Here is a 217,275-nt window from a genome sequence, read left to right as displayed (position 1 = left end):
CGCAATCGACCATCGCCTCCTTGCCGGCGGCGATGGCCGCCTCGACGGACGCGCGGATGGCATCGAGGTTTTCTTCGTCGGTGCAGCCCAGCGCCACACGCACCTGATATTGCGAGCTTTTGGCGACATAGCACACGACATCCGAGCGCGACTGAAGAAGCAGCGCCAGGCCGGGATCGTTCGAGGCCGAGACGCCAACGCGCTTGGTCATGCCGAAGGCGGCGAAGCGCGAGCGCTGGGTGCGCTTCTCGGAAAAGAACGCCGTGTCGGTGGGGTTGGCGCCCGGATAGCCGCCTTCCACATAATCGACGCCGAACTCGTCCAGCATGCGGGCAATGGCGATCTTGTCCTCGACCGAGAAATCGATGCCGGGCGTCTGCTGGCCATCCCGCAGCGTCGTGTCGTAGAGATAGATGCGCTCTTTCATTGCCTTGTCCATTGCCTGCTTCCGGCCCTGAAGAACCGGAAGTTGGTAAGAAATTCCGGTGTCAGGCCTTGCCTGCATACTGGTCGGTGGCGCGGATCAGCCGGTCGAGGATACCGGGTTCGGAATAGGCGTGCCCCGCCCCCTCGATCAGGTGGAACTCGGCCTTCGGCCATGCCTTGTGCAGCGCCCAGGCATAGTGCGCCGGGCACGGCATGTCGTAGCGGCCATGGACGATGGTGCCGGGAATGTCCTTCAGCCGGCCGGCATCGCGCAGCAACTGGCCTTCCTCCAGCCAGCCGGCATGGACGAAGTAATGGTTCTCGATGCGGGCGAAGGCGATCGCATAGTCGTCCGCGCCGAACGGATCGCTGGTTTCGGGCTCGGGAAGCAGCGTGATCGTCTCGCCTTCCCAGATGCTCCACGCCCTGGCGGCCTCGATCCGGGCCTTGCGGTCATCGCCCACCAGCCGCTTGCGGTAGGCGGCGATCATGTCGCCGCGCTCCTCTGGCGGGATGGGAGCCACGAAGCGCTCCCACTTGTCGGGGAACATCTGCGAGACGCCGAACTGGTAGTACCATTCCAACTCGGCACGGGTGAGCGTGTAGATGCCGCGCACCACCAGTTCGCTGACCCGCTCGGGATGCGTCTCGGCATAGGCAAGCGCCAGCGTCGAGCCCCACGAACCGCCGAACACCAGCCACTTTTCGAAGCCGCACATTTCGCGCAGGCGCTCGATGTCGGCGACCAGATGCCATGTGTTGTTGGCCTCCAGAGACGCGTTCGGCGTGGATTTGCCGCAGCCGCGCTGGTCGAACAGGATGACGTCGTAAAGCGCCGGATCGAACAGGCGCCGGTGCCTGGGCGAGATGGTGCCGCCCGGCCCGCCATGCAGGAACACGGCCGGCTTGGCGCCCTTCGTGCCGACCCGCTCCCAATAGATCGTGTGGCCGTCGCCGACATCGAGCATGCCGCTCTCGAACGGTTCGATCTCCGGGTACAGGCCGCGCTGTTCGGCATTCATTGTGTGCGGCCCTCCGGTGGCCAGGTGTCGGTATCGTGGTCGGGGTGCTGGTAGGAAACGAGTTGCGACAGAAAGGCCACCGCTTCCTCGTCCCCCATGGTGTCCTTGCCCGGAAGGGTGTGGATGGCGTCGACATAGGGCAGCTTGCCCTCGATGCCCCACTGGAAGACGGGAGCGATTTCGGCCGGGCTGTCGAAGGCGCCGATGGCAAGGGCGACGCCGTCCGGAGCCTCATAGGTGAGCGGCGTGCCGCATTCGGCGCAGAAACCGCGCTGGACCAGGTTGGAGGACTGGAAGGTCTGGCGCTCACCACGCGTCCATTCGAGCTTTGCATCGCGCACCGACACAAGCGGCGCATAGAAGGCGCCGAACGCCTTCTGGCACATGCGGCAATGGCACACCGAGGCATGCCCCAGAGCGCCCTCGACACGGAACCGCACCGCACCGCACTGGCAGCCGCCGGAATAGACCGGCCTGTTGTCGAGGCTCATGGCGCTTCACTCCGGCTGATGACAGACGGCTTCGATATTGTTGCCGTCCGGATCGAGAACGAAGGCACCGTAGTAGTTCGGGTGGTAGTGGGGCCGCAGGCCCGGTGCGCCATTGTCCTTGCCGCCCGCGGCCATCGCCGCCTCGTAGAAGGCATCGACCTCGGCACGCTTGTCGGCGGTGAAGGCATAGTGGCGGCCGGGGCCAGCCTCCTTCACCTCGTGCAGCCAGAACTGCGGGCGGTCATAGCCATAACCGCCGACCTTCACCCCGCCGGTGTGTTCCTCCGGCACCATCATCACCAGCGTGGCGCCCAGCGGCGCCAGCGCCGCATCGTAGAACTTTCGTGACGCCTCGAAATCGGTCACTTCTATTCCGGTATGGTCGATCATCGCTTCACCTCCCATGTCGTGATGCGTTCGCCACTGGCGGGGTCCTTGCCGTCCTTCAATTGCACGCCCCTGGCCAGCAATTCGTCGCGAATGCGGTCGGCCTCGCCCCAGTTTTTATCCCGGATGAAGGCAAGGCGAGCGGCAATCGCTTCATCCACTGCCGCCTTGTCCACTTCGGCGCTGACGTCGAAGCCGAGGAATTCGAGCGCACCACGCAGCGAGGCGGCAGCCGCCTTGTCGCCCTCCAGCGCCTCGCCGGCGAGCTGCGTCAGCACCTGAAAGGCGGAATAGGTCGAAAGATCGTCGCACAGTTCCGCGATCACCTCGTCCGGCACAGCGGCGGAGCCTTCGGCGAGGTCGGCGGCACGCTTCCACTTGCGCAGCGTGTTCTCCGCTTCCTCCAGCTTGCGCACGGCGAAATCGATGGGCTCGCGGTAATGCGTCATCAGCATGGCCAGCCGCAGCACCTCGCCCGACCATTCGCGACCGCCGAAATTCTCCGTCTCCAGCAGCTCGTGGATGGTGAAGAAGTTGCCGAGGCTTTTCGACATCTTCTGGCCTTCCACCTGCAGGAAGCCGTTGTGCAGCCAGTAATTGGCCATCACCGAGGTGCCATGGGCGCAACGCGACTGGGCGATCTCGTTCTCGTGATGCGGGAAGATGAGGTCGAGCCCGCCGCCATGGATATCGAAGACCTCACCCAGATAGGCCGCCGACATGGCCGAGCACTCGATGTGCCAGCCCGGCCGGCCCTTTGGCTTCCCCGTCCAGCCTGCGGTTGTCCACGCCTCTTGGCCCCAAGGGCTGTCCCAGCCTGGCTCCTCCGGCGAGGATAGCTTCCACAGCACGAAATCCTGCGGGTTCTTCTTGTGCGTGTCGACGGCGACACGGGCGCCGGCCTGCTGCTCGTCCAGCGGGCGCTTGGAGAGCTGCCCATAGTCCGGCATCGAGGCGGTGTCGAACAGGACTTCCCCTGCCGCTTCATAGGCATGGCCGCGTTCGATGAGAGATTGAATCAACGAAACCATATCCGTCTTGCCATCCGGCCGCGCGAGCACGAACTCCGTCGCGCGCGGCTCGAAGGTCGGCGGCAGGCAGCCCAGCGCCTTCACATCCTTGTGGAACTGGTCTGCGGTCTTTTCCGTCACCCGGCGGATAGCGTCGTTGAGCGTGAGCTTGTCGGCGGCGATATCATCGCCGAAATCGCGCAGGGCGCGCGCGTTGATCTTGTCGTCGACGTCGGTGATGTTGCGCACATAGGTGACGTGGTCCGCGCCATAGAGATGGCGCAGCAGCCGGTAGAGCACGTCGAAGACGATGACCGGGCGCGCATTGCCGATATGGGCGAAGTCGTAGACGGTCGGCCCGCACACATACATGCGCACGTTCGACGCATCGATGGGGGAGAAATCCTCCTTCGCGCGGGTGAGCGTGTTGGTGAGGCGCAGGCCCTTGGTTTCCCTGGTCATTCATCCCCTTCCCGGCATTGCCGGTTCAAACAGATACAGTTGCCCTTCAGCCTGCTGGCCGGGTCGTTTGTCCGATCTGGAAGGAAGATGGGCGAAAACGTCCGGGCCAGCGCGAGGCTAGCCGATAATCGAAATGCCACAAATGGCGAAGGACATCTTCATGGCCGGCTTTATCGCCTTCGCCGCTGTTGCCGTCAAGCCGCTATCGCGGCGGAAAAGATCGCCTTGGCGGCCACGGCCTCACAAAAAGAAAGATTTTATTAAACATGTATGTAGAGCGTGAAGGATATCAAAAATACTCCACCTTCGCGTCACGATTTCGACGGAATCGAATACCACTTACTGGGGTAATAAGTTGATCTGGACTCTGGGGAAGAACAATGACCAGAAAGAAACAGGAAAAGCGACCTGAAAAGCCAGTATTGGCCAACCAGTATCGCGCCATCGGGCCGGCGGCAGTGGCTGCTGCACTCATGCACATGACCAAGAAGAAGAAGCCGGTCCAGAAATTCATCTCGCCTCGCCCGGCATAAGCTGGCAAGGGGCGGCCCGACATCTTGCCGCCACCGGAACCGGGCGGTGGGCAATTGTCGCGCGGCCTCGCTCAGAACAGGGACATCTGCGTGTCTTCGGGCGCCTTCGTGGAAGGCGCCTTTTGTTTCGGCTCCGGCGGCGCCTCGAACCTTTCCTGTACTTCCGGCCCCGTATTCGCCACCTTGTTGACGAGGCTGGAGACCGGGATCGCCTCGAAGAAATCCGGCTGGGCCGGTTTCAACAGGTCCGCCACGTCGCGCGGTTCCTGGTGACGGCAATCGAGCCAACGGCCAAAATCCTTCTCCTCGATCACCACCGGCATGCGGTGGTGAATATTGGCAATCGCCGGATTGGCCGCAGTGGTGAGCAGCGCACCGGTGTCCATCTCCGATCCGCCGGATTCGGCGTAGGTTTCCATCAGGGCTGCGAAGGCGACCAGCCCGCCATGGCGCGGCCGGATCCAATACGCCTGCCCCTTGGCCGCGCCGCTCTGCTGCCATTCATAGAAGCCGGAGGCCGGCACCAGCGCGCGCCGATGGCGCATGGCGGTGCGGAAGGAGGCCTTGCCGGCCGCTTCCTCGGAGCGGGCGTTGAACAACAGCGGAAAACCGCGCGTCTCCTTCACCCAGGCGGGGATCAGTCCCCAGCGCACCAGCAGCGCCTCGCGGTCCGGCAGGTTGGAGCCGGGCGGGCGCGGCGGCGCGGCCAGCGCCATCAGGATCGGCTGGGTGGGCGCGATGTTGTAGCGCGCCGGAAAGTCCTGCAATTCGCCGACGCCGAGAAAGGCGGCGGTCTGATCCGCCGTGGCCGTGAGCGCGAAACGCCCGCACATGGATACGATCCTTTTTCTGCTGCCGGACAAAGGTGGGCATGGAACAGGGCGCATGCAACCGCTAAAGCTACCCTGACCGCTCCATCCACAACCGGTCAGGAAAGCATGACGACATTGCCGGAAATCCCCGCCGTTTCGGTCGCGCTGGTGCGCGGCGACAGGGTGCTTTTGGTCGAGCGCGGCCGTGCGCCCTCGCAAGGGCTCTATGCCTTCCCCGGCGGCAAGGTGGAGCCCGGAGAGACGCTGGAGGAAGCCGCGCGGCGCGAACTGGCCGAGGAAACCACGCTTGGCGGGCGCGCCTACCGGCCGGTACGCACCCTTCTCATCGAAGGCGCGCGCACTCACTATCCCGTCGATTACAGGCTGACCGTGTTCGCGGCCGAATATACCGGGGGCGAGGCGGTGGCCGGCGACGACGCGGCGAATGCAGCCTTCTATTCGCTTGCCGAGATGCGCGGCATGGAACTGGCCGATTCGGTGCTGGAGGTGGCCGAGGAACTGCTGGGCGCCGGGGACCTTGCACGCGACAAATTGTCCGGGGAGAAGGCACCGTGAGACGCATCCTGCTTGCCGTCGCGCTTGTCCTGTCCACCGCGCTCGCCTCTGGCCCCGCCCGTTCGGCCGAGGCGCCTTTCGAGGCCGGGCTGATGCGGCTTGCCGAAATCCTGGGGTCGCTGCACTTCCTGCGCAACCTGTGCGGCGAGAACGGCGCCGAGTGGCGCGGCCAGATGGAAAAGCTGCTCGAATCGGAGAATCCCGATCCCGACCGGCGGGCCCGTTTCATCGCCTCCTTCAACAGGGGATACCGCTCCTTCGGGGAGACCTACAAAAGCTGTACCCCCTCGGCTGTCGCGGCCATCAATCGGTATATGAAGGAAGGTGAGGCGTTGACCCGGGATATCGCTTCGCGTTACGGCAATTAAGAGCCTGTTAACTTTTCCGGCAAAGCGCGCGCACAAAGCCCGCGCAGGCGTGGTAGAGTCTTAATGGGACATTAAAGGGACACGTCGACTTTGATCCGCATTTTATGGATCGATGTTTGAATACGGGTGAGTGTTGCGTATGGAACACAGTATCAGCGACATCGACGCCATGGTCAGGGAAGAAAAGCGCCTGACTGCCGTCGAAAGCCACAACGAAGCCTGGGCCGAAGGCCTTTCGGCCGGGATCGAGCCCGAGATCATCGCTGAAGCCGCGCTGGAAACCGCGTTCTGCGAGATGCTGCGCACCAATGGCGAGACGGCGGCGCTGGCCCTGCTCGACCGCATGCGCGAAAAGGTGGTCGGCGGCGCATTCGAACCGCACCGACTGCGCCACTAGAACAGCGTCCGGCCGGCCCGGTCCCAACCTTGGCTTTGACGCCGCCATCCCCGTGGGGCATGATCCCGGCGCGATGGAGATGCGGACATTGAACTTTCGAAATTCCGGTGGAGCCGGCTCGCTTCGGCTCGGCGTGTGCGTGCTTGCCCTTTCAATTGCGACAGCGACGGCCCTGACGGGCATGACCGCGCCTGCGGCGGCGCTCAGCGAAATCAAGCGCGAGGAACTGCCCTCGCCCTCCACGCCCCCGGCCGCTTCCACCGACGACGTATCCCCCGGCGCCGTGCCGCTGCCGGACCCGATCCACACCTCGCAGCCGCCTTCCGGCGAGACCGAATCGCCGGAGGACGAGCAGCCGCCGGCGCAGGTCGATCCCGACACCACCCCTGACGGCGATTCGACGGCGCGCCCGCACGTCTCGCCCGATGCCCCGCTGCCCGAGATCATCTACGATCTCGACAAGCTGCCGGAACCCGTGCGGCGCATGCACGGGCTGATCCTCGAAGCCTCCAAGAGCGGCGACATCAACCGGCTTAAGCCTCTCGTCGGTGCCAGCGACAGCGGCACCCAGCTTTCCCTGACAGAGATCGACGGCGATCCGATCGAGTTCCTCAAGGGGCTTTCGGGCGACACCGAAGGACAGGAAATCCTCGCCATCATGGAAGAGGTGCTGAGCGCCGGCTTCGTCCACCTCGATGCCGGGACCCCGCAGGAACTCTATGTCTGGCCCTATTTCTTCGCCGTGCCGCTCGACAAGCTCGACGCGCGCCAGCGGGTGGAACTGTTCAAGATCGTGACCGCCGGCGACTATGAGGACATGCAGCAGTTCGGCGCCTACATCTTCTACCGCCTCGGCATCACGCCGGAGGGGCGCTGGGCGTTCTTCGTGGCGGGAGACTGAACCGCCGGGATTGGCAGCAGGGATGACCTGTCCCGCTTGCGAGGGCGCAGCGGGCGGACTATCTAGAGCATGGTCCCGAAAAGTCGCAGACCTTTCGGGCAGGTTCATGTGTCAAAAGCAGAACCTGGAGCCAGATGGCGGTTCACGGAAAAGCCATCCGTTCCAGGACGCATCATTTGCAGATTCAGGCTCGCTCCCGCCCATGCCTTTCGCCCATCTCGAAGACCGCGCCATCATTCTCGTGTCCGGCCCCGAGGCCGAGCACTTCCTGCAGAACATCCTGACCGTCGACCTCGATACACTCGAGGATGGCGAGGTGAAACCCGGCGCGCTGCTTGCGCCGCAGGGCAAGATACTGTTCGATTTCCTGATCTCGCGGGCCGGGCCGGAAACGTTCCGGCTCGAATGCCGGGCAGATGTGGCGGCAGATTTCCACCGCCGCCTCCTGCTCTACAAGCTGCGCGCCAAAGCCGAGATTACCAAGCCGGAACAGGTGGTTGTGACCGTCGCCTGGCAGGCTGATTCAGCCGGTTCAGATAATGATTCAACGGCGCTGCGCGATATGCGTTTCGCGGCGGGCAACGTCACGCGTGATTATGGCGCGGCAGGCGAAGGCGGCGACATCGAGGCGTGGCAGGCCTTCCGCATCGCCCATGGCGTCGCCGAAAGCGGCCTCGACTACCAGCTCGGCGATGCGTTCCCGCATGACGTGCTTCTCGACCAGGTTGGCGGCGTCGGCTTTGCCAAGGGCTGCTATGTCGGCCAGGAAGTGGTGTCGCGCATGCAGCATCGCGGCACGGCGCGGCGGCGCGTGCTGATCGCCACCGCCGACAGCCCCCTGCCCGCGCCCGGCACGGAGCTCACCGTCGAAGGACGCCCGGTCGGCACGCTGGGCTCGGTCAGCGGCAGCCATGGCCTCGCCATCGCCCGCATCGACCGGGTGAAGAGCGCGATCGATGCGGGCAAGTCCATCCTCGCGGGCGATGTCCCAGTCACGCTGGCCATCCCCGGCTGGGCGAAATTCACCTTCCCGGAGGACGCGACGTCTTCGGAGGGCGCCTGATGGCCGACCGCCCCGGCGCACCGCCGCGCGCCTGGCAGCGCATGCTGTCCGGCCGCCGGCTCGACCTGCTCGACCCCTCGCCCCTCGATATCGAGATCTCCGACATCGCCCATGGCCTTGCCCGCGTGGCGCGGTGGAACGGCCAGACCGTCGGCCCGCATGCCTTTTCCGTCGCCCAGCATTCGCTTCTGGTGGAAGCCATCTTCTGCGCACAAGCCAAGGCACCCTCACCCGAAGCGCGGATGGCGGCGCTTCTGCACGACGCGCCGGAATATGTGATCGGCGACATGATCTCGCCGTTCAAGTCGGTGGTCGGCGGCGGCTACAAGGAATGCGAGAAGCGCCTGCAGCGGGCGATCCATCTGCGCTTCTCGCTGCCGGCCGAGCTTCCGGCCGGCCTCGTCAAGGACATCAAGCGGGCCGACCAGGTCGCCGCCTATTTCGAAGCGACGCTGCTGGCCGGCTTTTCGACGGCCGAAGCCGCCCAGTTCTTCGGCCGGCCGCGCGGCATCAGTCCCGACAGGTTCGACGTGACGCCACGCTCGGTGACGGTAGCGCAGGACGCCTTCCTCAAGCGCTTCGCCGCGCTGGAAAAGCTGCGCGCCAACGGCTCAATCGCGGTCCGGCGCGCCTAGCGGAAAAAATGCACGGTAAGGCCGCGCCTCGTCGATGGCGCGGGCGAAGGACGGGCGGCCGTTCAGGCGGCTGCGATAGGCGCGCGCATTGGCGAATTTTTCCGGTATTGGGTGCGACCAGTCGGCATAGAAAAGCGCCGGGCCTGCCGCACAATCGGCAAGACTGAAACTGTCGCCGGCCGCCCATTCGCGGCCCGCCAGATGGGCATCCAGCCAGCCATAGGCTTTTTCCAGCATCCGCTTCGCATCTTCCACGCCCTTCGGATCGCGATCTTCGGGCTTGCGCAGCACGTCGAAGACAAGCTTCTGCTGCGGCGTGGAAACATAGTTGTCGAAGAAGCGGTCCATGAAACGCACCTCGACCGCGAGCTTCGGATCGTCCGGGATCAGGCGCACCTCCCCCGGATGGAAAGCCTGCAGATGCTCGATGATGATGGTGGCTTCATGAACGGGCCTCCCCTCATCCATAAGCATCGGAAACTTCGCCATCGGCCACAGCGATTGCAGCTTTTCCATCGCCGACGGATTTTCAGGCGACAGCATGACGTAGTCGAAGGGCGTGTCGTTCTCATAGAGGGCGATCAACGCCTTCTGGCAAAAGGACGAAAACGGATGCGCATAAAGCTCCAGTGCCATGGTCAGGCCTCTCCTTGACGACGATAGCGTAACAGAACCGCCCCGGTATCAAATGCCCGCGTCTCGACAAGATCGAGATCGATGGAGCGCGAGCCATTTTCGAACAGGCGCATGCCCTTGCCCTGCAGCGCAGGCCGCACCAAAAGGCGATATTCGTCGATCAGGTCCAGTTCGACGAAACTGCGCGCCAACCTGCCGCCGCCGAACAGGAACAGGTCCTTCTCGTTCGACGCCTTCAGGCGCGCGACGGCGCCGGGCAGATCGTCCTTCACCAGGGTGGCGTTCCAGCCGGGATCGCCCGACAGCGTGCGGGAAAACACGGTCTTCGGCTTGGCGTTCATCTGGCCCGCATAGGCGATTCCAGCGGCCGGGCTTTCCGGGTCGGTATCGGCCGTTTCCCAGAAGGCCTTATTGAATTCGAAATTGACGCGGCCGTAGAGGAAATGGCCGGATTGCTCCATCGCTTCCAGCGCCCAGGCCTCCATGTCGTCGGACCATTGCGGCGGGATGAACGTCCCGTCTTCCCCGGCGAAGTAACCGTCCAGCGTCATGAACATGGACAGGACCACTTTCGACATCGTCCTTCTCCCATCATTTAATTGTGATTGCACTTCGCAACCGGTTGCTCAATAGCAAGACCAATCCTATTTTGCAATCAGTTTTGGCAAAAGGGAAATCCGGACAGGATGCAAAGCGCCCACCGATCGGGCTGTCCGATCAATCTGACATTGGAAATGCTGGGCGACCGCTGGAGCCTGATCGTCATTCGCGACATCATGTTCGGCAACCGGCGCCATTTCCGCGAGTTGCTGAACAATTCGGAGGAAGGCATCGCTTCCAACATCCTGGCCGACCGCCTGAAGCGGCTGGTGGCCAACGGGCTGCTGTGGAAACGCGCCGACCCCAGCCACAGCCAGAAAAGCATCTACAGCCTCACCGAACCGGCCATCCAGCTCGTGCCGGTGTTCGCCGCCATGGGCGCATGGGGCCGCCGGCACACGCCGGTGTCGCGGCAGCTTTCCGTGCGGGCGGAACTGCTGGAAAAAGGTGGGCCCGACCTGTGGGGGGACTTCATGGCCGAATTGCGCAGCCTCCACCTCGACGCGCCGCGACCGGCGCGCTCGGTGTTTGCGGAACTGCAGGCGGCCTATCTGGAAGCGATGGAAAAACCCGCCTGAGCCTTCCAGCCCCTGTCCTATTGGCGTTCCTCCAAATCTGCGCAAAGATGCCGATGGGGAACGGAGTGGGGGTATCGATGTTCGAAACGGGCATCATGCTCGGAGCAATCGTGTGGTTGCTTTCGGGATTGTGGTTTGTCGTTTCAATTATGCGCCTTTTCAGGAAGCGGTGGCGCAAAAGCGCTCTCCTGCATCTGAAGCTGGCCGCCGGCCTGTTCGTCCTGTCCCTCGCCGCCGTCATCTGGTGCAACCAGTTCGTCTATCTCGACTATGGCCTCGCTTCCCGGGAAGAGCTGGAACAGGCACGGGCCGAACGCAAGGCCACCGCACAGGCAGAACGCGCGGCAGCGGCGGCCAGAGCCGAAGCGGAAAAAGCGGCGGCGGCAAAGCTGAAAGCGGAGCGCGAAGCCGCGCAGGCAGTGCTCGATGCCAGGAAGAAAGCGGAACAGCAGGCCGCCGAGGCTGCCAGAAAGGCGGAGAAGGAAGCCGCCGAACTGGCCAGGAAATGCGGTGACACGACGATGGCCTTCGTCATGTCGCAGGAGTTCGTGACCCGCAATCTGAAGGCGCCTTCAACCGCGAAGTTTCCCTGGTACACCGACAATCAGGTCTCGGTGACGCAGAAACCCAGATGCGCTTTCCGCGTCGTCGCGTGGGTGGACGCGCAGAACGGCTTCGGAGCACAGATCCGCTCGCGCTATGTCGTCGACCTCAAATATCTTGCGGCGTCGGGCGAGTGGCTGCTGACCGACATCGAAATCCGCTGACAGTCCTGCCCCTCACTCCGCCCTGCCTGCGACGGCCGCACTGGTCAGCAGGCGCTGGTAGAACAGGCCGATGCCGATCAGCACCGCGCCGAGCCCGATGAAGGACAGCGCGCGCAGCACCCCTTCCAGCTCCGACATGTCGAACAAGAAAACCTTGAGCACGGCGATGGCGATCAGCGCGGCGGAGGCCACGCGCAGCACCTGCGAGCCGAAGCGCACACCGGCGACCAGCAGGGCCACACCCATGGCCAGCCACAACGCCGAATAGCTGTAGGTCTCCACCTGCTCCATGCCGCTCCACCAGGCGATGTATTCACCCTTGAACAGCCGGCGCACCGACAGCGTGGCATAGGCGAAGGCCAGGAGCGCGCCCATCAGCGCCAGCATCGAGGAATACCATTTCGGCCGCTTGCCGCGCGCGTACCAGGCCAGCGCGAAGGCGGCGACGGCCGGCAACAGATAGGCGAGGAACAGGAGGTTGAAAACCGGGATCCGGCCGGTCGATTCGTCGGTGACCAGCGGGTTCAAAGCAAGAAAGTGCTGGCCGCAGATGAAGAGTGCGGAAACCACGCCCGCCGCCAGCGAGCCGATGCGCAGCACCGGGCTCGGAGAACGCATGTCGAGGGCGACAAGGATACCGCCCGCGCCGAGTGCAAGCAACGTATAGATCGCCTGTTCGGCAAGCGTCGGCGCACCGGAATCGATAACCCCGCCATGCATGGCATGGCGCACCAGCATCGCCACCGCCAGCAGCGCGAACAGCGCCGCACCGGCCTCCATGATGAGGCGCGGGCGCCCGTTGGTGGTGCGGGCGAGTTGCCAGGCGGCGAAGCCGAAGGCGAGCGCCGGAATGCCGTAGCCGGGCAACAGCCAGTTGAACACCGGCGTGCGCGACAGGAATTCGGCCCCGACGATGGTGGGGTCGAAGGCGACACGGGCAAGCACCGCCACCACCGCCGCCGCCGAGAGCCAGCCGAGCGCCGGCCAGGCGCGACGGCGCGTGGCGAGCGCCGGCACGACGGCGGAAGCGCCGAGCAGGACAGTGGTCATGCCGGAGCCGAAGGCCATGTGCAGGAAGAGCAGCCACGCCGTGGCCGCGCCGGCCAGTGCGCAGGAAACGGCCGCGCCTCCCTTCTGCGGCGGCTGTTCGGCGCGCGCCAGCCCTTCCGCGGCAACCATGAAGCCGGCGCAAAGCAGAACCGCCACCACGGCATGAACGGGATCGCGGTCGATATTGCCGAAGGTCACCCAAGACGTCAGCAGGATGACGAGGGGCACCGCCGCCGCCCAGAACGTCCACATGGCAGCCAGCCATGGGGAGGCATTCAGATGGCGGCGGGCAGACCACAGACCTGCGCCGATAAACAGCAGCGCCAGCACAAGGCCGACAGGGACGATGCTGGAACGGCTGACGGCAAACGCCATGCCGTCCAGGATCATGGTGCCCGACGACAATTCCGCATGCAGATCGAGGATCGGCATCATCTGGAGATAGGCCAGCGCCGTCACGATGCCGGCGGCATGCAGCACGGCTTGCGCGGCCGGGCGCCAGACGGCAGCGGCCACCATCATGGCGACGATGATCGCCGCCCGCGCCGGGCCGCCACTGATGGCAATGTCGGGGATGACGAACAGCGCCAGCGCTGTGGCGCCGACGAAGAAGGCGGGAACGATGGCGACGAAATCCACCCTTGGTTTCTCCGCCGCGCCGGACAGCCATACGAAGACGAGCACCGCCAGCGTGACGGCGCTGAACACCAGCAGGACCGCGAAATCCGGAAGGGTCACCCCGGCCATGTAGACCAGCGTCCACAGGCCGGTGCCGACGAAACTCGCTCCCATCAGGAAGTGCCAGCGGCGCATGCCGGCGATGACGCCGGCAGCGGCCAGCATGACGGCGAGATATCCGAACAGGCCCCATGCGCTCGGCGCCTGGCTCGCGACCAGTGCCGGCGTCGCCAGCGCGCCCAAAAGGCCGATGCCGGCGAGCGCCTGCCCATGGACGAGTGCTGCGACGATGGTGGCGATCGCGATCAGCCCCAGCAGGAAGAAGGCCGCTCCCGCGCCGATGAAGCTATAGACGCCATGCGCGGCATAGACCGCACCGAACAGGGTGAAGGCGCCGGCCGCCGTCAGGATGGCGGGAATGTAGGCGCCAGCCGCGCCCGCCACCGGCGTGCGCCAGCCAGTGCGCCGCACGAACTCCCCGGCGCCGGCGAGCAGCAGGCCGAACAGCCCCGCCATGGTCAGGCGCACGCCGGGACCGAATATGCCGGCCTCGATGGTGTAGCGCACCAGGAACAGCCCGCCGAGCGCCAGCGCGATACCGCCCACCCATACCGCCCAGCGGGTGCCGAGCGCGGTCTCGATGTCGCGCTTGCCGGGCTTCGTCCCGGGCTGGGCCGGTTTCGCCTCGGGCTCGCCCGAAACCGCGTCCTCTGGGGTAACGCTTGCGGCCGCCACCTTGCCCCACGGCCCCGGGGCGTCCTCGACCTCGTCGGCCGCGTCCGGTTCGCTTTCCGCTTGCGCGAGGGAGGCGGGCGCCTGCTCTCCGGCCTCCGCCACCTCGGCGCCTGCAACGGGAACGATGCCGCCCGCAGTCACCTTGCGGAGCGCGCCCAGTTCCGTCTCGACGCGGTTCAGCCGCTTCTGCTGCTTCGTGACGATGACGAAGAGCACGATGATGGCAATGATGGCGATCTCGTACATGAGGCCCCTCAGGATTGGCGGCTACAGGCGACGGGCCGTGTAACCTTCATGCGGCTGTGCCACCCTCCAGCGCCTGCCCGGCGGCGAAATGCCGGCGCAGCGCCAGCAGGAAGCCTGCGCGCGCATCGGGGGGCTCGATTCCACGCGGCTCATAGACATGGCGGTTGAGGAAATAAAACGAAAGGCGAAAAGCGTCTTCGAGCGCCGGCGCATCGGCGCGGCAGCCGGCGCCCCGCTCCAGAAAGGCCGGCAGGGCCAGCATCCTGTCCCGCCACGGCTCGCCCGCCATCCGCGATACGGCCCGCCCGGATTTCGGCGAGACATAGACGAGGTCGGTGCGCTGGCCGGTGGCGGCGCATTCGCCGAGGTCGAGACCGAAACCCAGTTCCTCCAGCACCATCAGCTCGAAGCGCGCCACCAGTTCGCCGGCGGCGGCGGGATCGTCCAGGTGCTCCAGCATCACCAAAAGCGTCCCGTAGAGCCCGGCATGGGCATCCCGTTCCGGCAGCAGGCGCAGATGCGCGGCCAGAAGCTGGAGCCCGTAGACGGCAACCGCGCTGTCCATCAGCCGCGCCGCATTCATCTCCAGCGCCTCGGCCTGGAAGGTGCCCAGATGCTCGTCGAGGCGCGCGCGCCAGATCAGGTCGACCCGGTTGCCGGCCTGAAGCACCGGCTGGAGCTTGCGCGAGCGGCCGCCGCGCACAAGGCCGAGATGCCGGCCATGGGTGCGCGTCATCACCTCGAGGATGGCGCTGGTTTCGCCATGCCTGCGGGTTCCAAGAATGATTCCCTCGTCTCGCCACTCCATGGCGCGACCTTGTCACCGCTTCCGTGCCGAAATCAAGCGCAACCGGCCTCAGGCGGATTGGGACAGGTCGTAGCCCGCATCGATGTCGCGGCCGACGATCAGCGCCTTCTTCAGCTTCGGATCGATCTCGTGATAGGCGCCGTCCGGCTGCACGCCGAGGGCGTCCAGCGTCTTGCTGAAGAAGCAGCGCACCGCCGCCGCGGCGACGATGTCGAAGATCTCGCCCTCGGAAAGGTCATGACGGCGCAGGCCGTCGATGTCGTCCGCATCGACCGAGGTGGCATCGCGCACCACCTTGGCGGCGAAGCGCATGATGGCGCGGTCCGCCTCGTTGAGCGGCGAGGCATCGCTGTCCTCGACGATGGCCTGAAGCTCGGCCGGGGTGAAATGGCCGTGCAGCAGCACGTTGCCATGGGCTAGCATGCAGTAGGAGCTGCGCAGTTCCCTGGCCGCCGCCAGCGTCACCAGTTCATAGCGGCGCAGATCCATGCCCTTCTTGATGCTGGCAAGCAGGCCGTTCCATGCCTCCATGACCTCCGGGCGATGGCTGAAGGCCTTCACCATATTGGGCAGGTATCCATAACCTGCCTGCGCCTTGGCGAACATCTGCGCCGTTCTGGACGCAGGATCGTTGTCGGTCACGGTACTGATGTAGGACATCGCGCGTCTCCCGAGCTGAGGGCCAAGTGTAGCGCAAATGCGCCGGCCGCGAAATCGCGGAGATCGCGAATCCTGTCCTGCGAGCCGCAATCAGGTCGGGAAATCGAGCCCCATTTCGCGGTAGCGCTCGGGGTCGTCACCCCAGTTCTCGCGCACCTTCACGAACAGGAAGAGATGCACCTTCTGTTCGAGGATAGCGCCGATTTCCTTGCGCGAAGCCTCGCCGATGGCGCGGATGGTTTCGCCCTTGTGACCGAGCACGATCTTCTTCTGGCTGTCGCGCTCGACATAGATGACCTGCTCGATGCGCACCGAGCCGTCCTTCTTCTCCTCCCACTTCTCGGTCTCGACATGGGAGGAATAGGGAAGCTCCTGATGCAGGCGCAGATAGAGCTTTTCGCGGGTGATCTCGGCGGCGAGCTGGCGCATCGGCAGGTCCGAAATCTGGTCCTCGGGATAATACCAGGGGCCGGCAGGCAGCATCTGCGCCAGATAGTCGAGCAGGTCCTCGCAGCCCGAGCCGGTGAGCGCGGAAACCATGAAGGTGCGCTCGAAGGCGACGCGTTCGTTGGCGGCGGAAGCCAAGGCCAGCAGATTCTCGCGCTTGACGCGATCGACCTTGTTGAGCACCAGCACCTTGGGCTGGCGCACATCGGCGAGCCGTTCGAGGATGGTGTCGGCGTCGCCCTTGATGCCGCGCTCGGCGTCGATCAGCACCAGCACGATATCGGCATCCCTGGCCCCGCCCCAGGCGGTGGTGACCATGGCCGTGTCCAGCCGCCGGCGCGGCTTGAAGATGCCCGGCGTGTCGACGAACACGATCTGCGTCTGGCCATGGGTGGCGATGCCGCGCACCAGCGCGCGCGTCGTCTGCACCTTGTGGGTGACGATGGAAACCTTGGTTCCCACGAGCTGGTTGACCAGCGTGGACTTGCCGGCATTGGGCGCGCCGATCAGCGCCACGAAGCCGGAACGGGTGGCAGGCGTGGTTTCAGCTTCGCTCATGGCGCATTCCCTTCCTCGGCCCATACGCCTTCGCGCACCAGCATGGCGGTGGCGGCAGCCTGTTCGGCCTCGCGCTTGGAGCGCCCCCTGCCCTGCGCGGCGGCCAGCGCGCCCACCTGGACGCTGACGGTGAACACCGGATCATGATCCGGTCCCTCGCGCCCGTCCACCTTGTAGGCGGGCGTGGCGGCAGCCGCCTGATGCGCCCATTCCTGCAATTCGGTCTTGGGATCGCGCTTCGCCTTGGCCATGGCTTGCGAACGCGGCAGCCAGTAGCGGTGGATAAAGGCGCGCGCCGCCTCCAGCCCGCCGTCGAGATAGAGCACGGCGATCAGCGATTCCAGCGCGTCGGCGCGCAGGTTGACGCGTTTGCGGGCGGCAAGGTTGCGCACGTCGGAACCGGCGCGGATCAGGTCCGCCAGCCCGATCTCCTCGGCGATCCCGGACAGCGCCTCGGCATTGACCAGCGCGTTCAGGCGCAGCGAAAGCTCGCCTTCCACCGCATCGGGATAGGCGGCAAGCAGCATGTCGGCCACTACGAGCCCCAGCACCCGGTCGCCAAGGAACTCGAAGCGCTCGTAGTCGAGGCCGGCCTGGGCGCTGCGCGCACTGGCATGGGTCAGCGCGCGCTGCAAGCGCTGCTTGTCGCGGAACTCATGCCCCGTGCGCTCCCGCAACGCCTCGGCAAGCTGCTCGGCGGTCAATCGCTTTGGCGCGACCATGGGCCTAACGAATGAAGTCGAACAGACGGCCGAAGCGCACGTCGCTCGGCCATTTCCAGACCTCCAGAGGGCTGGCGCCGCCGGCAATGGAGAAGAAGATGATGTTGGCGCGGCCGACCAGATTGTCATAGGGCACGAAACCGACGCTGAAGCGGCTGTCGGCCGAATTGTCGCGGTTGTCGCCCATCATGAAATAATGGCCTTCCGGCACGATGAACTCGCGCGTGTCGTCGCCGATGCCGTTCGGGGTCAGGTCGAGCGTATCGTAGCTGACGCCGTTGGGCAGCGTCTCGCGATAGACATCGACGGGACGCGCCACCTCGGTGATGTCGGGATTGTCGATCTGGCCGATCTTTTCGCGCGGGATCGCCACATCGTTGATGAAGAGCTGGCCGCCGCGCATCTGTATCTTGTCGCCGGGCAGGCCCACGACGCGCTTGATGTAGTCGATGGACGGGTTCGGCGGGAACTTGAACACCACGACGTCGCCGCGTTCCGGCTCGCCGCCCCAGATGCGGCCCGAGAACAGGTTGGGCGAGAACGGCAGCGAATAGCGCGAGTAGCCATAAGCCCATTTGGTGACGAACAGATAGTCGCCTTCCAGAAGCGTCGGCCGCATGGACCCGGAGGGAATCGAAAAGGGCTGGAACAGCAGGGTCCGGATGACGAGGGCCAGAAGAAGCGCCTGGACGATGACACTGAAGGTTTCCCCAAGTCCGCCTGATTTCTTCCGGGATTTGTCGGCCACGCTCATGTCGTCCTCATTCATGCGTTGGTTCTATAAGGGCTGAACGCGCCGGGAGCAACGCCCGGAAACACCACAGGCCGGCGGTGAGGCACGATCAATGTGGCGTTATGGCGGCGAAATTCCTGCGTCGCCGCCTCACGGCTCCTGCCGCACGGCCAGCGCCTCGATGATGACGAAGGCCTGGGCCAGCGGAAAATCGTCGGTGATGGTGAGATGGATCGCGGCCTCATGGCCGGGCGGCAGCATCTTCGCCAGCCGCGCCGCGGCCCCGCCGGTCAGCGCCATGGTCGGCTTGCCGCCGGGCAGGTTCACCACGCCCATGTCGCGCCAGAACACCCCGTAGGAAATGCCGGTGCCGAGCGCCTTGGCGCAGGCTTCCTTGGCGGCGAAGCGCTTGGCATAGGAGGCTGCCCGCTCGCGCCGGGCCTCGGAGCGCGCGCGCTCGATATCGGTATAGACACGGCTGATGAAGCGCTCCCCGAAGCGCTCCAGCGACTTTTCCACGCGGCGGATGTCGATCAGGTCGCTGCCGATGCCGATAATCATGGCAAGTTCAGATGTTGCGGCTGCCGGGCTTCACCGCGGGGATCGCGGCAAGCTCGGGCGGCAGCGCGTCCGCCGGATAGGCCGGCACCTCATATTCGGCCAGCGCGATCAGCGGCACGCCGACATCGGTCTTGCCGGCCGAACGGTCGATGATGCAGGCGGCGGCCACGACCTCGGCCCCAAGGTCGCGCAGGCAGGCGATGGTTTCGCGGATCGACAGGCCGGTGGTGACGATGTCCTCCACGATGACGACGCGCGCGCCCTTCTCCATCTCGAAGCGGCGCAGCCTGAACACGCCCTGCTCGCGCTCCACCCAGACCGCCGGCACGCCGAGATGGCGCGAGGTCTCGTAGGCGGGAATGAGCCCGCCGATGGCCGGGCCCACGACATAGTCGATCGGGCCGTCTACCTCGGCGCGGATCTTCGCCGCCAGCGCCCTGCACAGCTTCTCGGTCTTGTCGGCATGCATGAAGACACGCGCCTTCTGCAGGAAAACCGGGCTCCGGAGGCCGGAGGTGAGAATGAAATGCCCCTCCAGCACGGCGCCGGCGGAGCGGAAGACATCGAGCACTTCGGCAGTATTCATCGTTTCGCAAATTCCATTTCGACAGACGGCTGAAGTCAGCCGTTGACCCGCCGTGCGGTGCTCACGGAGGGGTGTTCCTTGAGCTGCGACAGCAGCCGGTTCAGATGCTTCACGTCCCACACTTCGATGTCGATGAGCATTTCCGTGAAGTCGGGCGCGGTGCGCACCATCGACAGGGTATGGATGTTGGCGTCGTTGGATGCAACCACCTGTGCGATATCGGCCAGCGAACCGGGCGCATTGATGGCCGTCACCGAGATGCGGGCGGGGAAGCGCTCGCGGTTGTTCTCGTCGATGTCCCAGCGCACGTCGATCCAGCGTTCGGGCTGATCGTCGAAGGCGGTCAGCGACGGCGACTGGATCGGATAGATGGTGATGCCGGAGCCGGGCTGGACGATGCCGACGATGCGGTCGCCCGGCACCGCCCCTTCCGGCGCGAAGGTCACCGGCAGGTCACCGCGCACGCCGCGAATGGGCAGGGCGCCGTCCTTCGGCTGGCTCTTGCCCTTGCGCGACGAGCGGCCCGGAAGCTGGAACAGCATGCCGGCCGCATTGCGGATGCGCGACCAGCCTTCCTCGCGCTGCTTCGGCACCGGCGCGGTGACGCGCTCGTCCTTGTAGTCGGGGAACACGGCCTTGATGACGTCTGCCGACGACAGTTCGCCGCGCCCGACCGCCGCCAGCACGTCCTCGACATCCTTGCGCGCCAGCCGCGGCAGCACGGGCTTGAGGCTGTCCTTGGAGAAGGGCTTGCCGGTTCGCTCGAAGGCACGTTCGAGGATGCGCATGCCGAGGCCGGAATATTGCTTGCGAATGGCGTTCTTGGTCGCCCGGCGGATGGCGGAACGGGCCTTGCCGGTGACGACGATCGATTCCCACGCCGCCGGCGGCACCTGCGCCTTGGAGCGGATGATCTCGACCTCGTCGCCATTCTTCAGCTCGGTCATCAGCGGCATGATGCGGCCGTTGACCTTGGCGCCGACGCAACTGTCGCCGACATCGGTGTGCACGGCATAGGCGAAATCGATGGGCGTTGCGCCGCGCGGCAGGGCGATCACCATGCCCTTGGGCGTGAAGCAGAACACCTGGTCCTGGAACAGCTCCAGCTTGGTGTTCTCCAGAAAGTCTTCCGGATTGTCGCCCTCGGAAAGCTGCTCGATGGTGCGCCGCAGCCAGGCATAGGCGCTGGTCTCGTTGGAAAGATCGCGCCCGCCGCCGTTCTTGGAAACGCCGTCCTTGTAGATGGAATGCGCGGCGACGCCGTATTCGGCCACCTCGTTCATCTCGCGGGTGCGGATCTGCAATTCGACACGCTGGCGCGAGGGGCCGACGATGGTGGTGTGAATCGACTGGTAGCCGTTCTGCTTCGGGGTCGAGATGTAGTCCTTGAACCGGCCGGGCACCATGGACCAGGTGGTGTGGATGGCGCCGAGCGCCTGGTAGCAACCCTCCACGGTATCGACCACGACGCGGAAGCCGAAGATGTCGGAAAGCTGCTCGAAGGACAGCGCCTTGGTCTCCATCTTGCGGAACACCGACCAGGGCTTCTTCTGGCGGCTGGTGACCTCGGCGTGGATCTCGTATTTCACGAACAGCGCCGACAGCGCCTTCTCGATGTCGTTGAGTACATCCCTGGCACGCTCGGAGATTTCGGCCAGCCGCTGCGTCACCATGCGGTGCGCTTCGGGGTTGATGTAGCGGAAGGCCAGTTCCTCGAGCTCCTCGCGCATGCCCTGCATGCCCATGCGCCCGGCCAGCGGCGCATAGATTTCCATCGTCTCCTCGGCGATGCGCAGCCGCTTGTCCTCGCGCATATGGCCGAGGGTGCGCATGTTGTGCAGCCGGTCCGCCAGCTTGACCAGCAGGACGCGCACATCCTCGGAGATGGCGAGCAGCAGCTTGCGCAGGTTTTCGGCCTGCTCCGCCTTCTTGGACACCAGGTCGAGCTTCTTGAGCTTGGTCAGCCCCTCCACCAGCCTGCCCATTTCCGAGCCGAACAGTTCGTCGATCTCGGCGCGCGTGGCGGTGGTGTCCTCGATGGTGTCGTGCAGCAGCGCTACGGCGATGGTCGCCTCGTCGAGCCGCATGTCGGTGAGGATGGCCGCGACTTCGAGCGGATGCGAGAAATAGGGATCGCCCGAAGCCCGCTTCTGGTGGCCATGCTTCTGCATGGCATAGACATAGGCCTTGTTGAGCAGCGCCTCGTTGACGTCCGGCTTGTAGCGCTGGACGCGCTCGACAAGCTCATACTGACGCATCATGGGCGGGCTCTCGCAGCAGAAAACAAAACATGCGCCACTGCTTAGCGGCGCATGTCATAGATAACTGCGATTGAGTTCCGGCGGAAGAGCCGGAACTTCCCTTAAAGGTCAGAAATCGTCGCTTTTTTCCGGCGGCACGAGGCCTTCGATGCCGGCCAGAAGGTCCTCTTCCGACATGCGGTCGAACGTGATGTTCTCTTCCGGCTCGTCGACGTCGTCGGCGGCAGCGGCGCCCGGCTGGGCGGCGATGGCCTCGGCTTCCGGCTCATCGACCTCGACATGCTTCTGCAGCGAGTGGATCAGATCTTCCTTGAGATCGCCCGGCGACAGGGTCTCGTCGGCGATCTCGCGCAGCGCCACGACCGGGTTCTTGTCGTTGTCGCGCGGCACGGTGATCTGGGCGCCCTGGCTGATCAGGCGGGCGCGATGGCCGGCCAAAAGGACCAGCTCGAAGCGGTTCTCGACCTTGTCGATGCAATCTTCAACGGTGACGCGGGCCATTGGATGCCCCTTTCATGCGAAGGATTTGATGGAAAACAGACGCGCTCCATAACCCGGATGCCGGAAAAACACAAGCGACAGGCTTCGCCTCCCATCGCAACCCCCAAGCGGAAAATGAAATCCGGTTTCCGGGAGAATCCGCGGCATGATCGGCCCGACAAAATATGCAAAGGCGGGATTGGCCTGCCACGAAGCTGACGCTATTTGGGGGAATAGCTCGATTTCGGCGGGAGGGGTCCGGTCATTTCCAGGCCACGTACCGTCGCAGGTTATTTCACTGCCACGTTATACTTGCCAAGGGATATTTCCGATGTTCGACCCCCGGGAGAAGATTGCTCTCTTCATCGACGGTGCCAATCTTTATGCCACCTCGCGCTCACTCGGCTTCGACATAGACTATCGCAAGCTGCTCGCCAGCTTCCAGAAGCGCGGTTATCTTCTGCGCGCCTACTATTACACGGCGCTGGTCGAGGATCAGGAATACTCCTCCATCCGCCCGCTGATCGACTGGCTGGACTACAACGGCTACAAGGTGGTGACCAAGCCGGCCAAGGAGTTCACCGACGCGACGGGGCGCCGCAAGATCAAGGGCAACATGGACATCGAACTCACCGTCGATGCCCTCGAACTGGCCGATGTCGTCGACCACTATGTGATCTTTTCCGGCGACGGCGATTTCCGCACTCTTGTGGAGGCGCTGCAACGGCGCGGCCGCAAGGTCTCCATCGTCTCGACCATGGCCTCGCAGCCCTCCATGATCTCCGACGAACTGCGCCGCCAGGCCGATCATTTCATCGACCTCATGACGCTGAAGAACGAGGTCGGGCGCGAGCAGGCCGCGCGGCGCCCGGAACCTGCCCATAGCGGGGAGGACGAGGAGGACGACGACTGAGGGGGACGACGATGCTGCTGGCTCCGACCGATCCGGACCGTAACTGTCCCCTCTGCCCCCGGCTTCACGATTTCATCGCCGAATGGCGGGCGAAGGAGCCCGGCTGGTTCAACGCGCCCGTTCCGCCGTTCCTGCCGCCGCAGGGGCGCGAGGCGGTGCGCCTGCTCATCGTCGGGCTGGCGCCCGGCCTGCGCGGGGCCAACCGCACCGGCCGGCCCTTCACCGGCGACTATGCCGGCGACCTGCTCTATTCGACGCTGACCCGTTTCAATCTGGCGCGCGGGCGCTTCGAGGCCCGCCCGGACGACAGCCTCGAACTGATCGACACGGCCATCGTCAATGCGGTGCGTTGCGTGCCGCCGCAGAACAAGCCGACCGGCGTGGAAATTACGACCTGCCGGTCCTTCCTCATCCCGACCATCGAAAGCTTCCCGAACCTCACCGCCGTGCTGGCGCTGGGCGCCATCGCCCACCAGTCCATGGTGCGGACGCTGGGCGGGCGGGTGGCGGCGCATCCGTTCAAGCATGGCGGCCGCCACGACATCGCCGGCCTCACGCTTTTCTCCAGCTATCACTGCTCGCGCTACAACACGAACACGGGCGTGCTGACGGAGGAGATGTTCGTCAGCGTGTTCAGGGAGATAGCGGGGTTTTTAGGGCAGTAGGGCAGTAGGGCAGTAGGGCAGTAGGGCAGTAGGGCAGTAGGGCAGTAGGGCAGTAGGGAAAAATATCAGGGCTGTCAGACAACGAACAGCGTGATTCTCTAAAAACATACTGCCTTACTCCCCTGACCTAACCTCTTTCCTTAAGCAGCCGCCCCTTCTCCCGGTTCCAGTCGCGCTGCTTCTCGGTCTCGCGCTTGTCGTGCAGCTTCTTGCCGCGGGCCACGGCGAGCAGAAGCTTGGCGCGGCCGCGATCGTTGAAATAGATCTTCAGCGGCACCAGCGTCATGCCTTCGCGGTCGACGCCTTGCGCCAGCCTCGCCAGTTCGCGCTTCGAGACCAGCAGCTTGCGGCGGCGGCGCGGCTCATGGTTGAAGCGGTTGGCCTGCAGATATTCCGGCAAATAGGAGTTGATGAGCCACAGCTCGCCGCCTTCCACAGAAGCGTAGGATTCCTGGATGTTGGCCTGGCCGCCGCGCAGCGACTTCACCTCCGTTCCGGTCAGTACCAGCCCGGTCTCGAGCGTGTCGAGAACCTCATAGGAGAAGCGCGCCTTGCGGTTTTCCGCGGCGACCTTGTTGTTGGGATCGGCTTTCCGGTTCTGGCTCATGATGCGCACAGATGGCGCATCGGCCTCAGTTTATCAAGCCGGCGCTTTTCATCGCCGCGTCGATCTTCGCTTCCGTTTCCGGCTCCGCGGTGACCAGCGGGGAGCGGACGACGTTCGCGATCCGGCCAAGCCGTGACAGCGCATATTTGGCTCCGGCGACGCCGGTGTCGGTGAAGATCGCCTTGTGCAGCGGCAAAAGCCGGTCCTGCAATTCCAGCGCGCGGGCGCTGTCGCCCGACAGCGTCGCCTGCTGGAATTCGGCGCACAGGCGCGGCGCGACATTGGCAGTGACGGAAATGCAGCCGACGCCGCCATGGGCGTTGAAGCCGAGCGCCGAGGCATCCTCGCCCGAAAGCTGGATGAAATCCTTGCCGCAGGTGGCGCGCTGCTCCGAAACGCGTTCGACCTTGCCGGTCGCGTCCTTCACGCCGGCGATGTTCCTGAAGTCGTGCGCCAGGCGGCCCATCGTGTCCGGCGTCATGTCGATCACCGAACGCGGCGGAATGTTGTAGATGATGATCGGCAGCGTGGTGGCCTGGGCGACGGCGGCGAAATGCTCGTAAAGGCCGCGCTGGGTGGGCTTGTTGTAATAGGGCGTCACCACCAGCACGGCATCGGCGCCCACGCTTTCGGCGTGCTTGACCAACCCGATCGCTTCCTTGGTGTTGTTGGAACCGGCCCCGGCCACCACCGGAGCCCTGCCCTTCGCCACCTCGACGCAAACCTCGACCACCCGGCGGTGCTCCTCATGCGAGAGCGTGGGCGACTCGCCGGTGGTGCCGACCGGAACCAGCCCGGTGGTGCCTTCCTCGATCTGCCACTCGACCAGGGCGCGAAAGGCTTTCTCGTCGAAACGCCCGTCCTGGTCGAACGGCGTTACGAGCGCGGTGAGCGAGCCTCTCAGCATTATGTCCAACTCCTTGGAGCCCTGTTTGAGCGAAATGCCGGCTTCTAGCGCAAAGCCGGGCGCCGCACCATAGGACAAGTTCAGGAATTTGATGACCGCGCCCGAAATCCGTACCGGACCTGATCGCCTGTTCCCCCAGGCGGGGACTGCCGCGCGGCTTGCCTTGATATGGGCAGGCGATCTGCTATCCCCTCCCCGTCTTTCGGTTCCCCGGTGCTTCGAGGGACCATTCCCCAGCATCAGGAACACGATCATGAACATGACCGAACCCATTCGCGTTGCCATTGCCGGCCATGGAAACCTCGGGCGCGGCGTCGAGGCGGCCATGGGCCACAATCCCGACATGCAGCTCGTCGGCATCTACACGCGCCGTCCGCCCGAACAGCTTCGCCCCCGCCAGCCCGGCACGCCGGTGTTCGCCATGGAAACCCTGCCCGGACATGCCGGCCGGATCGACGTGCTGATCCTGTGTGGCGGTTCCCGGGAAGACCTCCCCCGGCAAGGGCCGGAATATGCAGCCCTCTTCAACACGGTCGACAGTTTCGACACGCATGCCCGCATTCCGGAATATTTTACCGCGGTGGACGCCCCGGCAAAGGCCAATCGCCGCACCGCGCTGATCTCGGCCGGCTGGGATCCCGGCATGTTCTCGATCAACCGCATATTGGGCGAGGCCCTGCTGCCGGACGGCGAAACTTACACCTTCTGGGGCGACGGGCTGAGCCAGGGCCATTCAGACGCCGTGCGCCGCATTCCTGGCGTGGCGGGCGCGGTGCAATATACACGCCCCGTCCCGGCTGCCATGGAGCGCGCCCGCAACGGATCGCGGCCGGCGCTGGCAACCCGCGAAAAGCACTGGCGCGAATGCTTCGTGGTGCTCCAGGACGGCGTCGAACCGGGACCGGTGCGCGAGGCGATCGTCACCATGGAGCACTATTTCGCCGACTACGACACCACCGTGAATTTCATCAGCGCCGAAGAGCTTGCCCGCGACCACGCGGCGATGGTGCATGGCGGCTTCGTCATCGGCAAAACCTCGGCGAACACTACGCAGACGATCGAATACAGCCTCAAGCTCGACAGCAATCCGGAGTTCACGGCCAGCGTGCTGGTGGCCTATGCGCGGGCCGTGCATCGCCTGCACGCCATGGACCAGTTCGGCGCCAAGACGGTGTTCGACGTTCCTCCCGGCCTGCTTTCGCCGAGGAGCGCGGAACAGTTGCGGGCCGGACAATTGTAGCCCGCTCCGCACCGCAGCTGCAAAAAAATCCGGGCCAATTTGTCGGATTGGCGAAACCGTGCTCGTCCTAGGAGCGTTGATCGCCAATCCAATCAGAAGGGACACATGTCATGCCCAGCACCGTCCGCCTGCACCGCGTTCTGGCAACGAGCCCGGAGAAGGTCTACCGCGCCTTCATAGAGGCCGATGCACTCGCGAAATGGCTGCCGCCCAACGGGTTCGCCTGCACCGTGCATCACCTTGAGCCAAAAACCGGAGGCACCTTCCGCATGTCGTTCCGCAACTTCACGACGGACCAAAGCCATGCCTTCGGCGGCGAATATACCGAACTCGTCCCGGGCGAGCGGGTGAGCTACACGGACAAGTTCGACGATCCCAACCTGCCCGGCGAGATGAAGGTGACCGTGACCCTGACGAAGGTCTCGGTCGGCACGGAACTGAACATCGAACAGGCAGGCATCCCCGACCTCATTCCAGCCGAGGCCTGCTATCTCGGCTGGCAGGATTCACTCCGGAACCTGGCAAGGCTAGTGGAGCCGGACATCCAGGAATAGGACAAGAAGCCGAACCGGATAGTCGCGGCCGGCGAGGAAACTTGCCGCCTGCCGAAACCAAGAACCCCGGCCGAAGCCGGGGTCATGGTCTTTAAAGCACGGCGTAACTCGTCGTAGTCGGCCACCAGCTTCAGCTGTTCTTCTTCGTGATCAGCGTCAGCGTGCCATCCGCGCCCATGCTTGTGGCCACGACCTGAGTGGACTTGGCACCCTTTTCATCGAGGGCCGACTTCGCCTCGGGCGAGGTTTCGACCATGCTGTGCAATTGCTGCATGCTCTCGCTGCTGGTTTCTTCCACGATCTTGTTGACCTGCGCCTGCGTCTCCTGTGGCAGTTCGCTCACATCGATGACGTTGACGCGCTGGATGGCCGGAGCCGTCACGGGCGGATTGGCCGGCTGCTGAGAGGGAGATGCCTCCTGCGCGAGGACAGCGCCGGCAGTTCCGAACAAGGTGACGCTGGCGAGGATCATTACTGTTTTGCGCATGGATTTGCCTTTTCCGATTGGCCCCACCGCACGCACGCGCAACTGACATGATCATTGCGATGAGAAACTGCCGCCGATGTGGCCATTTCGTGACGAATTGCCTTCTGGAACGGGCTGTTTGACCGGGGTCGCGAACCTTATGCGGTGCCCAGGACGGCTTTCGCCACGACAGGCCGCGGCCGCTGTCTCTCATTCCGTCAAGATTTGTTGGAACGATTCTCCCCGCCCCTCATTGGCCTCACTCACCTGGGGCAGCGTGGGGTGAGGAACACAGGGAGAAATCCGTTGAGAGTAAGCGAATGCATGACCAGGGACGTCCGGTTTGCCGGCCCCGAGGCAAAGCTCAGGGATGTCGCCCGGGCAATGGCAAGCCTCGATATCGGCCTGCTTCCGGTCGCCGACGACAACAGGCTCGTCGGGATGATCACCGATCGCGATATCGCCGTTCGCGGCGTGGCTTCGGGAATGGGGCCGGACACGCCCGTCAAAGATGTCATGTCGACCGACGTCAAATATTGCTTCGAGGACGAGGAGGTTGCCAGCGTCCTGGACAATATGGGCGACATACAGGTGCGGCGGCTGCCGGTGCTCAACCGGGAAAAGCGGCTGGTGGGCATCGTCTCGCTGGGAGACCTCGCCACCAATGGCGACGCCACCAATGCCGGAAGGGCCCTCGGCGGCATATCGAAGCCGGGCGGCGAACATTCGCAGACCGCCCATTGAGTTCCGGCCGTCTGCGCCTGACTGAAACAAAGGCCCGCCCGGCCTCAGCCGGGCGGGTTTCCGTCTCGATCTTCGTTTCGAGGAGCTTTCCTCGGGCCTGTCGAAACAATGCCTCGATTGGTGGAGTACGACCGGCCGATGAGGTGCGGATCACATGGTGCCGGAAGGGGCGGGCGCGACCGTGTCGCTGGGTGCCATGACGCCGGCACCGGGCGGAGGAGGAGCTTCCGTCGCGCCGGGAGGCGGGACCGAACTGGTCGTCTCCGTCTGGCTGCAGGCGGTGACGGCGATCAATGTCAGGCCCAATGCGGCGAGAAGCTGGATCTTGCGGGTCATTCATGGTCCCTTCTTGTTGTCCCCGCCGGGCGCGCATCATGAAGTCCATGGCCGTGAGGTCAATGCCGCTGCGGTCAAAGCTTCTTTCACTCCGTAACGAGGCCGGACCGGGGAATGCGGCTTTCGGCTGAAGCGGGCGGGTTGGAAATAGCGCGCTTTCCGATATAGAAATGTTTTCGAGCGGACGGCATGTGAGCGCCGCGTCACAACGCCGGAGCGGCCATGGCGGGACATACCTGGGATCGGGTGCCAATCGACGCCCAGAGCATCGAAGCTCCGCTTTCGCGCAGTGCCATCTTCCTGGTCGTCGAAACCATGGACGGCAATGACGCGATTGCCAGCGTCCGCGCGACACTCGGCGGGCTGGACGACCTCATCAAAACCGTTGGCTTTCGCGACCTGGACGGCAAATTGTCCTGCATCGCGGCGATCGGGTCCGCCCTGTGGGAGCGGCTCTCTCCTTCCAGCCGGCCGGCTGAACTCAAGCCGTTCTCTCCGATCGATGGCTCTGTTCACAAGGCCCCGTCGACGCCGGGCGACCTGCTGTTCCACATACGGGCCGAGCGCGCCGACCTGTGTTTCGAATTCGCCAGGCTGCTGCTTGACACACTCGGTGACGCGGTGCGGATCGTCGATGAGACCTGGGGCTTCCGTTATTTCGACGCGCGGGATCTTCTTGGTTTTGTCGACGGAACCGCGAACCCGGTGGGACAGGACATTCCGGAATCGGCGCTGGTCGGGGAAGAGGATCGCGAATTCGCCGGGGGCAGCTATGTGGTGACCCAGAAATACCTGCACGACCTGTCCGCATGGAAGGCGATCGGCGCCGACCGACAGGAGAAGATCATCGGCCGCACCAAGGTGGACAACATCGAGCTCGACGATCAGGCAGCAAACCAGAAATCGCACAAGAGCCTGGCCACCATCGTCGACCCGCAGGGCGTGGAGCATGATATCCTGCGGGACAATATGCCGTTCGGCAGCCCGGGGCGGCGTGAGTTCGGAACCTATTTCATAGGCTATACCCGCCGGCTTTGGGTGATCGAAAAGATGCTGCAGCGCATGTTCATCGGTGAACCGAAAGGCGCATACGACCGGCTTCTGGACTTTTCCACAGCCCGGACAGGCACCACCTTCTTCGCCCCCTCGCGGTCGACATTGGCAAAGCTGGCAAACGCGGAGTAGCCTACGCCAGAAGCCTGCGGGCGATCATTATCGGCCCCCCCTTCGGCTCCTGCCCATCGCCGCTTGTGGCCCAACACCCCGCCCAGGATCCGCACGCCCGTCGGAACGCGGCGCCGGCGGCAACATGGGATGACAGAGGGCAATCGACAGCGATGGCGGAGAGGATGGGATTCGAACCCACGAGAAGCTTTTGACCTCTACTCCCTTAGCAGGGGAGCGCCTTCGACCACTCGGCCACCTCTCCACAGCGCGCTTTCTAAGGGTTTCCGTCAGTTTGGCAAGGCTCAATCTCGCGGTTGAGCGCAGCTATTTGCAGAATGGCGCAGAAACCCACAAGGCAAGGAGGAGAAAATCGGGGAACAGGTTCCACACGATTCTCCTTCGCGCAATTTTTCCCATTATAGGAAATCTCTTCCGGTGATCCCTGGCGCTTTCCGCGCAAGCGCCGGGCCCGGTTGGAGTGCGCCCAACCGGGCCACGCACAAGGCCAAAGCTCCGATTCGCCTCTTCCGGAAGGGATAAGAGGCAGAGTTCCTTCAGCAGATGCTTGCGCAGCACCTGCCACTTGGCTTAGCTGCAATCCGGTTCGACAACAGGATTGCCATGCCCATCCATCCTCCTTTCACCCCCGTCATCGAAGCCCTGCCCTCCACCGTTCCCTTCGTCGGGCCGGAGGCGCAGGAACGCGCCACGGGACATGGATTCCGTGTCCGTATCGGGGCCAACGAAAGCAGCTTCGGGCCCTCGCCGCGCGTCATAGCCTGCATGACCGAGACGGTGCCCGACATGTGGATGTATTGCGACCCCGACAATCACGACCTCAAACTCGCGGCCGCCGCCCATCACGGCGTCAAGCCGCAGAACATCGTCGTCGGGGAAGGCATAGACGGGCTGCTCAGCCTGCTGACGCGCATGTATGTTTCGCCCGGCGAGCCGGTGGTGACGTCGCTGGGCGCCTATCCGACCTTCAATTTCCATGTCGCGAGCGTGGGCGGCAGGCTGGTGTCCGTTCCCTATGAGAACGACCGCGAAAACCTCGACGGGCTGCTCGATGCGGTACGCTGTGAAAATGCCCGGCTGGTTTACCTGTCCAACCCCGACAATCCGATGGGAAGCTGGTGGGAGGCGGACGACGTGACCCGCTTCATCGAGGCGCTGCCGGAAACGACGATGTTCATTCTGGACGAGGCCTATTGCGAACTCGCACCGGCTTCCGCCCTGCCCGCGATCGACGTGACACGGCCGAACGTCGTGCGGATGCGCACCTTCTCGAAGGCCTACGGGCTCGCCGGCATCCGCTGCGGCTATGCCATCGGCGAGGAGACGGTGATTGCCGCCTTCGAGAAGATCCGCAACCATTATGGCGTCAGCCGCATGGCGCAGATCGCCGGCGAGGCGGCGCTGGAGGACCAGGCCTGGCTGGCCGAGGTGGTGCGCAAGGTGGATGCCGGGCGCCGCCGCATCACGGCAATAGCCGCGGACAATGGCTTGCAGGCCCTGCCCTCCGCAACGAATTTCGTCGCCGTGGACTGCGGCCGCGACGGAGCCTTCGCGCTGAAACTGATGGAGGCGCTGCTGGCGCGCGGCGTGTTCATCCGCAAGCCGATGGTGGCGGGGCTGGACCGCTGCATCCGCATCAGCGTCGGGCTCGACCACGAACTCGATGTTCTGGCCGAGGAAATGCCGAAGGCACTGGCGGCGGCGCGGGCCGGATAAGCGGCGCTAGAGCGACGCGATCCGCAAGGCCCAGCGGCGTCCGTCGGTGGTGAACCGGGTCAGGCCAAGCGGCTCGACATCGACCGACCAGAAACCTTGCGGCGGGGCCTCAAGCACCGCACAGACAGCGGCGCGGATGACCGACGGGTGGGTGACCGCGAGCGTATGCCCGGACAGGCCGAGGCTCTCTTTCAGCAAGGCCGACACGCGATGCCTGAGGTCGTTCAGCGATTCACCGCCATGCGGCGCGGTTGCCGGGTCGGACACCCATGCCGCCAGGTCCGCCGGATCGAGTTCGGCAAGCCTGCGCCCGGCCCAGGTGCCGAAATCCTGGTCGCGAAGGGCCTCCACCGCCTCCCCGTGCAGGCCGAGGGCGGCAACGGTCTGGACGGCGCGCAGGGCGGGGCCATGCCATACGCGGTCGGCGCGAGGCAGGTTCCCGGCCAGCTTCTGCGCCTGTGCAAGGGCAGCAGGCTCCAGCGGCTCGTCACGCGGAAAAGCCCCGCGCCGGGTCGCCTCCGTCGCGCCGCAGCACACCAGCGTCAGCCGCCCTGCCATGCATCCTCCTTCGCTTGATTGACAGCCATACATGACGGCGACTAGTGTCGGCAAAGGTTACGGATCTGGAAGCTGGTGAAAATCCAGCGCGGTCGCGCCACTGTGATCGGCATAATGCCGGAAGTCAGGCCTTGGTCCGTCTCCCCAGCTTGCAATGACGGGACGCAGTATCCCAGGGAGAAGCACAATGTCTGACATCACATTCGCACCGGAAATCCGTCCGATTCCGGTGCGCGAAATCATGCCATGGGCCGTTTTCGGCGGGTTGCTCATGGTGCTGGCCATCTATTTCGTCGGCGCGGAAGAAGGGGCCACCACCCTGTTCTCGAGCCTGAGCACGCATGAATTCGTTCATGACGCGCGCCACCTCCTCGGCTTCCCCTGCCACTGAAAGCATAGCGCCATGGTTGGAAATCTTCTGCTTCGCGGGATGCTGGTCGGCATCCTCGCTGGACTTTTCGCGTTCGGATTCGCCCGTATCTACGGGGAGCCGCATATCGACAGCGCCATCGCCTATGAAGAAGCGATGGCTGCCGCCTCCGGCGAGCCCGCCGAGGAAGAGGAGGAACTGGTCAGCCGCGAGACGCAGGCGGGCCTCGGCCTGCTGACCGGCTCGGTCGTCTACGGCGCCGCCATCGGCGGATTGTTCTCCCTCGTCTTCGCCTATGTCTATGGGCGTGCGGTCACCCTGGGTCCGCGCGCCACCGCCGGGCTGCTGGCCGTCGCCGCCTTCATCGCCGTGGTGCTGGTGCCGGCGCTGAAATACCCGGCAACGCCGCCGGCTGTCGGCAACCCTGAAACGATCGGCGCGCGCACGGAACTGTTCTTCATCATGCTGATCGTGTCCATCATCGCGGCTGCCGTCGCCGTGGTGCTGGCGCGGCGCCTGTGGAGCCAGCTCGGCGGCTGGAACGCGGGAATCGCCGGCGGCCTTGCCTTCATCGTCATCATCGCCATCGCCCAATATGCGCTGCCGACGGTGAACGAGATTCCGGAAGGCTATTCGGCCGACCTGCTCTGGCGCTTCCGCACCTCCTCGCTCGGCATGCATGCCGTGCTGTGGACGGTGATCGGCCTTGCCTTCGGCGCGGTTGCCGAGCGCGCCCTGCCCGGCGCACGCGCCCGGACGGCCTGAGAAATGCCATGACGCGGCACGCTCCCTTCTCGGCGCGTGCCGCGTTTCTTGTTGCGGTTTTCGCGACCTGCCTTGCTTCACCTGCGGCTGAGGCGCATCGGCGGATCAATCCGGCCGAAATCCAGGGCATACCGATCGCCAGCCTGTCGCACGGCCAGATGGCCGTGATCGCCGATTACCGCAGCGAGATCATGAAGCTCGCGGCGCAGGAGCGGCAGGTGGACGACACCTTCGTGCGGCTGCTGAACTACGGCAACATCCAGTACACCTACTGCCTGTGGGGTCTCGTTCCCGGCACGCTGGGCGACGAGGAAAGCCCGTTCAACGAATGCGCCCACGCCTATCTGTCGGCGGCCCACGCGCTGCTGACCCATATGCGCGAGACCTCGGCCAGCAAGACGGCGGTGGAAGACCTCATATCGCGCATCGATGCGGATATGGTGCGCAAGCAATCGTCCTTCGTGCTGTGCCAGTACAGCGGCGAAACATTCGATACGGCGAGCGTGGTGCGCCCCATATGGAGCGAGATACCGACGCATCTGCCCAGCCTCGCCGCCTTTTCCGGCCTCGGTCTTGCCCTTGCCGCCGCCGGCATGGTGCTCGGCAAGGGACGCTCCCGCCCGGCGCAGGACGACACCTGACCTTCCGCCTTTGCTGCTTGCCGCCCGGCCCGTATGGCCTCCTCTTGAATTAATTGAACGTACGTTTTATTAATGTATCCGGAGGAACACCGATGGCGCGCACGACAGGTTCGGACGGCGAACGAACGGAAGCGGCGATCCGCGAGGCGGCCGTCGACCTGATCGCGCGCCATGGCTACGAAGCCGTTTCCATGCGCCAGCTCGCCGCGCGGGTCGGCGTGCAACCGGCCGCGCTCTACCGCTACTTTCCCACCAAGGAAGAGCTGCTTTTCATCCTGATGCGCGAGCACATGGAAGCGCTGCTTTCAGCCTGGAGCGACGCCCGCCCCGCCACGGACGACGCCACCACGCGGCTCGCCGCCTTCGTCGAGAACCACATCGCCTTCCACATCGCGCGGCGCGCGCAAACCCATATCTCCAACATGGAACTGCGCAGCCTGTCGCCGGAGCGGCTGACCTTCATCCTCAAGCTGCGCGGCGCCTACGAAAAGGAACTGCGGGCCATGCTGCGCGAGGGCGCGGAAAGCGGCGCCTTCGATCTGGACGACATCGGGCTCACCGCCATGGCGATCATCCAGATGATCACCGGCGTCATCGTCTGGTTCCGGCCGGACGAGCGGCTTTCGCTGGAGGGCGTGACGCGGACCTATCTTTCCATGACAATGCGCCTCGTCGGGGCGTCAACGAACCGGGAGACCCATCATGTACACGCAGGCACTCGACTTCGGGCTTGAGGAAGATGTCGCAGCGCTGCGCGACCTCGTGCACCGCTTCGCGCAGGAGAAGATCGCGCCGCTGGCCGCCGAGATCGACCGCAGCAACGAGTTTCCGGCCCATCTGTGGGAGGAAATGGGCGGGCTCGGCCTGCTCGGCATGACCGCCGACCCGGCCTTCGGCGGCACCGGCATGGGCTACCTCGCCCATGTCGTGGCGATGGAAGAGCTTTCCCGGGCCTCCGCCTCGGTCGCTCTCTCCTATGGCGCGCACTCCAACCTGTGCGTCAACCAGATCAACCGCTGGGGCACGCCGGCGCAGAAGGAAAAGTACCTGCCGGCGCTGTGCGCGGGCAAGGCCGTCGGCGCGCTCGCCATGTCGGAGCCCGGCGCAGGATCCGACGTTGTGTCGATGCGGCTGAGGGCCGAGAAGAAGAACGACCGCTTCGTGCTCAACGGCACCAAGATGTGGATCACCAACGGGCCGGATGCCGACACGCTGGTGGTCTACACCAAGACCGACCCGGAGCGAAAGTCGCGCGGCATTACCGCCTTCCTGATCCAGAAGGATTTCAAGGGATTCTCGGTGGCGCAGAAGCTCGACAAGCTCGGCATGCGCGGCTCCAACACCGGCGAGCTGGTGTTCGACAATGTCGAGGTGCCGTTCGAGAACGTGCTGGGCGAGGAGGGCAAGGGCGTCGAGGTGCTGATGTCCGGGCTCGACTATGAGCGCACCGTGCTGGCCGGCGGGCCGCTCGGCATCATGGCCGCCTGCCTCGACGTGGCGGTGCCCTATGCGCGCGAGCGCAAGCAGTTCGACCGGCCGATCGGCGACTTCCAGCTCGTGCAGGGCAAGCTGGCCGACATGTACACGACGCTGAACGCCTGCCGCGCCTATGTCTATGCCGTGGCATCGGCCTGCGACCGTGGCCAGACCACGCGCAAGGATGCCGCCGGCTGCATTCTCTATGCTGCGGAAAAGGCGACGCAGACGGCGCTCGACGCCATCCAGCTTCTGGGCGGCAACGGCTACATCAACGACTATCCGACCGGCCGCCTGCTGCGCGACGCCAAGCTCTACGAAATCGGCGCCGGCACGAGCGAAATCCGCCGCTGGCTGATCGGCCGCGAGATCATGAGCGAGGAGAACTAGTGCGCGCGGGTGTGCACCTTCGTGGAACCTTCGTCCACGCGCTTGCGGGCAACCTCAGCCAGCGTATCGGAAATCCACTGGTTGATGGACTTGCCATCATAAGACGCCGCCTTGCTCAGCAAGGCATGGATTTCCGGCGTGGTTCTGAGCGCGAGCTTCCCGGAATAAGGCTTTTGCGGTTCCACGCCCCGCTCTTCACAAAATGCAAGGTAATCGTCGACGCTGTCGTGGAAGGCCTTCACCAGATCCTCGGCACTATCAGCCTCAAAAGTCACGATATCACGAAGGCCGAGGACGCGCCCATGGAAAACCATGTCTTCGTCGTCGAACTCGATCGATCCCGAATATCCCTTGTAAAGTCTCACTATCGTATCCCAACATTGACCAGGAATTGGCGGATTTCGCGTATTGCCCAGCGCTTCGTGTCCGGCGAAGGATGCGGGCGGTGGAGAAACAAGGTTTCGTCTCCTATGGTGAACCTGATCCGAGAGCCGCTTCCTTCGGACACTTGCGCTCCACAGGCGATCAGAAGTGCTTCAACCTCGCGCCATTTGATCGAGCCACTGACCGGATCGGTGAAAATAGCTTCAAGTGTGGCCCTGTGCTTGCCGCGCATGACAATCTCCACGAGAAATGACTTCGGCAGCATTGTCTGTGTTGCTGCCAGCCGTCGCACATCATGCGCAACCCTAACGCTATCAAAATATGATATCATATAGGTTCCGTCAATGGCCACGCTTCGCTCGCAAATCTCCCCCTCCTCCGACACCTTCCGCGCCAATGACGAGCGCATGCGCGCGCTGGTGGAGGACATTGCCGCAAAGGCCGCAACCGTGCAGCGCGGCGGCTCGGACGAAGCCCGCCAGCGGCATGTCTCGCGCGGCAAGCTGCTGCCGCGCGAGCGGCTGGCGCAATTGCTCGATGCCGCTTCGCCCTTTCTCGAGATCGGCCAGTTCGCCGCCTGGGACATGTATGGCGGCGACATCGCCTCGGCCGGTATGATCGCCGGCATCGGCCGCGTCGAGGGGCGCGAGGTGATGGTCGTGGTCAACGACGCCACCGTGAAAGGCGGCACCTATTATCCGATCACCGTCAAGAAGCATCTGCGGGCGCAGGAGATCGCCCGCGAGAACAACCTGCCTTGCGTCTATCTGGTCGATTCCGGTGGGGCGAACCTGCCCAATCAGGACGAGGTGTTCCCGGATCGCGAGCATTTCGGGCGCATCTTCTACAACCAGGCAACCCTGTCGGCGGCCGGCATTCCGCAGATCGCCTGCGTGATGGGCTCGTGCACCGCTGGCGGGGCCTATGTGCCAGCCATGGCCGACGAATCGATCATGGTGCGCAAGCAGGCGACGATCTTCCTCGGCGGCCCGCCGCTGGTGAAGGCCGCGACCGGCGAGGACGTGAGCGCCGAGGAACTGGGCGGCGCCGACCTGCACACGCGCGAATCCGGCGTGGCCGACCATCTGGCGGTGGACGACGAGCATGCGCTGGCGATCACGCGGCGCATCGTCAGAAACCTGAATCGAAAGAAGGAGATCGGGCTCGATCTTCGCGACCCGATTCCGCCACTTCACGATCCGCGCGAACTCTATGGCATCGTGCCGACCGACCTGCGCCAGCCCTATGACGTGCGCGAGGTGATCGCCCGCATCGTCGACGGCTCCGACTTCGACGAGTTCAAGCAGAACTACGGCACGACGCTGGTGACCGGCTTCGCGCATATCCATGGCATGCCGGTGGGCATCATCGCCAACAATGGCGTGCTGTTCTCCGAAAGCGCGCTCAAGGGCACGCATTTCATCGAGCTGTGCTGCCAGCGCGGCATCCCGCTGGTGTTCTTGCAGAACATCACCGGCTTCATGGTCGGCAAGAAATACGAGGCCGGCGGCATCGCCAAGGACGGCGCCAAGCTGGTGACGGCGGTGACCACGGCACGCGTGCCGAAGGTGACGATGATCATCGGCGGCTCGTTCGGCGCCGGCAATTACGGCATGTGCGGGCGCGCCTATTCGCCCCGCTTCCTGTGGATGTGGCCCAACGCCCGCATTTCGGTGATGGGCGGCGAGCAGGCGGCCATGGTGCTGGCGCTGGTCAAGCGCGAGGGCATCGAGCGCAAGGGCGGCACCTGGAGCGCCGAGGAGGAAGCCGAGTTCAAGCGCCCGACGCTGGAGAAATACGAGCGCGAGGGCCATCCGCTCTATTCCTCGGCGCGCCTGTGGGACGACGGCATCATCGACCCGGCCCGGAGCCGCGAGGTGCTGGCCCTGTCGCTGTCGGCCGCGCTCAACGCGCCCATTCCCGAGACCAAGTTCGGCCTGTTCAGGATGTAGGGATGCAAGTATTTTCGGAGATCCAGGAAGACCTTCCAGCAATCATCATTGCGACGATTGCAGCATCATCTTCATACAATTTCGGCTTCCTGCTTCCAACCGAAACAGGAATCGTGACGACACTGTCTTATAATGATTTTCTGAACGGAACGATATATCTTCTTCCATTCGTTTTGCTTCTGTATGTCGTTGGAAACGGCGTTCTTAAATTTACGAAGAACGATTTCGATTTCAGCAAAAAATCCCACCTATTCATGATCGTGTCGATGCTTATCGCAGGCGTGATATTGCTCCTGATTAGCAGGAAGGAGACAATCGATTTTCCCGTAACGATCATTCTCATATCCCTGTCTCCATTCATAATTCGCTTCCTGTATAGAATTTTCGACAAGACAGAGAAGAAAACACTCGTTCAATTCCTTTCCATATTTTTTGTCCTGACCGTTCTTTTCTTTCATGGATATTCGAGTTTCCATTGGAATATTTCTTCCCGCAACAACGCATATGTCACCATTGCCGGCTGCGAGAAATGCCGCCTCGTGAAAATCTACTCCGATTTCATGATTCTGTACGAGGGAGCCGACAAGCCTCTGAAATTCCTGCGAAACGACAGGGACTTTTCCATAGACCGGACGGGAGCCGACCAGTCCAATGTTCTCTAAAATCCTCATCGCCAATCGCGGCGAGATCGCCTGCCGCATCATCCGCACCGCAAGGCGCATGGGCGTGGCGACCGTCGCCGTCTATTCCGACGCCGATGCGGGCTCCATGCATGTCGCCATGGCCGACGAGGCGGTGCGCATCGGCCCGCCCCCGGTGGCAGAGAGCTATCTCGACGGCGAGCGCATCGTCGCCGCGGCCCTGATGACCGGCGCGGAAGCCATCCATCCCGGCTATGGCTTCCTGTCCGAAAATCCGGATTTCGTCGACCGGGTGGTGAATGCCGGGCTGATCTTCATCGGCCCTTCCGCCACCTCGATCCGCGCCATGGGCCTCAAGGATGCCGCCAAGCGGCTGATGGAAAAGGCCGGCGTGCCGGTGGTGCCGGGCTATCACGGCGAGGCGCAGGACATCGTGCTGCTTGCCTCCAAGGCCACCGAGATCGGCTTTCCGGTGCTGATCAAGGCCCGGGCCGGCGGCGGCGGGCGCGGCATGCGCCGCGTCGACCATGCGGACGATTTCGCGGAAGCGCTGTCCTCGGCGCGGCGCGAGGCCAAGGCCGCCTTCGGCGACGACCGGGTGCTTGTCGAAAAATATGTCGAGAAGCCGCGCCACATCGAAGTGCAGGTGTTCGGCGACAATTACGGCAACGTCGTCCATCTGTTCGAGCGCGATTGCTCGGCGCAGCGCCGCCACCAGAAGGTGATCGAGGAAGCCCCCGCCCCCGGCATGACCGACGAAATGCGGGCGGCGATGACCGAGGCCGCGGTGACGGCGGCCAAGGCCATTTCCTATTCCGGTGCCGGCACCATCGAGTTCATCGTCGATGCCTCGCAGGGACTGCGCCCCGACCGCTTCTGGTTCATGGAGATGAACACCCGCCTCCAGGTCGAGCATCCGGTGACCGAGATGATCACCGGAGTCGATCTGGTCGAATGGCAGTTGCGCGTCGCCTATGGCGAAGCGCTGCCGAAGCGTCAGGACGAGATCGAGCTGGACGGCCACGCCTTCGAGGCGCGCCTTTACGCGGAAGATGCGGCCAAGGGCTTCCTGCCCGCGACCGGTACGCTGCACCATTTGTGGTTTCCGGATGAGCCCGCGCCGGGCACATCGCTGCGGGTGGAAACCGGCGTGCGCGAGGGCGATACGATCTCGCCCTTCTACGACCCGATGATCGCCAAGCTGGTGGTGCACGGTCCCGACCGCGAAACGGCGCTCGACGCGCTCGGCGACATGCTGGCGGAGACGGAAATCGCCGGCTCGACGGTCAACACCGCCTTTCTCGCCGCCCTTGCCGCCGACCCGGATTTCGCGGCCGGCGATGTCGATACGGGCCTGATCGGCCGCAAACAGGATGCGCTGACCGCCATTCCAGAGCCTTCGGAAGGCTTTGTGACGGCTGCCGCGCTGGCCGTTTCCGGCCTTTCCGAAACGGCAAGCCCGGACGACCCGTGGTCGGCGCTCGCCGGCTACGCCCATTTCCATGCCGCGCCGAAGCGGGTGGCGCTCAGATATGGCGAGCAGGAGATCAGGGCGGCTGTGTCGGTCGTCAACGGGAAAACGGAAATCGCGTTGATACCCGCACCCCTAAGCCCTCCCCACAAGGGGATGGGGGATTCCGAAGCGCCGCGCCTCAGCGAGAAGGAAACACACGAAAGCAAAAGATCCGCCTCCTCCTTGTGGGGAGGGGTCAGGGGTGGGGGTAACCCACCTCCTCGCCTTGCCAGATGGCCCGGGCACATCACCATATTCGACGGGCCGGTGAGCTATATGTTTTCGGTTCCCGATCCGCTGGAGCGGGCGGAAGAAGCCGGCGGCGGCGCGGACAGCCTGCGCGCGCCGATGCCGGGCCTGGTCAAGGTGGTGCGCGCCGCCGTGGGCGACACGGTCGCCAAGGGCCAGCCGCTGCTGGTCCTGGAAGCGATGAAGATGGAGCACACCATCGCTGCCCCGCATGACGGCGTGGTCGCGGAAATCGCCACGGAAGGCAGCCAGGTGACCGACGGCGCAACGCTGGTGCGCTTCGCCGAGGCCGGCGAATAACACGCAGCGCCAGAGCCTTTCAGGTTTGCCGGAAACGGCTCCTCACCCCGCAAACGGGGAGAGGGAAAACACCGGCGTTGCGGCCATCTTCCTTCTCCCCGTTCACGGGGAGAAGGTCCCGGCAGGGGGATGAGGGCGATTTCACCTGAACCTGCCATAAAAGCCGAAGCCGCGCCGATCTTGTTCCGATCGGTCGCGGCCCGGCTGTGCGTGAAGTTGGTATAAGCGCCCCCGCGCCGTTGTTATTTCCACCCCTTCCCTGTCGTCGCGGCCGGTTGTTGGAGCAACCGCCGCCTGGTCGTCGCCGCGTTCTGCGCGCGGCTTTTCGTTCAGATCAGTGCATCGTCATCCATTCACGCGCCTCGCGCAGGGCCCGGGCCAGATCGGCTTTCGACATGGTAGCCGAGATTTCCGAGCGCAGTTCCGCGGCGCGGGCCGAACCCTTGATGGCGGCGATGTTGAACCACTTGTGGGCGGCAACCTGGTCGACGTCGCAGTCGCGGCCCGTGGCGTACATCATGCCCAGTTCGAAAAGGATATCGGCCTGCGCCGTCGCGCCCATGGTGCCGAAACCAGCTTCGTGCATTTCAAAACGTGCCATTTCAAACCCCTGTCCCGTTTGCGAGAGCGCCTCTTTCTTGAAACCGGGAGGCTGCCCTTTCGATGCTTTCGAGAATGCCCCAGGGGCTTGAATTCGCCGTAAAAAGACGTGCTTAATTTGAAGAAAACAAAGCTAAAACAATAGGTAAACGTGACGGTTCGTTAACGATGGAAAGGCCCGGATTCGCGGGCTTTTGTTTCGAATTTTACCGAATTTTCAGACCCTGAATTCAACGCTTCGCTAACCACGGCATCGCATCGGTTTGGCGATCCCGGTTTCCGGAGGCTCCAAAAGAGCCCTCATTATTTCCGCGATCTTCCCCAGCGGTACGGCTTTCGCTTTGCACGGGACTGCACTAGCTTACGTTTGCGTAAGAGGAAACGCAGCGCTCAGGGAGGAGACATGTTTCGCATTACCGGCGTGGCGGCATTCGCCCTAATCATGACGGCCGGCACGGCTCTGGCCGATCCGATCGAAGGCACATGGAAGCGGCCCAACGGCACGCTGATCTCCTATGCCGGCAGCGGCACCAAATATTGCGGCACGGTGATGACCGGCGAATACAAGGGCAAGTCGATCGGCTGCATGAACGGCAGCGGCGGCGCCTACAAGGGCACGGTCAACAAGCTGGACGAGGGCAAGACCTACAACGGCAAGGCCAGCGTTTCCGGCAACACGCTTTCGCTTTCGGGCTGCGTTCTGGGCGGGCTGATCTGCAAGAGCGAAAAGCTCACCCGCCAGTAGGAAAGGCAATGGCCGCCGGCATCCGGCGGCCTCCGTTTCGAAATGCGGATGTTCAGGCCCGCGCCTTCTGGCCGAACAGGATTTTCTGCGCTTCCTTGTCTTCGGCCAGGTTGTTGCGGTGATCCTGCCCGACTTCAACCGCCTTCTGAACGGCCGGGCGCGCGGCAATGGTATCGAACCAGCGCTTGAGGTTCGGGAAGTCCTCCAGATCCTGTCCCTGATTGCGATAGGGTCGCACCCAAGGGAACGCCGCCATGTCGGCGATCGAATAGTCGCCGGCCAGATAGTCCCGGTCGGCAAGGCGCTTGTCCATCACGCCGTAAAGCCGGTTCACCTCGTTGGTGTAGCGGTCGATGCCGTACTGGATCTGCTCCGGCGCATATTGGCGGAAATGGTGCGCCTGCCCGGCCATGGGGCCGAGGCCGCCCATCTGCCAGAACAGCCATTGATCGACTTCGGTGCGCTGGCGCTCGTCCGCCGGGTAGAACCTGCCGAACTTGCGGCCGAGATATTGCAGGATGGCGCCGGACTCGAACACCGAGATCGGTTGCCCGCCCCATTTTCCATCCGAAGACGGACCCTCCGGATCGACGATGGCCGGCATGCGGTTGTTGGGCGCGATCTTCAGGAAGGACGGCTCGAACTGCTCGCCGCGGCCGATGTTCACATAGTGCACCTCGTAGGGGATGCCTGCTTCCTCCAGGAAGATCGTGATCTTGTGGCCATTGGGCGTGGGCCAATAGTGCAGTTCGATGGGAGCGGTCTGCGTCGTCATTCGTCTTTCTCCGGCGGTTTCGTGGCCTGTCCAAGCACATAGGCGCCCTGACGGCCGGCGCAATAACCGGGCCCGGTTAAGCAGCGTCAATAATTTTGAACCTCAGATGAACGGTCCCCTCAGAGTGAGTTCAGGCACCGGATGCGATCGTCTTTCCATATTGAGGGAAACGACATGCTCGCTCGCCGCTTCACCATCGTCTGCCTGCTGGCCACGCTGTTCGGCATCGGCTTTGCCCTGATCGTGGCAGAAGCCGGGCGCCAGCCCCGCCACTGGGACGAGGTCCGCGCCGGCAAATGCCTGCTCGGCTGCACGGGCAAGATGGGCCGCTGACGGCCAGAACACGGAACGGAACCATGAACGCGATCATCGACAACAGCCTGACCATCCTGCGGCTCCTGCCCAGGGCAGCGCTCATCCTGGCCCTGCTGGCCGCCCCGGTGCTCGCCGTTCCCATGGTGCGCGGCGATATGGGCCTGACCATCGAGGCCCCCTCGCTGAAGAAGAAGGGCATGGGCTTCGTCCTGCTGGTGAGCCTGCAGCGGGTGTGAACGAACATCGGGCAGGCTGTGCCAGCCCCCTTCCCCAGCCTCCGGCCATGGCCGTATAGTGGGCCATGGAAAATCGAATCTATCCGCAAGCCATCGAGACGATCGTCACGCCCGAACCGGTGCAGCCGGAGAGCTTCGACGACCCCGCCGAAGCGGTGGCGGCGCTGCGCCGCATCTATGACCGCAACACCAGCTTCCTGCGCGATTCCTTCACCGGCCTGGCATCGGGCGGCGACATCAACCGGCGTTACCGGGCCTTCTACCCGGAAGTCGGGGTCACGACGACCTCCTTCACGCAGGTGGATTCGCGGCAGGCCTACGGCCACATGCCCCTGCCCGGGAATTTCACCACCACCATCACCCGGCCGGACCTGTTCGCAAGCTACCTGACCGAGCAATTCCGCCTGATCATGCGCAATCACGGCGTGCCGGTGACCGTGCAGGAATCGACGACGCCGATCCCGCTGCATTTCGCCTTCCTCGAAGGCAGCTATGTCGAGGGCTCGGTGGCGGAAAGGCTGCGCCGGCCCATCCGCGACCTGTTCGACGTGCCGGACCTCGACGGCACCGACGATCACATCGCCAACGGCACCTTCGAGGTGGGGCTTGGCGAGGCGCGGCCGCTGGCGCCGTTCACGGCCCAGCGCGTCGATTATTCGCTGCACCGGCTGCCGCACTACACGGCCACCAGTCCGGAGCATTTCCAGAACTATGTGCTGTTCACCAACTACCAGTTCTATATCGACGAGTTCGTGGCCCGCGCCCGCCAATTGATGGCGGAAGGCGGCGGCGGCTATTCGGAATTCGTGGAACCGGGCAATTTCGTCACCAAAGCCGGTGAAGACCGCAGCCCGGACGGGGCGCTGGTGCGCCTGCCGCAGATGCCGGCCTACCATCTGAAGAAACCCGGCCATGGGGGCATCACCATGGTCAATATCGGCATCGGCCCCTCCAACGCCAAGACCATCACCGACCATATCGCCGTGCTGCGCCCACATGCCTGGGTAATGCTCGGCCACTGCGCCGGCCTGCGCAATACGCAGGCGCTGGGCGACTATGTTCTGGCACATGCCTATGTGCGCGAGGACCACGTGCTCGACGACGACCTGCCGGTGTGGATACCGCTGCCGGCGCTGGCCGAGATCCAGGTGGCCCTGCAGGAGGCGGTCGCGGAGGTGACCGGCCTGTCCGGCTACGACCTCAAGCGCATCATGCGCACCGGCACCGTCGCCACCATCGACAACCGCAACTGGGAACTGCGCGACCAGCGCGGCCCGGTGCAGCGGCTTTCCCAGTCGCGCGCCATCGCGCTCGACATGGAATCGGCCACCATCGCCGCCAACGGCTTCCGCTTCCGCGTGCCTTACGGAACGCTGCTGTGCGTTTCCGACAAGCCGCTGCACGGCGAACTGAAGCTGCCCGGCATGGCCAGCGAGTTCTACAAGCGGCAGGTCGCGCAGCATTTGACCATCGGCATCAAGGCGATGGAGAAACTGTCGGAAATGCCGATGGAACGGCTGCATTCGCGCAAGCTGCGCAGCTTTACGGAGACGGCTTTCCAGTAGCGGAGAGTCTATTCGCCGTTAACCAGCCCAAGAATGAGACGGTGCATGTTGGCGCCTTCGGCCATTTCCACCCGGTCGAAATCGCGGCTGCGCTGGCGCTGGCGCTGCGAGGCCGCCGCCAGCGGCGCCTGGATATCCTGCCTGATCTTCTTGCAGCCGGGATCGTTCTCGGCCGTGACGCCGATGGTGTTGGCCTCGATCTCGGCCACCATCTCCTTCATGTGCACGCCATGCACCTCTTCATGGCGCTTGATGCCGTCGATGAAGACATCCCAGCGCTTCTTCGTCTCGGGCGGAAGGGCCTGCGAGGGTTTCGGCAAGGTGTAGGTGATGACGAGGCGCGGAATTGCCGAAACCAGCGTGCATGAGGTGCCCTGAGGGCGATAGTCCCGGCGCCATGTCAGCTTGAAGGTGGTGTGCGCGATCGCCCGCCCGACGCCGCTTTTCGGCCCCTCTTCCCCGATCGAGCGGTAAAGCTCGATCGGGGTCTTTCCCGAGATGGAATAGGCTTGCACGCGTTCGATAACCTCGCCGCCGGCCACGGCCGGCGAGATGGCGGCGAACACAAGAGCGGCCGCCAGAAGCGGCAGGGATACGGCAGTCGCCCTCACACGGTTTTCCCTGTATCTAGAAGCTCATTTCGGGCATGCATCCTACGCAAGCACCTCGCCACCATCAATGAGCCGCAATTTGTTCCACAAGCATCGCCCATGACACGCAGCATCCAGCCCCTTTTTCTTCCCTGCATGATTGCGGCATCGCTGGGGCTGATGCTCGGCTTTTTCGGCAGCCTCCACCCCGCCTTCGATTCCTTCGCCCATTTCCGCGTGCATCTGGCCGCCGTGACAGCGGTTCTGGCGCTTGTCCTGCTGTTTTCCCCCTACAGGGTGCTGGCGCTGTCGGCGCTGGTGTTTGCGACAAGCGCCTTTTCATCGACAACGGCCGCGATGCGCCCTCCGTTCGGCATGGCCGCAACCGCCTTCCCCATCAAGCCGGCCGATCAGGCCGTCTACCGCCTGATGGAACTCAACCTGCGCTACGACAATGCGGCACCCGAAAAGGTGCTGTCGCTGATCGGCCGCGTTCAGCCGGACGTGGTGACCCTGTCCGAGGTCAGCGAGATGTGGGAGGAAAAACTGAACCTCCTGCAAAGCGCCTATCCCAACCGCATCATGTGCGAAAGCCGCGACCCCAGGTTCGGCGTGGCTGTGCTGTCGCGACGGCCGTTTGCCGATGGCGGCGAGCCGAGTTGCCACCGGCTGCTGTCGTTGACGGTCACGTCCGTGGATTTCGGAGGCGTGGCGGTCGATATCGGGTCGCTCCATCTCGGCTGGCCATGGCCCTTCCCGCAGGCCGAGCAGATCGCGGACCTCCGCCAGCCGCTGTCCACGCTGCGCGATAACGCGATCCTTGCCGGCGACCTCAATTCGACGCCGTGGAGTGCGGCCGCACACGACATCGCGGAAGCGGGCGGCTTCGCCATCGTGCCCTCGCCCGGACCGACATGGATCGACCGGCGGCTGCCGCACGCTCTCCTGTTCGCCGGGCTGCCGATCGACAATGTATTCGCCAAGGGCGACATCACCGTGCATTCGATCGAACGGCTGGAGCCTGTCGGTTCCGACCATGTGCCGCTGCTGGTCGAATTCTCATTGCGCCCGCAGCCGGAAGAGCCCGAGGACGAGCGGGAAACCGCCACCGTCTCACGCGAACAGTTGCGCGGCTAACATGAAAAACGGGGCCGAAGCCCCGCTATTCCCTACATGTTTGCGTAGACCGGACCTTCGCCCCCCTGCGGCGGCACCCAGTTGATGTTCTGGTTCGGGTCCTTGATGTCGCAGGTCTTGCAGTGGACGCAGTTCTGCGCGTTGATGACGTAGCGCACGTCCTTCGCGTTCGGATCGGCCGCCGCATTGCCGTCGGCATCGACCCATTCATAGACGCCGGCCGGGCAATAGCGTGTCGAGGGACCGGCAAAGACATCGTGCTCGGACCGTTCCTGCAAGGCCATGTCCTTGACCTGAAGGTGAACCGGCTGGTCTTCCTCATGGTTGGTGTTGGACAGGAAGACCGAAGACAGGCGGTCGAAGGTCAAAACGCCGTCCGGCTTGGGATAGTCGATCCTGCTGTGCTTCGACGCCGGCTCCAGCGCGGCGGCATCGGTCTTGCCGTGCCTGAGCGTGCCGAAGGGTGAAACCCCGAACAAGGTGTTCATCCACATGTCGAGGCCGCCGAGGCCGACGCCGACCAGCGTGCCGAACTTCGACCACAGCGGCTTGACGTTGCGCACCCGCCTCAGGTCCTTGCCGATATCGGACCCGCGCCAGGCCTGCTCATAGGAGACGAGATCGTCATTGGCGCGGCCGGCGGCAATGGCCTCGGCCACATGGTCGGCCGCCATGACGCCGGACAGCACCGCATTGTGCGAACCCTTGATGCGCGGCACGTTGACGAGGCCGGCCGAGCAGCCCATCAGCACACCGCCGGGGAACGACATCTTCGGCACCGACTGCCAGCCGCCCTCGGTAATGGCGCGCGCGCCATAGCCGATACGCCTGGCGCCCTCGAAGGTGCCGCGAATGGCCGGATGCGTCTTGAAGCGCTGGAACTCCTCGAAGGGCGCCAGATACGGGTTCTTGTAGTTCAGGTGGACGACGAAACCGACGGCGACCAGATCGTCCTCCAGATGGTAGAGGAAGGAGCCGCCGCCGGTCTTCATGTCGAGCGGCCAGCCGAAGGAGTGCTGCACGAGGCCCTTCCTGTGGTTCTCCGGCTTGACCTGCCACAGTTCCTTGAGGCCGATGCCGTACTTGCCGGGCTCGCGACCGGCGGCAAGGTCGTATTTCTCGATCAATTGCTTGGCGAGCGAGCCGCGCGCGCCTTCGCCGATCAGCACATACTTGCCCATCAGCGCCATGCCGGGGGCGAAATTGGGTCCATGCGAGCCGTCGCGCTCGACGCCCATGTCGCCGGTGTAGACGCCCGTGACGGCGCCCTCGTCATTGTAGATCAGCCCGGCGGCGGCGAAGCCGGGATAGATTTCGACGCCCAGCGCCTCGGCCTTGCCGGCCAGCCAGCGGCAGACATTGCCGAGCGAGACGATGTAGTTGCCGTGATTGTTCATCAGGGGCGGCATGAGGAAATTGGGCAGGCGGACCGAGCCGGCAGGACCCAGCACCAGGAAATGGTCGGCGGTCACCGGCGTCTTGAAGGGATGGTCGTCTTCCTCCCGCCAGCCGGGCAGCAGCTTGTCGATCCCGATCGGGTCGACCACGGCGCCGGAGAGGATATGCGCGCCGACCTCGCCGCCCTTTTCCAGGACGACGACGGAAAGCTCGGGGTTGACCTGCTTGAGGCGGATCGCCGCGGCCAGCCCGGCCGGACCGGCGCCGACGATCACCACGTCGAACTCCATGCTCTCCCACTCGATATCGCTCATCAATCCCTCCGCATTGGCTTGCCGATACTGTGCTGGCTCCAGCGCTCCATAGCGCATCGGTTTGCGACGGGGAACCGACAGAAACGGCATACCGGAATTTTCATTGCAGCCTAACGTCGCAGATTTTTACGTGAACGTAAACGTCAAAATACTATCGTGAGCCGGCTCGTCATATGCCTGAAGACTGCCCCGATACGCCGGCAGCCCCTTGGCGCCCGCCGCTTGTGGTCATCTTGACACACGCCAACGCACAATTGAGTGTGCGCCGGCCCGCATATCGGCAATACTGCACCAATGCGCACCTATGGATGGCCCGGCCTGCCGCAGCTGCGCCTGACGAAACCGCTCGGCAGGGTCCGGAAACTTGCGGTTTTGGCCCTTGTTCCGGTGATGCTTGGCGCTTCCCCGAGCCTCGCCGAAGAGGGCGGCATGTGGCCTGCGGGTCCCTATGCGCTCTCGGACGAACTCGGCGACTTCACCATCACGGCGGTCGGCGGGTCCGGCACGTCGGACGACCCGCTGGTGGTGATGGAAGAGTTCCGCTCCGCAACCCCGGCGACGCTGACCATCCACAACGCGATCCGGCGGATGCCTCGCCTGCCCGGCGACGGCCACCTCATGGTGCTTTACCTGCGCATCGACATCCTCAACAACAGCGGCCACCCCTGGATCGAATTCGAGTTCGAGCTGCAGGAGATGCGCGACCGGCCGAGCACCTTCGGCGACGGCCTGTCCTTTGACCAGCGCAACCGCTCGCCGGAAACCATCTTCTCCAGCGCCTTCGCCCGTTTCCACCGCGATTTCGAGCCCTATGACCGGCTGTTGTTCTCCGGTGGGCAGGTCGACCCGCTGAGCACGGTGTCTTTCCAGTTCGTGATCACCGATTTCACGCCGCGCTGGACATTCTATCTGGTGCAAGACCCGCGCATTCCCTCGTCCTGACTTGAAAATGCCGGCCGATGCGCCGAATGTGGCCCCATGAGCGCAGCCGCCCCCGACAGCAATGCCGACATCCACGCCCTGCTGGCCTTCTATGCCGAAGCCGGCGTGGACGAGGCGCTGGACGACGTGCCGGCGAACCGGTTCGACGAGCGGGCGCCGCAACCCCGGCCGGCCGCCCAGCCGGCAGGCGAAGACCCAGGGCATCGGCCACAGGCGCAAAAACAGGCCCCGCCGCCAACGACACCACCCGCCGCACGCCCGCCGGCCCAGCCGGCCCAGCCGGCCGCCGTTCCGGACGGCCAGCAGATCGCCTTTGCGCGCGAGCTTGCGGCGAGCGCCTCGACGCTCGACGAATTGCGCGAGCGCATGGCCGGATTCGACGGCTGCAATCTCAAGCTCACCGCCAAGAATCTGGTGTTCGCCGACGGGAACCCCGAGGCAAGCATCATGTTCGTGGGCGAGGCCCCGGGACGCGACGAGGACATCGAAGGCAAGCCCTTCGTCGGCCGCTCCGGCCAGCTTCTCGACCGCATGCTGAAGGCGATCGATCTGGACCGCAGCAAGGTCTACATCGCCAACGTCATCCCGTGGCGGCCGCCCGGCAACCGGGCCCCGACGCCGCAGGAAACCGAAATATGCCGCCCCTTCATCGAGCGCCAGATCGAACTGGTCGGGCCGAAGATACTCGTCCATCTCGGCGGCGCCTCGGCCAAGACGCTGCTCAACACCACCGAAGGCATATTGCGGCTGCGCGGCAACTGGAGGGTCTATTCCGGGCGGTCGGGCATCGGAATCCCGGCCATGCCGACGCTGCATCCGGCCTATCTGCTGCGCACGCCGGCGCACAAGCGGCTGGCCTGGCGCGACTTCCTCGAAGCGAAGATGAAGCTGCGGTCCCTGTCCTGAGGTCAGGACGGGGTCACCCCTGCGGCGGCGTGACCTTGCGCGCTCTCGCTCGCTCCAGCCCGAGCTGGCGCTCGCGGAAGATGATGAACATCCCCGCCCCCACCACGATCGCGCCGCCGGCCAGCATGTGAATGGTGGGCAGGTCGCCGAACACCATGTAGCCGATGATGATGGCCAGGATGATCGAGGTGTATTCGAAAGGCGCGACCACCGAGATCTCGGCGTGGCGATAGGCGGCGGTCATGAGGATCTGGGCGACGCCGCCGCAAATGCCGCCGGCAATGAGCAGGGCGACCTGCGTCGCCGTAAGCGCCTCCCAGCCGAACGGCAAGCTGCCCAGCGAAATGACGCTGGCCATCAAGGAGAACCACAGCACGATGGTGGCGGTGCGTTCGCTGTGGACGAGGTTGCGCACCAGTATGACGGCGACGGCGGAGGTCGCGGCCCCGGCAAGCGCCGCCATCACGCCCAGCACCTGCTGGTCGTCCATCGCCGATCCCGAGCGGAGCAGGGTCAGTTCCGGCCAGGAGATGATGACGACCCCGACGAGGCCGATGGCCACCGCGCCCCACCTGTAGATGCGGATGGCCTCTCCCAGGAACAGCGAGCTGAACATCACCACCATCAGGGGCTGGGCGTAGTTCAGCGTGATGGCGTCGGCCAGCGGCAGGCGGGCCAGCCCGAAAAAGATCAGGCCCATGGAACAGACGCCGACGAAGCCGCGCGCCATATGGCCGAACGGCCGCTTGGTGGCGAAGGCGGTGCGCAGTTCGCGCCGCCAGCCGAGAAACAGCAATATGGGGAAAATGGCGAAGAAGGAGCGGAAGAAGACCGCCTGCCCCGCCGGCAGCGCCCCCGCCGCCTTGATGAAGGCCGACATCGCCACGAAAACCGCGACTGACATGACTTTCAGGGCTATGCCTGTCAGGGGACTGCCCGAATGATCAAGCGCTGTCGTGCTCAACTTGGCCCTGCGTCCTCTGGTGGGTGCGAATCCGGTTCCCTGGCGTGGGGTTCCCGACGCAGGCGCCTTTCATGTAAAGAACCTTGGCCGGATTGTCTTGAGCCAAGAGCAGTCTCCTCCTATCCCTGGAGCACCGTGCGTCCTGTCGCGCACCTGAAGGGCGCTCCGGCACCTTGATTGGACGGACGACCGCTGCAGTTTTCGGTCCGATGCCCTGAAAGCCGACCGCGAAAGGAATGGAAAGCATATGCGTACAGATACCGGCCAGGTTTTCAGGCTCGAGGACTACCGGCCGAGCGACTACCTCATCCCGCAGACCCGGCTGATTTTCAGGCTTGCGCCCGACGCCACAACGGTGGTTGCCGAACTGACCATCGAACGGCGGCCGGGCGGGGACGCGGCGGCGCCGCTGGTGCTCGACGGCGACGGCCTGAAGCTGAAGCGCATCGAACTCGAAAGCGTCGCGCAGCCCGCCCATGAGGCAACGCCCGAGCGGCTTGTCCTGAACGACCTGCCCGCCACGGACCGTTTCACGCTGATCCTCGAAACCGAACTGGACCCGGACGACAACAAGGCCCTGATGGGGCTCTATCGCTCCAATGGCGTCTATTGCACGCAGTGCGAGCCGGAAGGCTTCCGCCGCATCACCTATTTCCTCGACCGGCCGGACGTGCTGTCGGTCTATCACGTGCGTATCGAGGCCCCGCATGCCGCCGCGCCGCTGCTGCTTTCCAACGGCAATCCGGTGGCGAGCGGCGAGCTTGGGAACGGCTGGCATTTCGCCGAGTGGCACGACCCCCATCCCAAGCCCTCCTACCTGTTCGCGCTGGTGGCCGGCGATCTCGGCCGGCTTGGCGACAGCTTCACCACCATGAGCGGGCGCAAGGTCGAACTCGGCATCTATGTCGAGCACGGCAAGGAGAAGCTTGCCGCCTACGCCATGGACGCGCTGAAGCGCTCGATGAAATGGGACGAGGAGGTGTTCGGGCGCGAATACGACCTCGATGTGTTCAACATCGTCGCCGTCTCCGACTTCAACATGGGGGCGATGGAGAACAAGGGCCTCAACATCTTCAACGACAAATATGTGCTGGCCGACGAGGCCACCGCCACGGACACCGATTTCGCCAATATCGAGGCGATCATCGCGCATGAATATTTCCACAATTGGACTGGCAACAGAATCACTTGCCGCGACTGGTTCCAGCTCTGCCTGAAGGAAGGACTGACCGTTTACCGCGACCACGAATTCTCCGCCGACCAGCGGTCGCGCGGGGTCAAGCGCATCGCCGAGGTGCGCACGCTGCGCGCGCTTCAGTTTCCCGAAGACCAGGGCCCCCTCGCCCATCCGGTGCGGCCGCGCCGCTATCGCGAGATCAACAATTTCTACACGGCGACCGTCTACGAGAAGGGCTCGGAAGTGGTGCGCATGCTGCGCACCATCCTGGGCGCGGCAATGTTCCGCGCCGGCATGGACCTCTATTTCGAGCGCCATGACGGACAGGCCTGCACGATCGAGGATTTCCTCAAGGTGTTCGAGGATGTGTCGGGCCGCGACCTCTCGCAATTCGGCCTCTGGTACAACCAGTCCGGCACGCCGAACCTGACGATCAAGCCGAGCTACGAGGCCGGCACGCTGACGCTGGAAATCGAGCAGTCGGTGCCGCCCACCCCGTCCGAAAGCCGCAAGCGCGCCATGCACATCCCGCTGGCCTTCGGCCTGATCGGCAGCGATGGCAAGGAACTGGCATGGACCGAGGTCGAGGGCGCATCCGTGGAGGACGGCGTCATCCATGTGCGCAAGCGCAGCCACAAGCTACGCTTCCACGGCGTGGCGGAACGGCCCGTCCTGTCGCTCAATCGCGGCTTCTCGGCTCCCATCACGCTCGCCGTCGAACAGAAGCCGGAGGATCTGATCTTCCTCGCCGGCCATGACAGCGATCCGTTCGCGCGCTGGCAGGCCTTCAACACGCTGCTGACCGACAGCCTGATTTCCGCCTACCGGTGCGTGCGCGGCGACACGAGGCTGCGTTTCCCGCCGCAGATCGCGCAACTGGCCGGCAGGATCGCTGCCGATGCCTCCCTCGAACCCGCCTACCGGGCGCTCGCCATCACCTTGCCGTCCGAGACCGACATCGCCCGGGACGTCGGCAAGGATATCAACCCCGATGCGATATTCGTCGCGCGCCGGGAGTTGAGCAATTTCATCGCCCGTTCCAACCACGAACCGTTCGCGGAGCTTTACCGGGAATTGCGGGACGACGGACCGTTCAGCCCCGACGCTGCCGGCGCCGGACGGCGGGCGCTGCGCAACGTGGTGCTGGGCTATCTGGCCCGCATCAAGGGCGGCGCCGACCTCGCCCGAACGCAGTTTAGCGCCGCCACCAACATGACCGATCTGGTGGCGGCTCTCGGCACGCTCGCCCACGACCACGCAGGCTCCCCCCAGGCCGAAGCGGCGCTTGCCGACTTCGCGGCGCGCCATGGAGCGATGCCGCTTGCCATGGACAAATGGTTCCAGATCCAGGCGACCGCGCCCGGCGAGCAAGCCCTGGATACGGTGCGCGCGCTGATGCGGCATCCCGCCTTCTCGGCCGACAATCCCAACCGGGTGCGCGCGCTGCTCGGCACCTTCTCGGGCGGCAACCAGACCGGCTTCCATCGCGCCGATGGCGCCGCATACGCTTTCTTCGCCGAAATGCTGAAGGATATCGACCAGCGCAACCCGCAGCTTTCGGCACGGCTGGCCACCGCCTTCCGCTCCTGGCGCTCGCTGGAGCCGGTGCGCCAGCAAAAGGCCAGGCAGGCGCTGGCTTCCATCGCCGGCGCAAGCGATGTTTCGGTCGATCTGCGCGACATCGTGGAGCGCTCGCTGGCCTGACAAAATGGCCGGCGCGGCGATCTTTTTTTGCCGTGCCACTGGACAAGCCGAATCACCTTTGATTCCTTAGGGACGATTCGGATGTGTGGCGTAGCCGGATCATCAAACGGGACATATTTGGGGAGTGCCATTTCATGGCAAAGGCGGACGCGTTCAGCGCGCCCGGTGGGATGTCTGTTGACCGGCGCGGCAGCGGCCTGGCCGGCAATGCACAGCTCATCGCCCAGCCCGCCTACCAGAAGCTGGTTGCGGCCGAGCCCTTCCTGCGCCGGCTGATCCCTGTCCTGATCGTCATTTTCCTGCTCGTCGTCGCCGGCCTGCACTTCGTCTCGCTGATGAACTGGCGCGACGACGTCGAACGCAACGCCAGATCGGCGCTGGCGCTGGCGACCGGCCAGCTGATCGAGGCCGACCTCGCGGCCAGCAGCCAGCAGACCTTGCTGGAGCAGGTCGGCCGCACCGCGGCCCTTTCCGGCGACCATGTGCTGGCCTTCACCAACGAGAAATTCGTCGTTTCTGCGGTCACGCCGCGTTCCACCCGCTGGTACGGCCGCGCGCTGGACGAGATCGTCTCCGGCGGCCAGCCGCTGTTCCTGTTCGGCGAGAAGGCCGGCGTGATCCCGGTCAGGATCGGCGACGCGGACTGGTACGCGGCCGTCTCGATAGACCACGAGGCCAAGCGCGCCGCGGCGGCGCTGATCCCGCAGGACGCCGTGTTCACGCAATGGCGCAAGACCGTCTCGCTCAACGTCTCCCTGTTCGTGCTGACCGCCGGCGTGCTGATCATCATCCTCTACGCCTATTTCAGCCAGGCGGCGCGGGCGGAGACGGCCGACCGCGTCTATCTGGAGGGCCAGCAGCGCATCGACATGGCGCTGGTGCGCGGCCGCTGCGGCCTGTGGGACTGGGACATGGTGCGCGGCAAGATGTACTGGTCACCCTCCATGTACGACATGCTGGGCTACGAACCCTGCGACGCCATGCTCTCATTCGGCGAGGTCGATTCCATCATCCATCCCGACGACGGGAACCTGTTCGAGATCGCCAACCGGGTGATGGCCCGCGAGATCGACCAGATCGACCGCGTGTTCCGCATGCGCCATGCCAACGGCCAGTGGGTGTGGATGCGGGTGCGCGCGCAGGTGGTGGACCCCGATGCCGCCGACATCCAGCTCATCGGCATCTCGATGGACGTGACCGAGCAGCGCCATCTTGCCCTGCGCTCCGAGGCGGCCGACCTGCGCCTGCGCACGGCGATCGAGAACATCACCGAATCCTTCGTGCTGTGGGACCCCGCCGACCGGCTGGTGATGTGCAACTCCAAGTTCCAGCAGGATAACGGCCTTTCCGACCAGGACGTGGTGCCGGGCGCGCCACGCTCCATTCTGGAAGAGCGCATGCAGGCATTCGCTTCCGAGCGGCGCCTCGCCAATGCCAACGGCCCGCGCGGCGGCGTCACCTATGAGCGCCAGTTGGCCGATGGCCGCTGGCTGCAGGTCAACGAATTGAAGACCCGCGACGGCGGCACCGTGGCCGTCGGCTCCGACATCACCCAGATCCGGCAGCATCAGGACAAGCTGCTGGACAGCGAACGCCGATTGATGGCGACCATCCACGATCTCAGCCTCGCGCGCCGCGCCGAGGAGGACAAGGCCCGCGAACTGGCCGAGCTGAACCGCAAATACATGCGGGAGAAGGACCGCGCCGAGGCAGCCAACCAGGCCAAGTCCGAATTCCTCGCCAACATGTCGCACGAACTGCGCACGCCGCTCAACGCCATCATCGGCTTCTCTGAACTGATGACGCAGAAGCTGTTCGGCCCGATGGGCTCGGACCGCTACGACGAATACGCCAACGACATCAATTCCAGCGGCAAATACCTGCTTGGCGTCATCAACGACATCCTCGACATGTCGAAGATCGAGGCCGGCCAGTTCTCGATCGATCGCGAGGAGATCGACCTGTGCCCGCTGATCCGCGAGACGGTGCGCGTGGTCTCGCTGCAGGCGGCAGCCAAGAAGATCAATGTCGAGACCAACATCGCCGAGACGCTGAAGCTTTATGCCGACCGCCGCGCCATCAAGCAGATCGTGCTCAACCTGCTGTCGAATGCGGTGAAGTTCACCGGCGAAGGCGGCCGCATCTCGGTGCGCGCCCGCAACGCCTCGGGCGCGCTGATCCTGTCGATCGAGGACAATGGCTGCGGCATCCCCAAGCATGCGCTGAAGAAGCTCGGCCGGCCGTTCGAACAGGTGCAGAACCAGTTCTCCAAGAACCATGCCGGCTCCGGCCTAGGGCTCGCCATCTCGCGCTCGCTGGCCGAATTGCACGGCGGCGCCCTCAAGATCCGCTCCACCGAAGGCAGCGGCACCATCGTTTCCGTGCGCATTCCCGCCACCACCAAGAAGAAGCCCACCGGCCAGTTCCTGAGAGCCGCCGCCTGACTATTTCTTGCGACCGCGCAGGATGCTGTCGAAATCGCGCCGGACGGTCGCCGCCTTTTCCTTCAGCTCCGCCTCCAGCACCGAGAAATCCGGCAGGTCGGTGACGGCCAGCAGGAGGTCCGAGAGGCCGGGCGGCACGTCGTCCCTGTCGAAGGGACCGGTCAGGCACAGCCGGATGATCTGGGTGATGGCGAGATAGAAACCGTAGGCCCGCACCAGCTCCTCGCGCATGCCGGCATCGGCATAGTCCGGGGCAAGGCCCGCCAATATGTCGGCAGTCGCCGTCGTGCCGGGCTTGCCGGTGAACTTGCCGGTCAGCGCGGCGACCTGGGCGATGAATTCGAGGTCGATCAGGCCGCCCGGCACCAGCTTGATGTCCCACAGGTCGCGCGGCGGTTTCTCCTCCTCGATCAGCTTGCGCATGTCCGAAGCCTCGCGGCGGACCTTGGCGGCATCGCGCGGCTGGGCGAGGATGGCGGCAATCTCGCCGGCAAGCTCGGCGCACAACCCATCGTCGCCGGCGACCGGCCGGGCGCGGGTCAGCGCCATCTGCTCCCAGGTCCAGGCATCCTGTCGCTGATATTTGCGGAACGCCTCCATATGGGTGGCCACCGGCCCCTTATTGCCGGAGGGGCGCAGGCGCAGGTCCAGCTCGTAAAGCACGCCCTCGGCCGTGGGGGCCGACACCGCCGCAATCAGGCGCTGGGTGAAACGGCTGTAGTAATGCGCCGGCGCCAGCGGCTTGCCGCCGTTCGATTCATCCGCCTCCGGATCGTGGTCATAGAGCAGGATGAGATCGACATCGGAGCCGGCGGTGAGTTCCTGACTCCCGAGCTTGCCCATGCCGAGCAGGGCCACGCGCGCGCCGGCGATGCGGCCATGCCGGACCTCGAACTCGGCCGTCACCGCATCCAGCGCGGCGCCGATGGTGAGGTCGGCCAGATCGGAGAAGGCCCGCCCTGCCCGGCGCGCATCGATGGAGCCGGCCAAAAGCCGCACGCCGATAAGGAATTTCTGCTCGGCGGCAAAGATGCGCAACCGGTCCAGAACCTCCTCATAGGCACGATCACCCTCGAGGAAGGCGGACAGCCGCCCCGCCAGATATTTGCGATCGGGAAGCTCGCTGAGCAGGGCCGGATCGAGCAGCCCGTCGAAGACATGCGGGCGGCGCGTGATGATCGCCGCCAGCTTCGGGGCAGCACCCATGATGGTGGCCATCAGGCGCAGCAAGGCGGGGTTCGATTGCAGCAGCGAGAAGAGCTGCACGCCCGCCGGCAGGCCGGACAGGAACTCGTCGAAACGCATCAGCGCCTCGTCGGCGCGGCGGGTCTTGCCGAAGGCTTCGAGCAGCGCCGGCGTCAGCTCGGTCAGCCGCTCGCGCGCCTCGGCCGAGCGCGTCACTCGATAACGGCCGAAATGCCAGGCGCGGATGACCCGGCAGATGTCGCTCGGACGCTGGAAGCCGAGAGTGTGAAGCGTCTGCAACGTATCGGGATCGTCGACATCGCCGGTGAAGACGAGATTGCCCATGCCGGTCGAAAGCTCCGGCGCGGCCTCGAACAGCGCCGCATAGTGACGCTCCACCTCCACCAGCGACGCGCGGAACGCCCGCGAGAAGGCGTCGGCATCGGCAAAACCCAGCATATGGGCGATGCGTTCCAGTCCCTCGTCGTCCTCCGGCAGCATGTGGGTCTGCTCGTCGGCCACCATCTGCACGGCATGCTCGACGCGGCGCAGGAACCAGTACTGGCTGGCCAGCGCATCACGGGCCTCGGCCGTGATCCAGCCATTTCCGGCAAGCTGGGAAAGCATTTTTACCGTCTCGCGGCCACGCAGTTCGGGAAAGCGCCCACCGGCGATGAGTTGCTGGGTCTGGACGAAGAATTCGATCTCGCGAATACCGCCACGCCCCAGCTTGACGTTATGGCCCTTCACGGCAATCTCGCCGTGACCCTTGTGGGCATGAATCTGGCGCTTGATGGAATGGACGTCGGCGATCGCCGCATAGTCCATATATTTGCGCCAGACATAGGGACGAAGCTCCTTCAGGAACGCCTCGCCCGCTTCGATGTCGCCGGCCACCGGGCGGGCCTTGATCATCGCGGCGCGTTCCCAGTTCTGGCCGCGCCCCTCGTAATAGGTCAGCGCCGCCTCCACCGGAATGGCGAGCGGTGTCGAGCCGGGATCGGGACGCAGGCGCAGATCGGTGCGGAAGACATAACCGTGCTCGGTGCGGTCCTGCATGATGCGCACCAGCCTGCGGGCAAGGCGCGAAAAAATGTCCGTCGCCTCCATCGGGTCGCCGACCACCGCCTTGTGATCGAAAAACAGGATGAGGTCGATGTCGGAGGAAAAGTTCAGCTCATGCGCGCCGAGCTTGCCCATGCCGAGCACGATCAGGCCGCTGCCATGGGCGGGATCGGAGGGATCAGGCAGCTTCAGCTTGCCCTGCCGATGGGCAGCGGCCAGCAGGAAGGCGGTGGCCGCCCGCACGCAGCCATCGGCCAGCACGCTCAGGCGCTGGACGGTCGCCTGCGTATCGGCCTCGCCCGCAAGATCGGCCAGCGCGATCAGGAAATGCGCCTCGGTCTTGAGCAGGCGCAGGCGCTTCATCAATTCGGCTTCCGAAACGCCCTCGCCTTGCCAGCATGCTTCGATCTCCGAGCCGATCGCTTCCAGCCGTTCCGGGACGGTCCGGTCGAGCAGGGCAGCGAGCATCTGCGGCCGACGGCGGGCGAGATCGCGCAGAAAGGGAGACAGGTCGAAGACGGCAGCGAGGAAGCGCTGCACCTCGCCATCCTTCGCCAGCAGGCCGGCCAGACGCGGAAGCTCGTTCTCGGCTGCACTCGCGGCCACGTCGGCAAGTGCTTCCCGCGCATGATCCGGATCGACAGGCCGCAGTTCAAGGGCGGGCTGCAGAAGCCAGCCGGTTGCGGCGCGTTCGGCCGTCACGCTCGATGCCATAGGTCAGGACCTGTCCTTTTCGGGAAACACCATGACCACGGATAATCCGGGATCGGCGGGCAGAAGATCAAGCCTGCCGCCGTGAAATTTCATCACCGCCTTGGCGAGGCTGAGCCCCAGCCCCGAACCCGGCTGCGAGCGGCTCTTTTCCAGCCGCACGAAACGTTCCGTCGCGCGCGCGCGATCCTGCTCGTCGGGAATGCCGTGGCCGTTGTCGGTCACCGACAGCCTGATCTCCGCGCCTTCGCGCTGCAACCGCACCCGCACGCGCGGCTCCTCGGTCGCATCGGCCGAATATTTGATGGCGTTGTCGACGATGTTGGACAGCGCCTGCCCGATCAGCTCGCGGTTGCCGCTGATGGTGACGGATTGCGCGGCTTCCGCCTCAAGCGCGACTCCGCTGTCCTCCGCCAGCGGCTCGTACAGCTCGACCACGTCGCGCACCGCTTCGGCCAGATCGACGCTGCTCATGCTCTCGGCGGAATAGCCGGCCTCCAGCCGGGAAATCATCAGGATGGCATTGAAGGTCTTGATGAGTTGGTCGGACTCGGCAATCGTCGCATCCAGCGCCTCACGATAGTCGGCCGTCTTGTGCTTGCCGGCCAGCGTGGCCTCGGCCCGGTTGCGGATGCGGGTAAGCGGCGTCTTGAGGTCGTGGGCGATATTGTCCGAGACCTGCTTCAACCCCTCGTTCAGCGTATCGATGCGGGCCAGCATGGCGTTGAGGTTCTCGGACAGCCGGTCGAACTCATCGCCCGCGCCCGTCGTCGGCAGGCGGCCGGAAAGGTCTCCGCCCATGATGCGGCGGCTGGCGGCGGAAATCCCATCAATGCGCTTCAGGGCGGCGCGGCCGACGAAGAACCAGATGACGATGCCGCCAAGCCCCATCATGCCGAGCGCCAGCATGAGCGAACGGCTGACCACGTCGCGGAAGCGTTGCGGCTCGCCGAGATCGCGCCCGACAAGGAGGATCATCTGGTTGGGCAGCCGCAGCACCATCGCCAGCGCATCGTGGCGGCGCAATTCCGCGCGCTGCGCCTCGGTCTGGCCGTTCTCGGTCTCGCCATTCTCGGCCCGCTGCCGCTCGGCTTCGCTCTCGCCATAGCGGCGGTAGTAAAAGGGCCGCGTCGTCCAACCCTCGATCTCCAGGACGCCCGGTTCGAGGCTCTGGACATTGCCGGTGAGAATCTGGCCGTTGGCATCGGCCAGCAGGTAGAGATTGGCGCCGGGCTGCCGCGAACGCTGCTCCACCACGCGCACCATGGTCGGCAGGCCGCCACGCTGGTAGGCCCGCGCCAGGCTCAGCACCTCGTCATTGATGGTTTCCTGCGTCTGGGTGGTCAGCATGCGCACCGACAGCGAGGTCATGTAGAAGACCAGCAGGGTGGCGCAGAGCGCGAACAGCAGCAGGTAGAGCGCCGAAAGCCGCGCCGCCGTCGTCTTCATGATCGCTGGCAGGGGAAGCGCCATGCGCCGTCAGCCGTGCTTGAGCATATAGCCGGCGCCGCGCACCGTGTGCAGGATCGGCTTGTCGAAGCCCTTCTCGATCTTGCCGCGCAGGCGCGAGACATGCACGTCGATGACGTTGGTCTGCGGATCGAAATGATAGTCCCAGACATTTTCCAGCAGCATGGTGCGGGTGACCACCTGCCCGGCATGGCGCATGAGGTATTCCAGCAGCCGGAATTCACGCGGCTGCAAGGTGATTTCCTGATTGGCGCGCTTCACCGAATGGGAAAGGCGATCGAGTTCGAGATCGCCGACGCGGTAGACGGTTTCGCTCTCGCGGCTGCCGGCGCGCCGGTTCAGCACCTCGACGCGGGCCAGAAGCTCGGTGAAGGCATAGGGCTTGGTGAGATAGTCGTCGCCGCCTGCGCGCAGACCGGTCACCCGGTCGTCGACCTCGCCCAGAGCCGAGAGGATCAGCACCGGCGTGGCGTTGCCGCGCGAGCGCAGGCCGGCGATGACCGAGAGACCGTCCCGGCGCGGCAGCATGCGGTCCACCACCATGACATCGTAGTCGCCGGCATCGGCCAGCGCGAAGCCGGTTTCGCCATCGCCGGCGATATGAGCGGTGTGGCCGGCCTCGGAAAAGGCCTTCTCCAGGTAGTCCGCCGCCTCGCGGTCATCTTCAATGACAAGAATCTTCATCGCATCACTATAAGCGATTCCGGCGGCTGTGGCGGAACATCGGCACAGCGGGAAAGATTGCCGGCCGCCGCTACATGCCACGGCGGCCGGAAGCCTGTTCAGCCCTGGCTGATCGGCAGTGCGACGAAGCGGTTGGCCGAGTCGCGGCTGATCTGTACGAGGACCGACTTGCGGCCGGCCTTGGCGGCCTTGTCCATGGCGTCGGTGACGTCCTTGACGTTGTTCACCTCGTCGGAATTGACCGCGGTGATGACATCGCCGGCCTGGATGCCGCGATCGGCGGCGTCGCTGTCGGGATCGACATCGGTGACGACAAGGCCCTTGCCATCGTCGGAGGCGGTCACGGTCAGGCCGAGATCGGCAAGCGTGTCGGCGGGGGAGGCCGACGAGCCGTCGCTATCGGTGGAGGCGGCCTTGTCGGCCCCCGGCAGCTTGCCGAGTTCGACCTTGATGCTCTCCGCCTTGCCGTTGCGCCACAGGTTGATGTCGACCGTGCTGCCCGGCGCATAGCCGGCAATGACCCGCGCCAGGTCGCGGGAGGATGCGACGTCCTTGCCATCCACCTGGGTAATAACGTCACCGGAAACGATGCCTGCCTTCCGGGCCGGGCCGTCATCCTGCGCGTTGGCGACGATGGCGCCCTTGTCCGAGTTCAGCCCGAGCGATTCGGCGATGTCCTTGGTGACCGGCTGGATTTCGACGCCGAGCCAGCCGCGGGCGACCGAGCCATTCTTCATCAGGTCGTCCACCACCTGCTTGGCGGTGGAGGCGGGAATGGCGAAGGCGATGCCGACATTGCCGCCCGAAGGCGAGAAGATGGCGGTGTTGATGCCGACGACCTGTCCGCCGAGGTTGAAGGCCGGGCCGCCCGAATTGCCGCGATTGACGGCGGCGTCGATCTGGATGAAGTCGTCATAGGGACCGGCGCCGATGTCGCGGCCACGGGCCGAGATGATGCCGGCCGTCACCGTTCCGCCGAGGCCGAACGGGTTGCCCACGGCGACCACCCAGTCGCCGACGCGGACCTGGGAGTCGTCGGCGAAATCGACATAGGTGAACTTGGTGTCGCTATCGACCTTCAGCACGGCGAGGTCGGTGCGTTCGTCGGTACCGATCAGCTTGGCATCCAGTTCCTTGCCGTCATTGGTGACGACGGTGAAGGCAGACCCATCGTTGACCACATGGTTGTTGGTGACCAGATATCCATCCTCGGAAATGAAGAAGCCGGACCCCTGCGCTACGGGACGCGGCTTGGCCGGACCACGACGCTCCGCCCGCGGACGGCCGTCACGGTCGCCGTGGCCGCGGAATTCACGGAAGAAGCGGCGCATCGGGTGGTCGGGGGGGAGATTGCCGAAGCCCTCCTCGGGAAAGCCGAAGGTGGGGCCGCGATCGGCGGTCTGGTCGACCTTGGCCTTGACGCGGACACTGACGACGGCAGGCGTCACATTGGACACCACGTCGGCGAAACTGGGAACCTGGGGAGCTTCGACACGCACGGCTTCGGCGAGCACTGGCTCGGTGCCCGCGGTGACGGCGGTAAAGCCGACCGCGCCGGCAATGGCGAGCGATGCTGCGGCGGCGGCGAGGCGCTTGCTCCTGCGGGAAACGATATGGGAGACGCTGGTCATCGATCTCTATCCTTCTTGCACTGGATGCCTCGAAAGCATCATCGCAGGCAGAGATAGGATGGTTGACCTTACTGCGCCATTTCCGGCTGATGAAACTTTGTTAATGTTGGGAGGGTGGCTCGCGACGAAGCAACTCGTCGAGCGCGGCGCGCTCCTCTGCCGTGAGGCTTTCGACCTCGACGGGGCGCTTGCGCCTTGAAGCGAAGAAAACGAAGGCCCCACCCGCCAGGAGCAGCATGAAGGGCGCGGCCCACAGCAGCACCGTGCGGACATTGAAACGCGGCTTCAGCAGCACGAACTCGCCATAGCGGGAGACGATGAAATCGACCACCTGACGGTCGCTATCGCCAGCCTCCAGGCGCTCGCGCACCAGAACGCGCAGGTCGCGGGCGAGATCCGCGTCGGAATCGTCGATCGACTGGTTCTGGCAGACCAGGCAGCGCAAGCCGGCCGAGATGTCGCGCGCCCGCTGTTCCAGTGCCGGATCGGCCAGCATTTCGTCCGGCGTCACGGCACGTGCGGCCGGCGCAAGCAGCAGGCCCACGCACAGCAGGGCAAGCGCGATACGGCGCATCACGCCGTCTCCGCGGCCGGCCTGACCGCGCCCTTCCTGCCGCGGCGCGCCGGCGCGCCGACCCGCAGGCGGCGGTCGAGCAGCGACATGGTGCCGCCCGCCATCATGACGAGCCCGCCACCCCAGATAAGGATCACGAAGGGCTTCCACCACAGGCGCACGACCAGTCCGCCCTCGGTCTGCTCGCCGATGGAAACATAGAGCTGACTGAAGCCGAGCGTGCTGATGCCGGCCTCGGTCGTGTTCATCTGGCGCACGGGATAGAAGCGCCGAGACGACCAGATTTCCCGCCTCACCTCGCCGGCCGGACCGAGCAGCGAGAAATGCGCCCTCTCGTCAGTGTAGTTCGGCCCGCGAACCGGTGTGAGGTTGTCGAAACGCACCCGCTTGCCTGACAATTCAGTGACCTGCCCCGGCTTCATGGTCAGCACGCTTTCGGTACCGAAGCTGGTCGCGCCCACCAGCCCGAGCACCGTCAGGCCGAGACCGAGATGGGCAAGCGCGGTTCCGAACACGGAGCGCGGCAGGCCGATGAAGCGCCTGACCATGACCGAAGGTCGCGCATGGCCGACGCCGGCCTTGATCGCCAGATCGGTCAACGCGCCCAGAACCAGCCAGACGGCCAGGCCGACACCGAATACGGCAAACGCCGAGGAGCCGTCGATCAGGAAAGCCGTCACCAGCGCAGCGACAAGGGCCGCGCCGAAGGCGAACATCAGCCGCTGCGCGGCGGCCAGTACATCGCCGCGCTTCCACGCCAGCAACGGCCCGAACGGCACCAGAAGCAGCAGCGGCACCATCAGCGGAATGAAGGTAAGGTTGAAGAAGGGAGGGCCGACCGAAATCTTGTCGCCCGCCATGGCCTCGACCAGGAGCGGATAAAGCGTGCCGATGAACACTGTCGCCGTCGCCGTGGTCAGGAACAGGTTGTTCAGCACCAGCGCACCCTCGCGCGAGATCGGCTGGAACAGGCCTCCCTGCGTCAGCGACGGCGCACGCAGGGCAAACAGCGCCAGCGATCCGCCGATGAACAGCATCAGGATACAGAGGATGAAAAAGCCGCGCGACGGATCGGTCGCGAAGGCATGGACGGATGTGAGCACGCCGGAGCGCACGAGGAAAGTGCCAAGCAGCGACAGGGAAAAAGTGAGTATCGCCAACAGCAGCGTCCAGATCTTCAACGCCGACCGCTTTTCCATGACGATGGCCGAATGCAGCAGGGCGGTGCCTGCCAGCCACGGCATGAAGGAAGCGTTCTCGACCGGATCCCAGAACCAGAAGCCGCCCCAGCCAAGCTCGTAATAGGCCCAATAGGAACCCATGGCGATGCCGCCGGTGAGGAACACCCAGGCCACCAGCGTCCATGGACGCACCCAGCGCGCCCAGGCCGCGTCGATGCGTCCCTCGATCAGCGCCGCCACGGAAAAGGCGAAGCAGATGGAGAAGCCGACATAACCGAGATAGAGCAGCGGCGGATGCACGGCGAGGCCGATGTCCTGGAGGATCGGGTTGAGGTCCCGTCCCTCGATCGGCGCCGGCGAAAGGCGGGTGAACGGGTTGGATGTGATGAGGATGAAGAGGAAGAAGGCAACCCCGATGGAGCCTTGCACGGCCAGCACCGTGGCCTTCAGGCTGGCCGGCAGATTGTTACCGAACAGCGCCACCAGCGCGCCGAAGAAGGCCAGGATCAGAACCCAGAGCAGCATCGAGCCCTCATGGTTGCCCCACACGCCGGTGACCTTGTAGAGCATCGGTTTCAGCGAGTGGGAATTTTCCCAGACATTCTGAAGCGAAAAGTCCGACTGGGCATAGGCCAGCGTCAGAATCGCGAAAGACAGCGCCGTGAAGGCGAAGCCGGCCAGCGTGACGGGAACGGCGACGCCCATCATGCGCTCATCGTGCAGACGCGCGCCGATCAGCGGAACCGTCATCTGCACCAGTCCGAGGGTCAGTGCCAGAACCAGCGCGAAGTGCCCGATCTCAACCATGAGGCGGCCTATTCATCGGAATCCTCCTGCCACACGCCCTTTTCCTTCAGGCTGTCGGCGACTTCCTTGGGCATGTAGTTCTCGTCGTGCTTGGCCAGCACGCTGTCGGCGACGAAGCCGCCGTCGGCCCCGAACGCGCCCTCCGTGATGACCCCTTGCTCCTCGCGGAACAGGTCGGGAAGGATGCCCTTGTAGGTCACCTTCACGGTCTCATTGGTGTCGGTGACGCCGAACGTGACCATCGCATCCTGGCCGCGAACGATCGACCCCTTTTCAACGAGCCCGCCAAGACGGATGCGCTGGCCGGGCTGCACATCGGCGGTCGCAAGATCGCCCGGCATGTAGAAATAGGAGGCCTTCTGGCCCAGCGCGACGAAGGTCAGTGCGGTTGCGGCACCCAGGAAAGCCAATCCTCCGACAATGACAGCTAGCCGTTTCTGCTTGCGGGTCATGATGCCTATTCCATCATTTTCAGGCCATTCGATGAAGCGAAGGCAATGAGCGTGCGCGCCTGTTCGCTGTTCGCTCCGAATACCGAGATCGCTCGGCTCAGCGCATCGCGCGCCTTTGTCTCGTCCCCCAGAACCAGATGCGAGCGGATGAGCTGCTTCCAGCCTTCCTCGTCCTTCGGGTTCTGGCGCAACCGCTCGTCCAGCCGCTCCACCATGCCGGCGATCATCCCGGCACGGTCCTCGCTCGACATCGAGGCCGCCGCTTCCATTTCTTCCTCGCTGGGCGCCCGCGCGACCGGCGCCTGGCCAGCCTGTGCAATCGCCTGCTCGGCCGCGGCGCGCCATGGCGAATCCTCGGGCAGATCCTCGCGCATGCGCGTCCAGGCCGCCACCGCCTCATCCACGCGCCCATCCTGCGCGGAGGCCATGGCCAGGAAGAAACGGGCCTTGGGGCTGGCAGGATCCTGCTTCAAGGCGGCATCGAACGCTGCGCGCGCCTGCGCCTCGATCTTGCCGCCGGAAGCGTTCACCATGGCCTCGCCGAGCCCCTCCTGGCGAGCGGCATTCGGGCCGAGCAGCTTGATGGCGTTGTCATAGGCGCGCGCCGCATCGGCAAAGCGCTGCATGCGCATGTAGATCGGCGCCAGAACGTCCCAGCCCCTGCCGTCCGACGGATTGGCTGCCAGATGCGCTTCCGCCCGGGCAACGAGTTCGTCGACGGTGCTGTCTGCCGGGTTCTTCGCCAGTCGTTCGGCAAGTGGTTGGGAAGGCAGGTCGGGCGAGCCGAGGCGGGCATAGACACCCCAGCTGATCAACGGCACCGCCAGCACGGCGATGATGGAAACAAGGCGCAAGGTGGAAGACGAGGCGCCGCCGGCGTTCCCCTCGTCCTTTCCGCCATCGCCGAGACGCAGGATCCGGCGTCCGATCTCGGCACGCGCCTGCTCGGCTTCAGTAGGCTGGATCAGCCCGCGCGCGAGGTCGCGGTCCAGCTCCGAAAGCTGGTCGCGGTAGACCTCGAGATCGTGCGCACTGTCCGCGGTGGCGGATTTGGGTCGTGCCGCGAGAGGCAGCAGAACCGCCAGACTCGCGCCCAAAGTCAAGACAGCGGCAATCACCCAGAACAACATGCTGCCTAAATAGCCTTGGCATCGCTGGCTGCCAACATGGCGGGCCTGCGACCCTTTGACGATTCTTCGTGAAGATCCGCCCGGAGGCCGCTCAGGTCAGCGGCGTCCAGCTTCCATCCGGATTGCGGCAGGCCGTTCCACGGGCGCTGACCCCGGCGCCGCCGGCGTAGACCGTATGCGTGTATTGCCGGCAATCCTGCGACCCGACCCGATAGGGCTGCGCCGCAACGACTTCGCCGTAACGATTGGCCTGGCTGCCTTTCCAGGTCACCGGCTGGCCGCTGGCCGTATATTCAAGCGCCCTGTATTCCGCCTCGAGGCCGCTGCGCCTTTCGCTGCCGCTCAAGCCGGAGCCGATCGGGCCGCTGACGAGACCGCCGCCCATGGACGAAATCACCGTCGATGAAAGCTGTCCTCCCGGCTGGGTGGTGCTTCCTGCTGTCGCACCCCTCCCAAGACCGGTCGTGCCGCAGCCCGCAAGCATCAGAGACCCTGCCACCAGAACCAGACGAACGCTCATTTCATCCCCTGCCCGTTACCGCCGCATTTTCCGGACATTGCCAGCGCTAATGCTCCTCTTTGGCCGAAATTTGATCTGTCGGACCGACGCCCGTCATTCGATGCTCCTCAACTGGACCACGGCTTTCAAGCCGCCCAGCGCTCCACGTTCCAGGCGCAGCCTTCCGCCATATTCATTGACCAGATCGGTCACGATAGCCAGCCCAAGACCGGTGCCGGGCTTGCTTTCGTCCAGCCGCCGGCCCCGCTTCAGCGCCTCGCGCGCCTTGTCCTCGGGAATTCCCGGTCCGTCGTCCTCGATAGCGATCTCGAACACATCCGGCTCGCCCTCCACCTCCGGCAGCGGCGCCACCGATATGGCCACCCGGCCCTTGCCCCATTTCATCGCGTTTTCGAGCAGATTGCCCAGCATCTCCTCGAGGTCCTCGCGCTCGCCGGCAAATATGATCTCGTCCTCCGGCAGGGCAACCGACAGTTTCATGTTGGGGTTCAGCTTGCCGATCACCCTGGCAAGGCGCTCCACCAGCGGCTTGACGGGGGTGCGATAGACCACGCTGTCGCGCTGGGCGGCCACGCGCGCTCGTTGCAGATAGTGCTCAACCTGTTGCTGCATGGAGGCCGCCTGCTCGGTGATCAGCCTGCCTTTGGTGCCGCCCAAAGCGCGGCCCTCGTTGAGCAGCACGGCCAGCGGCGTCTTGAGCGAATGGGCGAGATTGCCGACCTGGGTACGCGAACGCTCGACGATGCGCCGGTTGTTCTCGATGAGCGCATTGGTCTCGTTGGCAAGGGGCTCGATCTCGGCCGGGAAACGGCCGTCCAGACGATGGGCGGTGCCTTCGCGCACCATGGCGAGTGCATTGCGCACACGCCGCAGCGGTTGAAGGCCATAAAGAATGGCAGCGGCGTTGATGGCGATCATGCCAAGGCCGAACAGCGACAGATAGATGAGCAGGCGGCGCTGGAATGCGCCGATCTCCTGCTCAAGCTCGCTTTCATTGCCCATCACGCGAAAGCGCGCGACGCGGTTGCGGGTATCGAGCACAAACTCACTCTCGAACACCGCCAATCGCTCGCCGGCCAGGCCGTCGGCAAAATAACTGCGTTGGAATTCGGTGTTGAAAGGCACTTCCGTCGGGCTTGGCGAGGGAATGGCTCCCGTCATCGATGACGAGCGCAACCCGCCCGTGATCCCGGAGGAGGCCGGCTCCACCGCCCAGTACCAGCCGGATTGCGGCTCGGCGAAGCGAAGATCGCCGAGATCGGGCGCGCCTGTCAGCACCCCGTTGTCGGAAATGCCGACCGAGCCGATCAGGTTGAACAAGTGCGCCGAGAGCAGGCTGTCGAATCCGCGTTCGCTCGCCTGCCTGTAGAGGGTGGTGATCAGCGTGAAGACGACGACCTGCGCCAGTATCGCCCATATGGTCGAGAAGGCGATGACGCGGAAAGTAAGCGACCGTGGCCACAGCCGCACTCGGCCCAGCCTGCCCAGACGTCTGGCGGAGCGCGAAGACGGATTTGCGGCCAGCTTCTGCGAGTTCAAGCCTCCGGCTCACGAATACGGTAACCCATGCCACGCACGGTTTCGATGAGATCGATGCCGAGCTTCTTGCGCAGACGCCCCACGAACACTTCGATCGTATTGGAATCGCGGTCGAAATCCTGGTCGTAAAGATGCTCGACCAGCTCGGTGCGGGAAACGACTTCGCCCATATGGTGCATCAGATAGGCCAGAAGCCGGAATTCGAGCGACGTCAGCTTCAGCGGCACCCCGTCCACATCGGCCTTCGAGGACTTGGTGTCGAGGCGGAGCGGACCGCAGACCAGTTCCGATGACGCATGGCCGGCGGCGCGCCGGATGAGCGCGCGAAGCCGGGCCAGCACCTCTTCGATGTGAAAGGGCTTGGCCACATAGTCGTCGGCGCCGGCATCTATGCCGGCCACCTTGTCGCTCCAGCGATCGCGCGCGGTCAGCATCAGTACCGGCATCTTGCGGCCGTCGCGGCGCCAGCGCTCGACCACGCTGATGCCGTCCATCTGCGGCAGGCCGATATCGAGGACCACGGCATCATATGGCTCCGTATCGCCGAGGAAGTGTCCTTCCTCCCCGTCATAGGCCTTGTCCACCACATAGCCGGCATCGACCAGGGCGTCGGAGATTTGCCTGTTCAGATCCTGGTCATCCTCGACGACGAGCACACGCATAAGAACGATCCTGCCGATAGCGGCCAGTCGGCCAAAGTCCTGTCAGATATAAAGCGATTCCGGTGCCATTCAAACGCGGGGCGAATCAGCCCTTCGGCACCACGACTTCAGTGCGGCGCGGCCGTTCTCCGTCCTTGCCCGGAACCAGCACGACGATGACGCACACCGCCTGCCCGCCTCGGTTGGCCTCGGACGCCCTGGCCAGCGTGCCTCCGTTCTGCGCGGCGACCTGCTGCCCGATCGAATAGCAGTCGGCAGCGGCCGCCGGCGGCGCCAGCACAACGCAGGCGCAAAGCGCCAGCATTGTCGACCGGATCGTGTTTCGTAGCTTTTCCATGTTCGCCGTTCTAACTTGCCATGGCTGAACGTGAAATGAATACTGGCCGCACTGCCTATCTCTCCCCCAATCAGGCATCGCATGTCCGGCACCCTGCCTCGACGGAGGGGCCGCGGGCGATCCTAGCCTATCCTGTCCTTTGCAGACAACCTGCCAAGAATGGCGATCAGGGCGGCAACGGCACTCACGCCCTGCAGCAAGGTATCGGTAATCAAGGCGCCGTCCGCCGCATCGACCGGCAGGCCCACCATGCCGGCCGCGCCGGTCACCACCGCGACGACGGAGGCCCATATGGTGCGCGAGAGATACCAGGGTTTGGTTGCCGTCATCAGCCATTCCTTTCCTATGTAGCTGTTAAAAAAGACGCAGCAGGGCAGTTCCCGGAAGCCCCCATCCGGTCGGCCCGCCGAACTGCCGCACCGTCACATCGAGCGCCTCGGGACGTGTTCCGAAATCCGCGAACATGAGATCCCCGGAATAGAGCCAGCGCGGCTCCGCTACCGTGACCGTGCGCCGCACCTGCCCATCTGCGCCGGCGATCTCAAGCCGGTACTCTTCGCGCTCTTCACCAAGCGGGATATCGGGCGCATCCCAGCCATCGGCATCGAGCCGGCCGCGACGAATCCACGACAGCAGCACATCATTCTCGACGCGCTGCGCTTTGAAGTGCACCGGCGGCAGCGGCAATTGCGCCCGCAGGCCGCCGACATGCCGGCCTATGGCAAAATGGAGATCGGATATGTCCATCCCCGTCGGCCCGACCTGCCAGTTGAGTTCGAGCCCGATTTCACTGGCACCGAGACCGGCCGGCACCACCGCCTCGTCGAGAATGACGAAGTCCGAACCAGGCGGCGCGCCGTACGCCATGGCGTCGACGGTTCCCAATTGTCCCCGCAGCAATTCCGACAGACGCCATTTCTGCGGCTGGATCTCCTCGGCTCGCCGGAACTGGAGCACTTCCCACATGCCCGCCGCCGAACGGACGGCGGCGGCATTGGCGCCGTTGAGCATTTGCAACAGGCTCACACTTTGCGCGTCCGCGTCGAACAGTTCGACCTCGATCGATCCGCCGCGGGAAAGCCTGGCTTCGAAACCCGGCTGAAGCGGTTCGAGCAATTGCCCCACCGATGCCGGCCGTGTCACCAGTTGCCGGGATGCAAAACCTTCCCCCTCCGGCGAGGCCAACACGATCTGGCTGCGCCACGGCTTTTGCCATACGGCCACGCGGAACTGGTCCGTCGGCTGGGTCCCGCCTGCGCCTGCCGGCAGGTCGAGGAACAGGACATGCGGCTGCCCCGCCACCAGCGAGGGCGGGCCCGCCGCCGGCAGCACCATTTCACGCAAGGGGCTCGGTGCCGTGCTGACGATCTGCCGCGCCTCGACCTTACGCGTGATTCCGTCCTCGGTGCCGGTCACCAGGAAATCGGAGGCCGAGCCGGACGAAGGCAGCCGCACCACCGCGCCGGGCACGATATCTGCGCTCGGTTGCGGCACCGCGAAGGATACGGTCTCGCGCTGATACCAGACGCGTTTCAGCCAATCCTCCAGCAACGCACCGGCATGCCCCGGTTCAAGCACACCAGGAAAATTGGTCACCTGCTGGCGCGAGCCTACCGCCCCTGCCCGTGCGCGTCGGACGGCCGCCGCCTGATAGTCGCTCGCCGGATTGATGAAATTGAGCAGGGCTTCGGCCGGCAGTTGATGATCCGGATTGCGGATCGTTTCCAGCGTGGCCGCCTCGTCTTCGACAACCAGCTCGTCCACATCGAGCACAGGTTTCCGGTTTACCCCCGCGCGCTCGATGACCAGCCGGCCGGCCTCCTCGCGAGCACTGAGATCGAACAGGTCAGCAAGCGGTTCGAGCGCCGCCCGCGCCGTCGTCGGATCGGAAATCACATAGCCATGCACGGAACCGTCGATGTCCCCGACAATGGCGTCCGCATAGCCGTGATCCTCAAGGATCGCGGCAATGAGCGCCGCCACGTCGGGGTTGGCCAGCCGTCCGTTCAGCCAATGGCCACGGCTCCAATGGCCGCCATCCGACCACAGATCGGTCCGTTGCGGAAAGGCCGGAAAAGGTCGTGTATCCCAGGCCCAAAGATAGGTCCGCTGGCAGTCCACCATGCGGCCGCCATAGACCGGCGAAAGCGGGTTTTCCGCCCCGGCGAAATCGGCGGAGGACGGGTCCCAGTGCGCCAAATGGGCTTGAAGGAAACGGCTTTGCGCCAGATCGGAGCGCCCTTCGGTCGAGAAATAGGGCGTCGAGTTTTCCGCCGACTTCGGGTCCGGAAACACGTTCGGTTGGTTCGGTCCCTTGTCCACTGCCGGGCATCCAAGCTCCGTGAACCAGATCGGCTTGCCCTTCGGCACCCAGGCTGTCGGAACCGGTTTCTCGACACCGCCCGCCCGGTCGAAATGCTGGTTGGACCACCAGTTCGCAATATCCTTGTAGCGGAATACCCAGGGCTTGCCATGCGCGCCGTCGGCAATCGGCACCCGCGCGCGTGCCTCCCGCGCCTCGGCATCGGGATAGTACCAGTCGAAGCCCTCGCCGCTGGCGATGCCAACCCGTAGGCCTCGCAAATCATAAGGGCCGGCAAATCCGTCCGGATTGCCGGCCCCATAGTCCGCATCGCGCCAGTCGGAAAGCGGCATGTAGTTGTCGATGCCGACCGCATCGATGGCCGGATGCGCCCACAGCGGATCGAGATGGAAGAACACGTCGCCGGAACCGTCGGTCGGGTGATAGCCGAAATATTCGCTCCAGTCGGCGCCGTAGCTGATGCGCGTTGCCGACCCGACGACCGCCCGCACATCCGTCGCCAGCAAGCCAAGCTGCTCCACGAAAGGAAAGGCATCGGCCTCGTCGCGCAAGGTGGTGAGGCCGCGCAACTCGCTGCCGAGCAGGAAGGCGTCCACGCCCCCGGCGCGGGCGGCCAGATGCGCATAGTGGAGAACAAAGCGCCGATAGCCCCAGTCGGCCCCGCCATTGAAAGAGATCGTGTCGCCAGCAGGAAAGAATTGCGTCCGCTGCGCCGTCCCGCAGAACGACGTGACCTGTGCCCTCGCCGCCGCCGTCCGGTCCGTGGTGCCCGGCTGAAAAGGTGCCGGATCGCAGGTGATACGCCCCCGCCATGGATAGGCAGGCTGATGTGCCTCGCCATAGGGATCGGGCAGCATGTTCCCCGCCGGGACATCCATCATCACAAAGGGATTGAGCGTCACCTTGAGTCCGCGTGCCTTGATCTCGGCAATGGCCTCCATCACGCTCCGGTCCGAGGGAGTGCCGCCATAAGCCGGCCCACCGTCATGTTGGGAGACAACCCTGGCATCCGGCCTCGAAAGGCCCGACACGCGCCAGTCAGCGGAAAACGAGCCGCCGGCGCTGGTCGTCGTCATCGGCCGGACCGTGCACGCACCGGCCCGCAGATCGTCGCCAAACCAGGCGACGACCAACGCCACATGCTTCAGGTTCGGGCAGGTCTGCTGCAATTCGTCCAGCGAGGCTTCGAGATCGGTTCCGGCAAACAGCACATTGCGGTTCACGTAGCGCTCGTCGCCCGGACGCCTGCGGCTGGTCACGGGCCTGGTCGAGAGCCCGTATTCCGTCGCGCCCGGTAGCAGCGCCACGGCCTGGACGGCCCGGTGCAGCCGGCCCACCGGCCGGATCACCTCGAATTGCAATTGCGGAATGCGATTGCCGTAGTCGCCGATATACAGGCGCTCGACCACCACATAGGCAGTGCCGCGATAGGCCGGCGCGTTGCCCGCCCCCTGCCTTGCCTCGATCAACGGGTCCGGGAACTGGGTCTCGCTGCCGTTGTAGACCCTCAACTGCACCGTTTCACGGTCGATCTCGCGCCCGTCCGCCCAGATGCGCCTGATGCCCGCGATCTCGCCCTCGCACAGCAGGAAGGTGGCATTGGCATAGTAGGAATATTCGGTGACTTTCGGGCCCATCTTGCCCTGACGCCGGGTCGAGCGGCTCTCCTCGAACCGGGTCGCCCAGATCAGCGTGCCACCCAGCCGCGCGGTCCCGTAAAGGCGCGGGATCGGCGCACCCTCTTCCGCGCCGAACGGGCGCGCGTGGGCCAGTCGCGGCCCCTCGATGCGTTGCGTGCCGTTGATCAGCGCACGGTCGAGCGCATAGCCGGCCATGGCGCCGATGGCCGAGCCGATCGCACCGCCGACGGTGCCGAGGAAGCCGCCCAGATAGGCTCCGGCCGCCTGCAACAGGATGGTCGCCATGAAATGCTCCGGCTGTGGTCACGTTTGGGGAAAAGCGAAGACGCCGGCGATCCGCCGGCGCCATTGCGGCACAAGGGCAGACAGGACCACCTGCCCGCCGCCCTCATAAGCATGCACGAACCGGTCTTCGGCCACGGCGATACCGGCATGTCTTGCCGGCAGATGCGGCCGCCAGCGGAAGATCAGCAGGCGACCAGACAAGGGCGCGTCGGCACCGCATGCCTCGAAATGGTGGCGCGCGCCCGCCAGCATCACGTCCCGCGTATCGACGCTGGCCCAATCGGGAGCATAGTCCTGCGGCGCCCCCAGTTCGCACCCGTAAAGCGCGCGCCACACCCCCTTCACCAGCCCGAGGCAATCGCAGCCGATCCCCTTGGCGCTCGCCTGGTGCCGGTAGGGTGTGCCGATCCATGACAGCGCCTCGGCCGCCACCCGCGCATCCATCACCGCACCACCGGGCCGCCGTCGAAGACGCCGCCATCGGTGACATAGGCATAGGCGGCGTCATTGCCGGGCAGATGCGGAAAGCCACGGAAGTTCAAGGCATTGGCGAATTTCGCCTTGCAGGTCGCGAAGGAATGGTCGCAGCCGGCCACGAGGGCAAACGCATCCCCGGCACCTATCGGCGGCCCGACGCCCGCCTGCAATGTCAACACGGCCGATACCTCGCCCGCTCGATGGTCGACGATGCGCTCCATGCGCCCCTGCCGCGCACCGCTCGTCCAGAGCAGCGTACCGAAGGAGAACCAGCCGGTCTCGATACCGCCAAGGCCGGAAACGCGCAGCATGTCCGGCCCTTCGACAGCTTCCACCGCACCCGCCCCGTTGAAAACAGGCTGGCCGAGATCGACCCCGCAACGCCCGTCGCCAAGCTCTGCATCGCATTTGCGCGTCACGTAGCGCCCGTTGGGCTGGTCAAGCCTGTGCACGAGGCTTTCCAGTTCGGCCACGAACCGCCCGTCAGCGCGGGTGATCTTGCCGACGGTCGCCGTCCTGACCAGGGCGAATTCCTCCGGCCTGCGCCAGTTGACGAGAAATGTCTCGACCGCTGCCCCGTCATAGAGACCGGCGGCAATGTCCTCGTCCCTTATGCGGTCGGAAGACAGCGCCCCTTCGATATCGACGGTATCCACGGACAGTCCGAGCGACTGGCGCGCCTCGCTGGCGCTCAGGCCGGTCTCGGGCTCGAACACGGTTCCATCGACAGCCAGGCTGCGGTCATGGTCGGTGAACCCGGTCACATGGCCGTCCTTTCGGCTCAGCCGCCAGCAATGGCATATGCTCGTCACGTCCTGCGCGAAGTGGTCGAGCAGCGACTGCGGACAGGCGCTCATGGCTGCACCTCGATCAATGGAATGGAAGGTATCTGTCCAGCCTTGAAGGCTTTGAGGCTTACCGACAGCCGGTCCGTGTCGAAGCGCACCGGCACGTCGAACTCGAAGCCTGCCGTCACCGGCTGCCCATCGGCCGGAGCCTTTCCGGCACCGAACAGAACCTCTCCCGTAGCGGCATCGAAGCTGAAATCCTGAACCGGCGCTTCCGTGCCGCCCACGGCTACGCGCAAGCTTCCGGCAACCGGCCTGTCGATGGGACGCTGGTAAGCATCCGCCCCTGCTCCATATGTCTTGATCAGCGCAAAGCGACGCGTCGCGCCGTCGCCGATGCCAAGAGCCTGATCGAGCGGCGACGGACTTTTCGTCGGCGCGCAGGATTTCATGTCGAACGGATCACGAAAGCGGAACGCATGCAGCGAACCGCGCCGCGCCTCGAAGAAGGCCAGCACCTCGTGCAGGTCCTCCAGCGACCGCAGCCCCGTGCCCGCATCGTAATGCCGGCGCGAATGGGCAAACCGTGCATTGCGCTTTTCGCGGCCGGAAGTCAGCGCCACGATTTCGTTGCGCCGCTCCGGCCCGCCAGTCGCCCCGAAGGAGACGGCAAGCGGAAACAGCACGTCATGGAAGCTTGCGAGCTCGGACACGCATCACCTCAGAAGGTTCGTGTTCCGCGAGACACCGCACGTGCGAGCATGCCGGTGATCTGCGCTTCGGATTTGCGGAACGAGGCGGCGTCCTGCGCCGTCACGTTGAAGACGACATTGACCGGCGCGCTTGCCCCGCCGGCGGCAACGCCGAGGCTGCCGTCCGCCCCGCGCCGCAGCGGCAGGATCGCCTCGCTGCCCGCCTCGCCCATGAGGCCGATCTGCCCGCCCATCGGGAAATAGGTCGGCGACGAAACCACGCCGCCGGATGCGAAGGGCACTACACCGCCCTTGGCGAAAGGCAAAGCTCCTCCCAAACCGCCCAGCAGCCCCGAGAACAGCGACCCGGCCAGCGATTGCAGCGGCTTCAGTCCTTGCGAGAGCGCCATGCCGGCCAGGTTGAGCGCCAGCCTGCGCAGCACGTCGTCCAGTTCCTTGCCGCCGACAGCCGCCTGTTTCATGGCCCCGGCCAGGTTGGCGCCGAAGCCGTCGGACAGCTTTTCCAGATTGGCGAGCGCCGTCTGGAACGGCGCGACATCGGCCTTGATGGCCACCGTCATATCTTCGGCCATGCTCTGCCTCCTTCGTCATAAGTGTCGGGAAATGCCCGCATCAGTTCCGCCAGGTCGGCGCGCCGGGGTGCAGCCTGCCGGCGCGCCGAAAACGGCCGCGCGGCCCGCTCGAACTCGATCGGCGTCATCGCCCAGAAATCTCTCGGGGAAAGCCGCAGCAGGCCGAGACCGGTCGCCATGACCTCATCCCATGGAAAGGCCGGCCCGCCCGCTGCGGCGCTCAAGGGTGCGGCGCGGCATCTCCGTTCGAAGGGCCGCCGAACGTGGTGGTCAGCAGATCGCTCACGATTGCTGCGAAGCCGGCCGCGCCGCCCGGCGCGCTCATGCGCCCGACATCCTCGTCGCTCACCGCTTCGCCGGCCCCGCGCAGGCCAGCGCCGATGATGCGGATCATGTCGAGCGCCGAAAGCCTGCCGCTGGCGAAACGCTGCACCAGCTTGCCGAGGTCGTCGGCCGCGAAGGCCGCCTCCAGTTCAGCCAGCGCGCCCAGCGTCAGGCACAGCCGGAACGACTTGCCGTCGAGTTCGGTGGCGATCTCGCCGCGTCTGCGGTTGACGCTCATGGCGTCACCGCAAAGCTGATCTGGCCCGCCGATTCCAGCGCCACCTCGAAGGTGACCTCACCGTCATGGGCGCCGGTATATTCCAGCGAAGTGATCTGGAAGGGCCCGGAGACCACGCCGAAATCCGGCACGGCAAGCTGCCAGTCCACGATAGCGCCGGCAAAGAAGCACTGCCGCATCAGCGCATCGGACTGCGCATCCTTGAAGATGCCGGAGCCGCTCACCGCCGCGCGCTGCACGCCGCTGCCGGCCAGCAGCTCGCGCCAGCGGCCGGCCGAATCCGCATCGGTCACATCCACCGTCTCGCTGTTGAAGGCGATGCGCTTGGTGCGCAGTCCGGCGACGGTGACGAAAGCGCCCTGCCCGTCGGAATCGATCTTGAGAAGAAGGTCCTTGCCCTTCTGTGCGACCATATCGGTCTCCCTGATTGCAATGGAATGGAAGCATCAGCCGGCGTCCTCGGTCACGGCGCGCAATCGCAGCAGGCCGTGATGGACGGCAATGTCGTCGTCGAACGTCACTTCCGCGAGTTCGAAGCGGAAGTTGACCAGATGCTGGCTGTCCAGAACCAGCGGCCCCTGCAAGGCGCCGCGCACGGCATCGAGGATGGCGAAGGCCTCCTTCTTGCCCTTCGCCTTCGACCAGACATGCAGCGTGACAAGATGTTCGAGACCGCGTTCGGTCGATGTGCTCCAGTCGAAGACGCTCGTCCGGCCGAAGGTCACGTAGGGAAATGTGGCATCCGTGGGCGCCCTGTCGAATATGCTGGCGCCGCCCAGCAGGGCGACAAGCGCCGCATCGCCCGTCAGCGCCTCGAACATGGTCCTTTGCAGGTCAGCGCAAGCCGCGGTCATCGCGCGCCTCCTCCGTCTCCTGCCGGCCGGGATTGCGCGGCGATGCCGGCCGGCGAAGTTCGATCCGTTCGGCCAGTTCATGCGCCTTCCAGCGCAAGGCGCGCACCAGCCCATCGAGCGTCAACGCAATGCCCATATTCATGTTCCGCCCTCCTTCACCCGGCAGACCAGGTAGCGGCCGGTCTCGTCCGGGTCGTGCACCGTCACGATTTCGAAGATCCGGCCGCCACGCTTGAACCGCATGCCGCCCTCGATGCCGGCGCGCTTGCGCAGGATGATGCGATGCGTCACCGTTTCCAGCGTCTTGTCGGCCCCGAAACGGCTTTGCGCCGCCAGGGGCTCGACATGAGCGAAAACCGTCGCGACCTCGCTCCACTGGTCGGAAAATCCACCCATACCGTCGGCCAGCGCCTCGGCCTTTTCGAGCGCCAGCTGGGTGCGCAGCGCGCCGGGGTTGAGGAACGAAGCCAGCATCTAGAGCCTCCGCGTCCGGAACGGCGCGATCAGCCGGTCATAACCGGCCGGATAGCCGACCGGCTGGTCCTTTGGACCAAAGGCGGTGCGGAATTCGTACCAATGCGCCACGAGAAGCAGCATCGCCCGGCGCAGGAGGTCGGGCACGTCGGTTCCCGCCTCGCCGAAGCCGGCGGTGAAATCGATCTCGATGCCGTTCATGGCCCGCAGCGCCGCAGGGGGCCGCGCAAACATCATGCGTGCCGGCCGCGACGCGGTATCGGCCTGATAGGTGGCCGGATCGATCAGCGAAGTTTCGCCATCCGGTCCATAGGCCGTCACCGAGAGGATTTCGCGCACGGGATGCAGCGGAATCGACACCGCGCCGCTGCACGGCCATGTGTCCAGCGCCAACCTCCAGCTCTGGTCGATCAGCGCAAGGCCGGTCGCCCGCTCGACCTCCTCGCGCGCGGCCCGGATGAGTCCCGCCAGCAGGTCATCCTCGCTGGAATGGTCGATGCGAAGATGGGCCTTCGCCTCGGCCGGCGTCACCGGCTCGGCGGAAGGCTCCACGGTTCTGATCAGCGTCATGCAATCGCCTTGTGATGGGGACAAAAAAGCGGCCCCGGCAGAGGAAACCGGGGCCGCGTCGGCAGTTACGTCGCGCGGGTGTGGCTTAAGCCGTGCCGAACTTGATCAGCTTGATGGCGTCAAAATCCTGCACCCCGCCGCCGACGCGCTTGGTCGTGTAGAACAGCACATAGGGCTTGGCGGAATAGGGATCGCGCAGCACGCGCACGCCGGCGCGATCGACCACCAGATAGCCGCGTCCGAAATCGCCGAACGCGATCGGCGTGGTGTCGGGGCCGATGTCCGGCATGTCCTCGGCCTCGACCAGCGGGAAGCCCATCAGCATGGCGTTCTGGCCGGGGCCGGCCGGCGGCTGCCAGATATAGTTGCCGTCGCCGTCCTTCAGCTTGCGGATCGCCGCCTGCGTCTTGCGGTTCATCACCCAGTGCGCATTCTGGCGATAACCCGCCTTCAGCGCATAGACGGTGTCGATCAGGATGTCGGATTCGTCATCGGCCGCGAAAGCGCCGTCCACGCCGGTCAACGTGTAACCGATGGAGCCCCACGCCCAGGAGGTCTCGGCAACCTTGGTGTACTCGAGAAAGCCCTTCGGCTTGTTCGTGCCGTCGCCGGATACGAACGCCGCCCCTTCCTGCTCGGCGAAGGCGGCCTCGACCTCAGCCGAGATCCATTGGTCGAGATCGACGATCGCGTCCTCCAGCAGCGTCGCGGTCGCGGCCGGCATGGCGTAAAGCTCCATGGTCGGGAACTGCAATTCCGCCAGCGTCGCCGTGTTGGTCTGCGGGCGCGCCGCCGTTTCCGCCACCCAGCCGACTGCCGGGCCGTTGACCGCGAACGGCTTCTTCAGCACGGCGGACGACACCTGCCGCACCGAGGCGATGGCCCGGATCGGCGAAATCGCGGCAAGCCGCTTGCCGATTGCGGCCTCCGTCTCCGCCGGCACCAGATAGCCGCCGTCCTGGCCCGAGCCGTAGGACATGGCCTTGGTGTCGAGCGCGCGCAGATGGCGATCGTCGCCGCTGCGCATATAGGCATCGAAGGCTTGGCTGTGCTCCGAAGCCAGCGGCGCATGTTCGCGGTCCAGCACCGGCCGTGCTCGCTTCAGGGACAACCGGTCGATGGCCCGCTTCTGTTCGTCCAGCGTCTGGGAAATGCGCTCCACCTTCTCGGTGGTCACCACATCGGCACCGAAGCGGCGTTCCATCTCGGCCAGCTTCTCGTCATTGCTTTCCTTGAAGGCCTCGAAGGTGGACATGAACTCGCCGAAGGCGTCCTTCAGGTCCAGATAGTCGCCGCTCAACGACTTGGTTTCGAGCGGCTGGGCAGGTTGCGATGCATTCATAGAGAACGTCCTTTCGGGTTGATGATGCTTATGGCGTGGCGGATCGCCTTGGTGAGGTGGCGCACGCCGCCCTCGTCGGCAGCGTGCGGCTTGCGGCGCTTCGCCTTCACGGTTTCGACACGGGCGGCCGGCTGCATGGGAAAGGTCACCACCGAGATTTCCCACAGGTCGGCCTCCAGTATGCGGCGGGTGCCGCTGGCCGCGTCGCGCCTCGTGCGCACGGCCTTGAAGCCTATGGAGAGGCCGTCCAGCGCGCCGCTGCGCAGCAGCGCCAGCACCTCATCGGCGCGCTGCACGCCAGGCGTGAGCCGGCCCCGCACGAACAGGCCGCGCCGGTCCTCCCGGATTTCGGTCCACACCCCGATCGGCTGCGCCGCGTCATGCTGGTAGAGCATGCGGATGCCGGAAACCTTCCGGCGGCGCAGCGACTTGGCGAAAGCGCCGGGCTCCACCACGTCCTTGCCGAGGTCGACCACGCCGAACAGGCTGGCATAGCCGGAAAAGCTGCCGTCCGGCTCGACCTCGTCGACGGTAAGCTCAACGAATTTGCGCTCATAGCGCAGGGCAGACGCGTCAGTTTTCATCGTCGTCGCCTCCCGTTTGCCTGCGGGCCGACCGGCCGGGGCGATACTGGCCCAGAAGCTTGAGCACGAAACCCAGCGCCCACCAGGCGCACAGGCTCGTCAGCGCCGATCCCATCAGCATCATTTCGGAGGAACCGATCCGCTCCTCGATGCCGAGGTCGGTCACGACCTTCAGGCCGGCGGTGCCGCCGAACACCAGGCCGCACATCACGCCGACGATGAAGCGCGATGCCGCTTCCCGCCGCCCCTGCGGCAATATGTAGACCAGCGATGCGGCCGAACCGGCGATTGCGCCGGCCCCCTTTGCCGCCCACAGCCAGCTTCCCTGCGACATGTCGGTCATGACAGGTCTCCTTCCTCGTCATCCGCGGCGCGGCTGGTAGCCGACTGCCTCGCGTTTTTCATCGTCCGTCAGGAAGGAAGCGGCCTCCAGGCGTGCCCACAGCGCATCGCGGTCGCTGGTCAGCCCGTCGACCCGGTCGGCGTCGTACCAGAGCCTCAGGCCGTCTCCGAAGACCGGTGCTATCCACGCCGAGAGGTCCTTGGCGGTGCGCGCCACCAGCGGCAGCACGGTCAACCGGTAGAAGGCCCGGTTCGCTTCCTGATAATTCGCATAGGTGTTGTCGCCCGGAATGCCGAGCAGCATGGGCGGCACGCCGAAGGCCAGCGCGATGTCGCGACTGGCCGAATGCTTGGCCTCGACGAAGTCCATGTCGCGCGGCGTCAGCCCCATCGCCTTCCAGTCGAGCCCGCCTTCCAGCAGCAGCGGCCGGCCGGCACGGTTGGCGCCCGCATAGCCCTGCTCCAGTTCGGCCTTCAGCCGGTCGAACTGCTCATCGGTCAGGTTGCCGCCTTCCTTCGGCGCATAGACCAGCGCACCCGAAGGCCGGGCGGAATTGTCCAGCAGCGCCTTGTTCCAGCGTCCGGCCGCATTGTGCGTATCGAGCGCCATCAGCGCCGCCTCCAGCGGCGGGAAGCCGTAGTGGTCCTCCAGCGGATGGAACAGCGTCAGATGCACCGCGCCGCCGGCATCGAGCGCAACCCGCCGCTTTGCAGCACCCTCGCGATGATCCAGCGCCACAGGCCAGCCGGCGGCATCCGTCGCCACGGTCACCCGGTCGGGACGCAGGAGATGCAGTTCGCGCGCGTCCGCGCCTGCTTCCACCAGCTCGACATAGGCGTTGCCGGCAAGCAGCAGATGCCCATAGAGCGCTTCCAGAAAGGTCGCGCCGGCCTGCCGCTGGTTCGGCCGCTCCAGAAGATCCAGCAGCGGATGCGCCTCGATCTCCCTGGCCCCGGCATAAAGCAGCCAGGGGATGCTGGCCGCCGATTCGGCGATCAGCCGCACCGCGCGGTGCACGATCGGGTTGCGCATGAAGCCCTCGCGAGCCAGCGTCGCATAATCGCGCCGCGTCCAGTTCGCCTCGCCCTGCGCATGAAAGGCGATGAAGCCGGATGGTCCGGCTTCCTTGCGTTCAAGGCGCGCGCCGCCATTCCCCGCGCTTCGGGGCCAGGGCCATTTCCAAGCCATTGCTGATCCTGTCGGTTAAAGAAAATCGCGGATGCGCGGGGCCGGACCCCGGCCGGACAACAGTTCTGTGATCGCCCAGACCAGCGCATCCATGCGGTCGGGCGAGCGGCCACCGGGCAAACCGTCCGGGCCGAAATCGCACATTTCGTCTTCCAGCTCGGGAAAGCGGCCGGCATGGCGCACCCTGCCCTGCTGGTAGAGTGCCGCCACCGGCTCGGCCCGCAGCCATTTTCCACGGCTCGCCCGCACCGGCTTTACCGGCACGGCGGGGTCCACGGTATGCAGCACCGCCGTCGCCATCTCGCCGCCCTGGTTCACTTCCACCACGATGCAATCCGCCTCAAGCCGGTGAAACAGGGCAATGGCCTTCGCTGCCCATTGCCGGGGCTTGGCCGCCCGCACCGTCTCGTCGGCCAGAACAACCGCAAAACCCTGCGCATCCAGCCCCGCCGCGACGACGCCGCAGGCATCTGAGGTGCGGCGCGAGCTTGCCGGTGGGTCGACCGCCACCACGATCCGCTGCAATTCTGTGCTCGCCGCAGTCATCGCCGCCTGCTCCAGCATGGCGCGCGACCACAACGCGTCCTCGCGGTCCTCGATCAGTTCACCGCCAAGCTCCTGCCGCCCCAGCCGCGTGCCCGCATAGCGCCGCTCGATCGCCTCGATGAACCCGGGCGCCAGATTGGCGCGGTTCTCATGGGTGCCGAGCCTCGTCAGCATCATGGAAGGATCGGCCAGCAGCCGCTTCATCAGCGGCGTCGAGCGTGGGGTGGTGGTGATGAGCTGGCGTGGCCTTTCGCCCAGCCTGAGGCCGAACTGCAGCATGTCGTAGGTCGCCTCGGCATTCTTCCACTTGGCCAGTTCATCGCACCAGGCAGCCGCGAATTGCGGCCCGCGCAAGCTTTCCGGGTCTTCGGAAGAGAACGCCTGCGCCACCGCCCCGCTCGGCCACAAAAGCCGGCGCCGCGACGCCTCGTAGCGCGGCCGGTCGTCGCGCGCCACGCTGGCAATGCCGGAAGCGCCGTCGATCATCACTTCGCGCACATCGCCCAGCGTCTCGCCCACCAGCGCGATCAGCCCGTGCCGGTTGCCGGGCCGCGCGAAAGGGGGCAACCCGCGCGCCAGCGCGATCACCCATTCCGCACCCAGCCGGGTCTTGCCCGAACCGCGCCCGCCCATCACCAGCCAGCCGGCCGGGTCGTGCCCAAGCTGGAGCTGGCTGGCACGCCCGCAGATCAGCCATTCATGCGCCGCCTTCCACGCCTCCTGCGGCTGCAGATTTCTCCTCAACCATTCGAGTTGCGAGTTCGCCCGCAAGCTCGACGATGCGTTCCTCAATTCGTCGCAGCGTGTCGGCAAGGTCCTCATTGTCCCTGATCTGGTTTTCCCTGGCGGCTTCTTCCGGCCGCATGATTTCGCCGATCTTCTCCAGGCCGCGGATCATGGCGATCAAGCCGTCGATGGCGCCCTTGTCGATGCCGCCGCCGTCCTCGGCCGCGCGGCCCAGTTCCTCCACCTTGCCGAGGACCATGCCGGCCGCCTTGCGGATGCGGGCCGAAACATCCTGCGGGCCGGCCTCGGTCAGCTTCCAGCCTTCCGTGTGCGCGAGCCGCCGCAATGTTCCGGCAGATCGGCCGCTGGCCAGGGCCAGGCGCTCGATCGTCGCATGTCCGCCCTCGGCCAAGGCCCGCAGCGCATGCAAACGAGCCCGCCGCCCTGCCGTCAGCTCCGGCATGGTCCTCACCCCATTCGACATGATGGAAATCCGATCGCCCGCCGACTGGCCGGTTCGTATGGCCCGAACCGCCTGCGCCAGTCACACTTTCTTGACGATAACTGAACACTATCAGAGCAGCGTTACGGTGTCAAGAATAAATTCCTAGGAATTTTCGCCTATGGAACCGTTACACGCTGCGATTGAACGATCTCCTCTTGCTGGGCTTGCCGGTTTGGAGGAAAAAGAAATGAGCGGGGTGGTTTCGAGCGGGTTGTCGTCCGATCACCTTTGTGCAGCCGGGCAGCATGTAGATGGTCAGTCCCTTGGAGCCGAAGAAGAAACGCGGACGGATCGCCGCCTTCCTGCTGGCGATCGATGCCTGGCTCGATTCCACGCTCTATGAGGTCGGCTTCAAGGCCCGTGAATTCTGGGAGGCCGCGACCGTCTTCTTCCGCCGCTTCCGCGTGAAGGGCTGGCGCCGCGGCATCATCGAGATCCTCAGCGAGGGCTTCACGCTCGGCACAGGCGGCGCGGTTGTCATGCTGGCGCTGGCCATGCCGGCCTTCCAGGAGACCGGCGGCGACTGGCGCGCCCAGGACGATTTCGCCGTCACCTTCCTCGACCGCTACGGCAACGAGATCGGCCAGCGCGGCCTGATCCAGCGCGATTCGGTGCCGGTCGACCAGATGCCCGATCATGTCATCAAGGCGGTGCTGGCGACCGAGGATCGGCGCTTCTTCGAGCACTACGGCATCGACGTGCTCGGCCTCATCCGTGCCATGACCGAGAACGTCCGCGCCAATTCGGTCGTGCAGGGCGGCTCCAGCATCACCCAGCAATTGGCCAAGAACCTGTTCCTGTCCAACGAGCGCACGCTGGAGCGCAAGATCAAGGAGGCCTTCCTCGCCCTGTGGCTGGAAGCCAACCTCTCCAAGAAGGAGATCCTCCAACTCTATCTCGACCGCTCCTATATGGGCGGCGGCACTTTCGGCATCGAGGCGGCGGCCGACTTCTATTTCGGCAAGAGCGTGCGCGACCTGACGCTGGCCGAGGCGGCCATGATCGCCGGCCTGTTCAAGGCGCCCAGCAAATACGCCCCGCATGTCAACCTGCCAGCGGCGCGCGCCCGCGCCAATGTCGTGCTGTCGAATCTCGTCGACAGCAACTTCATGACCGAGGGACAGGTCCTCCAGGCGCGCATGCATCCGGCCGATGTCGTCGATCGCGGCGACCGAAAGAGTCCCGATTACTATCTCGACTGGGCCTTCGAAGAGGTCCGCAAGATTGCCGCGCGCTCGCGCCAGCATTCGCTGGTCGCCCACACCGCCTTCGATCCCAACCTCCAGCAGGCGGCGGAAGAATCGCTGGAATTCCACCTGCGCCAATACGGCAAGGAGTATCACGCCTCGCAGGGCGCCATCGTCGTCATCGAAACCAATGGCGCGGTGCGCGCCATCGTCGGCGGGCGCGACTACGGCGCCAGCCAGTTCAACCGCGCCACCAAGGCGCTGCGCCAGCCGGGGTCGTCCTTCAAGGTCTATGTCTACGCGACGGCGGTGGAACACGGCTTCACGCCGGACACCATCGTCTCCGGTGCGCCGATAAGCTGGGGCGGCTGGCATCCCGGCAACTACAACGGCGCCTCCGCCGGCCGCATGACGCTGACCACGGCATTGGTGAAGTCGATCAACACCGTCCCGGTGCGGCTCGCCAAAGACAATCTCGGCATCAAGCCGATCAAGGAACTGGCCGAGGCCATGGGCGTCGAATCGACGCTGGAATCGCACAAGACCATGGTGCTCGGCACGTCGGGAATGACCGTCATGGACCAGGCGACCGGCTACAGCGTCTTCCCGCAGGACGGCATGGTCGGCACGCGCCACGGCGTCACCCAGCTCGTCACCCATACCGGCGAGGTCATCTACGATTTCGCCAAGGATGCGCCGCCGCCGCATCGCGTCCTGTCCGAACAGGCCGTATCGTACATGAACACCATGCTGGTTCAGGTGCCGGTCATCGGCACCGCCCGCCGCGCCGCCCTGCCCGGCATCGTCTCGGGCGGCAAGACCGGCACCAGCCAGTCCTACCGCGACGCCTGGTATGTCGGCTTCACCGGCAACTACACGGCCGCCGTCTGGATCGGCAATGACGACTACAGCCCGACCCGCAACATGACCGGCGGCTCGCTGCCGGCCATGGTCTGGCAGCGCCTGATGGCCTATGCGCACCAGAACATCGACCTCAAGCCCATTCCCGGCATCGCCCAGCCCTTCGTCGACACCGCCACCGCGGCCAAGGCCGAGGAAGCCGCCAAGGCGGCCGCGCAGGCCGAGGCCGACCGGGAAGCCGCCGAGCGCCCGCCGGTCCTGTCCAGCCGCACCACGCAGCTCCTACGCCTGATGAACCGGCAATTCCTGTCCGCGCCGGCCCTGCGGCCGGAAGCCGAGCCGGAGACGGTTTCGGCGCTGTGACCTTCCCCGCCGCTTGCCAGAAGCGCGCCCGGCGCGGTAACTCCCCTTCGACGATTCATCGGGGCCCTTGATGCTGAAAAGAGCCATGCTGGCGCTGATCGCGCTCATCATCGCCATCGGCGGCGGTGCGGCCAGCGTCTGGTATGCCCTGCATGTCCAGAAAGGGGCCGGTGCCATCACCATCGGCGCCTGGACCGCCTTTCCCGACATCGGCACGCCGGCGGCAGATTCCTACACCAGCGCACGCGTCTCGCGCGAGGGTGTGCTGGCGCTCGGCCGCGCCGAAGGGCTCGCCTTTGTCGCCCGCCACGATTCCAGCGGCCAGCCGTTGCTGCGCGAATGCACCTACCGGATCGAAGGCCATCTCCCGATTGCCCGTTTCTGGACGCTTTACGCGGCCAACCAGTCGCTCGATGTCCTGCACACTGGAAAGACCCGCCCGGCAGCCCTGCAATCCTACCAGGTGTTGCGGGAACAGGATAACTCCGTCCGCCTGACCGCCTCCGCCCGCCCTGCCCCCGGCAACTGGCTGCTGACCGAGGGCAAGGGGGCCATGTATTTCGTACTCACCTTCTACGACACCCCCATTGCCAGCAGCACCGGCCTGTCGGGCATCGACCTGCCGCGCATCGTCAGGAGCGGTTGCAATGCGTAAGCTGCTCTATGCCGTCCTGGTCGGACTCGTCGGCGCCGGTATTGTCCATATCCTGGTGCTCATGATGGTACCGGAGCTGTCGGAGCGGGACGCATGGTCGCGTCTTGCCATGGCGTCCGACCTCTATCGCATGACCCCGCTCGAAGCCGAGACCGGAGGCCAGCCGGTGGTGAAGTCGGTCGATCCGCTTTTCCTCGCCGCCGCCTGCCGCTTCGATCTGACCGACGGCATGATCCAGGTCCGGACGCCGGGCAAGGCTCCGTTCTGGTCGGTCTCTGTCTACGACCGCAACGGCCACAACATCTACAGTTTCAACGATCACAGCGCGACCAACGCCACGCTCGACATGGTCGCGCTCACCCCGGCCCAGATGCTGGAGGTGCGGCGGCAGTTGCCGGCTGATCTCGACGGTTCCATCTTCGTGGAAACCCCGATCGCGGAAGGCATCGTCGTGGTGCGCGCCTTCGTCCCCGACGAAAGCTGGCGCCCCGCCGTCTCCCGTTTCCTCCAGCAAAGCTCCTGCGAGCTGAAGGAACTGTAGCCGCCTTCAGTGCTTCGGCACCGGTGGTAATTCCACGGGCAACAAAGGTGTTTTGCCCTGCGGTGCAGCCGCGCCGGCCTCCGCGCGTTCGTAGCGGACACCGGGGAAGATGACCACGGACCCCATGGTTCCATAGGCTCTGGAAGGTTTCTTCATGGCCGCGCTCTGCGGCGTGAAAGACAGGACTATACCCATTTCGCGCATTCCTCTCGGTTGAACCGGAGCACAACGCAACGCCTCCTTTGTGAATAAGGCCACCGGGAGGGTTAACGGAGCGCTAACGGATCGCGGCTAATTTGAGACGAGTTCCGCCGGTCGGCCGTCGTTGGCCCGCCGGTTCATCGCGAGTCGTTCAAGGCGTATCTTCGTGTCATCCTCGGATTTCCGGCAAATCGCGATCAGGACCGAAGCCGGCAAGGCCGAGCGGCTGTTCCGTGCCGCCGTATCCGCTTTCTGCGCGCTGACCCGTCCCTCACGTCGGGAGATCGCCCAGCTCGACGATCTCACCCTGCCCCTGTTCGACGAGGTCTCGCCCGAAACCCTGCGCTTCGCCGCCGCCGCGCTTTCGGAGTGCGAAAGCGCCCCGCCCGGCCTCGTGAAGCGCCTTGCCGACATGCCGGTGGAGATTTCCGCTCCCCTGCTGATCCGCTCGCGCGCGCTGGGCGATGTCCAGATCATCGCGCTCATCGGCAGGCACGGGCTGCCGCATGCCCGCGCCATCGCACGGCGGAAGGATCTCCACCCCACCATCGCAAGCCTTGTGCGGGCGCTGGATCGTCCTGCACCACCCCCAAGGGACGATGCCGCGCCCGAGCCCGGCCAGGCTGCCGACCGGACGCGCGAGCAACTGCGGTCGATGATGGTCGACAACCGCCAATCGGCGTTCTCGGTGGCGCCGGCCACGCCGCAAACCTTCAACAGGCTGCTTGAAGCCGCGCTCGACACCAACGCCGCCTTCTTCCAGACGGCTCTTGCCGATGCCCTCGACATCGAATTCGACAAGGCGCGACGGATCGTTTCTCCCTCGGATTATTTTTCGCTGCTTATCGCGCTGCGCGCGCTGAGCCTGAAGGAACCGGAAGCCTTCCTCATCGTCAGCGCGGCCTGCCCCGGCTCGTTTCCGGATGTCGGCAGCGTGCGCCTGTTCCTCGAACGCTATCGCGGCCTCCAGCCGAAAGCCGCCGTCGCCAAGGTCGCGACATGGGCGGAACCTGGCAACACCGGGCCCCATGAAAGTTCACCCGCCCAGAAAGCCGGATGAGATTCACTCCCTGATCGAAACAAGTTCCTCGACCGGCAGCGATCCGGCCTCGATCTCCACCACCCAGATATCGGGGTCGAATCGCTTCTCCCGCTCGATCCGCGCATCCAGTTGCTCGGCCGTTTCGCCGTTCCCGACACGCACGAACAGGCGTTCGTCCGGCCGCGCCGAATCGTAGCTGGTCTGGGGAGCCGGGCCGAGCAGCCTCACCTCGCCGAACCTGTCCCTGACGAGAATGAAGGCCGCACCCGCCTCGCCGGCGCCCCGCTGGAGCACCGCGGCGAAACCGCCGGAATTGAACACGCGGCGCAGCAGGGCAGCCGCCCACAGGTCGGTCGTCACCCGCATGTCAGTTCGAGCGTGTCGTTGTGTCGATCATGCCCGCTGCATAGCAGCAGGGCCGGGCCTTGGCGAGCCGGCGCGGCCTCAATCGGTGAGGCCGACCTCGCGCATCTTGGCATAAACGTCGGCATCCGCCTCGCCGGTCACCGGCAGGCCGAAGATCGACTGGAATTCGCTGATCGCGGCCTTGGTGCGCGCGCCCACAATACCGTCAAGCTGGATGTCCGGGTTTCCGAAAGCCCGCAGGCCCGCCTGCACCTTCACGATGCGGGCGTTGTCGTCCATGCCGGCCGGGGTCACCGAGCCGGTCATGTCGTTGCGGCTGGCGGGCGTCGGCACCACCGCCGCCGGCGCGGCACCCAACTGGCCGAGCAGCGCATCGTCGATCGACCCGGTCGGGGCCAATCCCACCTTGCGCTGGTAGGCGGCAACCGCATCGCGCGTGTTCGGGCCGGTCAGGCCGTCGGGCTCGGCACTGTAGAAACCGAGATCGCGCAGGATGGACTGCACTTGCCGCACGACCGGATCCCCCGCGGCGGCTCCGGGCGCGCTGCCGGATCCGGGCGCACGATATTGATCGTCGTCTCCGGCTCGACCGGTTCGGACACGGGGAAATTCTGCAAGTTTCTGGTCGCGAAGAAAGCGCTGGAATGCGGGAATGGCTGGTACCACAGCGCATTTGCCGAAACGTAGAACAACGTCACCAGGAAGGCGGTCGAGCCGCCGACCAGCACCGGATTGCGCGAGACCATGTCGCCGACGGCGACCGCTCCACGCTGCACCACGCCGGGACGGGTGCCCTTCGTCTTCTTCCCCTTAGCCCGTTTTGCGGAGCGAGCCATTCCAATCCCCGTTCTTCCTTGCTGCCGGCGTCGCGTCCGCCAGCTTGATCAACCTCTCTCCCTCTCCCTTCGGTCCATCGACCGGAATGCTCACCGAAACCGTGGTTCCCTCGCCCGGCATGCTGTCGATGGACAAGGTGCCCTCATGCAGGCTCACCAGCCCCTTGACCAGCGATAGCCCGAGCCCGGCCCCCTCGAAGCCGCGCGTATAGTCGTTCTGCACCTGCACGAAGGGCTGGCCGATCAGCGCGAGGTCCTCCTCGGCGATGCCGATGCCGGTGTCGGCGACCCAGAAATGCAGCCGCGAGCCGACACGCCGCGCGCCGATTGCGACCTCGCCGCCTTCCGGCGTGAACTTGATCGCGTTGGAGGCCAGGTTGATGAGGATCTGCTGGATGGCGCGGCGGTCGGCATTCACCTCGCCAGCGTCCGCGGCCACGCGCAGGTCCAGCCGGACCTTCTTGGTATCGGCCTGCAACTGCATCATGGAGCGGCACATTTCGGCGGCTTCCACGAAGCGGAACGGCTCCGGATGCGTGCGGTAGGCGCCGGCCTCGATGCGCGAAACATCGAGGATGGAGGTCACCACTTCCAGCAGGTGCTGCCCGGAATCGCGCACCAGGGCGACATATTCCTTCTGCCGGGGATCGCCGAACGGGCCGAACATCTCGTGCAGCAGCATGTCGGAAAAGCCGATGATGGCATTGAGCGGCGTGCGCAGTTCATGGCTGACGGCGGCGAGGAACCGGCTCTTGGTCACGTCCGCGCCGGCGGCCACCTCCTCGGCGCGCGCAAGCGCCCGTCGCAGTTCGGCCATCTCGGAATTGTCGCGCAGCAAAGCCAGGAAGGCAGTCCCATCGCCGTCGCCCTTGGCCATTTCGAGCAGGAACGAGCGATAGTTGCCGGACGATGCCTCGGCCGCCTTCGGCAAGCGGATGCGGAGTTCCACGCGCGCCGCCACCGCGCCGTCGCGCATGTCGGCCAGCGCGTTCAGATAGGCGATGCGGTCGGCGATGTGAATGCGATCGAACAGGGCATTGCCGAGCAGGAGATCGGGGGCCAGGCCGAGCACGGCTTGCGTGCGCGCGCCGGCATCAAGCACCTCGCCCTGCCGGTTGAGGCGCAGCAGGACGACGCCGGCCAGCCCCTCGACATCGAGGTCAGGGGTCGCATCGGCCCGGCCGTCGCCTGTTTCGTGCAGGCCGGCCAGCCGCGGAACCAGCGTCGCGGCCCAGGCGAGCGGCAAGAGCCAGTGCCAAGCCGCCGGCTGGGTGAAAACAGGCAGGGCCATCTCGCCGGGAAGGAACTGCATCGCCGCGCAGCCCAGCGCCGCCGCCCCACCTGCCAGCGCCCAGCGCCGCGACCGGCTCACCCAGCAGGCCTCGACGGGAAGTGCCGCCAGCAGCAGCGCAACGGGCGACGCGAGCCCGCCGGCAAATCCGATCAGCGTCCCCAGCGCCAGCGCCGTGGCCGCAAGCACTGCGGCGCCGGCCTCCGTTGCCCGGCCGGTGGCGGACACCCAAAGCGCTGCCAGCCAGCACAGGCCGAAGATCGCCAGTATCGCCGCCAGCGTCGCCGAGGCGCCGAGATTGGCGGTCACCAGCGTCACCGCGCTGCCGGCCGCAAGGAACGGTGCGGCAAGCATGACGCCGATGAATCGGGCATGGCGGCTACGCGTCCGGCCGTCGCTCACGCGGCCATGCACGAGACGCTCGCAGCCTGTCGCAATCGCGCCAGGCAATCCAACGTATCTTGCCGCAATCGAACTCAACTCAACGCCTCGTGCGGACCTGCTTGGCAGATCGTTTGTGGTTGGCCCCGAAAGTCGCATCCAGCCTTTAAGGAATGGATAAAGCCCGGCGCGGCCGGCCCAGTTCGACGGCATTTTTTTTCTGAAACCGCCCCGGACAGGCTCCAATTCCCGCCATGGTAAATGCGGGGTTAGCCGGCCCTGCCCCTGCATTCCGGGCGCATGTCGCAGACAGGAACGAGATGTTTCGACGCCGAATCAACCGGATAGGGCAAGGAGCCCGATGGGGGTGGAACGTTTCAGGTCCCGTTCAGGTCCGACGTCCGAATACAGCCGGCGCGGGAACTATCTCAAATTTTAATAAAATTCCTGCCTTGGTTGCAATCGGTCCTTGGCTCGACCCGGCTAGGATAGGGCCAATCGAGGAAGGGACCTCAAGAAAGAAGACGGACATGGGTTTCCTGATCAGGTTTGCATTCTGGTTCTCGCTGGTGCTGCTGGCCCTGCCCTTCGACGTGGGGCCGGACGAGAACGGTCGCGAGAGCGTCAACCCCATCCAGGCGCTGCTGGCCGCGCGCGATGCCGTGGGGGACATTGCCGGCATGTGCGAACGCCAGCCCGAGGTCTGCGAAACCGGTGCCTCGGCCCTGCACACCGTGACCGAGCGCGCCAAATACGCCGCGCGGATCGCCGTGACCGTCATCGAGGACGCGCCGGCCAAATCTCCGGTCCAGCCGGAAGAGCCCGTCACCACCGGCAGCATTCCCGAGCAGGACTGACGTCCGGGCCACCACGGCCCTCGGAAGCCGCTCCGACGCTTTTTTCCGTGACGCCGCGCCGCCCGGACACTATATCGAACGTCATGGCGACGACGATCCAAAGCATACTCGAAGACTTTTCCCTGCTCGATGAGTGGGAGGAGCGCTACCGCTATGTCATCGAACTCGGCGAGGCGCTGCCCGAATTCCCCGACGACGCACGCACGCAGACCAACAAGGTGCCCGGCTGCGTCAGCCAGGTCTGGCTCACCACCAGCTATGGCGAGGGTTCCGATCCGGTCATCACCTTCAAGGGGGATTCGGACGCGCATATCGTACGCGGTCTGGTGGCCATCCTGCTTGCGCTCTATTCCGGGCGCAAAGCCAGCGAGATCCTGGAAATCGACGCCGAAGGCACGCTGCGCAAGCTGGGGCTGGACGAGCACCTGACCCCGCAGCGCTCGAACGGATTGCGCTCCATGGTCAAGCGCATCCGCACCGATGCGGAAGGCGCCAGCCAGGCCGCCTGAAACGGCCCGGCACGTTCCCGCCAATTCTCCTCTTAAGGTCCATGCATGCGCGGGCGATAATCCTGCGTACCCCAGTGCAACATGCGGGCCGGCCTTGCTTCCGCCGATGAGGCATTCGGCCAATAGTGCCGGGCAAGGGCGGCAAGCGCGGTCTTGAGCACCACCTTGCCGGAGCGCACCGGCCAGGCGCGCTCGACCTCCACGGTTTCCATCCCCTTCAGGAAGCAGCACACATCGATGAGGACGCCGGAAAGTTCCGGTCCCACGGCCGCGATCGCCTTCTCCACCCGCATGCGCGCGGCAAGCGCTGCATCGGTCAGTTCCGCCACCCCGCCGCCGCCCGCGCGCTTTCCGGAAGCCACGCTGGCGATCCAGTTCGCGCCGAGACGCGGCATGAGTTGCCCGCGCGTATAGTCGGCGCGAAGCCGTTCGCCCGCCTCGAATTCGCGAGCGGCAAGGAAGGCGGCTCCCGTTCTGGTGCGCAGTCGCGCCAGTTGCGCAAACGGCGATTCCGAAAGATTGGCAAGCACGGGCCGCGCGCCATCGCCCGTATCGATACAAATTGCGCCGATGTTCTGCCCCGGCCCGCCGGGCACGGACGAAGCCTCCATATCCCGCATCAATTCCCCGCCTTGCCGGGAAAGGCATATGCTTTCCCCGGAAACGCTCACGATCCCCTCCGACACCAGCCATCCGAACACGTCGCGCTGAACGGAAACCGTGCCTCGGTCCCCGGCCTCTATCAGCATCTTGTCGCCATGGGCGGCCGTGGACGTCCGTCCCGGCCCCCTGGCCAGGAACTTCAGGACGCGCAGGGGCAATTCCCGGTATGCATGCTGCATCTTGCTCATATCCCCAGGCGGTTGCGGAAGGCGGCTGCGGCGATCTGCTCGAACATGTGCACCACGCTGTCGAATTCGGGATTGTCGCGCAGGTCCTCGATGATCTGGCACGCATGCACCACCGTGGTGCGGTCACGCCCGAAGCCGCGCCCGATATCGCTCATGGTCAGCCGCAGTTCCACATTGGCGACATACATGGCGATCTGCCGCACACGCGCCACCGGCTGCGATGTGCGGCCGGGCCGGCGCAATTCCTTCGACGACACCGAAAACAGAGCGGACGCCATGTCGATCAGGCATTCGCACACCTCCAGCGCGATCTCGTCCCTGCGTTTGGGGAGGACGTGCGAGGAAGGGTCGTCTGCCTCTGCCTCCTCGCTGAATTGAGGAGGGTCGTCGAGAAGTGGCTTCATATGGGCGTGCACGAAATTTCCTCCAGAATAGGAATACATTCCTTATAAGAGGTCTTCTCGGCCTTGTGAACAAACAACGAACACTCGCGCCTGTCAACATTTCCCAAATGGTTGATATTTCACGACATTCACCATTGGAAAAAGAGCGGCCCGGCCGTTTTACTCCCCGCCTCTCCGCCACGGCCGATAGTGGGTGCCTCATAGAAGGAGACGGCGCATGCGATCACTGCAAAGGGACGCCCGGAATTTTGCCAGACACAAGCACGAGCAGGCCATGGAGGCCGGCCAGTTGGTGGCCGTGCGCCTGCTCTGCGGTTTCGATCTGGAAGACGCACTCCACGCCGGGGGCGAGGCACGGCTGAAACTGGTCGAGCGTATCGAACGCCTTCTGGAGCGCGAGCGCCTGAAGGGTCTGCGGCGGCACTGGAGCTACGATCTCAACCGCCATATCGCCCTGAAGCAGGCCCGCGACCGGTTGCGGGGGCCCGCAAGCAGCCTTTGTCCAGGACCGGCCTGAAAAAGGAAACGGCGCCCAAAGGCGCCGTTTTTTTGATTTTCGAACCTGAAAGGCGGGCTCAGCGACCCTTGCGCTTGCGGCCCAGGCCCATCTTCTTGGCCAGTTGGGAACGGGCCGCGGCATAGCTCGGCGCGACCATCGGGTAGTTCGCGTCCAGGCCCCACTTTTCGCGGTACTGTTCCGGCGTCAGCCCATAGTGCGTCATGAGATGGCGCTTGAGCGACTTGAACTTCTTGCCGTCCTCCAGGCAGACGATGTATTCGTCGTGCACGGACCTTTTCGGGTTCACGGCAGGCTTCTGCTTGTCCACCGGCTGCGGCTCGGGTGCAACGCTGCCGCCGACGCGGCCGAGCGCGGCATGGATGTCTGCAATCAGGTTCGGCAGTTCGGAAGCCGGCACCGGATTGTTGCTCACATAAGCCGCCACGACATCAGCTGTAAGTTCAATCAGCGTGTCGCTGCTTTTCGGAGATGTTTCGGCAGTGTCCATTATGGTGAAATCCCAACGAGAAACGAGATAACGATGCCAATGAGCACTTCATGGGCATCTGCGGATTCTGATGTCATGGGCGTCGACTGCGATTCGCCCGTAGGCGAACTTCATGATCCCAGATGACTGTCAAGTCAATCACCTCTTTCGGCTGTTTCGATAGTCATGGATGATTTTTTCAGTCGAGGAATTCAATTATCAATACACAACGACAAGCTCCAAGTCACCGAGCTGGCGGCTCATCTGCCTTAAAGCGGTAGAATTATTATTATCTTCGGCCGCAGCGGCCGGCGGGACTTGAACCTGAGTGCCTGACGTGGTCATTCACCTGTAAAAGAGACGGATATCGCAAGATGACATTGAAGACGCCCTTCGAACCGGCGCAACCGCCCCACGCCCGGCAGCATCCCCTGTCCGATACCAGGCACGGTGTCACCCGCACCGACGAATATGCGTGGATGAGGGCCGAAAATTGGCAGGAGGTGTTTCGCGATCCATCGAAGCTCGATCCGGCCATCCGTGCCCATCTGGAAGCTGAAAATGCCTATCAGGCCAAGCTGATGGCCGACACCGCCGATCTCCGGAAAGCGCTGTTCGCCGAAATGAAGGGCCGCATCAAGGAAGACGATTCCTCGGTGCCGATGAAGGACGGTCCCTATGCCTACGGCTCGTCCTACCGGCTCGGCGGCCAGCATCCGCGCTATTTCCGCAAGCCTGCCGGCGGCGGCGAGGAGGAAATCCTTCTCGACGGCGACCGGGAAGCAGAGGGCAAGGCCTATTTCCAGCTCGGCGGCCTCGATCATTCGGCCGACCACAAGCGCCTTCTGTGGGCCAGCGACGACAAGGGGTCGGAATTCTACACCCTGCGCGTGCGCGACCTCACCACCGGCACGGAGCTGGCGGACGTCATCGAAAGCACGGGGGGCGGCGGCACATGGGCAGCCGACAACGAAGGCTTCTTCTACACCTTGCTGGACGACAATCACCGGCCTTCCAAGGTGTTGTTCCACAAGCTCGGCGACGATACCGCCAATGACAGGTTGATCTACGAGGAGACCGACCCCGGCTTCTTCATGAATGTCGGCGGCACCCGCCGCAACGACTGGATCATGATCAGCATAAGCGATCACGAGACTTCCGAATACCGGATCGTCAGCGCCGCCAATCCGCTCGGCACCCCGAGGCTGGTCGCCGCCCGCGAAACCGGCCTGCAATATGACCTGGAGGAAGGCGGCGACATTTTCTTCATCCTCACCAATGAAGGCGGCGCCAAGGATTTCAAGATCATGACCGCGCCGGCGGCCGATCCGGTCCGCGCCAACTGGAAAGAACTGGTCGCGCACCAGCCCGGCCGGCTCATCCTGTCGATCATGGGCTTCAAGGACTATCTCGTGCGCCTCGAACGGTTCGAGGGCCTGCCGCGCATCGTGGTGCGCGAGCGCGCCACCGGCGAGGAACATGCCATCGCCTTCGACGAGGAAGCATATTCGCTCGGCATGGCCGGTTCCTACGAATACGACACCGATGTGCTGCGCTTCTCCTATTCGTCCATGACGACGCCGGCGCAGGTGTTCGACTACGACATGCGCACGCGCGAGCGCACTTTGCTCAAGACGCAGGAGGTGCCTTCCGGCCACGATCCGGCCGCCTACGTCACCCGCCGCCTGATGGCCCCGGCCGAGGACGGCGAGACCGTGCCGGTCTCCCTGCTCTATCATCGCGACACACCGCTCGACGGGTCGGCGCCTTGCCTGCTCTACGGGTATGGTTCCTACGGCATCACCATACCGGCCTCTTTCAACACCAATTGCTTGTCGCTGGTGGATCGCGGCTTCGTCTACGCCATCGCCCATGTTCGTGGCGGCAAGGACAAGGGCTATGGCTGGTACGACGACGGCAAGAAGGCGCACAAGCAGAACACCTTCAAGGATTTCATCGCCGTGGCGAAGCACCTCGTCGCCGAACGCTATACGTCACCCGACCGCATTGTCGCACAGGGCGGTTCGGCCGGCGGCATGCTCATGGGCGCCGTCGCCAACATGGCCCCCGCTGCCTTCGGCGCCATCATCGCCGAGGTTCCCTTCGTCGACGTGCTGAACACGATGCTCGATGCCTCGCTGCCGCTCACCCCGCCCGAATGGCCGGAATGGGGCAACCCCATAGCCTCGGAAGAGGACTACCGGACCATCGCCGCCTATTCGCCCTATGACAATGTGGGCGCGCTCGATTATCCGCCGGTGCTGGCGCTGGCCGGTCTCACCGATCCGCGCGTCACCTATTGGGAGCCCGCGAAATGGGTCGCGCGCCTGCGCGAGCGCAAGAGCGGCGACAATCCGGTCCTGTTCAAGATCAATATGGACTCCGGCCATGCCGGCGCTTCCGGCCGCTTCTCGCGACTGGAGGAGATCGCCTACACCTATGCCTTCGCTTTGAAGGTCACCGGCAAGGCCGCCGTCTGAGCTTCACGCGCCCGAGTTTCATGAGGGATGAGGCTCATCCCTCCGTCATCCCGGCCAAGGGAGCGAAGCGAATGGAGAGTGTCGGGAATCCATGCCGGAACTTTGAAACGTGACGGCATGGTTGGCGGTAGCATTTCAGGTACGGTAAGCAGACCGACCCTTACTGCGCGGCCGGTTCAGGCCGGCGCGCCGGATAGCCGTTCGGATGCGCCGGGATCGCCTTGAGATAGGCCGCGATCGCCGCCCGGTCTTCCGGCGCCAACTGGGCCATGTTCTTCTGCACCTCGACCATCGAGCCGCCGACCGAATCGAAGTCGGGCGTGAAGCCGGTTTCCAGATAGCCGGCGATGTCGGAGGCGGACCAGTCGCCGATACCGCCCTCGCCCGAGGTGATATTGGGTACGATGCCCTCGCCTTCCGCGGCCACCGCGCCGGCCAGCCATTGGCCCTTTCTGCTGCCGCCGGCGAAATCGCGCGGCGTGTGGCATTCGCCGCAATGGCCCGGACCTTCGACCAGATACTGCCCCGCCCGCACCTGTTCCGGCGCGTCGTCCGCAAGCGCCACCACCGGCTCATCGCTGAGATAGAGCAGCTTCCACAGGCCGATGCCGCGGCGGATATTGAACGGGAAGGCGAGGTCGTGAGCCTTCGCCTGTCCGGCCACAGCCGGCAGGGTCTTCATGAAGGCGAAGAGATCGGCGATGTCCTGCGGCTTCATGCGGGCATAGGAGGCGTAGGGAAATGCAGGATAATAATGCCGGCCGCCGGGGGACACGCCCTTCAGCATGGCGGCGGCGAAATCGTCCTGCGTCCAGTTACCGATACCGTCCTGGACATCTTGTGAAATGTTGGGGGCGACGAAGGTGCCGAACGGCGTCTTGAGTTCCACCCCGCCGGCAAGCTCGAAGCGGGCGTCGCCCTCGGCGCCCTTTACCGCATGGCAGGAAGCGCAACCGCCGGCGTGAAACATCCGCCGGCCATTGTCCACGTCGCCAGGCGCCGTGGCCGCCATGATCTGCGGATCGGGCCGCTCCGGTGCCGAAAGCAGCCACCCTGCCAGCCCGCCTGCGCCGCCCAGTATCACAAGGGCGGCTGCGATCTTTCCAAGCGTGGACATGGGCCGTGATCAGCCCTTTTTGATGCGGAAGGTCTCGTGACAGGCGCCGCAGCTCGATCCGATCGCGCCGAACTTGGCCTTGAGCGCATCGAGGTCGGCAGGCGCGTCCGTCACCGCTGCGTTCACGGCGGCCTCGAACTTTCCTTCCGCTGCCTCGAAGCCGGGCTTGTCCTCCCAGACCTTCGGAGAAGCCTCGGTGTCCCCGGTGTTGGAGCCCTCGGGGAACAGTACGTCGGCGTCGAAGCGACCGGCATTGGCCTGCATGCCCTGCAACGTCTTGAGCACCGCCGCGGCATCGAAAGGCTGCTCGCCCTTCACCACTTTCGCGAGTTCGCCTGTCAGCTTCCCGCGCTCTTTCATCAGGGCCTGCCTGTCGGCGAGCGGATCGGCAAAGGCCGAGGCGCCGGCAAGGGCGAGGATGGAGATGGCGAGTACAAGCTTTCTCATTCTTGGCTCCGTATCTGGTGAAGAAACGTGGCTGCTCCGGGGAATCGGAGATCGGTGCTAAGCTGGCCCAAAATGCCGCGGATTTCCCCTCACGCTTGCGTGAGGCCGGAAAAAACAAAGCCCCGGAACCTGCCGGGGCTTTGCTCCGGGAAGATCAGGCCCCGGCCTTTTCGTACATTTCCAGCACGTAGTCCCAGTTGATCAGGCTGTCCACGAAGGCTTCCAGATACTTCGGACGCGCATTGCGGTAGTCGATGTAGTAGGAGTGCTCCCACACGTCGACGCCGAGGATCGGCGAAGCGCCATGGACCAGCGGGTTCTCGCCGTTCGGCGTCTTGGAAATCTCCAGCTTGCCGTCCTTGACCGAAAGCCAGGCCCAGCCCGAGCCGAACTGCGTGGTGCCGGCGTTGATGAAATCGGCCTTGAACTTGTCGTAGCCGCCGAGGTCGCTGTCCACCGCCTTCTGCAGGGCGCCCGGCAGCTTGTTGCCGCCGCCGTCCTTCTTCATCCACTTCCAGAAATGGATGTGGTTGTAGTGCTGGGCGGCGTTGTTGAAGAGACCCTGGTTCTTGCCGAACGACTGCTTGACCACTTCCTCGACCGACAGATCGCTCATTCCGGCCTCTGCCGCCAGCTTGTTGCCGTTGTCGACATAGGCCTTGTGGTGCTTGTCGTGGTGGTACTCAAGCGTCTCCTTGGACATGTAAGGCTGAAGCGCCTCGTAGTCGTAGGGGAGAGCGGGAAGTTCGAAAGCCATTGGTCTTACTCCTCAAAAAATCCGGCGGGGTTGCCGGACTAACATAGGTCTGTATCCCTCGGGAACAACTCCCGCGGCCAAGCACCGGCTCCCTTTTATGTGCTCACGCAGAGGAAGTCGAATGCGCCCATTCCCAATAGAGCTCCCGGGCCTTCTTGGCCACAGGGCCGGCCGGCAAATGCCTGTCCTCGAAGCGGATAACGGGCACGACCTTGGAATGGTTGCCGGTGGAAAAAATTTCATCCGCCTCGCGGAAATCGCGCACCGTGAGCGTCTTTTCCGTGGTGCGGAAACCGTAGTCCGCCAGCAGCTGGATCGTACGGGCGCGCGTGATTCCGGCCAGGAAGGTGCCGTTGGCGGCCGGGGTGAAGACATGCCCGTCCTTCACCATGAAGATGTTGGTGGAGCCCGTCTCCGCCACGTTGCCCAGCATGTCCAGCACCAGCGCATTGTCGAAGCCGCGCATCCTCGCCTCTAGGATGGCGCGGGCATTGTTGGGGTAGAGGCATCCCGCCTTGGCGTTGGTCGGCATGGTTTCAAGCGTCGGACGCCGGAACGGCGAGACGGTGATCGAAAAGCCTTCCGGGGCAAGCATCGGCGATTCGTAGAGGCACAGGCAGAAGCGGGTCGACGCCGGATCGGCGGGCACGCCCATATAGCCGCCGTCCTCGGCCCAATACATGGGGCGGATATAGACCGCCGTCTTGCCGTCGAACTTCTTCAATCCCTCCCGGGTCAGGTTCACGATCTCTTCGGGGCTCACCGTCGGCTTCAGCCCCAATGCGATCGCCGAAGCGTTCACCCGCGCGGCATGGAGATCGAGATCGGGAGCCACGCCCTCGAACCAGCGCGCGCCGTCGAATACGGTCGAGCCCAGCCACATGGCATGGCTCATCGGGCCGATCAGGCCGACATTGCCCTCATGCCAGCCGCCATCCACATAGCTCCAGGTCGTCGTCTGTGTCGCTTTCGCCAATGTCATTTCACGATCCGTCCGGTTTCAGGCCTGTCCTGCCATAGGAATTCCCCTGCCGCCTTGTCGTCAATGCCGAGGACGCCATATTCGTTGAGCCAGTGCGGAATACACAACCTGTTTACCTTCCTTTCAGCCGCGCCGGATACCGTCGGCCAACCCGTTGCCGTTCGGCAACAGTGGAACCTAAGTCACATGTTCGCCTTTATTTGTCCTCCCTGCGGCCAGATTCGGCGCTACCTATCGCCCCGGTCGGGAGCGGCGACGCCAGCAGCGGCGCCGATTGAACAGTACAGGAAAGATCGAGACCACAACTCATGGCAACAGATGCACCTCCCGTCCTGCTGACAAGGCGCCGTTTCCTCAACGTCGCGGCAATGGGCGCGGCCGCGGCTACCGTATCGGCCTGCACCACCACCTCGCCGGTCCCCACGCTTCCGCCCGAGCCCCAGGCCCAGCCCGAGCTCGGCAGCTACGACATCATGTACGGGCCGGTCTTCGACGGCGGTTATGAAGTGCCGGCCGTCCCCTATCGCAAGATCGATCCCAAGTTCCTGCGCCAGATCGTGCCCGATCCGACCGGCGAGCGTCCCGGCACCATCGTCGTCGATACCTCCCAGCATTTCCTTTATCTGGTGCGTGAAGACGGTCAGGCCATCCGCTACGGCGTCGGCCTCGGCCGTGCCGGTTTCGAATGGGCCGGGCGCGCCGTCGTCCAGTACAAGCGCGAATGGCCGAAGTGGACGCCGCCGGATGAAATGGTCGCCCGCCAGCCGGAACTCGAGAAATACAGCATCCGCAACGGCGGCATGCCGCCCGGCCTGATGAACCCGCTCGGCGCGCGCGCGCTCTACATCTTCCAGAACAACGAGGATACGCTCTATCGTATCCACGGTTCGCCGGAATGGCATTCGATCGGCAAGTCGATCTCGTCGGGCTGTGTGCGCCTGATGAACCAGGACATCATCGATCTCTACAGCCGCGTTCCCGGCAAGACGCCCATCCTCGTCACGAACGGGCTCGGCGCGCCGGTGGCCAATGTGGACCCGACCGGAACGCCCGTCGATGCGGGCGTGCCCGAAGGCTCGACCCTGCTTGGCCGCGTCGGACGTTCGTGGCTCTGACGCGAAGCCGATAGCTCCCGAAACGAAAAAGGCGGCACCAGCGTGCCGCCTTTTCCTTGTTAGCCGCGAAAAACGCCTCAGCGGCGGCGGGTCAGGCTGCCGAGGATACCCCGCACCAGCGCACGGCCGACCGACGAGCCGACCGAGCGCACCACCGACTTGATCGCCGCCTCGGTAACCGTCTGGCGGTTGGAGGTGCGTGGCGCGGGCGCCCTGCGGGTGCGCCCCGAAGGTGCCGGCGCATTGCCGAAATCGGGCAGGGTCCAGCCCGACCCGCCATTGCCCTGGCCCTGCGTCTGCTCCTGGGCAGCCTGGGTCTCGGCCGCACGCTTCTGCAAAATCTCGAATGCCGATTCGCGATCGACGGTCCGATCGTACTGGCCGGCCACCGGGCTTTGCCCGATGATCTTCTGCCGCTCCTGCGGCGTCACCGGCCCGAGCCGCGACGACGGCGGACGGATCAGCGTGCGCTGGACCATGGACGGCACGCCCTTGTTCTCCAGCGTCGAGACCAGCGCCTCGCCGGTGCCGAGCTGGGTGATCGCCGTCGCGCAATCGAAATCGGGATTGGGCCGGAAGGTGTCGGCAGCCGTCTTCACCGCCTTCTGCTCGCGTGGCGTGTAGGCGCGCAACGCATGCTGGATGCGGTTGCCCAACTGCGCCAGCACGGTTTCGGGCACGTCGAGCGGGTTCTGGGTGACGAAATAGACGCCGACGCCCTTGGAGCGGATCAGCCGCACCACCTGCTCGACGCGGTCGACCAGCGCCTTGGGCGCGTCGTCGAACAAGAGATGCGCCTCATCGAAGAAGAACACCAGCTTCGGCTTGTCGGGGTCGCCGACTTCCGGCAGCACCTCGAACAGTTCCGACATCAGCCACAGCAGGAAGGTGGCGTAGAGGCGCGGATTCATCATCAGCTTGTCGGCGGCCAGCACGTTGATGGCGCCGCGGCCGTCGCGCGTGGTGCGCATCAGGTCGCTTATGTTCAGCGCCGGCTCGCCGAAGAAGTTGTTACCCCCCTGCTGCTCCAGCACCAGCAGCGAGCGCTGGATCGCGCCCACCGACTGCTTGGTGACATTGCCGTAGCGTGCGCCGATCTCGCCCGCCCGTTCGGCGATGTTGGAAAGCAGCGCCTGCAAATCCTTCATGTCGAGCAGCAGCAAGCCTTCCTCGTCGGCGATGCGGAAGGCGATGTTCATCACCCCTTCCTGCGCCTCGGTGAGGTTCATCAGCCGGGACAGGAGCAGCGGCCCCATTTCCGAAACGGTCGCCCGGATTGGATGGCCCTGCTCGCCGAACAGGTCCCAGAAAATCACCGGAAATTCCTGGAATTCATAGGGATCGAGATGGATTTCCTGCGCCCTCTTGGTGAGGAAGTCCTTGGCCTCGCCCATCATCGAAATGCCCGAAAGGTCGCCTTTGACGTCGGCGCAGAATACCGGCACACCGGCATTGGAGAAGCCTTCCGCCAGGATCTGCAAGGTCACCGTCTTGCCGGTACCGGTCGCGCCGGTGACCAGCCCGTGGCGGTTGCCGTAGCGCAGCAGCAGCTCCTGCGGCCCCTGATAGCTGTCGTCGGGCTTGCGGCTCGCGCCAAGAAAAATGCTGTCGTCACCGGCCATCATGAGTTCTCCGCAATCCCGATCGGTCCGCCCGCACAGGCCGCACCACTGGCAGGTATAGTAAGGCAGCAGCCAAATTCAAAGATGCAACTTCTTCCCTCACCCATCTGCTGCATTGCGGTAGATGGAGAGGAACCTTACACTGGCAAGGTCCCGGCCGATGCAGCGGCCCTGGGGGTGCAGCAAAGGAATCAATTCTTGACCGATAAAGCAGCAGATCGCCACGGCCAGGAGCAGCGGTGGCGGGACCTCGCCGAGAAGGCGCTTGGCAACGAGGTTCAGGACGGGCGCGCCGACCCGGCCACGCGACGATGGACGATTTGCCAGCGCATCGACGACCCGGATGTCGAAAGGGCCCGCGCGCAGATCGCCGAAGACCTTGCCCGGGGCGCGACAGGGCTGGCGCTGATTTTCGACGGTGCCCCCAACGCCTTCGGCTATGGTCTGCCCGGCACGGCCCAGGCGCTCGAGCGGGTGCTCGACGGCGTGCCGCTGGACAAGATTTACCTCCGCCTCGACGTTCACCCCGCCAGCCGCGCCATGGCCGACTGGCTGGTGACGCTGCTCAGCGGCGGCAAGGTCGATCCGTCCCGCCTCAACCTCTCCTTCGGCATCGATCCGGCCGCCACTTTCGCCGGCACCGGCCGGCTGCGCATGACCATCGAGGCCTTGCAGGCATCGATGCCGCAATCGCTGGCGCATTTCTTCGCCATGGACGTGCCGGGCATCCTGCTGGAGGCGGACGGGCGTGTGCTCAACAATGCCGGCGCCAGCGAGGCGCGGGAACTCGGCGCCATGCTGGCTTCGGCCGCCGCCCATCTGCGCCTGTTCCAGGAAGCGCGCCAGGCGCTGATCTATGCCGCGCCGCATATCGGCTTCGCGCTCGGAGTCGATGACGATGCGCGCCTTTCGGCCGCCAAGATCAAGGCGTTGCGGCGGCTGTGGCAACGTGTGCAGGAAGGTTTCGCAATCCCGCCGGCGCGGGCCAGCGTCCATGCCGAAACCTCGATGCGGTTCGTGGACAGGCACGACCTCGCCGGCAATGTCGCCCGCAATGCGGCCGCCTGCCTGGGTGCTGCCGCCGGCGGCGCGGATTCCATCGCCGTGCTGCCGCACACAATCGCCCACGGCCTGCCCGAAGGCGATGCCCGGCGCGTCGCCCGCAACATCCAGTTCCTCGTGGCTCAGGAAGATACGGCCATCGGCGACGTCGATGCGCTCATCGACAGCCTCTGCGAGCAGGCCTGGGCCGAATTCCAGCGTATCGAGCAGGAAGGCGGCATCCTGCCCAGCCTCAAGGCCGGCCACATACAGGCGCGCGTCAGGGCATCGGCCGAGGAGCGCCGGAAATCCCTTGCCGCCAACCGGGCCAGTTCCGCCGCATCCGGCGGCACCGTCCCGACCCTGCCGGCCGAGCGCCACCCCGCGCCCACCGACGGCGTCGTCTTCTGCGAGGCGCTGCTCCCCTTGAGGCTCGACGATCCGGTTGGTGTCGGTCAGTAGCGACCATTGTTATAATCCTTGTTGCAACATTTCCCACCAATATTATAATTGGCGTTGCAACAAGGAACGCTGCCATGAACACGACCATCCGCAAGATCGGTAATTCCGAGGGCGTCATCCTGCCGAAGGAATTGCTTGAGCGCTTGCATCTGCGCGCCGGCGATAGCGTCGTCATTGTTCAGGAAGGCGATGAGCTTCGCTTGCGCCGCATGGAGGACAGTGCCGAGGAATTCGAGCGCAAGATGAAGATCGCGCGCGAACGCATGAAGAAATACGAGGTCGCCTATCGCGTACTTGCCCAATGAGCGAGTACCACACTCGCGAATTCGTCGAGGCGATGCATGCCGAACAGTTGCGGCTGCACGGCGGCGCTCCCGGCGTGCGTGACGAAGGCATGCTGGAATCCGCCCTGGCCCGCCCGCTGCAAAAGGAAGCTTATGGCGAGCCTGATCTTTGCGAGCTAGCGGCTGCATATCTTTTTGGGATAGCCAAGAACCACCCTTTCGTGGACGGCAACAAGCGCACCGCTTTCGCGGCGGCCGATCTTTTCCTCTATTTCAATGGCCTGAGCATTGAAGCCACACCAGAAGAGATCATCACTCTTGTGCTCAAGGTCGCCGCCGGCGAGATCGACGAAGCCGGCGCGGCCGCTTTTTTCCGCGACCATACGGTGCCGGTCGAGGAGTGAAGCTATCAGGCTTCCGCCGATAGCCCCACGATCTCCCATTCACGGCCGTTGACGGCGACGAGTTCGCCGGTCTTCTTGCCAAACAGCGCCTGCGCCATCGGCGAGACGTGCGAGATCGAGCCTTTCGCCGGATCGGCCTCGTCCTCACCCACGATCCGCCACCGCGCCGCCTTGCCGTCCTCGTCTTCCAGCGCCACCGTCATGCCGAAGCGCACGACATCGGAAGCGGCGTCCGGAACGGACAGTTCGGCGCTTTCGCGCCGCGCGGTCCAGTAGCGCAGGTCGCGTGCCGCCAGCGCCACGCGTTCCCGGTCGGATTCGGCCTCGGCCCGCGCCATGTCCTCACGCAAACGGCCAAGTTCGGCCTCGATCATGGCAAGGCCGGCCGCCGTCACGAGATTGCGATGCGGGCTGACGGGGCGCTCGCCCAATACGGCCGCCGCATTCTCGGTATCCTCTTCGCGCGTGAAAGCCCTGCTCATGACCTTCTCAGTTCAACGCCTCGGAGGGTCGCACCTGTCCGACCTCGACATCGTTGCGGCTCAGGATCGGCTGCACCGCCTGCCGACGCAGTTCCCTCGCCAGTTCTTCCTCGCCGGCCATCAGCCTTGCCAGCACGCCGGCAATCATGGATTCGGCGGCGCGGACCGCGCCGTCATCGCATTTCAGCGCGATGCCGAGCCCCAGTTCCGGTATGGCGGCGCAATAGACACCTTCCGCCCCCATCTTGACGAAGATGCGGCCGGGTGCCGCTTTCATCAGGCTTTCATCGGCGCGGCCGGTTCCGGACACCAGAAACGGTTCCGCCATGCAGGCTGAAAGCAGGCGCTGCGCCGCCTTCGCCCGCACCGGCCCCAGCCCGTTGCCGGTTGCCATTCTTGCAAAGCCGGCGGCGAAACGGCGCAGCGGTACGGCATAGGTGGGGATGGAGCAGCCGTCGGTGCCGCAATGGTCCACGTCATGCGCCGCACCCGTCACCGTTTCCATGGCATCGCGCACCATGCCCTGCAATTCGTGGCCGGCATTCACATAGCCGCGATGGGCGATCCCGGAGTGGCAACAGGCGCACAGAAAGCCCGCATGCTTGCCCGAACAGTTGTTGTGCAACGCATTGGGCTCGCCGCCGGCGCGCGCCAATGTCACCGTCGCCGCGTGGCTGCTCGGCCAGTGGCTGCCGCACTCCAGCGCCGCCTCGTCCAGTCCGGCGCGTGCCAGCATGGAGCGCGCCGTCTCGACATGCTCCGGCTCACCGGAATGGGAGGCGCAGGCCAGCGCCAGTTCGCGGTCGCCGAAGCCATAGGCGTCGGCCGCACCGCTTTCGACCAGCGGCAGCGCCTGGATCGCCTTCACCGCCGAGCGCGGAAACACCGGCCTTGCCGTATCGCCGATTTCCCAGACGGTTTTGCCGTCGGCATCGCAGACCGCCACCGCGCCGCGATGGGCGCTCTCCACCACGGCGCCGCGAAGCACCTCGACCAGAACCGGATTTGCCATGTCTGCGATCCTGCTCCCGCGTTACCGGATACGGTCGAGGATCGACACATAGTTGGCGACGGCCGCGCCCCCCATGTTGAAGATGCCGCCGAGCCTGGCATTCGGCACCTGGATGCCGCCTGCCTCGCCCGCCAGTTGCATCGACGTCAGCACGTGCATCGACACGCCGGTCGCCCCGATCGGATGGCCCTTGGCCTTCAACCCGCCGGAGGGATTGACCGGCAGCTTGCCGTCCTTGGCGGTATAGCCTTCCAGCACCAGCTTTGCCCCCTCACCGCGCTTTGCCAGCCCCATCGCCTCATATTCGATCAGTTCGGCGATGGTGAAGCAGTCGTGCGTCTCGACGAAGGACAAGTCGTCCAGCGTCACGCCAGCCGTCTTCAAGGCTTGCGCCCAGGCCTGCTCGCAGCCCTCGAACAGCAGGATGTCGCGCTTCGACATCGGCAGGAAATCCTGCACATGCTCATTGGCCCGGAAGGCGATCGCCCTGCGCATGGAAAGCGCAGTCGTCGCATCGGTCAGCACCAGCGCCGCGGCACCGTCCGAAACCAGCGAGCAGTCGGTGCGTTTCAGCGGTCCGGCCACGAAAGGGTTTTTCTCGCTTTCCTGCCGGCAGAAGTCGTAGCCGAGATCCTTGCGCATCTGCGCATAGGGATTGTCGACGCCGTTCTTGTGGTTCTTGGCCGCGATCGCGGCCAGCGCATCGGACTGGTCGCCATAGCGCTGGAAATAGGCGTGCGCGATCTTGCCGAACACACCGGCGAAACCGGCCGGCGTATCGCCATCCTCCGGCAGGTAGGAGGCCTTGAGCAGATTGGCGCCGATCTCGGGGCCGGGCGTGGTCGTCATCTGCTCGGCGCCCACCACCAGCACGAAACGCGCGCCGCTATCGACGGCGCGAATGCCCTGCCGCACGGCGGCCGAGCCGGTGGCGCAGGCGTTCTCCACCCGCGTCGCCGGCTTGAAGCGCAGCCGATCGTCGGTCTGCAGCACCAGGCTGGCGGTGAAATCCTGCGCCGAGAAGCCGGCGTTGAAATGGCCCAGCACGATCTCGCCGACATCTTCGGGCCCGATGCCCGCATGCTCCATCGCCTCTGCGGCAACCTTGGTGATGAGGCTTTCCAGCGTTTCGCCTTCCAGCTTGCCGAAGCGCGAATGCGCCCAGCCGACGATACATGCGGTCATGGAACTGTCCTTCCAGATGAACCAGCCCGCCCTGCGAGCTTCCTCCTTGCCCAAGATGGACATCCGCGGGCGTGCCGTAAAGAGCCGTTTTGCATTGCAGCATCATGATTGCGAATTTTTGATTGATTGATCAGTCAATAAAAAATAATCTTGCCGGCAAGAGGATCGGAATAATGCCCAAAATCGGAATGGAACCGCTGCGCCGCAGGGCGCTGATCGATGCCACCATCTCGACCATCGGCGAGCGTGGCACGCTCAATGTCACCGTTGCCGAGATCGCCGGGCGGGCCGGTGTCTCATCGGCCCTGGCGCATCACTATTTCGGTCCGAAGGAAGAGCTTCTGCAGGCCACGATGCGACAATTGCTGGCCGATTTGGGCCGCGACGCCGTCTCCGCCCTGGGCAGGGCCGCCACACCGCGCGAACGGATGTCGGCGATCATCGCCGTCAACTTCAATACCGGCCAGTTCCGCGAAGAAACCGTGCATGCGTGGCTCGCCTTCTATGTCGAGGCGCAGAACTCGCCGCCGCTGCGCCGCCTGCTGCGCGTCTACGCAAGGCGCCTGCATTCCAACCTGATGAGCGGTCTTTTGCCGCTCGTCCCGCGCCCGGAGGCCGAGCGCATGGCCGAGGCCATCGCCGCCATGATCGACGGGCTCTACATCCGCCGCGCCCTGCGCGACGGCCTGCCCAATCCGGCAAGCGCCACCGCGCTTGTCGAGGACTATGTCGACGCGAAGCTCAAGCAGCAGGCCAACACCCCATGACCGCTCGTCCGAACATCCTCATCCTCATGGTCGACCAGCTTGCCGGAACGCTGTTTCCGGACGGTCCGGCCGATTTCCTGCATGCGCCGCATTTGAAGGGGCTGGCGGCCCGCTCGGCCCGCTTCCGCAACAACTACACCGCCTCGCCGCTTTGCGCGCCGGCGCGCGCCTCCTTCATGAGCGGCCAGCTTCCGTCGCGCACCGGCGTCTATGACAACGCGGCCGAATTCGTCTCGTCGATCCCCACTTTCGCCCATCATCTGCGCGCCGCGGGCTACCACACCTGCCTGTCGGGCAAGATGCATTTCGTCGGGCCGGACCAGTTGCACGGCTTCGAGGAGCGGCTGACCACCGACATCTATCCGGCCGATTTCGGCTGGACGCCGGACTACCGCAAGCCCGGCGAGCGCATCGACTGGTGGTATCACAACCTCGGCTCCGTCACCGGGGCGGGCGTGGCCGAGATCACCAACCAGATGGAATATGACGACGAGGTCGCCTTCCTCGCCGGCCAGAAGCTCTACGACCTGTCGCGCCAGTCCGACGATGCCGGCCGCCGCCCCTGGTGCCTGACCGTCTCCTTCACCCACCCGCACGACCCCTATGTCGCGCGCCGCCAGTACTGGGACCTCTACGAGGGCTGCCCGCAACTGGAGCCGGAAACCGGCTTCATCCCCTATGACGAGCAGGATCCGCATTCGCAGCGCCTCTACCTCGCCAGCGACTACGCCAGCTTCGACATCACGCCGGAGCAGGTGCGCCGCTCGCGCCGCGGCTATTTCGCCAACATCTCCTACATCGACGACAAGGTCGGCGAACTGCTTGCCGTGCTCGAACGCACGCGCATGCTGGACGACACCGTCATCCTGTTCTGCTCCGACCATGGCGACATGCTGGGCGAGCGTGGCCTGTGGTTCAAGATGAGCTTCTTCGAGGGCTCCTGCCGCGTGCCGCTGATGGTTGCCGGCAAGGGTATCGAGCCCGCCCGCATCGACGCGGCGGTGTCCAACCTCGATATCTGCCCGACGCTGTGCGACCTCGCCGGCATCGACATTTCCGGCATCATGCCATGGACGGACGGGCAATCGCTCAAGCCGCTCCTGCAAGGCAGCGAGCGCGGCAAACCCGTGCTGATGGAGTATGCGGCCGAGGGCTCCTATGCACCGCTGGTCGCCATCCGCGACGGCAGATACAAGTTCGTGCATTGCGAGATCGACCCGCCGCAACTGTTTGATCTGGAATCCGATCCGCTCGAACTGACCAATCTCGCCGCCGACCCGCAGCATGCCGATCTGGTTGCCGCCTTCATGGAAAAGGTCCGCGCCCGCTGGGACATGGCGGGCTTCGACGCGGCCGTGCGCCAGAGCCAGGCGCGGCGCTGGGTGGTCTATCCGGCGCTGCGCAACGGCGCCTATTTCCCATGGGATTTCCAGCCGCTCAGGCAGGCTTCCGAGCGCTACATGCGCAACCACATGGACCTCAATGTTCTGGAAGACCAGAAACGCTTCCCGCGAGGAGAATGAGATGATCACTGTCTGGGGCAGAGCTACATCCTCGAACGTGCAGACCGTCATGTGGGCATTGGCGGAACTCGACCTTGCTCATGAGAGGATCGACGCCGGCGGCCCGTTCGGCGGGCTCGACAGTGTGCAGTTCGCGGCAATGAACCCCAACCGGCTGGTGCCGGTGCTGCGAGACGGCGGTGAATATCTGTGGGAAAGCGCCTCGATCGTCCGCTACCTGGGCGCACGCTATGGCTCGGAGCAATTCTGGCCGGTCGACCCGCTGAAGCGGGCTAAGCTCGACCAGTGGAGCGACTGGACCAAGACGACGCTGGTGCCGGCCTTTCTCGGCAAGGTCTTCCTGCCGATCATCAGCGCCAAGCCCGGCGCACGCGACGACGTCGCCATCGCCAAGGGCGTGGCCGATCTGACAAAGGTCCTGCAGGTCTTCGAAGAGAGGTTGCGCGAGGGGTCCTATCTGGGTGGAGATGCACCCTGTTTTGCCGACATCGTCGCCGGCACCCTCCTCTACCGCTACTTCACGCTCGAAATCGAACGTGCTCGCCTGCCCCACCTCGAAGCCTATTACGACCGGCTCACGCAACGGCCGGCCTACGCCCGGCACGTTATGATTTCCTATGAAAGCATGAGGGCGAAATGACCTCCCGGCTCGAGGCTGATTTCGTCATCATCGGTTCCGGCTCGGCCGGCTCGGCCATGGCCTACCGGCTGTCCGAGGACGGCAGGCATTCGGTCATCGTCATCGAATATGGCGGCACCGATATCGGGCCGCTGATCCAGATGCCGTCCGCCCTGTCGATCCCGCTCAACATGCCGCTCTACGACTGGGGCTTCGCCAGCGAACCGGAGCCGCATCTGGGCGGGCGCGTTCTCGCCACCCCGCGCGGCAAGGTGCTTGGCGGCTCCTCCTCCATTAACGGCATGGTCTATGTGCGCGGCCACGCTCACGATTTCGACCACTGGGCCGAGGAAGGCGCTGCCGGCTGGAGCTATGCGGACGTGCTGCCCTACTTCAAGCGCATGGAGCATTCGCATGGCGGCGAGGAAGGCTGGCGCGGCACCGACGGGCCTTTGCATGTCCAGCGCGGCAAGCGCGAGAACCCGCTCTATGCCGCCTTCATCGAGGCAGGCCAGCAGGCAGGCTTCGAACTGACGCGAGACTATAACGGCTCCAAGCAGGAAGGTTTCGGGCCGATGGAGCAGACGATCCATGGCGGCCGCCGCTGGTCCACCGCAAATGCCTATCTGCGCCCTGCCCTGAAACGGAAAAACGTTAACCTGGTCAGCGGCTTCGCGCGGAAAGTCGTCATCGAGAATCAACGCGCCACCGGCGTCGAGATCGAGGTTCGCGGACAGATTCAGGTCGTTAAGGCGCGACGTGAGGTGATCGTCGCCGCCTCTTCGATCAACTCGCCGAAAATCCTGATGCTGTCGGGCATCGGCCCTGCGCAGCACCTGCAGGACAACGGCATCGCCGTGGTCGCCGACCGGCCAGGCGTCGGGGCCAATCTCCAGGACCATCTCGAACTCTACATCCAGCAGGAATCGACCCAGCCGATCACGCTGAACTCCGTGCTCAACCCCTTCTCCAAGGCGCTGATCGGCGCGCGCTGGCTGCTGTTCAAGAGCGGGCTCGGCGCCACCAACCATTTCGAGGCGGCCGCCTTCCTGCGCTCCGCGCCCGGCATCGACTATCCCGACATCCAGTATCATTTCATCCCCGCCGCCGTCCGCTATGACGGCAAGGCGGTGGCCAACACGCACGGCTTCCAGGCCCATGTCGGCCCGATGCGCTCCAAGTCGCGCGGCTCGGTCACGCTGCGTTCGCCCGATGCCTGGGACAAGCCGGTCATCCGCTTCAACTACATGTCGCACCCGGACGACTGGACCGAGTTCCGCCACTGCATCCGCCTCACCCGCGAGATCTTTTCGCAAGCCGCCTTCGACCCCTATCGCGGCAAGGAGATTTCTCCCGGCAGCCATGTGCAGACCGACGCGGAGCTCGACGCCTTCATTCGCGACCACGCCGAGAGCGCGCTGCATCCCTGCGGCACCTGCCGCATGGGCCGCGCCGACGATCCGTTGAGCGTGGTGGACCCCGAATGCCGGGTGATCGGCGTGGAAGGGCTGCGGCTGGCGGATTCCTCCATCTTCCCGCGCATCACCAACGGCAATCTCAACGGACCGTCGATCATGACCGGCGAGAAGGCCGCCGACCATATTCTCGGCCGCACGCCGCTGCCGCCCTCCAATCAGGAACCGTGGATCAATCCGCGCTGGCAACAGTCGGACAGATAAGCCAAAGTCCCTTCAACCGATCCGATGGAATTACCGGAGCCTGCCATGCGCGCCCAGCCGACCGCCTCCCATTATGTCAACGGTCGCTATATCGACGACGATCGCGGCGCGGAGATTGCCGTCATCTACCCGGCCACCGGCGAGCGCATCGCCACGCTGCATGCGGCCACGCCCAACATCGTCGAACTGGCGATAGAATCGGCGCGCGCCGCGCAAGCCGAATGGGCGCGCATCAAGCCGGTCGAGCGCGGCCGCATCCTGCGCCGCGCCGCTGATATCCTGCGCGACCGCAACGAGGCGCTGGCGCGGCTCGAAACCCTCGACACCGGCAAGGCCATCCAGGAAACGCTGGTCGCCGACGCCCCTTCCGCCGCCGACTGCCTCGAATATTTCGCGGGCGCCGTCGCCAGCTTCAACGGCGAGTTCATCGACCTTGGCGGCCCCTTCGCCTATACGCGCCGCGAGCCGCTCGGCATCTGCGTCGGCATCGGCGCGTGGAACTATCCGATCCAGATCGCCGGCTGGAAATCGGCCCCGGCGCTCGCCATGGGCAACGCCATGGTGTTCAAGCCGTCCGAGAATACGCCGCTCTCGGCACTGGCGCTGGCCGAAATCTATTCCGAGGCGGGATTGCCCGATGGCCTGTTCAACGTGGTGCAGGGCTATGGCGAAGTGGGCGCTTCGCTGGTCGGCCATCCGTCCGTCGCCAAGGTCTCCGTCACGGGCTCGGTCGCCACCGGCAAGCGCGTCCTGGCGCAGGCCGGCGCGGAGATGAAGCACGCCACCATGGAACTCGGCGGCAAGTCGCCGCTCATCGTCTTCGACGATGCGGACCTCGAAAACGCCATCGGCGGCGCGATGCTCGGCAATTTCTATTCCACCGGGCAGGTCTGCTCCAACGGCACCCGCGTCTTCGTCCAGAAAAGCGTGCACGACCGTTTCGTCGAGCGCCTTGTCGAGCGCACCAAGAAAATCCGCATCGGTGATCCGCTCGATCCCGAGACCCAGATGGGACCGCTGGTCAACAAGGCCCAGCACGAGCGCGTGCTGTCCTATATCGAGGCCGGCAAGCAGGATGGGGCGACGCTCGCCTGCGGCGGCAACGTCCCCGCCCTGCAAGGCTTCGACGGCGGTTTCTTCGTGGAACCCACCGTCTTCACCGGCGCGACCGACGATATGCGCATCGCCCGCGAGGAAATCTTCGGGCCGGTGATGAGCGTGCTTTCCTTCGACGGGGAAGACGAGGTGATCGACCGCGCCAACGGCACCGAATTCGGCCTTGCCGCCGGAGTCTTCACCCGCGACATGGCCCGTGCCCACCGCGTCATCGGGGAATTGCAGGCCGGCACCTGCTGGATCAACGCCTACAACCTCACCCCCGTCGAGATGCCGTTCGGCGGCTACAAGCAATCCGGCATCGGGCGCGAGAATTCACTGGCCGCCCTCCAGCACTATTCGCAGGTCAAGTCGGTCTATGTGGAGACCGGCGACGTGGACAGCCCCTACTGACACAAGACCTGCCAGACCGGCATCAGCCTATGCCGCCGAGCCCCTTTCCTCCGTGCTGTCCAGATACTGCATCAGCGCGTAGACGAGGTGGTAGAAGATCGAGGCCGGCACCTCGGCAGCCACCGAGCGGCCGCGCTCGTCGATGCGGTCGATCCACAGTCCGACAGGCGCCGGATCGATATGCCAGCGGAACAGGCGACCCACGCGCGCCTCGATCTCCGGCTTGAGGTCCGGTCCGTCCGCCATATCCAGCGCGATGGAAGCCTTGATCGCCTCCGTCTGCGGCCAGCTTCGCGACACGAGATCGAGCGGCATGCCCTGCTTCGACACCGCGCCATAGGCAAGCCCCGTCGCCCGGTTGAGCCCGTTGGCGACGGCCGAGGCGTAGAGCTTGCGGGCATAGGTCGTCAGGCTGGTCTGGCCGCTGCGATTGGCGAAGTCGATCAGCAGCGAGGCCCATTCGAAATGATGACCGGGTTCCGTCCAGTCGCCCTTGCCGTCCGGGGCCGCAGCCCAGCCATCCTGAAAATATTCGCCCACGGTCCATGAGTCCGCATCGAAGAAGTAGCTGCGGAACAGATCGACGATGCGCGCGGCGCGGCGCAGGTAGGTGCGGTCGCCGGTCGCCTCATGCCAGGCGAGAAACGCCTCCAGCAAGTGCATGTGCGGATTGGAGCGGCGCAGGCTGCCGCCCTCCGGCGCTTCGAGGAAGCCGGCAAGGCTGCTGTCTTCCAGATGCTCGTCGACGAAGGCAAAGGTCTCCCGGCCAAGCTGCAACGCATCCGGATTGCCGCACATATGGGCATGGGCAAGCGCCAGAAGCACGCAGGAATGGTCGTAAGCATCTTCCGTCGCATCGCTCACCGAGCCATCGACATTGAAGGTACGCACCCAGCCGCCCCGGTCGGTACGCCCGCGCGACATGAATTCGAGGCCATGGGCGATCAGCCGGTCGGCGGGACCGTCCCAGCCGCGCGCCCTGGCGACGGCAAAGCCGTAGACCTGCCGCGCCATGGTGCGCATGCGCTTCGGCCTGGCCAGCGGCACCGCGTCGAGGCCCAGCGCCTCGTGGAAGCCGCCGTGGCGCTCATCAACCCCCACGGTAGACCACAGCGGCAGCGCCTCCTCGAACAGCCAGTGCCGCACGCGGCTGCGCCATGCGCCGCTTTCCACGACGCGGTCATGCGAGGGCGTGAAGCGTGTTTCCAGCCGGCCGCTCTTTTCGAGCTGCTGCACCACCTTGCGCACATTCTGGCTGTGCGACACCGGGGCCACGAAAGTGGCATCGGCGGTGGCGACGACTGCCGTATCCTTCAGCCCGACCGCCGACAGAAGCCGTCCATGGCTGCGGATGTAGGAATTCTGGCAATCGATGGCGACGACATCGCCGATGATGACATTTCCGTTTTCATCCGAAGGCCCGACATCGAGCAGCGACTGCCAGGAGCCGAGGTCGTTCCAGCGGAATCCGGCCGGCACCATGGCGATGCCCTCGGCCCGCTCCATTACCGCATAGTCGATGGAATCGGAGGGAATCGCCGCATAGAGCTCTTCCGGCATGTAGAGGCCGGAAAGATCGCTTGTGGCCGCCGCGAAGGCCTTTTCCGTGGCAGCCCAGATGTCCGGCTGGAAGCGCAGGAAGGCATCGCGCATGACGCTTGCCCGGAACAGGAAAATGCCGGCGTTCCAGTAGTAATTGCCCGCCGCGACATATTTCCGCGCGGTTTCGAGATCGGGCTTTTCCACGAAGCGCGACACGTCGAACACGCCGCCATGTTCCGCGCCGACCTCGATATAGCCATAGCCGGTCTCGGGCTGGTCGGGGCGAATGCCGAACACCACCAGCCGCCCCTCGCCCGCCGCTGGGGCGCCCTGCTCCACCGTCTGCCAGAACTGCGCCGTGGTGAAAATCTCGTGGTCGGACGGCACCACCAGCACGAGGCTGTCGCCGAAATCGGCCAAGGTGCGCAGCGTGGCCAGCGCGACGGCGGCGGCCGTGTTGCGGCCCACCGGCTCGAACAGCACCCCGCCGCCGGCGAGGTCCATGCCGTTGACGTCGGCATGGACGCGCCCGGCATGGCGTTCGGAAGCGATCAGGAACACCGGTGCGGCGCCAGCCGTGCGCCCGGTCATGCGCCGCAGCGTCTTGGCCAGCATGGAGCCGTCGCCCGACAGGTCATGGAACTGCTTGGGATTGTCCTCGCGCGAGAGCGGCCACAGCCGCGAGCCCACGCCGCCGCTCATCACGAAACAGGCAATACGCTCGCTCATGTCTGCGCTCAGAAGGTCTGGTTGTAGGGGCCGACTTCCGGATTCCGGCGCAATAACTCGTCCAGCGCCTCGAACATTTCGCGCCGCCGCCCGGCCGAGACGGGGCTTTCCACCACCACGACCAGTTCCGGCTTGTTGGACGAGGCCCGCACCAGGCCCCAGGTGCCGTCCTCGGCCACGACGCGCACGCCATTGACCGTCACCAGATCGGCGATGGCCTGCCCGGCGAAACGCTCTCCCGCCGCCTTCATGCCCTCGAAATCGGCAAGCACCCGCTCGACGACCCCATATTTCAGTTCGTCGTCGCAGTGCGGCGACATGGTGGGCGTGCCGTAGGTCACCGGCAGGTCGCGATAGAGATCGGCCATCGACTTGCCCGGGTTGCGGTCAAGCATGCCGCACACCGCAATCGCCGTCACCAGCCCGTCGTCATAACCGCGCCCGATCGGCGGGTTGAAGAAGAAATGGCCGGATTTTTCGAAGCCGGCGATGGCCCCAAGCTCGGCCACCCGCCGCTTGATGTAGGAATGGCCGGTCTTCCAGTAATCCGTTGTCGCCCCCTGCGCCTGCAATTGCGGATCGGTCTTGAACAGGCCGGTCGACTTCACGTCCACGACGAAGGTCGAGCCCGGATGCAGCCGCGAAATGTCGCGCGCCAGCATCACGCCCACCTTGTCGGCGAAGATCTCGTTGCCCTCATTGTCGACCACGCCGCAGCGGTCGCCATCGCCGTCGAAGCCGAGGCCGACATCGGCCCCCGTTTCCAGCACCTTGTCGCGGATCGCATGCAGCATCTGCATGTCCTCGGGGTTCGGATTGTAGCGCGGGAAGCTGTGGTCCAGTTCCACGTCGAGGGGGATGACCTCGCAGCCGATTCGCTCCAGCGCTTCCGGCGCGAAAGCGCCGGCCGTGCCGTTGCCGCAGGCGGCGACCACCTTGAGCCGGCGGCCGATCTTCTTGCCGGCCACAAGATCGTCGAGATAGGTTTCGCGGAAGCCGCGCACGACCTCGTAGGAGCCGCTGCCGACGAGATCGAAATCGCCGCCGAGCACGATGTTCTTCAGCGCCGTCATCTCGTCCGGGCCGAAGGTCAGCGGCCGCTGCGCGCCCATCTTCACGCCGGTCCAGCCGTTTTCGTTGTGAGAGGCGGTGACCATGGCGACCGAAGGCGCATCGAGCGCGAACTGGGCGAAGTAGGCCATGGGCGAAAGCGCGAGGCCGATGTCCTTCACCTTCGCACCCGCCGCCATCAGCCCCGACACCAGCGCCAGCTTGATCGCCAGGGAATACTCCCGGAAATCATGCCCCGTCACGATCTCGGGACCGACGCCCATGCGCCGGATCAGCGTGGCCAGCCCCATGCCCAGCGCCTGCACGCCGATCAGGTTGAGTTCGGGCTCCTTTTCGGCGCCCGGCCGGCCGAACCACCAGCGTGCGTCATATTCGCGAAAGCCGGTCGGCTTGATCAGCGCCGCGGTCTCGAACTCGAACGTATTCGGTAGCGCCTGTTCCACAATGGTTAGCTTCACTTGAGCACGCTCCCCGCATTTTCCCACGCAATTCCGCCAGCTTGCCTAGCAGCAAAGCCTTTAAAGGGGGTTATCCTCGCACCTTCCCGGCCCTTGCACAAACAATCATCGAAAACGCGCAAATTGTCGTGTCATTGACGCTTGCAGGAACAGAATCGCGGCGCTATAAGCCCGGCGACTGGTCACGGAGTGTAGCGCAGCCTGGTAGCGCACATCGTTCGGGACGATGGGGTCGCAGGTTCAAATCCTGCCACTCCGACCAGTATATTCAAGGGTTCCCGACCACTTGCCTTAATCCTCCCACCCTGAAACCCCACCTGAAACCGTTGGCAGAAAGCGCCTACCGACTTATGTTCCTCGCCGCCACAGGCCCGTGTTGGGCCGGCCTGCAAGTTTCGATTTGATCAGAACCCGGCTTGAATCCTGGTGAGCCCATAACATTGATCACCGGGAAATTCTCGGGCCGCCCGTTTAGGCGGTTCATCGTCGCAACGACCTGCCCTTCCAGGTCCTCAAGAGCGCGATAGTCATCGCAGAAGGGTTTCAGCCGCTCCATCACGCCCCTCACCGCTGCCGCAAAGTCCCGAGCGATATAGTCCAGAGACGGCCGAACGTGATCGGGTATTTTCTTGGGCTTGCGGATATGTGGCATGGCTGAACTCCCTTCCGAGTCGGCCCTCATAAACCAGAACGAATTAGGAACAAAGCCCCATTGCCATCAGGCTTGATCGCACCTACCGTCCTGATCATGAGCGATGACCCGAACCGCCTGCTCACCGAATGCAATCAAATCACGCCTATCAACCACCCAGCGCTCGCCTATTCAAACGTAGCGCAGCGGCGGGTGGTGCGGCCAGCGGACGCGATATGGAAACATGGATTGACGCCCTACATTACCCTAGGCAGCCAGCGAAGCCTTGAGGTGATCGTAGTCGAATCCGCACGGGGTGACTGCTTAGGAGGGGCGGCTACCTGAGCGTGAACAGCCCGCGCGGCTATGGCCAAAATAAGGCGGAACCATGCCCTCGCGGTGACGTTATCGGTCATCAATCAGAGGACACGCCATGCACGGTATCATTTATCTCGTCGGTCTCGTTGTCATCATCCTGTTCATTCTGTCTGCGCTCGGTCTGCGGTGATCGGAGGGGAAAATGGCTATTTCAGAATCGTCGCGCGGTGAGACCGTGGTGCTGGAAGAAACCACGGCCGTTGACACCGATCGATCTTATATCGACTGGCCGGCAATCTTGGCCGGCGTGGTCGTCGCCAGCGCAATTTCCTTTATCCTGCTCACCTTTGGCTCGGCCATCGGTCTGACCATGACCTCTGCCCAGGAGGGCCAGTCGTCGTCGATTTTATGGATTTCGGTGATCGGCGGCCTCTGGATCCTGTGGGTCCAGGTGACCGCGTCGCTGTGCGGCGGCTACCTGACGGGCCGGATGCGCCGGCGCGTCGGCGATGCTTCCGAGTCCGAGTCCGATCTCAGGGACGGTTCGAACGGCTTGGTGATGTGGGGTCTGGCGACGATCGTCGCGGCCGGCATCGCATGGTCCGGGGTGACGGGCGCCGTCCACGTGGTGGGCCAAGCAGCCGGCGCCGTCGGCGCGGCTGCCGGACAGGCCGCCGATGCGATCGATCCCTCCGCGCTTCTCCTCGACAGGACGCTGCGAGGCCGGCCGGACGCACCCGCGGTGACGGATGCGGACAGGCAATCCATTGGCCGCATCCTCCTGTCGGCCGCCACCGGCGAGGAGATCGACGCGACGGATCGCGATTACCTTGTCAGCGTGGTCGCTTCGAGGACCGGGTTGCCGCCTGAGGAAGCCACCACTCGCGTCAACCAGTTGTTCGAGCAGGCCCAGGCAGTCGAGGCGCAGGCGCGCGAGGCTGCCGAGCGTACCCGCCGTGCATCCGTCGTCGCCGCCTTCCTCACCGCCGCCGCGTTGGCCATTGGCGCGGCCGCTGCCTATTATGCTGCTACTTTGGGCGGCAATCATCGCGACAGGCAAATTGTCCTCGAAGGGTGGTATCGACCCTGGTGACCTCAAAAAAAACCCGGGCAGTCGCGTGACGCCCGGGTTCCCGCGTAAATTTCAATGAGGGGATGATCGTCCCATGAAGCGCTTCTTCAGGGAGAATGGCTTGACCATTTCCTTGGTCACTCTGTTCCTGATTACCACGGTGGGGATGATCTTGTCCGGGCATTCCGCCCACAACGACCAACTCACCGAGCATGGCGCCGAGGCAATTGGAATATTCTCCTATATGAGGAGTGGGGAATTCCTCTCAGCACTTTTTGAAAATTGGGAAAGCGAATTCTTGCAGATGGCGGCCTATGTCGTGCTGACGGCAATGTTATTTCAGCGCGGTTCCGCCGAATCTCGGGATCCAGACGACCCCAATCGCCTCAATGACGAAACGGCGCCCGCGGCTCGCAAACGCAACCCCATCCTGTCATGGCTTTACTCGTATTCGCTTGGTTCGACGCTGGCTCTACTGTTTTTCATCTCTTTCGGACTGCATTGGTGGACAAGCCTCACAGCGACTAACGAGGACGCCATGCGTCACGGGGGCGAGGTGCAATCTCTTGCCGATTATCTTTTTTCGGCTCAGCTGTGGTTTGAGTCATTCCAAAACTGGCAATCGGAGTTCATGTCGACGGCTGTCTTGGTCGTACTGTCGATTTTCTTGCGTCATAAGGGATCTCCAGAATCGAAACCTGTCGGCGCTGCAAATTCTGAAACCGGGGCATGAGGTACCCCGTCTGGGAACCAGCCTGTGTTTAGGACATTGATTGGAGCGCGGGTGGTCAAGATAGGAGACAATGACATGGCTACCAAGACAAAGGCCGGCGGCAAGGATAGCCTTACCACCAAAGGCACCCAGGCAAGCCAACATCTGCAGACCTCAAAGCCGAAGCCTGCTGCAGCAAAACCCAAGCCGCCGAAGAAATGACTGGCGGATAGCCCGGAAGCAAAGCCCTGCCTGCCACGGTGAAGCGGGTCTCGATCCTGCAGATAATGACGCTATAGCGCCCCATTCATAAACGGAAAGGCGATTGAGTGTTCGCAAAGGTGTTGAAGGGGATTGTCTGGCTTCTGATCGCTCCCGGCGATCTCTTGGCCGACTGGTTGGGTGTATCACACGAAAATAATCGCGATTTGGTGCGTATGCTGGTCAATTCCCTTTTCTGGATCTTGGTCGCCATCTTCGGATTGTGGCTATGGACGTCTACCATGCCTGAATTTCAATAATCGGTGGGGCCGCAGTTCCCACACGATCATGGTTCAGAGGGCCATTCCCTGTGTTGATCGGTCGCATTCACGTCTTCGAAGCTTACTTCAAAGAGTTGATTGCCGTTTTCATCATAAACACGCACCGCCCAGCCCGAAGGCGTCTGCCCAGCGTTTATGACGTCCCGATATAGATCCCGCGCCGAGCGTATAGCCTCAGCTTGGGCGGCCTCCACACTGGGGAGTTCGACGTTCGGGATTTCATGAAAATCCTTCCCCTTACCGGAATATGCAAAACGGAACCGTTGCAATCTTGACAAGGGCTCATCCACGTCCCTCGGTTCATGCTCCTGTCCAGCATTGGAGGCGAGGGATACTGCGACCTGGACCATGATCGCAGCCGCTTTCTGCACCATTTCTGCGTCGTCTATCGCCTCGCTACCGGCGGCCAACGTCACATCAACCGACTCGCCCCCTTGTCCGACGAAGCGGACAAGGTGCATCGCATCATCATTGGGTTTGACGACGACAGAGCATTCAGTGCGCAGAACTTGCATGATCAGCCTCCAACTCATCAGGTATCGACACAATCTCCTGCGGAATGAATTGTTCCCTGGCCACCAGGCTGCGGGAACCAATCGCCCGCAATAGCCGTTGAGGCTGTTTCCGCCTACCAAGGCGCCGCCGGCGCCGAAGGAGAGGTGCTGCGCAAGAGTCTCGGAAAGGAAGGCGTTGAGACACCGAAGAAGAAGCGGGCGGCAAAGGGAAATCGAAAAGCAAAGCAGCGTAGCGGCAAGTTGGAGGGAGCATGCAACTACATCAAAGAGGTGTCGACCTTTTGCTCAAGGTCATGGACGCCGCCGACCACGTGGAAGAACTCAATCCCAACCAGATCCAGTCGCTCTTGCGCGAGGTGGTGGAAGTTATGGGCGCCATTCTCGAACGAGACGCCAGACACATTCTGCAAGCTGACGATCCAGCGCACATTTGAATCTTACCGAAAAGTGCCATTAAATATCCGCCGCGGTGTGCGGCGGATATTTTGGGATCGACAGCAACGTCAGGCAGCTTTTGCCATCTGGTTTGCAGAAGCGTCTGCCAGCCCAGTCAAGTCCTCATCTGTTTTGGCTTCTTCACTGAGCGTTTGATCTAGCAAGCGCACGGCCTCGTTCATGCCCAGCACCTCCGCCCACCGCTTGAGGGTGCCATAACGGGTGATTTCATAATGCTCGACGGCCTGTGCAGCGGAAATCAGACCAGCGTCAAGAGCAGGCATGCCCTTGAATTCGTCGATGATCTCCTCGCCTTCCTCGATTATTCCGTCGATAGCAGGACAGGTCTTGCCTCGTGCCTGCTTGCCCAACAATTCAAATACCTGCTGAAGGCGTTCCACGTGATCTTCTGTCTGATCCCGATGCTTCTCGAAAGCCGCCGTCAATTCAGAAGAAGAGGCTGCACGAGCCATTTTGGGAAGAGCCTTCAAAATCTTCCGTTCGGCATAGTAAATATCCCTGAGCGTGTCGTAGAAGAGATCGTCAAGCGTTTTCTCTTTAGCCATTTGAGCTATCCTTCTCGTTCTGTCGGGTGGAATACGCCCCGGTGAAGAGCGTACAAGCTAAGCCCGTGCCGAGGAAAAGGTTCCGTCCCGAAACGCGAAAAAGCCCGCCAGCCGAAGCCGAGCGCTTTTTTTACTCTCTCCCCCTGACGGCCAGAGAAGAATAGGAGCGGGCCTGAGAGTTGAGCATCCTCAACGCAGCGCAAGCATGGATGCTGTTCAGTCCGATCAGAAGCTCACCGGCCCACTCCGCCGGAATATGGCGCAGCCTATCCCACACCATATAGCGGTTAGAAGGATCGAGGATGATTTCGTACCGCGCACTCATCATTCCAGTCCCCGCATTGGCGGGCGCGGGGTACGAAATGCTAGTTAAGAATACGAAAAAAGCCCGCCACCCTTTCGGATGACGAGCTGATGCATGGGCCGTGCGTTGACCAAGATGAATCCGCCCACACCGTCTAGATTACGAAAAGTAGCCCTGCGCCCATGCCCATATCGCCGCGCAGCCTATGCTTCCAAGAACTAGGAGACGGGTGATCAGCCGCACACGATCGACCACGAGTTGACCCGATGGAGTGACGGCAAAGGCTTGCCAACGCAGAATGCTCATTCGGAGCGCAGCCAGCCCGAGAATAGTACCAATGACCCAAAGCGCTCCCTGCACACCTGCCGCCAACCACGCTGCATAGACCGCCACCGAAATGAAACCTATGCAGATCAGAATCGCTAGCCCTGTTCCCATCAGGGCAGCAGCGCGAGTGCGTGAGAATAGTTGCAAGCCTTTCAGGCCAGCGGCAACAACGATGCCGGCGGCAAACCCGCTTGCGACTTGCCCGTTTATGAAGCCAACAAGGAAGCCCGCTAGCCCCGCCAGAACAATGATGGTCTCGTTCGGGCGAAGCGGCCTCCCATCGGAAGCGTAGTTGGAGGATGCCTTATAATTTGCCTCCGATGAAGAAAAGGCGTCCGCAAAGCTATCTGAGGCCCGTTTTCGTTCAAGGTAGGTTTGATAGCCTGTTTCGTTGTAAATATTTCCCGTCCGCGCTCCCGTCTCGCCAAGATGGCGCTGGTAGGCAATCTGCCGCCATTCTTCCTGTGAGGTCATGATCGCACCCATATGACGTGGGCAGCGCCAGTGGCTTTCGATCCAGAAGCCACGTGACGACTACCTGACAGAAAAAATCATATGAAGCGCCATCTCGACATATGAATTTTAGACGTACTCTCAAAGACGGCCCCAATACCAAAAAATTGGTATTGACGGCGCAGCGGACGGACCGTGGAGCCCTTGAAATACGAAAGGCCTGGGTGGCTTCGGCTTGGCAAGCTGCATGCGACTACACGCATAAATGGCAAACAGTTGCATTTTTGTGACAGACTCTTGGGCCGTGCTAGCGATATGAAAGCCTCGGGTTTAGTAAGGGGCTTACATCATGAAAAAAGTACTTGGTCTGTCGGCCGTAATCGGCCTGCTGGTTGCTGGCAATGCGTTCGCCGCGGATGCAATCTATCAGCCCGCTCCCGAGATGGGCGCGGCAATTTATAGCTGGACCGGTGGCTATATCGGCGTGAATCTCGGCTATGCCGGTGGCAAAGCCAAGCACCCCGTCAGCGTCATTGATAGCGGAACCACCGTTGCCAGTGGCTCGCTCAATATCAGCTCCAGCGGCTTCGTGGGCGGCGTCCAGGCTGGTTTCAATTACCAGTCGGATCAGTGGGTTTATGGCGTTGAAACGGACTTCCAAGGCTCCAGCGTCGATGCTCAGACGTCGATCAGCCTGGGTGGTCTCCTTGATGCTGAAGTCGGCACCAAGCTGAACTGGTACGGTACCGTGCGTGCCCGGATCGGCTTCACCCCAGTCGAGCGTCTTCTGGTCTACGCAACCGGTGGCCTGGCCTACGGCGAGACCAAGAGCTACATCAGACTTAATGGCGATGAACTGAGCGCGAAGAAGACCAAGGCCGGATGGACCGTGGGCGCCGGCGCCGAATATGCCTTCGCCGACAACTGGTCTCTCAAGAGCGAATATCTCTACACGGATCTGGGCAAGGCAAATCTCATCACCGAGGAGCTTGCTCCTGACGTCGTCGGCAAACTGGATCGAAAGTTCAATTTTCATACGGTCCGGATCGGCCTGAACTATAAGTTCTAAGATCGACCGACAAAGCCCCGCTTCGGCGGGGCTTTTTTATCCCGGTGGGCTTCAGTTCTTATGACGTCATCGTCCGTCTCGTCGGCGCGCCGCTGCTCGAACAGAACGACGAATGGGCGGTGCAACGCGCCCGTTACATGACGCTGGAAAGCGTCGGCGAATTGAGCGATGATCCGCTCATCAGCCTGCCAGCCGTGGCGCGCTGATCAACCCGGCAATGCCGGACAGCTCGGCAAGCAATGCCGCCAGCTACACCACTCGGTGGGACATCATCACTTTCACAGCTTGAGAAACGTGGCGCAGCGCGCTAGATGCTGGAACCTCGTCTGGGTTGGGGCCAGAACGTAAATTGGGATATCTATTTTGAGAGCGCCACGAGTATTAAGCGTCGTCGGGACAAGACCTGAAGCCATCAAGATGGCACCCTTGATCCGGGCGCTCGCAGCAGATGAACGGTTTGAAGCAGGCGTTTGTGTCACGGCACAGCATCGCGAAATGCTCGACCAGGTGCTCGATCTATTTGACATTAGGCCTGATTTCGATCTTGACCTGATGCGCAGGAAACAGGATTTGTCCGATCTCACCGGCGCGATCCTGACTGGCATGAAGGGCGTTCTGCGAGACGCGCGTCCTGATATAGTTCTGGTTCACGGCGACACGACGACGACGCTGGCAGCCACCCTTTCTGCCTACTACGAGAGAATTGCCGTTGGACACGTCGAGGCGGGACTGCGGACAGGCAATGTCTATTCGCCTTGGCCGGAGGAGGCGAACCGGAAATTGACCGGTGCGTTGGCAGCTTTGCACTTTGCCCCAACCGAGGCTGCGCGCGCGAATCTGCTGCAAGAGGGTGTGTCGGCCGGGTCGGTTCACGTGACCGGCAATACCGTCGTGGACGCATTGCTGCATGTCGCCGGTTCGGTCGACCCGTCGGTATCTCTAGGGGAAATCTCTGCCGACCTCGCCTCGGTTCCCAGCCAAGCCCGTGTCATTTTGGTGACCGGTCATCGCCGCGAGAGTTTTGGCGATGGGTTCGAGCGCATCTGCCACGCGCTCCATAGCATCGCCAAGGCCAATCCCGACGTTGCGATCGTCTATCCCGTGCATCTCAATCCAAGCGTGCGCGAGCCGGTTAACCGTTTGCTGGCCGGTGTACCGGGCATCTACCTTTTGGAACCCATGGATTATCTGCCCTTCGTTCGGCTGATGATGAAGGCGCATATCATCCTGACGGACTCCGGAGGCATACAGGAGGAGGCCCCTTCGTTGGGCAAGCCTGTTCTTGTCATGCGCGACACTACGGAGCGTCCCGAGGCCGTTTCGGCTGGGACCGTGAAGTTGGTTGGAACTTCCGTTGAGCGCATCGTCGCTGAAACCAAAAGCCTGCTGGACGATGAAGCAGCTTGGCGGGCGATGAGTAAGGCCCACAATCCTTACGGTGACGGCCGTGCCTGTAGTCGCATTCTAGATATACTCGCACAGGCAGTGGATCAGGTTTGTCCACCTGACCGGTGAGCGGTTGCCACCAGGTCTCCACTAATCGATTGCGGTTGTGGCTTCCCTCGGCTATTTGACTCCACCTATTGAATGCCAGCATCCGAGCTTGGCGTAATTCAGCGTGGTTGGAGCAATTGCAAACTTGGCGAATGATACGACCATCTCTTTCGAGACTGGTTCGCTTCTTTCACATCAGTCTTCTCGAGGCACGATCCGAGCGGCAGGCGAGCTATCTAGGCATCTTCTGGAAGCCACTCTCAACACTGCTTTTCACGGCGATGCTAGCTTTCGTATTCCACCAAGCCCACGTTATCACAACCGGAGAATTCTATCTCTACGTGTTGTCGGGGTACATCCTTTGGACATTTATATCGGCGTCGATAACTGGAAGCACCACAGTCATTCAGAAAAGATTCGATTTTGCTGTTCACAACAATCTGACACTTGTCGGTCTCTTCTGGAAGTTGTTGATTGATCGTCTTTTTACGTTCGGGCTTGATATTATTCTTCTGATCGCGGCAATTATAATTATTGCTCCAGCCGCGATTGGTTGGAATTTTCTGTTGTTGCCACCATTGCTGATAATTATCTCTCTCGTTTCTATTGGTATTTCATACCTAGTGAACTTGCTGGTGATCCTGTTCCCAGATTTAGATGCCATTTTTAATGTGGGTGTGCGTTTCATGTTCTTTGTCTCTCCCATCTTTTGGGGAGCTGAAGGCGCTGTAACCGGTGTCCGAGCAGTGTTGCTCAGCTACAATCCTGCTGCCTACTTTCTCTCGACCTTTCGTCAAGCCTTTGGTGTGATGCCGCTTCAACTGCTGGATTGGCTCGTATCGCTCGCCATGGCACTTCTGTTATGTGTTGTCAGTTTGATCGCTTACAAACGATCTGAAAAGTTCGTCAGAAACCTGAAATAGCGATATGGCACAGATTCAACTCGACGACGTGAGTGTTAGCTATTTCATGCGCCGAACTTTGTCGACTGACGCTAAGTTCGAGCGTGGCGCGGTAGGCGCACAGGTGATCGTAGGAAATCGCTACATAGAAATCGCAGCTCTTCGCAACGTTTCACTCTCGTTAGCGGATGGTGACCGAGTTGGGCTCGTGGGATCTAACGGTTCCGGCAAAACCACACTGCTGAAGCTCTGTGCCGGAGCGCTCGCAGTCCAAGCCGGGACTTTCAACATTGAGGGCGTTGTCAGCCCTCAGTTTGCGCTAGGGGCCGGCTTGCGAGCAGATCTCACCGGCCGACAAAATGCGGAGCTGAAATGCCTCTATTTGGGCGTACCGCAGCGCTCCATTGCAAGATGCCTAGAAGAACTGAAATCCATCAGCGGACTCGGTGGATATTTCGAACTTCCGCTGAGGAGCTACTCGGCTGGAATGCATTCTCGCCTTGTTATGAGCTTGTTGCGGCTTGTACGCGGCGAGATCCTTATAATGGATGAATGGATTAACACGGTAGATCCAAGTCTAAGCGAGACCATCAATGGATTGCAGACTCAGTTGATCAGCCGATCCAAGATCCTCCTGCTCGCTAGCCACTCGGAGCGCATATTAAAGGAATGGGTCAATAAGATTCTTTGGCTCGACCAAGGCACTGTGATGGGTTTCGGGCCGATCGACGAGATCTACAAAGAATATAATAATTGGAGGCGACGATAATCGCCATACTATAAGCATCAATACAGCGAAATCACTCAACACAGGTTCGGAGTCCGCACCGATGAAATTGTTACAAAATCGAATAAAGGCGGCATTGAACAAACTGCTCATGCGACCACAGATATGGCAGGTTAGTGCGGACACCAAGCAGATCAAACTCATAAATAAGAATCTTGCCCAGTCCGTCATTTCGCTACAACTTGAAACGGCTATTATTCAGAAAAAGTTCGATCTCCTGGAAGGAATGTTAGCGCAAAACCAAAACGCCATGAGTCTTGCGATCGATAAATTCAGGGCCGATATACAGGAAATGGTTGTCGCAACCCTCAAGCAAGAAGAAGCTTTTTCGTCTACAATTATTCAGAAAAAATTTGATCTCTTGGAAGGAATGTTAGCGCAAAATCAAAACACCATGAGTCTTGAGATCGATAAACTCAGGGATGCAATACAGGAAGTGACTGGCGCAACAGTCAAGCAAGAAGAATATTTTTCATCTACAATAAATCGCGGCTTGTCCGAATACGAGGTTGCAGTCAAAAAACTTGCCGAAAACCAGTTCAGACAGATTGAAGCACTTTTTAGCCTGCTTCTCGCACTGAAGCCTGAGTATCCTCTGCCACCCACTCGAAACTGGGCTGCATCGCCAGACTTTCTCATTGATCTCTATTGCCGAATCATAGAAGAGAAGCCGGCCGTCGTGGTTGAACTCGGCAGTGGCGTTTCGACTATCGTTGTTGCTGCAGCACTGAGACGCAATCAGACTGGCCGACTGTTTAGTCTAGACCATGATCACGCTTTTCTGCTGCAGACAGAAAAGCATTTAAGTCGTCACGGCTTGGAGGAATGGGTCAAAACGTACCATGCTCCGCTGACTGAATGGGTTCCGGATCCCTCTTCACCCACTCAGGCCGGTGATCGGTTTCAGTGGTACGATGTGCCGGCCGAAGTTGCAGGCCTGAAGCAGATCGATTTGCTGGTCGTCGACGGCCCTCCAATGGCATCGTCCAAAAGATGCAGATATCCAGCAGTTCCATTTTTCTATCAGCGCCTCAAAGAAGGTGGCCAAGTGATGCTCGATGATGCGCACCGAGATGATGAACGGTTCATCGTAAAAGCTTGGACAACAGAATTCGCTATGCAGTTACAGAAGGTTAGAGATTCTGAAAAAGGCCTCGCACTTCTATCAAAGGTAAAGCCTAACGGGCCTGCTCAGAACGCTATTGAGAAGGTATAGACATGAAGTTTTCTTCGTATCTGTCGAACATCCGGAGCATACTAGCGCCTCGAGGTGAGGATGGCCTAGTGCATAGCTTGGACGATAAGCACCCCATCAATACTACTTACCCCTCTGGAGATTGGGAGCGTACAGCTCAAGAACTGTATGACCGTGGGCGCTATCACGAGGCGGCAGATCTGCTTGCGATGAACCAAGGAGCAGTTCTCACTGAAAGCACAGCTAATCTTGAGTTGCGCGCTCGCGGCCAAGTGCGTGACGCGGAAGGCATCACGGTCGTTTTGACCGGCTACCAACGCCCCCAAAATCTCATCCGCCAGATCCGCGCCATTAACGAACAGAGCGTACCCGTCTCCGATGTGATGCTGTGGAAAAATTATGGGGGAGCCGGTGTTGAATTCGAGGAGATCAATGAGATCAAGACGGCGTCGTGTAACCATAACTTCAAATTTCACAGCCGATTTGCCTTCGCGCTGCTAGCAAAGACCAAATACGTTGCGGTTTTCGACGACGATACAATTCCCGGTCCGCGCTGGTTCGAAAACTGCCTAGAAACTCTAAAGACACACAACGGTATCCTGGGAAGCGCTGGAATTGTCCTGAAATCGCAAACTGCTTACCGGCCGCATCAAAAAGTCGGTTGGAATGGGGCGGTACCGAATGAAGCGGTTGTCGAGGTCGACTTGGTCGGCCACGCGTGGTTCATGGAAAAGGCAGTCCTGAAGTATATGTGGTTCGAAGAACCTCATTCCTGGGACAATGGTGAAGACATTCATCTTTCCTACACAGCCAAAAAGTTTGGTGGGATACGAACCTTCGTCCCTCCGCACCCCAGCGATGATAAGTCGCTTTGGGGTTCAACGGATGGCAAGGCTCTCGGCAACGACAGTGTATCCAGCTTCAAGAATAATAATTCGAATTCGCATACGCGGTTGCGAAACGAAATCGTCAGGAACGCGATACAGGCCGGATGGGTCACGAAGGAAGCACCTGCAGGCAGCCCATTCGCCAGCAATATTCGCCCGTCGGCACATGTCTTTATTCCGACATTCAACCGACCACGCCAACTTAAACGCCTTCTAAATCAAATTAACAATGAAGCTCCGGGCTTCCACATCACTGTTCATGTTCATGATGATGGGAGCGAACAAACTGTCCACATCGACGCGTCCGACTACCCAAATATCGCTCACATCGCTCTTTCGCGTTCACCTAACTTTGGCAAAAAGCGCTACTGGGAATTAGTAAATCGCTTTTTCCGTTCAGCGGTGCATCTCAAGCCTGATCTATTTTACTATCTTGCGGACGATGTCCAGCTTGTAAAAGGTTTTTTCAGTAAGTCAGCATCGTTGTGGCACGCAGTCCCAGACAAGTATAAAGTGGCTATGCATTTGCTCCTCGACCAACGCGAGGGTTCTGCGTGCTGGACGGCGTTCGACCCGATAACCATCGAAACGGGTGAAGGGGCCGTCTATAAGTCTCAGTGGGTCGACATGCTAATGATGTTCGATAGGACATTTTTGGAAGCCCTCAAGTTTGAAATTCAGCCAGTCAGTCTCAATCGCTGGATATCTAACCCGCTCGCGAGCAGCGGCGTTGGTCAGCAAATTTCTCATCGCCTCCATGAGCAACAGCGCTCGATGTATCTTGTAACTGACTCACTGCTTATTCATGAGGATGAACCGAGCGTGATGAACCCTGAAGAACGGTTAGCTAACCCGATTGTGAGTAGACGCAAAAATCCCTCGGCAGAAGATTATGCGAGTTCTGCAGGCGTCGAGAGCGCTGTGACGGTGACGCCTGCCGCCACAACACAGGGTCCAATAGTAGCATTCGATGATAGTATAGACAGACTTAGAGATCAAATCAGACGTCTAGAGGAAATGCGGTCACACGAGGTGCGCGCATTTCATCAGGTATAACAAACGGTCGACTTTTCATATCCCGTGTCAGTCGGATGGTATTGGGAGACCTGTGCGCGCTAGGGCGGCGGCCGCCCGGTCATCCACGTATAGACCCCGAGCAACCATCCGGCGAAGGTGACAATGCCGATCCCGATTTTCAACAACCAGCGGCCGGCAGTGCCGGCGCCCTGCGCTTTCGTGCGGAGCGTCGTCACCTCGACCGTCACCTTTTCGTGGGCCTCGACCTTATGCTTGATCGAGGCGATATCTGCCTCCTGATGGGTCTGACGCAGGACGAGATCATCCACCCGCCTGTGAAGGGCCGCCCGGCTTTCGTCCTGCCGGTCCAGCCGATCCTCAATGCCATCGAGCTTGCCGATGACGACGCCCAGCGAGCGCTCGATGTTGCTATGTGTCGGCAATGCTCTTGTCCCCGCCTATTTCCGGCACCACACATCCCTCGCTGCATTTGCCTGCCGCGCCTCCTGGATCGTCTGCGCACTGTCCTTGCTGGCCGAATAGGTGACGACCGGCCAGACGGCGCATTCAGCGCGCGTTGTCGCGATTGTTGGGGTCTGACTGCATCCCGCCATCGTCAGGCCGCACAGCGCGGCCAGCAGCGGCAGCCCGTTCGATATCCTTGATATGCTCGGCATAGCTGTCCCGCTCCTTTGCTGCCTGCCTGTCCCGTTCCCGCTGGGCGCCGGATGCTCGGCCGCGGAGATACGTCGCGATAATGGTGAGGATGCCGATGCCGGCAGCGATCAGATAACCGCCGGCATCGGATATGAGCGCGGTGAGCAGACCGGTCATGTCCGCCAGCCCCAACGCTTGGCCAGCAGGTGAAAGCCCTCGGTGACAAAGCCGACCGTGGCGGTTGCCGCTACCGTGGTCAGGGCCACCACATCGGGATCGGCGGCAAGCTGGCTGCCAAGCTCATAGCCGATGATGCCGCCCACGCCGTAGCGCAGGGCAATTCGGATGATTGGTCCCATGTCAGGCTCCTCCTTTGCTGAAAAGCTTGGTGAAAATTGCAAGGATGACGGCCCAGAAGCCGCGCGCTGGCGCTGGCTGGCGCGTGGGTGCCTGCGGCGCGGGCTCGGACGGAGGGGATTGCCGATCCACGCCATAGCCTTCCGCCAGCAGAAGCGTGTTGAAGGTCTTGGCGTAGCCCGCAATGAGGTCAGCCCGATCCGTGCCGTTCACGATGCGGCGCGCCCACGTGTAGTCGCTCTTGGTCAGGGTGATGTAGTCGGACAGCTTCTTGCCGGTGAACCAGCCATCGCGCATGCCCAGCACAAGGATTTCGGCAGCAATGGCCGGCTCCAGTGCCTTCGACGGATTGCCGACCAGATCGATACCGAGCTTCTGCCCTGCCTTCCGGTAATTCTCCTCATGGGTAAGCTGGACATATCCCCGGCCGAAGAACCCGCCCGACCAGTAGTCGCGCGTCACCCACTTCATCTTTCCGGCCTTCCACGCCTTGGTCAGCAGCTCTTTGGCCTTGGCGTCGGTAGTGGCCAACGTCTCGCGCACCGGCTTCATGGTGCCGGCCGTCTCGTGATAGGCCGTGGCCAGCACGTAGGCGCACTGGTTGCGCAGCAGGCCATGCTTCTTGCAGACGGCAATAATCAGCCGCCCGTCGCCGTGCGACAGGTTCATGGTCGGTCCTTTCAGATGTCTGGATCGGATTTCGCCGCGCCCGAGACTGGCGGCGGAACAAATGTGAGCTATTTCACATTCTTGGAGGATATCTGGGTTAGGCTGCCTGCGCGGACATCCAGTGACCGCGCTTGCTGGCGCGCTCTCCGCCCCAACGAAGGGTGCGCCAGCCCTTTCGAAACTTGCGGGGGCAAGGAAATGGAAATCTACGTTGAGCCGGCCAAGAGGCCTGGCAAGAGAAAGCTGATCCGAAAGTCGACGCTCGAACCGACCGAGATCGATCAGGAACATGGCGGGATACGGCTATCCATTGAGGCGGCCGGGATCTACGACGATTCCAGATACCGCTACACGATCAAGCTTTCGCGGGAGAACCTGGAACTGATCTACGAAGCCTGGAACGGAGCGCGGGCCCACTCGGCCTAGTTGCCACCATCTGGGGTTGGGCTATTATCCCCGGGCTGTTCTTCGAGGGGGACGGCACGGGCCGGCGCGCTATCCGGCAGGATCGAGACGGCGCGTCGGCTCACCTTATAATAATTCTAATTTGGGCTATCTATCCTCCGGACAAGGGTCGGGAGGGGGCGTTGTGCTTGAACTGTTGTTACAACTTGCGCCAGCGCTGATCTTGCTGGCCCTCGCGGCATTCGCCAGAGGCTACCGGACATGACCGGCTACGAGAGATCACCAGACTATGGCGGGCCGCCCGCGCGCCTTTGGCCGCTGATTGCGTTCCTGCTGATCATCATTGCTATCGGTGTGTTTTTGGCGATTGACGGCTGACTTGACTCCCTCACCGCAACAACCCGTCTGTCGTCACATCATCCAGCATCGGGGCCATGGCAAGGGCGAGATGCATGATTGAAATCCAACACGAGTTGCGGCAGATCGCTGGCGCTATTGATCCACTACCGGCAAACATCACTGAGCTAATCAACGAGGCAATTGTAGGCGATACCGTCTGCGCCATGGAACTGCTTGGGATGCTTCTGCCGGGCTGGGGGCTCGACTACACCGTCGATCAGCCTGCCGGCAGCTTTGTCGCTCGGCTGTACTCGCTCGAAGGGATGACCATCGACGGCTCTGGTTCAACTTTCGCCCTGGCCGTTGCGAGGGCAATCATTCTGGCCAAGGCATCATCTCAACCCATGTGAGCCGGCCTCCGCCACCTTGTCCGCCGCGCGATTTTTCCTATTGTGTAGTTGCGGTCATGCCCATGGCCGTAGGGCCGGCGCCTTCCTCCTGCCCCCGGCAACGCGCGCGTCGGCCCAAACTTCCCCGTCGCCCTATTCAGGCTATGCTGGCGTCATGCAGTCGGATCGTCTTTTGATTTTTGTTGCATTCGTGGTCGGGTCGCTGGTGGCGACCATAATTATCGCCATGCCCTGCCAGGAACCATTCATGAATGCCGCAATATCCTGGGTTTACAAGTGGTTGGATATCCGACACTGTTAGCCTGCCAATTAGCGTCCAGCGGACTTGCCTATTCGGAGCTGCAGGCCATTGTGCCGGTGCGGTGACCTAGTGCCGCAAAGTTGACGCACCCCTTGCCCTCGCGCAATAGAGCGTTGGCCCCGGCCTTGCCAATATTCTGATAATCGCTATGTTGCCGGTGCGATCATGTTTTATGATCGTAGGGCCGGCGAGCTCATATCCCCCAAGGATAACCCCAGAGAGCGTCGGCCCGAACCTTGCGGCTTTCTGTGGAAAGCTACACGTAGCGCCTTTACCCGCCCCAGTTTTGACAAACTAAATAACCGTGGGGGCTCTACGGGTTTTTGAGCCATGATATACATCTTCCCTCAAGAGCGGGAAGCGCTTGAAATGCTGGCCGGAGCACGTCCCCGACTCGCTTCAGCGTGGGCCAAAGTCTGTTGGGAAAACATGGCCCGCGAAGGGCTATGCACACCTGGTCCGAATTACCGACTGACGGCTGCTGGCTGGGCGGCCCTTGCACCTGCTTCACCCCAAGTTGAGGCAGGCTAAGCTGTGGGACCGAAGCCCCCCTGCCCCGACATATGCGCATCTAACCAAGAGAGCTGTCACACTACATTGACGTTTGTGCCTTCCAGCTTCTCGGTCGTGGTCCCGGTTCCTGACAATAGGAAGTCGGTATTGGCTTGGCTCACCACAATATTACGGCCAACGAAGTGCGTTGTTCCAACGGTCCGTGTGCATCGCACAAACACTTTCGAGTTCGCGGCATCAACTCGGGTGAGCACATTCTCGATATTCACAACATAGATCGAGTTGTTGGCGGCTTCATTGTTGAACAGGATTGCCTCTTCGATCAGATTTCCGCTGTCCGCATGGTTGATATTCCTGATGTCAATGACACCACCTCGCATAAATGCCGGCGCAATATGGACCAGCGAAGAAATCTGGTTGGCACCAGTTCGGGAAATCCTGATCCCGTCAACTTTTGCGCCCGCCTGAATGCGAATAGGGGATGCCTGCCGTGAGCCGGTAAGCTGGACAATACGATGCGGGGCCGAGCCGTTATATTTGCATTCGATGTTCTCGATCAGGCCGCCACCCGTCTGGAAATCAATTTCAGGCATGTTGCCCGTGCGCGCTATAGAGCCATGCCCCGAGGCATTTCTTTCGAAATGGGTTCCGACAATGTGGCCGAACTCCATCTGGGATTTGACGCCGCGCCCGCCGCAGTTCCGAATCTTCCCGCCAACAAGTGAGAAATGACTTGGGGTGAGAACAGCAGTTCCATCGTCTTCGGCGGCAAAAACCCTCATACCATCCTGATCGAATAGATAGCTGGCATCCAGGCTGTACACGTTCTCGATGTACGGCGCGATGACGGTGACCTCCTGCGGCGCCAGCGTCATAGCGTTGACGGTGATGCCGGTTACCCCTTGCGCGCCCTGAACCCCGGCGCCGATAGCCATGCGCACGTTGCGCACATCGGGGCGCTCCAGATACACGTTTCGCCATCCACCTCTAATCCAGATGCCGTCACCTCCCGTAAAGGCAGAAGACCCTCGAAACACGTTTTGCACTTTGAGGTTTGAGGCATAGAAATCGCCGAAGGTCGTGGTGGAACTGTTCTGGAAATACCAGCCGACAAACGCCTTATCCTGGCAGTTTAGGAGCAGCGAACCAACAATGGTGACATTACGCCCAGCGCAGTTCATGGATATGGCAAATTGCACAGGGTTGGCGCTGTCCAGAAGAATCGTGGCCCCGCTCGATGCCCAATAGACATCCTGCGGGGGTATCTGGGTGATCGTGTCCGTGACGCGATAGGTTCGGGATGCCCCACCCCAATCAACAGGTCGACCGAGGGCAAGGGCTGCACGAACAGCCGCAGTATCATCAATTGCGCCGTCAGCCCGTGCGCCAAGCATCATCGGGTTTATGACGCTCTCGGACAGTTCCCACCAGGCGCCATCTGCACTCTGGAATTTTCCAGCATGTGTCGGCTCGGACAGCGCGCGCTTGTAAAGCGCAGCACCGCCATCTCCCGACACGGCAAAGCCTGCGGTGCGGATAAAGGTCACACCGGCTGGAATATTCGTCAATTCGGCTGCCGACACGCTGTCCACGTCACCAGGCGGCAAGATACCGATATTCTCCCGCGCCTGGGCCTGCTCTTCGGGCAACAAGCTCTGCGGTGCATATGAAACCGGATATTCAACCCCCGCTGCGGCAGCTTCTGCTCGATCAGCCGCGTCAATTGCTTCAATCGCGGCAGCTTCAGCCGCCGCAACTATTGCGGCACTCGCCTGATCGCTAAGGAGGCGATAGTTGGCCCCAACGTCCAGAAACAGGTAAATGCCGCCCCCAACGATCCCGCCCGCCGCAATCTCATTTCCGCTATTGGTGAGCAGCGGCTTGCCATTGATGGTGACAGGGCTGGTGTTGTCCTGCGCGATCCCGCCGATGATGTAGACGGTCGAGCCGGGGTTTTCGGGCAGTTCGGCATCCGGCTCGGCAATAATGTCGTTTGCCGTGCCGCCAGTGACCGAGAAGTACATCACGCCGCGCACCAGGTCGATGTCGCCGCCCTGCCCGCCGATCAATGCAATAATTGCCGATTCGTGGCTTTTCAGGAGACGGCGGATTTCGACCTTCCGTGGGTCCCACTTGCCACTGGCCGGGACACCGAGCGTCGTGAAATCCCGAAACACATGATTGGGATCGAGATCGGGGAAAGCCATGCTTATCTCCATGCGAAAGCGCCCCGCCAAGGCAGGGCTGAATGTCGGGTTTTCGGGTTGTTCAGGTGACGGTGACGGAACCGGTCGGGACTGCGCTGGCGGGCACACCGCTCTGGTTCACAGCAGCCAGCCAGTAATAGTAGGTGCCAGCCGAAAGGCCGCTGTCTTGCCAACTGTCCGCGGCGCTTGGCGCACCGTACTCGGTAACCACCAACGCAGCCGACCCAAGGTCATTGACCGTGTTGCGATAGATGAGGGTGGCGAAATAGTTCGGACTGTTGGGCGCAGTCCAATCGATATCAACTACGCCGGCACCGCCAACAGCGTTGACGCCAGCGACCACGCCCGGCGGCACCGGATCGACACGTGCGGTGACGGCAATGGGCGGCTCAGGCCGCCATTCCGATGCCTTACCAGAGTTGGTCATCGCCCGGGCCTGGACATGGTAGGTCTGATTGTCGAGCAAACCGAGGATGTTCTGATGATTTTGACCAACCGGAGCGTTGAGCGTTGTCCATTCGCCCAGCGGCGAAGCAACACGATAGCGCACCTGATGCAGCAGGCTGTCACGGGGCGGCGCTGCCCATTCAACACGGATCGCGACGGAACCTGCATAGGGCTGGCTGACCGCCGTCACACTCGTCGGCGCCGGCACCTCGGATGACGTCTCGATCGAGGTCCGCTTCGGCTTCTCCGGTTCTTCCGTGGCCGAGTTGAACCCGAAATCGGGGGCCTGCACCGAGTGGGCCTCGACCGACCAGGTGATGCCGTCCTCGTTGCGCTTCAACTTGTCGACTTCGAAGATTTGATCGAGATTGCCGAACTCGGCATGGCGCAGGCGGAAGAACCGCTTACCGATCAGCCGGATGCCGTGGTATTTGAGCGTGGCGCTGATCTTGTACTTGGCGCGGGAGACCAGAAGCAGGCGCTTGGCGACACGTACCGACTGGTTATGGTTCGGGCTCCAGTAGACGCGTAGGCTGTCTTCCTCGTAGGGCTCGTCCGGAACGTCGAGCACATAGGGTGCACTGGCTGCCTCGCGGTAGCCGATCTCAGGCTCTGTGTATTCGACAGAGAACGCATTGGCGATGTCGGTGCCGGCCTGCCCTTCCGTGTACTGGATCGACAGGATGTCGTCGTCGGCAATCTCGACATCGGGCTGGATGAACCGGCCGACATTGAACCCGACAACGCCGTTGGTGTCCTCGTAGAAGAATGCGTCGCAGGCGACCCCCATCGAGGCGCGCACCGTGTCACGGTCATCTGCCGATGAATAGACGCCGGAAAGCTGCCATCGGGGGACAGGATTGCCGTCGCGATCGAGAATGACCTGATCGCAAACATCTGCCTCGATGCCCACCTGATCCCAGTCGACCTCCCGGTCGAGGCCGTCTTTCGACGTGATCCAGTCCGCGATGATCAGCGCGGCATTGGTGGTCCATTTCGTCTGTTGATCGCGCGGATCGTAGCATAGATAACCCTCGATCGCCGGCGCGATGACCGGCTCGCGGCCGCCGGGATAGACTTTCGAGAAGTCTTCAGCCTTGACCGTTTCCGCCACGGCGACGACATGGGCAAGGCCCGCCATGTCATGGGCCGCGGTCCACTGCGGGAAATTATCTGCCAGTAGGGCCGGAGCGATCTGTCCCGCCGCACCGAGAAAGGCAGCAACCCGCAACCTTGATCGGCCGTCAGATTGGAACCGCGCCTGTTGTGCGAGACCATTACCGTCGACAGTGAATTCCGTCTCGTCGGCAAACCATTGCCTGATCCCGTTGATCTGACGGGCAGCCAGGATCACGTCATAATAGCGTTTACCGTTCTTGGCCTGCCAGAAATTGACCGGGCCTCCTTTCCTGACCAGCCCATAGGCATGTTCGAAAAAGCTGATCGGCTGGCGCATATTGACCATACGCGCACCCGGATTGGGCGGTGCGTCAGGCCTGGGGCGCAGTAATGTCGCAAGAGCCGAAATGCCGACGGACAAGGCGGCATTGAGCAGCAAGCCGCCCAGTGCCGAGCCAGCAAAGGCCCAGCCGGCCGCGAATGCTCCGGCAGAGAACCCACCAAAGGCGCCCGCGATTGCACCGCCAATGGCCGGAGCGCCCAACGCCGTGATGATGCCGCCGATGAACCCGACGACTGGCGGCATGGCATGCGCCGGCGTCGGATAGAGCGCCGTCGTGCCGAGCAGGAAGGCGGCATAGAGCGTCTTACGCACGGTCGACCTTCCACGCTGCTAGGATTTCGATCGGCTTGCAAATGACCACGGTGTACTCGCCCTTGAGTGCCCAATTTTTGCCGAGGCAGACCGCGCCCATAAGTTTGATGCCGTCCTGATCGCGAATACGAACCACGCCGACATCGCCTCTGTCGGGGCTGCTCGTCGGCTCCAGTCCAATCGAGGTGGCTGCCTCGCCCATCACGCCAGCCGGATCATGCAGGAAGCCACTGACCTTCTGGCAGGAAAGCGCGCTGTCATATTGACCACGCCACTTGGCGGCAGCATCGGAGTATCCGAGGGCCATGAGGTAATCGGCCAGCACAAGCATGCAGTCCGACTTGCCCCAGACGAAAGGCTCCGCCATCCACCGGTGAAGATGGGCGTAGAGGGTGTCCATGATGTTATTTGCCTAGAGCCCGAACAGACTTTGCTCATCCACGCCGTGGACCGGCATGTATTCCAACGACGGGTTTATAACGCCGGAAGGCAGCCCCAGCCGGCGCGAATGATCCGCCGTATTGTAGCGCCCGCCGACCGGCTTCGCGCGCAGATTGAACGGCCCTTCCACCTGCAGCGAAATCCGCCTGATCTGCGGCCCCTCGAACGAATAGCCGAGGTTCACCATCTTCCGCTTCGTCAAGAGCTGCGGCTGGTAGACGGGACGGAAGAACTCGCTCATCGCCTCCAAGTACTGGATCAGGAACCGGGCTTCGCGATCCTTGATGACGTCATTGCCAAGCGCCCGGACCTCGGAGATTAGATCAGGTTCGTCAGGATCCTGAATGAAAGTCAGCCCCAGTTCGATGCCCGGCGCCGATCCGTTGATGGAAAACTCGACCTCAGAGCAGCTTATCAAGCGCGATCCGACCCAAACGTTGCCTGCCAGATCCTTGAACCAGCCGTCATCGCCCAGCAGAAACCGGAACACACCGACGGTCGTATCCAATTCGATCAGGTTGATGATGCCGACGTTCTCGGATCGAAAATCGTACTCGGACGGCATCGTCATGGGCGTGAGGTCCACTCGAGCAGCTTCACGGAAGCCGTGATAAGCCGGCCACGTTCCAGAGGCATCCGGCCTTCCAGATCGGTTTCAAAGACCATGAGCGCGGTTGCCTGAAGCGTGATCTCGTGTCCCTGCGGAATGTCACGACGCAAGGGCGGTTCAAAAGAAAAGGTCGTTGCCCCACCCTCACCTTCCCACATGCCGGTGACCCGATAGGGCCAGTCGTCGTGCGAGAACCACATGCCCGGCTCCAGCACATGATTCACCGACGAGGCATCCACCGTCATTTCCTCGGCACCCGCTTCTAGGAGCGACGGCATCACGACGGTCGGCTCCTGCGCATAGTAAGCGCCATCAGAAAACGGGCTTTGATCGCTGTGCGGGATATGGCTCATCGACCATTCATCGAGACCCGGAATGCCCAGATCGACGGGGCACAGATCAATGAGGGGCACGCGCAGCACATTGATCCGGCCGCGCATGCTGCTCTGGATTGCGCTCCATGTCCGAAGTCCTTCGCAGCCTATGGCAGCCAGATCGATGGTCGTTTCCCATCTGGGTTGCGCGCCATAAGCCACCTGCCCGGTGCCGGTTACACCTTCCCCGGCCGCCTTGCCCCGGACGTTGATGATCCAGTCATTGGTCAACTGCGCGAAGGAGCGCGGCAGATCGATGATTTTTCGCTTCATCAGATCGTCCCGCGCTTCTGGTAGTAGCCGCTGGCGCCGGGCAGGCCCTTTCGGCTCATGCTGGTGCTCTGCTTGACCGATACCTCCAACATCGGCCCGGATGCCAACTGGATGCGTTGGTCGGCGATATCGGCCATGCGCCCACTGTCATCACGCAAGACGATCTCGATTACCTCGCGCCCTTGCGCCACAGCGGCGTTGCCGTTGTATTGCGGAACCGGGGCGACGTACCCGCCTACATCGTAGCCGCGAAGATTGCTGTTGGCTGGCGAATGCATTCGGGAAACGAACCCGCCCGCCATGTAGCCTTTCGCCGCCCTGTGAACCTGATCGAGATAATTCACCCCGATCCGATCAACTGCCTTCTTGGAGAACACATATTCCCCGGCGTGCACAACACCGGCTGGCTGGGAGGCAGAACCAGGGCCAGTGTAGCCACCCTTGGCAAACCCAAACAGTTTTCCGATCCCGCCAAGCAGGGAACCTAGGAAACTACCGCCGCCACCGCCGATTCCGGACGAGGCGTTGTTGACCTGGAAGATCGCGTCCAAAACGTCATTCATAAGCTTATCGGCGATCTTATTCAGCACGTTGATCGCCGCATCTCCAAAGGCTCGCCAGAAGCTCTTTCCCTGCTCGAGGCCGGACCGAAGATCAGAAACAAAGCCGCCGACGAGATCGCGGGCGAATTTCATGGCCGCCTCGGCCGATTTATCGACGGTCTCCTTCAGGCCCTTCCAATGATCCGTAGCGCCCTTTGCCGCGTCGTTGGCGGCCCTTCCCGCCTTCCCCGACGCGTCCTCGACTTTGCCAAAGCTCCCGGCAAGTTCACGGACCTTGTCAGCAGCGGCGGAGGCACCCTTGGCGACGGCGTCATAGGTAGCCCCGATATAGTCGGTCCCCATTGCCGAGCCGAACGCTCCCTTTGCCGTATCGACTGCCGCGCTTGCGGCCCCGGCATAGGGATTCCCGAGACGGCCCAGTGAAAACTCGCCGATTGTCCCGATGTTGATATTGTCGCCCATCCCGAAGGGCAGCGACTTCATCGCGGAATTGACCTTCCCGATAAAGCCGTCAATCAGGCCGGCAACCTTGTTGATCATACCTTCAACGCCGCCGATCACCGCATTTGCGGTGGATATGACGAGATCGCCAAGGGCAGCGGGCAATGCCGACCAGGTAGCTTTGATGGCGTTGAAGCCTCCGACGAATGCACCGATTACCCAGTTCACCGCATTCTTGGCGTCGGCAACGATATCGCGGCCGAAAATCTGGGCGAGTTCGTCCCTAAAGATGTTTGCAGCCGCAATCGCCGCCGTAATGCCAAGGACAAATGCGGCGGCCGGATTTGCAGCGACGAATGCCAGAGCGGCCGCCCCGAGCGCTTGCACAACGCCCCAAATGCCAACCGCCAGCGCGCCAATTCCTGACAGGATAGCTGGCGCGTAGATCAGTGCTAGCGCAGCGGCAGCACCAACCGCGTAGGGCGCGATGACCTCTATGGCATCAGCCAGGCCATTGAGGACTGTAACGGCGAGAGCGCCCCAGTCGACCAGCTTCGCCAATTCGGCAAGGAGGATGCCAACGCCAACCGAGATCGCATTCAAGACGATACCAGCCAGCGCCTGTTTCACCTTTCCAAGTGCGAGCGCGAAACCTTGCGAGGCAAGAGATGCCCGTTCGGTCTTGCGTCCGGCCTGATCTACGGCGTTGCCGTGATTGGTGACCTTCTGTGCGGCGTCATTCGCAGCCGCGCCCTGATTGGAAATGCTCTTTGCCGCCTGATCCGCTGCCTTGGCGGTATTCTTGATTTTGATCCCAAGACGGGCCGCCGTTTCTTCGGCGGTTTCCCACTGTATCCTGGCTTTGCCGGTCGCCGTAGTGATGTTCGCCGTAGCCTTGGCGGCTTTGTCCGACGCGCCGGCAACGCCGGCCGCCGCGTCTTCCGCCTTCTTGGCCGCAGCGGTCATTCTGGTGAGAGCAACAGTTGCCTTGTCTGCATCCTGATAGTCGACGGCCAAGCCGAGGTGGGCAATGTCAGCCATTTGCTATTCTCTTGCCTCCCTGCTTGCTAGCCCGGCCCAGTCCATCTTTCAGCGCCTGTTGCCTGTCACGCTCACTCGCCTGCTCCGCCATCTTGGACAGGTAGAGGTCGTCGATGTCCTCGATAAGCTGGATATCGCCAGGATCGAGCCGCAGGCCTGTTCGGCGGATGAAGGCGTCAATCGCCTCGATAGTGATAGGGTTCGGCCCATTGATCCCCGCCGGCGTTCGGCGACGCAGCCTTGCCCACGCCTGCCAGAGGTAGGAAAGAGCCATCGGGAACGGCGGGCATTCCAACTCAGCTTGAAGCTGCTCGGCGATGTCTTGCCGGTTCTTGCGGATGGCACGCTCCAGGCGTGATGTCAGGCGGTCCCGGCGGGTGCGGCCTTCTTCGTTCCGGTCGAGCTCGAATGATCGCTCGGCGAAGGCTCGGAGGTTGTCGCCGAGCGCCCGGAAAAAGCCACCTCGTCTCCAAGGAATTCGAGCGCCTGAATGAGGATATGCCCCTTACGCCGATCTTTCAGGATCAGATTGGCGTTCTCGACCGTGTACGGGAACGGCGTGCCGTTCAGGTTGATCGGCGACCATCCAAGGAGACGGTCAGTCACAAGCTTGACGTTTCGATCGAGGGCTTCGTCCGGCGTCTCATCCTCGGCCTTCCACTTTTTGCCGTTCACCACGGCCTGTTCCTGCGCCTTTTCCCGGCGGAGCCGCTCTTTGGCAAGGCGGTTGGATTGCTCGACGGTCTTGGGATGGCCGGGACCCGCGAATGTCCAGGTCCACGTCGTTTCCGTGCCGTCCTTCGTCTTCACCGTCATGACGTCTTCATCGACGGTATCGAAATCGGAAAGGTCGAGTTCTTCGCTCATGGTTTCACCTATCGGGATATGTCGGGTGTCGGGTTGGCCCGCCCTGCCCCGACGACAGGACGGGCCGCTCTGCGCAGAATGGATCAGGCAGGCACTTCGGCGGTCGGCGCGCTTTCGGCGGTCGCGGCGCCGGCACTATTTGTGCCCGTCACAGCAACGGAGATGGACTTGCCGACGTCTCCGGCCTGGATCGTGTGGGTCTTGGCGGTGGCGCCGGGAATGTTCGCGCCATCGGCTTTCCACTGGTAGGTAAACGTCGGATTTCCGGTCCACACGCCGTCGATGGCGGTCAGAACCTCGCCCTCATCCAGCACGCCTGCAATCGACGGCTCCAGCGTATTCGTGGGCGCAGCCAGTTCCTCGCTGGAAACCTCAAAGATTGCTGTGTTGATGCCCACCGTGAAGGTGCGGCGCACCACATTGGATACGTTGCCCAGATTCGTCGGGGCGCCCTGCACCATGCCAGCATAATAAAGCACGGAGTTGCTGTGTCCGGCCGTTCGCGCATCCGCCAGTTCGATCTTGATGGCGAAGTCGAATTTGGTCCGCTCGGCAGCGATAAACGCCTCCTGGCCATCATCCAGGGGATCGCGGCCAACGACGATCGTCTGCGTACCGGCATCGCGTGGCCCTTTGAGCTTCCGGACACGGGCGTTGTTAAGCGCCGTGAATGTAATCGCCTCCGAGGTGTCTCCCAGTTCTCCGAGGTCTTCCAGCTCCTCGACCTCGACCCAGTCGTTGATGCCCTCGAAGAACGCGACTGCGGAGGCGTCGTTCATCGCGTTGACCGTGTCGACGTTCACGGAAGCTGGGGAAATGAACAGCTTACTGTCCGCATTGGTATGGATCGCCATCGCGGTTGCTCCTTTTCAATGGCATGAAAAAAGCTCCCGCGAAGGGAGCCGGTTTGCCCGGATGGCCGGGAATAGTGGGCATCGCTTCTACGAGTGAGGCCCCGAAGTTGACATGACGAAACGACTCGTTCCCCTAGATTCCATCAGGCATGAGATGGAGAGGACAATGGCTTCAATCTTGATGGCGCTCATCATGGGCGGCCTTGGCGGGCCAGCCATCGCGCTGGCGATGAATTCTCCGGCCCAGAAAAGAGGCTACCAGCAACGCAAAGAGAAATTCCTGGCTGGGCACGGTTCAGATCCGGACAAGGCACCTTTCGGGCCTCACAAATCGTTCAAACAGAATGCGATACTGTTCGGTCTGATATTTGGTGCCATTGGCCTTTTCATCGGCACCCTGGCCTAACCAGGCAATACGTTAGGCAAAAACCGAATACCGCACGCTCACCGGCACCCTGACGTAGGCATCGTCTCGATATGCCTGTGACACGTCTGGGGCCCGCTCGACACGCACGGTCACTCCATCGAAGGTGAGCCGCAAATCCGTAGGGAAATGCGCTGCGATCTCTCCCGCCTGCTGGATCAACACGTCGGGATGCGTCTTACCGGATCCCGTGCTGATCTCGGAAGCCGGCCAGCATAGGGTGATCTGCAGGATACCGGGCCGCTCCTGCGGCCCCTGTGAGCCGATCAGCAGCCGGTTGACTCTGTTCGGGATATGACGGCACTCGACATAAGGTAGCGGCTTTCCGCCTGCTTGTGGCTTGTCAAACGGCATGAGGGGCCAATCGATCGACAGGCCAAGCGGAAGACTGGCGACGCGGGCCTTGAGCCCCTGCCAGATTTTTGTTTCTGTAGTGGGCATATCGGGGTGGCTCCGCAGTCAGCTAAACAATCCATGAGGGCGTCTTGACGACATCTGAGAACTCGGAGCTATCGGCACTAATCAAGCGCAGCGCGAAGAGCTTTTTGTTTTTCTTCGTCGTAAGCGCAATGGCGATGGTTGTAACCAGTTTTTTTGCCGCCCTACTCTCTCTTTTCGGCCTCGACTATTGGGCAAGACTAGAAAGAGTCGTGGGTCTGGGAAGTCCAGGAGCGCTCTATGTGCTCGCCTCAACCTGGATGGTACTGGCGGCGCTTTATTTCTCATTCCCCGAATGGGTGCAATCACTATTCCAGTTCGCGACCAACACCTTCGTTGATCTTTGGTTCAGCGTCCTCGGCGCACTGGCGGGCGCCGCTTTCGTGTTCAGCGTAGTTCTCCGCGACTTAACTGGCTTGATCTGGGCACTGATCTTTGTGGCGTTTTCCTACGCACTGATAGTGGGAGCACACAGATGGCTAAATCCCAAGGATTTCACGTTCGTCCAACGGTTAGGGCTATCTGCTCTGATCCTTCTTCTCATCCCGGTTTTCCTTGTTCTGGCGTAACCAAGATGTGTTCATTGCCAGTTCAGATCTCGCGTGACAGCTTCGACAATCGGCTTCCAGCGCTGGACGATGATCCTTGTGCGCCGGCCATATCTTCGTCTCGACTGTTGGCATGTCAGGCAGCCTCTTGCACCCGATAGCTGGCTAGGAACGTATCCAGTTCCGCGCGGCCAAAGCCGCGAACACCATACCGCCGATGAAACTCCCGGTGGCAGGTCGCGCACAAAGTCACGCCGTTCGACACATGCCACCTCGCTTCCTTGTTCTCACAATGCGCCTCAATATGATGCGCATGGAGGTTGCCGCCCCGGTCATCCCCGCAAGCCATGCATGTGAACCTGTCCCGATGGAACACCTGCATCCGCCAACTTGGTTGCCCCTGGCGCTGCCTCGCTCGATCTTCCGGCGCTAAGTCCGGCTTCCAAGACGGATGATCTTCACCACGAAGCGTATCCCTCACCTCGTTGATGCTTTTTCGGCCAACCCGATTCTCATCCAGTATGGTCGCTACCAACCCGGTCGAGATTCCAAGCTTCTTGGCCACGGAATAGACCCCGGCCCTCGGCTTTAGATACTCGCGGACGACCTTCGCCTCATCCATCCTTGCCCGGTTGTGAGCTTTCGCCCCGCGTTTCGTCTCGTTGTGGTGGCGGATACGAACGCCAGCTTCACGCAAATGTCGACGGATCACTGTGCCGTGGCAGCCCATCTCCGCACCGATGTCGTCGCAGTTCTTTCGGTCAACTTCGTAAAGCCAGATCGCCCTTTGCAGGTCGAACTTGGAACGGCGAGAGGCGCGGACGCAGCCCGCGCGGCCATCGCGGCGGGGGATGCCCGCCTGCTCAACCATCGAGTTGAGGTGCGTGATCGTGCATCCGATTTCGGACGCCAATTCGCCAATTCTACGCCGCTTGACGTGATATTCCTCGCGAAGCCAGTCAGGATCGACGTGAAACTTCCTTGGACGCCTGTTGTGCGAATAATCGCGCGCGGAAACGGGCACGATATAATTCGGGTCACCGTGCTTGCGATAGCGCAACAGGTGCATCCCGCAATATCCGCGCCCCTTGTGAGGCTTGCCGCAGCCCTCAATCGAGCATATGCGTTTCTCAGCCATTCAACACCTCATCCGTGTTGGCTTGGTTAGGATCGAAGCTGGTGCGACCAACACCGCTTCGATCCGATTGATTCTACTGGGTTATCCCTCTTTTACAAGCCAAAGCGCTGCTTAACCCTTGCGGCTACAGTGGAAACTATTTCCGGCCATCTTTGCGCAACGAGGTCAACCCAAGGCCGGGGGGCCATTTTGGAAGTGCCAAGCGCGACCATTGCCCCGTATTTCGCGGTGTAGCCAAGGAAGATTGTCTGGCCCAACTCGGCGCCAGCAATCACGAGGATTACGTCTCCGGCATCAGCGCCGACAGGCAAACCGGGATTGTCCTGCTCGAGCCTCGGCATGGCTTCAGTCGAGGCCATCAATGAAGCTCGCAGGAAGCCGGTGCGCTTGTAGCCGGGGCTTTCTGGCGTCTCGTAGATCATCTCCGTGATCTGATCGTTCAGCTGCTCGACCAGTTCTTGTGCGGCTTCCTTGAAGACTGCCGCCTCTGCCTCGTGAACTCGCTTCACCCATCCTTCAATGGTGGCGCTGAATGACTGCGCCATCAGTCCAGCCAGCCCCACCGCTGTCGCCGCTGAATCTGTCCAACGGTGCCGCGCGTCACACCAAACATTCGCGCGATGTCCCTTTGCTGCATTCGCCCACGAAGTGATCGAATTTTCCTTACGTCAGCTTCTGTGAGTTTTGAGTTTGGCTTATCCTCACCCCGCACGAGCGTACCGTGGAGTAGGCAGTCAGCCATGTTTTCAGTGCGTGTCGCCCACCTCAAATGGTTGGGAGCAACACACCCTTCATGACCCTTTCCGCACGAATGAGCGGAGTCCATATCAGGCGTAGGAGGCGGACCGTTCACCTCCTCACATAGCCACCTCGACACCGTAACAACCGTGCCGCCGATCTTCATGGTCGCATAGCCGTTCATATTCCGACTGAATGGCCAGATTAGACATTCATCGAAGCGGTATGGGATCGCCTCTTCCAACAGGAAACGAAGCCTCTCTCCTTTCGGCGTTCCACCTTTTGTTGGATCGCCGTGTATGCTCCATCGCTGCCAATGCATGTTGCAGAAACCACGCGCGCGGACCGGCCTTTCACAGCCATCCACCAAACAAGGCCCAGTGTACGCTTCCCGAACTGGCTCATCGGCCATCACATCGCCGTGACGCCTCCAGCGACTGTAGTGAGTGCCGCACCATCCACGCGACCACGTAGGCTTACCACACCCTTCGACCGAGCAGAGGCGGGTCATCACATTGTCCCCGCGTCGTACGCTCCAGGTCCTGCGGCGAATAGTTCACGCCACCCATAACTGTCCCTCACGTACCATCCGCCACAGCGCCAACGTGGCACCCGCCACCGAAGCGACTTGTTGGGCATGCGCACGAGAACCTTTATTCCGCTATCGAGTTTGGCGGTAAGCGGGTGATCTTCCTTCTGCATCCTTGCCTCCATAGTTGATATCTTCTATTTAGGTGATATCAGGTATCGCCGCAATAGGTGATATCTCTTTTAGAGGCGAGATTGACCGAATTGTTGATATCAAATACGAGTCGGCCCGTGGGCAGACGACAGATCAATCACGAGCAGATGCCGGCGCGCTTTCCAGAAGGAACGCTTGCGCGGATCGACGCCGTGTTGGCCGAGAAAGAGAAACGTTCCGACTTCGTTCGCGAAGCCGTGGAGCGCGAGCTGGAGCGGCGCGAACAGGAGAAATCTCCCTAGCCACCGGTGCGCTCCCGATAGCGGCGCAGCGCCTGCCCTGTGAAATCAACGGAATAGTCAACGGAACATTTGCAACCCACGACATGCCGCGCCGGCAGGCTCGGATCGTGCGGCCCGTCGCACTGGATGCCGTCGGGCAGCGTGAACTTCTCATTGAACGGGATAGCGGGCTTCCCCGCCATCGCCAGATGCTCCGTGCGAGGCTCCCGGCTGACCGTCCGGCTCCATTTCTTCGTCACGTCCCGGGCGTCGAGCTTGCCGTCATCGATCTGCTGCTGGAAAGCATCGCGCTTGGAGCGCGCCAGTGCCGAATGCGTCTCCAGAATGGAGATGGTGTCGGCCCGATATTTCAGCGCCCTATTGGCATAGAGGCGCGTAACCCGTTCCACTTCCTCTGACGCAAGGCCCCTTCCCTCGCGAATGGCCTTGAGTACCATCCTGTCCAGACGTTTGTCGCGGTTTGCGAAGGTCAGATAGTCGCGCATGTAGGCCTTATCGCCCTCGCGCATGGCGCGCTCGATCCGGGCAACGGTTTCCATTTGGGGACGGGACAGGCCGATCAGGCCGCCCTCACGGCGTCCAGTGACGCGGTTGATGCGACCAGCCAGCATGCGGCCAGCATCGTATGGGCTCCGGCCACGCGACAGGTTGTCGACCAGAACGTCGCGGATGCCCTCGCGCGCCTCGGTGACGATACCGGTGACGAGGTTGGCCGCATGCTGGCGCATAGCCTGTTCGGCTGGCAGATTGCGAACGCCCCAACTGAAGTGGACCCTGTTGCCGTTCGGATCGCGCAGCGTCGGCATGCTGTCGACTGTGGCAATACCTCCCGAATGATAGGCTTGGATCAGCGCCTGCTCGAACTTGGCGAAAACCCCGTCCTCGATGCCGAGATCAGCAACCACGCCAGCCACGTCACCGCGCTCCAGACGCTCGACAATGCGCTTCAGGACGATGTTCGACCGAATCGCGTTGATTGCCTCGATCCACGCTGTGCGGATCGCGGGCTCCCAATCGGCAGCGATTTGCTCCAGCAACTCGCGAGATGATAGGCGCTTGAGCAAGACGATTCTCCACACAAAGGCATGGCTATGACGGAGTCGATGTTACCAGTGAGACTGATACGGGCGTTGACGATAACGCTCCTGCTGTCCGCCTCGGCAGCGTTTGCCGATGGCTTCAAAGCTCATGACCTGACGACGGTAGAGAGTATTGTTGTCGATCGGTTCGCGAAAGCCGATCATCATTGGGCGACGCCATCCGACATGAGCATCTCATGCTGTGAAACTGAAGAAGACGCAATTCTAAGTGTCACACTCGATCGACAGACCTTCGATATGGGCCAAGAACAGCGCACTGACGAGGCCTACATTATGGAGTTGGAGCGATCATGCGCCTTGGTCGGCTGCGAGATCGAGAAGATCGACGTAGGATCAGCCACCGCGAGGCTGCTTCAAATTCCCAGCCTGGGCGGCGGTTACAAAGGCGCGAATATTTTCGTGGTTTCAGGCGGTGACAGGCTCACCATCAAGTCTGCAGCGAAAACTGTGCAGGCGGCCAGGACCAACGCCATGAAGGTCCTAGAGGCCCTAAAAGAGCCGATCATCGGGCATTGATTTTTCAGGCGGAGCTTGACGATGGCGGCCCTCACGCCCTCACCACATACCGATGCGCCACCGGCGTTCCCGCCGCCGGCACTGTGAGATCGCGAACGATGGTGACGGTCTTTCCGTCGATGTTGAGCGTATCGAGCAAGCCGGCGTCGAAGGGATGCGCCACCGATGCAACGGGCGCATTATCCACCTCGACCAGCGTCATCTTGTGCGAGCAGGTCAGTTCAAGGTCCGTGGCTTTCACGACGTCACCGTCGACCAGCTTTTCCGATACGCCTTTCACCACTGCGTCCAGTTCGTAGACGCTGGTTGTCGTCTCACCCTCCCACGGTTCCCAGGTCGGCCAGTCGTCGGGCTTCGGCTCCTGCGTGGTGCGGATAACAGTGACGCGGCCTTGCTTGAAGCGATCCAACAGCCGCGTGGCCGTCATTTGCATTCGGCCATAGTCAAAGCGAGAACCCATTCTTAAGTTCTCCAGTTGCTTTTAGGGGCACAACAGTCTTAAACGGCGTCGGGCGACAAAAAGGAGCAAGAAGAATTGACCGATCCAACTACTCCCAACCTGAATTCGGAACTCGATATTGAACTGACCGCAGACATTGTGTCTGCCTATGTCTCGAATAATCCGGTTCCGGCGAATGAACTTGCGGCTTTGATCACCAGCGTACATGCCTCGCTGAAATCACTGGGAACCGTCAACTCGGGGCCAGTTGATGAGCCGCAGAAGCCGGCCGTGAACCCGAAAAAATCGATCCATGACGACTACATCATCTGCCTTGAAGATGGGAAAAAGTTCAAATCCCTCAAACGGCACCTTGCGACGTATCACGGCATGACGCCCGAAGAATACCGCACCAAGTGGAACCTGCCGGTCGATTATCCGATGGTGGCGCCGAACTATTCCGCATCCCGCTCTCAACTGGCAAAAAGCATGGGGCTTGGCAGGAAGAAAGTCGAAGAGGTCGAGCCGAAGAAGCGTGGACGCCGCAAGGCTGCATAGTCGACCGAACCTAAACAACCAATATTCCTGGGACTGGTACCTTCAAAAGAGGTGCCAGCAATCCCTCGATGATCGTCACCACGGGCTGAGCGGCGGCGGCAACGTCGGTCTTGTCCGAAACTGCATATTCCACCTCCACTGCACCTTCGACCTTCTCGCGCTTGACCAGAGACGTGCCGCTGACGATCGCGGACAGGGAACCAGGGTCGCGTAGTTCGATCAGTGCGGCCTCATAAGCTGCATGCTCGACGCGCTTAGGAATAAAGCTACTCGCCAACGCCTGACCAAAGGCTGTCGCGCCGGTCCGCGGCCATGCGCGATCTTGATCAATCCCACCGGTGGGCATGCCGGTGAAGCGCTCACCGTAGGTCGCATCGATGTATTCTGATCCACGCTGCCGGGCCGCAGCTACGCTGCCCGGTGGCACGGTATGGCCGGCTGCTTCGGCCCACGCCTCAAAGGCGTCATCGCTTCCGTAGCCGGCCATGGATCAGCCCTTCGCCTTCTCAGCCGCAACGTAGGCTGCCTTATCTTCCGGGCTCATCTGGTTGAAAGCGTCCGCGTCAGCCTTGGACAGTCCAGACAGATGAACTGTTTCGCCGTCGGTGACGTTGAAGCGCCCGCCTCCATGATGCTCCGCCTTGAAGCCAGATTGGTTCTTTTTGACCTCCCCGGCTCCGATATCGAGAATGCCCTTGAGACGCCGAGCCTGTTTAAGACCAGCCTCATCAAACTCGATTTCCCTGGTTTCGCCAGGGCGGATGAAGGCCCGCCCCGACTTCGTATTGACGCCCTGAAGGGCTTTGCTGATGTTCGTGACCTTCATGGCTTCCTCCATCAAGCCGGCGGCGCGGTGATTTCATCGCCATAGGCCGCAGCGGCAGGCAGACGCCATTCCGTGCCGCCGGTTCGGGCGATGACACCCTGCTCGAAGGCCATGATCGACTTCTGGCGAGGCTGGAGCACCCGGCGCGGCATCGGGAGATGGAACCGCACCACCTCCGGATCACGCCGGTAGACGACCATTCGCCCGCCGCCGTCCTGACTGGCCGTAGCCAGTTCCCGAAGCGGCTGGATGTCGAGCGGCTGCCCTGTCTCCGCGGTGTAGACGTTGTTCTTGCGGAGATAGTCGAGAAGGTTCAGCACCCCATCACCGGCACCCAGACGCCGGTTGTTCAGCAGCCGGAACGCAGCAGGCGGGAGACGCAGGCTGTCGATCCATTCGACCTCAAGCGTATTGTCGCGGACGCTGCCGATCAGGTCGTTGATGTCGCGCAGGATCTGGTCATTGTCCTTGGCGGCCCAGAACGTCGAGGATCCGGTGCCGTCCGCAGTGACATCGACGCGGGATACGGCCGAGCTGTTGACGAAGCCCGACCAGTTTTTCTCTGTCGAACCAACCATGGCAATGCCGTTAAGCAGACGCTCAATGGCCTGCGACGAAGCCATGGCCTTGGTGTCGGTGAGCGGGATGCCATAGAGGGCGGATTGATTGACCTCCTCCAGGTTCCACTCCCAGCCAGCGCCGATCATGGCGAAGTCATGGGCAGCCTGGTCGCGGGTTGCCGAACTGAACGGCAGATCGTTGCCCGCACCGGAGATGAACTTGGCCTCTCCGGCGATATCGACCGTGAAGAACATGGTGCCGACAGCCCATTCGTTCCCCTCGGTGACCACGGGAACATGTGCCCCGTAGTTGAAGGTCGGATAGCGACGCTGGTAGATGCGCGTCTCGATGTTGCGCCCCTGCGAGATCACGAAGGGGAATGCAGCCTGCGCGTCAGCGAAAGGCTGCCTGATGATCTGGTTCATGGTCAGTGTTCCTTTCGTGACCTGGTTCAGCCGCCGCCACCGGCGTCAGCTTCGGGATGGATCGTGGCGCGTAGCCGCAGGCTGATTTCCACGATGTCGCCGTTGCCCCCCGACGTGTCGAAGACGGCATCCGGGATTGGCCCGACGATGTTCGCGCCGGCCGCACCAACGTAGCGATGGGTAGTGGTGTTGTAGAACACCTCGCCACCATCGCTGACGTTGCCGCCGGCCGTGACGTACATCGGGCCCTGGGTCATGAAGGCGCCGGTGAAGTACTGCGGATAGGCGTCCGGCAGCGATGCGCTGGGGGGCACGGCCGGGTTTAGGATCGCGATCCCCAGGAACGTGCCATCGGCAAGCGGGACAACGCCGTGGTCACCCGTGCCGCGCTGGACCGGCTGACCGAAGCGGATGCCCTCGGCGTTCTCGACGGTACGGCTGATCCGGTTGCTCTTCTCCTCCGACGCGATCTGGCCATGCAGGCCTTTTGCCGGTGCTTCGGAGTAAGTCGTCTGATAGGTCGCCATATCAGCGTCTCCCTCAGTTGGCCTGCGCCTGGTGGGCGGACTGCATGTCCTTCACCATCGCGGCATAGGCTTCGGTTGCGGCCTTGTCGGCGTCGTTGACCTGCTGGAGACCGCCGGATACGACCGTACGGAGCGGATCGGCAGGCTTGATGTCCTTGGCGATGGCCTTGAACATGCCTGCAATCTCGGCGTCGGAAGCACCCTTGACCATCTCATCACCGAGCTTTGCGGCTACTGCAGCCCGGCGCAGATCAGCGTCGGTCTTGCCCATGGTCTCGATCTTGCTGTCGATCGCCTTCACAGTCGTGACGAGTTGGGCGCGGTCGGCGACGAGCCGATCGATATCCTCAGGCTTCGGAGCGCTGTCCTGTGCCTTCTTCAGATCGGCCTTGAGAGTACCGATCTCTTCGTCCTTCTTGGCGAGGTCGGCATCCTTGGCCTTAAGCGCCTCGGCGTGTGCCTTTTCGGCATCGGCCAGCTTGGCCTGGTAGGCCTTGTCGGCGTCGACCAGCTTTGCTGACGAGGATTCCAGATCCTTCATCAGCTTGGTAATGGCCTGGGCGCCCTGATCGGTGGTGCTCACCGACAGTCCGTCCACGACCACAGTACGAAGTGCATCACTCATCGTGATGGTCTCCTTTTCCTGGGTGGGAGTGATCGGGGCGGCGCCCCACTGTTTCGCATCACCGATGCGAACCTGAGAACCTGCGCGACCGGCGTGAACGATCGCGACGTGGTTAAACCTGATATTTCGTTGGATGGCGTCGTATGCCTCGCCAGTCGGAGTCTCTCCGGCCGTAAAGTCGAGATCACAGGTATAGCCAGCCGAGAGTTCACGCTTGCCATCCTCGATCAGCTTGATGGTCGCTCCATCGCTGACCATGAGCGGGACGCGGATGAAGATACCCTCGCCCGTGATCTCGTCACCGGTCTGGCCAACTGCGTGCTGCCTCCAGTTTTCGGAAGTAACAAGTTCGGCCGGATGATCGTTCGTCACAGGCCGATGGGCGGCCGACTTTAGCGTGTCCTCGGCGAAGACTTCGGAGCCTGGCCGATAGACGCGAACCGTCGCCATGTCGTCACGGCCGACCTCGCTGCCTAGATAGACCTGCACGCCAGTACGAGCGATCCGCGCGTCGGCAACAAGGTAGCCGTCATCGCGCCGACGCGTTCCCGCGACGGTTACAGCGTCTGTGAATTGCATGAATGCGGCTCCGGGTGTGTTATCCGCCCCCAATGCTTGTTGGAGGTACGGGTATGCAGTCTGTAGGTGTTCGCCTCCGGGCCCGATTGACCGGCAGCTGATTGGCGTAGGGGTTGGGTTTTGGCCCGTTCACGGATTAGGATCGCCAAGATGCGAATAAGTGCGCGTTTGGTAGATGACTGAAAAACGAAATTGCCGCCTGACGTTCCCGTTTCTCGCCGTTCTTTTCGGTATGTCGCTTGGCTTTGTAACGCCTGGTTTGGGCCAGCAGCCTCCGGTTCCGCCACCAGCATCACCGCTCACTGTTGGCGTCTATGTCAGCCCACCCTTCGTCATGGCCCACGACAACACCTTCACTGGGATGGCAATTGATCTCTGGAGAGCCATCAGCGAGCCGCTCGGGATTGAAACAAAATTCGTCGAAATGGAAACGCTGACCGATCTGGTAAGCGCCACTGCAAGCGGTGAAATCGACGTGGCCGTCACCAACCTGACCATCACAAAGGATCGCGCGCAGCAAATCGACTTCACCCATCCATGGTTCGACGCAGGCCTGCGCATCATGGTCAATGAAGATCGCGGTTCAGGCTTTTGGGATGTAATCGGTGGGTTGCAGGCCTCGGGCCATCTTCGCGCCTATGCCTGGATTGGTTTCGTCATTCTCATTGCTACGGTTCTCGTGACTCTGTTCGACCGCCGTTTCGACAAGGACTTTCCACGCCGTTGGCGCGATGGCCTCGCCGAGAGCTTCTACACTGTGATGTCGGTCGCGACCTCTGGCAGACCTGCTGCACGCAAGAACCTGTTCGGATGGGCCGGTCGCATTTGGCAAGGACTATGGCTCGTCTGTGGGATTGCAGTGCTTGCCTATGTGACCTCGTCCGTGACGAGTGTAATGACGACCCTCTCACTAACAAACCAGATCAACAGCGTGGCCGATCTTACCGGTCGCCCGGTTGGTGTATTCGCCGGCTCCGTGGCCGAAACATTTGCTCGGCAGTCCGGCCTTGACGCGAGAGCCTTCGCCCATATCGAAGAGGCGGTCGATGCGCTGCTTGACGGCCGGGTTGCTGCGATCGTCGGGGACGCTCCGGTGCTGGAGTATTACGCCCACACCAACACGAACCTGCCTCTTGATGTGGTCGGAGCCATCTTCGAGCCGGACAAGTATGGCTTCGGTCTGGCCCATGGAAGCGAGTTGAGGCATTCCGTTACCGTCGAACTGATCGGCGCACACGAGAGCGGTCTGATCGAAGACTTAAGGCGACGGTACTTCGGCGACACGCCTTAAGCCGTGATGTCTTCACCGCCCCTGTCAACGGTCGGCATCTTCGGTAATTCCTTCTTTCCAGTTCTCTTTGACTTCCTCGAAGATTTCCGGGCCGAGCTCTATCTCGCCGCGGTACGGCTCAATGCCGGCAATGTCCGGTACATCATCAGCGTAAGAGATGGTGATGTGTGGCTGATATTCTGGATGATCCCACGTCGCGCCGTTGCGTTTCATTTCCTCGTGCCGCCACGACAGGACGCTGGATGAGAAGAGAAGCACCTTGGCCTCTCCGTTTTGCCCGAACGCATCCATGAGACGCGGGCCGCCGGCTGGGATGATCAGACCGCCCTTGTCGTTGTCCGACCAGTTTTCGCCCATCTTCATCCAGTCGACCGGCTGGCGGCTGAATGTGATGGTGACGTGCATATCGTCAGCCGGCAGCGTCGTGGCAAAGCCCTGCGCCTTGAAGTGGGCGATGATCTCAGCGGCATTCAGAACATCGCGGCGCACGTAGAGAGTGCGGGGTGCGGCATCGTTTGCGGCAAGACGCACCTGCTCGTTGGCATTGGCGGGGAAGGCCTCAGCGGCCGCTTCTTCTTCATCCTCCTCCTGATCCGAAAGCTTGCCATACTCCTCGATCGCCTTCTCAAGCCCTGGCAGGCTGCCATCTTCGACAAGAGCGTTCACCAGCCCATCGCTGAGCGCTTCCAACGGAATCAGTTCAGGAGACGTGCCCCCGTTGCCAGCGATCGCCCGTGCCGCATCTGCCTTGGTCCTGAAGATGTCCGCGCGCTCCTTGTCCGTCATCTGCCAGAGCGGCGCCCAGGAATAATAGATCGACGGATCGCGCTTCCCGATGGCGGATCGTATCAAGGCCTCGTCCAACCGGTAGAGGGCCGGCGTCATCTCGATTTCCTGCATGGCGGAGATGCGATCGTAGTAGTTCCGCAAATCCGCCTCTCCCGTTGAATTCAGCCCGGCTGGAGACTGGCCTAGCAGGCGGGTGGCAGGGATATCCGCTGCGCCCGACACGACGGTCAGGAAGCGGTCGAGAACCTCTGGCAATTGGGCAAAGGATGCCGACTTGCTCTCGTATTCCTCCTCTTTGTCGAGCATCAGCGTGCCGTTGATGCCTTTGGCCGTGTTGGCGAGGGTATAGCGCTCGAGGATCTTGCGCTTGTATTCCTCGTCTCCGACCGAGGCCATGAAGTTCGGGACACGGATGATGTCGATCTTTGCCTCAAACACCAGGGACGCGATATTCGCGGCGGTACTGTCGGCATTCTTGATCGCATCGAGGACGGCAACCAAAACGCTATCGCCCCATCCCGGATGCATGGCAAAATCATCATCCGGAACAGGGCTACCCTGAAAGATGGCCAGCCGAGTGGGATGGACATCGAGAACCTGGCCGTTCTTTCCGCTTACCCTGTAGGACGACGGCTTGCCGTAGAATTCGGACCCCGGATCACGCTCGATCTCTCCAGCCGAAAGATGTTTGCGGGTGAACACGGTGAGATACTGGATTCCACCACGCCCGATGCGCTCCACATCAAGTGGCTGCATCATGTCTTGATCACCGGTACCTATCAGAATGCCGGCGCCGCCAAGCAGACGGGCGTTGGTTCGAGCCTCCAATACCTTGGCCCGCACGTTCAACCGCTTCTCTTCGGCCTCAATTCTCTCGATTTGATCCTTCGCGGCCTGCCAGTTGCGCCAGTTCCGGCAGGAGTCCAGTGCCGGAATGTCTACGATCTTCCTTGGCAGCCAGGCTCCGCGGTAAGCGTTGACGATCTCTGCGTCACTCAGCAGCGGCAAGCCGTAAAAGGAGTGAGAAGCCTTATCCCGCCCCGTCCCCATCCGCGAGACGAGGTTGGTCAGGCTGTCTCGAACCAGAGCGATCACATTTCCCATTTCAGCATGCCTCGCTCGGAACAGAAACGTCCGCTGATGTGTCGCCCCCTCGAGCCCAAGGAGAAAATATGATGGACCTCAGCAAACACGTACGTCTGACCAGCTTGGACTGGCCGCGCTTCAGATGATCCGGCAATTTGAAAGTGGCTGATGTGAAAGCGATCTGTCTTCGGGAGCACCATGTTTGCTAGAAAATTATTCTCCAGCCTCATCCGCTTAAGATGATATGGACTCCGAGTTGACGAAGTGAGCCACTGCGAAATCGATCCAGGAAAGAATTAGATATGGACGTGGTACTTAAGACAGAAGAGGCTATTGAGTGCGGGATGGCCAAGGAGCAGTTCCTGCGCCTCCTAGTCCTCCTGGTCGAACACGGAATTAAGAAAGAAGCCGCTGCAAAGGTGTGTCTGGACCTTGCCGAAGTGGCGAGGTTCTTGAAAGTTACACCCCAACTGCAGCCATACACAGACCTGACAGCGCTTCAATACGAGAATATCGCCAATCAGATTCTTAGCGGCGAGCCTCTACCTAAGGATCCTACTGCCTAGCTTGGGATCGGATAGCCAGGCCGTCCGCAGCCTCGTTCGTGAACTCTGTTATCACACGTTTGCTAGTGTGTAGGTCGAGCCCAACGCCAGTTCATTCAGCGCGTCGGCAAAAGCATCGACTTGGTCGTCATATTGTCCATTCGGGAATGAACAGACCTCATCAAGGAAGGCTTCATTCCACGGACCGCGCACCAGCTTCACGTTCCCCGCTTCTGCCTGGGCAGATGCCGGCTTGGCACGCACCGATTTCTCACCCGTAGGACGAACTGCGGTAACGTCGTAGCCGGCGAGCAGTTTTATCTTGGTCGCAGCGTCCGCCTTGCCGGCCGCGCCCGGGTCTTCCGGTATCCTGATGCGGATCGACGTCCCGTCCTGGCTCGCCGTGTTCTTCAGGTTCCTTTCTACATCAGCCGGCGACCATCGATCACGCTTGACGTCCTCGACGTAGAAGATGCCGCCGACATGCGCCATGCGGATTCCGACGGTCCAGTCGGGCTGCTTGCCCGGCTTCGGCTGCGTGGCCGCGAAGTCCCATGCCCTACAGCGCTTGGCGCCGGCCGGCACCGCATCGACGATCTCGAAATCGCCGCGCTGGAACATGCCGCCGGATCGCGGCGCCGGGCGCTGCTGGAACTGCCCAGCCACGGCGTAGGAGCCAAGCGGTATCTTGTCGCGTTCGACGACATGACGCGGAAAACGCTCTGGAAAGAGCAATTCCCCGTCTTCCGTCCGCGGATCGACAAAACCGATCGATGTCCGGCACTGGCGCTCCGGCTCATACTCCATCGGCAGCATAAGATGCTCGTAGCCGAGCCCGAGCGACAGGATGGTTCCCGACACATCCCCCTCATGCAGGCGCTGCATAATGACGATGATGGCCGACCGCTCCGGATCGTTCAGACGGGTCGGGACCGATTCCCGAAACGTCCGGACGGTCGAGAGGCGATCCGCCTCGCTCTCGGCACCATCGACCGAATGCGGATCGTCGATGATGAGCCTGTCACCACGGCCACCGGTAAGGCGTGAGAACGGCACGCCCTGCCGAAACCCGGTCTTGGTGTTGGCAAACGACCGCTCGCCTGAGCGCGTCAGCTTGACCGTGTCGCCCCACAACGCCTGATACCAGTCCGAGGTGACCAGATCGCGCATGCGGCGGTTGTCGCGGGTCGCATAGTCCTCGGAATAGGACGATCCAATGATGCGCAGCGCCGGCCGGCCCTTCGGCCCCCATTCCCATGCGGGCCAGAAAACGCCGGTGATCAGCGATTTCATCGTGCCGGGCGGCACGTTGATCAACAGCCGGTTGATCTGGCCGTTCGTCACCGCTTCGAGGTGATCGCAGATCGCATCGATGTGCCAGCCGTGCACAAAATTGCTCGACGGCTCAACGACCGACCACGCCTCTTTGATAAAACCGGAAAGCGTCTGGCACCTGGCCCGGATGCGCTCGGCATCCTTCGCAATGCGCTCGCGCTCAGCTTCGGCCGCCCTCCGCGCCTTCTCCTGTCGGATCAGCCGCATCATCGTCGCCGGATCCGGCAAGCGGACCGAAAATTGCTTCAAGCTGTGCGAGTTCATCACCACTGAGCTTTGTCAAATCGACGGTCTGGATTGGCCCGCCATTTGCGCCGGTATGGCGGTGCTCTTGCCGATCACCGTATTTCTTCGGGTCCATCTTCGACATCAGCCATTTCCGCGTATCCACACGCAGGCGAGCCCGGTTCGTGTCCGCCTTCGGATCATCGGCGATTTCGATTATCTCTTCGGACCATGAGACAACGCGGTCTTGTTGTGCGCGCGCGTATTGGTCCGAGAAATCCTTGTGCTGCGCCATCCATAGAAACACCGTCGACTTCGCCGGCATGTCAGAAGGAGTGCATACCTTTCGCAATGACTTTCCAGACGCGATTTCGGAGCAGATGTGGGCAGCGATTTCCGGCGTGTATGTCGACGGCCTGCCGATCTTTTTCTTTTCAGCCACGAAAGAGATGAATCCTGCTGATGTAGTGCTCTATCTTGAGATGCCGCGCACTGCCTTGGCCGGGCGGGCTTGTTGCCCGCCGGCCGGGTGGCTCAGCAGATCAGGCCTTGGCGTCTACGCGAGGGGAGGAACGCGAAATGCGTACCATATGTTTTCTGTGATTCGACGGTCTGGCGCCAAATGTCCGCCGTTTGTCCGCCGTTTGTCCGCCTCCTGTCCGCGATAATTTTCTTGACAGGTTTTGGTGATTCACCCCGCTCGCCGCGATAATTTATCGACAAGGTTCCTGTGATCCGGATGATCAGGGAGGTGCCGGGGCTTGGCGTCGGCGGCGCGTTCCCAGTTGGCGTACGTCACCGACGATACCGTTGTTGGCTCGATATCTGCCCCATTTTGCGACACCCCGTCCATCCCGTCCGTTAACCGAACGCGATGCAATCGGTTGAGATTGTTCGCAATTATTTGACAGGCGCGGAGAATTTGCCGCTCGAAAGTTCGGCGAACAAGGCCATTTTGCTCGATATAGCGGGCAAGAAACATGCCCTTCCGGGATTTCAGGAAGCTGTAATCGTAGAGAAGCTTGCGGTTGCGCTCATCAAGATGGGCATTGATCCAGCCCCAGGTTTCCTCCATCCGCGAAAGAGCGCCGGGTGCAGGAATCCTTTTCAGGCGCACCGGCTCCCCGCGATGATAATCGTCTATGTATTCACGGAACACCTCGATCATGCTGCCAGCCATGCGTGGCCCCATCGCCGCCGGCAACATAATCAGCGTCTCGGCTGCCTCGATCACTCGGTCGCGAACTGTGTAAGCCGTCCAAGCTTCATATTTCATGCCGCATCTCCATTTAGCAGGTCACGCTGAGCGGGCTCGTGAAAATGCAGCATAAGCAACACTCGCAAAACGTCGGTTATGGGGACAGGGCAATCCATGGAGCGCGCACGGCGGCGAAGGGCGCCGAGGTCGAGAGCGTTGAAATCGTCAACGAGAGTGGCTCTCTTTACGAGGTCAGGCCGCCGCATTATCAGCGACGAGACGGCCCGGATCATATCGGCATAGAGCTCCGCCGAGTTCGCCCGCGTGCCGGTCATCAGCATCAAGACAAGGCGGAGATGGTCCTCGCCATGGGCCCGGCCGATCTCGCGCAACGTGGGCTTGCAGAAGCACTCGCGCGGCTTGCGAGACGTAGGGCTGTGATCGTGGGCCTCACGCAGGATAACCCCGCACTGGCGCGCGACGCGATAGATATCGCATGGATGCGGTTTCACCTGCGCCGCCTCCGCTCTATAACGATGGTGCGACCGGCGCGCTCGATCGATGCCGGGCCCGATGTGCCGAATACGCGCTCGCGCTCAGCCTTCAAGGCTTCGTCTTTCTGTGAACGCCATGCGCGAATGCCAAATGGATCGGCGCCGGCGTGAATCGGACCAGACTGGGTGTGAGGTGCCAAGGCCTTGCGGCCCTGCCGCAGGGCTTCGGTAGCTGTGGCGAACTTCTTCGGCTTTCCGGCTTCGTCGACAAGGAATTCGTCGGGCCTGCCGGGCGCATGGAATACCGCGCAGTAGCGGTCGCCAAAGGCCATGGTCGAGACACGGACGGTCATAGCTGAATGCCCTCCGTGAGGAGATCGAGCTCTCCCGGCGAAAGAGGCGGTGTCGCCATTTGTCCGCCATTTGTCCGGCTGTTGTCCGCCATTTGTCCGCTTGGGAAGGTTCTCGGGAAATTACGAACCGGCTTGCCAGCCCACCACATGAAGGGCTTCGAGACACCCATCACGCCGGACTTGATCAAGAAATCCTTAGCCCGGGCAAACTCCTTCCTGATCTGCTCGACTGCCTTATCCCGATCCTCGATTTCCGGCATCTTCTCAATCGCGACCTCACGATAGAAGTCGTAGTGAACGACTGTCCGGCCGATCGCGGCGCGCGGGCCGTCCTTCTCGTCGGCGATGAACTTGCCGTGCCGATCGATGGCATCAAACATGTTCATCAGGATCCGGCGCTCCGTCGGGTTGACCGTGAAACCCTGGCGCTCTTGCTCCTTCTTCAGCCGATCCTTCTCACTGACCGAGAGCACCACGCAGCTCGTGACGTCCCTCTGGGTGCGCTCGCTGAAACCCACCGTGACCGAGGCGAGCGCGAACCGGATGGTGAGGCCATCCTCATCGTCCTTCTGCTTGGACAGCGTGGCGGTCCGGATCTTCGTCGTCTCGTCGCAGAGCACGGTGATGACCTGGTCGACGTTGGCGTAGACCGAGGTGTGCCCGCGCAGCTTCTTGCCCTCGGAATTCATGTGGTGGACGAGCATGACATGCGCGCCGGTCTCGTCGGCGATCCGGGCGATATTGGCGAGCACAACGCTCATATCCTTACCGCTGTTCTCGTCGGCGCCGGCCGTGGCGGTGGCGAGCGTGTCGATCACGACCAGGCGCAGCGGATAGGCCATGGTGAGCGCCCATGCTTTGATTTCGTCGATCAGGCCCTGCGTGTCGCCGTCGCGGCTGTAGAGATCGACCTTGGAGCCGAGGAATACGAACGGGACATCCTCATCGTCGGCGACCTGAAAGTGCTTCCGGTACGCCTTCAGGCGCTTTTTCACACCCTTGGCGCCCTCGCCTGCCTGGTAGACAACGCCGCCGCGCTTGACGGGATAGTCAAAGAAGTCCTGGCCGCGGCATACGCACATGGCGAGATGTATGGCGAGGAACGACTTGCCGGACTTCGATGGCCCGCCGATGACGGATCGCTCGCCCTCGGTCAGCCAGCCATCAACAAGGAATTCGAGTTCTGGCCCGGCGTCATCAAGGCGGGACCATTCCAGGGCATTGTACCGGCTCTTTGGTCGCTCGGGCTTCCACAGCGGAGCGCGCTTCGCCATGATGGCGAACTGCTCGGCCGTGCCGTTCGCGGCTTCCTTCCAGTCCGTGATATCGGCCTTCTCGGGCGCATCCTTCCAGTGCTGGGAGATGTCCAGGACGCGAACCGACTTCGATTTGCCGATCAGCCCTGCCCCGCGCACCATGGCGCGCTGCTGTCCGGTTTCGTCATTGTCGGGCAGGATGACGACTTCGGCACCGGCCAAATCGAGGTCGAATGCCTCGGTCCAGTATTTGGCGCCGCCGGCGTTCGTGGTGGCCGTAAATCCCCATGCACGCAAGGTCTCGACGTCCTTCTCGCCCTCACAGAGGTAAACCGGCCGGCCCTCGGCCTTGGCCTTCATCACCTCGTCGCGGTGGAAAAGCCAGCGAACGGCATCCTCAAACGTCTCTTCCGCCTGGTAGTGCTTGCCTTCCTTGGCCTTGAACCAGTCGCCCGACTTCACCAGCCCGTAGGTGCCGCCCTGCAATCCCCATATCCAGCCCTTGCCGGCCGGGTGCTTGCGACGCTGCATGTAGCGACGTGGCGCGGTCTTCGCGAATTTCAGGACCTCATAGGCCAGCCGTCCTCTGTCATCGAAGTACTGGAAGGTGGCAACCGGCCAATCGTCCATGAACCCGGCGAACTTGCCTTGCGGCGAGGAACCGTTGGCTGCCCCGTTAGGATTGGCCTTGCGCTCGAGGAAACCCTCATCCTGCAACCATTCGACCGCCTCGGCCTTCGTGTAGCCGCGGAATGAGGTCAGCAGGTCGAGCACGCCGCCGCCGGTCTGATCTTCGTGATCGTGCCAAGTCTGTTTGACCAGATCGACCGACAGGCTGCCGTTCTTGCCCCAACGCAGCTCCGAACGTGAAGAGAGAGCCTTGTTGGGCTCTCCCATGAATTCCGGCAGGACACGGAGCGCAACCTGCTCGATTGGGACGTTGAAGTCACTCATTACGCCCCCCATTGCGCACCTGCATTGCGGAGATAGACTCTGGCTTGGGGCAGAATCACGGGTGATATATGGGCGACGATAACGACGGTGCGAAAAAGCAGATGGAGATCACAGCGGAACAAATCCGAACCGCTCTCAACGCCAGAGATGTGGACGAAGCCGTTAAAAATATTAGCTCTACGCCGTTGAGTGGTGTTGTCACTCCCACGGTTACATCTCTTTCCCTGATGGGAAGGGATGAGCACCTTGCAAAAATAGACAAGACGATAAAAAAGCTCGAATCCTCTGTCGAGAATTTGCGTCACATGATTAGCACAAACGCAAAATCCTTCGAGGAAATGAACACAAAGTATCAAGAATTCAGAACAACAGTCGAGGACCCTGCCACGGCACTTAATGGCTTCAAGGCAGCAATACTGGAAGAACTGAAGCTGAAGGAAGCCAGAGCGTTGTGGATGAGCAGAGCGAAAAGCGCAAGAGTGGCCTACTCCTTGTCTTGGGTCATTTTGGCGGGGCTCCTGATAGTCGCTCCTGGAATTGCGATATGGAATTCGACTGCAATTTTCGGGTTCTTCAGAGCGATTGGCGAAGCTGCGCTCGTTGATCTTCCGGCAAACGCAACCGAAACGGCTATCCTTATTGCCGCAATAAGCCGGCTGGTTCTGATAACGCTGCCAGTCGCGCTCTACATCTGGCTCATACGGATCGTGGTGCGTTTCAATATGCGATCTCTGCTGCTCATGGATGATGCCAATCAGCGCAACACGATGCTGGAGACATACCTGCACCTGGTGGAGCAGGACGATGGGGTCAAAGCAGACCGCCCCCTCATTCTCGAAGCTCTTTTCAGGCGCACTCCAGGCCACGGCGCAGAGACAATCGAACCGCCGAACCTTGCCGACGTTTTGAAACTGGGCAGCAAACCGAGTGCTGCCGGCTGATAGGTTCATCATCGCCGCACCACCTCGATCTTACGGCCCCGTCTGAAGATCGCGCCGAAGAGTTCTTCGGCCTTCGACCTTGTCGCGCTGGTGCGCTCGCCCTCGCTGAGGATGCCGTCGCCAAAGTGGTGGCGCGTCATCGCCTCGTAGGCAGCGACCTTGGCGGCATCCTCGGACGGAAATAGCTGCGCGATGCCGTTCACCTCGACCGGGAACCAGCTGGCCTTGTGCATCTTGCGGAAATGACCCTCCCAGCCATTGAAAACAGGGACTGCGCGGACGCGGGGTTCGTTCACAGCGGGTTCCTTCTTGTGATAATGTTACTCACATGAAGAGGGGAAACTGTTACTTGGGGTGGGAGCCGATCATGGCGTTTGCCATGATCGCCGTGGCTACGTTTATCGCTTATCGGCTGTGGCCCGCATGGGCTGCGGTCTGCCCAACTGGCGAAGGGCTCGCCGAGTGTTCTCGCGCATGGATTTCTGCCTTGAGCGGGTGGATAGCCGCGATGGCCGCCGGAACGACTGTTATATGGCTCGCCCGCCAGCTTCATGTCACGCGGCAACAGACTGAATTCGTGGTCGGCGAAGCGGACCCCGTCGCGTCGCTTTTCGATCCACGAGAGCGGCATATCGACGATGCCTTCGCCAACAGGCTTCAAATCGTAAACTGGAACCGCAACCCGATTCTCGTCAGGGAGATCAGTATTCCCGGCGGTCAAGGATTTACGAAAGCTCACATCTCCGTGGTCGATCACGATCCCGGCCGCAGAAGCACCCTCGCAGATGAGCTTGCAAGAGGGCGCATCTTTATCCCTGGATGGCTCGACAGGTCCAAGGCCCCCACGTTTGCTGAGTTCGACATTACCTTGGTGGCACCACCCGAAAGCCACGAGGATTCCGGTGGAGGTCTTCTGCGGTCCGCTTTGACGGTCGATGTCACCATTGTTGTCGCCGGGAATGAACATCGAATTGTGAAGTTCAATGTCAGTCGGCCCGATGCGCTCGTCATAGCCGAGTTCAATGCATAGCGTCTTCATCGCACCACCTCCGACGCAAGATCATCGACGCTCGGCTCGATCGATGGCACTTCCATCAGATCGAACAGACTGGGCACGTTTCGCGTGGCCTCGGCCTCCCGGCAGTAGTAGGCGCCGTCCTTGAAGGAGACCTCGTTGAGCTCGGAGGCCATGCCGAACCGGCCCTTGGCGATCGCTCTGTACGGCACGGTCATCAAGCCGCCGAATGGGTCGTAGACGACATCACCGGGGTTCGAATATCTGTCGATCAGGCGATCGACGATGTCGAACTGCAACGGGCAGTTCTTGACGATGCAGCCCTCGGCCGTAAAGCTTTCATCCTCGGCGACGCGTAAACACCAAGTCTCCGCTTCACCGGCATCTTCAACGGTCCTAACCTTCTTCCACCCGCCATCATCCAACAGGAACGGCATGCCCTTGCGGCGACCAGCATCAGGTAGATCAAAGCACAGCACCCAATCCTGTTGCGTAGTGACGACCCGCCCTTCGATGACGGAGGTGCCTGCTGGTCGGCCGGGATAGATGCTGGCGACGGCACCGTAAGCGCGCTGCGCAAGCATCGCCATGCCGAGGAGCAATTCCTTGGATACGCTGGACGCCATCCAGCGGCTGCGGGCTGCCAGATGGTGTCCGTCACCAGACAGGTAGCCGTCTAGCAGCGCGCGGGCCTCGGCAACCGGCAGTGTGAGGGCTTCGGGAGGTAGCTGCTTCTTCGCCGCCCCGTAGCCGCAACCCTGAAGCAGGGCGCGGAGTTCGCCGCCGCGGTCCTTCACAAATATCTGTGGTGCGGCGCCGAGATGCCGGACGCCGCCGGCACGTTCCCCGAGACGATCTTGCAGGCCGGCCAATTCATACGGCGCGCAACTGATAAGGACGTTGCCCCGCGCGTCATAGCAGCCGTCCGCAAGCCACCGGCCAACCGTCCACCATAGCGCTTCGTCGCCGATCGCATCTTCCACATCAGGAAGTTTCAGGTTGATGTAGCTGCCAAGCGTCTCGTCTGCGCACACCCAATCAGGATCAGTTTTCGACGCCTCGCGGCGGGAATGGTTTCGCGACCACGGAAGATCGCGAACACGACGTGTCCAGAGCTTATGCTCCGGCGTCAGCATGAGGCCCGGCACGCCCTGCGCCTTTAGGGTGACAACAGGACGAACGCCGGTGTTCTGTACTACTTCGACCGGCCGCCATCGTCCCTTATGTGTCAGAACAAGGTCGCCGACCTGCACTTCCTGGATCGGCTTGTAGCCGCCCCTCGTCAGGACCAGACTGCCGCGCGCCAAGCAGATGTGCTTCTCGACGTTCCGACTGGACTGGCTGCCGTTCAGCGTGTGCATCCGCACCACGCCCGACCATATCCATGGGGAGTGAGAAACCGGCGCCAGCGCCATGTATTCGGTCGGCAGGCGGTCCTTCGCTTGCAGAACCTCGCCGATGGCAACGGTTTCCTCGTGATCGTAAACAGTCGCCTCGCTGTGGGCGCGGAACGCCTTCGGCACGGCGCGCGGCGGTATCTGCGCCCATTCCTCACGGGTCAGAAGCCGGTTTCCGCTGGAACGCCAGTGCGCATGGGCGTCAAGCTGCCAGCGCGCCAGACTGTATTCGTCTCGGCTCTTGCTCACCCGCTCGTCGGCATAGCCTTTCGTGCGATCCGTCTGCGGTTTGTGGAAAAGCAGGACATATTCGGGCGAGCCGACGCCCATCTTGCTGCCGTCCTTCAGCATCTCGGTGTAGCCGAGCCGGTAATTGCCGTTGTTTTCGGTGACCACGTCGGTGTCGACCGTGATCATGCCGCAGTAGTCGAAGCCGTGCTTCATGCCGTGGAAGATGGCTTCGGCGTGGAATGGCGATACGGTCGGCAGGCCAGAACCGGTCACGTTCCCGAACAGGATGCGGTCCTTGACGTGGCAGGCGAAGATGCGGCCGGGCTTCAGGATCCTGAACAGTTCCGGCGTGAGGAAGTCCATTTGCTCCCAGAAGTGCCCGTTGTCGTCGGTATGGCCGAAATCGTTATAGCTGGCCGTGTATTCGTAGTGGTTGCTGAAGGGGATCGAGGTGATGATCAGCCCCACACTGTCCGCCTCGGTACGGCTCGCCTCGTCGACGCAATCATTGTAGGCGATGTGGAAGAACTCGCCCTGCTCGACCTTTCTCTCGACGCCGATGGAGCGTTTCAGGACTGATTCCAGCGGCAGCCGCCCGAGGCCATACTTGCGGATAATCTCGGTCATCCGCTCCATCATGCGGTCATGCTCGGCCCACTTCTCTTCGAGGATACGCCGGGTGCCGCGCTCGGCCTCCGAATAGATGATGTCGATCGTGCATTCGTGATGCTGGCCGAAGCGGACGATCCTGTGAACGGCTTGGATAAAATCATGGAATTTTGCATCAATCCCAAGGAACACCATCTTGTGGCATTGCTGCAGGTTGACGCCGGCTCCGAACATGACCGGCTTACCGACGAAGGCGTCAGCCGCTCTCCTTTTCCATGTGTCGATCAGTTCTTCCTGCCGGTCGAGCGCCTGTGCGCCGCGCATGGAGGAAAAGGAAATGCCAATGCGCTGCAGTTCGGCTTCGGCCGCGTCCTGTTCGTCATTCAGGTGGCACCAGAGGACGAATTGACGAGATACGCCGCTGCCCGCTCCAGAAGCTCCGGATCGTCTCGGAAGTGGCCCAGCCCGAAGTTGCAGCGATGGCAGAGAATACCTCTCACCCTGCCCGTCTCGTGGCAGTGATCCACGTGCAAAGACCTCTCCCGCCGGCCGCGCTCCTTCAGCCCGGTCACCTTCGCATGGCAGATCGCGCAGCCTCCGCCCTGTCTTTCGAGCAGTGCTTCGAACGCTTCCGGTGTCAGGGCAAATTCCCGCTTCAGATGCGCCGCTCGCTTTTGTGCTGGTTTCCGGCTCCGGCGCGCCTGCTCCCGCAGCTTCTCCCTGTGCTCCGGATCGTTGGCATAACGTTCGCGCCTCAGACGATTTCGCTCGGCGCGTTCTTCTGGGGAGAGTTTCGGACGCTTGTACGTCTTCTGATACTCGGCCATGTAGGCCTTCTTCTTCTCCCGATCGATCTTGTGCTTGTTCTGGTGATACCAGCTCAGCGACCGCTGCTTTTCTGATTCCCGGTTCTTCGCGTAATACTCCTGATTGTAGCTTTGCGCTGCCACTGACGAACTCCTGCACAATGGAAGACATACATTCGAGACGAGCATCCATGCTCACCCGCTTCTCTCGCGCGGCGTGCACGACGCTGGCGCCGGGATCGTTGATCAGCAGACCCTGCCCGTCCCGGTCCACGCCGGCCGCGCCATGATCGGTCGGCACCTCGTGCCAGTTCACGGTCATCTTCGGCAGGACATAGCCATCGTCGGGAAAGCCGAGGTCGGCCGGAGATTGCAGGAAGACCGCCCAGGAATTCACCCAGAGCCAGAATTCGTCCTCTTTATGTTGGTAGAGCGTGAGCTCGTTCGCCTTCTCGCTGTTGCGCTGGAAGAAGCGTGTCAACGCCTGCCCGGTATCCATGACCTGAAGGAAGCCGGCATAGTGGATCAGTTCCTTGGTCCGGTTCGGCGATGGCGTCGCGGTGGCGACGAACTTGAAGCGGACGCCCTCGAACAGCGGCAGGAACGTCTGATAGGTCTTCGTGCCGTAGCCGCGGAGGATGGCCGCTTCATCAAGCGACGCCGCGACGAACTGCCGGGGGTCGATTTTGCCGTCGCGCACGCTCTCGTAATTGGCGATGTGGATGACGTCATCGTCCGTGATCTCGTCATCGCGGCGGACGAACCGAAGCTCGATGGCGAACCCGCCACGGAACCGCTCTTTCGCCTCGTCGAAGAACTCGTGCCGGACGCCGAGCGGCAGTACGATCAGCCTACGGCCGCCGACATGCTTGCCGATCAAGCGCATAAGCTCGAGCTGGATTGAGGTCTTGTGCAGGCCGAAGGCAGCGAAGATGCCTCGGCGACCGCCCTGCAGTGCCCATTTCACGATCGCTCGACAATGCGGGGCGAGGTCGGGGTTGATGTCAGATTCATTGACATCGAAGCCGGTCGCCGGCGCGACCTTCATCTTGGCACGGAGGAAATCGAGATAAGCAGTCATTCCGCCGCCTCCCGCGCCAGCGCGATATGCCCGCAGTTCGCCGCGACCAGCGCTTCGGCCAGCGGCGGGCACACGCTGTTGCCGCAGCACGATCCCTGCACCGTGGCCGACAAAGGCGAGCCGTCCGGCCTGCGGTCGATGATGTAGCTGTCAGGAAACCCCTGCGCGCGGAACCGCTCGCGCGGCGTCAGCATGCGCATGCCGATGTCCGCGATCGCATAGGTCTGGCCGTCGATCTCGACGGCGATAAGTCCGAACCGGTCCTTGGTCGTGTCGGTGCGCAGTGGCCCATCGGCTTCTTGCCCGATCCCGTTGCCATAGTAGGTGGCGAGGAATGGTGCGATCAGGGCAGACTTGTTGACCGTGGCGGTATCCGTATGCGTCGGCTCGTCCATGGCGTGGCCGACCGAGGTCCCGAACTGGCGCATCATGTGCGCCGCCACGACCGCCTGCTGCGCACCGGCCTTCGTAAGCGTGGCGAGAGGTTCGCCTGCCGGCCGACCCGGATTGACGCCGCCAATGCGCCGGCTGTCATTGTTGTGCTGCGCCATGAAGGCGGCGACGACACCGAACTTCGGCGCGCCGGCCATGACTGTGTCGACAGGCTCGTCCGCCGCGCTGCCGACGCCGTTCTGGGTGAAGCGCGACAGGTGGACGGCGGCGACGGCGTGCTTTGCGCCACCCGCCATCTGCGTTCCGAGTGGCTTTGCCATGTCGAGCGCGCGCGGTGACTGCCCTTCCCGCTCGCCGTAGCCGGTCTGCAGCAGAGTCATCGCTGCGACGGCATGATTGCCGGAAATCGTACCCGTGCCGGTGGGTTCATCGATAGGCTTGATGCCCGAACCCCATCGCTTGACACCGCCCGGAGAAACCTCGCCATGCGCCGTCTCGACCAGATGCGCCGCCACGACGCACCCGTCCGCCTTGGCTGTCATGGTGCCGGCCGGCTCGTCGCCGCCGCGCGGCGCGCTCTGCCCCGCACGCCCGCCGCATCCGACGAAAGACGGCACGATGATCGCGTTCTGATCCTTCGGGCTGGCAGCAAGTGTGTGAAGGGGATCGCGGGCGGAACGGTTTGCACCGCCCTGCTGGGCGTAGGTCACGACAAACGGCTCTTTCGCCTCCAGCACATAGCGCACCACGCCCCGAGCGATCCGCCGCATGGTCGCATCGGCAAGAGGCCGAATGGCGCGCACACCGAACTTCTCCATGATCTCGGCCGAGGTGTCGAAGATCGACGGACACGGCAGCGACCAGTCGATGATCTCGGCAGCGGTGCGATACGGCTTCAGCTTGCCGGCGGCGATCAGCTTCGCATCCGCCGGCTTCTTCGGATCGCCATGCGTCCGCTTCGGCCATACGATAGGCAGGCCGTCGCGCCGCGCGATCATGAAGAACCGTTTGCGAATGGTCGGCGCGCCATAGTCGCAGGCGCGCAGCTCTCGCCACTGCACCTTATAGCCGGCCTTTTTCAACCGACGCGTCCATTCCTCGAAGGTGTGGCCGCGAAGCTCCACGATGGGCTTGCCGTCCTCGTAGAGCGGTCCCCACGTCACGAATTCCTCGACGTTTTCGAGGATGATGACATCCGGCTTTGCCTCCTCAGCCCATCGCACCACCACCCACGCGAGATCGCGGATATTGCGGTCCATCGGCTTGCCGCCCTTCGCCTTGGAGAAGTGCTTGCAGTCGGGCGAGGCCCAGAACAGGCCGACAGGACGCCCTCGCGTCACCTCCAGCGGCGCGACATCCCAGATGTTCGAGTCGAGATGCACGGTGTCGGGGTGGTTGATCTCATGCATGGCCAGCGCGTCGGCCGAATGGTTGATGGCATAGTCGGGCGAGCGGCCCAGCGCCATTTCGATGCCGGTGGATGCGCCGCCACCGCCAGCGAAGGAATCGATGATCATCGGCAGATCAGTCCGCATATCTGTCACCTGTCCGTTGGAGGTCCCGCCAGTCCCGCGCGCCTTCGACGTCGCGCATCGCGTCGCGGTCGATGCCGCCTGCCAATTCGTCCCGCGCGCGCCGCAATAGGTCGACGGACCAATCTGCGATCTGGTCGGCGAGTTCGGTCCATCCCTGCCCAAGATCAGAAAGCCTGCCTGTCATTGCGGCGGCTCCATCGTCGCGGCATTGAGCCGGTAGATTTCATTGAGCGCGGCAAGCTGGGTGCCGAGGCCGGGGATCGTTCTCGCGTCGGGATGGCCGGTCAGCACAAGACCGCCATTCAGAATGGCTTGCTCGACCGTGAAGGATTGCTCGACGGTCTCTTTGCCGCTGGCGTCATCGACGGCGACAACCTCCCAGAGGTCTTCGCGCCCCTTGCGCACGACGCGGGTGACCTGCCGATCCACCATGCCATACTGATAAATGACCGGAGATGTCGGTGCCGGTGAATGGTCAGGATCACCGGCGCGGACCAGACGAACGCCCTCGCCCTCCAGAAGCCGGATCAGGTGATCGGCGCGGCGCCGCACATGCTCGCATTCGTCATCAGCAAAGCGCGTCCAGTCCTGCCAGAGCGGGCGGATAAGCCCCATCCTCTCGCGCCGCATCATTTCCGCCAGTATGTCGCGGATAGGTCTTGGCTCTCCGGTCATTGGGGATCGTCCTCCCCGCAACCGCGCCCGACAGTTTCGCCATTGGGTCCGCTCGTGAATATCCGCCAATGCCGCCAGTCCTGAGGGCAATGAAAGCCCCATTCGCGGATGCGCGGCCCAGTGATGAACAGCGTCCAGCACGGCCCGTCGACAAGCTCGATCCTGTGCGCCGACGCCGCGCCGCGGAATTTCAGTTCGCCCGCCCGCCGCTCGGTACGGACATTGATGCCGCCGGCGCTGATCGTGTGTTCGACGTAGCGCCCGCGCAGTAGAATGGAGAGATTCCACCATGGATGATCGTGCAGCGCGCGATCATCGTCCGAGCGCATGAAATGGTGCAGGTAGATGTTGAAGAAGCGATTGCGCGGGATCAGCCACCAACGGCGCATGTATGGATCGGAATCACCGCCGATGATGACGCTGGGGCGTCGTCTGTCCGAAATGGCGATCAGTCGCGGCGCGGCGGTCAAAATCAAGCTCTTGATCATATCGCCCACCTCCGGCGACCGGCCTTGCGCTCAGGTCGAAAGCCCTCGGGCACGAACTGATAGCCCCGCCCCCAGACGCACTGGATGACGTCGAGACCGCCCGTCGCTTCCATGATCTTTTGCCGGAGCTTGCAGACCAGAACATCGATGACCTTGATTTCCGGCTCGTCCTCGCCCCCATAGAGCGCGTCCATGATCTGCTGTTTGGTGCGGACCTCACCCGGCCGGCGCGCCAGTTCGACAAGAATTGCCGAGGCCTTCGGGTAGACACGCAGGCTACGGCCGTCCTTTGTCTCGATCTGGCAGCGAGTGGAGACGAAGACAGCACCGGGCAGAGCGATGCGGATATGGTCGACATAGTCCCCACGCCGCTGCAGCGCCTTCAGGCGGGCGACGACCTCGCGCTCGTCGATGGTGGCCGGCTGCACGTCATCGGCGCCAGCGAACAGGACGTCGCCGCGAAGCTTGGATGCCTTCTCGATGTCGGCCACTTCCGGAAACGTGACCAACAGACGGTTCTTCACATTGCCGAGGCGAATGCCGCGCACGATCTGGGCGACCATGTCAGGCAAATGGCAGTGCAGGATCCCGAGTGCGTCGGGGTCACGGTAGAGCAGGCTGCTGAAATCCTGCACGGCATCGGCATACTGGAAACCGATGCCTATCCATGCGGTATGCAGGATATCCCGACGTAGCTTTTCGCCCGTACCGTGGAAGATCACCATCATGGTCGACCTCCCGTCGCCACGATGAAAATCACGAATACGCAGGCTGCGATGAGAATGCCGACAGCCAGGGCGCCGGCGAGAGAATGCAAGCCACGAGGCCGCGAAATGGATGGGCGAGGTTTCATGCGGCCAACTCCAGTTCCGATTGTTGGACGATGACAGCGCAGGAAGGACCGTCCGAAACCCACTGGATGGTCAACCTCTGGACGTAGCTGTCATCCTCGATGACACCCATCTCGACGAGGATGTCCTCGACGGCCTTGATGAGATTCGAGATGTCGCGCTTGCGCCTGTTCGGCTTGACGATCCCGATGGAGAGATTGACCATGCCGCGCATCTGGCGGCGACCCTGCTCAAGGATCATTTCCGCGGCCAGCTTGCGCCACGCCTTATACTGCGACGAGGGAAACCGCCCCTTTCCGTTCGGCGAGTTGACGAACAGGTTGTTCACGCTTGGCGGGAATGGAAGCTCGTAGCGGATCATGGCCGAGCCTCCGCGTTCCCGAGAACCTTGCGGCTGTTGGCGACCTGTTCGGTTTGCGTCGCCCATCGGCAGTTTCCAGGCTCGTAATTGCCGTCATTGTCGATGCGGTCGAGCGTGTGACAGGGCGTCGGTTTCGGCCCCATATCGGCGAGGAAGCATTCGAAGCCGGTGAGGCCGGCGTCGCCGTCACGCCAACGGTCGCAAACCTTGATCCCTCGGCCACCGTAGTATTTGAAATTGTCTCGCTGCGCGTTCTGGCAGCGGGCAATCATATTCGACCATGTCTTGTAGAGAGGATGGCGACCGCCGCCGGCACACATGCCATGCGTGCGGCTCAACTCAGCCGTTACTTCCCTGTGCAGACAGCCGCAGGACTTGGTCAGTCCACAACGAAGATTGTATGTGGTCGCCTCCTTGTCGCCGCCACACTCGCACCGACAAGCCCAGGTCGCTTCACCATTCGAGGTTTTCCCCGCACGGCGAAGGACCGTCAGTCGGCCGAATTTCTGACCGATAAGATCGGCACGACGAGGACGAGGATTGGTTCGACCGGGGTTCGGCCGCGCGAGTAGTTGCTCTCGACGGATGCACCCGCATGACTTCGTCTTGCCGTTTCGAAGGTTGGCGCCAAAAACGACCTTCTCGGTTCCGCAATCGCATATGCAGCGCCAGAGCAGTTTCCCGCTCCTAGACCGTCCTTCGCGAGCCAGCACGACGAGACGGCCGAAGCGTTTTCCTGTCATTCGTTCCATGATCGGCTCCTCGTTGAGGTGCCGTCTCTCCGAGCTGTCGCGTCCATTCCTCAGACGTTGCAGTCGCCGCATCGGCCAACGACAGCCCTACTCACCTCTCCCGCCATGCAGTCGGCTCGCCTCATCGTGGCTTTGCCAGTCGCACCGTTGTCCTCGGAGGTTTTCGCTTGGAATTCAGTGCTTCGCGGCTGCGGCCGCATCTTCCTTGCCCCACGCATCCGCTGCGGCCTTCGCCGCCGGGTCGGGACCCTTTTTCTTTTTCGGCTTGTCGGCAGCTTCGACGGCCGCCGCGCCCAGTGGAAGGGTCGAGAAGTCATCACCCAACGCCTTCCGGATATCGACGGCGTAGGTCCGATCCTCGTCATCCTCTATGTCGGCCAGCATGTCGCGCGCCTTGGCCTCAAGCTCCCGAGCCTTGGCGATCGCCTTCACGACGCTTTTCTTGAGACCCTGCGATTTCGCGTCTTCCAGAAGCTCCTTCTGGCGCTCGCGGATCGCCCGGCACGCCGCCATGAACTTCCCACGCTCACTGGCGACTTCGGCTTCCAGTTCCTCGAATTTATCGACGAAGGATGCTGCCTCGTCGGCCGATGCGCGGTTCTTGCCCTCAAGGATGCGAGCCATTTCAGGACAGCCTTTCTGCCGCCCGCAGGGCAGCCTTCTGACGGATGGATGTGGGGACGTAAGCAAGGCGATTGTGATCGGCGCAGTAGTTGCGGCCGTCGCGCGGGGCGCCGCAGACCAGCAAGCCGGGACCGTTCACGCCATCGACTGGCCAGCGGCAACCGGTGTTTTGAGCGAAGGGGATTGGAGCGATTTCGGCAAGCGGTGCAAAGGCAACCGCCCGGTCCACGATAGCCGGAACACCGGGATCGGCTTTACGGCTTTCAGCTTTGTTGGCGATGTTGCCGGCGTCGATATTCTGGTCAGCATCTGCCCTTCGCGCTTTCGCCCGCACCTTTCCGACGACACCGCCCCACGAACCTGTCGTCTCGCGGCTTTTCGTTGGCTTCGGCTCCGGCTTGGCAACCTTCTGCCTGCTGTTGAACTTCAGGCCCATCCGATGGGCTCTGCCAATTATCGAGTTGCGAAAGCACCCAGAGAACTTCTTCGCGATCTCGGTGGCGCTGAAACCTTCCTCGACGTACCGCCGCAGGAGTTCATCCCGAGCGCCCGGCTCCATCGTCTTCCAGTCTGGGAGGGCGCTCATTGGGCGCCTCCAGCAACTCCGGATAGATCCATTCCGCCAGCGATGCGCCCCAGAGCGCGGATTTGGTCGCTATCCAGCGGCGTACCTTCCGCGGCAAGATGAGCTGCCAGCATGTTCGCCGTGGCGGCGAGCTTGAGTTTGGCACGACGTGCCTCCTGTTCGGCGCGCAGCTCTTCGAGAGCGCGAACTTCCTCGTAATCGACCCGCCGAGCTTCAGCGAACAGCCATGACTTGACGCGGTTCCATGTCAGCTTTTCGAGCTTCCACTCGAACTGCTCCCGGGTCAACGCGCGGTGAATGGCTGAAACCTGGGCTTTCCAACCCTGATCAGGCGCGAGCAGTTTGCCGAGTTCACGGCTGTGTTTCTGGGCGAGCGCTACGCTAGACATGATGCGCCACCCCCGCGCCGAAGCCTCCGAACAAAATTCGGAGTTCTCCGAACGCGATTCCGAGATTTCCGAACCGGACATCGCCATTCTCCATTCCAGCGACAGACGTGGAGAAAGACGATGTGCAGTCAGACGAAAAAGAGAGGTGGGCCATGCCAGACAGGACAGACAGGCCCACCATGCCGGCCTTGGGCAGCCGGCAGGCGCGCTGGAAAGGAAGGAGGCGCGCCGAGCTGGTCATTGTGAACCCTCTGACGCAGAGACGGCGGAGTCCGCAACGGGTTCCGCCATGATGCGTTCAAGCAACCTTTTCACCGGCCCGCGCGGCTCGGAACCGCGCTCGATCCTCGATACGGTAGCCTGATCCACACCAAGCATCTCGGCCAACTGCTGTTGGCTCCAGTTGCGGCTTTCGCGTAATTTCTTGATCGCTTCGGGTGACATGATTGCAGATTTATGCGCATCGCATAGTTTTATGTCAATGCCCTGCGCATAACATTTTTCTGCACACTGCATAGCATGAGCTTGAGAGATGATATCGCACGGCGGCTTACGCAAGCGCGGGAGGCGGCGACGCTAGAACGCAAGGATGCTGCGGAAGCGATGGGCATCCCGTATCAAACCTATGCCGCGCACGAAAATGGCAATCGCACGTTCGACGTAGAAACAGCAGTCACTTACGCCCGGAAGTTCAAGGTTTCCCTTGATTGGCTCCTGACCGGCCACGGTCGCGGCCCTGGCGGCGAAATGTCCGAGCCGAAGATTACGGATGAGCCGCAAATTCTTGCGATGCTCGCACGCATCGAAGGGCTCACCGATACTGACATCAACGTCGCGTTCGGCGTAATTCGGCTAGCCCTTGCTAAACAGGCCGGATCAGGACAATCGGAACAGAATGATCCACCTGCGCCTGCCACTCGCCGCCGTGAAGAAGTGCCATCGCAGTAGCGATTTCAGCGGATTTCCGCTTGATAACGGTCTTGGGGTCCATCGGGGCCGCTGCCCCGGCCGCACTCCGGATGCGTGCGACGATCTCCTCGTTCCGAGTTTTGAACTTCGGTCGGATTTGATACTTGATCGCCATGCCCCACTACCTCCTTTCGAAGGAGATAGGAAAAGCTTCCTCTGGTCAAAGAGTCAAGAACGAAAAAAGAACAAACAGGAATCGATTCGGCCTTGACATGGGTCGAGCGCGCGGTTTACCCGCGCGCTCTCACGTGTACACCCTCGCGCGGATTAGATAACCTTCAAACATAGAACTCTACGTTAGACGTTCTTGGTGAATCGGTTTGATGTAGAACTCAACCTTCAACGTGTATGTCGCGCGGCATGTTTGCCGTAGCTTGGCGCTACGACTCATGCCGTCTTCAACGTCTCACGCAAATTTCAACGCTTCAGATTTGGCGCCTCTGCGCGCGCGAACCAGCATAGCCACAACAGCCAGGTAAAATTTCTATGCGATTTGCATAATTTTGCTTGACGTAGATTTATGCGTTGCGCATATTTCGGGCAAAGGAGACATCCGATGCCCGACAACCTCACCCTTGACGGCCTCATCTCGGCCCTGACGCACAAGCCAACCCTTCGCCCTCGTACTGAACCCCTGCTGCTCCGCGATGTCCTCGCGATGAAGCGCCAGCGCGGCGACAACGACATCGCCGGCTTCAAGGAGGTCTGCCGCGAGTTCGCCTACGGCCTGAATGGCACGATCTCGGGCGGCATCTGGGCGATGAACCAGTGGATCAAGGCGGCGGACGCCGGCCGGCAGCCATGGGTTGGCAAGATCACACAGGATCGCCGCCGCGCTTTCGTAGCGGATTGCGAGGCTGTTCTCGCCGGTACGTTCGGCGTCGAGTTCAAGGTGGAGGCAGCCTGATGTCCCGCTTCCTCGCCTTCCGTGATCGCTGGGCCGGCACTGTGCAGGATGTCTGCGCCGGGTGCGTGATCGCCCTCATCATCGCCGTTGCCGTCGTGGTGCTGCCATGAGCGTGCATGTCATCCTCCCCGCTGACCGCGCCGCCTGGCTCGACGCTCGCAAGCAGGACGTGACGGCATCCGTGGCCGGCGTCCTGCTGGGCATCCACCCGTATCAGACGCCTTACGGCCTCTGGGCCGAGAAGTCCGGCCGGGTCGCTTCCGACGATGCCGACAACCCCGTCCTGCGCCGTGGCCGCCTGCTCGAGCCTGTCGTGATCGAGATGCTGCGCGAGGATCGGCCGGAATGGACGGTCGAGTACCGTCGCGACAACGCCTACTACCGGCATGCCGAGGATCGGATTGGCGCGACGCCTGACGCCTTCGCAACACGGCCGGATATCTATGGCCGCGGCATCGTGCAGGTGAAGACAATAGCCGACGACAAGTTCCGGCGCGAGTGGATCGACGCGGATACTGGCGAGATTGTTCTTCCTCTCTGGATCGCCGTGCAGGCGATTGTAGAGGCCACGCTCACGGAATCGGCCTGGGCCTGTGTCGCCGTCATGGTGATCGGTCGCGGTATCGACCTGCAGATCGTCGACGTCCCGCTCAACACCCGCGTCATGGCTCGCCTGCGCCGTGAGGTACGCGAGTTCTGGCACATGGTCGATGAGGGCGTCGAGCCCAGCATTGATTGGAATCGCGACGGGGCGGCTGTGGCGGAGGTTTACCGCGACAGCATGCCGGACCGGAAAGACCTGACGACCGTAGACGGGCTCGACCTGATCGTCGGCCGGTTCGCAGCGGCGCGCGAAACTTACCGGGTCACGTCCCGGCAGGTCGAAGAGCTGCGCCCCCGGATCCTGCACGCCCTCGGCCAGGCCGAGGCGGGCTTCACCACGAACTGGAACATCACGGCGCGCACGTCCGTGCGGACTGGCCCGAACGGCCAGCCTGTGAAGTCGCGCTCGCTCCGTATCACCCCGAAGGAGAACCCCGATGCGCGTTTCTGATGCCCCCTCTCTGCTTGGCCCCGACGATCCCGGTATCGGCCACAACAAGGCACCGGTGTCCGAAATCTTCATGGAGGTCCACAAGGACCTCATCGCTGAGGTCGAAGCTCTGGCAGCCCGGGCGAACGCCGCAAAGGACAGCTTGGACGACGGCAAGGTCGCCAACGACAACGAGCGCGACACGTGGGTTTCGATTGGGCTGGCCTCGAAAAAGATCGCTAAGCACGTCTGCGACCGCCGCGACGGTGTTACCGGCCCGATCCGCGAGGAACTTAACGACTGGAACCGGCTGTTCGGCGTTAACGCCAACCCGCATCCGGAAAGCCTTCACGCTCGCTGCCTGCGCATCAAGAACGCGGCCGAGAGCTTGGCCAGCGCATATGCCGAGGAGCAGCGTCGCAAGGCCGCGGCACTTGCCGCCGCCGCTGCCGAGGCTGCCCGTCAGGAAGCCCAGCGCAAGCTTGAGGAAGCCGCCGCCAGCGAGAGCGACATCATCGCCGACGTCGCCCTGCAGGAAGCCGAGAAGGCGGAGCACAAGGCCAAGCACCTTGAGGCGCAGGCTCTCGGCGCCGGCAATGGCCCGGTACGCACGGAAGCCGGCACTATCAGCGAGCGCAAGTCCTGGGACTTCCGCATCGTCGATGTCAGCAAGGTCGATTTGAACGGCCCGCTGCGTGCTCACATCGGCATCGACGTGATCGAGAAGGCCATCCGCGCCCACATTCGCGCCAACCGGGACACGGTCCTCCTGACCGGCGTCGAAATCTTCCAATCCACCAAGGCCCAGCTCCGCTGATCGCCAGCGGCAACAGGAGACATTTGCGATGAACGCACTCACGAAATCAGAAGGTACGCGCGAAATCGACGTCGTGCGTGGCCAGTTTGATAAGATGGGCGACGAGTTCAAGGCCGTCCTTCCAGCCCATATCCCGGTCGAGCGGTTCGCCCGCGTGGTCATGACCGCGATCCAGAATAATCACCAGCTTTTGCAGGCGCCTCGGAAGGAACTGTTCAACGCCTGCATGAAGGCTGCGCAGGATGGACTTCTGCCTGACGGTCGTGAGGGAGCGCTCGTCCTTCGCAAGTCGAAGAATGGTTTCTCGATTACTTGGCAGCCGATGATTGCCGGCGTCCGGAAGAAGGCGCGCAATTCCGGAGAGATTTCGACGTGGGACGCCCATGTCGTTTTCGAAAACGACTTCTTCCAGTTCCAATTGGGCGACGCGCCTCAGATCAACCATACCTATGACCTGAAAGCCCCGCGTGGCGAGCCGGTCGGCGCCTATTCCGTCTGCGTCCTCAAGGATGGCACCAAGTCCTACGAGGTGATGTCCGCCGACGAGATCAACACGATCCGCGATCGTTCGGATGGCTGGAAGGCTTTCAAGGCCGGCTACATCAAGTCGACACCGTGGTCGACGGATTGGGGCGAGATGGCGCGGAAGACCGTTGCCAAACGGCATTCCAAGGTCTTGCCGATGTCGACCGACCTCGACGACCTGATCCGCCGCGACGACGAGCTCTATGACATGAAGGGCGCGAAGGAAGAGGCGCAGGAGCGCCGCCCGCGCTCGCTCGCTGACCGTCTGGATCAGATCGCTGACGACGATCCGGTCGATGCCGACCCAGATATCGGCGAAATCATCGACCACGAACAGAACGCGGAGCCGAATTCCCCCTCCGGCTCCGAAGGCGGCAAGGCCTCCCCCCAAGGTAAGGCCGCCAGCAAGCCGTCATCCGATCCTGCCCCCCAGTCGGATGACGGCGATCCTATCGCAAACGCTCGCCGGCGCGGTGCCGAGGCCCGCGACAAGGGCATGAGCCGCAAGGCCGTGCCGGCCGAGTTCCGTAAGGACGAGCGCCTTATGGCGGCGTTCCTCGATGGTTTCGACACTGGCGTTGCGGAAGACCGCGAGCCAGGCGCCGATGAGGAGGAATAGGCCATGGCGTGGTTCTCTCCCCTCGTCGGCCAGCGCGTCGACTTGTCGCCCGAGGAAATCCAGCCGGACGATTTCGCGGCGTCCCTCCTCGATCGTGGCCGCGCATCGGTCGAGAGCATGCTCGAGCGCTTCCGTGCCGACGAGCGCGCCTTGGTGGCCGACATCGAGGACAAGACCGAGCAGCTTCGCCAGACGCGGGTCGCCATTCAGGCCTTTGAGGCAGCCGACAAGATCCTTGTCGCTGGTGATCCCGATTTCGCCGAAGTCGAGCCGGTTCCCGAGATCGAAAAGCCGGTCATCGTGATGAAACACAAGGCGATCCGGTCATGACGACCTTTCGCGTCCATTTTTCCGATGGGGACGTGATCGACGTCCCCGCTACTTCCCCAAAAGCCGCGCGCGAGATTGCCCTCGAGAAAAAGGGTGACGGCTTCATTTCCAAAATCAAGGTCCTGAAAGGAGCCTGAAATGCCGAAATATTGCATCTTCGATACCGAGACGACTGGTCTCTTTCTGTTCAAGGATCCTGATACTGGCGCGCCGATCCCGGCCGACGATCCCCGGCAGCCGCGCTTGGCGCATTTCAGCGCGATCCTGGTCGAGGAAGACCTCAACGGCAATCTGCAGGAAGTCGAAGAGATCGACCTCTACGTGAAGCCCGACGGCTGGGAGATGCCGGCCGAAGCCGGCGCGGTGAACGGCCTGACGACGCGCGGCTTGCTCGAAGTCGGGACGCCCATTGGGACGGTGCTCGACGTCTATGCCGACATCATCGAGCGCGGCTACATCGTCGTCGCCCATAACGCCCAGTTTGATACGAAGTGCATGCGTGCAGAACTCCGCCGTGCCGGTCGGCCGGACCTGTTCGACCAGACGCCGAACATTTGCACAATGCGCGCCGCGATGGCTCTGGGCGTGAAGAAGGCGGGCGGCGGCCGTGGCTATCCCAAGCTCCCCGATTGCGCTGCGCATCTCGGTCTGGTCATCGACGACGCGCATTCGGCCAAGGGCGACACGCGCGCCACACTGGCCTTGTTTCGCCACCTGCATGCCGTCGGCGCGCTGCCGGAAGCCCGCGTTCACCTCGCCAAGGTTCCGCCGACGGCTCCTGCGTCAGTCGATCCGATTCCCGAAGCTGCTTTGCCGGAGAGCTTCTGATGAAACCGAAGATGGCTCAAAGGATTTCTTTCTACCTCTGCGACCATTGCGCCGCGGTCCACATCGCCTTTTGGCGCAACGGCAAGATATTTGCTGAGGCGATACCAGATGACATTACCGCAGTGGCGCAGGATCTCGACAACACCATCGTCGAGAGTATCGACCGACGGCTAGGCCCGTCGCCAGCTGCACATTGAGGGAGGCGACTATGGCTGCCCCCTTCACCCTCATTCGCCTGATCGACTTCGAAACGACCGGCGCTCCTACCGAGGAAGAGCGCCACGCGGTTTGCGAAGTAGGCTTCTGCGATGTCGTGCAATCTGGCGGTAGCTGGACGGTTGGCGACGTCACTTCGATGCTCGTGAACCCTCGCAGGCCGGTCGATATCGAGGCTCGCGCCGTCCACCATATCACCGATGTGGAACTTGAAGCCGCGCCAGACGTGACTGTCGGTTTCCGCGCTCTCATGGAGGGCATGGACCCGTCCTGCATGGCGTTTGCCGCGCACAATGCAGATTTCGAGCGCCAGTTTTTCGGTGGCGGCGACATCGCATGGATTTGCACGCTAAAGGCGGCTTACCGGATTTTCCCGGATGCTCCCCGCCACAGCAATCAGGTCCTCCGCTACTTCCTCGGCATCGACCTTGATGAAGCCTTGGCGATGCCGCCGCACCGCGCAGGGCCCGATGCCTACGTCACGGCTCACCTGCTGGTCCGCATCCTCGAAACTGGCATCGACCCTGCCGAACTGGTCCGCTGGTCGAACGGCCCGGCGCTGCTTCCGAAGGTGAACTTCGGCAAGCACAAGGGCTGCCGATGGGAAGATGTTCCGACCGACTACCTCGAATGGATTGCCTTCAAGTCGGACATGGATCGCGACGTCAAGGCCAACGCCAAGCACTGGCTGAAACAGAGAGGTGTCCGAGCATGAAAGTCTTCGTCGTCATGGGGAATGATTTTCCGGCTGCCGTCTTTACTACCGAACAGGCTGCGCAACTCTTCTGCCAGGAGGAAGGCGCCAAGAACGGGAAACGCAAGAGGGACGGTTACGGCGCAATCTATTGGCGCGTCTATTCGTTCGACCTTCAGGGCGAACTGGGCGAGGACGTGAAGTTCTCCGCGGTCGCTGCTTTGCGGGAGGCGCGGTGATGTGCAGGCGCTGCGAAACCCGATACCGCCGCATGCAGAAGATCGTGAGCCTTCTGCAAAAGGGTCTGGTCACCGCCGACGAGATCGCCGGAAAGGTCGGCGTTTCGTCGCGCACCGTCTACCGCTACGTGGAAGACCTGCGCCGCGAGGGCCTGCCTATCGATGGCGAGGCCGGCGTGGGCTACCTGATGCGACCAAAGCGGGAGGCTCGCCATGCCGACTGAAACCCGCACATGGTCGCCCCAGCAGGCGGCAGCGCTTGATGCCGTCAACCGCTGGTACAACAGCGGGCTCGACCGCAAGCAGGTATTCCGCGTGTTCGGTTATGCCGGAACCGGCAAAACCACCCTTGCCCGCCATTTCGCGGAAGGCCTGAAGGGCTACGTGCTCTACATGGCCTATACCGGCAAAGCCGCCATGGTCATGCGCAAGAACGGCTGCCGGGGCGCGATGACGATCCACGCCACGATATATAGCGTGGATTTCAACCCGGAGACCGGCGTCAAGAAATTCGTCCTGAAAGACGTGGACGAGCTCGCCGACGCCGCCCTGTTCGTGATCGACGAATGCTCCATGGTTGATGAGGAAATCGGCCGGGACATCCTGTCGTTCGGCGTTCCCGTTCTTGTGCTGGGCGATCCGGCCCAGCTTCCACCGGTCAAGGGTGGCGGTTTCTTCACCGAAGCCGAACCGGACTTCATGCTGACGGAAATCCACCGGCAGGCAGCCGAAAGTCCTATCGTCCGCATGGCGACGACGATCCGCGAAGGCGGCAGGCTCGACTATGGCGTCTACGGCGACAGCGAGATCATCCGGCGCGGCGAGGTGAATTCCGATCTGGTCATGAATGCGGATCAGGTCCTTGTCGGCCTGAATCGCACCCGCGCGGCCTACAACACCCGGATGCGCCAGCTTCACGGTCGTAAGGGTCCGCTGCCCGAGGCCGGCGATACCCTCGTTTGCCTCAAAAACGACCGGAACAAGGGCATTTTCAACGGCGGACTATGGACCGTCACCGAACTGCTCAAGCGCCGGCGCGGCCATCTCAACGATCATACCGTCCGCATGCACGTCACCTCGCTCGACTTTGAATCGACCGAGCCGGTCGAGGTGCGCGTGCGCAAAGAGTTCTTCGAAGGTCGCGGCAACGAGGTTCCATGGAAGGAGCTGAACGGGCTCCAGCAGTTCGACTACGGCTATGCGCTGACCGTCCACAAGGCCCAAGGCAGCCAGTGGGACAACGTCGTCCTTTTCGATGAATCCGGTTCCTTCCAATCCGACCGCGCCCGGTGGCTTTACACCGGCCTGACCCGCGCGGCCGAAAAGATCACGGTGGTGATGTGATGGCCTATGCTGCGACCACAAACGTCGCCGTCTCAAAGACCAAAGGCGAGATCGACGGGCTTCTCCGCAAGCACAAGGCGGCAGGGTTCGGCATCTTCGAGGAAGCCACCCGCGCCATGCTGGTCTTTGAGATGGCCGGCAGGCGCATTGTGTTCCACCTACCGTTGCCGAACCAGATGGATAAACGGTTCATCATGACCGAACGCGGCAAGACGCGGACGGTTGATTCCGCGATGGCCGCATGGGAGCAGGCTTGCCGCTCGCGCTGGAGGGCACTGTTCCTCTGCATCAAAGCAAAGCTGGAAAGCATCGAAAGCGGCATCGAGAGCTTCGAGGATGCATTCCTCGCTCATATCCAGATGCCCGACGGGCATTCTGTGTCCGAGCATGTGCGGCCGCGCATTGCGCAGGCGTATGAGAGCGGTTCCATGCTGCCGCTTTTGCCGGCTCCGAAGGGTGGTGCGTGATGGCTGACCTCCCCATCCTCTTCTCCGCCCCCATGGTCCGCGCCATCCTGCGCGAGATCAAGCAGCCCGGCACCGGCAAGACGCAGGCGCGGCGGTTTCTCGACATCGCCTGCGACGAGCCGCCAGCGATCGCCTACGGTGGCCGGATAATTGCCTATGATGACGGCGAGCGAGAGTATCGTTGGCCGAACACGAAAGCAGTCGGCGACCGCCTCTATGTCCGCGAGACGCTACAGGCCGCGAGCAACGACCAAGGCAAGCGCTGGCTCGCCTATGCGGCCGACGGCAAGGATGTCTGGCTGCTCACCGAATGGACCAAGCCGCGCAGCAGCGTTCCGTCGATCCACATGCCCCGCTGGGCCAGCCGCATCACCTTGATCGTCACCGATGTCCGCGTGCAGCGGTTGCAGGAGATCAGCGAGGCGGATGCACGTGCCGAAGGGCTGGAATGGGTTGCGCCCACTTGGGGCGTAAGCGGGGTGGCTGCGTCGTGGAGTGGTGATCCTCGTCTAGCCTTTGCGGGCCTTTGGGACAGCATTAACGCTGAGCGCGGCTACGGTTGGGACGCGAACCCATGGATCGCCGCCTACACCTTCCGGCCCATCTTCGGGAACATCGATCAGGTGCGGCCATGACGGAAGCTCGCACGTCCTGCATCAACCCGCGTTGCAACCGAACCTACAAGCAGGAGCATGAGGGCCAGGAGGTCATCTGCGGCAAGTGCTTTCGGTCCCTGCCGGACGCCGTTCGCACCAACCATCGCCGCTACTGGCGCGAATACCGGAAGTGGGATCGCCGCATCAAGCGGACCCGCGACGAGCTGAAGATCCTCCACATGCGCGTCATCCGCGACCGCTTCGGCACCATGATCGACTGTCATTGGGATGCGGAGATCAAGCCGTACTTCCTGTCGCCTGAGAAGCCCGAAGGCCTCGACGCGTTTCTAGAGGAGGTCGGGCTGTGAATCCGACCCTCGTTCACCGCTACGCCTTTCCCGTTCACGAGGCCATCGAAACCCTGCTGGGCGACGCCGTCGGCGACTGCGAAGCCTGGCGCATCCGCATCGAGGGCGACGAAGTCGTCATCGACGTGGTCGCGCCGGCACCGGGAATCGTCCCGACGACGGACGATGTGACGTCCCTCGCCTCCGATGAGGCGGGAAAAATTAACATGCAGGATCCTGCACCCGAACTGAAAGGCGGCGCCCTCGCCCGCCGTGCGGCCATCACCTGCGCCGAGCGCGGCTTCCGGACCTTCCTTGGTGTCTCCAGCGCAGAAGAGGCGAAGATCGACGTCTGCCGCCGCTGCGGGATCACGACGCGGAAGATGCTCGACCACGACGAGCGCGCCGCCGCGATCTGGGACGACATCATCGGCAAATATCGATTGTGGCTGGAGGGTCACGATGTCGGCCTGGATGACCTCGGAGTTGTGTGATGGCGCGCCAGATCATTAGCAATCCACCGCCACTCGACCCTCTGGCGATCTCGCCAGACAAGCCACTTCGGCTAGACATTGCGGCAAAGATGGCATTTCCTGATGGCTCAATGGGAGCGGCCGGACTTCGCAAGGAGCGCGACCGCGGCAACCTGGTCACGGAAATGATCGCTGGCAAGGAATATGTGACCTTGGCTGAGATCGAGAGAATGAGGGAAAGATGTCGCGTCCAGCGAAAGGCGCCCGACTTATCTGGCGCAAGGAAAGCCGCAAAGCCGACGGCACCCTCCGAAGCAGCGCAGGCTGGTACATTGAAGATGGTGGGAAGCGATCCAGCACAGGCCTTGGCCGTGATGACCGCGATGAAGCTGAAAAACAGCTCGCCGCATATATCGCGGCCAAATACTCGCCAGCGCGCCAGCGCGATCGTGACCCCGATCAGGTCAAAATAGCCGATGTCGTCACGGTTTACCTCGATGAGGTTGCCCCCAACCACGCGAAGCCCAAAGAGACCGCCAGCCGCATGTTGGCGGTCTTGAAGTTCTTCGAAGGGAAAACGCTGGCGCAGATCAACGGAAAGATCTGCCGTGCCTATGCCGACCAAGCATCGTCGCTTTCAGTCGCGCGCCGCCAACTAGAGGATCTTCGCGCTGCTATCAAGCATTACCACGCGGAGGGGTATGTCACGACGATCCCGGCCGTAGTTGTGCCGGACAAGCCCGAGGCCCGCATAAGATGGTTGACCAGAGACGAGGCCGCAAAGCTGTTGCGTGCCGCTTGGCGAATGAGGCAGACATGGAAGGGGCAGGAGAGCGATCGCCGCACCGGTCAGCACTTGGCGAGGTTTATTCTCGTAGGTCTGTACACGGGCACGCGGTCAGCCGCGATCTGCGGAGCAGCAATGTCTCCAGATGCGGGTGTAGGCTTCGTGGATCTCGAACGCGGAGTTTTCTATCGTAAGGGCCAAGGGCAGAAGGAGACGAAGAAGCGACAACCGGCCGTTCGCATCCCCGACCGGCTCCTTGCCCACATGCGCCGATGGGCAAGGACACCCGTGAAGGTGAAAACCGAGGCCCGTGGTAAGAGCAAGACCGTCGGTCGGATGATCTCCCACGACTATGTGGTCGAGTGGAACGGCAAGCCTATCGGTTCTGTAAAGAAGGCGTTCAAGGCCGCATGCGAAGCTGCCGGTCTTGGCTGGTACGAGGATGGGATATTTGTCACCGACGTCACGCCGCACGTGCTTCGCCACACGGCGGCAACCTGGCTGATGAAGAACGGGGCAAGCCTAACTGAGGCCGCCGACTATCTCGGGATGACGGAAGCCGTCCTTCGAAACACATACTATCACCAGCATCCGGATTTCCAGGCCGAGGCGGCATCCCGAATAACTGCCAAGGCGCCCCTGCCCCGACACCTGAGCAATATTGTCAGGCTTGGATAGCCCACCTTTTACCCGCCTGGAAACCCACCTGAAACTCCGGAATTGAACGTGAACAAACGGGTGGAACTGGAATCAGGAATGGCGGAAATGCGCGGTTTTGGTGGAAGGTAACTTTGTTCGGGACGATGGGGTCGCAGGTTCAAATCCTGCCACTCCGACCAGTCGAAAATCTCCCGAAAAAGCCGATTTCCTCAATAAATTCATGGCGATAGACGATATCGGCCATGAGAACATGTGACCAAGAAAGCGCGTCACACGTCACACATGTGACTTGGGCTGTTCCAGGCGGGTCAGGAATCGGCGGCACCTCCTAGATCCTCTCGTGACGGAACCTATCTCCAGAGCCGTCATTCTCCTCTCATGACGAGTTGGAGAAGAACGATGGTTGAGAAAACCGAATATGAAAGCGGGGCTCGAAAACCGATGCCCAAACGCAACCGGGACGAGAATGACAACGTCTCGGATAAAGCCGCCGAAAACAGGCGCCCGCCAGGCGGGATCGGGAACAGCGACACCAATCCGCCCCGTGATGTGCGGGAAGCGCCGGCTCCAAACCCTCAGGGAGACGCCGGAACCTCCGATCAAAAACCCCGTTGGGAAGGCCCGCCTGAGAACCGGCCGCGAGGATACCTGCCTGCAAAGGACAATCCCGAAAAGGATCGCGACGCCGCGGGTGAGAATCTGAAAGATCCAGAAAAGCGCGACCTTGGTGACGCGCTCAAGAAAAAGGGCGGTTGAAAGGGCAGCCGACCGCCTTCGGTTCAGGGTTAAAACTAAGGAGAGCAATGCGATGATTTTGAAGCACGGTCTTTGGGTCCTGGTCGCAGATGGAGAAAAGGCCCTTTTCCTCAGAAACCATGGAGACACCGAATTCCCTGATTTCAAAGTCATGCGGGAACTGGAGCAGGCCAATCCACCGACCAGAGAACAGGGAACGGAACGGCCCGGCCGCCACAGCGACGGACCGTCGGCCCACAACAGCGCCTACGAGGAAACCGACTGGCATCGCATCGGCAAGGAACGTTTCGCCGACCAGATCGCCGACCGGCTCTACGTGCTGGCCCATGCCGTCCGTTTCGAGAAAATCGTCATCATCGCGCCTCCGCAAGTGCTGGGCGAGTTGCGGAAGCAACTGCATGAGGAGGTGACATCGCGGGTCGCCGCCGAAATCCCCAAGACGCTGACAAATCACCCGATCGCCGAGATCGAAGAGATGTTGAAGGCTGCATGAAGCATTTGATAGCCTGCTCCTCTCGCAGGAATATTTGCCGATGCCCAACCTGAAGGCGTTCGCGCAGGAAGTCTTCGCTTCGCAACCATTCACCCGCTGGATCGGAGCGAAGTTGCTTTCGGTCGGCGCGGACCATGCCGAGATCGGCCTGACCATTTCCGGCCATCACCGCCAACAGCACGGCTTTGTTCATGGAGGCGTGCTGAGTTATCTTGCGGACAACGCGCTGACATTTGCCGGCGGGCTCGCCCTCGGCGGTGACGCCTTGACCTCCGAATTCAAGATCAACTACCTGCGGCCGGCAAGGGGCGACTATCTTGTCGCCCGGGCAAGAACCGTCGGCAAAGGGAAACGCCAGGCCGTCTGCCAATGCGAAATCCTCTCCCGGGAAGACGGCGGGGAGCAGCTTTGCGCGATCGCGCAGGGAACGATCCTGCCGGTTGGGCCGTGAGGCATACCGCCTCGTCGCCGGCTTCCTGCGGCAGGGTCGGCGCGAGTCGCAAAATGACCTTATTTCATTGCGGAACGGGGCCCCTTGGCCCTGCATTTCCCCTCCAGCATTGGGTGTCTGAAAGGAGAAATCCCATGAAACCGCTTCTTGCTACTTTTGCCGTTTGCGCCACCCTTGCCGGCCTCGGCGTGGCCAACGCTCAGGATACGGTGATTGTCCCCTCCCAGCCCAGCGAAACGATTGTCATCCAACCCGAGCAGCGCACCGTCATTCGCGAATATGTGACGCAGAATCCGGTCGCCTCCGTCGAAATCCTGGGGCTGGAGTTGAATCTGGGCGCCAAGGTGCCCGAAACGGTAGTGCTTCACGAGGTTCCGGAAGTCGACTACCGCTATGCCGTCGTCGAGGGGCGGACGATCGTCGTCGACCCCGCCACGAACGAGATTGTCGATATCATCGAATAGCTACTGCCCCGGCAGGGCTGGCCCGCGAATGGGACAGCCCTGCCGTTCTGATCTCCCGAGGCCGCTTCAGCGGGCCATCGCCCGCGAGGGGACCGGGCGTCTTCCTGTACCGATCGCAATCTCCGGGTTTGACACGGTCAGGACTTCATGTCATGATTATGACATGAAGTCTGGATCGAGACCAATTACACTCAGGGAAGAGCAGGCAGCCATGACCCGCGACAGGATCGTGCGCGCCTTGGTCGAGTTGCTCGAAGACGATGAAATCGATCAGATATCGATGGCTGCCCTGGCGCGGGCGGCCAATGTGGCCGAAAGAACGATATTCCGCCATTTTCCTACCCGGGCGGACCTGATCTCGGCTGCCGGCGAATGGATCAGCGCGAACATCTTCAGGCTCATTCCCTCCAGCGGACCCGAGGACCTGTCAAACGGGTTCCGCCAGGCATGCGCGCAATTCGACAAGCATCCCCGTCTGGCGCATGCCATCGCCGTCAGCCGAGTGGGGCGCACGGCCCGCAGCGAATTCCGAAAGCAATTCATCGAACTGAGCCGGGACGTTCTGGCGCCGCTGACCAGCGGCCTCAGCGAGAAAGAACGACGCCGCGCCGAGGCTGTCGTGACATATCTGGACAACGTGCTGGCCTGGCACACGTTGCGCGAGGAATTCGGGATGTCCGGCCAGGAAGTGGCCGACACCATTCAATGGGCGATGGACCTCGTATTCGACCATCTGCGTCGTACGGCTCCAGACGCTGGCAGGACAGGTGAAAGCTAGCCTGACCTAGGAATCTCAGACCGCAACCCGAGGGAGGAGACTCGAGTGTCCAAATTACCGACCATGCTGATCGGCATGGGCGTACCGATCCTTTTGATCGTAATCGTCCCGCCTTTCCTGAACGACCCCAACCTTACCTGGCAAGGCATCCCGGTCCTGTTGCTGTGGATGTTCCTGTGCATCCCGGCAACGGCCCTGTGTCTCATCGTCTGCTGGTACTGCTTCGACCGCCAGCACTACGTCGGCGCCGAGGAAGATCAGCCATGATGATCTTCGTCTTCGTACTGGTGATGGCTCTGTCGATTGCCGCCGCGGCCGCGGCCCGCTTCGGCATCAAGAACCTCGACATTAATCACATGCTGGTAGCCGGCAGGTCCATGCCCGCCTTTCTGGTCTTCGTCCTTGCCGTGGGCGAGGTTTACTCCATCGGCTCCATCCTGGCTTTCCCGGCGGGGATATATGCCAAGGGCCTGGAAAGCGCCTATTGGTACATGGGCTATCTGCTGCTTGCCTATCCCTTCGCCTATTTTACCGCGCCCCTGATCTGGCGCGCCGCCAAGCGGCACAATGCGCTTACGGTTCCGGAAGTGTTCGGACGACATTTTGAAAGCCGCAATCTCGAAATCGTCATGTCGATCGGGGCCTTGATCGCGGTTGCGACATGGGGGCAATTCCAGTTCGTCGGTATCCAGGTGGCTCTCGGCGAACTGGGGCTTGAACTGAGCCCGGCCGGTCTCCTCGGTGCTGCCGGGTGCCTGGCCTTCGTCTACGTCGGTCTCGCCGGGGTGAAAGGCTCCGCCTTTGTCGCCTTCATCAAGGACATCGCAATGATGGTCGGCATCGTCGCCGTCGGCGTTGCTGCCTTCTGGGCGATCTGGGGTGCGCCGGCGGAGCCCATGCCGATATCGATGCCCGCGAGCCATTTGAGCATGACCGGGCCCGCCCTCACCTTCGCGATCACCACGATCCTGTTCCAGGGATTCGGGCTCTATTTGCAGCCTTCGGTCAGCCCCTTTGTCTTTACGGGAAAATCCGAGGCGGCGGTGAAGAGCGCGACCGTCTTCATGCCCCTCTATCTCATCATGTTGCCGTTTGGCGCCATCGTCGCCCTTTATGCACTCACGGCCTTTCCCAATGCCGAGAACGCAAACCGGATTTTCCTCGATATCGCCCACGGCCTCCTGCCGCCATGGCTGGTCGGCTTCGTGATAGCGGGCGCCTGTCTTGCCGGTATCCTGGTGCTTTCCGTCAACGCGCTCAGCTGTTCCGCAATCGTCACGCGCAATCTCCTGCCAAGCGTGCCGGTGACGGCGCAGCGCCGGTGGACGCGAATCACGATCGCGGTGTTCCTCATCGTTGCCGCCTCGCTGACGCTCGTCGTGCCGAAGCTGATGATCGGCGTCCTCAACTTCAGCAACTATATCGCAATCCAGTTCGGCGCAGCGTGGCTTGCCGTCTTCTTCGGTCGCCGTGTTTCGGCAACTTCGGTTGGCAGCGGCCTGGTCGTCGGCGTGGTGGCAGCGGTCGTGCTCTATGCAACGGAAGTGGACCTTGGAGGCGCCAATGTCGGCCTCGTGGCCTTTGCCGCCAATCTCGCAATCACTTTCGGGCTGGACTGGCTGATGCCGTCGAAGACGCCCTGCAAGCCAGTCGCGCTCGGCAACAACGCATCGGCTGCGTGAAAGAAGAGACCATGAACCTGGACCAGTACCTGCGCCGCCTGCCGAAGGTCGACCTTCATTTCCACCTGGCCGGCACGCTCCAACCTCGAACGCTGTTCGACCTTGCCCGCAAGAATGGCGTTGATCTCCCCACCTGGGACGCCGAAAAGATCTATGATTTCCAGGATTTCTACGACTTCCTCGACGTCCTGGAACGCATAGCGGGATGCATAAAGGACAAGGGGGATTTTGCCCGGGTCTCGTACGAGGCCCTGCGCGATGCAGCCGCTGCCGGAAACCTGCGCTATGCGGAGCTGTTCTTCAATCCTCAGTACCACTATCCGCAAGGCATCTCCTACATGACCATGGTGGACGGCTATATCGAAGGGCTTGAAGCCGCCGAGAAGGAGTTCGGCGTCGTCGGAAGGCTGATCCCGTCCATCAATCGGGAGCTGGGTTCCGGCTCGGCCCTGGACATGGTGCGTGACGTCGTCAATCACCCGCGCGAGCGGGTGATCGGCATCGGCATGGACTGCGCGGAATACAAGGGTAAGCCTCATCTGTTTGCCGAAGCCTATGCGATGGCCAGGAAAGCCGGCCTTCGTTGCACGGCCCATGTCTGTGAAGACAACCAGACATTGGAGCAGGCGCCTCCTTCGCACGTAACGGACTGCCTCGACCTGCTCGGCTGCGACCGGCTCGACCATGGCTACAATATGCTGGCCGACCCGGCGGTGGTGCGACGCTGCCGTGACTGCGGCATCGCATGCACCGTAGGCTCCCACACCTGCATTGCGTCACGGATGAAGAAGCGCTGGGACAGCATCGGGAAGATGCGCGAGGCCGGCCTCAATCTCACCATTGCCACCGACGATCCGCCGATGTTCAAGACGGACATCGGTCAATCCTATGTCACCGCCCAGGAGCGGCTTGGACTCTCCGCTACGGAAGCAGCAGCACTGGCGCTGGCCGGGATCGAGGCCACCTGGCTGAACGACGGCGAAAAGCGCGATATGAGACGGTCCTTCGACGCAGAAATATCTGCCCTCACCCAAAAACTTCAGGTCGAGCCCATTCCCATCTGACAGGGGCTTCTTCAAAGCCCACCGCCCTTGGCCCGGCAGGGCGTTGCTGTCCGGCGCCCGGGTGCGGGAAGCAAAACGTGATTTCTTGTTTCCGGGGCGAGAGGTTACCTTTTCGCGATCGACGCAGCAGGAGAACGACGATGAAGACATTCCTCGCATTCGCCGCAGCATTTGGTCTTTCCGTGTCGGCAGCCGCCGCGGAATGCGCATGGCATTCGAACGTATCGGCCTCGGTGGACAAGCAAACGACGACAGCCAGCGTAAAGAACACCGAGACGGCATCGGCAGCGGAAGCCCAGACGACCCAGAAGAAGCTGCCCGAGAAGACTGAATAGCCGATCAATTCAGCTTTCGGCTTTTCGCCGAAGCCAGCATTCATGACGCTTGTCAGCCCGATGTGGGCCGAAGCGGGCGCATTGGTATGCAGCCCCCTGAAATGCCCTGCCGTCGCGGTATCAGACGCCGTGCGGCTTGCGCTGGGCGCGATGCAGCATCCAGGTCGGCACCAGGGCGATCAGGAAGACCACGGTGACGATCAAAAAACCGTCATGGAAAGCCAGCGTGTTGGCCTGTATCGAGATCACCTGCCCGAGGAACTGGAGCGCGGCCGGAATCTGCTGATAGTCGGGCAGACCGCCGGATTTGGCGATGCCGGCCACGGTGGACAACAGATCCATGGTGGCGGGGTTGTGGCTGGTCTGCGTCGCGGTCAGCGCATCGGCATGGTAGACGGTGCGCCGCTCCAGGAACACGGACAGAAGATTGACGCCGAAGGCGCCACCGAGCTGGCGGATGAAGTTGATCGCCCCGGAGCCCTGCGCCACCAGTTCGCGCGGCAGCACCTTGAGCGAGCCGGCGGTCAGCGACGGAAACAGCAGGCCAAGCCCGATCCGCGAGATCACCGTCCACCAGGCCAGGGTCCAGAAGGCGGTGTCGACGCTGACCGAAGCCGTTAGCCACGACGACCAGGCGAAGATCAGCATGCCGATGCCGATCAGATAGCCGGCCGGAACCTTGTCCGACAGCCGTCCCGCAATCGGGAAGATCACCACCAGCACGAAGCCGGACGGCATCAGCAGCAGGCCCGCCTGCGTCGGCGTCAGACCCTGTATGGTCTGCACGAACAGCGGCACCAGATAGGTGGAGCCAAACAGCCCGGCGCCCATGATGAAGGCGACCAGCGAGGCTGAGGAGAACGGCACGTTGGCGAACAGCCTGAGATCGAGCATGGGCTTGGCGCTCGTCGTCTCCCACCACACAAAACCGGTGATCGCGACCGCCGCCACGGCGAACTGGAGAAGAATGGGATCGGATGACCAGCCGAGCCGCTGCGCATTGGTCAGCGCGTTGAGCACGGTTGCCAGAAACAGGCTCAGCAGCACCATGCCGCCCCAGTCGAAACCGGGGCGCGGGCCTGTCTGCTTGCGCACGGGCAGGAAGAGATTGGCGAGCAGGATGCCGATGACGGCGAAGGGAATGCCGAGATAGAACACGTAGCGCCAACTGAAGGCATCGATCAGCATGCCGCCGATCCACGGCCCCAGCGCCGGGGCAAGCACGACGCCGATGCCGAATATGCCCATCGCCGCACCGCGCTGGTTCGGCGGGAAAATCTGGAACAGCAGGATCATGGCGAGCGGCTGGATCACCCCCGCCGCTGCGCCCTGGATGACGCGCGCGACCGTCAGGATGGTCTCGTTCGGGGCGAGGCCGCCGAGCACCGACCCGGCCATGAATATGGTCAGCGCCCCCACCATGGTGGTGCGCTGGCCGAAAGCGCGCTCGGCCCAGTCGGTCAGCAGCATGGTCGCGGTCATCGCGGCCAGAAATCCGGTGGAAAGCCACTGCGCCTGCACCTGGCTGATGCCGAAGGCGCCCATCACGTCGGGAATGGCGACGTTGACGATGGTCGTCGACAGCACCACGGCGATGGTCGCCACCATCACCGTGCCGGTGGCGAACCAGCGGTAGGACGGCCCGTATCGGTCGAACAGGCCTTCAATTGACGACATCGACGCTCACTTCCACCATCATGCCGGGCCGAAGCAGCCCGTCATGCTGGTCGATGGCGATGCGGATCGGCAGGCGCTGGGTGATCTTGGTGAAGTTGCCGCTCGGATTGGGGCTGGGCAGCAGCGCGAACTGGCTGGTCGCCGCCTCGCCGATGCGCGCCACCTTGCCCTCGACCTTGAGCTGCGGATAGGCATCGACCGTGATGCTGGCCGGCGCACCGAGCTTCACCCGGCCGAAGTCGGTTTCCTTGACATTGGCGTCGACCCAGATCACGCCCGGGTCGTGGTAGATGAGAAGCCGCGTGCCCGGCCCCACATATTCGCCAGCTTCGACAAAGGTGCTGTCGATGACGCCGTCGAATTGCGCCCGGATCTCACGCCGGCCCAGATCCACCTGCTTCTGGCCGCGCTGGGCCGCAAGCGCCGCCTTCTGGCTGTCGAGAACGGCGATCTGGCGGTCGAGCACCGCGATCTGCGCCTGTTCGGCCTGCACCACGTCCAGATTGGCGCGGGCGGTGGAAATGGCGGCGGCGGCGGATTTTTCCTGCTCGGTCGCCGTCGACAGGGCGGCCTGCGCCTCCTCCAGCACCTGCTCGGACGTGACCTTGCTGGTGGCCAGACGGCTGACGCGCTCGAAGCGGCTCTTCGCGCTGGCGAGGGTCGCTTCGCTGGCGCGGTGATTGGCCTCGGCGGCGACAAGCTGCGCCTCGCCGGCCGCCAGCTTTGCCGTCACCTGGGTGCGGACCATGTCCTGCTCGGCGCGAAGCTGCGCCTGCTGGGCGCTCACGCCTTCGATCTGGGCATCGAGCGCCGCAAGTTCGAGCCGGGCATTCTCGCTGTCGATCGAGGCCAGAAGGTCGCCCTTCTTCACTTGGTCGCCGGCTATGACATCGACGGTGGTGACCCGGCCGCTGACCTCGCTGCCGACCGTCACCAGATTGGCGGCGATCCGCGAATCGTTGATGGCGACATGGCTCCAGCGGTGCGCCAGCCACGGCCACACCACCAGCGCCGCCGCCACCAGCGCGGCGACGACCAGCAGCAGCCGCAGCCTGCCCCCACCCATGCGGCCGCGCGCCCTTCGCGGTGCGGCCGGCGCATCGACGGACACTTGCGGCTCCACGGCCTCGGCCACTTCCTTTTCCTTACGCAGTTCCACTACCTTATCCACCGGTGCCCGACTCCAAACGATCTCCAATGATTTTCAGAAGCTCGCGCGCCCGGCCCAATTCCTCGGCAGCCACGTCTTCCAGCAATTCGCGCCGCAGCCCGGCGGCGATACGCGAAATCTCGGCCAGGACAGGTCCGGCGCCCTCGGCCAGCTCGACCAGCTTGACGCGCCGGTCGCCCGGGCACGCCCGGCGCAGGACAAGGCCCTGACGCTCCAGATTGTCGAGCACCCGCACCAGGGTCGGACCCTCGACACCGATGGTGTCGGCCAGTTCGCGCTGGGAAACAGGCGCAGCGCGCGAAAGCTGCAACAGCACCATCCAGCGCGCCTGGGTGAGGTCGAGATGGCGCAGCCGCTCGTCGATGCGCTTGCGCCACAGCCGGCTCACACGGGAAAGCTCGACGGCGAACTGCTCGCCAGCGTCCATTTAATGCACTCCTATTTAGTAGGGTGCTATCGATATAGAGGCAAGAAGCGTCTTCTGCAAGAGCCGGCTCATGACATCCCAAACCGGTGCCCGGTCACGGAAATAGGGCTTGCTCTTGGCAGCGATATATTTTTATGAATATAACACTTGGATTCTAGTGAGAGACATCTCGCTCAGAATCCGTTTTATGGTTTGATTTTTCCGGGGGATGTCAAATTGCGATATGTCTACATGGGTGCAGCGCTTACAGCGCTGGCCACCGTCATGTCTGCCCAGCAGGCGCTGGCGCAGACCGACGAGAGCGAAATTGCAGAGGTCCAGTCCAACGAAAAGGACAAGAAGCCTCGCGCCAGGAAGGCCGATGAGGACGTGTTCGTCCTGGGGCGGATCACCGTCTATGGCGACCGGCAGGTTGGCGGAACCAGCGGCCAGGCCGTCTCGCAGAGCGTCGTTTCTTCCGAAGAGGTGCGCATCCAGAACCGCAACACGCTGGACGATGCCCTGCGCACGGTGCCGGGCGTCGAGGTCTCCAACTCCGGCGGTCAGCGCAATGAGCGCATGATCTATGTGCGCGGCTTCGACCGCTGGCAGGTGCCGCTGTCGATCGACGGCGTGCGCATCTACCTGCCGGCAGACAACCGGATCGACGTCGGCCGCTTCCTGACGCCGGACCTTGCCGAAATCCAGATCCACAAGGGCTATGTCTCGGTTCTCGACGGCCCCGGCGGCATGGGCGGCGCCATCAATCTTGTCACCCGCAAGCCGACCAGGGAACTGGAAGGTGAAGTGCGCGCCGGCTTCGAACTCGGCAACACCGGCAAGCTGTCCGGCTATACGCTGTTCGGCTCCGTCGGCACGAAACAGGAGATGTTCTACCTTCAGGCCAGCGGTGCGGTCCGCAACAGCGACGGCTGGTTCCTGTCGCGCAACTACAATCCCGTACCGCCGCCGGGCGGCGGCGACCCCGTGCAGGGGCTGGGACGCCGCGACTTCAGCCAGGTCGAGGACTGGCGCATCAATCTCAAGGCCGGTTTGACGCCCAACGCAACCGACGAATACGTCGTCAGTTACACGCACCAGGAAGGCAGCAAGGGGGCGCCCTACCACGTTCGCGACAATGTGCGCGGCATCACGCCGAACGGCGGCTGGCAGAACAACTGGACCTGGCCTTACTGGAACGTTTCCAGCGCGTCGTTCAACTCTCACACAGCAATCGGCGATGCGTCCTATGTGAAGACGAAGACCTACTACAACACGTTCGACAACCTGTTGTCCGCCTTCGACGACGTGAACTTCGATTCGCAATCGGGGCGGGGCTTCGACAGCTACTACAAGGACTACGCCTACGGCTTCAGCGTGGAGGGCGGCACGGAGCTGATCCCCATGAACACGCTGAAGACCGCCCTCCACTACCGGCGCGACGCGCACCGGAACACGGATCACGAATGGCCCGGTCGCACCACTGGCGTCCCTGCCGGCTGGACCGGCTGGGAACCGACGGTGCAGAGGTCGGAGGACACCTGGTCCGTGGCAGCGGAGAACACCTTCCACGCCGCCGAAACCCTCGATCTCGTCGCGGGCCTGAGCTACGACACGCAAAAGACCATACGAGCGGAGTTCTATACGCCTCCGAATCCTCCCGGCGGCGGCTCGCCCGGCGGAACCATCGACAGCGCATCGCTCACCAGCATGGACGCGTTCAACTGGCAAGGGGCGGCGATCTGGCGGGCGACGCCGGACCTGGAACTTCACGCCAGCCTGTCGGCCCGTACGCGCTTCCCCAATCTCTTTGAGCGCTACAGCACCCGCTTCGGCACCAATATCCCCAATCCCGGGCTCGAGGCCGAGCGCGCCTACAACTACGAGATCGGCGGCACGGCCACCGTCCTCGACGGTGACGCGCGGATCGGCGGCGCCGTGTTCTACAGCGATGTCAGCAATGCCATCATCAGCGTATCCGGGCTCTCGTGCGCACCGATAGGCGGCGGTGGCGTCAACTGCACCCAGGCCCAGAATGTCGGCAAGGCGCAGTATTACGGGTTCGAGGTTTCCGGCGAGTGGGACGTGCTTCCCGAACTCACGCTGGGCGGCAACTACACCTTGCTGAAGAGCGAACTGAAAAATCCCGCAAGTCCGAACCTGAGGCCGGAGGGCAGGCCCGAGCACGTGGCATATCTCTATGCCCATTGGCGCCCGATCGAAAAGCTCACCATTTCGCCCGGCCTCGAACTGTCGAGCGGACGCTGGTCCAGCATAGGCGGAGGCAACTACAGGAAGCTGCCGGGCTTCGGCCTCGCCAACCTCAATATAGAATACGCGATCAATGAGCAGACCTCGATTACCGCCGGCGTCCGCAACATGCTCGACAAGCATTACGAGATGCGTGACGGCTTTCCCGAGCCCGGCCGCACCTTCTATCTGAACTCTCGCATCACGTTCTGAAGCATCCTCCCCGACAACACCCGCCGGCAATTGCGATTGCCGGCGGGCATTTCCACTGGGGGCTTACCCTACCTCGAAATCGCCCGGCTGCGGCGGGGCGATGGGCGTGAAGCCTGTCCGTTCAGGCTTCAGGTCGAGCAGTGGCGTGCCGTCGAGGCAGTCCATGCCGCGCACCAGAAGCACATTGCCCTCCCGCCCCACAAGCCCGACGATCGAGGTGCCGATGGGATTGGGCCGCGCCGGCGAGCGGATCGAGAAGGTGCCGCGCGCCGAACCGTCATTGGCGGGGCTTTGCAGCACCAGATCGCGCCGCGACAGGTGCAGCCAGTAAAGCACCTCCAGTTCCTCGAACTCCTCGATATTGGCCAGCGCCTCGACCCATGGCTCGAAGACCTCGATGCGGCAGATGGGGCCGTCGCGGCGCCCCTGCCGCGGCGTCGCCATGCGCGATGTCCATGGCGTGTGAATGCGCCCGATGAACACCAGCCCGGCATCGGTCGCGGGCGGCGCTTCCACGGCCCGCTCGCCCTTTCGTATCTCGTTCTCCCTCACCATTTCGTCACTCCTGCTGCCGGAAACGGCCGAGCGCCGGCGCGCAGATGCTGCGCCCGGCCCCTTGCATGAACTCCACCGCGACCTCGACACCGTAAAGGCCGCGCAGCGTCTCCGGCGTGACTGCGTCCGGCGGCGTGCCCAGCCCGACGATCCGGCCCTTCTTCATCAACGCTACGCGGTCGGCGCAGGCGAAGGCATGGCCGGGGTCGTGGGTCGACAGCACGATGGCGAGACCGGAGCCGCGCAATTCGTTGATGCAATCCAGCACCCGCGCCTGATTGCCGAAATCGAGGCTGGCGGTCGGCTCGTCCATGACGATCAGTTCCGCTTCCTGCGCCAGGGCCCGCGCGATCAGCGTCATCTGCCGCTCGCCGCCGCTGATTTCGGTGAACGACCGACCGGCGAGATGGACAAGGCCGAGCCGCTCCAGCGCGGCCATCGATATCTGCCGATCATGGGCGGATGGCGTGGCGAAGGTGCCGATGCGGCTGGCCCGCGCCATGATCACCACCTCCATGACGCTGAACGGGAAATAGGACGAGCCGGCCTGCGGCACATAGGCGACGTGGCGGGCGAATTCCGGGCGGCTGAATTCCTGCACCGGCCGGCCATGCAACTCCAGCCTGCCGGCCAGCGGCGGCAGCAGGCCGAGCAGCGTGCGGAACAGCGTGGTCTTGCCGCAACCGTTGGGGCCCATCAGGCACAGCACATTGCGCGCCTCGACCGCCAGCGTCACGCCCTCGCCCACCGGCGTGCCGCGATAGCCGAAGGCAAGTTCGCGCGCGCTCATCATCATTGCCAGCCGCGCCTTCCGCTCGCCAGCAGCCAGAGGAAGAACGGCGCGCCGATCACCGCCGTCAGGATGCCGAGCGGCACCTCGATCTGGGCGACGGTGCGCGCCAGCGCATCGACACCGACCAGATAGCCGCCACCGAGCATCAGCGAGGCCGGCAGCAGCCGTCCGAAATCCGGCCCGACGAGGCTGCGGGCGATGTGCGGCATGACCAGCCCGACCCAGCCGATGATGCCGGACACGGAAACCGCGGCCGCCGTCATCAGCGTTGCCGCTGCCACCAGCAACAGGCGCAGCCGGCCGGTCTCGATGCCGAGCGCGCGCGCTTCCTCCTCGTCCAGCGTCATCAGGTTCATGCGCCAGCGCAGCAGCACCATCGGCACCAGCCCGACCAGCACGGCCGGCAGGATGGAGACGGCATCGGCACGGGTGATGCTGGCCAGGCTGCCGAGCAGCCAGAAGGTAATGGCGGGAAGCTGGTTGTAGGGGTCGGCAAGGACCTTGAGGAGCGAGATGCAGGCGCCGAGCAGCGCCCCGATCGCCACGCCCGCCAGCACCAGCACCAGGATGGGGTCGCGGCCGCGCACCATGGAGCCGACCAGATAGACCATCGCAACCGCCACGAGCCCGCCGGCGAAGGCCATGCCCTGGATCGCCAGCACCGGCAGGGAGAAGAAGATGCCGCCGACGGCACCAAGGCTGGCCCCGGCCGATACGCCCAGAATATCGGGAGAAACCAGCGGATTGCGGAACAGGCCCTGATAGACCGCGCCGGCCGCGGCCAGCGAGGCGCCGACCAGCAGCCCGGCCAGCACGCGCGGCAGCCGCACATTCCAGACCACAGTTTCCACAGTGGCGTCGAGGCCGCTCGGCATGCCGGTCAGGCGCGACCAGATGACCAGCGCCATGTCGGACAGCGAGACGTCATATTTGCCGGCCGAGAGGGCAAGAACCACGATGACCGCCAGCAGGGCCGGCGGCAGCAGCGGCCGCAAGCGGGAGGCGCGCCCCTGCCTGCCGATCTCCGGCAACGTTTCGCTCATCCTCACCGCCCCATGGACTCGGCCAGAAGCCGGTCAAGCTGCTCTTGCGACAGATCGACCTGATAGAAGAGACGATAGAATTCGCGCGTCCGCTCCCGCAGGTCGAACTCGCCCTTGCCCGGATAGAGTATCGCCGTCAGCCAGGTCACCGCCATCAGGCGGTTGACGCCGGGCGGGGAGTCGAACCAGCCGTAGGGCAGCGTCGGCGCCCTGTAGACCCTGCCCTCCTTCACCGCCCTGAGATTGGCCCAGGTCGGATCGGTCATGACCGATTTCTGGAAGTCGGGGTTGAGCGTCAGGATCACATCCGGGTCCCAGCCCAGCACCTGCTCGATCGAGACGTTGGAAAGGCCGCCGGAACCGGACAGCGCGGCGACATTGCGCGCGCCAACCACGTCGAGGATTTCCATGTTGATCGATCCGGCCGCGCCCGTTTCCAGCCCGTCCGGTCCGCGCCCGTAATAGACGCGCGGGCGCTCGGCGTCCGGGATGCCGGCCACCGCCTGCTTCTGCCAGTCCATGGTGCGCTCGGCATAGGATGCGAGTTCCTCGCCACGCGTCCCGACGCCCAGCAGGCCCGCCACCTCGCGGAGGGTTTCCGGCGTACGCGCGAATGCGCCGTCGATCAGCACATAGGGAATGCCGGTCTGCTCCTGCACCCGGTCGGCCAGCGAGGCGTAGGTGGCATCGACGCTGCCGACATCGATGATGATGTCCGGCTTCATGGACAGCACCATCTCGATATTGGCGGTATTGCCGCGCCCGGTGAGGCGTCCGGTTTCCGGCAGGTCGCGATAGGGGGCGGCGAGGAATTCCTTTTCGGCGGCCGAGGGACTGCGCACCCAGCCCACCATCTTTTCCGGCGACAGCACATAAAGCAGCACCGAGGCCGGCGGGCCGGCAGCCAGCACGCGCTCTATCCTGTCCGGAATCTCGACCGACCTGCCGGCGGCATCGACGAACTGTCGCGCCGCCTCGGCAACGGCCGGCACCACAACCAGTTGAAGGGCGAAAAATGCAACAAGCAGCAGTCGGAAAAGAGGCATCGCAGGCGTCCCGAGATCAGCTTCGTCAATGTGGTTATATATGGTTGGACATATCGAGCAAGCGCGATCCTGAACAATTCCGCCCCGTAATCATCGGTAAACCTTTGCACTTTAAAGTTGATTATTGTCAATTTTATACAATCTGAGGTTGCATGATGCTGGATATGCTCATGATCAATGCTTCACCTCAAACAAGCCGCCTCGGCCGTTTTTGCCGATGTCGCCGGGCTGCCACCGCCATCGAGTTCGCCATCCTGGCCCCGATTTTCCTGATGCTTCTGCTCGGCATGATTGCCTATGGCATCTATTTCGGCGCCAGCCATTCGGTGCAGCAACTCGCCGCCGATGCGGCCCGCATCTCCATGGGCGGGCTGTCGGCACAGGAGCGCACCGACCTCGTCAACGACTTCATCACCCGCAACGGTGCCGGCTATCCGTTCCTGGATCCGCGCAAGCTCACCGTCGATGCCCGCGACAGCGCGATGGACGGCAGCCGCTTCGTGGTTTCCGTCAGCTATGACGCCACCGACCTGCCGATCTGGAACCTGTTCCACGGCATCGCCATGCCGGGCACGACGATCCAGCGGCAATCCACCATCAGGCTGGGAGGACTGTGATGGAAAAGAACCTCGCACGCGCGCCGCGCCGCGTCAGACGGTTCCTCAAGAATTCCCGGGGCAATTTCGCGGTGATGACGGCACTGACCCTGCCCTTCGCCATCGTGCTCACCGCCTTCGCGGTGGACGAAGGCGCGCTCTACACCGAGCGCCGCCACGCCCAGGCCATCACCGACATCGCCGCGAACGCCAATATCGGCAGGGCGGAAGCGGTGGTGGCCGCCACGCTGGCCGACAACGGCCTCGGCTCCGTCCTGCTGCGCCCGGCCGGCGACACGACGCCGCCCCTGCCCGGCCGGCCGGTGGCGGAGGTGGTCAAGGGCCGCTACATCCCGAACTCCAGCGAATCCGTCGCCAGCCGCTTCAAGCCCGGGGTCCAGCCCTACAATGCGGTGCAGGTGTCATTGAAGAAGACCGGCCGCCTCTATTTCGGAAGCAGCGTCATGGCCCCGCCGGTAATCGGCACCTCGGCCATCGCCAGCAGCACCGCCGAGGCCTCCTTTTCCGTCGGCTCGCGCCTGCTCCGGCTCGACGGTGGCCTGCTCAACGCGCTGCTCGGCGGCCTGCTTGGCGGCAACATCAGTCTGAGCGTCATGGACTATGAGGCACTGGCGAAGGCCGACATCGGCGTGCTGCCCTTCCTCGACGCACTCGCCACCCGCATCGGCATCACCGCCGGCACCTATTCCGACGTGCTGGCCTCGGATGTCCGGATCGGCCAAATCGCTGCCGCCATGGCCGACGTGCCGGGCCTCGACAGCACCACCCGCATCGCACTGCAAACGCTGGGCGCGCGCTCGAGCGCCAACCTTCTGGTTTCGCTGCGCAGCCTGATCGATCTGGGCAACGTCGCCAGGCTGGGGATCGGCCAGCGGCCGGCGGGGCTCGACATCGCGGCCAATGTGCTGTCGATGCTGACGGCAAGCGCGGCAATCGCCAATGGCGATCATCAGGTCGCCGTCGATCTCGGCGGCACCCTGCCCGGTCTCGGCTCACTCAAGCTCAACATCGCGATCGGCGAGCCGCCGCAAAGCTCCCCCTGGCTGGCGGTCGGCGAGGAGGGAACGGTCGTGCGCACCGCCCAGACGCGCATCAGCCTCGTCGCCACCGTCAGCCCCCTTGCCGGCAATCTCGGCGGCGGTATCCACCTTCTGTCGATCAGGCTGCCGCTGCATGTCGAAATCGCCTATGCCGAGGCGCGGCTGAACTCGATCGAATGCCCGACCGGCCGGCCGGAGAGCATCCGCGTCCGGGTCGGTACGACGCCCGGCATCGCGGAACTCTATATCGCGGAGGCCTATGGCTCGGGCTTCGCCGACTTCACCCGCCGGTTGCTGTTCCGTCCGGTGGCGATTGCCGATGTCAGCCTGAAACTGCTGCTGATCTCGCTCGACCTGATCAAGGTCAAGGGCTACGCCCATGCCAGGATGGGCAATGGCGAGCCGATCGCCCTCACCTTCACGCGCGCGGACATCGATGCGAAAGCGGTCAAGACGGCGAGGACCAGCGACTATACGGCTTCGCTCACATCAAGCCTGATCGACGATCTGAAGCTGTCGGTCGAGCCGCTGGGACTGGGCATCGACCTCGGCTGGCTGCTCGGCACGGTGACGAAAGCCGTCTCCCCGGCCTTGCGCGGCGTCACCCCGGCCGTGGATGCCCTGCTCGACAATGTGCTCGGCCTTCTCGGCATCAAGCTGGGGGAAGCCGATGTGCGCGTCACCGGCGCCACCTGCGGCCGTTCCGTGCTGGTGCAGTAGCCTAATCAAGTGATGACGCTCGGCCGGTCGCGGCCGGTATGGCGGCGGATGCCGGCAATCTCGTCGGCCGCCGTGATCAGGTCGGCCAGCGCCTGCTGCGTGTCGAGACCATGCCTTGCCGCGTCAGGCTCGTAGCGCTCGATATAGACGCGCAGCGTGGCGCCGCTGGTGCCGGTTCCCGAAAGGCGGAACACGACCCGCGACCCGCCCGCGAACAGGATGCGGATGCCCTGATGCTCGCTGACCGAGCCGTCGACCGGATCGTGATAGGCGAAGTCGTCGGCCGTCTCCACCGTCAGGCCGCGCACCTGGGTTCCCGGCAGGTCCGGCAGCCGGCCGCGCAACTCCTCGATCAACCCGTCGGCGCGGGTGGTCTCGACCTCTTCATAATCGTGGCGCGAATAGTAGTTGCGGCCGAACTCGGCCCAGTGCGTCTCGACGATCTCCTTCACGCTTTCGCCGCGCGCGGCAAGGATCGACAGCCACAGAAGCACCGCCCACAGCCCGTCCTTCTCGCGCACATGGCTGGAGCCGGTGCCGGCGCTTTCCTCGCCGCAGATCGTCGCCATCCCGGCATCGAGCAGATTGCCGAAGAACTTCCATCCGGTCGGCGTCTCGTAGAGGCCGATGCCGAGCTTCTGCGCCACGCGGTCGGCCGCGCCGCTGGTCGGCATGGAGCGGGCGATGCCTGCCAGCCCCGCCGCATAGGCGGGCGCCACCCGGGCGTTGGCCGCCAGCAGCGCCAGCGAGTCCGAGGGGGTGACGAAAATGCCCTTGCCGATGATCAGGTTGCGGTCGCCGTCGCCATCCGATGCGGCACCGAAATCGGGCGCGTCCGGCCCCATCATCTCGTCATAAAGATGCTTGGCGTGGACGAGGTTGGGATCGGGGTGATGACCGCCGAAATCCGGAAGCGGCCGAAAATTGCGGCAGGTGCCCTCGGCCGCGCCCAGGCGACGCTCGAATATCTCCTTCGCATAGGGTCCGGTGACGGCGTGCATGGCGTCGAAGCGCATGCGGAAACCCGAGTCAAAAAGCCTGCGCAGCGCGTTGAAGTCGAACAGGCTTTCCATCATGTCGGCATAGTCCCGAACCGGGTCGACGACTTCCACCGTCATGCCTTCGACCTCGACCTCGCCGATCGTGTCGATGTCGACCTCATCGATATCGGCGATCCTGTATTCGCGGATTTCCTTCGAGCGCGCATAGATCGCATCGGTGATCTTTTCCGGCGCCGGCCCGCCATTTTCGGCATTGTACTTGATGCCGAAATCCTCCTTCGGCCCGCCGGGATTGTGGCTGGCGGAAAGGATGATGCCGCCGAAGGCCTTGTATTTGCGGATGAGATGCGAGGCCGCCGGCGTCGACAGGATGCCGCCCTGCCCGATCATCAGCCTGCCGAAGCCGTTGGCGGCGGCCATGGCGACGACCTTCTGGATCACCTCGCGGTTGTAGTAGCGGCCGTCGCCGCCGACCACCAGCGTCTTGCCCTCGAAACCCGAGAGCGCGTCGAAGATCGATTGGATGAAATTCTCCGCATATTGCGCCTGCTGGAATACCGGCACCTTCTTGCGCAGCCCGGAAGTTCCCGGCTTCTGGTCGTTGAACGGGGTGGTCGCCACGGTGCGGATCATCTGTCGGTCTGCCTCTTAGGGAAACAAGCGTGCGGATGCGGATCAACGCGCAAGCATGCACTTCGATCCGCAATCCAGATACGCTTTCCGACAGTGCCGGTGAAGATGGCCCAATTCAGGCCGCGACGGCAGTTTCCGGTGGCCGCTTGGCGCCGGTCATGAAGGCCACGGCGTCCGACATGGTGTATTCCTTGGGATCGATGACGGTGAGACGCCGGCCCAGCCGGTGGATGTGGATGCGATCCGCCACCTCGAACACATGCGGCATGTTGTGCGAGATCAGCACGATCGGCAGGCCGCGCTTCTTCACGTCGAGGATCAGTTCCAGCACACGCCGCGATTCCTTGACGCCGAGCGCCGCCGTCGGCTCGTCCATGATGACGACCTTGGAACCGAAGGCCGCCGCCCGCGCCACCGCCACGCCCTGCCGCTGACCCCCGGAGAGCGTTTCGACCGCCTGCCCGATGTTCTGGATGGTCATCAGGCCGAGTTCGGAAAGCATGGCCCGCGCCCGCTTTTCCATCGCCGGGCGGTCGAGCATGCGCAGCCATTTGCCGAGTGGCCCGGGCCGCCTGATCTCGCGGCCGAGGAACATGTTGTCGGCAATCGACAAGGCGGGCGACAGCGCCAGGTTCTGGTAGACGGTCTCGATGCCGGCATCGCGCGCCTCCATGGGCGAGCGAAAGGCGACGGGCTTACCGTCCAGCCTGATCTCGCCCTCATCGGGCGTGATGGCGCCCGAGATCGCCTTGATCAGCGAGGACTTGCCGGCGCCGTTGTCGCCGATCACCGCAAGGATCTCGCCCGGATAGAGGTCGAAGTCGGCCGCGTCGAGGGCCGTCACCCGGCCATAGCGCTTGACCAGGCCGCGCGCCGTGAGAAGAGGTTCGCTTTGCATCAGCCGGCCACCTTCCTGATCCACTGGTCCACCGTGACGGCGGCGATGATGAGCACGCCGATGAGCAGATAGGTCCATTGCGGGTCCGTGCCGATCAGGCGCAGCGCCAGCGAGAACACGCCGACGATCAGCGCGCCGAACAGCATGCCGAGGATGGAACCGCGTCCGCCGAACAGCGATATGCCGCCGATCACCACCGCCGTGATGGATTCGATATTGGCGAACTGGCCGGAGGTCGGCGACACCGAGCCCAGCCGCCCGATCAGCGCCCAGCCCGCCAGCGCGCAGATCAGCCCGGCCAGCACATAGACCGACAACAGCATGCGGTTGACGTTGACGCCGGAAAGCTCCGCCGCCTCCGGGTCGTCGCCGACGGCATAGACATGCCGGCCCCATGCCGTGTGATTGAGCACGTACCAGAGCACCAGAACGAGCACGACCATGGCGATGACGCCATAGGTGAAGACGGCGTTGCCGACGCGGATATTGTTGCCGAACCATTGCAGCAGCGGCGCCTGCGCCTCGATGTCCTGCGCGCGGATGGTTTCATTGGCCGAATAGAGGAAGTTGGCGGCCAGGATGATCTGCCAGGTGCCAAGCGTGACGATGAAGGGCGGCAGCTTCACCCGCGACACCAGCCAGCCGTTGAGGAAGCCGCAGGCCGCACCGACGCCGAAGCCGCACAGGATGGCGACCGGCGCCGGCAGGCCGTAGCGGAAGGTGAACTGGCCCATCACCACGGAGGTCAGCACCATGATGGCGCCGACCGAGAGGTCGATGCCGGCGGTCAGTATCACCAGCGTCTGCGCGGCGCCGATGATGCCGACGATCGCCACCTGCTGGAGGATGAGCGTCATCGAGAACGGCGAAAAGAAACGCGAGCCGATAACGAAGGCGAAGACGGCAAGGGAAGCGATGAGCACGATCAGCGGCACCGCCGCCGGGCTCGAATGCAGGAAATGCTGGAGCCGCTCCACCGCCGTCCGGTCGTGGCTCTCGAACTGCGCCACCGCAGTGTCGCTGCCCGTCAGAACCTTCTCGAACTCCTGCGGCTGCCCGCCGCGTGCCGACGCCTCGGTCATCCGGCTCTCCTCCCCGGAGCGCTTTCACCTGAGGCGCACGGATTTTCCGCGCGCCTCGCGATAGTGTGCCCAAGCACGGGTCAGATCAACCCCAGCACAGTTCCAGCCCCTTCTGGACATCGATGGACTCGACGCCCTCGGCCGGCTTGGCCGTGACCAGCGCCACGCCCGTATCGACGAAGTCCTTGCCTTCGGTGGCCTGCGGCTTTTCGCCGGTCTCGGCGAACTTCTTGATCGCCTCGATGCCGAGAGAGGCCATCAGCAGCGGATATTGCTGGGAGGTGGCGCCGATGACGCCGGCCTCGACGTTCTTGACGCCCGGGCAGCCGCCGTCGACCGAGACGATCAGCACATTGCCTTCCATGCCGACCGCCTTCAGCGCCTCATAGGCGCCGGCCGCCGCCGGCTCATTGATGGTGTGGACGACATTGATCGAAGGGTCCTTCTGGAGCAGGTTCTCCATGGCCTTGCGGCCGCCTTCCTCGTTGCCGTTGGTGACATCGTGGCCGACGATGCGCGGGTCGTCCTCGTCACCGATGCGGTTGATGTCCTTGGTGTCGATGCCAAAACCCTTCATGAAGCCTTGGTTGCGCAGCACGTCCACGGTCGGCTGCGACGGCGTCAGGTTGAGGAAGGCGATCTTCGCATCCTTGGCGCCCTCGCCCAGCGTCGCCGCCGCCCATTTGCCGACCAGTTCGCCGGCCAGCAGATTGTCGGTGGCAAAGGTGGCGTCGGCGGCATCCGCCGGCTCCAGCGGCGTGTCCAGCGCGATGACGAGAATGCCCGCGTCGCGCGCCTTCTTGATCGAGGGCACGATGCCGGCCGTGTCGGAGGCGGTGATGAGGATGCCCTTGGCACCGTCGGCGATGCAGCTCTCGATCGCCGCGACCTGGCTTTCGCTGTCGCCGTCGATCTTGCCGGCATAGGATTTCAGGTTGACGCCCAGTTCCTGCGCCTTGGCGGTGGCGCCTTCCTTCATCTTGACGAAGAAGGGGTTGGTGTCGGTCTTGGTGATCAGGCAGGCGCCGATTTCCTGGGCCGAGGCCGGTGCGGCCAGCGACGCGACGCCAAAAGCGGTCGCGCAAAACAGAGCGGTCTTCAACGCGGAGATTTTCATTCCATCCTCCCAGAACGATTGCGGCGCCGAGCCTATGCCGGCGCCATGATGCGAGCGCTCGCGCTACCTTCCCAGCCGCGCCCTCCGGCAAAAACAAGCATGGCCGCCACCCGCGTGTCAATAATTAAATCACTCTTATTTATTATTGACAGCATTGCACCGATCCAACATTCTTGCCAAAGGACGGGAGGATTGGCGGGAGACCTTGCGGTGGAAACCGGCATAGCAAAGCATGGGCCGCCCGAAGCGGCGGAAAGCCGTTTCCACCGCGGCACCAACCAGAGCGGAATGCGCGATCACAACGAGCGGCTCGTGCTGTCGCTCGTGCGCCTGCACGGCAGCCTGTCCAAATCCGACATCGCCCGCATGACCGGCCTTTCGGCGCAGACCGTATCGGTCATCATGCGCGAGCTGGAGCGGGACGGCCTTCTTCTGAAACAGGCGCCGCAGCGCGGCAAGATCGGCCAGCCCTCGGTTCCCATGTCGCTCAATCCGGACGGGGCCTTCTTCATCGGCCTGAAGATCGGGCGCCGCAGCGCCGACCTGGTGCTGATCGATTTTCTCGGCACGGTGCGCGCGGCCCTGCAGCTCTCCTACCGCTATCCGGTGCCGCGCGAGACGGTCGGTTTCGTTTCGACAGGTATGGCAAAGCTGCGCGACAGCCTCAGCGCCAGCCACCAGCAGCGCATTGCCGGCCTCGGCATCGCCATGCCGTTCCAGCTCTGGAACTGGGCCGACACGGCCGGCGCCCCGCGCGAGGTGATGGACGAGTGGCGCCACCGCGATATGCGCGCCGAAATCCAGCTTCTGTGCGACTTTCCCGTCTATCTGCAAAACGACGCCACCTCCGCCTGCGGAGCCGAACTGGTGTTCGGCCAGACGGGCGCGCTGCGGGACTTCGTGTATTTCTACATCGGTGCCTTCGCCGGCGGCGGCATCGTGCTCGACGGAAGGCTCTACAGCGGCCCGACCGGCAATGCCGGCGCCCTGGGTTCGATGCTGGTGCCCTGCAACGGCAACAAGCCGACGCAGCTCATCGATATCGCCTCCATCGCCGTCCTCGAAAAGCGTCTCAACACGCAGGGCATCGAGGCGCCGCATCTGTGGACCACGCCGGAGGAATGGGGCGACCTCGGCCCCGTTGTCGACCAGTGGATTGCCGACGCCGCCGGCGCGCTCGCCTATGCCATCGCCTCCTCCACAGCCGTCATCGACTTCGAAGCCGCCGTCATAGACGGCTGGATGCCTGCCACGGTGCGGGCACGGCTGGTCGAGGCCGTGCGCGAAGCCATCTCCGGCATAGACGCGGAAGGCCTCACCATCCCCCGCATCGAGCAAGGCACAGTCGGCGTCCATGCGCGGGCGCTGGGCGCGGCGAGCCTGCCCCTGTCGGAGCGCTTCCTGATCGGCCCGACCCTCCCCGCCCGGGCGACGTGAGCTGCAGGCAGCCGTCGCTGAAACAACACCACGGAGCGAACGCGAATGATACTCTGCTGCGGCGAGGCCCTGATCGACATGCTGCCGCGCCGTTCCACGCTTGGCGAAACCGCCTTCGCGCCCTATGCCGGCGGCGCGGTGTTCAACACGGCCATCGCGCTGGGGCGGCTCGGCGCGCGCACCGGCTTCTTCTCGGGCCTCTCCAGCGACATGTTCGGCAGCCTGCTGCGGAAGGAACTCGAAGCCAGCCAGGTCGATTGCCGCTATCTCCACATCTCTCCCCGCCCCACCACGCTCGCCTTCGTGCAACTCGACGACGGCCAGGCGAGCTACACCTTCTATGACGAGAACACGGCCGGGCGCATGCTGACCGAGGCCGACCTGCCGGCGCTCGGCGACGAGATCGAGGCCATGCTGTTCGGCGCCATCAGCCTGATTTCCGAGCCGGCCGGCGGCGCCTATGAGGCGCTCATGCGCCGTGAGCACGGCACCCGCGTGACGATGCTCGATCCCAATATCAGGCCGGGCTTCATCCCCGACCGCGAAAAGCATCTGGCCCGCATCGAGGCGATGATGGCCATGGCGGACATCGTCAAGCTCTCGGACGAGGACCTTGCCTGGTTCGGACATACCGGCGCGCCGGAGGATTTCGTGCGTGCATGGCTGGAGCGGGGGCCGCGCCTCATCGTCGTCACCCATGGCGGCAGGGGCGCCACCGGCCATACGCGCAGGGGCAGCGTTTCGGCCCTCCCGCCGCAAGTCGATGTGGTGGATACGGTGGGGGCCGGCGACACGTTCAACGGCGGCCTGCTCGCCTCCCTCGCCGAACAGGGCTTGCTGACCAAGGCCGCGATCGCCTCGCTTTCCGGCGAAGCACTGCACACCGCGCTCGATCTGGCGGCGCGGGCCGCCGCCGTCACCGTCTCGCGCGCCGGCGCCAATCCGCCCTGGCGGCGCGAGCTCGCCTGATTTCGGCGGACATCAAATTTCGGCCGCACTCGCGCAGCGAAATGTGATCTGGCCGCATCGGCCGCAGGGGCCTGCGCCTTTCCCAGTCCGGCCAAGTCTGCTACTTGCGCCCGGTTACTGGCTCATCCGCATTGGAGCACTCATGCAGTTCATCGATCTCAACGCACAGCGCGAACGCATCCGCGACCGGCTCAAAGCCGCCATCGACCGCGTCGTTGACGATGGCCGTTACATTCTGGGGCCGCAAGTCGGGGAACTGGAACAGAAACTCGCCGCCTATGTCGGCACCAGGCATGTCGTGGCCTGCGCCAACGGCACCGACGCGCTGCTCCTGCCGCTCTACGCCTCCGGCATCGGACGCGGCGACGCAGTGTTCGTGCCGAGCTTCACCTTTGCCGCGACAGCCGAAGTGGTGGCACTTGCCAAGGCCGAGCCCGTCTTCGTCGACGTCGATCCCGACACCTACAACATCGACATCGCCAGCCTCGAAGCGGCCATCGACATGGTGAAGAAGGAAGGCCGCCTGCAGCCGAAGGCGATCATCCCGGTCGACCTGTTCGGACTCTGCGCCGACTATGATGCCATCATGCAGATCGCCAAGCGCGAGAACCTGCTGGTGATCGAGGACGCCGCCCAGTCCATCGGCGGCTCTTCCGGCGACAGGATGTGCGGCGCGTTCGGCCATGTCGCCGGCACCAGCTTCTATCCGGCCAAGCCGCTCGGCTGCTATGGCGACGGCGGCGCCATGTTCACCGATGACGGCGATCTCGCCGAAAGGTTGCGGTCCTTCGCCTTCCACGGCAAGGGCGAAACGCAGTACGACAACATCCATGTCGGCATCAATTCGCGCCTCGACACGCTTCAGGCAGCAATCCTGATCGAGAAGCTCGCCATCCTCGAAGACGAGATGGAAGCCCGCCGCAAGGTGGCCGCCCGCTATGCCGACGGGCTCGGCGACGTCGTGAAAGCCGCGAACAATCCCGGCCAGGGCCGCTCGGCCTGGGCGCAATACGCCATCGAGACGCCGAAGCGCGACGGCCTCAAGGCGCATTTGCAGGAAAAGGGCATTCCGTCCGTCATCTATTACGTCAAGCCGCTGCACGCGCAGGTCGCCTATCGCGACTTCCCGCGCACGCCCACCGGGCTTGCCGTCTCGGAAGGCCTGCCGCAGCGCATCCTGTGCCTGCCGATGCATCCCTATCTGTCGGAAGACGATCAGGACCGCATCATCGAGACGATCCGCAATTATATCGGCTCGAACTCGGCAGCCGCGGCGGAATAGTGCTGGGGTTTTCTACCTCATCACATCGTCATCCCGGAAGCCGAAGCGAAGCGGAGGCTATCCGGGATGACAGCGGCGGGTTAGATTCGGAGGTTTCTCCCTCCTTCACCGGCCCCGCGCGATGAAGAACGGATTGGAAAAATCCACGTCGTCCGGCAGGTTGCGCTTGCCATAGGCAAGCGGTGCGCCGTTGACCGTGCGGGTCATGCCGCCGGCCGCGCGCAGCACGGCGTCGCCGGCGGCCGTGTCCCATTCCATGGTGCGGCTGAAGCGCGGATAAAGGTCCGCCTCGCCCGCCGCCAGCAGGCAGAATTTCAGCGACGAGCCGACCGAGACGATCTCGGCCATGCCGAGGGCGGCGATAT

Annotated in this window: 242 protein-coding genes, 2 tRNA genes, 2 pseudogenes and 1 riboswitch (2 of these 247 cut by a window edge); of the genes and pseudogenes, 108 read left to right on the top strand and 138 right to left on the bottom strand. The window is 63.0% G+C overall.

Translation table 11 applies throughout. The features are described from left to right. The 5 genes in view from cimA to cysS are tightly spaced (at most 49 nt apart) and all read right to left on the bottom strand, a layout consistent with a single transcriptional unit that may run on beyond the window. Nucleotides 1-439, bottom strand: partial view of a citramalate synthase gene (gene cimA / locus ACVCNR_RS15765; protein ID WP_447075437.1) — the beginning only. Its footprint begins 1,187 nt before the window's first position; only the first 439 of its 1,626 coding nucleotides appear in the window; it begins with the start codon at nt 437-439; its stop codon lies beyond the left edge, outside the window. A 49-nt stretch (nt 440-488) separates the two neighbouring features. Further along, a complete protein-coding gene (gene pip, locus ACVCNR_RS15760) occupies nt 489-1,448 on the bottom strand; it encodes a prolyl aminopeptidase (protein WP_447075436.1) in 960 nt (319 codons plus the stop codon). Beyond that, the gene (locus ACVCNR_RS15755; protein ID WP_447075435.1) at nt 1,445-1,939 is read right to left on the bottom strand and encodes a GFA family protein; all 495 of its coding nucleotides are present in this window, start codon (nt 1,937-1,939) and stop codon (nt 1,445-1,447) included. The genes pip and ACVCNR_RS15755 overlap by 4 nt, the downstream gene beginning before the upstream one ends. A gap of 6 nt (nt 1,940-1,945) precedes the next feature. Continuing rightward, nucleotides 1,946-2,329, bottom strand: coding sequence for a VOC family protein (locus ACVCNR_RS15750; protein ID WP_354192756.1), 384 nt, complete (start codon nt 2,327-2,329; stop codon nt 1,946-1,948). Further along, entirely contained in the window at nt 2,326-3,798 is a 1,473-nt protein-coding gene (cysS, locus tag ACVCNR_RS15745) for a cysteine--tRNA ligase (protein WP_447075434.1), read from the bottom strand. The genes ACVCNR_RS15750 and cysS overlap by 4 nt, the downstream gene beginning before the upstream one ends. 380 nt (nt 3,799-4,178) lie before the next feature. Here cysS and ACVCNR_RS15740 point away from each other — a divergent pair, with 380 nt between their 5' ends. Continuing rightward, nucleotides 4,179-4,331: a hypothetical protein gene (locus ACVCNR_RS15740; protein ID WP_354192758.1), complete on the top strand. Its 153-nt coding sequence runs from the start codon at nt 4,179-4,181 to the stop codon at nt 4,329-4,331. Nucleotides 4,332-4,402: 71 nt separating this feature from the next. Here ACVCNR_RS15740 and ACVCNR_RS15735 read toward each other — a convergent pair whose 3' ends face one another. Further along, nucleotides 4,403-5,164: an SOS response-associated peptidase gene (locus tag ACVCNR_RS15735; protein WP_447075433.1), complete on the bottom strand. Its 762-nt coding sequence runs from the start codon at nt 5,162-5,164 to the stop codon at nt 4,403-4,405. A gap of 105 nt (nt 5,165-5,269) precedes the next feature. On the opposite strand from ACVCNR_RS15735, the gene ACVCNR_RS15730 reads away from it, so the two are divergent. The 6 genes from ACVCNR_RS15730 to ACVCNR_RS15705 all read left to right on the top strand — a co-directional run bounded on the left by ACVCNR_RS15730 (nt 5,270) and on the right by ACVCNR_RS15705 (nt 9,083). Continuing rightward, entirely contained in the window at nt 5,270-5,719 is a 450-nt protein-coding gene (locus ACVCNR_RS15730) for an NUDIX hydrolase (protein ID WP_354192761.1), read from the top strand. Continuing rightward, complete coding sequence (locus tag ACVCNR_RS15725; protein WP_435521528.1) at nt 5,716-6,087, top strand: TIGR02301 family protein; 372 nt, start codon at nt 5,716-5,718, stop codon at nt 6,085-6,087. Before ACVCNR_RS15730 ends, ACVCNR_RS15725 begins: the two co-directional genes overlap by 4 nt. Nucleotides 6,088-6,226: 139 nt before the next feature. Next, on the top strand, nt 6,227-6,484 hold the full coding sequence (locus tag ACVCNR_RS15720; RefSeq protein ID WP_354192762.1) for a hypothetical protein: 258 nt from the start codon (nt 6,227-6,229) through the stop codon (nt 6,482-6,484). A gap of 88 nt (nt 6,485-6,572) precedes the next feature. Next, complete coding sequence (locus ACVCNR_RS15715) at nt 6,573-7,385, top strand: hypothetical protein (RefSeq protein WP_447075432.1); 813 nt, start codon at nt 6,573-6,575, stop codon at nt 7,383-7,385. Nucleotides 7,386-7,587: 202 nt separating this feature from the next. Then, entirely contained in the window at nt 7,588-8,448 is an 861-nt protein-coding gene (gene ygfZ, locus ACVCNR_RS15710) for a CAF17-like 4Fe-4S cluster assembly/insertion protein YgfZ (protein WP_447075431.1), read from the top strand. Continuing rightward, nucleotides 8,445-9,083, top strand: a complete 639-nt coding sequence (locus ACVCNR_RS15705) for an HD domain-containing protein (RefSeq protein WP_447075713.1) — start codon at nt 8,445-8,447, stop codon at nt 9,081-9,083. Before ygfZ ends, ACVCNR_RS15705 begins: the two co-directional genes overlap by 4 nt. Here the strand turns inward: ACVCNR_RS15705 and ACVCNR_RS15700 are convergent. Then, nucleotides 9,060-9,719, bottom strand: a complete 660-nt coding sequence (locus ACVCNR_RS15700) for a glutathione S-transferase family protein (protein WP_354192766.1) — start codon at nt 9,717-9,719, stop codon at nt 9,060-9,062. The genes ACVCNR_RS15705 and ACVCNR_RS15700 overlap by 24 nt on opposite strands. Nucleotides 9,720-9,721: 2 nt before the next feature. Then, on the bottom strand, nt 9,722-10,297 hold the full coding sequence (locus tag ACVCNR_RS15695; protein ID WP_447075430.1) for a dihydrofolate reductase family protein: 576 nt from the start codon (nt 10,295-10,297) through the stop codon (nt 9,722-9,724). A gap of 108 nt (nt 10,298-10,405) precedes the next feature. On the opposite strand from ACVCNR_RS15695, the gene ACVCNR_RS15690 reads away from it, so the two are divergent. Further along, nucleotides 10,406-10,897, top strand: coding sequence for a winged helix-turn-helix transcriptional regulator (locus ACVCNR_RS15690; protein ID WP_447075429.1), 492 nt, complete (start codon nt 10,406-10,408; stop codon nt 10,895-10,897). 77 nt (nt 10,898-10,974) lie between these two features. After that, the gene (locus ACVCNR_RS15685) at nt 10,975-11,664 is read left to right on the top strand and encodes a hypothetical protein (RefSeq protein ID WP_447075428.1); all 690 of its coding nucleotides are present in this window, start codon (nt 10,975-10,977) and stop codon (nt 11,662-11,664) included. 12 nt (nt 11,665-11,676) lie between these two features. Here the strand turns inward: ACVCNR_RS15685 and ACVCNR_RS15680 are convergent, their stop codons facing one another. From ACVCNR_RS15680 to rpoZ, 10 genes are all read right to left on the bottom strand, one after another. Next, nucleotides 11,677-14,373 carry a DUF2339 domain-containing protein gene (locus ACVCNR_RS15680; RefSeq protein ID WP_447075427.1) on the bottom strand — a complete coding sequence of 899 codons (2,697 nt, stop codon included), beginning with the start codon at nt 14,371-14,373 and terminating at the stop codon, nt 11,677-11,679. Nucleotides 14,374-14,419: 46 nt separating this feature from the next. Continuing rightward, complete coding sequence (gene recO, locus ACVCNR_RS15675) at nt 14,420-15,181, bottom strand: DNA repair protein RecO (protein WP_354192772.1); 762 nt, start codon at nt 15,179-15,181, stop codon at nt 14,420-14,422. 48 nt (nt 15,182-15,229) lie between these two features. After that, nucleotides 15,230-15,841 carry a carboxymuconolactone decarboxylase family protein gene (locus ACVCNR_RS15670; protein WP_447075426.1) on the bottom strand — a complete coding sequence of 204 codons (612 nt, stop codon included), beginning with the start codon at nt 15,839-15,841 and terminating at the stop codon, nt 15,230-15,232. Nucleotides 15,842-15,931: 90 nt separating this feature from the next. Next, a complete protein-coding gene (era, locus tag ACVCNR_RS15665; RefSeq protein ID WP_354192774.1) occupies nt 15,932-16,846 on the bottom strand; it encodes a GTPase Era in 915 nt (304 codons plus the stop codon). Further along, nucleotides 16,843-17,568, bottom strand: coding sequence for a ribonuclease III (gene rnc, locus ACVCNR_RS15660; protein ID WP_354192775.1), 726 nt, complete (start codon nt 17,566-17,568; stop codon nt 16,843-16,845). The genes era and rnc overlap by 4 nt, the downstream gene beginning before the upstream one ends. Before the next feature lie 4 nt (nt 17,569-17,572). After that, entirely contained in the window at nt 17,573-18,322 is a 750-nt protein-coding gene (gene lepB / locus ACVCNR_RS15655; protein WP_354193052.1) for a signal peptidase I, read from the bottom strand. A 129-nt stretch (nt 18,323-18,451) separates the two neighbouring features. Next, entirely contained in the window at nt 18,452-18,862 is a 411-nt protein-coding gene (gene acpS / locus ACVCNR_RS15650; RefSeq protein ID WP_354192776.1) for a holo-ACP synthase, read from the bottom strand. A gap of 7 nt (nt 18,863-18,869) precedes the next feature. Next, nucleotides 18,870-19,448 carry an orotate phosphoribosyltransferase gene (gene pyrE, locus ACVCNR_RS15645; protein WP_447075425.1) on the bottom strand — a complete coding sequence of 193 codons (579 nt, stop codon included), beginning with the start codon at nt 19,446-19,448 and terminating at the stop codon, nt 18,870-18,872. A gap of 35 nt (nt 19,449-19,483) precedes the next feature. After that, entirely contained in the window at nt 19,484-21,709 is a 2,226-nt protein-coding gene (locus ACVCNR_RS15640; protein WP_354192779.1) for a RelA/SpoT family protein, read from the bottom strand. 108 nt (nt 21,710-21,817) lie between these two features. Next, nucleotides 21,818-22,210 (bottom strand): DNA-directed RNA polymerase subunit omega, encoded by a 393-nt coding sequence (rpoZ, locus tag ACVCNR_RS15635; protein WP_354192780.1) that lies wholly within the window; start codon nt 22,208-22,210, stop codon nt 21,818-21,820. 310 nt (nt 22,211-22,520) lie between these two features. Here rpoZ and ACVCNR_RS15630 point away from each other — a divergent pair, with 310 nt between their 5' ends. Both ACVCNR_RS15630 and ACVCNR_RS15625 read left to right on the top strand, forming a co-directional pair. Then, nucleotides 22,521-23,102, top strand: coding sequence for a LabA-like NYN domain-containing protein (locus tag ACVCNR_RS15630; protein ID WP_354192781.1), 582 nt, complete (start codon nt 22,521-22,523; stop codon nt 23,100-23,102). A gap of 11 nt (nt 23,103-23,113) precedes the next feature. Continuing rightward, a complete protein-coding gene (locus ACVCNR_RS15625) occupies nt 23,114-23,767 on the top strand; it encodes a uracil-DNA glycosylase (RefSeq protein ID WP_354192782.1) in 654 nt (217 codons plus the stop codon). A 127-nt stretch (nt 23,768-23,894) separates the two neighbouring features. On the opposite strand, the gene smpB is transcribed toward ACVCNR_RS15625, so the two are convergent. Together smpB and dapA are read right to left on the bottom strand one after the other, a co-directional pair. Further along, nucleotides 23,895-24,374 carry an SsrA-binding protein SmpB gene (gene smpB / locus ACVCNR_RS15620; RefSeq protein ID WP_354192783.1) on the bottom strand — a complete coding sequence of 160 codons (480 nt, stop codon included), beginning with the start codon at nt 24,372-24,374 and terminating at the stop codon, nt 23,895-23,897. Between the two features lie 25 nt (nt 24,375-24,399). Next, nucleotides 24,400-25,281 carry a 4-hydroxy-tetrahydrodipicolinate synthase gene (gene dapA / locus ACVCNR_RS15615; protein WP_354192784.1) on the bottom strand — a complete coding sequence of 294 codons (882 nt, stop codon included), beginning with the start codon at nt 25,279-25,281 and terminating at the stop codon, nt 24,400-24,402. A 253-nt stretch (nt 25,282-25,534) separates the two neighbouring features. Here dapA and ACVCNR_RS15610 point away from each other — a divergent pair, with 253 nt between their 5' ends. Together ACVCNR_RS15610 and ACVCNR_RS15605 are read left to right on the top strand one after the other, a co-directional pair. Beyond that, nucleotides 25,535-26,521 carry a diaminopimelate dehydrogenase gene (locus ACVCNR_RS15610; protein WP_447075424.1) on the top strand — a complete coding sequence of 329 codons (987 nt, stop codon included), beginning with the start codon at nt 25,535-25,537 and terminating at the stop codon, nt 26,519-26,521. A 110-nt stretch (nt 26,522-26,631) separates the two neighbouring features. Then, nucleotides 26,632-27,075 carry an SRPBCC family protein gene (locus ACVCNR_RS15605; protein ID WP_447075423.1) on the top strand — a complete coding sequence of 148 codons (444 nt, stop codon included), beginning with the start codon at nt 26,632-26,634 and terminating at the stop codon, nt 27,073-27,075. A gap of 130 nt (nt 27,076-27,205) precedes the next feature. Here ACVCNR_RS15605 and ACVCNR_RS15600 read toward each other — a convergent pair whose 3' ends face one another. Continuing rightward, on the bottom strand, nt 27,206-27,562 hold the full coding sequence (locus ACVCNR_RS15600; RefSeq protein WP_447075422.1) for a hypothetical protein: 357 nt from the start codon (nt 27,560-27,562) through the stop codon (nt 27,206-27,208). 285 nt (nt 27,563-27,847) lie between these two features. On the opposite strand from ACVCNR_RS15600, the gene ACVCNR_RS15595 reads away from it, so the two are divergent. Next, a complete protein-coding gene (locus tag ACVCNR_RS15595) occupies nt 27,848-28,285 on the top strand; it encodes a CBS domain-containing protein (protein ID WP_354192787.1) in 438 nt (145 codons plus the stop codon). A 150-nt stretch (nt 28,286-28,435) separates the two neighbouring features. Here the strand turns inward: ACVCNR_RS15595 and ACVCNR_RS15590 are convergent, their stop codons facing one another. Next, nucleotides 28,436-28,621, bottom strand: a complete 186-nt coding sequence (locus tag ACVCNR_RS15590) for a hypothetical protein (protein ID WP_354192788.1) — start codon at nt 28,619-28,621, stop codon at nt 28,436-28,438. A gap of 222 nt (nt 28,622-28,843) precedes the next feature. Here ACVCNR_RS15590 and ACVCNR_RS15585 point away from each other — a divergent pair, with 222 nt between their 5' ends. Beyond that, nucleotides 28,844-29,806 carry a Dyp-type peroxidase gene (locus tag ACVCNR_RS15585; RefSeq protein WP_447075421.1) on the top strand — a complete coding sequence of 321 codons (963 nt, stop codon included), beginning with the start codon at nt 28,844-28,846 and terminating at the stop codon, nt 29,804-29,806. A 153-nt stretch (nt 29,807-29,959) separates the two neighbouring features. Here ACVCNR_RS15585 and ACVCNR_RS15580 read toward each other — a convergent pair. Beyond that, nucleotides 29,960-30,050: transfer RNA gene (locus tag ACVCNR_RS15580), tRNA-Ser, on the bottom strand. Between the two features lie 359 nt (nt 30,051-30,409). Between ACVCNR_RS15580 and ACVCNR_RS15575 the strand changes: the two genes are divergently transcribed. Then, nucleotides 30,410-31,522: a pyridoxal phosphate-dependent aminotransferase gene (locus ACVCNR_RS15575; RefSeq protein ID WP_447075420.1), complete on the top strand. Its 1,113-nt coding sequence runs from the start codon at nt 30,410-30,412 to the stop codon at nt 31,520-31,522. A gap of 6 nt (nt 31,523-31,528) precedes the next feature. Here ACVCNR_RS15575 and ACVCNR_RS15570 read toward each other — a convergent pair whose 3' ends face one another. Beyond that, nucleotides 31,529-32,080: a histidine phosphatase family protein gene (locus tag ACVCNR_RS15570; RefSeq protein ID WP_447075419.1), complete on the bottom strand. Its 552-nt coding sequence runs from the start codon at nt 32,078-32,080 to the stop codon at nt 31,529-31,531. A 59-nt stretch (nt 32,081-32,139) separates the two neighbouring features. Further along, a riboswitch (adenosylcobalamin (AdoCbl) riboswitch) is annotated at nt 32,140-32,220 on the top strand. Nucleotides 32,221-32,267: 47 nt separating this feature from the next. Here ACVCNR_RS15570 and ACVCNR_RS15565 point away from each other — a divergent pair. From ACVCNR_RS15565 to ACVCNR_RS15545, 5 genes are all read left to right on the top strand, one after another. Then, a complete protein-coding gene (locus tag ACVCNR_RS15565; RefSeq protein ID WP_354192912.1) occupies nt 32,268-32,471 on the top strand; it encodes a CbtB domain-containing protein in 204 nt (67 codons plus the stop codon). 12 nt (nt 32,472-32,483) lie between these two features. Then, on the top strand, nt 32,484-33,215 hold the full coding sequence (locus ACVCNR_RS15560; protein ID WP_447075418.1) for a CbtA family protein: 732 nt from the start codon (nt 32,484-32,486) through the stop codon (nt 33,213-33,215). Between the two features lie 8 nt (nt 33,216-33,223). Beyond that, nucleotides 33,224-33,856 carry a hypothetical protein gene (locus ACVCNR_RS15555; RefSeq protein ID WP_354192914.1) on the top strand — a complete coding sequence of 211 codons (633 nt, stop codon included), beginning with the start codon at nt 33,224-33,226 and terminating at the stop codon, nt 33,854-33,856. Nucleotides 33,857-33,948: 92 nt separating this feature from the next. Next, a complete protein-coding gene (locus ACVCNR_RS15550; protein ID WP_447075417.1) occupies nt 33,949-34,590 on the top strand; it encodes a TetR/AcrR family transcriptional regulator in 642 nt (213 codons plus the stop codon). Then, a complete protein-coding gene (locus ACVCNR_RS15545; RefSeq protein ID WP_447075416.1) occupies nt 34,559-35,722 on the top strand; it encodes an isovaleryl-CoA dehydrogenase in 1,164 nt (387 codons plus the stop codon). Before ACVCNR_RS15550 ends, ACVCNR_RS15545 begins: the two co-directional genes overlap by 32 nt. On the opposite strand, the gene ACVCNR_RS15540 is transcribed toward ACVCNR_RS15545, so the two are convergent. Together ACVCNR_RS15540 and ACVCNR_RS15535 are read right to left on the bottom strand one after the other, a co-directional pair. Further along, nucleotides 35,719-36,087 (bottom strand): type II toxin-antitoxin system HicB family antitoxin, encoded by a 369-nt coding sequence (locus ACVCNR_RS15540; RefSeq protein ID WP_447075415.1) that lies wholly within the window; start codon nt 36,085-36,087, stop codon nt 35,719-35,721. The two genes, ACVCNR_RS15545 and ACVCNR_RS15540, sit on opposite strands and share 4 nt — an antisense overlap. Beyond that, the gene (locus ACVCNR_RS15535) at nt 36,087-36,338 is read right to left on the bottom strand and encodes a type II toxin-antitoxin system HicA family toxin (protein WP_354192919.1); all 252 of its coding nucleotides are present in this window, start codon (nt 36,336-36,338) and stop codon (nt 36,087-36,089) included. The genes ACVCNR_RS15540 and ACVCNR_RS15535 overlap by 1 nt, the downstream gene beginning before the upstream one ends. A 112-nt stretch (nt 36,339-36,450) precedes the next feature. Here ACVCNR_RS15535 and ACVCNR_RS15530 point away from each other — a divergent pair, with 112 nt between their 5' ends. From ACVCNR_RS15530 to ACVCNR_RS15520, 3 genes are read left to right on the top strand one after another with little or no spacing between them, the layout of a single operon-like run. Continuing rightward, nucleotides 36,451-38,058 carry a carboxyl transferase domain-containing protein gene (locus ACVCNR_RS15530; RefSeq protein ID WP_447075414.1) on the top strand — a complete coding sequence of 536 codons (1,608 nt, stop codon included), beginning with the start codon at nt 36,451-36,453 and terminating at the stop codon, nt 38,056-38,058. A gap of 2 nt (nt 38,059-38,060) precedes the next feature. Next, nucleotides 38,061-38,720: a hypothetical protein gene (locus ACVCNR_RS15525; RefSeq protein ID WP_447075413.1), complete on the top strand. Its 660-nt coding sequence runs from the start codon at nt 38,061-38,063 to the stop codon at nt 38,718-38,720. Further along, nucleotides 38,710-40,761: an acetyl/propionyl/methylcrotonyl-CoA carboxylase subunit alpha gene (locus ACVCNR_RS15520; RefSeq protein WP_447075412.1), complete on the top strand. Its 2,052-nt coding sequence runs from the start codon at nt 38,710-38,712 to the stop codon at nt 40,759-40,761. Before ACVCNR_RS15525 ends, ACVCNR_RS15520 begins: the two co-directional genes overlap by 11 nt. Before the next feature lie 334 nt (nt 40,762-41,095). On the opposite strand, the gene ACVCNR_RS15515 is transcribed toward ACVCNR_RS15520, so the two are convergent. Next, complete coding sequence (locus ACVCNR_RS15515; RefSeq protein ID WP_354192922.1) at nt 41,096-41,362, bottom strand: SEL1-like repeat protein; 267 nt, start codon at nt 41,360-41,362, stop codon at nt 41,096-41,098. A gap of 402 nt (nt 41,363-41,764) precedes the next feature. On the opposite strand from ACVCNR_RS15515, the gene ACVCNR_RS15510 reads away from it, so the two are divergent. Further along, entirely contained in the window at nt 41,765-42,106 is a 342-nt protein-coding gene (locus tag ACVCNR_RS15510; protein WP_354192923.1) for a DUF2147 domain-containing protein, read from the top strand. Nucleotides 42,107-42,158: 52 nt separating this feature from the next. On the opposite strand, the gene ACVCNR_RS15505 is transcribed toward ACVCNR_RS15510, so the two are convergent. Further along, a complete protein-coding gene (locus tag ACVCNR_RS15505) occupies nt 42,159-42,881 on the bottom strand; it encodes a glutathione S-transferase family protein (RefSeq protein WP_354192924.1) in 723 nt (240 codons plus the stop codon). A gap of 174 nt (nt 42,882-43,055) precedes the next feature. Between ACVCNR_RS15505 and ACVCNR_RS15500 the strand changes: the two genes are divergently transcribed. From ACVCNR_RS15500 to ACVCNR_RS15490, 3 genes are all read left to right on the top strand, one after another. Continuing rightward, nucleotides 43,056-43,214, top strand: a complete 159-nt coding sequence (locus ACVCNR_RS15500; protein WP_354192925.1) for a hypothetical protein — start codon at nt 43,056-43,058, stop codon at nt 43,212-43,214. A 23-nt stretch (nt 43,215-43,237) separates the two neighbouring features. Next, on the top strand, nt 43,238-43,432 hold the full coding sequence (locus ACVCNR_RS15495) for a hypothetical protein (RefSeq protein ID WP_447075411.1): 195 nt from the start codon (nt 43,238-43,240) through the stop codon (nt 43,430-43,432). Nucleotides 43,433-43,497: 65 nt separating this feature from the next. After that, nucleotides 43,498-44,997, top strand: a complete 1,500-nt coding sequence (locus tag ACVCNR_RS15490) for an AMP nucleosidase (RefSeq protein ID WP_447075410.1) — start codon at nt 43,498-43,500, stop codon at nt 44,995-44,997. Between the two features lie 8 nt (nt 44,998-45,005). Here ACVCNR_RS15490 and ACVCNR_RS15485 read toward each other — a convergent pair whose 3' ends face one another. Next, nucleotides 45,006-45,608 (bottom strand): DUF922 domain-containing Zn-dependent protease, encoded by a 603-nt coding sequence (locus ACVCNR_RS15485; RefSeq protein ID WP_447075409.1) that lies wholly within the window; start codon nt 45,606-45,608, stop codon nt 45,006-45,008. A 99-nt stretch (nt 45,609-45,707) separates the two neighbouring features. Between ACVCNR_RS15485 and ACVCNR_RS15480 the strand changes: the two genes are divergently transcribed. Then, nucleotides 45,708-46,724, top strand: a complete 1,017-nt coding sequence (locus ACVCNR_RS15480; RefSeq protein WP_447075408.1) for an endonuclease/exonuclease/phosphatase family protein — start codon at nt 45,708-45,710, stop codon at nt 46,722-46,724. A 32-nt stretch (nt 46,725-46,756) separates the two neighbouring features. Here ACVCNR_RS15480 and ACVCNR_RS15475 read toward each other — a convergent pair whose 3' ends face one another. Beyond that, nucleotides 46,757-48,436 carry an electron transfer flavoprotein-ubiquinone oxidoreductase gene (locus tag ACVCNR_RS15475; RefSeq protein ID WP_447075407.1) on the bottom strand — a complete coding sequence of 560 codons (1,680 nt, stop codon included), beginning with the start codon at nt 48,434-48,436 and terminating at the stop codon, nt 46,757-46,759. Between the two features lie 429 nt (nt 48,437-48,865). On the opposite strand from ACVCNR_RS15475, the gene ACVCNR_RS15470 reads away from it, so the two are divergent. Both ACVCNR_RS15470 and ACVCNR_RS15465 read left to right on the top strand, forming a co-directional pair. Then, nucleotides 48,866-49,378 (top strand): hypothetical protein, encoded by a 513-nt coding sequence (locus ACVCNR_RS15470; protein WP_447075406.1) that lies wholly within the window; start codon nt 48,866-48,868, stop codon nt 49,376-49,378. 36 nt (nt 49,379-49,414) lie between these two features. Beyond that, complete coding sequence (locus ACVCNR_RS15465; protein WP_447075405.1) at nt 49,415-50,284, top strand: uracil-DNA glycosylase; 870 nt, start codon at nt 49,415-49,417, stop codon at nt 50,282-50,284. A gap of 13 nt (nt 50,285-50,297) precedes the next feature. On the opposite strand, the gene ACVCNR_RS15460 is transcribed toward ACVCNR_RS15465, so the two are convergent. Further along, entirely contained in the window at nt 50,298-51,248 is a 951-nt protein-coding gene (locus ACVCNR_RS15460; RefSeq protein ID WP_447075404.1) for a DMT family transporter, read from the bottom strand. Nucleotides 51,249-51,495: 247 nt separating this feature from the next. Between ACVCNR_RS15460 and pepN the strand changes: the two genes are divergently transcribed. Both pepN and ACVCNR_RS15450 read left to right on the top strand, forming a co-directional pair. Further along, entirely contained in the window at nt 51,496-54,129 is a 2,634-nt protein-coding gene (pepN, locus tag ACVCNR_RS15455; RefSeq protein WP_447075403.1) for an aminopeptidase N, read from the top strand. A gap of 134 nt (nt 54,130-54,263) precedes the next feature. Continuing rightward, nucleotides 54,264-56,573, top strand: coding sequence for a PAS domain-containing sensor histidine kinase (locus tag ACVCNR_RS15450; RefSeq protein WP_447075402.1), 2,310 nt, complete (start codon nt 54,264-54,266; stop codon nt 56,571-56,573). Here the strand turns inward: ACVCNR_RS15450 and ACVCNR_RS15445 are convergent, their stop codons facing one another. From ACVCNR_RS15445 to ACVCNR_RS15295, 31 genes are all read right to left on the bottom strand, one after another. Beyond that, on the bottom strand, nt 56,574-59,537 hold the full coding sequence (locus tag ACVCNR_RS15445; RefSeq protein ID WP_447075401.1) for a bifunctional [glutamine synthetase] adenylyltransferase/[glutamine synthetase]-adenylyl-L-tyrosine phosphorylase: 2,964 nt from the start codon (nt 59,535-59,537) through the stop codon (nt 56,574-56,576). It lies immediately after the preceding gene. A 3-nt stretch (nt 59,538-59,540) separates the two neighbouring features. Then, nucleotides 59,541-61,007, bottom strand: a complete 1,467-nt coding sequence (locus tag ACVCNR_RS15440) for a sensor histidine kinase (RefSeq protein WP_354192937.1) — start codon at nt 61,005-61,007, stop codon at nt 59,541-59,543. A 6-nt stretch (nt 61,008-61,013) separates the two neighbouring features. Beyond that, the gene (locus ACVCNR_RS15435) at nt 61,014-61,688 is read right to left on the bottom strand and encodes a response regulator transcription factor (RefSeq protein WP_354192938.1); all 675 of its coding nucleotides are present in this window, start codon (nt 61,686-61,688) and stop codon (nt 61,014-61,016) included. Between the two features lie 98 nt (nt 61,689-61,786). Next, on the bottom strand, nt 61,787-63,319 hold the full coding sequence (locus tag ACVCNR_RS15430) for a Do family serine endopeptidase (protein ID WP_354192940.1): 1,533 nt from the start codon (nt 63,317-63,319) through the stop codon (nt 61,787-61,789). A 100-nt stretch (nt 63,320-63,419) separates the two neighbouring features. Continuing rightward, complete coding sequence (locus ACVCNR_RS15425) at nt 63,420-63,893, bottom strand: cytochrome c-type biogenesis protein (RefSeq protein WP_447075712.1); 474 nt, start codon at nt 63,891-63,893, stop codon at nt 63,420-63,422. Beyond that, nucleotides 63,893-65,881 (bottom strand): heme lyase CcmF/NrfE family subunit, encoded by a 1,989-nt coding sequence (locus tag ACVCNR_RS15420; RefSeq protein WP_447075400.1) that lies wholly within the window; start codon nt 65,879-65,881, stop codon nt 63,893-63,895. Before ACVCNR_RS15420 ends, ACVCNR_RS15425 begins: the two co-directional genes overlap by 1 nt. Nucleotides 65,882-65,889: 8 nt before the next feature. Then, a complete protein-coding gene (ccmE, locus tag ACVCNR_RS15415) occupies nt 65,890-66,333 on the bottom strand; it encodes a cytochrome c maturation protein CcmE (protein ID WP_447075399.1) in 444 nt (147 codons plus the stop codon). A 5-nt stretch (nt 66,334-66,338) separates the two neighbouring features. Beyond that, nucleotides 66,339-67,463, bottom strand: coding sequence for a c-type cytochrome biogenesis protein CcmI (gene ccmI / locus ACVCNR_RS15410; RefSeq protein WP_354192944.1), 1,125 nt, complete (start codon nt 67,461-67,463; stop codon nt 66,339-66,341). A 91-nt stretch (nt 67,464-67,554) separates the two neighbouring features. Then, nucleotides 67,555-67,983, bottom strand: coding sequence for an RT0821/Lpp0805 family surface protein (locus ACVCNR_RS15405; protein ID WP_354192945.1), 429 nt, complete (start codon nt 67,981-67,983; stop codon nt 67,555-67,557). Between the two features lie 93 nt (nt 67,984-68,076). Then, complete coding sequence (locus ACVCNR_RS15400) at nt 68,077-69,453, bottom strand: ATP-binding protein (RefSeq protein ID WP_435521538.1); 1,377 nt, start codon at nt 69,451-69,453, stop codon at nt 68,077-68,079. Between the two features lie 65 nt (nt 69,454-69,518). Beyond that, a complete protein-coding gene (locus ACVCNR_RS15395; protein ID WP_354192946.1) occupies nt 69,519-70,184 on the bottom strand; it encodes a response regulator transcription factor in 666 nt (221 codons plus the stop codon). An 85-nt stretch (nt 70,185-70,269) separates the two neighbouring features. After that, nucleotides 70,270-70,521: a hypothetical protein gene (locus ACVCNR_RS15390; protein ID WP_447075398.1), complete on the bottom strand. Its 252-nt coding sequence runs from the start codon at nt 70,519-70,521 to the stop codon at nt 70,270-70,272. A gap of 122 nt (nt 70,522-70,643) precedes the next feature. Next, entirely contained in the window at nt 70,644-70,850 is a 207-nt protein-coding gene (locus ACVCNR_RS15385) for a hypothetical protein (protein ID WP_447075397.1), read from the bottom strand. 25 nt (nt 70,851-70,875) lie between these two features. Next, nucleotides 70,876-74,769, bottom strand: a complete 3,894-nt coding sequence (locus ACVCNR_RS15380) for a baseplate multidomain protein megatron (protein WP_447075396.1) — start codon at nt 74,767-74,769, stop codon at nt 70,876-70,878. Between the two features lie 18 nt (nt 74,770-74,787). After that, a complete protein-coding gene (locus tag ACVCNR_RS15375; RefSeq protein ID WP_354192951.1) occupies nt 74,788-75,213 on the bottom strand; it encodes an NlpC/P60 family protein in 426 nt (141 codons plus the stop codon). Then, entirely contained in the window at nt 75,213-76,103 is an 891-nt protein-coding gene (locus tag ACVCNR_RS15370; RefSeq protein WP_447075395.1) for a phage/gene transfer agent baseplate hub protein, read from the bottom strand. The genes ACVCNR_RS15375 and ACVCNR_RS15370 overlap by 1 nt, the downstream gene beginning before the upstream one ends. Beyond that, nucleotides 76,100-76,747 carry a phage distal tail protein, Rcc01695 family gene (locus tag ACVCNR_RS15365; protein WP_447075394.1) on the bottom strand — a complete coding sequence of 216 codons (648 nt, stop codon included), beginning with the start codon at nt 76,745-76,747 and terminating at the stop codon, nt 76,100-76,102. The genes ACVCNR_RS15370 and ACVCNR_RS15365 overlap by 4 nt, the downstream gene beginning before the upstream one ends. 8 nt (nt 76,748-76,755) lie before the next feature. Further along, a complete protein-coding gene (locus ACVCNR_RS15360) occupies nt 76,756-77,319 on the bottom strand; it encodes a phage tail tape measure protein (RefSeq protein WP_447075393.1) in 564 nt (187 codons plus the stop codon). Next, nucleotides 77,304-77,543 (bottom strand): phage tail assembly chaperone, encoded by a 240-nt coding sequence (locus ACVCNR_RS15355; protein ID WP_447075392.1) that lies wholly within the window; start codon nt 77,541-77,543, stop codon nt 77,304-77,306. Before ACVCNR_RS15355 ends, ACVCNR_RS15360 begins: the two co-directional genes overlap by 16 nt. Next, on the bottom strand, nt 77,540-77,881 hold the full coding sequence (locus ACVCNR_RS15350) for a gene transfer agent family protein (RefSeq protein ID WP_447075391.1): 342 nt from the start codon (nt 77,879-77,881) through the stop codon (nt 77,540-77,542). The genes ACVCNR_RS15355 and ACVCNR_RS15350 overlap by 4 nt, the downstream gene beginning before the upstream one ends. After that, nucleotides 77,878-78,294, bottom strand: coding sequence for a phage major tail protein, TP901-1 family (locus tag ACVCNR_RS15345; protein WP_447075390.1), 417 nt, complete (start codon nt 78,292-78,294; stop codon nt 77,878-77,880). The genes ACVCNR_RS15350 and ACVCNR_RS15345 overlap by 4 nt, the downstream gene beginning before the upstream one ends. 33 nt (nt 78,295-78,327) lie before the next feature. Further along, entirely contained in the window at nt 78,328-78,735 is a 408-nt protein-coding gene (locus ACVCNR_RS15340; protein ID WP_447075389.1) for a DUF3168 domain-containing protein, read from the bottom strand. Next, a complete protein-coding gene (locus ACVCNR_RS15335; protein ID WP_354192961.1) occupies nt 78,716-78,877 on the bottom strand; it encodes a hypothetical protein in 162 nt (53 codons plus the stop codon). The genes ACVCNR_RS15340 and ACVCNR_RS15335 overlap by 20 nt, the downstream gene beginning before the upstream one ends. Continuing rightward, nucleotides 78,874-79,209 carry a phage head closure protein gene (locus ACVCNR_RS15330; protein WP_447075388.1) on the bottom strand — a complete coding sequence of 112 codons (336 nt, stop codon included), beginning with the start codon at nt 79,207-79,209 and terminating at the stop codon, nt 78,874-78,876. The genes ACVCNR_RS15335 and ACVCNR_RS15330 overlap by 4 nt, the downstream gene beginning before the upstream one ends. After that, complete coding sequence (locus ACVCNR_RS15325) at nt 79,210-79,779, bottom strand: head-tail connector protein (RefSeq protein ID WP_447075387.1); 570 nt, start codon at nt 79,777-79,779, stop codon at nt 79,210-79,212. It lies immediately after the preceding gene. Between the two features lie 85 nt (nt 79,780-79,864). Continuing rightward, entirely contained in the window at nt 79,865-81,121 is a 1,257-nt protein-coding gene (locus tag ACVCNR_RS15320; RefSeq protein ID WP_447075386.1) for a phage major capsid protein, read from the bottom strand. Continuing rightward, on the bottom strand, nt 81,118-81,705 hold the full coding sequence (locus tag ACVCNR_RS15315) for an HK97 family phage prohead protease (RefSeq protein ID WP_447075385.1): 588 nt from the start codon (nt 81,703-81,705) through the stop codon (nt 81,118-81,120). The genes ACVCNR_RS15320 and ACVCNR_RS15315 overlap by 4 nt, the downstream gene beginning before the upstream one ends. After that, the gene (locus tag ACVCNR_RS15310; protein WP_354192966.1) at nt 81,695-82,048 is read right to left on the bottom strand and encodes a DUF6107 family protein; all 354 of its coding nucleotides are present in this window, start codon (nt 82,046-82,048) and stop codon (nt 81,695-81,697) included. The genes ACVCNR_RS15315 and ACVCNR_RS15310 overlap by 11 nt, the downstream gene beginning before the upstream one ends. Before the next feature lie 18 nt (nt 82,049-82,066). Then, nucleotides 82,067-83,236: a phage portal protein gene (locus ACVCNR_RS15305; RefSeq protein WP_447075384.1), complete on the bottom strand. Its 1,170-nt coding sequence runs from the start codon at nt 83,234-83,236 to the stop codon at nt 82,067-82,069. Nucleotides 83,237-83,251: 15 nt separating this feature from the next. Then, nucleotides 83,252-84,526 carry a DNA-packaging protein gene (locus ACVCNR_RS15300; RefSeq protein ID WP_354192969.1) on the bottom strand — a complete coding sequence of 425 codons (1,275 nt, stop codon included), beginning with the start codon at nt 84,524-84,526 and terminating at the stop codon, nt 83,252-83,254. Next, a complete protein-coding gene (locus tag ACVCNR_RS15295) occupies nt 84,480-84,992 on the bottom strand; it encodes a hypothetical protein (protein ID WP_354192970.1) in 513 nt (170 codons plus the stop codon). Before ACVCNR_RS15295 ends, ACVCNR_RS15300 begins: the two co-directional genes overlap by 47 nt. Nucleotides 84,993-85,264: 272 nt before the next feature. Here ACVCNR_RS15295 and ACVCNR_RS15290 point away from each other — a divergent pair, with 272 nt between their 5' ends. From ACVCNR_RS15290 to ACVCNR_RS15280, 3 genes are all read left to right on the top strand, one after another. After that, nucleotides 85,265-87,424 carry a transglycosylase domain-containing protein gene (locus ACVCNR_RS15290; RefSeq protein ID WP_447075383.1) on the top strand — a complete coding sequence of 720 codons (2,160 nt, stop codon included), beginning with the start codon at nt 85,265-85,267 and terminating at the stop codon, nt 87,422-87,424. 70 nt (nt 87,425-87,494) lie between these two features. Further along, nucleotides 87,495-88,079: a DUF1214 domain-containing protein gene (locus ACVCNR_RS15285; protein ID WP_447075382.1), complete on the top strand. Its 585-nt coding sequence runs from the start codon at nt 87,495-87,497 to the stop codon at nt 88,077-88,079. Continuing rightward, nucleotides 88,072-88,620: a DUF1254 domain-containing protein gene (locus ACVCNR_RS15280; RefSeq protein ID WP_447075381.1), complete on the top strand. Its 549-nt coding sequence runs from the start codon at nt 88,072-88,074 to the stop codon at nt 88,618-88,620. The genes ACVCNR_RS15285 and ACVCNR_RS15280 overlap by 8 nt, the downstream gene beginning before the upstream one ends. Before the next feature lie 6 nt (nt 88,621-88,626). Here ACVCNR_RS15280 and ACVCNR_RS15275 read toward each other — a convergent pair whose 3' ends face one another. Further along, nucleotides 88,627-88,815, bottom strand: a complete 189-nt coding sequence (locus tag ACVCNR_RS15275; protein WP_447075380.1) for a hypothetical protein — start codon at nt 88,813-88,815, stop codon at nt 88,627-88,629. Between the two features lie 172 nt (nt 88,816-88,987). Here ACVCNR_RS15275 and ACVCNR_RS15270 point away from each other — a divergent pair, with 172 nt between their 5' ends. Then, complete coding sequence (locus tag ACVCNR_RS15270; protein WP_354192974.1) at nt 88,988-89,881, top strand: hypothetical protein; 894 nt, start codon at nt 88,988-88,990, stop codon at nt 89,879-89,881. Nucleotides 89,882-89,884: 3 nt separating this feature from the next. Here the strand turns inward: ACVCNR_RS15270 and ACVCNR_RS15265 are convergent, their stop codons facing one another. The 3 genes and pseudogenes from ACVCNR_RS15265 to ACVCNR_RS15255 form a co-directional block, all read right to left on the bottom strand. Then, the gene (locus tag ACVCNR_RS15265; protein WP_354192975.1) at nt 89,885-90,229 is read right to left on the bottom strand and encodes a DUF1491 family protein; all 345 of its coding nucleotides are present in this window, start codon (nt 90,227-90,229) and stop codon (nt 89,885-89,887) included. 78 nt (nt 90,230-90,307) lie between these two features. After that, nucleotides 90,308-91,065, bottom strand: a pseudogene (locus tag ACVCNR_RS15260) (peptidoglycan-binding domain-containing protein). Next, entirely contained in the window at nt 91,040-92,806 is a 1,767-nt protein-coding gene (locus tag ACVCNR_RS15255) for a sensor histidine kinase (RefSeq protein ID WP_447075379.1), read from the bottom strand. The pseudogene ACVCNR_RS15260 and the gene ACVCNR_RS15255 overlap by 26 nt, the downstream one beginning before the upstream one ends. Before the next feature lie 461 nt (nt 92,807-93,267). On the opposite strand from ACVCNR_RS15255, the gene ACVCNR_RS15250 reads away from it, so the two are divergent. Together ACVCNR_RS15250 and ACVCNR_RS15245 are read left to right on the top strand one after the other, a co-directional pair. Beyond that, on the top strand, nt 93,268-93,594 hold the full coding sequence (locus ACVCNR_RS15250) for a DUF5330 domain-containing protein (RefSeq protein ID WP_354192979.1): 327 nt from the start codon (nt 93,268-93,270) through the stop codon (nt 93,592-93,594). A gap of 83 nt (nt 93,595-93,677) precedes the next feature. Beyond that, nucleotides 93,678-94,103, top strand: coding sequence for a SufE family protein (locus ACVCNR_RS15245; RefSeq protein ID WP_354192980.1), 426 nt, complete (start codon nt 93,678-93,680; stop codon nt 94,101-94,103). A 32-nt stretch (nt 94,104-94,135) separates the two neighbouring features. Here ACVCNR_RS15245 and ACVCNR_RS15240 read toward each other — a convergent pair whose 3' ends face one another. Next, nucleotides 94,136-94,945: a DUF6456 domain-containing protein gene (locus ACVCNR_RS15240; RefSeq protein WP_447075378.1), complete on the bottom strand. Its 810-nt coding sequence runs from the start codon at nt 94,943-94,945 to the stop codon at nt 94,136-94,138. Between the two features lie 5 nt (nt 94,946-94,950). Then, nucleotides 94,951-95,370: a helix-turn-helix domain-containing protein gene (locus ACVCNR_RS15235; protein ID WP_447075377.1), complete on the bottom strand. Its 420-nt coding sequence runs from the start codon at nt 95,368-95,370 to the stop codon at nt 94,951-94,953. 205 nt (nt 95,371-95,575) lie between these two features. On the opposite strand from ACVCNR_RS15235, the gene ACVCNR_RS15230 reads away from it, so the two are divergent. Then, entirely contained in the window at nt 95,576-95,875 is a 300-nt protein-coding gene (locus tag ACVCNR_RS15230; protein ID WP_447075376.1) for a cytoplasmic protein, read from the top strand. Nucleotides 95,876-95,933: 58 nt separating this feature from the next. On the opposite strand, the gene ACVCNR_RS15225 is transcribed toward ACVCNR_RS15230, so the two are convergent. Next, nucleotides 95,934-96,365 carry a Ros/MucR family transcriptional regulator gene (locus ACVCNR_RS15225; RefSeq protein ID WP_354192986.1) on the bottom strand — a complete coding sequence of 144 codons (432 nt, stop codon included), beginning with the start codon at nt 96,363-96,365 and terminating at the stop codon, nt 95,934-95,936. Nucleotides 96,366-96,718: 353 nt separating this feature from the next. Here ACVCNR_RS15225 and ACVCNR_RS15220 point away from each other — a divergent pair, with 353 nt between their 5' ends. After that, on the top strand, nt 96,719-98,824 hold the full coding sequence (locus ACVCNR_RS15220) for a S9 family peptidase (RefSeq protein ID WP_447075375.1): 2,106 nt from the start codon (nt 96,719-96,721) through the stop codon (nt 98,822-98,824). A 160-nt stretch (nt 98,825-98,984) separates the two neighbouring features. On the opposite strand, the gene ACVCNR_RS15215 is transcribed toward ACVCNR_RS15220, so the two are convergent. The 4 genes from ACVCNR_RS15215 to ACVCNR_RS15200 all read right to left on the bottom strand — a co-directional run bounded on the left by ACVCNR_RS15215 (nt 98,985) and on the right by ACVCNR_RS15200 (nt 102,127). Further along, complete coding sequence (locus ACVCNR_RS15215) at nt 98,985-99,941, bottom strand: cytochrome c (protein WP_447075374.1); 957 nt, start codon at nt 99,939-99,941, stop codon at nt 98,985-98,987. Nucleotides 99,942-99,950: 9 nt separating this feature from the next. After that, on the bottom strand, nt 99,951-100,388 hold the full coding sequence (locus ACVCNR_RS15210) for a c-type cytochrome (RefSeq protein WP_354192989.1): 438 nt from the start codon (nt 100,386-100,388) through the stop codon (nt 99,951-99,953). Between the two features lie 154 nt (nt 100,389-100,542). Next, nucleotides 100,543-101,145, bottom strand: a complete 603-nt coding sequence (locus tag ACVCNR_RS15205; protein WP_354192990.1) for a superoxide dismutase — start codon at nt 101,143-101,145, stop codon at nt 100,543-100,545. A gap of 103 nt (nt 101,146-101,248) precedes the next feature. After that, nucleotides 101,249-102,127 (bottom strand): branched-chain amino acid aminotransferase, encoded by an 879-nt coding sequence (locus ACVCNR_RS15200; protein ID WP_354192992.1) that lies wholly within the window; start codon nt 102,125-102,127, stop codon nt 101,249-101,251. Nucleotides 102,128-102,435: 308 nt separating this feature from the next. Here ACVCNR_RS15200 and ACVCNR_RS15195 point away from each other — a divergent pair, with 308 nt between their 5' ends. Continuing rightward, nucleotides 102,436-103,242: a L,D-transpeptidase gene (locus tag ACVCNR_RS15195; protein WP_447075373.1), complete on the top strand. Its 807-nt coding sequence runs from the start codon at nt 102,436-102,438 to the stop codon at nt 103,240-103,242. Nucleotides 103,243-103,319: 77 nt separating this feature from the next. Here the strand turns inward: ACVCNR_RS15195 and ACVCNR_RS15190 are convergent, their stop codons facing one another. Then, a complete protein-coding gene (locus ACVCNR_RS15190; RefSeq protein WP_354193058.1) occupies nt 103,320-104,864 on the bottom strand; it encodes a helicase HerA-like C-terminal domain-containing protein in 1,545 nt (514 codons plus the stop codon). A 198-nt stretch (nt 104,865-105,062) separates the two neighbouring features. On the opposite strand from ACVCNR_RS15190, the gene ACVCNR_RS15185 reads away from it, so the two are divergent. From ACVCNR_RS15185 to ACVCNR_RS15175, 3 genes are all read left to right on the top strand, one after another. Beyond that, nucleotides 105,063-106,367 carry a methylmalonyl-CoA mutase family protein gene (locus tag ACVCNR_RS15185; protein ID WP_447075372.1) on the top strand — a complete coding sequence of 435 codons (1,305 nt, stop codon included), beginning with the start codon at nt 105,063-105,065 and terminating at the stop codon, nt 106,365-106,367. A gap of 74 nt (nt 106,368-106,441) precedes the next feature. Then, a complete protein-coding gene (locus ACVCNR_RS15180; protein WP_447075371.1) occupies nt 106,442-106,672 on the top strand; it encodes an AbrB/MazE/SpoVT family DNA-binding domain-containing protein in 231 nt (76 codons plus the stop codon). Next, nucleotides 106,669-107,055: a type II toxin-antitoxin system death-on-curing family toxin gene (locus ACVCNR_RS15175; protein ID WP_447075370.1), complete on the top strand. Its 387-nt coding sequence runs from the start codon at nt 106,669-106,671 to the stop codon at nt 107,053-107,055. The genes ACVCNR_RS15180 and ACVCNR_RS15175 overlap by 4 nt, the downstream gene beginning before the upstream one ends. A gap of 5 nt (nt 107,056-107,060) precedes the next feature. On the opposite strand, the gene greA is transcribed toward ACVCNR_RS15175, so the two are convergent. Genes greA through ACVCNR_RS15160 form a run of 3 tightly spaced genes read right to left on the bottom strand, consistent with a single transcriptional unit; the run spans nt 107,061 to nt 109,734 of the window. Further along, the gene (gene greA, locus ACVCNR_RS15170) at nt 107,061-107,537 is read right to left on the bottom strand and encodes a transcription elongation factor GreA (protein WP_447075369.1); all 477 of its coding nucleotides are present in this window, start codon (nt 107,535-107,537) and stop codon (nt 107,061-107,063) included. A 7-nt stretch (nt 107,538-107,544) separates the two neighbouring features. Next, on the bottom strand, nt 107,545-108,549 hold the full coding sequence (locus ACVCNR_RS15165; RefSeq protein WP_447075368.1) for an asparaginase: 1,005 nt from the start codon (nt 108,547-108,549) through the stop codon (nt 107,545-107,547). 21 nt (nt 108,550-108,570) lie between these two features. Beyond that, nucleotides 108,571-109,734: an acetyl-CoA acetyltransferase gene (locus ACVCNR_RS15160; RefSeq protein WP_354192999.1), complete on the bottom strand. Its 1,164-nt coding sequence runs from the start codon at nt 109,732-109,734 to the stop codon at nt 108,571-108,573. On the opposite strand from ACVCNR_RS15160, the gene ACVCNR_RS15155 reads away from it, so the two are divergent. Genes ACVCNR_RS15155 through betB form a run of 6 tightly spaced genes read left to right on the top strand, consistent with a single transcriptional unit; the run spans nt 109,733 to nt 115,831 of the window. Next, nucleotides 109,733-109,864 (top strand): hypothetical protein, encoded by a 132-nt coding sequence (locus ACVCNR_RS15155; protein ID WP_447075367.1) that lies wholly within the window; start codon nt 109,733-109,735, stop codon nt 109,862-109,864. The genes ACVCNR_RS15160 and ACVCNR_RS15155 overlap by 2 nt on opposite strands. A 43-nt stretch (nt 109,865-109,907) precedes the next feature. Continuing rightward, a complete protein-coding gene (betI, locus tag ACVCNR_RS15150; protein ID WP_354193001.1) occupies nt 109,908-110,501 on the top strand; it encodes a choline-binding transcriptional repressor BetI in 594 nt (197 codons plus the stop codon). Then, nucleotides 110,498-112,024 (top strand): choline-sulfatase, encoded by a 1,527-nt coding sequence (gene betC / locus ACVCNR_RS15145; RefSeq protein WP_447075366.1) that lies wholly within the window; start codon nt 110,498-110,500, stop codon nt 112,022-112,024. Before betI ends, betC begins: the two co-directional genes overlap by 4 nt. Nucleotide 112,025: 1 nt before the next feature. Continuing rightward, the gene (locus tag ACVCNR_RS15140) at nt 112,026-112,664 is read left to right on the top strand and encodes a glutathione S-transferase family protein (RefSeq protein WP_354193003.1); all 639 of its coding nucleotides are present in this window, start codon (nt 112,026-112,028) and stop codon (nt 112,662-112,664) included. Then, complete coding sequence (gene betA / locus ACVCNR_RS15135) at nt 112,661-114,322, top strand: choline dehydrogenase (RefSeq protein WP_447075365.1); 1,662 nt, start codon at nt 112,661-112,663, stop codon at nt 114,320-114,322. The genes ACVCNR_RS15140 and betA overlap by 4 nt, the downstream gene beginning before the upstream one ends. Before the next feature lie 45 nt (nt 114,323-114,367). Next, nucleotides 114,368-115,831 (top strand): betaine-aldehyde dehydrogenase, encoded by a 1,464-nt coding sequence (gene betB, locus ACVCNR_RS15130; RefSeq protein ID WP_447075364.1) that lies wholly within the window; start codon nt 114,368-114,370, stop codon nt 115,829-115,831. A 27-nt stretch (nt 115,832-115,858) separates the two neighbouring features. Here the strand turns inward: betB and ACVCNR_RS15125 are convergent, their stop codons facing one another. Together ACVCNR_RS15125 and ACVCNR_RS15120 are read right to left on the bottom strand one after the other, a co-directional pair. Further along, on the bottom strand, nt 115,859-118,102 hold the full coding sequence (locus ACVCNR_RS15125) for a mannose-1-phosphate guanylyltransferase/mannose-6-phosphate isomerase (RefSeq protein WP_447075363.1): 2,244 nt from the start codon (nt 118,100-118,102) through the stop codon (nt 115,859-115,861). Between the two features lie 8 nt (nt 118,103-118,110). Beyond that, nucleotides 118,111-119,631, bottom strand: a complete 1,521-nt coding sequence (locus tag ACVCNR_RS15120; RefSeq protein WP_354193007.1) for a phosphomannomutase/phosphoglucomutase — start codon at nt 119,629-119,631, stop codon at nt 118,111-118,113. Nucleotides 119,632-119,816: 185 nt separating this feature from the next. Between ACVCNR_RS15120 and ACVCNR_RS15115 the strand changes: the two genes are divergently transcribed. The 4 genes from ACVCNR_RS15115 (at nt 119,817) to ACVCNR_RS15100 (ending at nt 122,586) form a co-directional block, all read left to right on the top strand. Further along, nucleotides 119,817-119,893: transfer RNA gene (locus ACVCNR_RS15115), tRNA-Pro, on the top strand. Between the two features lie 889 nt (nt 119,894-120,782). Further along, entirely contained in the window at nt 120,783-121,673 is an 891-nt protein-coding gene (locus ACVCNR_RS15110; RefSeq protein WP_447075362.1) for a YrzE family protein, read from the top strand. A gap of 73 nt (nt 121,674-121,746) precedes the next feature. Continuing rightward, nucleotides 121,747-122,385: a DUF6766 family protein gene (locus tag ACVCNR_RS15105; RefSeq protein WP_447075361.1), complete on the top strand. Its 639-nt coding sequence runs from the start codon at nt 121,747-121,749 to the stop codon at nt 122,383-122,385. A 75-nt stretch (nt 122,386-122,460) separates the two neighbouring features. Continuing rightward, nucleotides 122,461-122,586, top strand: coding sequence for a hypothetical protein (locus tag ACVCNR_RS15100; protein WP_447075360.1), 126 nt, complete (start codon nt 122,461-122,463; stop codon nt 122,584-122,586). 325 nt (nt 122,587-122,911) lie between these two features. On the opposite strand, the gene ACVCNR_RS15095 is transcribed toward ACVCNR_RS15100, so the two are convergent. Continuing rightward, the gene (locus ACVCNR_RS15095; RefSeq protein WP_447075359.1) at nt 122,912-123,421 is read right to left on the bottom strand and encodes a DUF6894 family protein; all 510 of its coding nucleotides are present in this window, start codon (nt 123,419-123,421) and stop codon (nt 122,912-122,914) included. 251 nt (nt 123,422-123,672) lie between these two features. Here ACVCNR_RS15095 and ACVCNR_RS15090 point away from each other — a divergent pair, with 251 nt between their 5' ends. Next, a complete protein-coding gene (locus ACVCNR_RS15090) occupies nt 123,673-123,855 on the top strand; it encodes a hypothetical protein (RefSeq protein ID WP_447075358.1) in 183 nt (60 codons plus the stop codon). Between the two features lie 69 nt (nt 123,856-123,924). Here the strand turns inward: ACVCNR_RS15090 and ACVCNR_RS15085 are convergent, their stop codons facing one another. Together ACVCNR_RS15085 and ACVCNR_RS15080 are read right to left on the bottom strand one after the other, a co-directional pair. After that, entirely contained in the window at nt 123,925-124,422 is a 498-nt protein-coding gene (locus ACVCNR_RS15085; RefSeq protein ID WP_447075357.1) for a YciE/YciF ferroxidase family protein, read from the bottom strand. Between the two features lie 463 nt (nt 124,423-124,885). Continuing rightward, entirely contained in the window at nt 124,886-125,527 is a 642-nt protein-coding gene (locus ACVCNR_RS15080) for a hypothetical protein (RefSeq protein ID WP_447075356.1), read from the bottom strand. 328 nt (nt 125,528-125,855) lie between these two features. Here ACVCNR_RS15080 and ACVCNR_RS15075 point away from each other — a divergent pair, with 328 nt between their 5' ends. From ACVCNR_RS15075 to ACVCNR_RS15045, 7 genes and pseudogenes are all read left to right on the top strand, one after another. Next, nucleotides 125,856-126,575 carry an outer membrane protein gene (locus ACVCNR_RS15075; protein WP_447075355.1) on the top strand — a complete coding sequence of 240 codons (720 nt, stop codon included), beginning with the start codon at nt 125,856-125,858 and terminating at the stop codon, nt 126,573-126,575. A 68-nt stretch (nt 126,576-126,643) separates the two neighbouring features. Continuing rightward, a pseudogene (locus ACVCNR_RS15070) lies at nt 126,644-126,781 on the top strand (IS256 family transposase); the annotation flags it as partial. Between the two features lie 157 nt (nt 126,782-126,938). Then, a complete protein-coding gene (wecB, locus tag ACVCNR_RS15065) occupies nt 126,939-128,090 on the top strand; it encodes a non-hydrolyzing UDP-N-acetylglucosamine 2-epimerase (RefSeq protein ID WP_447075354.1) in 1,152 nt (383 codons plus the stop codon). Between the two features lie 68 nt (nt 128,091-128,158). After that, nucleotides 128,159-128,992: an ABC transporter permease gene (locus ACVCNR_RS15060; RefSeq protein WP_447075353.1), complete on the top strand. Its 834-nt coding sequence runs from the start codon at nt 128,159-128,161 to the stop codon at nt 128,990-128,992. A gap of 4 nt (nt 128,993-128,996) precedes the next feature. After that, nucleotides 128,997-129,740 carry an ABC transporter ATP-binding protein gene (locus ACVCNR_RS15055; RefSeq protein WP_447075352.1) on the top strand — a complete coding sequence of 248 codons (744 nt, stop codon included), beginning with the start codon at nt 128,997-128,999 and terminating at the stop codon, nt 129,738-129,740. 61 nt (nt 129,741-129,801) lie between these two features. Further along, nucleotides 129,802-130,974 (top strand): class I SAM-dependent methyltransferase, encoded by a 1,173-nt coding sequence (locus ACVCNR_RS15050; protein ID WP_447075351.1) that lies wholly within the window; start codon nt 129,802-129,804, stop codon nt 130,972-130,974. Between the two features lie 2 nt (nt 130,975-130,976). Beyond that, nucleotides 130,977-132,896, top strand: coding sequence for a glycosyltransferase family 2 protein (locus ACVCNR_RS15045; protein ID WP_447075350.1), 1,920 nt, complete (start codon nt 130,977-130,979; stop codon nt 132,894-132,896). Nucleotides 132,897-132,955: 59 nt separating this feature from the next. Here the strand turns inward: ACVCNR_RS15045 and ACVCNR_RS15040 are convergent, their stop codons facing one another. The 4 genes from ACVCNR_RS15040 to ACVCNR_RS15025 all read right to left on the bottom strand — a co-directional run bounded on the left by ACVCNR_RS15040 (nt 132,956) and on the right by ACVCNR_RS15025 (nt 134,540). After that, complete coding sequence (locus tag ACVCNR_RS15040; protein WP_447075349.1) at nt 132,956-133,300, bottom strand: DUF1515 family protein; 345 nt, start codon at nt 133,298-133,300, stop codon at nt 132,956-132,958. Between the two features lie 124 nt (nt 133,301-133,424). After that, nucleotides 133,425-133,691: a hypothetical protein gene (locus ACVCNR_RS15035; protein ID WP_447075348.1), complete on the bottom strand. Its 267-nt coding sequence runs from the start codon at nt 133,689-133,691 to the stop codon at nt 133,425-133,427. After that, nucleotides 133,688-133,873: a hypothetical protein gene (locus ACVCNR_RS15030; RefSeq protein WP_447075347.1), complete on the bottom strand. Its 186-nt coding sequence runs from the start codon at nt 133,871-133,873 to the stop codon at nt 133,688-133,690. Before ACVCNR_RS15030 ends, ACVCNR_RS15035 begins: the two co-directional genes overlap by 4 nt. A 1-nt stretch (nt 133,874) precedes the next feature. Continuing rightward, the gene (locus ACVCNR_RS15025; RefSeq protein WP_447075346.1) at nt 133,875-134,540 is read right to left on the bottom strand and encodes a glycoside hydrolase family 19 protein; all 666 of its coding nucleotides are present in this window, start codon (nt 134,538-134,540) and stop codon (nt 133,875-133,877) included. A 198-nt stretch (nt 134,541-134,738) separates the two neighbouring features. On the opposite strand from ACVCNR_RS15025, the gene ACVCNR_RS15020 reads away from it, so the two are divergent. Next, a complete protein-coding gene (locus tag ACVCNR_RS15020; protein ID WP_447075345.1) occupies nt 134,739-134,966 on the top strand; it encodes a hypothetical protein in 228 nt (75 codons plus the stop codon). Between the two features lie 431 nt (nt 134,967-135,397). Continuing rightward, on the top strand, nt 135,398-135,694 hold the full coding sequence (locus ACVCNR_RS15015; RefSeq protein WP_447075344.1) for a hypothetical protein: 297 nt from the start codon (nt 135,398-135,400) through the stop codon (nt 135,692-135,694). Nucleotides 135,695-136,582: 888 nt separating this feature from the next. Here ACVCNR_RS15015 and ACVCNR_RS15010 read toward each other — a convergent pair. The 9 genes from ACVCNR_RS15010 to ACVCNR_RS14970 all read right to left on the bottom strand — a co-directional run bounded on the left by ACVCNR_RS15010 (nt 136,583) and on the right by ACVCNR_RS14970 (nt 146,400). Further along, nucleotides 136,583-138,715, bottom strand: coding sequence for a hypothetical protein (locus tag ACVCNR_RS15010; protein WP_447075343.1), 2,133 nt, complete (start codon nt 138,713-138,715; stop codon nt 136,583-136,585). Nucleotides 138,716-138,776: 61 nt separating this feature from the next. Further along, nucleotides 138,777-140,936 carry a phage tail protein gene (locus tag ACVCNR_RS15005; protein ID WP_447075342.1) on the bottom strand — a complete coding sequence of 720 codons (2,160 nt, stop codon included), beginning with the start codon at nt 140,934-140,936 and terminating at the stop codon, nt 138,777-138,779. After that, nucleotides 140,929-141,336: a DUF6950 family protein gene (locus ACVCNR_RS15000; protein WP_447075341.1), complete on the bottom strand. Its 408-nt coding sequence runs from the start codon at nt 141,334-141,336 to the stop codon at nt 140,929-140,931. The genes ACVCNR_RS15005 and ACVCNR_RS15000 overlap by 8 nt, the downstream gene beginning before the upstream one ends. Before the next feature lie 12 nt (nt 141,337-141,348). Further along, the gene (locus ACVCNR_RS14995) at nt 141,349-141,948 is read right to left on the bottom strand and encodes a hypothetical protein (protein ID WP_447075340.1); all 600 of its coding nucleotides are present in this window, start codon (nt 141,946-141,948) and stop codon (nt 141,349-141,351) included. Then, nucleotides 141,945-142,634, bottom strand: coding sequence for a hypothetical protein (locus tag ACVCNR_RS14990; protein ID WP_447075339.1), 690 nt, complete (start codon nt 142,632-142,634; stop codon nt 141,945-141,947). The genes ACVCNR_RS14995 and ACVCNR_RS14990 overlap by 4 nt, the downstream gene beginning before the upstream one ends. Beyond that, entirely contained in the window at nt 142,634-144,679 is a 2,046-nt protein-coding gene (locus tag ACVCNR_RS14985) for a phage tail tape measure protein (protein WP_447075338.1), read from the bottom strand. The genes ACVCNR_RS14990 and ACVCNR_RS14985 overlap by 1 nt, the downstream gene beginning before the upstream one ends. Beyond that, nucleotides 144,672-144,998, bottom strand: coding sequence for a phage tail assembly chaperone (locus ACVCNR_RS14980; protein WP_447075710.1), 327 nt, complete (start codon nt 144,996-144,998; stop codon nt 144,672-144,674). The genes ACVCNR_RS14985 and ACVCNR_RS14980 overlap by 8 nt, the downstream gene beginning before the upstream one ends. A 41-nt stretch (nt 144,999-145,039) precedes the next feature. Then, nucleotides 145,040-145,546: a branched-chain amino acid ABC transporter gene (locus tag ACVCNR_RS14975; protein ID WP_447075337.1), complete on the bottom strand. Its 507-nt coding sequence runs from the start codon at nt 145,544-145,546 to the stop codon at nt 145,040-145,042. Nucleotides 145,547-145,629: 83 nt separating this feature from the next. Further along, nucleotides 145,630-146,400, bottom strand: a complete 771-nt coding sequence (locus ACVCNR_RS14970) for a hypothetical protein (protein WP_447075336.1) — start codon at nt 146,398-146,400, stop codon at nt 145,630-145,632. Nucleotides 146,401-146,566: 166 nt separating this feature from the next. Here ACVCNR_RS14970 and ACVCNR_RS14965 point away from each other — a divergent pair, with 166 nt between their 5' ends. Next, nucleotides 146,567-146,806, top strand: coding sequence for a hypothetical protein (locus ACVCNR_RS14965; RefSeq protein ID WP_447075335.1), 240 nt, complete (start codon nt 146,567-146,569; stop codon nt 146,804-146,806). 12 nt (nt 146,807-146,818) lie between these two features. Here the strand turns inward: ACVCNR_RS14965 and ACVCNR_RS14960 are convergent, their stop codons facing one another. Further along, the gene (locus ACVCNR_RS14960) at nt 146,819-147,265 is read right to left on the bottom strand and encodes a phage tail terminator-like protein (RefSeq protein WP_447075334.1); all 447 of its coding nucleotides are present in this window, start codon (nt 147,263-147,265) and stop codon (nt 146,819-146,821) included. Nucleotides 147,266-147,309: 44 nt separating this feature from the next. Here ACVCNR_RS14960 and ACVCNR_RS14955 point away from each other — a divergent pair, with 44 nt between their 5' ends. Then, entirely contained in the window at nt 147,310-147,831 is a 522-nt protein-coding gene (locus ACVCNR_RS14955) for a hypothetical protein (RefSeq protein WP_447075333.1), read from the top strand. Nucleotides 147,832-147,946: 115 nt separating this feature from the next. Here the strand turns inward: ACVCNR_RS14955 and ACVCNR_RS14950 are convergent, their stop codons facing one another. Continuing rightward, entirely contained in the window at nt 147,947-148,948 is a 1,002-nt protein-coding gene (locus ACVCNR_RS14950) for an HNH endonuclease (protein ID WP_447075332.1), read from the bottom strand. Between the two features lie 92 nt (nt 148,949-149,040). Next, nucleotides 149,041-149,493, bottom strand: a complete 453-nt coding sequence (locus tag ACVCNR_RS14945; protein WP_447075331.1) for an HK97 gp10 family phage protein — start codon at nt 149,491-149,493, stop codon at nt 149,041-149,043. A gap of 976 nt (nt 149,494-150,469) precedes the next feature. Between ACVCNR_RS14945 and ACVCNR_RS14940 the strand changes: the two genes are divergently transcribed. Then, a complete protein-coding gene (locus tag ACVCNR_RS14940; protein ID WP_447075330.1) occupies nt 150,470-150,670 on the top strand; it encodes a YlcI/YnfO family protein in 201 nt (66 codons plus the stop codon). Here the strand turns inward: ACVCNR_RS14940 and ACVCNR_RS14935 are convergent. Beyond that, nucleotides 150,667-151,734, bottom strand: coding sequence for a putative phage head morphogenesis protein (locus ACVCNR_RS14935; RefSeq protein ID WP_447075329.1), 1,068 nt, complete (start codon nt 151,732-151,734; stop codon nt 150,667-150,669). The two genes, ACVCNR_RS14940 and ACVCNR_RS14935, sit on opposite strands and share 4 nt — an antisense overlap. A gap of 66 nt (nt 151,735-151,800) precedes the next feature. Between ACVCNR_RS14935 and ACVCNR_RS14930 the strand changes: the two genes are divergently transcribed. Further along, a complete protein-coding gene (locus tag ACVCNR_RS14930; protein ID WP_447075328.1) occupies nt 151,801-152,286 on the top strand; it encodes a hypothetical protein in 486 nt (161 codons plus the stop codon). A gap of 31 nt (nt 152,287-152,317) precedes the next feature. Here the strand turns inward: ACVCNR_RS14930 and ACVCNR_RS14925 are convergent, their stop codons facing one another. Continuing rightward, complete coding sequence (locus ACVCNR_RS14925; RefSeq protein WP_447075327.1) at nt 152,318-152,746, bottom strand: hypothetical protein; 429 nt, start codon at nt 152,744-152,746, stop codon at nt 152,318-152,320. Nucleotides 152,747-152,821: 75 nt separating this feature from the next. Between ACVCNR_RS14925 and ACVCNR_RS14920 the strand changes: the two genes are divergently transcribed. Continuing rightward, nucleotides 152,822-153,283 (top strand): Ros/MucR family transcriptional regulator, encoded by a 462-nt coding sequence (locus tag ACVCNR_RS14920; RefSeq protein ID WP_447075326.1) that lies wholly within the window; start codon nt 152,822-152,824, stop codon nt 153,281-153,283. Between the two features lie 10 nt (nt 153,284-153,293). Here ACVCNR_RS14920 and ACVCNR_RS14915 read toward each other — a convergent pair whose 3' ends face one another. Genes ACVCNR_RS14915 through ACVCNR_RS14895 form a run of 5 tightly spaced genes read right to left on the bottom strand, consistent with a single transcriptional unit; the run spans nt 153,294 to nt 156,826 of the window. Continuing rightward, a complete protein-coding gene (locus ACVCNR_RS14915; RefSeq protein ID WP_447075325.1) occupies nt 153,294-153,770 on the bottom strand; it encodes a DnaT-like ssDNA-binding protein in 477 nt (158 codons plus the stop codon). 3 nt (nt 153,771-153,773) lie between these two features. Further along, the gene (locus tag ACVCNR_RS14910) at nt 153,774-154,109 is read right to left on the bottom strand and encodes a hypothetical protein (protein ID WP_447075324.1); all 336 of its coding nucleotides are present in this window, start codon (nt 154,107-154,109) and stop codon (nt 153,774-153,776) included. A gap of 11 nt (nt 154,110-154,120) precedes the next feature. After that, complete coding sequence (locus tag ACVCNR_RS14905; RefSeq protein WP_447075323.1) at nt 154,121-155,095, bottom strand: DUF2184 domain-containing protein; 975 nt, start codon at nt 155,093-155,095, stop codon at nt 154,121-154,123. 26 nt (nt 155,096-155,121) lie between these two features. Beyond that, entirely contained in the window at nt 155,122-155,622 is a 501-nt protein-coding gene (locus ACVCNR_RS14900) for a structural cement protein Gp24 (RefSeq protein WP_447075322.1), read from the bottom strand. A 13-nt stretch (nt 155,623-155,635) separates the two neighbouring features. Next, nucleotides 155,636-156,826 carry a DUF2213 domain-containing protein gene (locus ACVCNR_RS14895; protein WP_447075321.1) on the bottom strand — a complete coding sequence of 397 codons (1,191 nt, stop codon included), beginning with the start codon at nt 156,824-156,826 and terminating at the stop codon, nt 155,636-155,638. A gap of 175 nt (nt 156,827-157,001) precedes the next feature. Between ACVCNR_RS14895 and ACVCNR_RS14890 the strand changes: the two genes are divergently transcribed. Further along, nucleotides 157,002-158,117, top strand: coding sequence for a transporter substrate-binding domain-containing protein (locus ACVCNR_RS14890; protein WP_447075320.1), 1,116 nt, complete (start codon nt 157,002-157,004; stop codon nt 158,115-158,117). Nucleotides 158,118-158,141: 24 nt separating this feature from the next. On the opposite strand, the gene ACVCNR_RS14885 is transcribed toward ACVCNR_RS14890, so the two are convergent. Further along, nucleotides 158,142-160,010, bottom strand: coding sequence for an anti-CBASS protein Acb1 family protein (locus ACVCNR_RS14885; protein ID WP_447075319.1), 1,869 nt, complete (start codon nt 160,008-160,010; stop codon nt 158,142-158,144). A 284-nt stretch (nt 160,011-160,294) separates the two neighbouring features. Here ACVCNR_RS14885 and ACVCNR_RS14880 point away from each other — a divergent pair, with 284 nt between their 5' ends. Then, complete coding sequence (locus ACVCNR_RS14880) at nt 160,295-160,558, top strand: hypothetical protein (protein WP_447075318.1); 264 nt, start codon at nt 160,295-160,297, stop codon at nt 160,556-160,558. A 51-nt stretch (nt 160,559-160,609) separates the two neighbouring features. Here the strand turns inward: ACVCNR_RS14880 and terL are convergent, their stop codons facing one another. From terL to ACVCNR_RS14850, 6 genes are all read right to left on the bottom strand, one after another. Beyond that, complete coding sequence (gene terL, locus ACVCNR_RS14875; protein WP_447075709.1) at nt 160,610-162,079, bottom strand: phage terminase large subunit; 1,470 nt, start codon at nt 162,077-162,079, stop codon at nt 160,610-160,612. After that, complete coding sequence (locus tag ACVCNR_RS14870; RefSeq protein WP_447075317.1) at nt 162,033-162,539, bottom strand: terminase small subunit-like protein; 507 nt, start codon at nt 162,537-162,539, stop codon at nt 162,033-162,035. Before ACVCNR_RS14870 ends, terL begins: the two co-directional genes overlap by 47 nt. 249 nt (nt 162,540-162,788) lie before the next feature. Continuing rightward, a complete protein-coding gene (locus ACVCNR_RS14865; protein WP_447075316.1) occupies nt 162,789-163,373 on the bottom strand; it encodes a hypothetical protein in 585 nt (194 codons plus the stop codon). Further along, nucleotides 163,370-163,807, bottom strand: coding sequence for a hypothetical protein (locus ACVCNR_RS14860; RefSeq protein WP_447075315.1), 438 nt, complete (start codon nt 163,805-163,807; stop codon nt 163,370-163,372). The genes ACVCNR_RS14865 and ACVCNR_RS14860 overlap by 4 nt, the downstream gene beginning before the upstream one ends. After that, nucleotides 163,804-164,142: a hypothetical protein gene (locus ACVCNR_RS14855; protein ID WP_447075314.1), complete on the bottom strand. Its 339-nt coding sequence runs from the start codon at nt 164,140-164,142 to the stop codon at nt 163,804-163,806. The genes ACVCNR_RS14860 and ACVCNR_RS14855 overlap by 4 nt, the downstream gene beginning before the upstream one ends. Then, on the bottom strand, nt 164,139-166,352 hold the full coding sequence (locus tag ACVCNR_RS14850) for an AAA family ATPase (protein ID WP_447075313.1): 2,214 nt from the start codon (nt 166,350-166,352) through the stop codon (nt 164,139-164,141). The genes ACVCNR_RS14855 and ACVCNR_RS14850 overlap by 4 nt, the downstream gene beginning before the upstream one ends. A 68-nt stretch (nt 166,353-166,420) precedes the next feature. Between ACVCNR_RS14850 and ACVCNR_RS14845 the strand changes: the two genes are divergently transcribed. After that, entirely contained in the window at nt 166,421-167,293 is an 873-nt protein-coding gene (locus ACVCNR_RS14845; RefSeq protein ID WP_447075312.1) for a DUF6161 domain-containing protein, read from the top strand. An 8-nt stretch (nt 167,294-167,301) separates the two neighbouring features. Here the strand turns inward: ACVCNR_RS14845 and ACVCNR_RS14840 are convergent, their stop codons facing one another. Continuing rightward, nucleotides 167,302-167,589: a hypothetical protein gene (locus tag ACVCNR_RS14840; RefSeq protein ID WP_447075311.1), complete on the bottom strand. Its 288-nt coding sequence runs from the start codon at nt 167,587-167,589 to the stop codon at nt 167,302-167,304. Nucleotides 167,590-167,660: 71 nt separating this feature from the next. On the opposite strand from ACVCNR_RS14840, the gene ACVCNR_RS14835 reads away from it, so the two are divergent. Then, entirely contained in the window at nt 167,661-168,323 is a 663-nt protein-coding gene (locus ACVCNR_RS14835; protein ID WP_447075310.1) for a hypothetical protein, read from the top strand. A 5-nt stretch (nt 168,324-168,328) separates the two neighbouring features. Here ACVCNR_RS14835 and ACVCNR_RS14830 read toward each other — a convergent pair whose 3' ends face one another. Continuing rightward, the gene (locus ACVCNR_RS14830; protein WP_447075309.1) at nt 168,329-170,869 is read right to left on the bottom strand and encodes a hypothetical protein; all 2,541 of its coding nucleotides are present in this window, start codon (nt 170,867-170,869) and stop codon (nt 168,329-168,331) included. A gap of 59 nt (nt 170,870-170,928) precedes the next feature. Then, nucleotides 170,929-171,372, bottom strand: a complete 444-nt coding sequence (locus ACVCNR_RS14825) for an endonuclease VII domain-containing protein (RefSeq protein WP_447075708.1) — start codon at nt 171,370-171,372, stop codon at nt 170,929-170,931. Between the two features lie 265 nt (nt 171,373-171,637). Here ACVCNR_RS14825 and ACVCNR_RS14820 point away from each other — a divergent pair, with 265 nt between their 5' ends. Next, nucleotides 171,638-172,255, top strand: a complete 618-nt coding sequence (locus ACVCNR_RS14820; RefSeq protein WP_447075308.1) for a hypothetical protein — start codon at nt 171,638-171,640, stop codon at nt 172,253-172,255. Between the two features lie 173 nt (nt 172,256-172,428). Here the strand turns inward: ACVCNR_RS14820 and ACVCNR_RS14815 are convergent, their stop codons facing one another. The 11 genes from ACVCNR_RS14815 to relB form a co-directional block, all read right to left on the bottom strand. Continuing rightward, nucleotides 172,429-174,360 (bottom strand): DNA cytosine methyltransferase, encoded by a 1,932-nt coding sequence (locus tag ACVCNR_RS14815; RefSeq protein ID WP_447075307.1) that lies wholly within the window; start codon nt 174,358-174,360, stop codon nt 172,429-172,431. Beyond that, complete coding sequence (locus ACVCNR_RS14810; RefSeq protein ID WP_447075306.1) at nt 174,350-174,544, bottom strand: hypothetical protein; 195 nt, start codon at nt 174,542-174,544, stop codon at nt 174,350-174,352. Before ACVCNR_RS14810 ends, ACVCNR_RS14815 begins: the two co-directional genes overlap by 11 nt. Next, nucleotides 174,541-174,993 carry a hypothetical protein gene (locus ACVCNR_RS14805; protein WP_447075305.1) on the bottom strand — a complete coding sequence of 151 codons (453 nt, stop codon included), beginning with the start codon at nt 174,991-174,993 and terminating at the stop codon, nt 174,541-174,543. Before ACVCNR_RS14805 ends, ACVCNR_RS14810 begins: the two co-directional genes overlap by 4 nt. 38 nt (nt 174,994-175,031) lie before the next feature. Further along, nucleotides 175,032-175,523: a hypothetical protein gene (locus ACVCNR_RS14800; protein ID WP_447075304.1), complete on the bottom strand. Its 492-nt coding sequence runs from the start codon at nt 175,521-175,523 to the stop codon at nt 175,032-175,034. Beyond that, nucleotides 175,520-176,251 (bottom strand): winged helix-turn-helix transcriptional regulator, encoded by a 732-nt coding sequence (locus tag ACVCNR_RS14795; protein ID WP_447075303.1) that lies wholly within the window; start codon nt 176,249-176,251, stop codon nt 175,520-175,522. Before ACVCNR_RS14795 ends, ACVCNR_RS14800 begins: the two co-directional genes overlap by 4 nt. Nucleotides 176,252-176,372: 121 nt before the next feature. Beyond that, complete coding sequence (locus tag ACVCNR_RS14790) at nt 176,373-176,735, bottom strand: RusA family crossover junction endodeoxyribonuclease (RefSeq protein WP_447075302.1); 363 nt, start codon at nt 176,733-176,735, stop codon at nt 176,373-176,375. Next, nucleotides 176,732-177,487 carry a hypothetical protein gene (locus tag ACVCNR_RS14785; RefSeq protein WP_447075301.1) on the bottom strand — a complete coding sequence of 252 codons (756 nt, stop codon included), beginning with the start codon at nt 177,485-177,487 and terminating at the stop codon, nt 176,732-176,734. Before ACVCNR_RS14785 ends, ACVCNR_RS14790 begins: the two co-directional genes overlap by 4 nt. Before the next feature lie 174 nt (nt 177,488-177,661). Continuing rightward, nucleotides 177,662-178,111 (bottom strand): hypothetical protein, encoded by a 450-nt coding sequence (locus tag ACVCNR_RS14780; protein ID WP_447075300.1) that lies wholly within the window; start codon nt 178,109-178,111, stop codon nt 177,662-177,664. A 1-nt stretch (nt 178,112) separates the two neighbouring features. After that, the gene (locus ACVCNR_RS14775) at nt 178,113-178,697 is read right to left on the bottom strand and encodes a GcrA family cell cycle regulator (RefSeq protein ID WP_447075299.1); all 585 of its coding nucleotides are present in this window, start codon (nt 178,695-178,697) and stop codon (nt 178,113-178,115) included. After that, nucleotides 178,694-179,167 (bottom strand): hypothetical protein, encoded by a 474-nt coding sequence (locus ACVCNR_RS14770; protein WP_447075298.1) that lies wholly within the window; start codon nt 179,165-179,167, stop codon nt 178,694-178,696. Before ACVCNR_RS14770 ends, ACVCNR_RS14775 begins: the two co-directional genes overlap by 4 nt. A 156-nt stretch (nt 179,168-179,323) precedes the next feature. Next, nucleotides 179,324-179,602, bottom strand: a complete 279-nt coding sequence (gene relB, locus ACVCNR_RS14765; RefSeq protein ID WP_447075297.1) for a type II toxin-antitoxin system RelB family anti-toxin — start codon at nt 179,600-179,602, stop codon at nt 179,324-179,326. Between the two features lie 3 nt (nt 179,603-179,605). Between relB and ACVCNR_RS14760 the strand changes: the two genes are divergently transcribed. The 27 genes from ACVCNR_RS14760 (at nt 179,606) to ACVCNR_RS14630 (ending at nt 196,960) form a co-directional block, all read left to right on the top strand. After that, nucleotides 179,606-180,034, top strand: a complete 429-nt coding sequence (locus ACVCNR_RS14760; protein ID WP_447075296.1) for a helix-turn-helix domain-containing protein — start codon at nt 179,606-179,608, stop codon at nt 180,032-180,034. Between the two features lie 577 nt (nt 180,035-180,611). Beyond that, nucleotides 180,612-180,962: a hypothetical protein gene (locus ACVCNR_RS14755; RefSeq protein WP_447075295.1), complete on the top strand. Its 351-nt coding sequence runs from the start codon at nt 180,612-180,614 to the stop codon at nt 180,960-180,962. A gap of 106 nt (nt 180,963-181,068) precedes the next feature. After that, complete coding sequence (locus ACVCNR_RS14750) at nt 181,069-182,016, top strand: YqaJ viral recombinase family nuclease (protein WP_447075294.1); 948 nt, start codon at nt 181,069-181,071, stop codon at nt 182,014-182,016. A 55-nt stretch (nt 182,017-182,071) separates the two neighbouring features. Then, the gene (locus ACVCNR_RS14745; protein WP_447075293.1) at nt 182,072-182,812 is read left to right on the top strand and encodes a hypothetical protein; all 741 of its coding nucleotides are present in this window, start codon (nt 182,072-182,074) and stop codon (nt 182,810-182,812) included. Between the two features lie 28 nt (nt 182,813-182,840). Then, nucleotides 182,841-183,956, top strand: coding sequence for a phage-derived integrase/recombinase RecT (gene recT, locus ACVCNR_RS14740; RefSeq protein ID WP_447075292.1), 1,116 nt, complete (start codon nt 182,841-182,843; stop codon nt 183,954-183,956). Between the two features lie 3 nt (nt 183,957-183,959). Beyond that, on the top strand, nt 183,960-184,286 hold the full coding sequence (locus ACVCNR_RS14735; RefSeq protein WP_447075291.1) for a hypothetical protein: 327 nt from the start codon (nt 183,960-183,962) through the stop codon (nt 184,284-184,286). Next, nucleotides 184,283-184,423, top strand: coding sequence for a hypothetical protein (locus ACVCNR_RS14730; RefSeq protein ID WP_447075290.1), 141 nt, complete (start codon nt 184,283-184,285; stop codon nt 184,421-184,423). The genes ACVCNR_RS14735 and ACVCNR_RS14730 overlap by 4 nt, the downstream gene beginning before the upstream one ends. Nucleotide 184,424: 1 nt before the next feature. Continuing rightward, nucleotides 184,425-185,114 carry a 3'-5' exonuclease gene (locus ACVCNR_RS14725; RefSeq protein ID WP_447075289.1) on the top strand — a complete coding sequence of 230 codons (690 nt, stop codon included), beginning with the start codon at nt 184,425-184,427 and terminating at the stop codon, nt 185,112-185,114. After that, nucleotides 185,114-185,311, top strand: coding sequence for a hypothetical protein (locus ACVCNR_RS14720; RefSeq protein WP_447075288.1), 198 nt, complete (start codon nt 185,114-185,116; stop codon nt 185,309-185,311). The genes ACVCNR_RS14725 and ACVCNR_RS14720 overlap by 1 nt, the downstream gene beginning before the upstream one ends. 11 nt (nt 185,312-185,322) lie before the next feature. After that, nucleotides 185,323-186,045: an exonuclease domain-containing protein gene (locus ACVCNR_RS14715; protein WP_447075287.1), complete on the top strand. Its 723-nt coding sequence runs from the start codon at nt 185,323-185,325 to the stop codon at nt 186,043-186,045. Further along, complete coding sequence (locus tag ACVCNR_RS14710) at nt 186,042-186,263, top strand: hypothetical protein (RefSeq protein ID WP_447075286.1); 222 nt, start codon at nt 186,042-186,044, stop codon at nt 186,261-186,263. Before ACVCNR_RS14715 ends, ACVCNR_RS14710 begins: the two co-directional genes overlap by 4 nt. Beyond that, the gene (locus tag ACVCNR_RS14705; protein WP_514373608.1) at nt 186,263-186,487 is read left to right on the top strand and encodes a helix-turn-helix domain-containing protein; all 225 of its coding nucleotides are present in this window, start codon (nt 186,263-186,265) and stop codon (nt 186,485-186,487) included. The genes ACVCNR_RS14710 and ACVCNR_RS14705 overlap by 1 nt, the downstream gene beginning before the upstream one ends. Beyond that, on the top strand, nt 186,477-187,607 hold the full coding sequence (locus ACVCNR_RS14700) for an ATP-dependent DNA helicase (RefSeq protein WP_447075284.1): 1,131 nt from the start codon (nt 186,477-186,479) through the stop codon (nt 187,605-187,607). The genes ACVCNR_RS14705 and ACVCNR_RS14700 overlap by 11 nt, the downstream gene beginning before the upstream one ends. Next, a complete protein-coding gene (locus ACVCNR_RS14695; protein WP_447075283.1) occupies nt 187,607-188,074 on the top strand; it encodes a hypothetical protein in 468 nt (155 codons plus the stop codon). The genes ACVCNR_RS14700 and ACVCNR_RS14695 overlap by 1 nt, the downstream gene beginning before the upstream one ends. Further along, a complete protein-coding gene (locus ACVCNR_RS14690) occupies nt 188,074-188,709 on the top strand; it encodes an ASCH domain-containing protein (protein WP_447075282.1) in 636 nt (211 codons plus the stop codon). The genes ACVCNR_RS14695 and ACVCNR_RS14690 overlap by 1 nt, the downstream gene beginning before the upstream one ends. Continuing rightward, nucleotides 188,706-189,038: a hypothetical protein gene (locus ACVCNR_RS14685; RefSeq protein ID WP_447075281.1), complete on the top strand. Its 333-nt coding sequence runs from the start codon at nt 188,706-188,708 to the stop codon at nt 189,036-189,038. The genes ACVCNR_RS14690 and ACVCNR_RS14685 overlap by 4 nt, the downstream gene beginning before the upstream one ends. Continuing rightward, the gene (locus ACVCNR_RS14680) at nt 189,035-189,511 is read left to right on the top strand and encodes a hypothetical protein (RefSeq protein WP_447075280.1); all 477 of its coding nucleotides are present in this window, start codon (nt 189,035-189,037) and stop codon (nt 189,509-189,511) included. Before ACVCNR_RS14685 ends, ACVCNR_RS14680 begins: the two co-directional genes overlap by 4 nt. Nucleotides 189,512-189,731: 220 nt before the next feature. Then, nucleotides 189,732-190,955 (top strand): tyrosine-type recombinase/integrase, encoded by a 1,224-nt coding sequence (locus ACVCNR_RS14675; RefSeq protein ID WP_447075279.1) that lies wholly within the window; start codon nt 189,732-189,734, stop codon nt 190,953-190,955. A 531-nt stretch (nt 190,956-191,486) separates the two neighbouring features. After that, a complete protein-coding gene (locus ACVCNR_RS14670; RefSeq protein WP_354193060.1) occupies nt 191,487-191,693 on the top strand; it encodes a hypothetical protein in 207 nt (68 codons plus the stop codon). A 52-nt stretch (nt 191,694-191,745) separates the two neighbouring features. After that, nucleotides 191,746-192,186, top strand: coding sequence for a host attachment family protein (locus ACVCNR_RS14665; protein ID WP_354193061.1), 441 nt, complete (start codon nt 191,746-191,748; stop codon nt 192,184-192,186). 40 nt (nt 192,187-192,226) lie between these two features. Beyond that, a complete protein-coding gene (locus tag ACVCNR_RS14660) occupies nt 192,227-192,637 on the top strand; it encodes a PaaI family thioesterase (protein WP_354193008.1) in 411 nt (136 codons plus the stop codon). Nucleotides 192,638-192,771: 134 nt separating this feature from the next. Beyond that, nucleotides 192,772-193,101, top strand: a complete 330-nt coding sequence (locus ACVCNR_RS14655; RefSeq protein ID WP_354193009.1) for a DUF1236 domain-containing protein — start codon at nt 192,772-192,774, stop codon at nt 193,099-193,101. 211 nt (nt 193,102-193,312) lie between these two features. After that, complete coding sequence (locus tag ACVCNR_RS14650) at nt 193,313-193,879, top strand: TetR/AcrR family transcriptional regulator (RefSeq protein WP_354193010.1); 567 nt, start codon at nt 193,313-193,315, stop codon at nt 193,877-193,879. Nucleotides 193,880-193,924: 45 nt separating this feature from the next. Beyond that, a complete protein-coding gene (locus tag ACVCNR_RS14645; protein WP_354193011.1) occupies nt 193,925-194,146 on the top strand; it encodes a DUF3311 domain-containing protein in 222 nt (73 codons plus the stop codon). Continuing rightward, entirely contained in the window at nt 194,143-195,561 is a 1,419-nt protein-coding gene (locus tag ACVCNR_RS14640) for a sodium:solute symporter family protein (RefSeq protein WP_447075278.1), read from the top strand. Before ACVCNR_RS14645 ends, ACVCNR_RS14640 begins: the two co-directional genes overlap by 4 nt. Before the next feature lie 11 nt (nt 195,562-195,572). Then, nucleotides 195,573-196,625 carry an adenosine deaminase gene (gene add, locus ACVCNR_RS14635; protein WP_447075277.1) on the top strand — a complete coding sequence of 351 codons (1,053 nt, stop codon included), beginning with the start codon at nt 195,573-195,575 and terminating at the stop codon, nt 196,623-196,625. Between the two features lie 140 nt (nt 196,626-196,765). Further along, nucleotides 196,766-196,960 carry a hypothetical protein gene (locus ACVCNR_RS14630; RefSeq protein ID WP_354193014.1) on the top strand — a complete coding sequence of 65 codons (195 nt, stop codon included), beginning with the start codon at nt 196,766-196,768 and terminating at the stop codon, nt 196,958-196,960. Nucleotides 196,961-197,080: 120 nt separating this feature from the next. Here the strand turns inward: ACVCNR_RS14630 and ACVCNR_RS14625 are convergent, their stop codons facing one another. Genes ACVCNR_RS14625 through ACVCNR_RS14615 form a run of 3 tightly spaced genes read right to left on the bottom strand, consistent with a single transcriptional unit; the run spans nt 197,081 to nt 200,235 of the window. Continuing rightward, nucleotides 197,081-198,637, bottom strand: a complete 1,557-nt coding sequence (locus ACVCNR_RS14625) for a DHA2 family efflux MFS transporter permease subunit (RefSeq protein WP_354193015.1) — start codon at nt 198,635-198,637, stop codon at nt 197,081-197,083. Beyond that, nucleotides 198,624-199,796: an HlyD family secretion protein gene (locus ACVCNR_RS14620; protein WP_447075276.1), complete on the bottom strand. Its 1,173-nt coding sequence runs from the start codon at nt 199,794-199,796 to the stop codon at nt 198,624-198,626. The genes ACVCNR_RS14625 and ACVCNR_RS14620 overlap by 14 nt, the downstream gene beginning before the upstream one ends. 4 nt (nt 199,797-199,800) lie before the next feature. After that, complete coding sequence (locus ACVCNR_RS14615; protein WP_354193017.1) at nt 199,801-200,235, bottom strand: MarR family transcriptional regulator; 435 nt, start codon at nt 200,233-200,235, stop codon at nt 199,801-199,803. Between the two features lie 231 nt (nt 200,236-200,466). Here ACVCNR_RS14615 and ACVCNR_RS14610 point away from each other — a divergent pair, with 231 nt between their 5' ends. After that, complete coding sequence (locus ACVCNR_RS14610) at nt 200,467-202,677, top strand: TonB-dependent receptor plug domain-containing protein (RefSeq protein ID WP_447075275.1); 2,211 nt, start codon at nt 200,467-200,469, stop codon at nt 202,675-202,677. A gap of 63 nt (nt 202,678-202,740) precedes the next feature. Here the strand turns inward: ACVCNR_RS14610 and tsaA are convergent, their stop codons facing one another. Genes tsaA through ACVCNR_RS14590 form a run of 4 tightly spaced genes read right to left on the bottom strand, consistent with a single transcriptional unit; the run spans nt 202,741 to nt 206,114 of the window. After that, the gene (gene tsaA / locus ACVCNR_RS14605) at nt 202,741-203,232 is read right to left on the bottom strand and encodes a tRNA (N6-threonylcarbamoyladenosine(37)-N6)-methyltransferase TrmO (protein WP_447075274.1); all 492 of its coding nucleotides are present in this window, start codon (nt 203,230-203,232) and stop codon (nt 202,741-202,743) included. A gap of 4 nt (nt 203,233-203,236) precedes the next feature. Continuing rightward, a complete protein-coding gene (locus ACVCNR_RS14600; protein ID WP_447075273.1) occupies nt 203,237-204,028 on the bottom strand; it encodes an ABC transporter ATP-binding protein in 792 nt (263 codons plus the stop codon). Continuing rightward, nucleotides 204,025-205,068, bottom strand: a complete 1,044-nt coding sequence (locus tag ACVCNR_RS14595) for a FecCD family ABC transporter permease (protein WP_447075272.1) — start codon at nt 205,066-205,068, stop codon at nt 204,025-204,027. The genes ACVCNR_RS14600 and ACVCNR_RS14595 overlap by 4 nt, the downstream gene beginning before the upstream one ends. Before the next feature lie 2 nt (nt 205,069-205,070). Next, nucleotides 205,071-206,114 carry an iron ABC transporter substrate-binding protein gene (locus tag ACVCNR_RS14590; RefSeq protein ID WP_447075271.1) on the bottom strand — a complete coding sequence of 348 codons (1,044 nt, stop codon included), beginning with the start codon at nt 206,112-206,114 and terminating at the stop codon, nt 205,071-205,073. 170 nt (nt 206,115-206,284) lie between these two features. Here ACVCNR_RS14590 and ACVCNR_RS14585 point away from each other — a divergent pair, with 170 nt between their 5' ends. Together ACVCNR_RS14585 and ACVCNR_RS14580 are read left to right on the top strand one after the other, a co-directional pair. Continuing rightward, entirely contained in the window at nt 206,285-206,731 is a 447-nt protein-coding gene (locus ACVCNR_RS14585; RefSeq protein ID WP_447075270.1) for a TadE/TadG family type IV pilus assembly protein, read from the top strand. Next, nucleotides 206,731-208,491 carry a TadG family pilus assembly protein gene (locus tag ACVCNR_RS14580; RefSeq protein ID WP_447075269.1) on the top strand — a complete coding sequence of 587 codons (1,761 nt, stop codon included), beginning with the start codon at nt 206,731-206,733 and terminating at the stop codon, nt 208,489-208,491. The genes ACVCNR_RS14585 and ACVCNR_RS14580 overlap by 1 nt, the downstream gene beginning before the upstream one ends. Nucleotides 208,492-208,496: 5 nt before the next feature. Here the strand turns inward: ACVCNR_RS14580 and ACVCNR_RS14575 are convergent, their stop codons facing one another. From ACVCNR_RS14575 to ACVCNR_RS14560, 4 genes are all read right to left on the bottom strand, one after another. Beyond that, nucleotides 208,497-210,125, bottom strand: a complete 1,629-nt coding sequence (locus ACVCNR_RS14575) for an alpha-D-glucose phosphate-specific phosphoglucomutase (protein ID WP_447075268.1) — start codon at nt 210,123-210,125, stop codon at nt 208,497-208,499. 115 nt (nt 210,126-210,240) lie between these two features. Next, nucleotides 210,241-211,023, bottom strand: coding sequence for an ATP-binding cassette domain-containing protein (locus ACVCNR_RS14570; protein WP_447075267.1), 783 nt, complete (start codon nt 211,021-211,023; stop codon nt 210,241-210,243). Beyond that, complete coding sequence (locus ACVCNR_RS14565; protein WP_354193029.1) at nt 211,023-212,105, bottom strand: ABC transporter permease; 1,083 nt, start codon at nt 212,103-212,105, stop codon at nt 211,023-211,025. Before ACVCNR_RS14565 ends, ACVCNR_RS14570 begins: the two co-directional genes overlap by 1 nt. Nucleotides 212,106-212,190: 85 nt before the next feature. Beyond that, nucleotides 212,191-213,222, bottom strand: coding sequence for a sugar ABC transporter substrate-binding protein (locus ACVCNR_RS14560; protein ID WP_447075266.1), 1,032 nt, complete (start codon nt 213,220-213,222; stop codon nt 212,191-212,193). 210 nt (nt 213,223-213,432) lie between these two features. Here ACVCNR_RS14560 and ACVCNR_RS14555 point away from each other — a divergent pair, with 210 nt between their 5' ends. From ACVCNR_RS14555 to ACVCNR_RS14545, 3 genes are all read left to right on the top strand, one after another. Continuing rightward, complete coding sequence (locus ACVCNR_RS14555) at nt 213,433-214,659, top strand: ROK family transcriptional regulator (RefSeq protein ID WP_354193062.1); 1,227 nt, start codon at nt 213,433-213,435, stop codon at nt 214,657-214,659. Between the two features lie 45 nt (nt 214,660-214,704). Continuing rightward, a complete protein-coding gene (locus tag ACVCNR_RS14550; RefSeq protein ID WP_447075265.1) occupies nt 214,705-215,628 on the top strand; it encodes a carbohydrate kinase family protein in 924 nt (307 codons plus the stop codon). Nucleotides 215,629-215,770: 142 nt separating this feature from the next. Further along, nucleotides 215,771-216,910, top strand: coding sequence for a DegT/DnrJ/EryC1/StrS family aminotransferase (locus ACVCNR_RS14545; RefSeq protein WP_447075264.1), 1,140 nt, complete (start codon nt 215,771-215,773; stop codon nt 216,908-216,910). 105 nt (nt 216,911-217,015) lie between these two features. Here ACVCNR_RS14545 and cysQ read toward each other — a convergent pair whose 3' ends face one another. Beyond that, nucleotides 217,016-217,275, bottom strand: partial view of a 3'(2'),5'-bisphosphate nucleotidase CysQ gene (cysQ, locus tag ACVCNR_RS14540; RefSeq protein ID WP_435521575.1) — the 3' end only. 514 nt of this gene lie beyond the right edge of the window; 260 of the gene's 774 nt are visible here — the last part of the coding sequence; its start codon lies beyond the right edge, outside the window — the gene reads right to left on this strand; the stop codon is at nt 217,016-217,018.

This window comes from Aquamicrobium terrae (assembly GCF_052978165.1).
Note: the sequence above shows the minus strand (reverse complement) of the source record. Positions and strands in the feature narration are given on the sequence as shown.

Bases quoted from the DNA above. Each gene is read 5' to 3' on its own strand.
- ACVCNR_RS14990 (WP_447075339.1), bottom strand. From the start codon at position 142,634: ATGAAGCGAAAAATCATCGATCTGCCGCGCTCCTTCGCGCAGTTGACC.
- ACVCNR_RS15280 (WP_447075381.1), top strand. From the start codon at position 88,072: ATGCGTAAGCTGCTCTATGCCGTCCTGGTCGGACTCGTCGGCGCCGGT.
- ACVCNR_RS15090 (WP_447075358.1), top strand. From the start codon at position 123,673: ATGCAACTACATCAAAGAGGTGTCGACCTTTTGCTCAAGGTCATGGAC.
- ACVCNR_RS15755 (WP_447075435.1), bottom strand. From the start codon at position 1,939: ATGAGCCTCGACAACAGGCCGGTCTATTCCGGCGGCTGCCAGTGCGGT.
- ACVCNR_RS15205 (WP_354192990.1), bottom strand. From the start codon at position 101,145: ATGGCTTTCGAACTTCCCGCTCTCCCCTACGACTACGAGGCGCTTCAG.
- ACVCNR_RS15730 (WP_354192761.1), top strand. From the start codon at position 5,270: ATGACGACATTGCCGGAAATCCCCGCCGTTTCGGTCGCGCTGGTGCGC.
- ACVCNR_RS14775 (WP_447075299.1), bottom strand. From the start codon at position 178,697: ATGAGCGCCCTCCCAGACTGGAAGACGATGGAGCCGGGCGCTCGGGAT.
- ACVCNR_RS14830 (WP_447075309.1), bottom strand. From the start codon at position 170,869: ATGCGCGGCGCACAGGCGCTCGACCGGCAGGAAGAACTGATCGACACA.
- ACVCNR_RS15180 (WP_447075371.1), top strand. From the start codon at position 106,442: ATGAACACGACCATCCGCAAGATCGGTAATTCCGAGGGCGTCATCCTG.
- ACVCNR_RS15420 (WP_447075400.1), bottom strand. From the start codon at position 65,881: ATGGTTGAGATCGGGCACTTCGCGCTGGTTCTGGCACTGACCCTCGGA.
- greA (WP_447075369.1), bottom strand. From the start codon at position 107,537: ATGAGCAGGGCTTTCACGCGCGAAGAGGATACCGAGAATGCGGCGGCC.
- ACVCNR_RS14640 (WP_447075278.1), top strand. From the start codon at position 194,143: ATGATGATCTTCGTCTTCGTACTGGTGATGGCTCTGTCGATTGCCGCC.
- ACVCNR_RS15095 (WP_447075359.1), bottom strand. From the start codon at position 123,421: ATGCAAGTTCTGCGCACTGAATGCTCTGTCGTCGTCAAACCCAATGAT.
- ACVCNR_RS15290 (WP_447075383.1), top strand. From the start codon at position 85,265: ATGGTCAGTCCCTTGGAGCCGAAGAAGAAACGCGGACGGATCGCCGCC.
- ACVCNR_RS14550 (WP_447075265.1), top strand. From the start codon at position 214,705: ATGATACTCTGCTGCGGCGAGGCCCTGATCGACATGCTGCCGCGCCGT.
- ACVCNR_RS15435 (WP_354192938.1), bottom strand. From the start codon at position 61,688: ATGAAGATTCTTGTCATTGAAGATGACCGCGAGGCGGCGGACTACCTG.
- ygfZ (WP_447075431.1), top strand. From the start codon at position 7,588: ATGCCTTTCGCCCATCTCGAAGACCGCGCCATCATTCTCGTGTCCGGC.
- ACVCNR_RS15340 (WP_447075389.1), bottom strand. From the start codon at position 78,735: ATGACCGCGGCTTGCGCTGACCTGCAAAGGACCATGTTCGAGGCGCTG.
- ACVCNR_RS14720 (WP_447075288.1), top strand. From the start codon at position 185,114: ATGAAACCGAAGATGGCTCAAAGGATTTCTTTCTACCTCTGCGACCAT.
- ACVCNR_RS15395 (WP_354192946.1), bottom strand. From the start codon at position 70,184: ATGCGTGTGCTCGTCGTCGAGGATGACCAGGATCTGAACAGGCAAATC.
- ACVCNR_RS14995 (WP_447075340.1), bottom strand. From the start codon at position 141,948: ATGACGATGCCGTCCGAGTACGATTTTCGATCCGAGAACGTCGGCATC.
- ACVCNR_RS14965 (WP_447075335.1), top strand. From the start codon at position 146,567: ATGGCTTCAATCTTGATGGCGCTCATCATGGGCGGCCTTGGCGGGCCA.
- ACVCNR_RS14795 (WP_447075303.1), bottom strand. From the start codon at position 176,251: ATGATGGTGATCTTCCACGGTACGGGCGAAAAGCTACGTCGGGATATC.
- ACVCNR_RS15600 (WP_447075422.1), bottom strand. From the start codon at position 27,562: ATGCGCAAAACAGTAATGATCCTCGCCAGCGTCACCTTGTTCGGAACT.
- tsaA (WP_447075274.1), bottom strand. From the start codon at position 203,232: ATGGTGAGGGAGAACGAGATACGAAAGGGCGAGCGGGCCGTGGAAGCG.
- ACVCNR_RS15020 (WP_447075345.1), top strand. From the start codon at position 134,739: ATGGAAATCTACGTTGAGCCGGCCAAGAGGCCTGGCAAGAGAAAGCTG.
- cysS (WP_447075434.1), bottom strand. From the start codon at position 3,798: ATGACCAGGGAAACCAAGGGCCTGCGCCTCACCAACACGCTCACCCGC.
- ACVCNR_RS15245 (WP_354192980.1), top strand. From the start codon at position 93,678: ATGGCGACGACGATCCAAAGCATACTCGAAGACTTTTCCCTGCTCGAT.
- ACVCNR_RS14655 (WP_354193009.1), top strand. From the start codon at position 192,772: ATGAAACCGCTTCTTGCTACTTTTGCCGTTTGCGCCACCCTTGCCGGC.
- ACVCNR_RS15100 (WP_447075360.1), top strand. From the start codon at position 122,461: ATGGCTACCAAGACAAAGGCCGGCGGCAAGGATAGCCTTACCACCAAA.
- ACVCNR_RS15720 (WP_354192762.1), top strand. From the start codon at position 6,227: ATGGAACACAGTATCAGCGACATCGACGCCATGGTCAGGGAAGAAAAG.
- ACVCNR_RS15265 (WP_354192975.1), bottom strand. From the start codon at position 90,229: ATGCGGGTGACGACCGACCTGTGGGCGGCTGCCCTGCTGCGCCGCGTG.
- ACVCNR_RS15050 (WP_447075351.1), top strand. From the start codon at position 129,802: ATGAAATTGTTACAAAATCGAATAAAGGCGGCATTGAACAAACTGCTC.
- ACVCNR_RS15160 (WP_354192999.1), bottom strand. From the start codon at position 109,734: ATGACCGCATGTATCGTCGGCTGGGCGCATTCGCGCTTCGGCAAGCTG.
- ACVCNR_RS15240 (WP_447075378.1), bottom strand. From the start codon at position 94,945: ATGCAGCATGCATACCGGGAATTGCCCCTGCGCGTCCTGAAGTTCCTG.
- ACVCNR_RS14785 (WP_447075301.1), bottom strand. From the start codon at position 177,487: ATGGAACGAATGACAGGAAAACGCTTCGGCCGTCTCGTCGTGCTGGCT.
- ACVCNR_RS15470 (WP_447075406.1), top strand. From the start codon at position 48,866: ATGTGGCCTGCGGGTCCCTATGCGCTCTCGGACGAACTCGGCGACTTC.
- ACVCNR_RS15375 (WP_354192951.1), bottom strand. From the start codon at position 75,213: ATGGATGCGCGGGTGGCGGCCGAGGCGCTGTCATGGATCGGCACACCC.
- ACVCNR_RS14730 (WP_447075290.1), top strand. From the start codon at position 184,283: ATGACGACCTTTCGCGTCCATTTTTCCGATGGGGACGTGATCGACGTC.
- ACVCNR_RS15175 (WP_447075370.1), top strand. From the start codon at position 106,669: ATGAGCGAGTACCACACTCGCGAATTCGTCGAGGCGATGCATGCCGAA.
- ACVCNR_RS15140 (WP_354193003.1), top strand. From the start codon at position 112,026: ATGATCACTGTCTGGGGCAGAGCTACATCCTCGAACGTGCAGACCGTC.
- ACVCNR_RS14960 (WP_447075334.1), bottom strand. From the start codon at position 147,265: ATGCCCACTACAGAAACAAAAATCTGGCAGGGGCTCAAGGCCCGCGTC.
- ACVCNR_RS15325 (WP_447075387.1), bottom strand. From the start codon at position 79,779: ATGACGCTGATCAGAACCGTGGAGCCTTCCGCCGAGCCGGTGACGCCG.
- ACVCNR_RS14770 (WP_447075298.1), bottom strand. From the start codon at position 179,167: ATGTCCGGTTCGGAAATCTCGGAATCGCGTTCGGAGAACTCCGAATTT.
- ACVCNR_RS15405 (WP_354192945.1), bottom strand. From the start codon at position 67,983: ATGAGCGTTCGTCTGGTTCTGGTGGCAGGGTCTCTGATGCTTGCGGGC.
- acpS (WP_354192776.1), bottom strand. From the start codon at position 18,862: ATGATTATCGGCATCGGCAGCGACCTGATCGACATCCGCCGCGTGGAA.
- ACVCNR_RS14865 (WP_447075316.1), bottom strand. From the start codon at position 163,373: ATGAAATATGAAGCTTGGACGGCTTACACAGTTCGCGACCGAGTGATC.
- ACVCNR_RS14945 (WP_447075331.1), bottom strand. From the start codon at position 149,493: ATGGCGCAGTCATTCAGCGCCACCATTGAAGGATGGGTGAAGCGAGTT.
- ACVCNR_RS15295 (WP_354192970.1), bottom strand. From the start codon at position 84,992: ATGTCGAATGGGGTGAGGACCATGCCGGAGCTGACGGCAGGGCGGCGG.
- ACVCNR_RS15360 (WP_447075393.1), bottom strand. From the start codon at position 77,319: ATGGCCGAAGATATGACGGTGGCCATCAAGGCCGATGTCGCGCCGTTC.
- ACVCNR_RS14780 (WP_447075300.1), bottom strand. From the start codon at position 178,111: ATGGCTCGCATCCTTGAGGGCAAGAACCGCGCATCGGCCGACGAGGCA.
- ACVCNR_RS14705 (WP_514373608.1), top strand. From the start codon at position 186,263: ATGTGCAGGCGCTGCGAAACCCGATACCGCCGCATGCAGAAGATCGTG.
- ACVCNR_RS14790 (WP_447075302.1), bottom strand. From the start codon at position 176,735: ATGATCCGCTACGAGCTTCCATTCCCGCCAAGCGTGAACAACCTGTTC.
- ACVCNR_RS14895 (WP_447075321.1), bottom strand. From the start codon at position 156,826: ATGCAATTCACAGACGCTGTAACCGTCGCGGGAACGCGTCGGCGCGAT.
- ACVCNR_RS14600 (WP_447075273.1), bottom strand. From the start codon at position 204,028: ATGATGATGAGCGCGCGCGAACTTGCCTTCGGCTATCGCGGCACGCCG.
- ACVCNR_RS15505 (WP_354192924.1), bottom strand. From the start codon at position 42,881: ATGACGACGCAGACCGCTCCCATCGAACTGCACTATTGGCCCACGCCC.
- ACVCNR_RS14575 (WP_447075268.1), bottom strand. From the start codon at position 210,125: ATGATCCGCACCGTGGCGACCACCCCGTTCAACGACCAGAAGCCGGGA.
- ACVCNR_RS15430 (WP_354192940.1), bottom strand. From the start codon at position 63,319: ATGACCAGCGTCTCCCATATCGTTTCCCGCAGGAGCAAGCGCCTCGCC.
- ACVCNR_RS14685 (WP_447075281.1), top strand. From the start codon at position 188,706: ATGACGGAAGCTCGCACGTCCTGCATCAACCCGCGTTGCAACCGAACC.
- ACVCNR_RS14900 (WP_447075322.1), bottom strand. From the start codon at position 155,622: ATGGCGACCTATCAGACGACTTACTCCGAAGCACCGGCAAAAGGCCTG.
- ACVCNR_RS15500 (WP_354192925.1), top strand. From the start codon at position 43,056: ATGCTCGCTCGCCGCTTCACCATCGTCTGCCTGCTGGCCACGCTGTTC.
- ACVCNR_RS15530 (WP_447075414.1), top strand. From the start codon at position 36,451: ATGGCCACGCTTCGCTCGCAAATCTCCCCCTCCTCCGACACCTTCCGC.
- ACVCNR_RS15610 (WP_447075424.1), top strand. From the start codon at position 25,535: ATGAACATGACCGAACCCATTCGCGTTGCCATTGCCGGCCATGGAAAC.
- ACVCNR_RS15680 (WP_447075427.1), bottom strand. From the start codon at position 14,373: ATGTACGAGATCGCCATCATTGCCATCATCGTGCTCTTCGTCATCGTC.
- pip (WP_447075436.1), bottom strand. From the start codon at position 1,448: ATGAATGCCGAACAGCGCGGCCTGTACCCGGAGATCGAACCGTTCGAG.
- ACVCNR_RS14660 (WP_354193008.1), top strand. From the start codon at position 192,227: ATGCCCAACCTGAAGGCGTTCGCGCAGGAAGTCTTCGCTTCGCAACCA.
- ACVCNR_RS15310 (WP_354192966.1), bottom strand. From the start codon at position 82,048: ATGACCGACATGTCGCAGGGAAGCTGGCTGTGGGCGGCAAAGGGGGCC.
- ACVCNR_RS14925 (WP_447075327.1), bottom strand. From the start codon at position 152,746: ATGGGTTCTCGCTTTGACTATGGCCGAATGCAAATGACGGCCACGCGG.
- ACVCNR_RS14630 (WP_354193014.1), top strand. From the start codon at position 196,766: ATGAAGACATTCCTCGCATTCGCCGCAGCATTTGGTCTTTCCGTGTCG.
- ACVCNR_RS15380 (WP_447075396.1), bottom strand. From the start codon at position 74,769: ATGGCGACCATCCTGTTGCAGGCGGCCGGAGCCTATCTGGGCGGCTTC.
- betA (WP_447075365.1), top strand. From the start codon at position 112,661: ATGACCTCCCGGCTCGAGGCTGATTTCGTCATCATCGGTTCCGGCTCG.
- ACVCNR_RS15385 (WP_447075397.1), bottom strand. From the start codon at position 70,850: ATGACGGCAACCAAACCCTGGTATCTCTCGCGCACCATATGGGCCTCC.
- pyrE (WP_447075425.1), bottom strand. From the start codon at position 19,448: ATGAATACTGCCGAAGTGCTCGATGTCTTCCGCTCCGCCGGCGCCGTG.
- ACVCNR_RS15535 (WP_354192919.1), bottom strand. From the start codon at position 36,338: ATGCGCGGCAAGCACAGGGCCACACTTGAAGCTATTTTCACCGATCCG.
- ACVCNR_RS14845 (WP_447075312.1), top strand. From the start codon at position 166,421: ATGGGCGACGATAACGACGGTGCGAAAAAGCAGATGGAGATCACAGCG.
- ACVCNR_RS15425 (WP_447075712.1), bottom strand. From the start codon at position 63,893: ATGCGCCGTATCGCGCTTGCCCTGCTGTGCGTGGGCCTGCTGCTTGCG.
- ACVCNR_RS15345 (WP_447075390.1), bottom strand. From the start codon at position 78,294: ATGGTCGCACAGAAGGGCAAGGACCTTCTTCTCAAGATCGATTCCGAC.
- ACVCNR_RS15085 (WP_447075357.1), bottom strand. From the start codon at position 124,422: ATGGCTAAAGAGAAAACGCTTGACGATCTCTTCTACGACACGCTCAGG.
- add (WP_447075277.1), top strand. From the start codon at position 195,573: ATGAACCTGGACCAGTACCTGCGCCGCCTGCCGAAGGTCGACCTTCAT.
- ACVCNR_RS15525 (WP_447075413.1), top strand. From the start codon at position 38,061: ATGCAAGTATTTTCGGAGATCCAGGAAGACCTTCCAGCAATCATCATT.
- ACVCNR_RS15030 (WP_447075347.1), bottom strand. From the start codon at position 133,873: ATGGGACCAATCATCCGAATTGCCCTGCGCTACGGCGTGGGCGGCATC.
- ACVCNR_RS15210 (WP_354192989.1), bottom strand. From the start codon at position 100,388: ATGAGAAAGCTTGTACTCGCCATCTCCATCCTCGCCCTTGCCGGCGCC.
- recO (WP_354192772.1), bottom strand. From the start codon at position 15,181: ATGGAGTGGCGAGACGAGGGAATCATTCTTGGAACCCGCAGGCATGGC.
- ACVCNR_RS14585 (WP_447075270.1), top strand. From the start codon at position 206,285: ATGATCAATGCTTCACCTCAAACAAGCCGCCTCGGCCGTTTTTGCCGA.
- ACVCNR_RS15550 (WP_447075417.1), top strand. From the start codon at position 33,949: ATGGCGCGCACGACAGGTTCGGACGGCGAACGAACGGAAGCGGCGATC.
- ACVCNR_RS14580 (WP_447075269.1), top strand. From the start codon at position 206,731: ATGGAAAAGAACCTCGCACGCGCGCCGCGCCGCGTCAGACGGTTCCTC.
- ACVCNR_RS15690 (WP_447075429.1), top strand. From the start codon at position 10,406: ATGCAAAGCGCCCACCGATCGGGCTGTCCGATCAATCTGACATTGGAA.
- ACVCNR_RS14590 (WP_447075271.1), bottom strand. From the start codon at position 206,114: ATGCCTCTTTTCCGACTGCTGCTTGTTGCATTTTTCGCCCTTCAACTG.
- terL (WP_447075709.1), bottom strand. From the start codon at position 162,079: ATGCGGCTGATCCGACAGGAGAAGGCGCGGAGGGCGGCCGAAGCTGAG.
- ACVCNR_RS14855 (WP_447075314.1), bottom strand. From the start codon at position 164,142: ATGACCGTCCGTGTCTCGACCATGGCCTTTGGCGACCGCTACTGCGCG.
- ACVCNR_RS14560 (WP_447075266.1), bottom strand. From the start codon at position 213,222: ATGAAAATCTCCGCGTTGAAGACCGCTCTGTTTTGCGCGACCGCTTTT.
- ACVCNR_RS15220 (WP_447075375.1), top strand. From the start codon at position 96,719: ATGACATTGAAGACGCCCTTCGAACCGGCGCAACCGCCCCACGCCCGG.
- ACVCNR_RS15045 (WP_447075350.1), top strand. From the start codon at position 130,977: ATGAAGTTTTCTTCGTATCTGTCGAACATCCGGAGCATACTAGCGCCT.
- ACVCNR_RS15165 (WP_447075368.1), bottom strand. From the start codon at position 108,549: ATGGCAAATCCGGTTCTGGTCGAGGTGCTTCGCGGCGCCGTGGTGGAG.
- ACVCNR_RS14835 (WP_447075310.1), top strand. From the start codon at position 167,661: ATGGCGTTTGCCATGATCGCCGTGGCTACGTTTATCGCTTATCGGCTG.
- ACVCNR_RS14690 (WP_447075282.1), top strand. From the start codon at position 188,074: ATGGCTGACCTCCCCATCCTCTTCTCCGCCCCCATGGTCCGCGCCATC.
- ACVCNR_RS14885 (WP_447075319.1), bottom strand. From the start codon at position 160,010: ATGGGAAATGTGATCGCTCTGGTTCGAGACAGCCTGACCAACCTCGTC.
- ACVCNR_RS15105 (WP_447075361.1), top strand. From the start codon at position 121,747: ATGAAGCGCTTCTTCAGGGAGAATGGCTTGACCATTTCCTTGGTCACT.
- ACVCNR_RS15035 (WP_447075348.1), bottom strand. From the start codon at position 133,691: ATGACCGGTCTGCTCACCGCGCTCATATCCGATGCCGGCGGTTATCTG.
- ACVCNR_RS14710 (WP_447075286.1), top strand. From the start codon at position 186,042: ATGAAAGTCTTCGTCGTCATGGGGAATGATTTTCCGGCTGCCGTCTTT.
- ACVCNR_RS15700 (WP_354192766.1), bottom strand. From the start codon at position 9,719: ATGGCACTGGAGCTTTATGCGCATCCGTTTTCGTCCTTTTGCCAGAAG.
- ACVCNR_RS15025 (WP_447075346.1), bottom strand. From the start codon at position 134,540: ATGAACCTGTCGCACGGCGACGGGCGGCTGATTATTGCCGTCTGCAAG.
- ACVCNR_RS15125 (WP_447075363.1), bottom strand. From the start codon at position 118,102: ATGAGCGAGCGTATTGCCTGTTTCGTGATGAGCGGCGGCGTGGGCTCG.
- ACVCNR_RS15465 (WP_447075405.1), top strand. From the start codon at position 49,415: ATGAGCGCAGCCGCCCCCGACAGCAATGCCGACATCCACGCCCTGCTG.
- ACVCNR_RS14975 (WP_447075337.1), bottom strand. From the start codon at position 145,546: ATGAGCGAAGAACTCGACCTTTCCGATTTCGATACCGTCGATGAAGAC.
- ACVCNR_RS15075 (WP_447075355.1), top strand. From the start codon at position 125,856: ATGAAAAAAGTACTTGGTCTGTCGGCCGTAATCGGCCTGCTGGTTGCT.
- ACVCNR_RS14725 (WP_447075289.1), top strand. From the start codon at position 184,425: ATGCCGAAATATTGCATCTTCGATACCGAGACGACTGGTCTCTTTCTG.
- ACVCNR_RS14985 (WP_447075338.1), bottom strand. From the start codon at position 144,679: ATGGCTGACATTGCCCACCTCGGCTTGGCCGTCGACTATCAGGATGCA.
- ACVCNR_RS15200 (WP_354192992.1), bottom strand. From the start codon at position 102,127: ATGACATTGGCGAAAGCGACACAGACGACGACCTGGAGCTATGTGGAT.
- ACVCNR_RS15305 (WP_447075384.1), bottom strand. From the start codon at position 83,236: ATGGCTTGGAAATGGCCCTGGCCCCGAAGCGCGGGGAATGGCGGCGCG.
- ACVCNR_RS14880 (WP_447075318.1), top strand. From the start codon at position 160,295: ATGGACGTGGTACTTAAGACAGAAGAGGCTATTGAGTGCGGGATGGCC.
- ACVCNR_RS15335 (WP_354192961.1), bottom strand. From the start codon at position 78,877: ATGAATATGGGCATTGCGTTGACGCTCGATGGGCTGGTGCGCGCCTTG.
- ACVCNR_RS15640 (WP_354192779.1), bottom strand. From the start codon at position 21,709: ATGATGCGTCAGTATGAGCTTGTCGAGCGCGTCCAGCGCTACAAGCCG.
- ACVCNR_RS14815 (WP_447075307.1), bottom strand. From the start codon at position 174,360: ATGCGGACTGATCTGCCGATGATCATCGATTCCTTCGCTGGCGGTGGC.
- ACVCNR_RS15350 (WP_447075391.1), bottom strand. From the start codon at position 77,881: ATGAGCGTCAACCGCAGACGCGGCGAGATCGCCACCGAACTCGACGGC.
- ACVCNR_RS14625 (WP_354193015.1), bottom strand. From the start codon at position 198,637: ATGTCGTCAATTGAAGGCCTGTTCGACCGATACGGGCCGTCCTACCGC.
- ACVCNR_RS14715 (WP_447075287.1), top strand. From the start codon at position 185,323: ATGGCTGCCCCCTTCACCCTCATTCGCCTGATCGACTTCGAAACGACC.
- ccmI (WP_354192944.1), bottom strand. From the start codon at position 67,463: ATGTTGTTCTGGGTGATTGCCGCTGTCTTGACTTTGGGCGCGAGTCTG.
- ACVCNR_RS15445 (WP_447075401.1), bottom strand. From the start codon at position 59,537: ATGGCATCGAGCGTGACGGCCGAACGCGCCGCAACCGGCTGGCTTCTG.
- ACVCNR_RS15585 (WP_447075421.1), top strand. From the start codon at position 28,844: ATGGCGGGACATACCTGGGATCGGGTGCCAATCGACGCCCAGAGCATC.
- ACVCNR_RS15555 (WP_354192914.1), top strand. From the start codon at position 33,224: ATGACGCGGCACGCTCCCTTCTCGGCGCGTGCCGCGTTTCTTGTTGCG.
- ACVCNR_RS14650 (WP_354193010.1), top strand. From the start codon at position 193,313: ATGACCCGCGACAGGATCGTGCGCGCCTTGGTCGAGTTGCTCGAAGAC.
- ACVCNR_RS15320 (WP_447075386.1), bottom strand. From the start codon at position 81,121: ATGAATGCATCGCAACCTGCCCAGCCGCTCGAAACCAAGTCGTTGAGC.
- pepN (WP_447075403.1), top strand. From the start codon at position 51,496: ATGCGTACAGATACCGGCCAGGTTTTCAGGCTCGAGGACTACCGGCCG.
- ACVCNR_RS15495 (WP_447075411.1), top strand. From the start codon at position 43,238: ATGAACGCGATCATCGACAACAGCCTGACCATCCTGCGGCTCCTGCCC.
- ACVCNR_RS15440 (WP_354192937.1), bottom strand. From the start codon at position 61,007: ATGGCGCTTCCCCTGCCAGCGATCATGAAGACGACGGCGGCGCGGCTT.
- ACVCNR_RS14910 (WP_447075324.1), bottom strand. From the start codon at position 154,109: ATGAAGGTCACGAACATCAGCAAAGCCCTTCAGGGCGTCAATACGAAG.
- ACVCNR_RS14545 (WP_447075264.1), top strand. From the start codon at position 215,771: ATGCAGTTCATCGATCTCAACGCACAGCGCGAACGCATCCGCGACCGG.
- ACVCNR_RS15110 (WP_447075362.1), top strand. From the start codon at position 120,783: ATGGCTATTTCAGAATCGTCGCGCGGTGAGACCGTGGTGCTGGAAGAA.
- ACVCNR_RS14805 (WP_447075305.1), bottom strand. From the start codon at position 174,993: ATGATGCGGCGCGAGAGGATGGGGCTTATCCGCCCGCTCTGGCAGGAC.
- ACVCNR_RS14970 (WP_447075336.1), bottom strand. From the start codon at position 146,400: ATGGCGATCCATACCAATGCGGACAGTAAGCTGTTCATTTCCCCAGCT.
- betI (WP_354193001.1), top strand. From the start codon at position 109,908: ATGCCCAAAATCGGAATGGAACCGCTGCGCCGCAGGGCGCTGATCGAT.
- ACVCNR_RS15390 (WP_447075398.1), bottom strand. From the start codon at position 70,521: ATGGAAAAGCTACGAAACACGATCCGGTCGACAATGCTGGCGCTTTGC.
- lepB (WP_354193052.1), bottom strand. From the start codon at position 18,322: ATGAGCGTGGCCGACAAATCCCGGAAGAAATCAGGCGGACTTGGGGAA.
- ACVCNR_RS15685 (WP_447075428.1), top strand. From the start codon at position 10,975: ATGTTCGAAACGGGCATCATGCTCGGAGCAATCGTGTGGTTGCTTTCG.
- ACVCNR_RS15080 (WP_447075356.1), bottom strand. From the start codon at position 125,527: ATGACCTCACAGGAAGAATGGCGGCAGATTGCCTACCAGCGCCATCTT.
- ACVCNR_RS15590 (WP_354192788.1), bottom strand. From the start codon at position 28,621: ATGACCCGCAAGATCCAGCTTCTCGCCGCATTGGGCCTGACATTGATC.
- ACVCNR_RS14595 (WP_447075272.1), bottom strand. From the start codon at position 205,068: ATGAGCGAAACGTTGCCGGAGATCGGCAGGCAGGGGCGCGCCTCCCGC.
- ACVCNR_RS15215 (WP_447075374.1), bottom strand. From the start codon at position 99,941: ATGTCCACGCTTGGAAAGATCGCAGCCGCCCTTGTGATACTGGGCGGC.
- relB (WP_447075297.1), bottom strand. From the start codon at position 179,602: ATGCAGTGTGCAGAAAAATGTTATGCGCAGGGCATTGACATAAAACTA.
- ACVCNR_RS15285 (WP_447075382.1), top strand. From the start codon at position 87,495: ATGCTGAAAAGAGCCATGCTGGCGCTGATCGCGCTCATCATCGCCATC.
- ACVCNR_RS15565 (WP_354192912.1), top strand. From the start codon at position 32,268: ATGTCTGACATCACATTCGCACCGGAAATCCGTCCGATTCCGGTGCGC.
- ACVCNR_RS14760 (WP_447075296.1), top strand. From the start codon at position 179,606: ATGAGCTTGAGAGATGATATCGCACGGCGGCTTACGCAAGCGCGGGAG.
- ACVCNR_RS15010 (WP_447075343.1), bottom strand. From the start codon at position 138,715: ATGGCTTTCCCCGATCTCGATCCCAATCATGTGTTTCGGGATTTCACG.
- ACVCNR_RS15015 (WP_447075344.1), top strand. From the start codon at position 135,398: ATGATTGAAATCCAACACGAGTTGCGGCAGATCGCTGGCGCTATTGAT.
- ACVCNR_RS14915 (WP_447075325.1), bottom strand. From the start codon at position 153,770: ATGGCCGGCTACGGAAGCGATGACGCCTTTGAGGCGTGGGCCGAAGCA.
- ACVCNR_RS14905 (WP_447075323.1), bottom strand. From the start codon at position 155,095: ATGAACCAGATCATCAGGCAGCCTTTCGCTGACGCGCAGGCTGCATTC.
- ACVCNR_RS15750 (WP_354192756.1), bottom strand. From the start codon at position 2,329: ATGATCGACCATACCGGAATAGAAGTGACCGATTTCGAGGCGTCACGA.
- ACVCNR_RS14750 (WP_447075294.1), top strand. From the start codon at position 181,069: ATGAGCGTGCATGTCATCCTCCCCGCTGACCGCGCCGCCTGGCTCGAC.
- ACVCNR_RS15055 (WP_447075352.1), top strand. From the start codon at position 128,997: ATGGCACAGATTCAACTCGACGACGTGAGTGTTAGCTATTTCATGCGC.
- ACVCNR_RS15450 (WP_447075402.1), top strand. From the start codon at position 54,264: ATGGCAAAGGCGGACGCGTTCAGCGCGCCCGGTGGGATGTCTGTTGAC.
- smpB (WP_354192783.1), bottom strand. From the start codon at position 24,374: ATGAGCCAGAACCGGAAAGCCGATCCCAACAACAAGGTCGCCGCGGAA.
- rnc (WP_354192775.1), bottom strand. From the start codon at position 17,568: ATGGTCGCGCCAAAGCGATTGACCGCCGAGCAGCTTGCCGAGGCGTTG.
- ACVCNR_RS15510 (WP_354192923.1), top strand. From the start codon at position 41,765: ATGTTTCGCATTACCGGCGTGGCGGCATTCGCCCTAATCATGACGGCC.
- ACVCNR_RS15275 (WP_447075380.1), bottom strand. From the start codon at position 88,815: ATGGGTATAGTCCTGTCTTTCACGCCGCAGAGCGCGGCCATGAAGAAA.
- ACVCNR_RS15490 (WP_447075410.1), top strand. From the start codon at position 43,498: ATGGAAAATCGAATCTATCCGCAAGCCATCGAGACGATCGTCACGCCC.
- betC (WP_447075366.1), top strand. From the start codon at position 110,498: ATGACCGCTCGTCCGAACATCCTCATCCTCATGGTCGACCAGCTTGCC.
- ACVCNR_RS15315 (WP_447075385.1), bottom strand. From the start codon at position 81,705: ATGAAAACTGACGCGTCTGCCCTGCGCTATGAGCGCAAATTCGTTGAG.
- ACVCNR_RS15630 (WP_354192781.1), top strand. From the start codon at position 22,521: ATGTTCGACCCCCGGGAGAAGATTGCTCTCTTCATCGACGGTGCCAAT.
- ACVCNR_RS15605 (WP_447075423.1), top strand. From the start codon at position 26,632: ATGCCCAGCACCGTCCGCCTGCACCGCGTTCTGGCAACGAGCCCGGAG.
- ACVCNR_RS15625 (WP_354192782.1), top strand. From the start codon at position 23,114: ATGCTGCTGGCTCCGACCGATCCGGACCGTAACTGTCCCCTCTGCCCC.
- ACVCNR_RS14675 (WP_447075279.1), top strand. From the start codon at position 189,732: ATGTCGCGTCCAGCGAAAGGCGCCCGACTTATCTGGCGCAAGGAAAGC.
- ACVCNR_RS15330 (WP_447075388.1), bottom strand. From the start codon at position 79,209: ATGCTGGCTTCGTTCCTCAACCCCGGCGCGCTGCGCACCCAGCTGGCG.
- ACVCNR_RS14695 (WP_447075283.1), top strand. From the start codon at position 187,607: ATGGCCTATGCTGCGACCACAAACGTCGCCGTCTCAAAGACCAAAGGC.
- ACVCNR_RS15520 (WP_447075412.1), top strand. From the start codon at position 38,710: ATGTTCTCTAAAATCCTCATCGCCAATCGCGGCGAGATCGCCTGCCGC.
- ACVCNR_RS15560 (WP_447075418.1), top strand. From the start codon at position 32,484: ATGGTTGGAAATCTTCTGCTTCGCGGGATGCTGGTCGGCATCCTCGCT.
- ACVCNR_RS15230 (WP_447075376.1), top strand. From the start codon at position 95,576: ATGCGATCACTGCAAAGGGACGCCCGGAATTTTGCCAGACACAAGCAC.
- ACVCNR_RS14950 (WP_447075332.1), bottom strand. From the start codon at position 148,948: ATGGCTGAGAAACGCATATGCTCGATTGAGGGCTGCGGCAAGCCTCAC.
- ACVCNR_RS15545 (WP_447075416.1), top strand. From the start codon at position 34,559: ATGTACACGCAGGCACTCGACTTCGGGCTTGAGGAAGATGTCGCAGCG.
- ACVCNR_RS14700 (WP_447075284.1), top strand. From the start codon at position 186,477: ATGCCGACTGAAACCCGCACATGGTCGCCCCAGCAGGCGGCAGCGCTT.
- ACVCNR_RS15735 (WP_447075433.1), bottom strand. From the start codon at position 5,164: ATGTGCGGGCGTTTCGCGCTCACGGCCACGGCGGATCAGACCGCCGCC.
- ACVCNR_RS14735 (WP_447075291.1), top strand. From the start codon at position 183,960: ATGGCGTGGTTCTCTCCCCTCGTCGGCCAGCGCGTCGACTTGTCGCCC.
- ACVCNR_RS14755 (WP_447075295.1), top strand. From the start codon at position 180,612: ATGCCCGACAACCTCACCCTTGACGGCCTCATCTCGGCCCTGACGCAC.
- betB (WP_447075364.1), top strand. From the start codon at position 114,368: ATGCGCGCCCAGCCGACCGCCTCCCATTATGTCAACGGTCGCTATATC.
- era (WP_354192774.1), bottom strand. From the start codon at position 16,846: ATGAGCGAAGCTGAAACCACGCCTGCCACCCGTTCCGGCTTCGTGGCG.
- ACVCNR_RS14570 (WP_447075267.1), bottom strand. From the start codon at position 211,023: ATGCAAAGCGAACCTCTTCTCACGGCGCGCGGCCTGGTCAAGCGCTAT.
- ACVCNR_RS14665 (WP_354193061.1), top strand. From the start codon at position 191,746: ATGATTTTGAAGCACGGTCTTTGGGTCCTGGTCGCAGATGGAGAAAAG.
- ACVCNR_RS14820 (WP_447075308.1), top strand. From the start codon at position 171,638: ATGATCGGTCGGCACCTCGTGCCAGTTCACGGTCATCTTCGGCAGGAC.
- ACVCNR_RS14825 (WP_447075708.1), bottom strand. From the start codon at position 171,372: ATGGCCGAGTATCAGAAGACGTACAAGCGTCCGAAACTCTCCCCAGAA.
- ACVCNR_RS14565 (WP_354193029.1), bottom strand. From the start codon at position 212,105: ATGACCGAGGCGTCGGCACGCGGCGGGCAGCCGCAGGAGTTCGAGAAG.
- ACVCNR_RS14850 (WP_447075313.1), bottom strand. From the start codon at position 166,352: ATGAGTGACTTCAACGTCCCAATCGAGCAGGTTGCGCTCCGTGTCCTG.
- ACVCNR_RS15515 (WP_354192922.1), bottom strand. From the start codon at position 41,362: ATGGCACGTTTTGAAATGCACGAAGCTGGTTTCGGCACCATGGGCGCG.
- ACVCNR_RS14800 (WP_447075304.1), bottom strand. From the start codon at position 175,523: ATGATCAAGAGCTTGATTTTGACCGCCGCGCCGCGACTGATCGCCATT.
- ACVCNR_RS15740 (WP_354192758.1), top strand. From the start codon at position 4,179: ATGACCAGAAAGAAACAGGAAAAGCGACCTGAAAAGCCAGTATTGGCC.
- ACVCNR_RS15370 (WP_447075395.1), bottom strand. From the start codon at position 76,103: ATGAGCGCCTGTCCGCAGTCGCTGCTCGACCACTTCGCGCAGGACGTG.
- ACVCNR_RS15190 (WP_354193058.1), bottom strand. From the start codon at position 104,864: ATGGCCGGTGACGACAGCATTTTTCTTGGCGCGAGCCGCAAGCCCGAC.
- ACVCNR_RS15225 (WP_354192986.1), bottom strand. From the start codon at position 96,365: ATGGACACTGCCGAAACATCTCCGAAAAGCAGCGACACGCTGATTGAA.
- recT (WP_447075292.1), top strand. From the start codon at position 182,841: ATGAACGCACTCACGAAATCAGAAGGTACGCGCGAAATCGACGTCGTG.
- ACVCNR_RS15250 (WP_354192979.1), top strand. From the start codon at position 93,268: ATGGGTTTCCTGATCAGGTTTGCATTCTGGTTCTCGCTGGTGCTGCTG.
- ACVCNR_RS14810 (WP_447075306.1), bottom strand. From the start codon at position 174,544: ATGACAGGCAGGCTTTCTGATCTTGGGCAGGGATGGACCGAACTCGCC.
- ACVCNR_RS15670 (WP_447075426.1), bottom strand. From the start codon at position 15,841: ATGTCCTACATCAGTACCGTGACCGACAACGATCCTGCGTCCAGAACG.
- ACVCNR_RS15155 (WP_447075367.1), top strand. From the start codon at position 109,733: ATGGAACTGTCCTTCCAGATGAACCAGCCCGCCCTGCGAGCTTCCTCC.
- ACVCNR_RS14615 (WP_354193017.1), bottom strand. From the start codon at position 200,235: ATGGACGCTGGCGAGCAGTTCGCCGTCGAGCTTTCCCGTGTGAGCCGG.
- rpoZ (WP_354192780.1), bottom strand. From the start codon at position 22,210: ATGGCCCGCGTCACCGTTGAAGATTGCATCGACAAGGTCGAGAACCGC.
- ACVCNR_RS15575 (WP_447075420.1), top strand. From the start codon at position 30,410: ATGCCCATCCATCCTCCTTTCACCCCCGTCATCGAAGCCCTGCCCTCC.
- ACVCNR_RS15695 (WP_447075430.1), bottom strand. From the start codon at position 10,297: ATGTCGAAAGTGGTCCTGTCCATGTTCATGACGCTGGACGGTTACTTC.
- ACVCNR_RS15570 (WP_447075419.1), bottom strand. From the start codon at position 32,080: ATGGCAGGGCGGCTGACGCTGGTGTGCTGCGGCGCGACGGAGGCGACC.
- ACVCNR_RS15195 (WP_447075373.1), top strand. From the start codon at position 102,436: ATGGCAACAGATGCACCTCCCGTCCTGCTGACAAGGCGCCGTTTCCTC.
- ACVCNR_RS15480 (WP_447075408.1), top strand. From the start codon at position 45,708: ATGACACGCAGCATCCAGCCCCTTTTTCTTCCCTGCATGATTGCGGCA.
- dapA (WP_354192784.1), bottom strand. From the start codon at position 25,281: ATGCTGAGAGGCTCGCTCACCGCGCTCGTAACGCCGTTCGACCAGGAC.
- ccmE (WP_447075399.1), bottom strand. From the start codon at position 66,333: ATGACCCGCAAGCAGAAACGGCTAGCTGTCATTGTCGGAGGATTGGCT.
- ACVCNR_RS15000 (WP_447075341.1), bottom strand. From the start codon at position 141,336: ATGGACACCCTCTACGCCCATCTTCACCGGTGGATGGCGGAGCCTTTC.
- ACVCNR_RS14890 (WP_447075320.1), top strand. From the start codon at position 157,002: ATGACTGAAAAACGAAATTGCCGCCTGACGTTCCCGTTTCTCGCCGTT.
- ACVCNR_RS15475 (WP_447075407.1), bottom strand. From the start codon at position 48,436: ATGAGCGATATCGAGTGGGAGAGCATGGAGTTCGACGTGGTGATCGTC.
- ACVCNR_RS14610 (WP_447075275.1), top strand. From the start codon at position 200,467: ATGGGTGCAGCGCTTACAGCGCTGGCCACCGTCATGTCTGCCCAGCAG.